Below are 230,686 nucleotides of genomic sequence, written 5' to 3' on the forward strand. Positions count from 1 at the left end.
AAGGGCTTTTACTTCTTTTTCAGTTACATTTGGATGGAAACGAACTCCGCCCTTTGTTGGTCCTACAGCATCGTTATGTTGAGCGCGGTAGCCAGTGAAGATTTTTACAGAGCCGTCGTCCATCCGTACCGGGATACGAACTGTCATTAATCGAACTGGCTCTTTCAATAGCTCGAATACCTCTGCAGGATAACCGAGCTTATCAAGCGCTTTGTTTACTACGGTTTGCGTGGATTTTAATACATCAAGGCTGTCTTCGTTGGCATTTTGGTTTCCGTTTGTTTTATCGGCTACCATTTCGTTACCTCCTACATATTCACTAAAAGTACTTCTATCCTGTTTCAAAAAAACTGTCTTCTAGCTATAGTATACAACTTATATATCCAATGCAAGGATATTACCAAAAGAGTTTTTCTTTCAAATAAGTTGCTTTGAAAACGATTACACGCACATCTTATCATAACGGTTTAGAAGATGGAATACCTTTTTTCATTGTTTTTTCATTGACAAATCAAGCAGACCTTGAATCATATTCTCATAGGAAATTCCGACATGATTTGCGGCATCTGGAAACAGACTAGTAGGCGTCATACCAGGTAATGTATTCACTTCTAAAATAACCGGTTCTCCACCGTCTTCCGGTACGATAAAGTCTGCACGTGAATAGACATCACATCCAAGTGACTGGTGTGCTAATACAGCATTTTTCATTAGCAAGTGTGTTACATCATCCTCAACACGAGCAGGAATAATATGTTCACTTCCACCTGCAGCATATTTTGATTCATAGTCATAGTATTTGTTTTTCGGAACGATTTCAATTACAGGAAATGCTTTTTCTTTACCACGCTCACCCATAACGGCTATAGTTACTTCTTTCCCATTAATAAATTCTTCAATCATAATTTCCTCATCATGTTGAAAAGCAAGCTCAATACCGCTTTCTAGTTCAGCCTGAGTATGAGCAATCGTTAACCCAATTGTTGAGCCTTCACGATTCGGTTTCACAACAACCGGAAATTCAAACGGCATGTTGAAGTCTGACTGCTCAAATTCTGCCTTATGCAACGTTAAATCCCCAGCAACACGGATACCAGCTGAAGCAAATAATTTTTTTGACTTTGCCTTATCCATTGCAAGTGCTGATGCCAGAACGCCAGAACCTACATACGGAATGCCTGCTACGTCAAGTAATGCTTGAATGCTTCCATCTTCACCAAGACGGCCATGCAAACCGATAAAGACAAGGTCCACATCTAACGAAAGAAGTTCTGCGGTTTGACGCGGGTGAAAATCAATTCCAATTACCTCGTGACCTTTCGCTTTCAATGCGTTCATAATTCCTTTTCCACTTGAAAGTGACACTTCTCTTTCTGCTGATGTACCACCATATAAGACTGCAATTTTCATAGCTTATTCGACACTCCTTGGGCTTTTTAATCAGTTTATTCAATTACATGTTTGATGTGCTTTTGTTATGTAAAATAACTAATGTTAATCATATCACTTCTCATAATTAGAGCCCATATTTTTATCAAAACGTGTTTTACGATTATACAGAATAACATGTTCCTCATATTGTGCAAATGGTTTTTTATCGTTTTATAAAAATGAAAAAACGCCCTGTTCGAGAACAGGACGCAGTCTATTATTTAAAGTATTGATACAGCTGTGAAACAGTATCTGTTTCCATAAGTGTTTTTCCGTATTCAATGACCCGATGCGTTGTTAATGTCGCTGGATTTCCATACTCTGCGAGCAAGGCAATCAGCGTATCTGTTGGGATATTCGGCAACCCTTTTTCATCCAAGTCTAAGTAAAAAGCATTTTCAAACGAAAAAAGCTGCCCGCTTTTGACGCCTATTGCATGTAATCGAATTGCGGCTTGGATAACATCCTCAAATGTGGCAAATTCATAGAAAATGTCATCACTTCGATCGAGGGTAACCTGCATTTCAATGTAATCTTCCGAGAACTCATCTTCATCATCATAATCCACATTCCCTTTGGTTACGATGATTACCATCCCTTGAGCTTGCAAGGAAAACACTTCAACTGCAATTGGACCATCCGCTTCAAAGCCGAGTTCATCGCTTGCTTCATTCATCATATCCCGAAATAATTGATGTACTTTCGGAACATCGTGCCAAAGGTCTTCTTGCGTCAGACCACGCTCGGAGAGGTCATCAAACGTGAGAAAAATCTTGATTTTATTATAATTTAACCTTTCAAGGCGCATCCAGCGACCCTCCTTACCTTCAACTGCCACTACTTGTGCTTGTTATATCATATGTGAAAACGAAGAGATGGTTCTTTCTATTCTCGACAAAGGATGGTAAAACTTCTTTTTAGTATTATAAGTTTACATTGTCTCTATAACAGTAGACAAGCTTTTTTAATCATTTTTTTGCTCTTGTTGAAGCCAGTCTTCCCAGTCCTGCTTCGTTGTTCCAATAATGAATTCAGCATGCTTTTGTTTTGCATCATTATCTAAAGATTCGATCGCATGGCCACCGATGCCAATTGATAATTTAGGATATACTTTCTTTAAGCTAACAGCCGTTTGTAACGCTTTTGGCGCATTTTCAGAAAGTGTACACGACATGAATAAATAACGCGGCTCGACTTGGTCAAGCACGGTATAAATATCATCTTCGGCAATGCTCGTTCCTAAATAAAGGACATCATATCCTTTTCTTCGTAAAAATAATGTGAAAATAAACAAACCAAGCTCATGTTCCTCATTAGGCCCGCAAACAGCTACTGCTTTTGGTAAAACTGGGTCAACCGGCATGCTTTGAAACACTGAGCCAATTTGTGATCGTAAAAAGGCTGATGCAAAATGTTCATGTGCAGTCGTTGTTTTTCCATTCTCCCATAGGTCACCAATTTTTAAAAGCACTGAGCCTAGCACATTGATCATCACTTGCTCTAAGGAAAAAATACTAAATGCGTAATTTAAAATCTCACGAGCCCGTCGTTCATTAAACTGAAGCAAAGCATCTGTCAGTTCATCAGCAGCTATTAACAGACGATTACCTTTCAATTCTTCAGCAAATCCAGTGTTCTCGTCCATTCCATTACTTTCAAGCAACGATACAGCCTGACTAATTGTAAAGCCTTGATTTACTTTATCAACAAGCCAGCGTAATATTCGAACATGTCTTTCTGTATATAAACGATGCCCCGCTTCATTTCGCTTCGGGGCAATAATTTGATAACGTCTTTCCCATGCACGCAGCGTTCCAGCCTGCACTCCGAGAATTTTTGAAACTGCTTTTATGTTATACTTGCCTTCTTCTGCCACCATCTGCAATCCTCCAACGATAAACTTTTACATCTATAGTATACCCCAGCATGGCAGGTGCGTAAATTTTGTATATGCTTTGAAGAACAATTGTCTTTTATTACGCAGATGTTATTGTAATGAGATGAACTTGAGCCGGGGCGCCGAAACGAAATGGTAAAAGCGTCGTTCCATAACCGTTACTGACAAGCAAAGTTGTTTCTTCAAGCTCTTTAATACCACCTTTTTCATACGGGCCAAATCGACCAAAACGAATCTGACCGCCGTGCGTGTGACCTGCAAGCGTTAAGCGTATATTATGTTCTCGTTCAATTACCTTCATAATGGATGGATCATGGCTTAAGAGTACTTTAAACCCTTCCTCACTGTCTTTAAGCGCTAAATCAAGTCGGTCTCGTTTGTTTGTTGGACTATCAACCCCAAGCAAGTTAAACTTATCGCCTGTTTCAGATTCAAAGGAAACAGATGTATTCGCTAGAATTGTGACTCCTTCTTCTAAAAGCAAGGCATCCAACTGATGATAATCCACTTCATAATCATTATTCCCCCATACGAAATAAACAGGCGCAATTTGTTTTAGTTTTCTTAGATTATTTCTTACCTGCTCAAATGGTACACCTTTTTCCACTAAATCTCCGCCAATCAATACGATATCTGCCTTGCCTTGAATCATTTCAATCATCTTGTCAGAAACAGTCCGCTTATGCAAATCAGAAATAAAAAAAAGCCTCACTTCCCGCAAGTTTTTCGGAAAATCCGTGTATGTGAATGTGGTCTCCACAAGCTTCCACTTCTTCGCTTCAGCAATCATATAGAGAAGGATACCAATACTTCCTAATGTAATACCGATTAAAATCAAAAAAATCCACAAATTCGTTACCTCCTGCTTATTGTTTCCTCTTTCTAACCTGCTTTAAGCGGTTAAAATCTAACGAAATAATACCATATGAAAGCGTAAAAATTAATAAGGCCGCACTCTCAATTCCATAAAAATAAAAAAGAATGATAAAACTTACGACAAACGACAAGCTGCTTAAAAGCTCCAACCCTCTACCCTCTCCATGTATAAAGAGAATTCCCTCATATAAAAATTCACAAACAAACACTGCTAAGCATAGGAAACTAAACGTAAAACAAGTCATCCCCATTAAGAAATAAATCGGTCTAAAGATAAAGACAGTCCAGTTTTCAACAGAAATCTCACTGAATACTTGTAGCGAAAGCCAGCCGCACCCTGTTCCAAAAATGAAATAAAAGCTTTTATTCATATACCTCTCCCCTCACTACCATCCTATGTATGTGAAACGAAGGCGATTCTTTCAAGAAAAAAACATGTTGGACAACCACAACACCATACATATAAAAGGGATGGCACTATCGAAAAGGAGGCGTAACGCAATGTATACGATGCGGAAATATTATCACCCTTATGTGAGTCGCTTTGACCCGTGTCCGCCGATGCGCGTGAAATCGTACGAAACACCGCAAAACTTATATATGGGCTTTCAACCATATGGCTTGCCGCAATATCAATCGTTAAAGCAAGCACTCTATGCTGGTACACTTTGGCCGGCCTTTTACAATCCATATCCTAATCCTTATAAGCAAGGAAGGGAGGATGCATTAGAATGATGAAAGAGATGCCTGATGCTTATTATCAAATATTAGAACAGCTACAGGCCGTTGATTTTGCCCTTGTTGATTTGACGCTTTACTTAGACACTCATCCAAAGGACGCCAATGCGATTCGTCAATTTAATGAGCTTGCCAAACAACGAAAATGCATAAAACGGAAATTCGAGTCCCAGTTCGGACCATTACAGCAATTCGGAAACAGCTATGTCGGCTGTCCTTTCACATGGAACGAAGCACCGTGGCCTTGGCAGGTCTAACCTAGCACAATAGCAAAAGGAGGAAAACCAAACCGATGTGGTATTATGAAAAAAAACTTCAGTACCCAGTACGCGTAAGCACGTGTAACCCGACTCTTGCAAAATACTTAATCGAACAGTACGGTGGTGCTGATGGTGAATTAGCCGCTGCCTTGCGCTATCTCAATCAGCGTTATTCAATTCCTGATAAAGTAATTGGGTTACTAACAGATATCGGCACCGAGGAATTTGCTCACTTAGAAATGATCGCTACAATGGTCTATAAATTAACGAAAGATGCCACACCAGACCAAATGAAAGCCGCCGGTCTAGGTGCTCACTATGCGAACCATGATAAGGCTCTTTTCTATCATAATGCGGCAGGAAGTCCGTGGACTGCTACTTATATCGCCGCAAAAGGTGACCCGATTGCTGACCTTTATGAAGACATTGCTGCAGAAGAAAAAGCACGCGCTACTTACCAATGGATTATTAACATATCTGATGATCCTGACTTAAATGATGGATTACGCTTCTTACGCGAACGAGAAATTATTCACTCGCAACGCTTCCGTGAAGCTGTAGAGATATTGAAGGAGGAGCGGGATAGGCAGATTTATTTTTAGATCGAAAAAGCAAGGGATAAGACTTATCTGTAGGAAACTATAGCATTAGACTAACCCAAACCTGGGGTACGTTCTAATTAAGTTTTCCATTCCACAACAAAAGCCCAAAACAATCAGCTGTTTTGGGCTTTTATTGTGGAATTTTTAAACGTTGACCTTCGTATACAGTACCATCTGCTTGCAAATTATTTGCTTGTTTTATTAGCTCTTCACCACTGCGGCTGCCGTAGAATTTTAATGAAATACGGAAAAGATTATCTTCAGGCTTGACGACGTACGTAATATATTCGGGCTGTTTCGGCTTTGGTGCAGGGGCAGGCTCAGGCTTCCCAGGTTGAATGTTTGGATGTGTGGCTGCTGAAGATTTTTCAACTTGTTCTTTCTTATCAGCAGATACTGCTTTGTTAGCTTGCTGCTTTGTTTCTGTCACCTGTTGCTGTTGTTCCTTATTATTTGAAGTCAACGGCTCCTCTTTTTCATTATCCTTAGGTATATCAAAGTCATCACTTGCTACTTGCTCCGCCCTTTCTTCGCTATTATTCTCTAATTCGACAGTTTCAGAATAATCACGTTCTGTGTCTTCTCCATCCAGCCCTGTAACAGGCTTATTATGCGAAAGTAAGGCATAGCCAGGAATTATAAGTACAAGAAGCAAAAAAATTAAAGCAAGCAAACGAACAAGCGGATATTTCATCTTTAATTTTGTTTTCTTTTCCTTCCCTCCATGAACTTCACTTCGCGGTGGAAGGTTCAAAGATTCTTCTTTCTCAGAAGACTTTTCCTTTGCTTCTTCAACTTGTGAACGAAGCTGTTCCGCCTGGTCCTTTTCTTCACGGCTCATCTAATCTTCACCTCTTTCAAACCATGAGCGTCCTGAAAGGCTATGTAAATAATCAAAATGGATAATACATGCAAAGATAAAATCAATTAAAAAGTGTGCCGTGATAGTCACAAACAAATTATGAGTAATTTCAAAAACCCATCCGATATAAAAGCTTAATAGAAGGACTGAAATTAATAACACGGGCTTTGTTAAGTATCGAAAATGCATAAGCGCAAATAAAATACTGGCACTAATGTAGCCAAGTTGTGTCTGCAATACGCCTCTAAACAAATATTCTTCTGAAAATGCAATCAACCCTGTAAGAATCAGGATATGCCAAACAGGCCTTCTTTGAAAAACTTTTTCATTAATACCACCGTCATCATACATTTCCTTCGGAAGCAATTTCATTAACGTTACATCGATCGCAATGACAATGATGGCACTGCCAACGCCATACGTAATGATTTCACTCCAATCAAGCTGAAACCAATTCAATAAGTCACGCAGCCCATTAAAAAAGAAAAACGATAAAAAAATGGCAATGCCAAGCATTAAAAGCTGGGTAAGGTATAATTGCTTAATAATTTCAGTATCACTCATGCTGCGAATAAGAGCAGCTTGTTTTTTATTCATAGTTGTTGACCACCACGCTGATGAAAAATCAAAGCCAATTCATCTTCCCACCCATTGAAAGCCCAGTTTGTTTCATGCTTGTCGATTATTTGGAGCTCGTTGAGACGAAATCCACATCGGTCACAACAATATGTTGGTTTTTCACCAGCCCTTTCTTCAAAATAATTTAAAATTTGCTCTCTTCGGCAACTTTCTGTATACAAAAACTTCCTCATACCGTCAAGTTTTTCCTGCTTAATCATCGAGCGTTTTTCAATTTTTTTTCGTATTTCTGTAAGAATCTCATCCTTAAGCCAATTTTCTACAAGACGCTCTTCTACTAATACACCTAATTTCTCAAACTGAAACTTTAAAAACCGCTGATTCACTTCTTTCAATCCAAGCTGGTCTGCAAACAATTGTATATCATGCCAGGAATAACAGTGCGGCTGCTCCATATACGAAAGGAGTGCGCCTATTTCATTTATCGTCGGGAACTCTTGCTGGATTAATTGCTCAGGAAGTTCATGGTCAAAATTTGAAAAGAAGAGGACACTAACACTTTGACTTCCATCACGCCCTGCTCTACCGATTTCTTGTAGGTAAGACTCCAGCTCAGGCGGGTATTGAAAATGAATAATAAAACGAATATCAGCCTTATCAATTCCCATTCCAAACGCATTAGTCGCACAAATCACATCAAGCTGATCATGAACAAACTGCTGCTGAACAAGAATCCGCTCTTCATTTGTCATCCCACCATGATAAAAGGATGCTTGCACACCGTTCTGCTTTAATACACTTGCTAACTGCTCTGCCGATAGTCTTGTCGCAGCATAGACAATACCTGGTCCTTTGAACTTTTTTGTAATGGCAATCATTTGTTCAAGCTTTTCTTCTGTAGATTCTACTTGCTGAACATTAAGGGCAATATTAGGACGATCAACTGAGTAAATGCGCCTCGTTGCACCTTGTATACCTAGCTGCAACAAAATATCGTTTTGAACATCTATTGATGCGGTAGCAGTAAGTGCAAGCACAGGCGGATTTCCACACATTTCAATTGTCTCAGTGAGCTTTAAATAATCAGTCCGAAACTCATGTCCCCATTGAGAAATACAGTGTGCTTCATCTATAACCACTAATTGAATATGAAGACGCTGTAATGCTTGCTTCACTTCAGAAGATTGCAGAATTTCCGGGGAAGCATAAATTAACCGAAAGGAATCAAGTGTATGTAACGCCTGCTTGCGCTGTTCATATGGCAGAAAGCTGTTTAGCGCGACTACTCTCTTCTCACCCCTTGCTTTTAACTGCTGAACTTGGTCCTGCATTAATGAAAGAAGCGGTGAAATTACAAGCACTGACCCTTCTAATAAATATGCGGGCAGTTGGTAGCACAATGACTTCCCAGCACCAGTTGGAAGCATCGCAAGAACATTTTTGCCGTTTATTACATCCTCAATAATTTCTTTTTGGCCTGTTCTGAAGGTTGCAAAACCAAATTTTTGTTCTAATACCTGTTCAAGATTCATATTCGTTCACCTTTCGCAAGCACAAGTCTTATTTGAAAATAGCTCACATCCGCTTCAATCGCTTCTTTTATCGGCTTTATTCGTTTTGTTTTCGTCGTTTTGTATACAGATAAAATCATTTGCTGCAACTCTTTTGAGACAAACGACTGTATTGAAAAGGCCGGGTCGTTTAACGCAATTTCAACAAAATGGTCTTCAATTGTACTTTCCTTCAAACTTCGAATTCGGGCAATTTTTTCAAATGAAAAGCCTCGCTCCCAAAGTTGATATGTTTTCCGTGTGGAGACTGTTAACGGAACCTGTGTCTGTACATCACGAATCAATGTAGAAAGAAGCGGATAAAGCTTTGGATTGCCTTGCACGTTATGTAAGATTTGATGAATACCTGCCTGAAACAAATATAACGCCGCATCCTCATCTTCTGAAAGCTCTGCACCGATTTGTGAGAAAGTAAGCCCATACCGATGGGCGGCACTTAATCTTAAAACAATTGCCTTTGCTTGAAGTTCTGGAAGTGCTCCAAGCAATTGCCTACATTCCCAATAAAATGAATCTGCTAGCTCTGCCTTCGAATAACCGACTGATATGAACCAATCCTTTACCCATTTAAAGAGTGATTCATCTTTTGAAACAGGGATAAATTGAGCCGTTCCATTCATCAGATTAGAGACACTTTGAACGAGTAAGGAAAAGCGATTCCAAAATGGACGGATAAGTGGGTCACACCCCCAGCCATCAAGTCCGTGTGGAAACACATCACTTTGCAAAAAGCGCTTCACTTCTGCTTTCCCCGCTTTAGTTAACAATAGAAAGCCTTCTGGTAAGTCACCTTGCTCCACATATTGATGCTTGACTAAATATGCTAAGTCCTCATCAAACGATTTTCGCTTTAAACGCGGCATCGTTCGAAACAATAAAGACACCCCAAATAATTTCCCATCTTGAATTGTTTGAGAAGATTTTTTTCCTTTTAAGAGATGATAGAGTCCTGAAGTGGACCGCTCACCATGAAATTGTTCCAATCCATATAATAAAATTCTTAATCGATATGCATTCAATTGCTTCACCCAATAATATTTTTATTAAAATTTACCAATAAACACTTCTTGAATTCCCTTTATAAACGCATTTACATCCCTATTGTAGCAAAAATTAACGCCTTTTTTACACTTGAGACTTTTTCTTGATTTGAAAAAAGATGCAGGACGTTGTTATGATAAGTATTATCAATGCTTTTCCTATTGAAAAGTTTATGAAACCCATTTACAATAGATATGAGATTTGTTTCCACCTATCAGACAGGTTAAGGGGCAACATCATAGGAAGAGCTATCATTGTTTGAAAATTTCTTATATTTCACGGGAGGTTACTTATTCATGGCAAAGTACACAATCGTTGACAAAGAGACTTGTATCGCATGTGGAGCATGCGGGGCAGCAGCACCAGATATTTATGATTACGATGATGAAGGTATCGCATTCGTAACACTTGACGATAACCAAGGTATCGTTGAAATTCCAGAAGTTCTTGAAGAAGATATGGAAGATGCATTCGAAGGTTGCCCAACAGATTCAATCAAAATCGCTGAAGAGCCATTCGACGGTGACGCAACAAAATTCGAATAAGAATAATTTCAAGCCCTTGCCAAATGAGCAAGGGCTTTTATTTATTTTCTCCTTCTCTCCTTTGCCTCAAGCAACCGTTTCATTCGGTCATTATGTTGGTTAGAAGGAGGCTGTTGTTCTGCCTGCTCCTTTTTAGCCGGCTTTCTTTCCAGCCGTTCTCGTCTCGGAGAAGGCGATGATTTCACAGTCGGAGTACTCTGTTTGGAGCTCGCCTTACCTTTAAACCTTCGGAAAAGGTGGAAAGGGAATTGAAAACGACGTACAGCCACATCTATCATAAACAAAAAGAGTGCAATAAGGAGTAAAAACCAAAATAACGAAGCTTTCTGCCAACGCACCGGAACGTTCGCACTAGCATCCCATTCTTTGGCTGATTCAATCATTGTGCCATTACTAATGGTCGCAATATCTTTTAATAATTGTTGATCTTTTGTTTCGAGGTTATATTCCTGTGAATACGGGACAACAATGCCTGTTTGGAAAGAAGACGCTTTACCTTCTCCTTCTGTTTCCTGCATTTGTAGATAATACACACCAGGCTTAGCCGCATTAAACCTTACTGTCGTTTCATTTGGTGAGGTGCGCCTTAGCTGATGCTCCACTTCATTTCCTTCTCCACTTATGATCGATACGTCTACAGCAGAAAACAAATCATTTGGTTTTTCTAAATGAACAGAAACAGCCTGACCATCCTGTTCCTTCGTCATAAAGACACTACTGTTTTCATATGACGGAAACGTCCATTTCACAAGCTCATTCGAAAAAGCGCCCCAATGACTCCAGTTCACCCAGCTTCCAGCCCATTTTCCGCTTACGTCACTTGTCCAGGCAACGGTTCTTCCAAGTCCATACTGCCAGCGCATCAGCACAGGATCTTTTTCCTCACTTAATAGTATTTGTTGGGCGCGGGCTTTCGGAGTCGTTGCAATGTATGCATTCATTTGCGGCAACGCTTTTCCTAATGTCGCTTGCCACTCATAGCCGTGTACCAACCTTGGATAAAATGGATTGTCTTGAATAAACGTGCGAGTCATCAGCATTGTTTCCCGTGAAAAAATACTCGGAATCGTTGACTCATCAAGTACATCATAAAAACGTCCTCCACCACTATCTGCAAGGCTTTCAAGTAAGTTTAAGTCCGCATCACGACCAAGGGCTACCGTCGAGAGGGTAATCCCCTGTTCACGTGCCTGTTCAATTAAGAGCCCATAATTGCCATCCTGTGAAGATTGTCCATCTGTTAGGAGAATGAGGTGCTTCCTTTTCACATCAAGCGCTTCTAACCGACTAACTGCCAGCTCAAGCGCCGGATAAATGCTCGTTCCTCCACCAGCAGGAATAGAGCGAATCTTTTTCGCAATTTCAGCTTTCTCTGATGCCTGCTGTGAAGGAATCACTTCCATCACTTCACCATCAAACGCTGTCACATGAACGATATCTTCTTCTCGAAGCAGCTCTACAGAACGAGCTGCCGCTTCTCTGGCAAGACGAATCTTCTGCCCTTCCATACTGCCTGACTTATCAAGGACGATCGCTAACCCAACCGGCGGGATTTTCTTTTTCCCTTCTAAATCCATCTTAACTGGCAGGATTTCCTCAATTGGTGTTTTCACATATCCACCAAGGCCGAAGCTCTGCTCTCCGCCAGTCATAACAAACCCACGCCCAAAATGCTGGACAGCTTGTTTAATTAATGTCATTTTCCCTTCTGGCACATCTGGGGCTGAAACATTTGCAAAAATAATCGATTGATAGTTTAAATATCCGCTTAACTCAGACGGAAGAAGGGCCGGCTGAATCACATCAACATCTGCGTTTGAAGCCTGTAATGCGGATGTAAGGTTAACTGCTGCCTTCTTTTCTCCTTCAACGACTAAAATTTTCGGTACTCCCTTTGCATACAAAAATGCTTCTGCTTCATTATTTTGAATAACCATGTCAGCTTCTGCTGTAAGCTCTGCCCGATACGTACGAAAGCCGCTTTTTGTAATTACATGTGGCAAGGAAAAGGATTGGACCCCTTCTTGAATGCGGATTGCTTGCTCTGCGATTGATTGTTCATTTTCATAAATTGTTAATGTAGCATTTGTTTCGTATGTGCTTTTTACGCGGAGCTTCATCATCACTTTTTCGCCAAGGTTCGCTTCCTGCGGCACTGAAAAGTCTGTAAGGAGAACATCATCAGGTGATGAGGCGTTCATTGCCTTTACATCAACTGGAATGCCTTGCTGCTTAAGTACCTTAACCTGCTTACGAACATCACCAATGTTTTCATTCCCATCAGTTAGTAAAACAACCTTTCCGCGTTTTTCATTTGAAAGCATTCCAGACGCCAACTGCAAACCAGACGCAAGGTTTGTGTAATTTTTATTAATATCTCCAGTAAATTGTTGAAGCGGTGATTTTTGTGTCGTTAGAGGCTTTTCGATTACACTTTGTTTCCCGACAAGAACGACCCCTGCTTCATCGTCCTTTTCCATCACCTGCATTGCATCATTTACAAATTGTACTGCCTCTTGTTCATTCACACTGCTTGAACGGTCGACGACAAACACTGTTGATGTATGGTCAATCGGCAGTAAGGTGTGAAAGCCTGCAAGTGCTAAAATAATCAGTACAAACACGAAAGACCTGATAGCGAGAAATAACCGAGGGTTCTTCCCCCTTACATGGCTCCTGTGAAAACGAAGTAACATTACCGCCACCAAAACTAATAGGATAAGAAAGACTGGATTATCGATTTGAAAAGCGATGACGATACACCTCCATTTCCACAAGCAGCACAACCAATGCAAGTAACGCTAAGTACGGCCACCATTCATATTTTCCTTGCTCTGTCATCTGCTTATCAGTATGATTCATTTGAAATGACAGCTGTTCTGCAAAAAACATTTCTGCTTCGTTTGGTTGAATAATAAATGTTCTTGTATAACTCTTCCCTTCAGCCTGCTCCTCAAATGTATATAATCCTGGTTTGTTCGGAAAGTAGAGCTCGCCTCCGGCTGTTGCACTTGCAACAAGCTTTCCAGCATCATTTCGAATATAGATCGACTGTGTATTTGAATGGAGCTGCACATCAACTATTTCTCCTGGTGTCACGTTTCCAATGTTTCCATATTGCTGTATCATCTCTTCAACTGTATTTTGCAGAAGAATTGGAAAGCTCGGTGAAAGCGGCCAATCACTGTTGCTAAGATTAAAAGCAATTAAGAGCATTTTATCGCCTTGATAATTCCCAAAAGCAATCAGTGGCGTCTCTCCACTTGTTACAACTGGCTTCAAGTTATTTAAGCTTCCTAATAGCCGCGCTTTTCTTACATAGACACTTTCCATCTCTACATAACGTAGCAAAGAGCTTGATTCACTTTGCTTCACTTGATATACAAGCTCTACTTCCTTTCCTACTTCAAATGGCCCTCCAGCTTTTGGGTTAACGACAATTTTCGGACCGTTTGGCCATTCACTTGCAGGCAAGTTTTCAATAAGATAAATGCCTTCTTGTTCATCGGTTTGCTCAGCTTGATTCGTTCGTACAACTTCATGGCCTTGTGCCTGTAATGCTTTTAAATAAAAGGAGGATACATCACCAAGCGCATAAATTACTGGCTTTCTCTGTTCGGCTGGATAGGTGTATGCTGTATTATCCAATTTGTAATCATCATCTTGTGAAATAGTTGCTTCATAATTCGCTTTCTTTGGTAGATTACGGATTAAGCTGTTCATTTCATGCTGAGGGATGACAAGCTCCTTCAACACCTCACCATTTGCCGAAATCGTAACTGGCAGGCCGCTTTCTTGCTTGACAGGCTCATGTAAGGACACAAGTGCATTGACTTTAGATTCATCATCAGCAGGGCTCACTCCAAATGATGTAATACCTACGTTCTGCACTACCGTTTCTCTGTTGTGAACATACAATGGTACAGTAAGGTTCATTTCCTCAACTTTCTCTTCTGAGAGCTGATCTGTATAAACATGAACAACACCACCCTCATCAGCTAACATGCTTTGGGCAAGCTGAATACTATCGGTCAGATTAGCAGATTGATAGGAAAGAGGTAAGTCTTCAAGCGCGGAAATCGCTTCACGACTCTTACTACTAGACACGAGCAGCTGAGGTGATGCATTCGCAGCGATAAGTGACACTTCTGTATTGGCTCCCATCTTCTCCAAACGACCTTTCATCTGTTGCTTAATTTCCTCAAACCGTGCCTGGCTGTTCGTAGCTGCAAGCATTGAGGCAGATGTATCAACGACATACACTTCTTTACTTGCAAACTGCTCTTCTGTCATTAGAAAGGGGCGGGTAAGCGCTAAAACGAGCAGTAGAATAATCAAGGCCTGTAAATAAAAGAGGAGCTGTTGGACAAGCTTGCTATTCCATTTCGTTGCCTCTTGGTTACGGATCACTTGTTCCCAAAGAAACGTTGTCGAAATCTTTTTCGGTTCATACTTTTGCTTAAATAAATAAAATACAATCAGTACAGCTAATAAGCTAAGCAATGTAAATGCCCATGGTGTCAGGAATGTCATCTTCTCACCTCACTTAATCCATCCCGCACGACGCAATTGATTACCCAATAATTGTTCAAATGAGTTACTGGCACTACAGCGAATAAATTGAATCCCTCTTGAAGAAGCAAAGTTTCGAAGTGCTTCACTGTGTGCTTCAAGCCGTTCATCATATTGCGCAAGCACATGCTTCTGGACGGCTACTTCCTTTTCAAACATTGTTTCAGCATCAGTTAACTTATACTCACCACTCAAACTTGGCGCAAGTTCTTCCTCGTCAAGTATTTGAATAAGAAGCATTGTTGTACTTTTTTGCTGCAGACGCTTCAATGATTCATAGCAATGTTCGAGTGGCTCGAAGTAATCGCTTATCACAACTCGAACTTGGCGGCGTTCTTTCTTTAACGCTTCAGCTTGCAACGCACTAGATAATGACATTTCAGCCGAACGCACAGCATCTATCGCTTTTAAAAAAGAGGCGAGCTGATGCTTTCCCTTTCTTAGCGGCAAAGGGGATGTTGTGGAGCTGAGCGGGATAAAAGAAGCCCTATCCTCTTGATTTAAAGCAAGAAAAGCAAATGCGGCTGCAAGCTGTCTAGCACGTTTCCACTTCTCAGAATAAAAGCTCATGGATTTCGAGCAGTCTAAATAAATCGCCACTTCAAGCTCAGACTCATTTACAAACCGTTTGATATAATGCTTGTTTGTCCGAGCAAAGGCATTCCAGTCGATTTGGCGTAAGTCATCTCCGGGTGTATAGGCTCTAAAATCAGCAAACTCCATTGATGTACCGTAATTTTTCGAGCGGCGGTTTCCTTGCTGAATACTTGCTGCTGAAACGCCGTGCAGCAGTTTGAAGCGACTGAGCTTTTGCAAAAACCCTTCATGCATCCAGTCCATTACGAAATCCCCTGGATAATCTCATCGATAATGACATCTGCTGAAATGTTTTCTGCTTCACCTTCAAAATTCAAAAACAAGCGATGACGAAGAACAGGCTTTGCACACGTTTTCAAATCACCAATTGCCAAATGAACACGACCATTTAAAAGTGCTCTAACTTTGGCAATTCGAATTAAGGATTGAAGCCCGCGCGGTCCTGACCCGTAATTGACATATTTGCGAACAAGCTCTGGTGCGTGCTGTTCATCAGGATGTGTTGCGGTAATCAACTTTACTGCTGCATCTAATACCGTTTCAGAAACAAGAACTTCTTTACTAAATGTTTGTACCTTCGTTATGAAATCAGCCTCAGCAACCTTTTCAAGCGAAGGTGTAACTAAGCTAGTTGTGCGGTGAATAATTTCTTTTAATTCTTCCTTTGACGGATAGCCGACAAAAATCTTTAAGAGAAAGCGGTCCATTTGTGCTTCAGGAAGTGGGTAAGTCCCTTCAAGCTCCAATGGATTTTGCGTTGCAAGAACGAAAAATGGAGATGGCAGCTCCTTCATTTCACCCATAACGCTTACCGTTTGCTCTGACATTGCTTCTAACAAGGCACTTTGTGTTTTCGGTGTTGCCCGGTTAATTTCATCTGCAAGCACAATATTTGAAAAGACAGGGCCATGATGAAATACAAAGCCTTGCTTTCCTGAAGTATCAGGCTCAATCATCATCGTTCCTGTTATATCAGAAGGCATTAAATCAGGCGTAAATTGAATACGCGAAAATTTTAACGAACAGATATCGCTAATCGTTCGAATTAATTGCGTTTTTCCGACCCCTGGAAGCCCTTCAAGCAAGGCATGTCCTCCTGCAAAAATGGTCCAAAGCAACTGTTCAACTACTTCGTGCTGTCCAACGATTTGTTTGGAAATTTCCGAACGAACAGCTTCAATTTGTTCTGATAGTTGACCGATTTCTGTTTCAATTTCCATTATTACGAATCCCCCTCTTGCTTCAAATCAGTGAAATAGTTTTTGACACCTTCTTCAAGCTGCGGTGGCAGCTGAAGCTTCTCTGTGCTTTCTCGATACTGTTGTTCGTAATCCCCAATAATCGTTTGATAATTTCGCGTTGTGCCTTTTATAGCAGGTGAGTTTGGTGTCTTTTCAACGACCCCTTCATCTGTTTTCGCATTCTTGTCTGTATCTTGTTGAAAACTCTCTTTTCCATTTAGCTTATCTGGCGTTGTCAGTAAGTTACGTGAACCCGCTCCGCTTCCTGCATTTGAACCACCTTTTCCTTGACTGCTTCCGCCTTGACCATTGCCATCGCTCCCTTGACTACCGTTGTTTCCTGAACGGTTACTGCCCTGCCCATTACCGTTATTTCCAGCTTGATTGCTTTGTCCACTTGGGTTTGATTGGCTGCTACTTGATGAAGAATTTGAACTGCTGTTATTGTTGTTCGTTTGCTGTTGTGTGTTTTGGCGAGATGAGGAATTCGATGATGACCCTTGAGCTGATGCGTAATTTGAATTCGAAAGGCCACTTGCTGTCATCTGTTGATTGAGTGAGCTGGACATTGCCTGCATTTGACTGGCCACTTGAGCGTTTTCTTGCAAGCTTTGTTGTAGCTTTTTCTGTTCTTCATCTAGAAGCTTTTCAATTGCCTTGTCTGAATGGTCTTGAAGGTCTTTCAATAGCTGTTGCTCTTCCTTTGACAATTGCTTTAATGCTTGGGCTGTGCCTTGTTGTTCTCCTTTAGTTAAAGCCTTTTTGATGTTATTTAACTGATTTAATGTTTCTTGCTGTTGAAGTCGTTGCTGCTTTAGCTGTTCTTCTGTTTGCAGCATCTCCTCTAGCATTTCTTTCGCTTTTTTGTTGTCCTCTATTTGTTTTTGCAGCTGCTTTAAAGCTTCTTTTGTTTGTTCATCTGTCAGTTTTTCTTTCTTAGTGAGTTGTTTGATTTCGTCCTTCTTATCCTTAACAAGTTTTTGTTCTGTCTCTAGCTGTTGGGCCTGTTCATCATACATACTTGGAATGGCAGTTAAGAGAAGTGCGATTCCAACAAGGATACTTCCAATATAAAGTGCCTTTTTATGCGGTTTGTAACGTCTTTCTTGCTTTACTTCAGTCCAAACTTGCTGAATTTGTCGAAGTGCCTGCTCCCTTTGAATTCGTACAAAGCGAGCATCCTGTTCTATAAATTCTAGTGCTGTTGAAGCTTCATCATTGCTCCCATATTCATCAATACGCCTCGCTGCTTCTTGTGCAGTTATTTTCCGGGAAATGATGAAGGTGATGAGAATAAATAATAGAATTCCACTAGTAAAGAGCACCTTTTCAAATAAGAAGGGAATTGGAATGAAGAAGCGTATGCCACTGAACAAAAGCCAGGCTGCCGCAATTAGCGGCAATGCCCATTGAATGAATAAAAGCCCTTGTTCGCGCTTTATTTTTCGCTTGACGACTTGTAGGTACGAATGAAATTGAAGTTTTTCATTCATGCTTTTCGTCCTTTCTTCATATTTGGTCGAAGCTTTCGAATGCTTAACAGAAGCATAACGACAGCAATAACGGTGTAAGAAATAAAGAAACTGTAAGTAAGAGGAAATGTCCACCCTGCTGCTTTCTGTATTTCATTCATTGCATACGGCTCAACAGATTGAAATAACACTGCACCTGGGTTCAGCATGAGCATTAAATATGGGATTATTGTCGTTTGTTGCTGATTTAACCCGGTATTAACGCTCATCATACTAAGCATCGTAATAAATAATGTGCCAAACACAAGAAACATTGCTGTCCCGTAGGAGGCAATCATTGAAATAATTGTTTTTCGAATAATCGTTGAATAAAAAACACCGATACTTCCTACTGTAATTATTGTCATCAAATACAACAAAAATGTTTTTAAAATTAATAATGGTGACACACCACCGAATAAAAACACAATGCTGTACAGTGGCAGTGAAGCAAAGATCATTAGGGTTAAGAAAGATAACGAAGAAAAGAGTTTGCTAATGATAATGGAGCTTGATGACTGCTCTGTCGTTAACAAAATATTTAAAGTTTGTCGTTCACGCTCTCCGCTTATAACCCCTGCAGTTAATCCTGGCGTCATAAATAAAATCAACCCGAGCTGAGCATAGGAAAGAACGTGAAACATCATTCGGCTTTCTTCTGGACGAATAAACCCTGTTTGATTTTGAGTGGATATATAGATAAAACCAAGGGCAATCAAGCCAAGCGCCGCTAGATAAAAGAAAATACCGATAAAGCTTTTAAATGAGCGCATTCGCAATTTTATTTCTTTATTTAAGACAGGGTTAATCACCCATCTCATAAGTGCACTTTTCGCCATCATACGCCCCCCTTAGTAATTTCTAAAAAGACATCCTCTAAATCTGTAATACGCTGTTGGAAATTTAAAATCGGCAAACCAGTTTGAATCGCTTCCCCTAACAGCTTTACTTGCTCTTCATCTGTACCAGCAAATCCAAAATGGATCGTGTTCGGTTCTACGTTATCACGAACTAAGTTTGACACATGTGGATTATCTTCAAAGAAACGAATCGCTTCTTCCACCTTTGCGTGAAGCGTAACAATTAAGATTTTATCCGCTTGCAATGCTTGCTGAATCTCCCTGACAGAGCCATGTACAGCTAGTTCACCATTTTCAATTACCCCAATTTCATCACACATTTCCGCTAATTCTGGAAGGATATGTGAGGAAATGAGAATCGTTTTATCCATACTCTTTAATTCTTTAATGATTTCCCGCATCTCAATTCGCGCCCGCGGGTCAAGGCCAGATGCAGGCTCGTCAAGAATAAGTACCTGTGGGTCATGAATTAGTGAACGGGCAAGACAAAGCCGCTGCTTCATCCCGCGTGACAGTGAATCAACATAGGTATCACGTTTATCAGACAAATCAACTAAATCCAATAACTGTGTCATTAATTGTTGACGCTCTTGTTTTCCTATGCGATAGCTCGCACCGTAAAAGTCTAAATATTCATGTACTTTAAATTGATCATACACCCCAAAGAAATCAGGCATATAACCAATCTTGCTGCGAATTTCTTTCGGATTGTCGATAACACTGACACCATCCACGTAGGCTTCACCAGATGTGGGAGCCAAAAGCGTAGCAAGAATTGAAAAAGTCGTTGATTTTCCTGCTCCATTCGGCCCTACAAATCCAAATACAATACCTTGTTTAATTGATAGGTTTAACCCTTTTAAAGCTGTGAATGACCCATATTTTTTTGTTAAGTTTTTAATTTCAATCATTGTGCAATCGTCCCTTCTACCGTAACAAATGGGAGTTGGACCTCATCCTGCTTATTTCGTTGTTCAAGCCGTAACTTCACTTGACCATTGTTTGTAATATACTGAGCGGCTTTATCAGTAAAAACATGTGAATGAGTATTGTCATCCAACGGTTCATACGCATCTGTATTTTTATTGTAAATGGTATAACCAACACTATTTGCAAGTTTTGGGTAGCGTACTTTCAGCTGCTTAAATGCTACCTTACTGCTATCTCCGAAGTTAGGAAGTTGATAGGAAATCTCATATGTTCCTTGCTCAAGGTGTAAGAACTTTTCGCCTGACATCAATCCGTTAAAGAGAACTTGACCATTAATAGGCGTAATTGAAGGGGTTAAGGATTCATTACGAACAGTAAAATCACCTTCATACTCTACATCCATCTCAACCGGTTGCGTAACAAGATGCGTGTTCTCCCGTTTCACCTCTTTCCCATCGATTTCAACTGAAACTAAAGGAGAAGAGGAATACGCAACAAGAAGCGGACCATCACCATCATCAGCATACATTCTTCGTTGAAATGCGCCTTCCGTTAGTGTGAATTTCTTGCGTTCCTCGACAGATATGTCTTGCTGACCATATCGATTGACGTTTGGAAAGAGACTTACCGCTGTACTGCTTAATGGCTTACTGAAAAATTGACTTTCATTTCCCTTAATAGAGAAAGAAAAATCTTTCTTTCCGTCTTTCTCTAATGGTCCAATTTCATAATAATGAGAGCCTGTCATAAGATATACTTGCTCAAAAGACATCGGCAAGCTGTTTGCGATACTTCCTTCTGCTTTGCCATTTTTCAAGGTTAGCGCTGTATCAAACTTACCAATCTGTTGCAGTGGAATGTTATATTCTTGTGAACGGATTGACCAGAATTCAACATCCTCAAAAGTCGTCTTATACCCATTACTGGTTCTTTCGATAAAAGCAAAGTCTTCAAGCTGTTCAGGCGAATTCATTGTCCGAACACGATGCGGAACAGGTCGGCCTGTTTGAAGCACACTATTCTCATTCACAATGTTCATGTCATAGTGCCCCGCTCCATTTGTAAACATTCCAACAGCACCTGCACCGACTCCATTTCCTTGTCCATCTAGAGACAAGATAGATACTTCATTTGCACGAATATGTAGCCGCTCTGATGCACCAAATAAGAAGATCCCAACACTTGTCACAAGAGCGACACACGGAATAACGACCCATGCCCATTCGCGCTTATCAAATTTTTTCAACCCGATATAAAGCGCAGGAGCAACCACAATCGTATAGATAATAAAAGCAACGATAATCAGCGGGAAAGACAAGTTTGAAAAGGTCTTGAAAAACTGTGAAGCATCTTGCATTTCATAAAAATGCTGATTGTAACGTTGATTCATGTGATTTGTATGAAGGTTTTGCAGGAGTGTCTCCCACCATTTTTCATTTCCACTCCACTGGTTAATAACAGGATTGGCGATATTATAGTTTACTTGCGTTACAGCACCTAATCCTAACTTCTTTTGTATGACAAGAGGAATACCATTACTCTCGTAAAGGACCTTTGTTCCTTCACCTAATGTTCCTTCGTATACTGTATAATCTCCGCTTGGCATTTGCTGCGTTGCAACAGTTTCTAGTGCTTGAAGTGAGCTTACTGTGTTTGTTTCCACATTTTTCATTGGTAGGATATTTTGTAGTGAGCCATATTTTTGTTCCATGCCTGCTTCACTGCCAATAATCAATTGCCCGCCTTGTGCAATCCATTCTTTCAAAGCGTTCTGCTCTTCCTCACTCAACTCAGAAGGATTAACTTGATTGAGAACAATGAAATCAAGTGTCTCTAGTCCTTCTCCAGCACCTGGAAAGATTTCTTTCTTTAAAGAAAAAACAGCGCTATTTCCATATAAATTAATCACTTTCAAATAGTTTAAAGCATCTGCCTGTCCACTCCATACCCCGATCGTTGTTGTATCATCTTGGAGAATACGCGGTAAGATTTGTTCTTTTGCAGCAATCAGCTTACCATTTCGATGATTCCCTTCGTATAAACGTAATTGCTTAAAATCTGAAGTTGTACTTAAATGACTAAACTGCTCATTATCACCAGGAATCGTCGTTTCAATTTTTTTCGTCGTCCCTTTTGCTAGTTCGACTGGAAGTACAATATTTCCAGCTGATTGGTATGTCGGACTGACGGTGATAAGAAGCTCCCCTGAAAAGTCATTTCCTTCATTTGTTAACGTGATTGTAACTGGAAACCCCTTCTCACGCTTCGCCTTTCCATCAATTCCACTTTCGACTTGCATTTTTATTGATTGTTCTTTTTCTGCAAAAACAGTTGTTTGAAATAATAAAAAGATAACCGCCAAGCTAGCAAGCAACCTAATCCATTTCCTCATCAAAAGCCCCCCTCTTTAAATTCGTCTATTTTTTAGTCATTTTTCCAAGTCTGACAGTGCTTTACTTTTTCTTTAACATAGACGAACGTTTTTTTCGAAAAGTTTCATCCTCTTACAAACTGGTACCATTTACATGTCACTTTAAATCGATAGCTTTTATACTTTGTAGAAACTTGCTATAATAGATTGCGGTATACATATCTATTAAGAGGAGGCGTTTTGCATGGCTTATGAAAACAAAGTTGTTGAAGCATTTATTGAAATTCCAACTGGCAGCCAAAACAAATATGAATTTGACAAAGAAAAAGGTGTCTTCAAACTAGACCGCGTTCTTTTCTCTCCGCAGTTCTATCCTGCTGAGTACGGATATCTTGAAGATACGTTAGCTCTTGATGGTGATCCACTTGATATTCTTGTTATGGTAACAAACCCTACGTTCCCTGGTTGCGTAATCGATGCACGAGTAATTGGTTTCTTAAACATGATTGACAGCGGCGAAGAAGATCAAAAGCTTCTTGCAGTTCCTGTTGAAGATCCTCGTTTTGCAGATGTACATACACTTGATGATGTGCCAGAACATACATTGAAGGAGATTGCTCACTTCTTCAGAACATACAAAGACCTTCAAGGTAAAACATGTGAAATCGGTGACTGGGAAGGTCCAGAAGCTGCTGGAAAATTAATTGATGAATGCATCGAGCGTTATGCAAACAACAAATAAAGTTTGAAACAGATCGATTTTTCGGTCTGTTTTTTCTTTAGGTTGAAAACGTTGTCAAAATTGCCATAATGTTTTCGAAAATTAATTAATAGCTGAAATACAAACAAATAAAACGCTTACATTTAAAAACGTTCGTATTTTGCAGATTGACAGTGTGTAAGACAGTGTGTTAAATTATCAAAAAATTAACGCGATAAAGGGGTAGAAAGATGTACAAAATTTTGGTTTCTGACACAATGAGTGAAGAAGGCCTAGCTCCTCTTCTAGCAAGTGACGAAGTTGAAGTCGTACAAAAGAAAGTAGACGAAGTACAAGGTGAACTTGCAGAATTTGATGCACTGCTTGTACGAAGTGGTACAAAAGTTACAGAAGAACTGCTTGACCAAATGACGAAATTAAAAATTGTAGCCCGCGCCGGTGTTGGTGTCGATAACATCGATGTGGATGCAGCCACTACTCGCGGTATCGTTGTCATTAATGCTCCAGATGGAAACACAATTTCAACTGCTGAACATACTTTTGCTATGATGGCATCATTAATGCGTAACATCCCACAAGCAGTGAAATCTGTGAAAGATGGCAAATGGGAACGCAAAAAGTATCAAGGTACTGAGTTAAATGAAAAAACACTAGGTATCGTCGGAATGGGCCGTATCGGTGGTGAATTAGCAAAGCGCGCTAAAGCATTCGGAATGTCTGTGTACGTATTTGATCCATTCTTAACACATGCTCGTGCTGAAAAGCTCGGTGTTTCTTCTGTTGAATTGGAGACGCTTCTTACTGAGGCAGATATTATTACTGTACATACACCATTAACAAAAGAAACAAAAGGGCTATTAAACCATGAAACAATCGGAAAAACGAAAAAAGGTGTTTATCTGATTAACTGTGCGCGCGGTGGTATTATCGATGAAGAAGCACTTGCTGATTACGTTGAAAGCGGACACGTTGCTGGAGCAGCTCTTGATGTATTTGTAACCGAGCCACCGACAAATAATCGTTTGTTAGAGCTTGATCAAATTATCACAACACCACACCTTGGTGCTTCTACAGTAGAAGCTCAGCTTAACGTAGCAGCACAAGTTGCTGATGAAGTTCTACAATTCTTACAAGGTCAGCCAGTTAAGAACTCACTTAACTTACCGACTCTTTCAAAAGAAGTATACCAAAAAATCCAGCCATATTATGAGCTTGCAAGCAGCATGGGTTCTCTCGCATCACAATGCATGCAAATTCCAGTTAAAGAAATTGAACTTCAGTATGGCGGTAAGATTGCTGACTTAGATACAACGATTTTAACACGTACATTACTTGCTGGCTTCCTTCGTCCACGTGTTGACACTCCTGTAAACGAAGTAAACGCATCGGCTGTCACAAAGCAACGTGGCATTGTATACGGCGAAAAAGTCACAAGTGAAACAAACGGCTATTCAAACTCAATCACAGCAATTGTTCATGGAGAAGATACAACTTTTACGATCCAAGGTACATATGTACGCGAGTATGGTCCACGTATCGTAAATATGAACGGATTCGATATCGATTTCTATCCAAACGGCAGCCTGCTGTACATCCAGCACACTGACCGTCCTGGGGTAATCGGTAAAGTTGGTTTCATCCTTGGTGAACATAAAGTAAACATTGCAACAATGCAAGTAGGCCGTAAAGAAGCTGGCGGTGAAGCCATCATGATGCTTTCATTTGATAAACCAGCATCTGATGAAGTATATAACGAACTAAGCAACGTTGAAGATATTGTTTCAATTAAACGAATCGAATTGTAAAACAGCAAAAACTCGGAAGCAGATACCTGCTTCCGAGTTTTTTAATAGCAAGCGGACAGCCTAAACGCCTTTCGACGCACAGGATGTGCTAGTGCAGGCGTTGTCACAGGACGTGACGCTCTTAGCCAGCGTTCCTTTGATGTCCAGCTGTGGCGCTTAGGGGCTCGAGGGCATAAGGCAAACTGCTGCAGAGGCAAAAATCAGCCTCCTCCGCTTTCGACGCACAGGATGTGCTAGTGCAGGCGTTGTCATAGGACGTGACGTTCTTAGCCTGCGTTCCTTTGATGTCTAGCTGCGGCGCTTAGGGGCTCGAGGGCATAAGGCAAACTGCTGCAGAGGCAAAAATCAACCTCCTCCGCTTTCGACGCACAGGATGTGCTAGTGCAGGCGTTGTCATAGGACGTGACGTTCTTAGCCTGCGTTCCTTTGATGTCTAGCTGCGGCGCTTAGGGGCTCGAGGGCATAAGGCAAACTGCTGCAGAGGCAAAAATCAGCCTCCTCCGCTTTTTGCCTTATGCTTGTCGCCCCTGAGCAAAGCGCCTCCGCTTTTCTTATAATTGGTTTGCTGCGTACGGGACTGGGATTGGTTTTGTAAGGTTGTAATTTCCAATCATCTTAAATGGCATTTGCTTAAATTGAACTTGTTTATAGCCGTATGATTTGGCTGTCATTAGTACAGATTCTAATAAAAGAATTGTTTTTTCGCTGTTTTCTAAGCTTTTTCGATTTGTAAATGTGATTGAGACAATTTCCCCTTGCTTCTCCCCCTCGACGCTATCAACTGTTACTCCTTGTGGAAATGGTGAAGCTAATGTTTGTTCTATCGGTTTTTCTTCTATTTCCTGTAAGGTTTCTAATAGTGTAGAGTTTGAGTCTGCTGGTAATGAGGCAAGATAAGGCCTTTCTCCAGCACCACTGCCTTCTGTTACGTAATACTTCCGGGGCTCCTGTTTAACATCAAGTGAGCTCATCGGTCCGTAGTGAGCAAAGTCGACACCCGGAACATCTTCAGTCCTTAATTCTAGCGTTGTAATAGGAAGCGGTGTAAACATTTCTTTTAATGTTTCGATAAAGAGATATTCTCCTGTACTTCCTGAATTTGTTAAAACGGGATGTTCCCGTGTTAAGGTTACTTGCATAACCGTCTTACTCGTTTGTTTGAATGTCACGTCTTCTAGAAATTCTGAAGAAAAGCGTTGGTCTGCTTCATCATTTGTGACATCAAATTCATTCAGAGCTTGGTCCAAAGGTGCATCCTCAGGAACGGTCTTTGCGATAGGTACGACATATTGAAGATTTTGATCAATTAATGTTTTAACAACAAGCTTTTGTTTTGGTGGAATAACATTTAACGTATGACTTGGTAATATCGCACTTTCGATCGCAAATTGGGAACGAGCCATCGAATTCTTTTCCTCAGAGGTACCTTTATCAAATGCTTTTGGCGCTTCTGCAATTTCTGCATGTTCTTCTAGCTCTTCTTCGGAAGCTGTACGATCTTCAGCTGCTTGTTCCAATCCCATTTCAATATTGCTTGTGTTCTTCATAAGAGAGGGAACGAGAATGGCTAGCAATACTACGGCCACTGCTGCTGCAATTGATGGATACAGCCAAGTGTATTTCTTTTTTCTTTTTGACGTGTATGACTCAGAAGGGTTCTCATCAAGTTTATTTGAAAGCTGGGCATAGATCTCATCAGCACTTCGTTTGTCTTCAACCTTTGGGAGCTGTTTCAACAAGCTTTCAAGTTGTTGGTCATCATATGTTTTTCTAGGCATGTGGCATCCCACCCTTACTTAACACATCATGCATGCATGTCTTCAATGCTTTCATTGCACGATGCTGTGTTGTTTTCACTTTGCTTTCTGTCCAGCCTAATACCTCTGCAGTTTCCGCAATGGAAAAGGATTGTAAAAAGCGTAGCACAATTACCATACGTTGGTCGTCTGTGCAGGTTTTCAAGCAAGCATAGACTTGTTGAATTTCCTCATTTAAGACAGCAATCTCCTCAGGCAGTGGCGAATCATCATCAATCATCGCATGAATCAGTTCGTCATCCATACCATCAGCGATATTCCTGCGTTTCTGTTTTCGAAACCAATCAATGGTGACATGCTTTGCAATTGAAAACAGCCATGTCTTTTCACTGCTTTTACCTTCAAAGCGGTCATATGATTTTAATACTTTTATATATACTTCTTGAACGAGATCTTCTGTTTGTTCTCGGTTTTTAACCATATAAAAGATAAACCGAAACAAATCTTGGTGATACCGCTCATATATCTGTTGGAATAACTCCCTCATCCCTTGGTACCTCCCGCTCTCTAACATTTGTCGTCTATGTACTTAAAAAGTTTCACCTTGTTATTATAACGAAAAAACCACAAAAAGGAAGGCTGCCATTTAATATGGCACCCTTATTTATTCAATAATTCCTGAGCTTACGATTTTTACATTTGCCTGCACATCTACTTTTAACTTAGGATAGATTTCTTCCCATTTCTTTTCATCCCATTCTCTCCAATGGTTTTTCACATGATTACCAAATCCTGCAGGGTCAACATGTGACTCTTTAAGTTCATTGATTAAAGAATGAGCTCTCTGCTCGATTCGCCGTTCTGCCAAGCGTTCAATTTTTCGAATGGTTTGGGCATTTTTTAAATTTCCTCCATCTTTAAGTTCCGTTACAGTGCCCAATAACTGAACGTTTAATTTGATGGTTGGCTCGTTACTTTTTATCGTGACTTTCGTTTTCGTTTTTGAGCGAATATTTTCAATAAGTACAACGCTTTCTTCGTATTCGATTGATTGCTCTTCTTTATCTTCCAAAGACACTTCAAAACTTCCACTTTTATACTTTTCTCCGATTAACATGCGTAAAATAAATAAATCTTTCAGCAGCACTTCTTTCACAAGCTTGTCCTTTTTAAATAAGGCGATACCGGTGATTTTTGCATGCCCGCTTTCTTTGTCTATTATTGGCAGATAAGGATCCCTTCCAACACTATAATAATATTTCATAAATAAATGAAGGTTGGTCTCGGGCAAACTTTCTTTTTTTTCATTTTGAAGAATTAAATTTTCGATATACATCCCTGGACGCTGACCAACAGAATCTAAGCTTTTACTTAAAAGCTCAGTTGCGCTTCCTTTTGTAACAGCAAGCTTTATTCTATTTCCAATTGAAGCATCCCGGTGGAGAGTATCCACTAAATCATATATTCCTCTTCGAGCTAACGCTTCTCCATACAAAGCTACAGCAACTTGACCACCAACAACCGGACTCGGTGCTTCAAAATTCATTAACTTCTTGCCAATTTTGCTCATGCCTGTTTTTGCTTCAAACAATTCGACATCTGTTGACTGTGGGTTTTTAAATATCGGCACTGAAATCTTCATAAGTAATTTATTGTCTTCAATAAGATCATAAGTAATAATACGTACAAGCATGACATCGTCTACAATCTTTGACGTTGCACAGCCTGTCAAAATGAGAACTACACTAAAGTAAATGACTAAAAACCGTTTCCACATTCCAACACCACCTACTCATCAATATCCTTTTGATGTTTAAACCTCAGCCCACTAAATATGCTCGATTTTTTAGTTTTTTGAGCTGATACCGGCATATAAGGAAAACGAACAAATACATCTCGCCACCTCTTTAATCTCGGCGGATAAATCGGCTCTAAATAAGGACGGTTAAGCGATGTTAAGCGAATTAAATGAGTTAACACAAAGGCACTACAAACCATAACACCTAGCAACCCCCACATGCCTGCAAAAATTAAAAATGGAAACCGTAACAACCGAATCGTATTTCCCATTCGATACACCGGTGTTGTAAATGAGGCAAGAGCTGCCAATGCAACAATAATAAGAAGGACATTACTTGTTAAGCCAGCTTCAACAGATGCCTGTCCAATGACAATCCCACCAACAATACCAAGTGTTTGACCAACCTTTGTTGGCAAACGAGCTCCTGCCTCCCGTAACAACTCGATCGTCAACTCTAGAAATAACGCTTCAATTATCGGTGGAAAAGGTATATTGGCTCTCGAACCGATTAACGTTCCAAGCAGGTCTCTAGGAATTAACTGATAATGGTAGGTCAAAACCGCCACGTACAAAGGAGTTGCGAGTACTGAAAAGGTTACAGCAAAATAACGAATTAACCGAAAGGCCGTTCCAACTTGCCATGATAAATAATAATCTTCCATTGATGAAAAGAAATCGACAAATGAAACAGGGCCGCATAAAACAAACGGTGAGCCATCAACAATAATCACTAACCGGCCTTCCTGCAGCTGTCCACAAACCCGGTCTGGACGTTCTGTTTCTTTTAATTGTGGGAAAGGTGATTTCCAATTATCTTGTAATACTTGTTGGATAAACGAACTATCTAATACCCCATCAAACTCTATCTGGCGTAATCTTGAAAAAACAAGATCAACATCTTCTGAATGGGCTTTATCTCCTAAATACATGACGGCGACTTTTGTATGTGATTGTTTGCCCACCTTAATCTCTTTCATTTGTAAGTCTAATGTAGGCAGCCGTTTGCGAATTAAGTTCAAATTGGTTTGATAGGATTCGGTGAACGCTTCTTTCGGCCCTTCTACACTAAATTCAATCTCAGCGGCTGTAACGTCACGTCCTTCTATCTTTAAGCACTTTATTAATAGACAACGTTCCTCTTCTTTCATTATTGAAATTCGTACATATCCCCCAAATAACTTTTCTTTTACAACCTTAGGCTCATCTGTAATAACTATTTGTTCAAAAGGAAGACGAGCTTGTAGTTCTTCAAGGGTTGCAAAAGGCTCTCTTACCTTTTCTAGCAAATCTCTATGCAAGATTTCTGAATCAATCAACGGGAAAAAATAACAGATAATAAAAGGTTCAATATTGGAATCATGTTCATAACAAACAAAATCATTATTCTTTTTTAACTCTGTAAATAGCTGTTTCATTGAGGAACGGGGATAAAATGTAGGACGCCGCTTCATGTTTTAGACCTCCTATGCATGCGATTATGCAGCTTTGAAATGAGGTATAAGGCAGGAATATAACCAATAATAAAGTAAAAAGCAAGATTACCTAAGTATGTGTTAATCTGGTCTACAAGCACTCTGCTGTCTATTGAAACAATACTAATAAAGATAACAGTTAAAAAGACAGCCAATATTTTTCTTTGTGATAGATGAAAGCTCTCTTTTGCCACACGGGTTGAAACCCATAAGTAAATAACCATATTCGGAATAACGACAAATACCCAAATGGCAACTGCAAAATACTCAAATCGTTCAAGAAAAGAAAACTCAGCCACCTTAAATAAACTTAATGTTGCCCATACTGTCTTCTCCAATTGCTTTTCACTATAAAAAGCAAAAGTTACTAGCGTAATGAACACATAGAGAGATGTAGTAGCTGCTAAACCGAGATGAGCAAATTTCTGTGATTTCTCCGGTTTTCTAATAAAGGGATAATAGACAAGCAGCATTTCTAAACCTAAATAAGAAAGAGCTGTATCATTTACCGCACTTAAAATCTTGGGAAAAGGAGTGTCAAGAATGGGAAGTAAGTTCCCAAAGTCAGCATACTGCAAAGGAAAAAAGAAGAATTCCGTTAAAAAGGAGGGGATCACAACACCAAAAAAACAAATACCTGTCACTACCCGGAACCCACCAGTTACAACATAATAAATCAATGTACAAAAAAGCACACCAAGCACCCAAGAAGCAAGCTGAGGAAACATCCATACTTGTACAACTTCAATATATGTACGAATTACTGTGAAGGCAGTAACGAGCACATAAATGATAAAAACAAAGTCTAGACATTTTCCAACCCACTTACCAAAAAACTTTTTGTGCAAGCCCGTTAAATCCGTTTTATATGTATTTAGCATGTTAAAGATCATATATAAGATAATGTGATATATAAATCCCGTAATAAGTATCGATATCCATGCATCATGACCAGCTTCTTCCATAAGAATGCGTTGAAATCCTAATATTCCAACCCCAACTTGTGATGCATGAACTAAATAAAAAACTAAGAAAGGTTCGACTTTGAATTTTGCCGGAATGTTCATGCTTATTCCCCTTCATCCAAAAACTTATATTCTCTATTATTCTGTTCATGGTTTGAAATATACACGAACAACCTTAATCCATAACAAAAAGCCTCGGCATTCACCGAGACTTTTCAAGATACAACTGATAGAAATGATCCATTACGATTTTCTTTATCTCTTCTTCTTTTTCAATCGCATAACTAATAACATAACATGTAGATGGACCTGCTGGTGCTGTTAAGTCCAACTCTGAATGGACGAGGACTTCTGGAAATCCATTTGCATTACATAATTGTTTAACTTCATAATCTATTCCTTTAGAGCCAACAGGAACTGCTTCATAGATAAGGTTTTCTTGAAGTAGCTTGTAAAATGTCACTAGTGAAGCTACGCCACCTTTTTCATGTAAAACAGCCTCTCCGACAAGCGGCTTTCCGATTACAGCAAATAGAGCTGATTTTGGCGTTATCGCGACTCTTTTTTCTCGAGGTTTTACTCGCCCTGTTAAAGTAAGCCCAAGGCCTGACTGCTTGAGCTGAAAGTTCGTTTCACTACTTCCGGTAATTGGCACATGTTCGATGCCTACTTCTGAAAGTAGCTGCTGTATCCCATTACAGTACGACTGCCAAGCTGTTTCTGAGGTAAGGTTTTGAACAGCAATTGATTGCAAGGAAGCACCGACCGCAAGTAATTCCATCAAAGCTACCCGCATTGTAAAATAGGCGGTTTGCTCATTTGAAGCTGCGACAATGTCAGCGACTTTCTCTCCTACCCCTCCGCAACAATCGGCAGAAATCACAAGCTCCTCCTGTTCACATAATGGAACAAATTGAACATCCCGCATTATTTCACAGCAGTCTTCTGAACACGATTAGCAGCGTGCTCAATTTTTGGTAAAGCAATCACTCCCGCTAGTAAATTAATACCCGCTCCAATTAGCAACGCTGGGAGAAGTGCGAAATAAAACGGCGCGCCCATAATAAATGCAAACGGTAAGGGAGCCAGTACACCGTTACTTACAAAAAAGAAAACATAGGCTGAGATACGTTTCTTCTTTTGATACAATTTTCCAAATACCCAAAGAATGCCTGCCATTTCTGCTGCGACAAATAAATGCAGCGGACCAAGCGGAAGACCACCTAGGAGGGCTGAACCTAAGTGACCAAGTGATGCTGTTATCATTCCTCCGACTGGTCCAAGCACTGCCGTAGCTGCAAGTGCCGGAAAGCTATCAAGGGCAACACTTGTCACAATAGCAGGAATTTTGATCATTGCCCCTATAATGGAAAACGAAATAAAGACAATAAGTAATGAAAGCTGCCTTACGCTCATTCTTTCTCTTTCCTTTTTCCTCTGCGGAACACAAGTGCACTACGCTCATACTCGACGTCCTTTACATTTAAGCGAGCATTAATGACACGGCCAATTGCAAATAAATAATCTGATAAGCGATTGACATATGTGAGCACAAACGGATTGATTTCCTCTTCACGCATAAGCGTTACAATTGCCCGCTCTCCACGACGAGCCACCGTTCTGGCAATATGAATCGTTGCAGCTGCAGGTGAACCGCCTGGTAAAATAAACTTCTCAAGTGGTGGAGCCTCTTCAATATAAGCATCAATTCGCTCTTCTAAAAACGTCACCATTTCTTCAGTCACTTTAAACTTTGAAGGGTCGACTTTCACATGAGCTAAATCACCGCCACAATCAAATAATTCGTGTTGCACCTTTTCTAGCTCTTGATAAATATCTTTGAATACATCATCTTTAAGCTGTGTCATTGCTTGCCCTAGAAAGCTGTTGATCTCATCAATTGTTCCATAAGCATTTACACGAAGATGGTCTTTCTCAACACGGCCGCCAACTAATGATGTTTGTCCTTTGTCACCTGTTCTTGTATAAAGTTTCATATTATTTCCTCCTTATTTTTTCAATGTTTGTGGTAATCCACACCAAATAACATCTACCCGTTCTGCCTTAGCTGCAAGGGTTTGATAACACCAGCCTGTATAGTCACGCCACTGGCGGTTAAGCTCCTCCATCGGCACAATTCCTTTTGAAATATCAGCACCAATGACAACACAGGTACCACCGCCGCTTTCCCACTCAATGACCTTTTCAAAAAAAGTGTTCCAATAAGCACAAATGTCATCCTCAGCTTTAACTAATGTTTCTTTAATTGCGGCCTCTACTCCTTCAAAAATGAGAAAGGATGCTGTTTTTTGTTTTGGAATATACAGCTGTCGCTCATATGCTGACTGCCACAAAACATTCGATGCTGAATGAAGCTGATAGTAATTGCTTACCCATTTTTTCTTTCCTTGACAGACACCTCCTGTAACGAAATGCAACGTTCTCCCCTCCTTAATCGCTCCGACGTTGTTTCTAGCAGCCAACCACCTGCATGCGGCACATTCCACTGCCAAAATGACTTCTGAGTTGGTGCGAACCATTCGAGAAGTGTACGGATAACGCCTCCATGTGTGACAACGGCGATACTCGTTGCATTCATTCCATCCATTTCCTCGGCTATTTCTGTGATACTCCTTCTAATACGGTCATGAAAGACTGCTTTCGTTTCACCATTTGGGACCGGTAGACGATCATCATCGAGCCACGCACAATAAGCAGGCTGTTCTTTTAATTCAGCATACGTTTTACCTTCCCAATCTCCAAAATTAAACTCCCGCAATGAGCGTGTTGTTTTTAGTGGCAGATGAGGAAAGAGAAATTTTGCTGTAGCAACGCATCTGTTAAGATCACTTGAAAGAAGGCAATCAGGCTGTACAAAAAGCTCTTTCATCACTTGCAAATCATCTTCCGCATGCACGGAAAGAGGCTCATCACGCCAGCCGAGATATTGTTTTGCGAGATTTGCTTCTGTTACACCATGCCGTATGAGAGTAACAGCCACACGCCCATCCATAAGAATGTCTCACCACCTTCAATAAATGCACCAAGCGTATCGCCTGTTATACCACCGAATGACCGCTTCACAAATATTTGAAACAAAGCAGTATACAGCATTATTCCTGCACTAAGCATAAGATACAAATACTCCCCATTGAAAATAAACAACCCAAGACTAAGTAACATAATTCCTAAACAAAGCACAATCACGAAATCTCGTCGTTTTAAGTAGCGTTGAAAGTGATGGGCAAGACCACTTTCTTTAGCTGAAGACGTAAAGCAAATCGTATAGACCATGCCAATACGAACGATAAAGGGCAGCACAATTAAAACAAAGGGAACCAAATCCGCTTGAAGATGAACGGCTTCATAAAGAAACAACCACCGAAATAACAATAAAAATAAGAGGGCGATAACACCGAAAGCCCCTGTACGCGGGTCGCTCATAACCTCAAGTCGTTTCCTTCTGTCTTGAAAGGAAAAGTAAGCATCCGCGCAATCCATCCAGCCGTCTAAATGTAAGCCGCCTGTAGTAACAGTCATGAGAAACAGGAGAACAATTGAAACAGCTAGTGAAGAAAAGGACCCTGCTTGCAAAGCGAGAAAAGCACCAGCGAGCAGCATGCCAATACTTAGACCAATGAATGGCAGCCACATTACTGCAAAGCGTGCTTTTCTTTCCTCCCAAGGAACTTCTACTGAAAGGGGAATTGGCGTGAAAAATTGAACAGCTAGTATGAAGCCATCAAACACAAACCGCATTTAACTGTTCCCTTCCTTCATCGCTTGCACAAGCCCAAACTCCGCTTGGTACGCCTCATCCGCTATCTCAACAATTTCTTGATGCAGCTTCCCTAATGAAGAAAGATAACACTTGCTTCCTACATCTTCAGGCATACCGTCATAGAAAAGGTCATTCGAAACAACAATGACATGCAAGCATTGTTTCTGATATTGTTCGATTGTTTCTTTCATTCGCCTGACAACAAATGCTGACTGTTGCGCTGATTGCCAAATGTCATTTATAAAAAGCTCATTGCTTAGCCACACCGTTAAACAATCAATTAACACCGTATCTGTTATTGAAAACTGAGGTATAATGTTTTCCAAATTCCGAGGCTGCTCCCATGTTTTCCATTCATAAGGCGAAGCTGCACGGTCGTTCTGATGCTTCTGAATACGCTGCTTCATTTCATTATCAGTAATCGTGCTTGTCGCAATATAGTGAATACATGTATCCTCTGCTAAATGGCATGCATACTGCTCAGCGAATGAACTCTTTCCACTTCGCACTCCCCCGCTCACAAAAATTAGCATTGATCTAACCAGCCTTCTAGATTACGGAGAAGTGTATCATTTTCATCTTTTCGCTTTATCGCAAGCCGAATTGATTTTCCATTCAGTCCTTGAAAATTATATGTGTGCCGAGCAACAATGCCCTGCTGAAGCAAAAATGTTAGTAAAGGTTTCATATCACTGAACTGAGGATGAGAAAGCAGATAGTAGTTCACAACGGACTTTGAAGTGGTAAAGCCCATTTGTTCTAACCGATTCAACACCCGTTCACGTTCGTACGAAATCTGTTTTTTCGTTTCTTCTACAAAACGTCCCTCCTCTAAGCATTGCATGCCAATCTGCTGTGCCAATGTATTCACGCTCCAAGGTGGCTGATAGGATGCAAGTGCTTGAACAATCGGCGCATGACCTAACACATAACCAAGACGAATACCTGGAATGTGAAACATTTTTGTAAAGGATCGAAGAATGAGCAAATTAGAATATTTTCTCAAAAGGTGAACAGCAGAAACGTTTTGTTCAGCAAAATCATAAAATGCCTCATCAAGCACAAGATACGTGTCATACTCTTCACAAAGCTGGCAAAGTTCATGAATAACGGAATCACCGTATGTCATTCCTGTTGGATTGTTTGGATGACAGCAAAAAAGCACATCAACTTTTTTCAAAAACTCCCCCATTTTGTATAATTCTAAATGACCGTCTTCATTCAGTTGAAAGGATTCCACACTACATTGATAAGCTTTCGCGGCCAGACGATATTCCGTAAAAGTCGGTTCAATAATGCCGACTCTTTTATTCATAAAATATCTTGTAATCAAAAAGATACATTCTGCAGCACCATTACCAATTAATACGTTTGAGGGGTCAAGCTTTTCTTTATCACCAATCGCTTTTCTCAGTGTAATAGAGTCAAGCTCTGGGTAATGCGAAGCAGCTGATATGCAATTAGACAGCAGCTCGTTAAAGCTCTCAGGCATGCCAAACGGGTTTGTATTTACACTGAAATCCAACACACTTCCACTATACTTAATGTCAAATGCGTTATACACGCCATTTGTGTTGGCACCATGTTCAGGTAAAGAGATAGTCAATGATAAGCACCCCCAGAGAAATAAAAGTTAAAAACATCACCGTTGTTCGTTTCATAATTTGAATCGCTTCGTGAATATGAGCTGTGGCTAATGACACTGTTTTAGTGCCGATTAGCGGACGGTTAGAAATTGTTCCTTGATAATGATTTTGTCCGCCAAGCTGAACCCCTAGCAACAGCGCCGTAGCTGCTTCACACCAGCCGCTATTTGGACTCGGGTGTTTCCTAGCATGAATCGGCAGCTTTTTCACTAGATGACCGACATGCTTGTTATATTTTTTTGCATTGGCAAGTAACATCGCAATGCCTGTTAAGCGGCTTGGAATGAGATTCAGCAGATCATCAAGTCTCGCAGAAGCCCAGCCGAACGAAATATATTTTTCATTTTTATACCCAAGCATGGCATCACACGTATTCACCCCTCTGTAGAAAAACGCGAGAGGTGCACCGCCAAGCAGGGCATAAAACAAAGGAGCTGTTATCCCATCACTTGTATTTTCTGAAACCGTTTCAACTGTCCCTCTAACAATCTCTGATTCACCTAACGTGTCGGTGTCACGCCCAACAATCCAGCCAAGTTTCGCACGCGCCTCGGTAAAATCACCTGCACGCAATGGTATTTCAACTCTTCTCGCAGCTTTTTCGAGATCATTTAATGCAATCGTTGTAAAAATAAGTACCGCTTCAACTGCAATTCCAATAATGAGATGAAGTTGATAAGCAACAGTAATAATAGCGAGTGGGATCAGAAAGCAGCAAATAGAAACGATCAGCACAGTAAGCACACCTTTTCCTTTGCGAAAACGACCTTGATTGAACGCTCGGTCAAGCTTACTGATCAATGCACCAATCAACCGAACAGGGTGAGGTAAATGCTCAGGGTCACCAATCCACTTATCGAATGCAAGTGCTACAAGCGCTGCGATGACGTGCTCAATCACTGGCTTTCACTCGCTGTTTGTAGCGTTCGATTGATTCTGAAACTGCTTCAAACATTAACTTTCCAATCGCTTTCCCGATCGGTGTAATCGTACCTGCATATTCAAATTGTGTCCCGCATTGTGTAGCAGCTACGAGCATACTGTCTGTTGAAGTACCTGTTGCTGGTGTGCCTGTTTCAGGATCGAGAATACCTTGCTGTTGAACAGCCTGCACCTTCGCTTCTGTTGCAGTCATCATCGCTTGCACATAGGCTGCTTCGGTAAGATGCCCTTGCAAGAAGATCCAACTATTAATCGTACCTGGTGAATATTCGAATTCCTTGTGCAAATATGCTCTCGAAATATCAACTGCATTTCCAGTGCCAGCTGTTACCATGACAAACAAAGAAAAGTCATCGGTATCCATCCGTTTATAAGAAGCATCTTCTAACATTGCGGCAGTCATCATGCCGACCGTTTGTTGGATATTACAATCTAAGTTCCTTAAATATTCCGTCATTTCTTCTAACGCATTATCAATCTTATAATCTTTTGGCACGTGACGATTAATAAATGTACCAGCCCATTGAAAGCCAGCTCCAATCAATGCAGAGGATAATGTTTTCAATGGTTTAGGGGAAACAACAGTAATTCGTTCACTTGAAGCTGTTACGGTTAATTCATCAATGCAATTTACCCGTTCGGTATCATCCTGCTTTGGCAAGAAAGTAATTAAAGGTGATGGTGCAGTTGGATGCTCTTTCCGTTTCACATTTGTCTCGTAAATACGCTTTAAGCGCTCTTCTTTCATCACTTCATCTGGCGTGTGAAGTGACGCAGTTTTACCGTCTTCTAACAATAACAGCCGATCACAATACAAGCTTGCTAGATTTAAGTCATGAAAAATCGTGATAACCGTTAAACTTTTCGTTTTTGCCCATGTCTTTAATGAATCAAGCAACCTCATTTGATGCGAAATATCCAAGTGGTTTGTCGGTTCATCCAATAATAATAGCTTTGGTCTCTGCGCTAACGCACGAGCGAGAAAAACGCGTTGACGCTCACCTCCACTTAACAACTGAATGGATTTATCTTGTAAATCCCAAAGACGTGTTTCTTCCAAGGCTTCATTCACAGCCTTCTCATCCTCCGCTGTCCATTTCGGAAATAAGCCCGTTTGATGAGAATACCTGCCAAGCTTAACTGTTTCTTTTACCGAGTAAGCAAATGACACATCAGTTGTTTGTGGGAGTACCGCTACTAATTGTGCTAATTCTTTCGGACTGTATTCTTCAATCTTTCTTCCTGCCAGCGTAACAGCCCCTTCATTAAGTGGCAGCTTTCCACTGATAAGCTGAAGAAGTGTTGTTTTTCCACTTCCATTTGGCCCGAGAATGCCAAAAATCTCACCTGCTTCTAAATCAAATGAAACATTTGAGACAACTTCTTTCTTCCCGTAGCCGCCTGATACGTTTTCTGCTGATAACATCATGTTCATCACTACTTTCTGTTTCTCCTAATCACCTTTTCCGAATCGTATAGAACAGAATCGCAAATACTGGTGCCCCAACAAGCGATGTAATGACTCCAATCGGAAGCTCTGCAGGTGAAATAATTGTTCGTGCAATCATATCAGCTATGACGAGAAAAGCACTTCCATTCAAGAAGGAAAGCGGTAACAAATGACGATGGTCTGCTCCCCATAATATTCGGGTTAAGTGCGGAATAACTAAACCGACAAAGCCGATCGTTCCAGAGACTGCAACCGCTGCCCCTGTTAGAAGAGACGCTCCTCCAAGCACAGCATATTTTCGAATTTGTACATTCACCCCAACATGACGTGCCGCATCTTCACCGAAGGCAAGAGCATTTAATTCTCTTGTATTCATAAGAAGAACAATAACGCCTATTATTGTAAAAGGTGCCACCATCTTAACATAAGGCCAACCCCGCATAGAGACACTACCCATTAGCCACGTAATAATTTGACGTAATTCTTCTCCTGTTAAAGCGATTAATAACGAAATAAGTGAACCGATAAAAGCACTAAAAATAATTCCTGTGAGAATAATTGTTTCAACTGACATTTGAGCATCTATTGCTCTAGCAAAACCGAGCACAAATACGAGCGTTACAAAACCAAATAATATACTCATTACAGGTAATGTAAAGCCATGCAGCAACGGTAAAGAAACACCGAAAAACATGACAACAACCGCCCCTAGTGATGAGCCAGAAGAAATCCCTAGCGTGTAGGGGTCAGCTAACGGATTTTGTAACAACCCTTGAAAAGCCGCCCCCGCAATCGCCAGTGAACCTCCGACAAATAATGCTAATAACACTCTCGGCAATCGAATAATCATTACAATGTTTTCATGCATCGGGTTAAGTTCGACCGTACTGCCAGTCAGGTTCGCATAGATAATTTGAAACACTTCTTTAAAAGAAAGATCAAGCGTTCCAGCTGTAACACTTAGTAGCATGGCCAGTAAAAGTAAACTAATAGATATAATATAGGCAAGTGATATATGCTTATTTGAATACGTCTGGATAGACAAGTTTAGCAAGTTCTTCTACTCCCTCTACTAAACGCGGGCCTGCACGATTGAATTTATCTGCATCAACTGCATAGATTTGGTCATTCTTCACTGCGGGAACATCCTGCCATGCTTGACGTTGTTTGATTTGTTCTACTGGATTATCGACATAGAACCCGTAAGTGGCAACAATAACATCAGGGTTAAGCAAAACAGCATCTTCTTCGGTGAATTTCACCCAGCCTTCTTGGTCAGCCGCGGCGTTTTTCGCTCCAATCTTTTGAAGAGTTTCGTGCATAAATGTACCTTTTCCTGTCGTATAAATTTCTGGAGCTGGCGCCACTTCTACCCATACTGTCTTTTTCTCTTCTTCACTAATATTGGCTGCTTTTTCTTCAATTGCAGTGATTTTATCTTGCATGTCTTTTGCGACTTTTTCCGCTTTCTCAGCATGTCCGGTTACTTTGCCGATTAAGCTAATCGACTTATACACTTGGTCAAACGATGTAGCATCTGGTACAACTACAACATTTATCCCTGCTTGACGCAACTGTTCTAATCCTTGTTCAGCCTTTGCCATACCTGATGCATGAGCAAGCACTAAATCAGGATTTAAGCCAATGACTTTTTCACTATTAAAATCAAGTCCGCCGATTTTTTCTTTGTTCTTAACATCTTCTGGGTAATTATCCCATTCTGTTACACCGACAACTTGTTTCCCTGCTCCAACAGCATATGTAATTTCTGTATTACTCGGAATTAATGAGACAATCCGTTCTGGTTTCTTGTCAATCGTTACTTCTTTTTTAGTTGCATCTTTAATTGTTACTGGAAAGGCTTCATCTGCTGTTTGTTGTTCCTCTTTTTTCGCTTCTTTCGATGTGTCTTCTTCATTATTGCCACACCCTGCTAGCACCATTATTGCAGATAGCAAAATGAGCAATACTGCTGTTAATTGCTTCTTCATTCCTTTTTTCTCCTCTCATACTCAATCTCATAAAAAAACCTATCCTTCAAAGGATAGGTTTCAACGACAGACGTAGCGCAACAAACTATACGCTCATGCATGCCGTTTCAAACACTCAACCCCCGAAGGTTTGAAACATGATTGCGTTAGGCAGGTCTACTGACTTATGCTTCACCCTACTTTGAGCCTTCCCATACATAACAATATGTACAGTGGTCACCTCATTTCGTCCACATTTACAGTTGCGGGGACAGTTCTGGACTTTCACCAGATTCCCTTTTCAGCCGTAAAATTTATACCTTTTACTCACGGCACCTATATGCAACACATGTTATAAAGTTTTCTCTAATGATACAGTACAAATTTCGATGATTCAAGCAAATCTTCTAAACACGTTCATCATTTCGAGGAAGTAAGAAGCTAAACGTTGTTCCTTCATTCAGCCGACTATGGGCAGAAATATGACCCCGATGTGCTTCTACAATATTTTTTGCAATAGCCAGACCTAGTCCTGTTCCACTTCTGCCTCTTGTCCGTGCTTTATCTGCTTTATAGAAACGCTCAAATACAAATGGTAAGTCTTCTTCCGGTATACCTGAACCAGAATCAGTTACATCAAAGCGGACTGAATCTTCTAGCACTTCCATAGTTACTGTCACGGTTCCACCTTCATTTGTATGACGAATCGCGTTATCAATTAAATTAGTTAACACTTGCTCTACCCGGTCTGGATCAAACCATAGGTCCTCTGAGACGTCAGGTACGTTTGTATTTAATGTAATCTGTTTATCCTTTGCAGGGCCTTGGAATTTTCGCACAACCCGTTTCGTAAATTCCGTGACTTCGATCTCGTCAAGATTTAACTGAATATGACCTGCTTCCATCCGTGCTAGATCTAGTAATTCATTGACAAGACGCCCCATGCGCAATGATTCATCTAAGATAATTTGTGCAATTTCCTTCTTCTCTTCTTCACTGCCTGCAATATCATCAACGATTGCTTCACTATAGCCATGAAGCATTGCAATAGGTGTACGCAATTCATGTGATACATTTGCAATGAAATCTTTACGCAGCTTATCAAGACGCCGCTCTTCTGTCATATCACGTAATACTGCGACAGCACCACGTACAAATGCTTCATCATAGAGAGGAGTAATTAAGATAACCCAGCTACGTCCTTGGATACTCATTTCGATAACTTGCTCTTGTTCTTCTTTGACAACCTTACGCAAAAGAGAACGCAATTCATTTGGCAAGACATGAATTTCCGCCGGTTCATTGCCTTGTTCAAATTGAAATGCTTCTAGAAAACGATTTGCAGGTGGATTCGAAACGAGAATATCTCCTTTTCGATTCATCGTAATGACACCATCTGCCATACTTTTTAATATGCTAGAAAGTTGCTCCTTCTCTTGACTAAGTGCATTGATATGAAAGTCAAGCTGACGCCCCATTCGGTTGAAAGCAAGTGCAAGCTCACCAATTTCATCATGCGTTAAAATTGGTACCTTCGTTTCAAACTCTCCACGTGCCACTTCGAAAGCAGCCTCCCTCATTTTTCGGAGCGGTGCTGTAATCCTTGTTGATAAGAAGAACGCAAACACTGTTGTTAGAACAATCGCAATCCCTGCACTTAACAAAATAATTTTTGTCGTCTGTTTTGTCGTCTGTCCGACAATATCTAATGATTGATAAATAAATACTCCGCCAGGTTCATCAGCAGAAATGCTCACTGGCACTCCAACAAGAATCATTTCATTATTAAACCCTGCATTTTCTACAAGCTCTTCTGGTGGGAAAGCAAGCTTACTAATCTTATGTCTTTCTTCAATAACGTTATTTAAATCCTCTTCATTCAAAAGCTCTTCAATGGTTAGCTTTTCCACTGACGGCCGATTAAAGGCATACCACCGCTGCGTTTTCCCACTTACAATAAATAATTTAGCAGAAGGGTCAACCATTTCCCCGGCAATTTCAAATGCTAAATCTTGTTCTTCATGCTGCTCGATGACTTTAGCAATTTTCTGTGCTGTTTGCGACAAATCCTTCTCTGCTTCACTCACATGATAGGTTTCAAAAAATTGCAGCAATAAGACAGTTAGAATAAATAAAACAAACGATACGAGTAAAAGAATAGTGAACCAAAGTTTACCAACGACACTTCGCCAGAACATCAGTCACCCACAACCTCGAATTTGTAGCCAACACCCCAGACTGTGACGATCATTTTTGCTGCTTGGGACGATACTTTATTAAGCTTTTCACGCAGTCGTTTTACGTGTGTATCAACGGTTCTTAAATCTCCGAAAAATTCATATTGCCATACTTCTTTCAATAACTGCTCACGGTCAAACACTTTATCTGGTGCTTTTGCTAAGAAATAAAGTAATTCGTATTCTTTCGGTGTTAAACTAACTTCTTTACCATCAGCTGTTACACGATGGGCATCATTATCAATTGTAAGGTGTGGAAAGACAACAACATCTTTTGTCGTTGTATCTGTCTGCAAAAATTTCGTCGGTGAAGAACGGCGCAATAACGCTTTTACACGTAGCACTACTTCTCGAGGGCTAAATGGTTTAACAATATAATCGTCAGTGCCGACCTCAAACCCTTGGACACGGTTTGCTTCTTCACCCTTTGCTGTTAACATCATAACAGGCGTAGCTTTGCGCTCACGAAGCCGCTTACAAACTTCCAAACCATCCATCCCAGGCATCATAAGATCTAATAGAATTAAATCATAATCATTATCAAAGGCTTTATTTAATGCCTCTTCACCGTTATCAGCTTCATCAATTGCATAATCCTCACGCTCTAAGTACATCTTCAATAAACGTCGGATACGCTCTTCGTCATCAACGACTAAAATCCTTACATGATTGTCCATATTCATACATCCCCTTTTTTATATACATTTCAATCATTCATTCCAAGTTCTTTGCTATGTATACACCCATTAATGTTATGTAATGAGCCATTATTTAAAATAGTATTATCATGCTATTCATGCTCTTTACATCACATGTTCAGTCTGACTTTATATTACTAAACAACACAGAGAATGACAATGATAAGCATTTAGAAGAAAAGTACAAGGCGCCTGCTAAACCTTAACGATACTTGCAATATGGTGGACTTAATCCTTAAGGAACGATTAACCAAGGAATATACTAGTTTCCTTACCTGCAAAAAAAGAAAAACCCCGTAAATATACGAGGTTTCTTCCATTATGCATAAGAGTGAAGGCCAGAAATAACGAGGTTTACAGCAACAAGGTTAAACATAATAATGGCAAACCCAACAACAGCTAACCACGCTGACCTTTCACCGTGCCACCCTTTCGAAAGGCGTAGGTGTAAGAAGGCTGCGTAGAACAACCACGTAATTAAAGCCCATACCTCTTTCGGGTCCCAGCCCCAAAAGCGTGTCCAAGCAACTTGCGCCCAAATCATCGCAAAGATAAGCGCCCCTAGTGTAAAAACAGGGAAGCCAATTGTTACAGCACGATAGCTAATTTCATCAACAAGCTGAGGGTTTACACCTTTCAGCTTTGGTTGAATTGCTGCACCAATCCGCTTGCGAAGAATCAGCCTAAGCAAGCCATATAAAATAAGACCTGAGAAAAGTGACCAAACTAATGTGTTGAACTTTTTCGGTGCTTTATCTCCATTCATCCAAAATGGCGCTTCAAACAATGGTTCGAATGCACCTTCTGTTAACAATTCACCATCTTGTGGTCCTACAATGGCAGGCATTTTATATGTTAACTCAGTCGCTTGTTCCTTCTCACTTACCCACTTAAAGGTAGCTTCATAGTCCATTGCAGCAAACGTTGATGAAACTGCAACAAAGCCAAGTGTTGAAATAAGTGTATATAGAATAAATTCAAGCCAGAACGTCCGTTTACTTGCACGTGACTGGTCTACGACATGAATCAAATAAATAAGACCAGCTGCAAAACTAATTGCTAAAATCGCCTCTCCTAGTGCTGCAGTCGTTACGTGGATATGCAACCAGTTACTCTGCAACGCAGGAATAAGCGGAGAAATTTCAGTTGGAAACATGCTTGCATATGCGATGATAAGCAATGCAACAGGCATTGTGAACAAGCCGATTAATGCATTTTTGTAAATGAGATAAATCAAAATAAACGCAAAAACAAGCATCATCCCAAAGAAAGTTGTGTATTCAAACAAATTACTTACAGGTGCATGGCCTGATGCGATCCATCTCGTAATAAAATATCCTACTTGAGCTAGAAAGCCAATAACCGTTATAACAAAGCCAATCTTCGCTGCTCTATTCGGCTTCCCTTGGGCACGTTTGTCACGAATAGCGCCGCCAAAAAATGCAGTCGATATCAAATATAAAATAAAGGCTACATAGAGCAGTGTGCTACTGACATTTGCTAAATCGCCCATAAGTGTTCCCCTCCTTTTCTTGCTTTTACATTGAAAACTATGAAGCTTTTTCTTTTTTCTCTTCTTCTGCCTGATCAATCGGCATCATTACGTCTGTGCCTTCGATCATTGTTTCAATATCTTTCTTCAAGCCAAACCAGTTCTTGTTCGTATGTCCAGCAATCCATACTTCACCTTGCTTCTGCTTTATCCAAATACGGCGATGGTTCCAATACATCCCTTGAATAACGCCAATCATAAAGATCGCTCCGCCTACTGCAATCAAAGGCAATGTATAATCACGACGAACAGTTAAAGCCGTAACATTACGCGTATCAATGCCTGCAAATGACATTTTATGTGTGTTTTCACCGAGCGGCTCTACATTCGTCCGAATACCAACGAAGCTAACTTCGCCTTTCGGTGTCTCAGGTGTGTACATTTTAAATACAAATGCTGGGTTATTCGGAATTCGAGTCTTTGTTGCCGGGTTCCCGTCATCATCAAAATAAAAATCTGGGAAGTAGTTCAGCACTTCCACCTTCGAACCGTTCCCTAGTTCATAGACATCTTTCGGGTTGTCCAAATTAACGGTTAAGCCCCCTAAAGACTCTTGTGTTTCTTTGTTCTCTAGACGAAACGACATACTCTTTAATTCATTCAGCTTATAATCTGTTTGATAAACAGCAAAGCTTTCAAACTTAAGAGGCTGGTTCACACGAATTTTATGTGATTTTACTTCTTCAAGTTCAGCTTCAGCACCTGGAAGTGTATCTCCTTTTTCCTTATAGAGTACACCATTCGTTTGGAAGTTCTTTGGCATTCCCATTCCAACCTGTACATCATCTTCCTCGGTATACAGTTCACGCACAAAGCCGTCACTCTTCAAATAATACTCGCCATTCGTACCAGGCACAGCCTTCGTTTCTCCGTCCCGAAGCCATAAGACTTCATCAATATACATCCCTGGGAAGAAACGAAGCATACCGCCGATTAGAAAAATAATTAATCCGATGTGGTTCACATATGGACCCCACCGTGAGAAACGACCTTTTTCTGCTAGTAGGCTACCATTCTCTTCTCGAACACGATAACGCTTCTGCTTCAATTTCTCTTTCATTGTTTCGATTGACTTTGCAGGCTGAATTCCTTGCGTAGCTCCAAATACACGCTGACGTTGCAAGAAATTATCATGACGCTCAACACCTTGCTTTTTCAATGCACGATAAAGAGGAACAACACGGTCAAGACTGCAAATTACAAGAGAAATAGCAATTGATGCAATCATTAACATAAACCACCATGAGCTGTATAAGTTATGAAAGCCTAACTCATAGTACAGCTTACCTGCAAATCCATACTCCTGCTCATAGAATGCAGACGGTGAAACGTTTGGTGGAATATAAAATTCCTGTGGAAAAACTGTTCCTAATGCAGAAGCGACAAGTGTGATGACAATCAGCCACACACCTACTTTTACCGAAGAAAAGAAATTCCAAATCTTATCAACGATTGATTTCTTATATGTTTGGGACCGTCTTGCGCTTCCATCATAGCGCATGTCCAATAATTTTTTTTGCGGCTCCTCCAATGGCTTACCACAAGATTCACAGAGAATCGTACCATGTGGATTCACATGCCCGCACTGACATTTCACTTTCTCCATGGTGTCACCTCTAATCAAAATCCACGTTCTGAACGATTACGGCGCAATACTTTCCATATGGGCACGAATTGCATCTTCCGTTAACGTTCCTGTAAGGATATCTACAATTTCACCATCTTTATTAATTAAGAAGGTTGTCGGCAATGGATTTACACCAAAAGCCTCAATGACTTCCCCTTTTTTATCAAGGATAATCGGAAAAGTAAGTCCAAAACGTTCTTTAAATTTCTCAACTGCTAAGTTTGATTCTCCGACATTAACTGCTAAAATCTCGACACCCTTCTCTTTGTATTCTGGGTAAAGATTTTGCATATATGGCATTTCTCGCTCACACGGCTTACACCATGTGCCCCAGAAATTCAAAAAGACGCCTTTGCCCTCATAATCACTTAACTGCACCTTTTCTCCTTTTAGATTTTCAAGCACAAAATCTGGTGCTTGATCGCCTTTACCAACGACTTCTTTACTGGAGAAAAAGTTCGTATAGAGGGTGAATCCAAGCGCTCCTGCCAAAACAAGCAAAATCACCGTTCTCATCATTAAACGGCGCTTCTTCATCTCTCTATCTCTCCCATCTTTCCACTCTATTTTTCAGTATAGCATTTTGCACCCTCACAATAGTGTAAATATTATGAAGGTTGTGTGACAGCAAGTGCCCGTAGCTGTTTCACTTCTTTAGGTGAAAGCTCCCTAAATTCACCTGAATTCATTCCTCGTAAATCTAGGAATCCGTAGCGTTCACGCTTTAATTTCTGAACAGGGTAACCGAGTGCTTCAAACATCCTACGAACTTGACGGTTGCGCCCTTCGTGGATGGAGATTTGCACAATTGCTGTTTGTTTTTTCTTATCAATTGACAACACTTTTGTTTTCGATGGAGCGGTTAACCCATCCTCTAGCTTAACCCCTTTTTGCAGCTTTCTAATTTCTTCTCTTGAAGGAATGCCTTTTGTTTTTGCAATATAAACTTTTTCAATTTCGTACTTAGGGTGCATCAAGATATTGGCAAACTCTCCGTCATTCGTCAACAACAATACGCCAGATGTGTCATAGTCTAAGCGCCCAACAGGAAAAATGCGCTCTGGAATATGTTCAAAGAAGTCGACAACAGTCTTTCTGTTCTTATCATCCGTTACTGCTGAAATAACGCCAGTAGGTTTATATAGAAGAAAATAGACAGGTTCTTCTTTCTCAACCGGAACACCTTCCACTTCTATTTCATCATTCGGAGATACTTTCGTGCCTAGTTCCTTAACGACTTTTCCATTGACAGACACTTTTCCATCAACGATTAATTTTTCAGCTTTCCTTCTAGATGTAATACCTGCTTGTGCAATCACTTTCTGTAAACGTTCCATATTCTTTCACCTCTTGTACCATCTTACTGCTTCAATATTGTTTTCTCAAGTAGTATTAGAGCAGGAAGACAAGTTTATTATAAGCTCGAAATTTGCAGAAAATATCAATAAATTAAAACTGCCTACGATCATTTACAATCCTATCATTAACCAAAATAAAAACGCCTACCAAATGGTAAACGTTCAGTAATGATTATACGCCAAAGAATAACGTAACGACAATAAGAGACGCGATAACACCGATTAAATCAGCTAGAAGACCTACTTTAAGTGCATTCCCCATCTTCTTAATGCCAACAGCTCCAAAATAGACAGTCAAAATGTAAAGCGTTGTATCTGTACTGCCCTGCATTGTAGAAGCAAGCCTTCCAATAAATGAATCAGGACCGTAAGTAGCGATCAAATCACTTGTAATACCAAGCGCAGCTGTCCCAGAAATTGGTCGCATCGCAGCAAGGGGGATAATTTCAGGGGGAACGCCGAGTGCTTCAAGCACTGGCCTCAGAAATCCAATCAAAAAATCAAGCACCCCAGAAGCGCGAAACACTGCAATGGCGACAAACATCCCGATTAAGTAAGGCATAATCGAAACAGCAATTTTGATACCTTCTTTGCCGCCTTCTACGAAGCTTTCATAGACAGGAGTTCGTTTCCACAATCCATAGATTAAAACGATGCAGATAAGGAGAGGAATCAACCATAGCGAAAACTCAGAAAAAAAAGCCATTTATCTCCCTCCCCTTCGCAAGCTCCTATAATAAAAATAACGGTCAATCAATAATGCCCCGACAGTCGAACAAACGGTGGCAAGAATTGTTGTTAAAACAATTTCTGTCGGTGAAGAAGAGTTATAGTTCATCCGAATTGCAATAACGGTTGTCGGGATTAACGTTAAACTTGATGTATTTAACGCCAAAAATGTAATCATCGAACGGCTTGCTTCATCTTTCCCACCGTTTAGTTCCTTCAGCTGTTCCATCGCTTTTATCCCAAGTGGTGTGGCAGCATTACCGAGACCGAACATATTCGCTGTCATATTTGAAACGATATATCCAAAGGCAGGATGGTTTGGCGGAACCTCAGGAAAAATCCTACGCACGATTGGACTAAACAGTTTCGAAAAAGCATCTAATAACCCAGATTCCCTCGCAATATGCATCAGTCCTAACCAAAAGACAAGGACACTGATTAAGGCAATACTGACTGTTACCGCTTCCTTCGCCCCGCTAAAAATCGCTTCATTTACTTCTTTCATCGTTCCCGTCATTATTGCATAAACAACACTAATGACGATCATTCCAGCCCAAATGAGATTAACCATTTATTCCACCCCTACAAACTGCAGCAACACATTTTTCAGCTTCTCCCACCAAGATGGTTTTTCCCATGGCGGATTGCCGTTATAAAAAATCGGCACTTCTTCAATTAATCTCTCATCTGCAAGAATATCAACTTTTCCTACGACATTCGGAACGCCAATTTGTTTCCAGTTCTCTTGCGGTTCAATAAGCTGGATCTCATGATGAATACTTTCCTCTTCTTTTTTAGTTAACGGGTAAGTCACCTCACGCTTAACAGTTGCATGCCCTTTATAAAAATCATCATCAATGTTCGAAAGCTTCCCTTCCTTTAAAACGACCTTCTTATCAAAGGTTTTAAAGCCCCATTCATACATCGTTTCATGGTCTTGCCAGTCATTCGATGCTCGTAGTGTTACAGCAATTAAATTTTCCCCATCTTTTGAAGCAGTCGTTACTAGTGTTCGCCCTGCTCGTTTCGTAAATCCAGTTTTCCCACCTGTACAAGGCTCATATAAACTTGTTAGGAGCTTATTTTTGTTCCGCCAAACACCAAACCCATCTGAACGGTGTGACTTTGTACCAGCAATTTTTTTATAGTCTTCATTTTGCATAGCATAACGTGTTAATAGCGCCATATCATACGCAGTTGAATAATGATTTTCGGCATCATCAAGGCCATGCGGGTTCGCAAATACAGTATTTGTCATCCCAATTTCAGCTGCTTTTTCATTCATCATGTGAACAAAGCCTTCTAAGCTTCCGCCAACATGCTCTGCAATCGCCACTGCAGCATCATTTCCTGAACGAAGCATTAAACCAAACACTAAATCTTCAAGCTTAATCTCATCTCCTGCCCGCAAGTAAAGAGAGGAGCCTTCCGTCCCTTCTGCACGCTTACTCACTTTTACGATGTCGTCAAGCTTTCCAGACTCAACTGCAAGGACAGCTGTCATAATTTTAGTAATACTCGCAATCCTTCTCGGAGTATCGATATCTTTTTCATACAATACACGACCAGATTCCTGTTCCATCAAGATTGAGCTCTGGGCAGAGGTGGAGACAGCTGCCTGTGCCTCCATTGGATATATAGACACACCTGCAAACACGAGCAAGAAACATATGTATAATAACTTCATTCTCATGGAGACTCGTCCTTTCATAAGGATTTGTACAAGTCTATGCGTTTCAATGATTGATATGTATAGAATTGGTACAAATATAAAGAAATAATTGGTTAAATGTTGTAAAATAAATCTATGCTTTGAAAATACAACCTTGTAAATTAGAATTCTTAAAGTCTGCTCCTTTTTAGTCGAAATAAAGAAAGAATGAACTCATTCAAAGTCGTACAGAAATTATTTATGGAAGTATGGGGTGTTAATGGATGGATAAAACAACAGTCATAGGAATTTTGATGGGGGTTATCGCCATCGGGGTAGGGATGGTATTTAAAGGGGTAAGTCCAGTTGCCTTGCTTAACCCAGCAGCCATGTTAATTATTTTCCTCGGAACAGCTGCAGCGGTAACGATCGCTTTTCCTGGAAGTGAGATAAAGAAGGTACCGAAATTATTTAAAATTTTATTTAATGAGCAAAAGATTACCGAAGTAAAAGACATTGTTCCAATGTTTGTTGAGTGGGCAACAGTTGCCCGAGCAGAAGGATTGCTCGCCTTAGAATCCCATCTCGATAAGATTGATGATCCTTTTTTGAAGAATGGCATGAAACTCGTCATTGATGGACAGTCTGCGGAGTTTATTCGTGATGTGATGGTCGAAGAAGTTGACGCAATGGAAGAACGTCATGCAGCAGGAGCACTAATCTTCACTCAAGCAGGTACATATGCCCCAACACTAGGAGTACTAGGTGCTGTGGTAGGCTTGATCGCTGCCCTTGGAAATATGAATGATACAGAAGCTCTTGGGCATGCCATTGCGGCCGCATTCGTCGCAACACTATTTGGGATCTTTACTGGATATGTCCTATGGCATCCATTTGCAAACAAACTGAAACGTAAATCAAGCCTTGAAGTAAAGACAAAGCTTGTCATGATTGAAGGGATTCTTTCGATCCAAGATGGTCAAGCACCTATTATCATTAAAGAAAAATTAGCAATGTATGTGCCAATTAACGAACGTCTTAAGATATTAGGAGAGGACGGTGGTGGAAGTGGCGAAGAAAAAGAAGAAGGATGAGGGACACGTTGATGAATCTTGGTTAATTCCATATGCTGACATGCTGACACTACTCCTTGCCCTTTTTATCGTTCTGTTTGCAGCGAGCAATGTTGATGCTAAGAAATATGAACAAATTTCCGAAGCGTTGAACGCTGCTTTTACTGGAGGAACAGGTGTAATGGAACATCCAATGCCTGTTCAACCGCAAAACGCCGATCCTGCAGCAACAGAAGAAAAGCAGTCTTCCCCTTCAGAAGGTGAAGGAAACAAAACCGGCGGCAGTGATAGTGAAGCAGAAGAAGAATTAGAAAGCCTGCAACAAAAGATCCAATCCTACATTGAAAAAAATGAATTAAACGAAGACCTATCCACAAAGCTCACCGATGAAGGTCTGCTCGTCACGATTTTAAATGATGCCTTCTTTGCTTCAGGAAGCGCGGATTTAACAGAAGAAACAGAAAGAATTGCACGTGAAATTTCCGTTACACTTGCAACGAAAGAACCTCATCAAGTCATTATTAGCGGTCATACAGATGACAGACCAATCCGTAATGCTCAATTTGAAGATAATTGGCATTTAAGTGTTATCCGAGCTGTTAATTTCATGAAGATTTTATTAGAAAACGACAAATTAAATCCTGAACACTTTAGTGCAAAAGGATTTGGGGAATTTAAGCCAGTAGCACCAAATGATACAGCAGAAAACCGCCAGAAAAATCGTCGTGTCGAAGTACTTATCTTACCAACCAATGTTACAACAGAAGCACAGGTGCATGGGCAGAACTAAGCTCCTTAACACCTGTGCTTTATTTTTTAGTAAGGCTTCCACTTTAACTTACTTGCTTCTGTAAACCTTTCAGCTACATCCTTCCAGTTCACAATATTCCACCAATTTTTCACATAATCTTTTCGTTGGTTTTTATATTGGAGGTAATAAGCGTGTTCCCATACATCAAGCACGAGAAGAGGAATCGTGTCCCACTGTGTAAAGAACTGGTGTTTTTCACTTTGCAAAATTTCAAGCCGGCGTGCCCGTGGTGACCAGACGAGAATTGCCCAGCCAACACCTTCTGCTTGGTTGGCCGCATTTGTAAAATGTGCTTTAAACTTCTCAAAGCTGCCGAAATCCTTTTCAATTTGCTTTAACAGCGCTCCGCTCGGTTTACCTCCTCCTTTTGGGATCATATTATTCCAAAAGATTGTATGCAAATAATGGCCTGAACCGTGAAATGCCGCTTCACGCTCCCAATGTTTTAACAACTCATAATCATCTTTTTTTCGCGCCTTTTCCATCATTTTTTCTGCCTTATTTAACCCCTCAACATAAGATTGATGATGTTTGAGATGATGAAGACGCATAATTTCCTCTGCAATATAAGGCTCTAATGCATTATACGCATATGGAAGAGGAGGAAGCTTATGCCCTCCGATCGGAACACTTTTCTCATTGTCCTCTGCCCGCACATCTCCACCTTCAATTAGTACTCTTGCTTGTTCATAAAACGCTTCTGCTTCTCTTTCAACTTCAGCTGGTTCATTACGATTCACTTCTAAATCATCTAACCATTGCTGAAACCCCTCTTCCCATCGCTCGTAATCTTCCTTATCCGTTATGAGTGCTTGAACTTTCTGCTTAAAGTCCTCTGCCCATTCCTTCACCTGCTCGGTATATCCCTTTTCCATACCACACAGCCCTCCTGAAATGTCATTCCCTTGTAATGTATGCCCACCCACCATTTTTGTGCGTGCAAAGAAAAGCGAAGGCGGCTCACCCAGGGGCGACAAGCATAAGGCAGCATGCGGAGGGGACTGCCCTTTGTTCCCGCAGCAGGCTGACTTATGACCTCGAGCCCCTAGCCGCCGCAGCTAGACATCAAGAAAAGCGGAGAAAGGCGGTTAGGCTGTCCGATTGCTGAAGCATTCTCAAAGAGAAAGCCGCTCTTTGCTTTCGGCGGGAGAATGTAAAGCAACTCGCGCAGCCTGCCTTTCGTAGCTGGACAATAGAAAAGCGGAGGCGGCTTGCCCAGGGGCGACAAGCATAAGGCAGTATGCGGAGGGGACTGCCCTTTGTTCCCGCAGCAGGCTGACTTATGACCTCGAGCCCCTAGCCGCCGCAGCTGGATCAAAGGAACGCTGGCTAAGTTCGTCACGTCCTGTGACAACGCCTGCACTAGCACGTCCTGTGCGTCGAAAGCGGAGGCGGCTTGCCTAGGGGCGACAAGCAAGGGTACGCGTCATAGCAAAAACCTCAAGGCCGGTGGCCTTGAGGTCAGCTTGTAGAGAAACCCTGTGTTTTTCTACAAGCTTTTTTCATGACTTTTTAAAATAGGATGATTTTTACTCTATAGAAGTGAGGATTTGAAAGAAAAATACTCCCCTTCACCTATCCATTCTGTCTGGATAGGTGAAGGGCAATCTTTTTCATGTTCTGGCAGGCAGCTGTAAGTAATGCCTGCTCTTTTACATTTTCCAATCCCCTCAACCTGCAATAGCGAAGCCCATGCAGTTCTTTTGAATCTGCGAAGCTTCGCTCAACGGTTTCTCTTCTTTTTTGTGTAATCACTTTTCCTTCTTTGGATAAGCGATTTCGTCGGATTTGTTCTTTTCGGTCCTCCCACATGTGTCGGGTGAGAACCTTTTGATGATTTTTAGACCGTGTACAGCTTTCAAGTAATGAACACTCTTCACACTTTTTGGATCGGATTTGTATTCGCGGTACCCTTCTCTTGTAGTGGTGCGATAGGTTAACGTTTCTCCCTGTGGACATACATAAACATTTCGTTCTTCATCAAATTTAAATTTCCACTTTGGCATAAGTCCTTTCGTCGAACTGTACCGACGATGAGCAATGACTCCAAAAATGTTACGGTCAGTTAACCCCTTACAAATCGGCATTGTTAAGTAACCAGCGTCCAGTCCCACACCTTCTAAATCAAAGCCAAACTTTTCAACCTGTAGGTCTAACCGATTCAAATAAGGAACAGAATCGTGAAGGTTGCCTGGAGTGACATGAACATCGGTAATCACATTATATTTCAGGTCAGTCGTTCTATGATCTAAATAAAAGAACCCTTCTGGCTTATTCTCACGGTATAGGTAACCACTCTCAGGATCCGTCTTACTAACGCGGATCGTTTTTGTTTCTTTCACCTCCTCTTTCGGTTTAAGGGGCTTTTTTCCATTCTGGATCCGATCCTCTTCCACAGCTTTGTTAAGTTCATCAATATAATCCCGTGTTTCTTCTTCTACTTCTTCCCGTGTAAATTGGTGTCGGTTGGCATTTGCCTTCAAATGAGTCGAATCCGTAAACAGCACTCGACCACCGACCATACGATGACTCATCGCTTGATGAACGATTTCATCAAAAATGTCTTGAAAAACCGTTGTGCCTTTGAATCGTGTACGCCGATTCCAACTAATCGTTGAATGGTGAGGAACCTTATCATTTAGATGAAGCCCTAAAAACCATCGGTAAGCGACATTTGTCTGAATTTCACGTTCAAGCTGACGTTCGGAACGAATACCATAAAAATAGCCGATAAACATCATTTTGAAAAGAACGAGAGGATCGAGAGAGGGACGCCCATTATCTTCGCAATAATAAGGACGAACTTTTTCAAGGATAAAGGAGAAATCAATATATTTATCAATTTTTCGTAAGAGATGGTCTTCTGGGACTAGCTCTTCAATATGTACAAACTCCATTTCGTATTGTCGGTCTTTATTTGTATGAAACAACCTTATCACCGCCTGTATCTTCATTTACATCTATTATAACAAATTAACGCGGTAATAAGGTAAAAAAACAGGCTGTCGAGACTTTCTCGACAGCCTGACCTCAAGGCCGGTGGCCTTGAGGTTTTATTTTGATTGAAGCATTTTTGTTTTATAGTCTGTTTCATAATATTCTAGCTCTTCACGCATTTCTTGGAAGGATTGCTCTAACGATGCGATTAATTCTTTTATAGCTGTAGGTGCAGGTTCAGCAAATTTAATTGCATTTTTACCTGTGTATGCAGAACGGCTGTCTTCATACCAGCTGTCATTTCGTGGTGAATAGAACTCTTGGATACATTGATGATAGACCCAATAAAGTGCTTTTTCTGCTGCACCTTTACGGAACTTTTCACCTTTTAGAACAACATTACATGCATCAAGTCCTTCTTCACAAAAAACGTAAAGACGGCGCATGTTTCCAAGCAACCTTGCAAAGTATTCTTCATTTCCATCTTGATTATCAGCAACTAACTGCTGAAGTGTTATGTCATTAAGAAAGCCGCCAACCTTACCTGAAACATCATTAAGAAAATCTCTTGTTTGGGTTATTTGTGAATGTACAATTGTATTACTCATATCAATTCCTCCATTTTTGTCCCTTACCGCTTGACTTATTGTACAACATCGATTGCAAGGAAGGTAGGGAGTATTGATTAACGATTGTTAAGGTTGTGTAAGAAGTGTCATCGGCGAGCGTAGATCATAACCGCCATTTTTTATACTTTCAAAAACTTTTGGAAGTTCTTCAAGTTGTACGCCTTCGAAGTAACGTGCCAGCTCTTCTTGTGTGTTAATGTACACTCTTTTTCGGTTTCGAAAACCAGGGTTTTTAATTAAGCAAACAAGAGCGACTAAGTCTTTAAACGTGACATCACGGTCACCTACTTGAAATACTGGGTCCCCATTATATGGCGTAAACTCTGGAAAAACCTCATCAAAATAACGAATATAAAGTACGTGCAGGGTCTTTTCTTCTCCTTCATCTTCAAACGTAATTGATGAACGGTTAAAAAAATCCTCTGATGTATTTGGCTTTTCTTTTTCTAGTTCATAACCTTCACATGATTTGATGAGCACGACGTTCACCTCACTAATTCTTTACCCCTTTAAGGGTATGAAAACACTTACATTATGTACCTAAAACCATTTTACCATAATCATACATGCTTTTGCGGAGCTTTTGCGTTATTCTTCAATTGTTTCTTGAAACTTCTCAAAGAATAGATTCGCCTCTTCATCTGGCGATTCCTCCCTCAATTCCTCAGGAAGTGGCGGAAGTTCTTCTAACGATTTCAAACCGAAATATTCTAGAAATTGCTTGGTCGTTCCGTAAAGAATTGCACGCCCCGAACCTTCAGCTCGACCGACTTCCTTCACAAGTGCTTTTGCTGTTAAGTTTTGCAGTGGTTTTTCTGTTTTTACACCTCGTACTTCTTCAATTTCTGTTCGAGTAATCGGTTGACGATAGGCAATGATCGCAAGTGTTTCTAGGCTTGCTTGCGACAAGGCTTGCGAGGAAGGAGTTAACATAAAGCGTTGAATATAGGAAGAATGCTCTCGCTTCGTCGTTAGCTTGTACCCTTCTGCTTCCTCTATCAGCATAATCCCTCGGTCATCCTGTTCATACTCTGTTCTCAACGAGTCAATTACTTCAGCAGCTGTTTGGATTTCAATCTCAAATACTTCTGATAACTGCTTAAGCGTGAGACCTTCATCTCCAGCTGCAAAAAGGAGTCCTTCTGTAATTGCTTTCAATTGTTCAAGTTTCATCTGCGACTCCTCCTTCCGTACCGTAAAGCCATATGTCTTCAAAATTCTTCTCCTGCATACAAATAATTTGTTGGTTTTTCATTAGCTCTAAAACCGCTAAAAATGTCACCACAATATGACTTTTGTCTGGGTATGGAAACAGTGAGTAAAAATTTTGTTTTCCTTTATTTTGACGTATCGTCGTGATAATTTCTTTCATTCTAGCTTGGATCGGTATTTCTTGTCGTGTTACTTTTGTTTCTTTTAATGAATCAATTCGCTTTCGTTTCATAAGCTTTTGGAGTGCACCAAGCATATCGTAGAGCGAAACACCTTCAACTGGATTTTCTGCCCGTTCTCCTTCTTCAACTTCAACTACAGCTGGTGGTCGTGTATAAATTTGACTTCTTTCAGCTTCAAAATCTTGCAGCGTCTCTGCTGCTTGTTTATATTTTCGATACTCGATCAGTCGCCGCATTAATTCCTCGCGTGGGTCCTCTTCATCTTGACCCATTTCAAGCTCATCATCTAATATCTCTTCTTCATATGAGGGCAGCAACATCTGGCTTTTAATCGCCAGTAATGTTGCCGCCATGACTAAATATTCACTCGCTACATCTAAGCGCAGTTCTTGCATTGCATGAATGTAGCCCATATACTGCTCCGTGATTTGTGCAACTGGAATGTCATAAATATCGATTTCATAACGATTTATTAAATGTAATAATAAATCAAGCGGCCCTTCAAAGGCATCTATTTTCACATTATATTCCAACGTCAATCCCCACCATCATTGTTCAATGCCATTTTAAGCGGACTCATTATACCATATTAAAAAGAAAAAAGTGAAAGTTTGTTTGATTACTGTTCAAATCCATCAAACAGCCTTCCTCCAAACACCGCTAATTTCATGTCCACATAATCAATTATAGCATGTTTATCACCTGTCTCGAAGAAGCGCTGAAAAGATGTACAGCATTCGTTTGCAGCTTTTTCATCATATTGAAACAGAGCTCGTGAAAGCCACTTTCCTTGACCGATCCATTGCCCATTTACTTTTAACCAAAACTCAGTAAATTCCTTCATAAGCGCTTGAGCGATAAACATCTGCTCACACTGCCTCTCACAATCCTCTAAATCAAGCAACAGGTCTGTGACCGTATACCGCATATAATCAATTTGCGATTGCGTTAACTCTGGCATTCCTTCACGAAGCATCTCTTCACCGTGCTGCTTTAACTGTTGTGCCTTTTCTGCTCCGTTAATGATGATACTTTCTGAACACATCCTAGCAAGAGAGGGGTTTCCAATCATACATTCACTGCTTAAATAAATGTAAAAGCTCGTTTCTTCATAGACAAATAATTCGTAATCCACTCCATCCTCTCGTATACATTTTCGGTTGTAAGTGGGTTTTTCTTCCGTAATCACTAATAAGTCAATATCTGATTGTGCTTTTTGCTCTCCTCTTGCTGTGCTTCCCGCAAGAAATACAGCCAATACATTTGTGAAATGCTGGTCTACAAACTGTTCTGCAGCTTGAATTCGACGCGTTTTATCAAGCATGTTTTCCCTCCATGACGATCTTTTTATTAAAAATTGGGCATTCGCCCATACAGATCCATCATTTCATCATATGTTAATACCGTAAGCTGAATTATAAAAATCAAAGGAGGATTTCAACATGAGCGCAGGTTGCGGATATGGATGCGGCGGAGGTTTCGCGTTAATCGTTGTGTTGTTCATTTTATTAATCATCGTAGGTGCTGCTTGGCTTTACTAAGCTGTTAAGCATGACATAGACTTTCTAACAAACACAAAATGGGTGCCACATTTGCTGGCACTCATTTTTTATGAATTCGAAAACATTACGTCTGTATGGTAAACTGATTTAAAAATAAACCATTTGTTAACGAAAGAAGGTGACTGAATGAGGTACCCAAAAGCTTACATTGACTACCTTGTATATTTTCATGGTCCCCGGGATTATTTTGAGTGCCATGAAGTACTTGAAGAATATTGGAAGGAAGATAAGCCTGGCGAACGAAAAGCTCATTGGGTTGCATTAATTCAAGTAGCAGTCGGATTCTACCATCACCGAATCAAAAATTATAAAGGCGCCGAACGTATGATTCGTAATGCCCTACATATTTTCGAGAATGAACGAGAGGCCGTTGAAGTGCTTGCATTGGATTATGAACAATTGCTTGTCCTTTTGCACCGTGAATTAGAACAAATCCGTCAGAAGAAACCATATGAAAGTGTTGAGCTTCCAATTACAGATGAAACTTTATTAGTTCATTGTGCAGAAAAGTGTAATGAAATCGATTGTAAATGGGGAATGGTTAGTGACTTAGAAAATGAGGAGCTTATTCGAAAGCATACACTACGCGACAGAAGTGATGTCATATCTGAACGAAAAAAACAACTGCGATTAAAGCAAAAAAGTAGGGAAGCCTCGTCATAGACGGCTTCCCTTTCCTTTTATAAAAACTGTGCGTCTTCATCACATTTTGAGAAGAATGCTGTGGTGTGCTCATTGGGATATATTTCTACTTCTTCACCGAGTGTTTGACGAAGAGCGTCTAACATTTTCTTTCCGATTCCTTGATACCGATGTGATGGGTTTACACATACGTGCTGCAATTCTGCACTCCCATCCTCGACCTTAACACCAATAATTCCAATAATATCTTCTTCTTTCCATAAATATAAATGCCACCGTGCGTCTTTTTCATATTGACTGATCGTTTGTTGAAGACGCTTCACATCTTTTTCTGTTGGCATAAACGAAAGAAGCCCCATCGCTATTTTTTCATAAGATTTTTTATATTTTATTAACATTCTAATCCCTCATTATTATATAAGCTTGCCAATGAGCGACAGAAGCAGAATGGCAGCAACAATCAGCACTGTGATGAAAAGCCATTTTTCTTGTTGTTTGCCCGGTTTCAACAGTAGGGTCACCACTCTTTTTTATATTATAAACCAAATCGAAAAGAATACAACAGAGTAGTCAGCCTAATTTTATTTAAACATGTTTGTCAAATTTGCCATTTCAATCGCAGAAACAGCTGCTTCCCATCCTTTATTACCTGCTTTTGTTCCCGCACGCTCAATTGCCTGTTCAATTGTTTCAGTTGTTAATACGCCGAAAATAACGGGTAATCCTGTTTGCATCGAAACTGAAGATACACCTTTGGCTGCTTCACTGCACACATAATCAAAGTGAGGTGTTGAACCGCGAATGACAGTTCCTAATGTAATAACAGCGTCATATTTATTTGATTCGGCCATCCTTTTGGCAATTAAAGGGATTTCAAATGCTCCAGGTACCCATGCAATATCAACATCCTCTTCTTTCACACCATGACGTCTTAGTGCGTCCTCAGCACCGCCTAATAGCTTACTGGTAATAAATTCATTAAAACGCCCAACAACAACCCCGATTTTCAACCCTGTACCAACTAATTGTCCTTCATATAGATTACCCATTTTCTGTTCCTCCAATATGCTTTTTAAATTTTAACCTAAACCTTCATTTTGAATCAATCTTTCTTAACCGTTAAAAATGAAGCATATGCCCCAATTTTTCATACTTTGTCTTTAAATAGCTTTCATTTTCTTTCCGACTCGGCATCTGAAGTGCTACTCTATCCACTACTTCAAGTCCGTAGCCTTTTAATCCTGTAATTTTTCGTGGATTGTTTGTTAGAAGTTTCATCCTCGTAACACCTAAATCACGAAGAATTTGCGCTCCGATCCCATAATCGCGCAAGTCTGGCTTGAAGCCTAGCTTTTCATTTGCTTCTACTGTATCATAACCCTGCTCTTGCAATTTGTAAGCTTTCATTTTGTTTAACAACCCAATGCCTCTTCCTTCTTGACGCATATATAACAAAATCCCGCTTCCAGCATGGTCAATTTGGGCAAGAGCTGTATGAAGTTGTGGTCCACAATCACAACGGTAGGAACCGAAAACATCTCCTGTCAAACATTCGGAGTGCACACGGACCAATGTCGGTTCATCAGGAAGAATTTCACCTTTTATAAGTGCAACATGTTCTTTATCGTCAATTTCATTTGAGTAGCCGATCGCTTTGAAATCTCCAAACGCAGTTGGTAGTTTGATTTCTACTTCACGTTGAACAAGCTTTTCCTTCTTGCTTTTATATTTAATTAAATCTTTAATCGTAATCATCTTCAAATCAAATTGATCAGCGATTTTCCGAAGCTGAGGCACGCGCGCCATTGTACCATCTTCATTCATAATTTCACAAATAACACCAGAAGGCTTTGCGCCACACAGCCTTGCTAAATCAACAGCTGCTTCTGTATGTCCAGCACGTCGTAACACCCCTCCATCTTTCGCTACAAGTGGAAAGATATGACCCGGACGCTTAAAGTCAGAGGGCTTTGAATCTTCATTGGCTAGTTCAAGAACTGTTTGCGCGCGTTCAAATGCTGAAATGCCTGTTGTTGTCGTTTTATAATCAACGCTGACTGTAAAGGCTGTACCATGTGGGTCAGTGTTATGATCAACCATTGGCGCTAACTCCAGTCGTCGAGCATCTTTTTCAGTCATCGGTGTACAAATAAGCCCCCGGCCATGTGTTGCCATAAAGTTAATTGTTTCAGGTGTAACCTTTTCAGAAAGTGCAACAAAATCACCTTCATTCTCTCGGTCCTCATCATCACATACAATGACAACCTTCCCTTGCATTAACTCATAGATCGCTTGTTCAATCGGGTCGAACATATCGAACACTCCTTTATGATTTAAATCCGTGCTCCTCTAAAAAAGCTTCTGATAAAGATGAGCGCTGTTTCGTATCAGAGAAACGCTGGGTAATAAATTTTTCAATATATTTTGCCAGCATGTCACATTCAATATTAACAATGTCACCAGCACCTTTATTGCCTAAGATCGTTTCTTGAAGGGTATGTGGTATAAGGGAGATCGTGAAGCTCTGTTCGCTAACCCCAAAAACCGTTAAGCTTGTACCATCAATTGCTACAGAGCCTTTTAGCACGATATAACGAAGCAGCTCCTCTGAAGCTTCGATTTCATAATAGACAGCATTCGCTTCCGGTCTTTTTGAACGGATCGTGCCGACCCCGTCCACATGGCCTGAAACAAAGTGGCCACCGAAACGTCCTCCTGCTGCCATGGCCCGTTCTAGGTTGATCTCAGATCCTTCCTGCAATGTCTTCAAGCTTGTTGCTTTCACCGTTTCAGGCATTACATCAACAGTGAATTGAGAATGATCAAACGTTGTGACTGTAAGGCACACACCGTTTACTGCAATACTGTCTCCAAGCTTCACATCTTTGAGAATTTCACTTGCCTCAATGGTCACTTCAATCGAATCTTTTGACTTTGTCATACGTTTAATTTTCCCTTTTTCTTCGATAATACCAGTAAACATCCTTATGCCTCCTTTAACACCGCCACTATTTTCAAATCTTCCCCAACTTGCTCGACAGTTTGAAAAGTTAGTTCTGGTGCATCTTGTAAATTCGCTATCCCTTCACCAAGAAAAGCAGCAGGTGCACCTAACCCTCCAATCAGCTTTGGAGCAATATAGAAGACAACTTGCTGAAAGGCTCCTGCTTTTAAGAAGCTGCCATGGACAGTGGCACCGCCTTCCACAAATAAAGAAGTAATTCCTTCCTCTCCTAACAGCACTAAGACGTCCTCGATTTCAATTTGCTCTTGTGATAGCTCCAACACTTTCACACCATGCTGCGTCAGTTTCTGAACTTTTTCTTTCGGTGGATGTGCTGCTGTTATTACCCAGGTTGGAACTGTCTTATCTTGAATGAGCCCTGCATTTAAAGGAATACGCAATGCATGGTCAAGCACAATACGAATAGGACTTTTTCCTCCATATTCCAACCTTGTCGTTAAGCTAGGGTTATCTTTAATAACTGTTTCAACACCAACTAAAATACCGTCATGCTGATGACGATAGCGGTGAACATCTTCTCTAGCTTCTTTACCGGTAATCCACTTACTCTCACCGCTTACAGTTGCTGTCTTTCCATCAAGACTAACAGCCGTTTTTAAAGTGACATAAGGCGTTTTTGTTTGAATATAGTGAAAGAATTTACGGTTTAAGTCACTTGCTTGCTTTTCTTGTACGCCTGTTGTTACTTCGACACCTGCACGTTCGAGCTTAGCAATTCCACTGCCGGCAACTTTCGGGTTTGGATCGGTTGACGCAATAACAGCCCGGCGGATTCCACTTTCCACTACAAGGTCTGCACAAGGAGGAGTCTTTCCGTAATGACTGCAAGGCTCTAACGTAACATAAATCGTTGCACCTTTTGCTTCATCTCCTGCCATTTTTAACGCATGAACTTCCGCATGTGCTTCCCCTGCTTTTAAATGTGCTCCCATTCCTACAATGCGATGGTTCTTCACAACTACTGCTCCGACCACCGGATTTGGGCTTGTCTGCCCTTGCGTTTGCTCCGCAAGCTGAATTGCTAACTGCATATATTGTTCATCCGTCATAGCTTTCCCTCCAAACCATCATCTGTCATTCTCAAGCTATAAAATAAAAAAAAGCCCCTTGGTTCAATCCCAAGGAGCAAATATGTAAGTTGGAAACATTGTGATCGTACATCAAATAACCCTTTGAATAACGCCTAAATACAACTTATTGTATTTTAGCGTTTTAAAAAGTAAAAGGGTAAGTCATTTACTGTTCACTAAAGTAAGCATGCCACTATTAAGACACACTTTACCTTCTGTTTCCTTCTCCCATCCAGACTTTCACTGTCGGTCCCGGATTTGCACCAGGTCCACCGGCTGTAATGATTTACAGCACGGGTCACGGACTTTGAAACAACCTGTTTCATCACCGCCGGTCGGGATTTCCACCCTGCCCCGAAGGAATTTCTTAATCTTATTCAGTTGTCAAACTTTCGTTACTTTGGTTGTAAAACAAATGTAAAAAAGAAAATAACGCCCCACGCAATACAGAAGAGCGCTAATATTGCAAGCAGCACCCAACGATTCAAAGCTTTCACCCTCATCCCATTAATAGGTTCAAAATTATTATACACAAAACATTGCCATCTTGAAAGAAAACAATCTGCTCATTGAAAGAACAAATGCTCAAAAACGCCCGAGTGCTTAGGCGCTAAACCTAGATGATAATAAAAAAGGCCTCTGCCTACAGCAGAAAGCCTACAATGATTCTTATTCTTCCCAAACCTTTACTTCTTGCATAACATCGCCTTGCTGAATGCGAAGCACTGTATCCATACCTTCAGTAACTTGCCCAAATACAGTATGACGACCATCTAGATGTGGCTGTGCTTCATGTACGATGAAGAATTGGCTTCCGCCAGTATCCTTACCTGCATGTGCCATTGATAATGAACCAGGTACATGCTTATGCGGGTTGCCTTCTGTTTCACACTTAATTGTATAGCCTGGACCACCTGTTCCATTACCGATTGGGCAGCCGCCTTGCGCTACGAACCCAGGAATAACACGATGGAATGTTAAACCGTTATAGTAGCCTTCATTAATTAATTTTTCGAAGTTTTCAACTGTTCCAGGCGCTTCGTTCGGATATAATTCAAATACGATTTTTTCGCCATTTTCAAATGAGATTTGACCTTTTTTCACAATAACTTCCCCTTTCATAATCAAACGTCCTTACCTATTCTACAACGTTCAAGGTAAAAAAGAAAATATTTCTTCTATAAAGACAGATCGTAACGAACGAGGTCTTCATAGTTTTCACGGCGAATAACAAGCTTTGCATCTCCATTTTCAACAAACACGACTGCAGGACGCGGGATACGGTTATAATTGTTAGCCATTGAATAACCGTAGGCACCTGTACAGAAAACAGCTAGCAGATCATTACTTTTTACAACAGGAAGGTCGACATCCCAAATTAACATATCGCCAGACTCACAGCACTTTCCTGCAATCGAAACTGTCTCTTCTGGTGCTTCATTTGCACGATTTGCAAGCATCGCTTCGTACTTCGCTTGATAAAGAGCTGGTCGCAGATTATCACTCATACCGCCATTTACTGCTACATACTTTCTAACATTCGGAATTTGCTTAGTCGAACCAACATGATAAATCGTTGTACCCGCATCCCCTACAATCGAACGACCTGGTTCAATCCAAATTTCAGGTACTTCTAAATGAAATTGCTCAGCTTTCGCTTTAACTGCACGAATAATCTCTTCAATATATTGATTTGGCTCTAACGGGTCATCCTCTTCTGTATAGCGAATCCCAAAGCCACCGCCTAGGTTCATTACTTTCGGAACATAATCAAACTGTTCACGCCAGCGGTACATCGCTTCAAAGATCTTTTCCGCTGCCATAACAAAGCCCGTAGATTCAAAGATTTGCGATCCAATATGACAATGTACACCAAGCAATTCAATATACTCTGAATCTTTCACATTCTCAATCGCTTGCTCAACCTGACCGCTTCCAAGATCAAAGCCAAACTTCGAATCTTCATGTCCTGTTAAAATATAGTCATGGGTATGTGCTTCAATTCCAGGTGTAATTCGTAAAAGAACAGGAATACGTACCCCCGTTTCTTTACTTACTTCTTCTAACAGGGCAAACTCATAAAAATTATCGGTGACAAAGCAGCCAATGCCTGCTTCAACACCCATTCTTATTTCATCTAAGCTTTTATTATTACCGTGGAAATGAATTTTTTCAGGCGGAAAGCCAGCTTGTAAAGCCGTGTATAGCTCTCCTGCAGAAACGACATCTAAGCTTAAGCCTTCCTCCCGAACTAATTGAATCATTGCTTTACACGAGAAAGCTTTACTTGCATAAGCTACCTGCGCGGTAATACCGTGTTTTTCAAATGTTTCCTTAAATGAACGCATACGTCCACGCATCAACTCTACATCGTAAGCAATTAACGGTGTTTGAAATTCCTTAGCTAATTGTAGGCTATCAACACCACCGATCTCTAAATGTCCTGCATCATTTACTCGACTCGTTCCATGTAACTTCATGTCATTCCCCTCATTCTCTCCAGACTGTACAAGACAGCGTTTCTATCGTGAAAAGAAAGACAGTCAAAAGAACTGTCTTTCAGAAATTTCGCACACTGCTTTATTAAAAACACTTTATCACACAAACGTGTACCTTTCAATAAAGAGAAAACTTCCGCTATTAGAAAGTTATGTCGGTTGTTTTGTCGGCTGTTTACGAGGGGGTTTTGTCGGTTGTTTCTTGGAATTACGCGGATGAACGATGCTTGGACGTGTTTTCGACAATGGTACGGACACACGGATTAATATTTGCATGAAAGCCTTTGGATTGAATGGAACAAATGGCCAAAGATATGGTGTATTTAAAGAACGGATTTGAGTTAACAGAATAAATACAACTGTTGCGGCAATTGCAAAGCCAGGTACGCCAAATGTTACGACTGACAGTAATAGAAGAACCCTGACGAGCTTATTAGCAATACTTAATTCATAACTTGGAGTAGCAAATGAACCGATTGCGGCCACTGAAACATATAAAATAACTTCAGGTACAAACAAGCCAACATCGATCGCAATTTGTCCGATTAACACTGCTGCAATTAACCCCATAGCTGTTGAAAGCGGAGTCGGCGTATGAATGGCAGCCATCCTCAACAAATCTAAACCAATATCTGCAATTAATAATTGACCAATCATTGGAATATTCGAATCTTCATTAGGACCAATAAACTCTAGTGCTTTCGGAAGCAACTGAGGCTCCATTACGAATAAAAACCAAAGCGGCGTCAAGAAAAGAGAAGCAATCATTCCAAGAAAACGTACCCATCGCAAAAAAGCTCCTGTGGCAGGTGTTTGGCGATATTCCTCTGCATGCTGAACATGATGAAAAAATGTGGTCGGTGTAATAATGACACTTGGTGATGTATCAACCATTACAATCACATGGCCTTCAAGCAAATGGGTAGAGGCCACATCTGGACGCTCTGTATACCGAACAAGTGGATATGGGTTGAAGTTCTGTTTCACGAGAAATTCTTCAACTGTTTTGTCTGCCATTGGAATCCCGTCAATTTGAATTTCAGATAGCTCTTTCTTAATCAGCTTAATTAATTGCGGGTCAGCAACATCTTGAAGATAAGCGACACAAATATCTGTTTTTGACCGTTCACCAACCTGCATCATTTCAAGTCGCAGTCGTTCGTCACGAATGCGTCGACGCGTTAAAGCTGTATTTTCGATTATATTTTCGGTATAACCATCACGTGAACCACGGACAACTTTTTCTGTGTCAGGCTCTTGAGGTGTTCTGCCTGGATAACTACGTACATCAACGATAAATCCTTGTGCTTCATCCTCAATTAAAATGATAAGCAGACCAGAAAGAAGCTGGTCAACAATCTCATCCATTGTTTTGGCTGGTTGAACTTGCTGATGAATCAGCCGATTATTAATAAGTTCCCGCGCGTTAATTGTAGGTTTTTCATTATCATTTATTTCAACAAGTTCCCTTAATATTTCAATAATAAAGGCAGTTTCACATAGACCATTTAAATAATACACATGCATCCATTTATTTAAGATTTTATATTTTCGAACACCTAGGTCAAAGCTTGTTCCAAGACCAACATGTTCTTTAAGATAAGCTTCATTATTAGGTAAGTGTGAAGAAATCGGTGTTTTCTCTTTTTCTTTCTGCTGCACTTCCTTCACCCCTTTCCTTATTTTTCTGACTGCTCAACATGCTCAAAGACAACCCCATGGGCAATGGTTGGAATCGTTTCCTTCTGATTCAATATAGTCGGGCTTAAAAGTGCTCCTGTAGCTACAACAAACACTCTTTTCAAATTCCCTTTGCTTATTTCATCTAATAGATATCCATATGTGACGACAGCTGAACACGCACAGCCACTCCCGCCGGCAAATACACCTTGATCGCTGTAGTAAACCATTAAGCCACAATCATTGTGAACCTTTGATAAGTCATAACCTTCTTTTTGAAGCAGCTGAACAAGCAGAGGACTTCCTACTGCTGATAAGTCACCGGTCGCAATTAAGTCATAATCCTGTGGCGAGCGAGCCATATCTTTAAAATGCCTTGAAATTGTATCCGCTGCCGCAGGCGCCATTGCACTTCCCATATCAAATGGATCATTTAACCCGTAATCAATCACTTTTCCAATCGTTGCAGCTGTAATCTTGACATTTCCTTGCTTCTTCCCGATAAGCACTGCACCAGAACCAGAAACAGTGAATGTTGCTGTATCCGGCTTTTGACTTCCATATTCTGTAGGATAACGAAATTGCTTTTCTGCTGAGGCATTGTGACTGCTAGCAGCGGCAATTGCACGATTTGCAAAGCCGCCATCAATTAACGCTGCTGCAACCGCAAGTGTTTCCATCGAAGTGGAGCATGCGCCAAACATACACAATAGCGGAATCCCAATATCCCTTGCTGCATAATTTGTCGTTACATTTTGATTCATTAGATCTCCAGCTAAGAACAAATCAACATCGTCTGCTGTATATTGCGATTTCGTGATACATGTTTGGACAGCATCATTGAGAAGACGGCGCTCAGCCATTTCCCAACTTGACTCCCCACAGTCAAGCTTGTCGTATTTCATATCATAATACTTTCCAAGCGGACCACGCGCTTCTTTTGGCCCTACTGCCGTACCGGTCCCTTCTACATAAATCGGTTGTTGAAATTGCCATGTTTGTTTGCCAATCAGCCTCATTTTTGATTACCTTCCTTTACACTGTGAAATCCTATTAAAAATCGACAAAATAAATCCAATGGAACAACGAACCAAGCACTTTACCGAACACAATAGCCATCAGAAGCATAATAATTTTTTCATCCACGCCAATTCGTTTTGCTAAAATTGGAAAAACATTTAACACTTCTGTCAATGCAGCCGCTAACATACCGATAAACATCCCGCATGCAAGTCCAATTGGCACTAATAATAGTGGTGAGTAATGTAACGTAATCCCTTGAAGACCTAGCCAACTAGATGTAACAGCACCACTAATAACACTCCATTCATAAGGGCGAATAAATTTCATTGTTTTCGTTAATTGGGTGAGCCTTGGAATAATCCCAAGCACTGCAAGAAATGCAACAAAACCTGAGCCTACCGCTAATCCACCAGCAAGACCGATAAACATGAGAAAAAGAACCTCAATTGTCGTCAATTCTGTTCATACTTTCTTTGTTTTCGTGAATCACAATATATTGGTCTAAATCTTGCTGATACTTAAACATCTCAACTTCCAGCGGGCTCGGCTCTTCATTAAAACGCTTTTTAAATAAATGATTAAAAAATAACACCATGCCAATACCGAGTCCTAAGGAATAGGGGATTTGTAATAGCAATGGTTTCTCAACCTCTTCACCGGTTATCATCTTATATAACTTTTGCTGTACAGCTTGCATACTTACATCTTCATGAAAATTCATGATTGCAAGCCCCGCTCCAAAAAACAAAAGCAGCCATACAGCAACAAATGAAAGAACACTCCATTGTTTGCGTGGATAACGAATTTCAACAATTGTTTGATTCGGTCCGATTGTTTGAACTTCTAACTGTTCATCAACGTGACGAATTAAATCAATCACCCTCATCATTTCAATGACAAGAATGTTTTTATCTTTAGAAGAGATTTGATGAACAACAATACCTCGAAGCTTTTCGACAACATCAGGAGAAGCAGAGATTTTTGCAAGATCACCCAACCTCAAAACATCTTTTTGCTTCGCAATAACACGCTGATATAACCTGAGATAACAAACCTTTGCCACCCTTGTCACCTCAATTCCAATAACGAATAAAATTTAGCTCCATCTTTATGTATAGTATGAGGAATACCTATGTCACTCATTCCAAAACACCCAAAACAAAAAATGGGAATATCGAAAAGCGGAGAAAGGCGGTCAGGCTGTCCGATTGCTGGAGCCTTTACACAGAGAAAGCTGCCTTTTGCTTTCGACGTGGAAAGGTGAAGCAACTCGCGCAGCCTGCCTTTCGCAGCTAGACATCTAGATAAGCGGAGGTGGCTTGAACAGGGGCGACAAGCATAAGGCAGAATGTGGAGGGGACTGCTCTTTGTCCCCGCAACAGCCTGACTTATGACCTCGAGCCCCTAGCCACCGGAGCTGGACATCAAAGGAACGCTGGCTAAGAACGTCACGTCCTGTGACAACGCCTGCACTAGCACATCCTGTGCGTCGAAAGCGGAGGTGGCTTGAACAGGGGCGACAAGCATAAGGCAGGATGCGGAGAGGATCGCCCTTTGTCCTCGCAGCAGGCTGCCTTATGACCTCGAGCCCCTAGCCGCAGCAGCTGGACATGAAAGGAACGCTGGCTAAGAGCGTCACGTCCTGTGACAACGCCTGCACTAGCACATCCTGTGCGTCGAAGGCGGTCAGGATGTCCGATTGCTGAAGCCTTTACATAGATAAATGACTTATTCACTCTCTAAAAACGTAAAAAAGACAGGCAATCTGCCCGTCTTTTTCTTATGTTTCTTCATGATGAATTTGCTGTTTCATATAATGCAAAATTTTCTTTTCAAGCCTGGACACTTGTACTTGTGAAATACCGAGACGCTCGGCTACCTCTGATTGGGTCTTATCTTTGTAATAACGCATATAAACAATTAGGCGCTCCCGTTCATCAAGTGAGCGGATTGCTTCTTCTAAAGCAATTTTATCAAACCATTTGCTGTCTTCATCGGCAATTTGGTCAAGAAGTGTAATCGGATCTCCATCATTTTCATAAACCGTTTCATGAATTGAAGACGGTGCACGACTTGCCTCTTGTGCCATCACAACATCTTCAATTGAAATCTCTAATGCTTCAGCAATTTCGGTTATTGTTGGTGCTCTGCCTAGAATCTTTGAAAGCTCGTCTTTTTTTCTGCGAATTTTGTTGCCTGTTTCTTTCAGCGAACGGCTCACTTTCACAGTCCCGTCATCTCGAATAAATCGTTGAATTTCCCCAATAATCATCGGCACGGCATAGGTTGAAAATTTCACATCATAGCTTAAATCAAACTTATCAACAGACTTCAATAAACCAATACAGCCAATTTGAAACAAATCATCTGCTTCATAGCCTCGGTTCAAAAACCGTTGCACAACAGACCAAACAAGACGCATATTTCGTTCCACAATTAAATCACGAGCTGCTTGGTCCCCACTTTGGCTGCGTTTAATAAGTGCCTTCACCACGTCATCCTGCAAATGCGGTTCTTTCTTGACTTCCACGTCCATAGGCAGAACTCCTTAATTGCATAACGCTTTACTTTTGGATAGGTGCTTAGTTAAACGAATTGTTGTTCCCGCGCCAGCATCTGTTTCAATTTCAACTTCATCCATAAAATTCTCCATAATCGTAAATCCCATTCCTGAGCGTTCCAGCTCTGGTTTCGTCGTAAATAACGGCTGTCTAGCCTCATCAATATTTTCAATTCCCAACCCATCATCATGAATCGTTAAATAAACAGTTCCTTCATTCAAAGTGACTGAAATATAAACAATTCCTTCTGGGTTATTATCGTAACCGTGGATAATCGCATTTGTAACTGCTTCTGAAACGACCGTTTTAATCTCTGTTAGCTCATCCATCGTCGGGTCTAACTGGGCAATGAACGATGCCACTGTTACCCGTGCAAATGACTCGTTCTGACTGAGGGCAGAGAATTGTAAGTTCATTTCATTTCTCACTCACTTACGCCACCCCCAATGACTGAAGTGCATACTCTTCATCCTCGACAAACTGGATAATCTTATAGATCCCTGACATTTCAAATAAACGATGAACAGCAGGGGAGATCGAACAAATCATCATCCTGCCACCTTGGTTTTGAATTTGTTTGTAACGCCCAAGAATCACGCCTAAGCCTGAGCTATCCATAAAAGTTAACGACTCCATATTCAAAATCATATGCTGAATATTTTGCTTATCAAGTACTGCATGAATCTTTTCCCTTAGCTGCTCCGACGTGTGATGATCTAACTCCCCCTTGCAAACGCACTAACAACACATCGTTTTTCGTTTCAAGTTCAATCGCAAGACTCACGTTTGATCCTCCTCGCATTTTGGATATGTGAATCTTTCTCCTTTTCATTCGCACAATCCTTCCACATGACAAAACTAGTGAAAAGCTTTCGAATTACGGCAATGAACTTGGTAAAACGACAATTTAGTTCGCTTTCGCAAATGAACCGAGCACACGTTTAAATAATTGCCACCATGATGCTGCCTCAACATCTGCAGCTGCCACAAGCGGACTTTCTACTAACGTTTTCCCATCTTTCATATATGTCAGTGTGCCAACTTTGTCGCCTTTTTTCACAGGAGCAAGCAAATTCTCTGGCAAATCAACATTTTTTTGAATTTTGTCAATCTGTTCGCCTTTTTTCGTCAATAAGGAAATATTTTCAGATGTGACGATATCAACTGTTTTCTCACTGCCTTTACTAAGGTTAATTGTTCCAACCACGTCACCACGTTTATGCATCGGATGTGATTCATATTGCATAAATGCAAAATCAAGCATATTTGTAATTTGGCGATTACGTTCTTTTGGCGTTGGTGCTCCCATTACAACCGCGATAACACGCATATCCTTTTTCTTCGCTGTAGCTGTTAAACAGTATTTCGCTTCATTAGTAAACCCTGTCTTTAATCCATCAACGCCAGGATAAAATTTAACAAGACGGTTTGTATTTACAAGCCAAAATTGCTTTTCAGTTCCTTGACGTAAATAATCTTCATACTTACCTGTGAATTCTGTAATTCCTTCGTACTTTAACAATTCCTTCGCCATCAAAGCCATATCTGCAGCTGTACTATAGTGATCATTAGCAGGGAGACCTGTTGGATTTTGAAAATGCGTATTCTTAAGACCTAATTCTTTTGCCTTTTCATTCATTCTCTCGACAAATGCATCAACCGAACCTTCAACTCTTTCTGCCATTGCAACTGATGCATCATTACCAGAGGCGATTGCGATTCCCTTCAGCATCTCTTGGACTGTCATTTCCTCTCCTTCTTCAAGGAAGATTTGAGAGCCGCCCATTGATGAAGCCAATGCACTCGTCCGAACCTTTTCATCCATTTTTAATTTTCCTTGATCAATCGCCTCCATGATAAGAATCATTGTCATGATCTTAGTCATACTTGCAGGCGGAAGTTTCTCATTGCTGTTCTTTTCGTATAGAACCGCTCCACTGTCACGCTCGATCAAAATCGCAGACTTAGCCTGGTCGACCAGCTCGATTTTCGTTTCTTTCGCAGCAGTCGGTTGAACACTGAACGATAAAAACATTAACACAGCAAGCATCGTTGAAACGAAACGCACTGTTGTCATCTCCCTCCAATCGTGATACAAGACATTTTTTCCATTAAATATAAAAATATACAATACGAAACATATCTTTTTTCGCTTTTTCATGGTATGATTGCACATAAAATTCTGAAAATTAAGGAGGGAAATCCAGTTGAGTCAAATTGCCACTTCCTTCAATGCTCATGCCAAACAATATGATGCTGAACGCAGAAAATTAATCCCTTGCTACGATGAGTTTTATGGTACGGCTGCCCAGCTTGTTGATTTTGAAATGAAAAAACCGCAAATTCTAGATTTAGGAGCAGGCACAGGGCTTCTTTCGTCAATGTTGTTAGAAAAATATCCAGATGGTGAGTTTACGTTAGTTGATCTTTCAGAGGAAATGCTACAAGTTGCGAAGAAGCGCTTTACTGAAAAGAGCAATGTTACATACGTAACAGCGGATTATACCAATTATCCGTTTGAAGGACCATATGATGCTGTAGTATCCTCGCTTTCTATTCATCACCTTTCAGCCCAACAAAAAGAAAAGCTATATCAAACGATTAACAAATTATTAAAGCCTGGTGGAATATTTGTGAATGCTGATCAAGCACTAGGTGAAACAGCTGAACTTGATGCGCTTTACAAACAAAATTGGAAGACACGAATCGAAGCAACTGATTTAACAGCAGAACAATTACAAAAAGCATATGAACGAACAAAGCTTGATAAAATGTCAACGCTTTCCGAACAGCTTGGCTGGTTAAAGAAAGCTGACTTTAAGGATGTTGATTGTGTGTTTAAGTCCTACAGCTTTATCGTCCTATATGGCAAAAAGAAAAGCTGAAAAAGGTTGAATGCCTTTTTCAGCTTTTCTTTTATTCTGTGATAACATCGTAAACGAGTGCTGGTGCGTTTACTTTACTTGGAGATAGTGTGAAGCTCTTATCCAGCTTTTCAAGCGCTTCCGCTACATCTTCTGTATTAGCGTAAAGCGTAGCAAGTGACTCACCTTTCTTCACTTCATCACCAATTTTTTTACGCAAGACAACTCCGACAGCTAAGTCGATTTGAGATTCTTTCGTTGCTCGTCCTGCGCCGAGAATCATAGCAGCATTTCCGACTTCATCTGCCACAATTTCTGATACATAGCCATCCTCTTTCGCTTCAAGCTCAAATGTGTATTTTGCTTGTGGGAGTCGCTCTGGATGATCCACCACTTCGGCATTTCCGCCTTGTGCTGATAGGAATGTTTTAAATGTTTCTAATGCTTTTCCAGATGTGATTGCTTCTTCAAGCTGTTTCCGAGCATCTTCTAAGCTGTCAGCCTTTTCAGCTAGATGAACCATATGACTTCCAAGAGTCAAACATAATTCTTGTAAATCCTTCGGTCCTTTTCCTTGAAGCGTATCAATCGCTTCCTTCACTTCAAGAGCATTCCCAACTGCAAAACCTAACGGCTGGCTCATATCTGAAATGACAGCCATCGTTTTCCGGCCTACGTTGTTTCCGATTTGCACCATTGCCTTTGCCAAAGCTTTTGAATCTTCAAGCTGCTTCATGAAAGCCCCTGCACCTGTTTTCACATCCAACACGATTGCATCTGCTCCGGCCGCAATTTTTTTACTCATAATTGAACTTGCAATTAACGGAATCGAATTAACTGTGGCTGTGACATCACGGAGTCCGTACAGTTTCTTATCAGCCGGTGTTAAGTTCCCACTTTGTCCGATAACAGCCACTTTATTTTTATTAACGAGTTCAATAAATTCATTATTGTCAATTTCGACGTGGAAGCCATCGACAGATTCGAGCTTGTCAATCGTACCTCCTGTATGACCAAGACCACGGCCAGACATTTTTGCAACGGGAACGCCGACTGATGCCACAAGAGGTGCTAACACCAACGTCGTTGTATCTCCAACACCGCCGGTTGAATGCTTATCTACTTTAATTCCGTCAATAGCAGACAAATCAATTTTATCACCAGAATCAACCATCGCCATCGTTAATTCCGCACGTTCTTCCTGTGTCATATCTTGAAAGAAAACCGCCATTGCTAATGCACTCATTTGGTAATCAGGGATCTCATCATTTGTGTAGCCTTCAATCATGAAGCGGATTTCTTCTTTTGTTAATTCTTTGCCATCTCGCTTTTTCTGTATAAGGTCAACCATTCGCATGTTGAAACACCTCTCCCTTTTAAACTTGTGCTGCTGCGACGATTTCTTTAACAAGCTTGATGAACTTTGGACGGGTACGGTTTGCTGTTTCTACTACTTGCTCATGTGTTAACGGTTCTAGGTCTTCCCCAATAGCCATATCTGTTACGCAAGAAATTCCAAGGACATTCATTTGCATGTGGCTTGCAACGATAACCTCAGGTACTGTTGACATTCCGACTGCATCACCGCCAAGATTACGAAGCATGATTAACTCTGCTGGCGTCATATATGTTGGTCCTGTAATACCTGCATAGACACCTTCTTGAACTTTAATCCCAACCTTCGAAGCTGTTTCTTTTGCAAGCTTTACAAGTTCAGGAGTGTAAGCACGACTCATATCTGGAAAACGTGGACCTAACTCTGCTTCGTTCGGCCCAATTAATGGATTAGCACCTGTCATGTTCAAATGATCATTAATAATCATTAAATCGCCAGGCTCAAAGCTTTCGTTCATACCTCCGCACGCATTTGTTACAACAAGCATATCAACGCCAAGGCCTTTCATCACACGGACAGGGAATGTAACTTCTTGCATCGAATAGCCTTCATAATAATGGAAACGACCTTGCATGGCGATAACAGGCTGTCCATGCAGCTTTCCTACTACAAGTTTCCCTTCATGCCCTTCTACTGTTGATTCTGGGAAATGCGGAATGCTTGTGTAATCAATTTTAACGGCCTCTTCCACTTCATCTGCTAATACGCCAAGCCCTGAACCAAGAATAAGACCAATTTTCGGCTCTACTTTTATTTCGCCTTGAATATAATCAACTGCTTCTTTCATTTTCGCTGTTAAATTTTCCATTTTTCCACCCCATTAGTTCATTTCGTTTACAATTTCTTTAACAAATGCTAAGAAACTAGCACGAACTCGTTCAGTTGTTTCAATTACTTCATCATGTGTAAGTGGTTGATCTAAGATACCTGCTGCCATATTGGAAATACAAGATATTCCGAGAACTTCCATGCCAGAGTGGCGAGCTATAATGACTTCAGGTACTGTTGACATCCCCACTGCGTCACCACCGATTTTGCGAATCATTCGTACTTCTGCAGGTGTTTCGTATACAGGACCGCTATTGGCAACATAGACGCCTTCTTGAATCGTTAAGCTTAACTTCTTTGCAACACCTTTCGCTAGCTGACGAAGCTGCTTTGAATAGCTTTCGGACATATCAGGAAAACGCACGCCAAGCTCATTGTTATTCGGCCCGATAAGTGGATTGCCATTCATATTATTAATGTGATCGGAAATCAGCATTAAATCACCAGCTGAGAAGCTCTCATTTACGCCACCAGCAGCATTTGTAACGATTAATTTTTCAACACCTAATTCCCTCATAACACGGACAGGAAAAGTAACCTTCGCCATCTCATAGCCTTCATAATAATGAAAACGGCCTTTCATTGCGATCACACTTTTCCCTTGTAATTTCCCAACTACAAGCTGACCAGCGTGACCTTCAACTGTTGAGACAGGGAAATTCGGAATGTTGCGGTAATCAATCGTTTCTGGGTTTTCAATCTCATCAGCAAGAACGCCAAGACCAGATCCAAGAATTAAGCCAATTTTCGGTTCTACAGAAATGTGTTTGTTAATATAATCTGCTGCTTCTTTAATCATCTCAAGCATCCGTATTCGCTCCTGTCATTAGTGAATTTCTTTCAAAAAGCTTGCGCCGTGCTTTGGCATCTTAATACCAAAATTATCTGCTACTGTTGCACCGATATCTGCGAAAGTATTTCGTACTGGTAGTTCTTTTCCTTCTGAAATTCCTTTATGATACACAATTAACGGAACGTATTCACGTGTATGATCTGTACCATGATGAACAGGGTCATTTCCGTGATCAGCCGTAATGATCAGTAAATCTTCTTCTCCCATTGCCTCAAGTACTTCAGGCAAACGAGCATCGTACGCTTCGAGTGCTTCCCCGTACCCTTGTGGATCACGACGATGCCCATATTTCGCATCAAAATCAACAAGGTTCAAGAAACTCATACCTGTAAAATCCTTGCCTAATGATGCATTTAATTTATCCATTCCATCCATATTGGAAGTCGTGCGGACGGCTTCTGTTACGCCTTCCCCATCATAAATATCAGAGATTTTGCCTAGTGCAATGACATCGAGACCAGCATCTTTCATTTCATTCATCACTGTGCGGCCAAATGGTTTTAAGGCGTAATCATGGCGGTTTGACGTTCTTTCAAATGCACCCGGCTTTCCAACAAATGGGCGGGCAATAACACGACCTACCATATACTTTTCATCAAGTGTAAGCTGTCGAGCAATCTCACAAATATTATAGAGCTCTTCAAGTGGTACAACTTCTTCATGAGCGGCAATTTGCAACACCGAATCAGCTGAAGTATAGACGATTAGTGCCCCAGTTTTGATATGCTCTTCGCCAAGCTCAACAAGAATTTCGGTACCAGAAGCAGGCTTATTCCCAATAATCTTTCGGCCTGTCCGTTCCTCAAGCTCGTTGATTAATTCAGCTGGAAAGCCATCAGGGAATGTACGAAAAGGCTGCTCAATGTTTAAGCCCATAATCTCCCAATGGCCTGTCATTGTATCTTTTCCGTTCGATGCTTCTTGCATTTTTGTATAATGAGCAAGTGGTTTGTCTGCTGGTTCAATTCCTTTAATATGGCGAATATTGCTCAGACCAAGGTTCCCCATATTTGGCATTGTTAGTCCGTTCATATGCTCAGCAATATGGCCGAGTGTATCTGATCCTTGATCATTAAAAGCCGCTGCATCAGGTGCTTCACCGATACCGACTGAATCCATAACAACTAAAAAAATCCGTTTAAATTTCACGTTCTTTCCCTCCAGTCAATTTCCACCATGAAAATTTACTATTTTTAGCTATACCCTGAATAAAACCCTTTCACACATCTAGTATAATACAGATGTAAGAGGTCTGACATCTTTAATTTCAAATTTTCTATGAAAACATTTTCCGCACGTTAAAACTCTAGCAAACTTGCATTTTAAGCGCGTGGATGAAATGATTTGTAGATATCTTTTAAGCGTGTTTTCGTTACATGAGTATAGATTTGGGTTGTTGAAATATCTGCATGACCAAGCATTTCTTGAACCGCTCTAAGGTCTGCCCCATTTTCAAGTAAATGAGTCGCAAATGAATGACGCAATGTATGCGGGGTTAGTTCCTTTTCAATCCCTGCTTCACGGGTAAGCTTCTTTAAAATTTTCCAAAAACCTTGTCGTGTCAACCGACGGCCATGATTATTCAAAAACAAAGCATCATTTTGTTCTCGCTTTAATAAGTTCGAACGACCGCGTTGCAAATATGTATCAAGAGCCTTGGAAGCCATCCGACCTACTGGAATAATCCGCTCCTTGCTTCCTTTTCCTAAACAGCGAACGAACCCCATTGTTAAATGAACGTCCCCAATATCTAAAGAAACTAGCTCACTAACGCGCATGCCTGTTGCGTAAAGCAGTTCAATCATCGCCTGATCACGCAATGCAAAAGGAGTTGTCCCTTTAGGAGCTGATAAAAGCGCTTCCACTTCATTAGAAGAGAGCACCTTTGGCAGCTTTCGTTCTGCCTGAGGTGTATCAAGATGTATGGACGGGTCGTTTTCTGTTCGTTTTTCCCGTAATAAAAATTGATGAAAAGCTCGAATAGAAGCAAGGTTTCGTGCAAGCGTCGAACTAGCCCGTCCTTTTTCCTTCTGATGACCGAGGAACTGGACAATATGTAATCGCTTTACATCATTGAAGGAAACGAGGCATTCGACTTTCGTTAAATACATCATGTATTGTTTCAAATCACGTTCATAAGCAGTTGATGTATTTTTTGATAAACCACGCTCTACTATTAAATAATGAATAAAGTCCTTCACTTCATATTCCATATCCACCTTGAAGCACCCCCCTTTTATTCTCCGTGTTCATAGAAGAACAATAACCGCTCAATGACAGGATAAGCGTCATCAAAATTACTTGAGACCTTTACAGCATTGCCTTGCGGTTCATCATAGCGATGATAATTTTGATACTCTTCATTTACCCACATCATTCCGATATAGAAAAGAATGGTACAGCCTGTGAAGATGATAAATACTTTGAGCGCATGAAAAAACATCTTCATTCCAGTTAACACAGTCATTCCTCCGTTTGTACAAGCATTATTACAAGCATATGCCCATACAAACGAAAAATATACATAAAGCTTCAATAGTTACGTTAGCCGATTTATGACCTTTTGTAAATAAAAAAACCTTCTCCTCTTAGTTAGGAAAAGGCCTGACTCATCAATCTTTACCTTCTGAATGACAACGATGACAAATGCCGTGAAAGGTAAGACGGTGATCTTTAATTTTAAAATTCCAATCCCGTTCTACAACCTTCTCAACATCACCGAGTAAGTCTTCTTGAATTTCATCAACCGCTCCACACTCAATACAAACTAAGTGATGGTGAAAGTGGTCGGCTCCTTCTTTACGAAGGTCATAGCGCGATACGCCATCACCAAAATTTATTTTATCAACAATTTTTAATTCTGTTAACAATTCTAATGTTCGGTAGACAGTTGCCAACCCAATCTCGGGGGATTTTTCTTTCACGAGGAGGTAGACATCTTCGGCGCTTAAGTGGTCTTCTTCATTTTCTAGAAGCACACGAACGGTTGCCTCGCGCTGCGGTGTTAACTTATAACTTTGAGAGTGTAATTGTTTCTTAATTCGTTCAACCCGACTTTCCATAACTGTTCCCTCCCTCGCATTACATCATTATTATAAGCAGTTGGATAAAAAGTGTCAAATTGTAATAATTCTAAATTAGTGAATGTAACTTCTATTATATAATAAATGGTCTAATTGAGAAAAGGGCACAAACAAAAACACCGTAAATCATCACGGTGTGTAAATCATTTTAATGACTGTTTTCATCATGGCAGGAGAGGCATATGCTTCAAAAGCCGAAACACCAGCAATAATAATAAAGGCTCCAACAACGAGAAAGGTATACCTTGTTAGATGAGGAAGAATCGGCTCATGTGTCCTAGCAAGAAATTGCTGTCGAATCATTTTTAAGGAAAAGTGCACGGCCGCTGATGAGGTAATAATAAAGACAGGAATCAATATCATATTTTGCGGCAATACCGAAACCATCGACAGCAAAAACCCTGTCACTCCAAGTTGGTTTACTAAAAAGCCCACTGTAAACCCTGTTACCAAGCCTTTAATAAATAACAAAACCAAAATAACTGGCAGTCCAATAATCGATAATCCAAGCACCCAAATTGAACCTATATATTTTAAATAATGAATAAAACTTTGCCGAAACATTAAATCTGGATCTGCAATCACATCATCTGAAAGCTGTCCAAAAAAACGCGATAAATAAAGATACAAATCTTCCTTCTGTGCAACGCTTAAACTATTAACGACAATCGCCCCAAAAATAATCCCCATTAAAAAAAGGATCGTTGTAAACAAATAAATCGAGGACTGCTCACGCACGTACATCATTAAGGTTCTCTTAACCGATTGTCTCAAACCACTTTCCTCCTCACTCAACCCTATCAAATCCTACTCTTTGAATCTAGTCTATGAGATTCCAGCAAAACTATGACAAGAAAAGTGGACACGCCTTAAAACAACAAAAAAGCCAGTTCTCTATGAGTCGGAACTGACTTTTCCATAACGTCCTGCGCCTCCTGCTTGAAAGGCTAAACGACCTTCTCGTGCGCGGACTATTTGCTTTGCAATATTTTCAGATACAACCTTTTTTAATTCTTCATATGTCGTGCGATGTAGCACATTCATTTCCGTACCAAAATGCTTACGTAATTTTTGTAATGTTTTCGGGCCGAGCTTAGGAATAAATTCAAGAGGGACTTGGTGAATGTATGGCGGGCGTGGACTTGGATTTTTCGTATGTTGGGCAAGTTCTGCAATGCGGTTGCTAACTCCTTTTACGAACCGATGATGTCCACAATTATGACAAGCATCATCCCGTTGAGCAGGTGTGCCACAATTTTCACAAGCTGTTTGATGATATTTTCCAAGCCTAGGGTCCAGCCCAAAATTTTTCACGACAGCTCTTTCCCTTTCATTATGAAGAGCCATTTTTAATTCATGAAATGTAGCTTTTTCCATACGTAACAGTTGATACTCTCTCCCAATTTTAGCAGTGGAATGAGCATCTGAGTTCGATACAAACGTATAACGATGCAGCTCAGTTAAGCTGTCAGCCATTTGCGTATTTGAGCTAAGGCCAAGTTCAATTGCATCAATTAATTTTGGTTCAAAAACCTCTGATAACGATTTGTTCACACCGCTTCCGTACAAGCTTTTAAAAGGAGTGAACACATGAGCCGGGATAAATAGTCCGCCAAGCTCGCGTACCTTCTCCTGAAGCACTTTCGGCCTTTCATAAATACGTTGTGTGCTAAGGTGAAGGTTTTTTACACGCTTCCCGTACCATGTTGAGAAAGCATGCATCGTATCTAAATTAGGCATATAACAAAGGACATGGAGAGGTCCCTGAGTGGACACATCATTGATTTCGATTTCCGTGCCAAGAATTAACGTTAAACTGCCATAGCGAAGTCCACCTTCTGCTTCTTCTATTAATTCTCCCGTATTAACCATTTCTTCTAATTGGGTTAACACTTCAGGAACATGACAGTCAATCACCCCAACCATATCCATGCCCTTTTGTTGTTCTGCATCATATAAAATATTTTCAATGGTCAGTGCTTTCGAGCCTGTGATTTTTACAGGCTTACCTGATTTCGTACGGCCGATATGAATATGTAGATCTGCGAAGAATTCTTTCAATTATAATCCCTTCAATACTTGTTTTAATTGCATATATTGCACAGCATACGCTGTTTTTGCATCATAAATTTGTTTTTCACGGATTAATTGAAACGCCTCATCAATGGTAACTTCGACCACTTCGACAAATTCGTCTTCATCTGTACCGGCGCTTTCCTCTAGTTTCTCAAGTTGGTCTGTAAAATATAAATGAACGAGTTCATCTGCGAAGCCAGGTGATGTATAAAAGGATGTAATGTATTGAAGGGCACAGCATTTATAGCCTGTTTCCTCCTCCAATTCACGCTCTGCTGTTTGAATAGGTGCCTCGTCTTTTTCTAATTTACCTGCTGGGATTTCGACAATCGTTTTTTCTAACGCTTTTCGATATTGACGAACCATTACTATTTTATCTTCTGGTGTCACAGCAATAATCGCTACAGCACCAGGATGCTTAATAATTTCTCGCTTGCTCGTTTTTCCGTTTGGAAGTTCTACGTCATCGACTTGGAGGTTGATGATGCGACCCTCGAAGATTTTTTCTGATGATAGCGTCTTTTCTGTAAAATCCTTCATCCTCGTTCATCTCCTTGTTCTATTCTTTCAAATGTGTACATAAATTCTACCATATTCAACCAAAACTAGGTATAGATTGTGTTCTAAATTTACGCGAAGGAGTTTTAAATATGAAAATTTATGTAAAACCAAATGGTATCACAATGGTAGGGAAAGCTTGGGAGATTCGTTCAAAGCTTCGACAATACTGTAACACGTACGAAACGGTTGAACAATGGACCAAAAGCGTGCACGAAGAACGTCCTACAAAGCAATAGGGTGAAATTTTTGTGAAGCTTCCTCTTTCACGTTACAATAATTGCGCAAAGGGTATGGTACATATGTACAAGTCATCGTTTTAAAAGGAGGAAGCCGCATGAACAAACGTCAACTAGGAAAGTCTGACCTATATGTCAGTGAAATCGGCTTAGGGTGTATGTCGCTTGGCCGTGAAGAAAAACATGCAACATCGATTATTGATGCTGCTTTAGACAAAGGGATCAACTATTTAGATACAGCTGATGTGTACAATTTCGGACTTAACGAAGAATTTGTCGGAAAAGCGATTCAACATAAACGGGATGAGCTAATACTTGCCACAAAAGTCGGTAATCATTGGGAGAATGGCAAGGAAGGTTGGTTTTGGGACCCTTCTAAGTCGTACATAAAACAGCAAGTAAAAGAAAGCTTACGTCGTTTGCGCACCGACTATATTGATCTTTATCAATTGCATGGCGGAACAATTGAAGACCCGATTGACGAAACAATCGAAGCATTTGAAGAGTTAAAGCAAGAAGGTTACATTCGCTACTACGGCATTTCGTCAATCCGGCCAAATGTTATACGTGAATATGTGAAACGCGCGAACATTATAACGGTTATGATGCAGTACAGCATTTTAGATCGACGCCCTGAAGAAAATGTTCTTGATCTTGTAAATGACAATAACATAAGTGTTATTGCACGAGGACCGCTAGCCAAAGGCTTGTTGACCGAACAAATCGAGCAAAAGGCTAGTGAAAAAGTAAAAGAAAATGGTTATATGGGATACAGTTACGAAGAGCTTTTAACATTAAATCAGCAGCTTCAAAACTTGACATCGGACAAGCGTTCATTGAACGAGACAGCACTGCTGTATCCATTACACCACCCTGCAGTAGGAGCAGTTATTCCTGGTGCAAGCAGTATCGAGCAGCTTCAAGCGAATGTAAAAGCAACAAAAGCAGAAGCATTTACAGAAGCGGAATATAAAGAAATTCAACTTATGTCTAAAGCCAATCAATATGAACAGCATCGATAAAAGACAAAACGGCTAGGGAAATTCCCTAGCCTTTTTTATTTGTGTACACAAAGACAGTGTTTGTTGTACCGTTCCATTGTATTGTTGCTCCTAAATGTTTTTCAAATAGGCGAACAGGAACAGACGTCATTCCATCAATTAACTCAATTGGCGCTTTTAAATCAATATAACGATTATTAACACTTACTTGTCCATTATCTAGGTGGACAACAACTTTGGCATCTTCTTGCTTTAAGATAATTGATTTTTTCTCTGGTATATACGAAAGAGATGTTCCGGTTTCTTCTGCAAGTGCACGAACTGGAACATACACCGTCTGATCAAATTTATAAGCCATTTCCTTAAATGACTCTGCATCACCGTTTACATCGAGGTTGACTGGCTCCCTTTTTACATAGGTAATGGCCTGCGAACCCATTTGCACCCATGCTTGTTCAAAGTTAGCGCGATTTACCTTTCTGTTTCTCTGATGATATAACGGGTCATTCACATAAACATATTGATCATCATATCCAGTTACAAGCACTGAATGCTCACGATATGTTACTTTCACGGTGCCATCCTTTGTTTTCCAGTAATAAAATTGACTTTCAGGGAGCTTGCGGAACCGTGTGTTGGTAATAACCCACACTGGTGTCCCTCGATCAATTGCCGCGTAGACATCTGTGATGGCTCCCCCTGTTAAATCTTTGATTTGGTTCGGCAGGTACTGCTCTGCTAAATCAGCAATTGGGCCGTGGTACACCCCATATCCTGATTGGTTAAACGTATACATATTGCCTACAAATCCATTATAAGGGTTGCCTCGATATCCGTTTTGACGAAACGGCACTTTTTTTACTTCCTTGGCAAGCTGCATTTTATTTGCATACTCTACCCCTGCACTGCGAAGTAACATCGTAAGTGACGTCACTTCACAGCCACGTGGTAGTTCTGGCATTTGCCGAATATGGTCGACATTCATTGTGTTGGTTGCAGCTGAAACAGTTTGTGCATATGCAAAATAACAAACAAAAGTAGTAATCAACACGACTAACCTCAAATTGGTTCACCATCCTGAATCTTTGTTGGTTGCTTGCTTTTGCGCCATACTGTTCTATTGCTTTGTGAACTACTCCTTAAACACATTTCTGAAATTTCTAATAATTTTAATGAATTTGTAACATATGTGTAATGCAATACCTGCACTTTTTATTGTTTACGATGGCTGAACACAATTGAACCAGTAAAGCAATTACCAATGAATTCTTTCTGGCAGAAGGTGAAGAACTTCAATTTAAAGTATGATTGAACCTAACGAGGAAAAAACAGAAAAACCATACACCCCCTATGGGATGCATGGTTTCCTTACTTCTTAATACTAATTAACTTTAATTCGGTCATTTCCTCAATTGCATATTTAATGCCTTCACGGCCTGTGCCGCTCTTTTTCACGCCACCATATGGCATGTGGTCAACACGGAAGGTTGGAATATCATTAATCATCACACCGCCGACTTCAATTCTTTCTGCAGCTTCAAGTGCTTTTGAAATATCTCTCGTAAAAATCCCTGCTTGAAGACCGTAATCAGAGTTGTTTGTTTTTTCAACTGCTTCATCAATTGAGGAGACTTTATTAAGAACAACAACAGGACCAAAAATTTCTTCACAAATAACCTTCGTATCTTCTCCTGCATGCAGAAGAACCGTTGGCTGCAGCATATTTCCTTCTTTTTTACCGCCAGTTGCGAGCTCAGCGCCATTCTGAATGGCATCTTCAATCCATTCCAAAACTCGGTCTAATTCACCAGGGGCGATTAACGACGAGACGTCTGTTTTTTCATCTAATGGGTCACCGAGTACCAATCCCTTCGTCTTTTCCACAAACTTTTTCGCAAATTCATCGAAGATTTCTTCATGAACATATGTCCGCTGAACTGAAATACAAACTTGCCCTGCATTTGCAAAAGAGCCTGTTACGACTCGATCAATCATTCCATCAATATCTGCATCTTTGTCAACGATCACTGCCGAATTAGAACCAAGCTCTAATGTGACTTTTTTCAAGCCTGATTTATTCCGGATGCCAATTCCGACCTCTGGGCTTCCTGTAAACGTAATTTTCTTCACTCTTTCATCTGTTACAATTTGGTCACCAACTTTACTGCCACTACCTGTAATGACATTAAGAGCACCTTTTGGCAGGCCAGCTTTCTCAAACAACTCACCAATGAAATACGCACTAAGTGGTGTTTGCGATGCAGGCTTTAACACCACGGTGTTACCTGAGGCGATAGCTGGCCCAACTTTGTGAGCAACAAGGTTCATCGGAAAGTTAAATGGGGTAATCGCCGCTACAACGCCAACAGGCTGTCGTATTGTATAAGCAATACGCCCTTCTCCGCCTGGTGCTGCATCCATCGGAATGGACTCTCCATAGAGGCGACGAGCTTCTTCCGCTGCAAACTTATAGGTCATAATCGTACGTTCTACTTCGCCTTTTGCCGTTTTAAGCGGCTTAGCTGATTCAAGAGAAATTGTTTTTGCGCACTCTTCCTTGTTTTCCTTTAACAGAGCCACAAGATTTTCTAAGATTTCCGCCCGTTCATGTGCAGGCATTTTCGCCATTGTTTCGCGCGCCTCGTGTGCGGCTGCTACTGCTGAATGAATTTCATCTTCATTTGCATATGGAATTTCAGCAATTTTTTCTTCGGAGTAGGGAGACTTCAAATCACGATATTCTTGTGCTTCCACCCATTCTCCATTAATAAAAAGTTTCTTTCTCATGCGACACCATCCTTTGTCATTTAATCAGCTGCCAACTCTAGGGTTACTTCTTCTAAGATATCTAACCCTTCTTGAAGCTGTTCATCTGTAATAACAAGCGGGCTTAAGATGCGTAATACGTTTCCATACAAACCTGCACCCATAATGATTACTCCCCGCTGGTTTGCAGCTTGAATGATTTGCGCTGTCAATTCTTTATTCGGTTCTTTCGTCTTCTGATCCTTCACAAATTCAATTGCTGACATCGCCCCAACAGTCCGAACCTCTCCAATTGCACTTACCCGTTTTTTCAACTTATTAAAACGATCCGTTACTTGTTGACCGATCGAATTAGCTCTCGCTGGAAGGTTTTCCTCTTCCATTAACTTAATCACTTCTAGTGCAGCTACACATCCAAGCGGACTCCCGCCATAAGTGCCACCGATTTCACCGATATCAGGAGCATCCATTACTTCAGCACGCCCCGTCACCGCACTTATTGGCAATCCAGCGGCAATTGATTTTGACATTGTCATTAAGTCTGGCACAACATCGTAATGCTCCATCGCAAACATTTTCCCTGTTCGTCCGAAGCCTGTTTGTACTTCATCTGCAATAAATAAAATGCCGTTCTCCTCACAAATTCGTTTCACACCGTGCACAAATTGTTTTGATGGTCCGATAAAGCCGCCTTCCCCTTGGACAGGCTCCATAATAAATGCGGCAATATCCTCTGCAGGTACTTCTCGAAGGAAAAATTCTTTAAACTCATCCAAGATAGCCCGATCGACATCATCAGATGAATAACCTTCTGGCGCTCGATAATAATAAGGATATGGCATTTTATACGTATCAGTTGCAAATGGGCCGAAACCGTTTTTATAAGGCTTTACCTTACTTGTTAACGACATCGCCATGTACGTCCGCCCGTGAAAGCCGCGTTCAAATGAAATAATTCCGCGACGCTTTGTATATCGTCTTGCAATTTTTATGGCGTTTTCAACTGCTTCAGCTCCACTATTTAGAAAGAACGTTTTCTTTTCATGCTTACCTGGAGTAATTTGATTTAACTTCTCAGCTAACTGAACATACGGTTCATACATCATCACATGAAAACAAGGATGAATATAGTGATCAAGCTGCTCTTTCAAAGCTTCTACAACAGTTGGCGGACAATGCCCCACATTTAATGAACCAATTGCTCCTGCAAAGTCTAAAAATGTATTCCCGTCCACATCATGCAGCACTGCTCCTTCCCCACGCTCTACGAATGACGCAACTGTATTAAACGGGCCACGCGGGACATGTTGCTGACGTTTCTTTAGCAGCTCCAATGATTTTGGACCTGGAATTGCAGTATTAATTTGAATCGTTTTTGTTTTTGAGGTCATTTATGCCCTCTCCTTTCAAAATATTCAAACTTTTATTTTTGCACGCCGCACCAATTGATAATCGTAAGTGCAATAATCTCAGCTGCTTGAAATACTTTATCAAGCTCAATGTATTCGTTTGGAAAGTGAGCCATTTGCGTAACACCAGGCCCAAACACAATCGATGGTGTATTACCGACATTTGTAAGCAGCCCACCATCTGTTCCCCATGGAGATGCTTCAATAACAGGCTCCTCCTTATTAACACTACGATAAGAATCCGTTAGTATTTCCATTAGTTCATGCTCCGTTTCAATCGCGCCTGGCAGCCAGCGTGCTCCATACCATTCCAGCTTAACAGGTGTATTCTTAAACCATTCATCCACTTCACCAAGGCGCTGAATCCATTGTTCCATTTCTGCCTTTGCTTCATCGATTGTTTCTTCTGGGGCGATTCCCATACGTCCTTCAATCTTGACTAAGTCCGCAACCGATGATGGCCACTCTCCGCCTTCAATTCGACCAATATTAATTGGAATCGGGATCGGGATATTATCATAAAGAGGGTCTGTAATACGTTTATTGCGGATTTCTTCGAGTCTGCGAACATGTTCAGTCACGACAAGGCTCTTTTCAATTGCACTCACACCTTCGTAACGGGTACCGCCGTGAGCAGAACGCCCTTTCACCGTAAGTCGAAACCACATTGAGCCTTGTTGCTTCGGAAAAATTTTCATATTCGTCGGTTCAGGAATGAGTGCCGCATCAGCTGTATATCCTTTTAGCACTGCATCAAGCGTCCCTGTACCGCCGCTCTCTTCCTCAATTACACTGTGAAAGATTACATCCCCTTTTAACGGAATGCGAAGTGCCCGAATCGCTTCTATCGCTAGCAGTAAGGCAACATTTCCACCCTTCATATCAGTCGTTCCGCGTCCATACATTTTTCCGTCAATGATTTCGCCACTATAGGGGTTATGTTCCCACTGCTCCAAATCACCTGCTGGCACGACATCAATATGCCCATTCAAAACAATTGAACGACCTTCTCCGCTCCCTTTCATTACACCAACGACATTCGGACTTCCTGAAAAATCCGTTCGGTTTGATGCAAAATAAGGATGCTTTTGTAGCTTCTCTCCATCAGGTTCCCACGTGTCAATTTCTAATCCAAGCTGTTCAAGTTTTTTTAATACCAGCCGTTGCACTTCTTCTTCATTTCCTTGCACACTATCCGCCTGAACAAATGCCTGCAACAACTCAATTCCACTTTGACGATTAGCTTGGAGCCATTGCTGAATGTCTGATTTGACCACTTGCATCGAATCGCTCCTTTCTTGTTAGAATGTCATATTTTCATAGATAACGGCTATTCCCATTCCTCCTGCCATACAGGCTGTCACAAGTCCATATTTGGTTTTGCTGCGCATCATTTCATGAATTAATGAGACCGACAACTTAGCACCTGTGGCGCCAACAGGGTGGCCTAAGGCAATTGCACCTCCATTCACATTAACGATTTCTTCATTCAACTCTAATTCACGAATGACAGAAATCGCTTGAGCCGCAAACGCTTCGTTTAATTCAACAAGACCAATATCCGAAAGTTGAAGCCCTGCTTTTTGCAAAGCTTTTTGAACAGCAGGAACTGGGCCAATTCCCATCACTTCCGGTTCAACTCCTGCACTTGCGAACGCTTTTACCTTCACAAGAGGCTTTAACCCTTGGTTCTCTGCTCGTTCTCTAGACATCAATAAAAGGGCTGCAGCTCCGTCATTCATTGGACAAGCATTTCCTGCTGTTATTGTGCCACCCTTTTTAAATACTGGTTGAAGTTTTTGTAAGTCTTCATGCGAAACATTTTGTCGTACACTTTCATCTGTTTGAAAAACTTTTTCATCGCCTTTTGCCTTGTATTGCAAAGGAATAATTTCAGAATTAAATTTACCTGTGTTAATTGCTTGTAATGCCTTCTTATGGCTGTTATATGCAAAAGCATCTTGCTCTTCTCTAGATATCCCGTACTTCTCTGCTAATCGCTCTGCGGTCATTCCCATATGCTCTTCTGCAAGTGAACAAATTAGTCCATCAGAGAGAAGGGCATCTTCCATTTTCACATGACCGAACTTACCGCCCCAACGGTTTTTCACAAGGTATGGGACATTACTCATGCTTTCAACTCCGCCTGCAATAACGACTTCCTCCTGACCCGTTGCAATGGTCATTGCCGCAGCCGTAACCGCCTTCAAACTAGAACCACACGCTTTGATTACAATATGAGCTGGAGTACTTACAGGAAATCCTGCTAATTGAGAAGAAATCCGCGCAGAATTTAATCCACCACCATGGACATAGCCATGCCCAAAGATAACTTCATTGACATCTTCCTTACTTATAGTCGCTCGTTCCATAAGCCCTTCTAATGTTTGTCTGCCAAGTTCAACAGCTGATAAAGGCTTTAAGCTCTTTCCGAAAGCACCTACTGCACTTCTGACTCCCGCTGTTACTACCACTTCCTGCACACCAACATCCCCCTTACGACATTGTCTTCAGTTCTTCTTCAAATATTAAAGTTGCTTCTGTATGTTGCTGTATATCTTCTGGCGTATATGGTTCCATAACCTCTGTGACCACAATTCCTTGTTCACGTATTTCCATGACCGCCATATCGGTTATAATCATGTCTACACAATTAGCTGAAGTAAGTGGAAGGTTGCATGCTTTTAATATTTTTGGCTCACCGTATTTATTCACATGGCTCATGAGAACAATCACTTTTTTTGCTTTTTGAGCAAGCTCCATTGCTCCGCCTATTCCCGGTACACGCTTTCCTGGCACAATCCAGTTTGCCAAATCACCTGTTTCACTGACTTCAAGTGCGCCAAGAATCGTAATATCTAAGTGACCGCGACGAATCATCGCAAACGCTTCACTACTATCAAAATAGGAAGCACCGTTATTAATTGAAACAGGCCACCCTGCAGCATTACAGAGTGCAGGGTCTTCTGTTCCTTTCTTTGGTGCCTCTCCCATTCCAAGAATGCCGTTTTCTGCGTGAAACATGACCTTCATATCGTCTGGAAGAAAGTTCGATACGAGTGATGGAATTCCGATACCAAGATTAACGACCATCCCTTGCGTAATTTCTTCCGCAGCACGTCTTGCAATCGCATTGCGTACGTCTACTCCCATGCCCATTTCCAGTCCACCCCCTTGCTTTGAATCACCATATCAACATAAATGCCCGGCGTAACGATACACTCTGGGTCAAGCTCACCGAGTGGGACGATCTCTTCCACTTCTGCAATCGTAATAGTACCTGCCATCGCTACTAGTGGATTAGTGTTTCGAGCACTTTTATCAAAAACTAAATTCCCGTATGGGTCTGCCTTCTTGGCATAGACAATTGAAACATCTGCTGTTAATGGAGTTTCTACTAAATACTCTTTATCATTAACTGTTACTTTCTGCTTTCCTTCTTCAATCATCGTGCCGACTCCAATGTCTGAAAGGATTCCGCCAAGTCCTGCTCCACCGGCACGAATTCTTTCTACTAAGATACCTTGTGGAGAAAATTCAACTTCCATCTTTCCTTCTGTCATCAATTTGCCAGCAATCGGATTAGAGCCAATATGGGAAGCAATTAATTTCTTCGCTCTCCCCTGACTTACAAATCTGCCAATCCCAATCTCAGGAAAAGCCGCATCATTACCAATTAACGTGACATTTTTAACACCTTTATCAAGCATTCCTTTTATAAGAAGAGGGGGATTTCCAACCCCACCAAAGCCTCCAAACATCAATGTGCAGCCGTCATTAATTTGTTCCAGTGCTTCTTCTAATGTAGTAATTTTATCTACTTTCTTTTCTACAATCATACGTTCACCTCCGTTAAATAACAGTGTCAAATGCACCTAAGCTTCTTATCTCTTCCGCTACTTCACTAACGGTTCTATCAAAAATTTCCACAAGCTGGTCAATTTCAGCACGATTAATTGTTAAAGGTGGTGAAATGATGACAGCATCTCCTAATTTCCCTTCAAGCCCAGCTGAGGATGGATAAACGAGAAGACCGTTATCTTGTGCACGCTGTACAATACGTGAAGTTACACCTAACCCTTTTGTAAATGGCTCTTTCGTAAACTTATTTGCTACAAATTCAACCCCGATGAGGAGGCCTTTCCCGCGAACATGACCAATCATTTCGTGCCGTGATACGAGAGCTTCTAGCTTCTGGAATAGATACTGACCATTTTCAGCTGATTCCGTTACTAAATCGTGCTTTTCAATATAGTCAAGTACTGCAAGTGAAACAGCTGCTGACTGCGGATTTGCACTATAAGTATGACCGCTCATAACCGACTTTGAGCCATTTAAAATCGGCTCCATCACATGCTCTTTCACTAGAGTAGCTGCCATTGGCGTATAGCCTGCACTCATTCCTTTTCCAAGTGTAATGATATCCGCCTCTGCATCCCAATGATCCATACCGAACATCTTTCCAGTACGGCCAAGACCAGTCATCACTTCATCTGCAATAAACAGCACATTATGAAACTCACAAATTTCTTTTATCCGCTCATAATACCCAGGTGGCGGAACAATGGCCGCACCTGCTGCTCCAACAATCGGCTCGGCAATAAATGCTGCAACATGCTCGGCACCAACTCGTCGAATAGCCCGGTCAAGTTCGTCAGCACAAGTCAACTGACAGCTCGGATAGGTTTGCTGAAACGGACACCGATAGCAATTTGGTGCTGAAACAGCTGGGTAATCCTCAAGCAAAGGTATAAAACGCTCCCTCCGTTCCGTATGTCCTGACATTGATAACGCACCAATTGTAATGCCGTGATAGCTATTCCAGCGTGAAATGATTTTATGCTTTTTGTATAACCCTTTTTCTTGCCAATGCTGAATCGCTATTTTCATTGCTGTTTCAGTTGCTTCAGAACCGCTGTTCACAAAAAAAGACCAATACTTGTCGTTTCCCGGAGCTAAATGACTTAACCGGGCAGCTAACAGCTCTGCCGCTTCTGAAGTAAACTGCGACCGATAGACGAATGATATTTTTTTCGTCTGCTCCGCAACGGCTGCAATCATTTCCGGCACCGCATGACCGATACTTGCCGTAACAGCACCAGATGACCCGTCTATATATGCTTTTCCAGTGTTATCATAAATGTAAATTCCTTTTCCATATGCAGCTACTGGATAATTTTTGTCAATTACAGGCTTTATTAAATGTGTATGATGCACAATGACACCTCCTAGGCTAAAACTGCTTTACTTACAGAATTATATGAATTTTGTTTCATCTTATTGTAAAAAGCAGCAATTTACTATTCGACGCACGACTAAAATAAAAGCCGTTCTTTTATACATTGTGTATAAAAGAGTGATTTGGTATAAAAAGACACTCCCTTGTTTTTATAATCAAAAAAAGAGAGTGTTTAAAAACTAAACTTTATTCTACTGCTTTCAAAAATGAACGAAGTCTCGGGTTATCCGTTTGGCGAAAGATTTCTTTAGGGTGTCCTTCTACAGCTATTTTTCCTTCTTCCATAAAGCAAATACGGTCTGCAACCTCTCTTGCAAACCCCATTTCATGTGTCACACAAATCATTGTCATGCCCTCTCTTGCCAGCTCTTTCATGACACTAAGAACCTCTGAAACTAACTCTGGATCTAAGGCAGAAGTGGGTTCATCAAAAAGCATCACCTGAGGTTTCATCGCAAGAGCTCTAGCAATTGCAACACGTTGTTGTTGCCCACCCGAAAGCATTTGTGGATATTCATTAGCCTTCTCTACCATTCCAACCTTATCCAATAATTGCATTGCAAATTCCTTTACTTCTTCTTTATCTCTTTTTGCTACAAATACAGGTGCTGTTGTAAGGTTATTTATAACAGACATATGAGGAAATAAATTAAACTGCTGAAACACCATTCCAATATTTTGACGAACCTGATTTAAATCTGTTTTTTTAGAATTTATTTGAGTGTCATTTAAAAATATTTCTCCTCCATTTGGATTTTCCAAATGATTTATACAACGTAAAAGGGTGCTTTTTCCCGAACCACTCGACCCGATGATAACAACTACTTCACCTTTATTAACTTCCAAGGAGACATCGCTCAAAACTTCTAGGTCTCCAAATTTCTTATTCAAGTTATTTATTCTCACTAACGGTTGTCCTATCTGCCTCAAGCTGCACTCCTCCTTTGACCAACTGATAATTTTTTCTCTGTATATTTTACAAGCTTGGAAAGTGAATATGTCATCACGAAATAAATTAAAGATGTAACAATAAAAAATTCTAAGAATGCAAAGTTCACACTAGCAAACCTAGCAGTACTATGCATTAATTCATTTGCAGTAATAACCGAACATAATGAAGAGTTTTTTAATGTAATGATAAATTGATTACCTAGTGGTGGTAAGCTAACTCGCATAGCTTGCGGTAAGATAACTTTTCGCATTGCCATTAGTGGACTCATACCGAGAGAACGTGCTGCTTCCATTTGACCAAACGGAATAGACTCAATACTTCCACGAAATATTTCTGATACATACGATCCACCATAAAAACCCAAACCAATAACTGATGCCGTGAAAGCATCTAATTTCAACCCTAATTGCGGAAGTGCATAGTAAACTAAATAAAGTTGTACTAGAAGTGGTACTCCTCTTATAAATGAGATATAGGCATCAGAGATCATTTGAAGCCCTTTATACTTTGAAATTTTCATCATTGCTGAGAACATGCCGATAACAATGGAAAATAATATGGCTAATGCAGAAATTTCTATTGTTAGCAATGATGCTTTTAAAAGAAAAGGTATATATTGTGTAACAAGCGAAAAATCAAAACTCATGCTGTCCCTCCATTTAATCTCCCAACCCTAGAGCTGGGAGAATTAGTTATTTTATCGAATGTCCATTCCGAACCATTTTTCACTAATTTCAGTGTATGTTCCATCTTCTTGCATTTCTTTAATAATGCTTTGAATCTCTTTTTCTAATTCATTACTTTCTTTACGAAGAGCAACACCACATTCATCTACAAATAAGTGGTCACCTACAATTTCAAATGGATAGTTCTTCTTTTTAATACCGTAAGCTGAAAGCAACTTATCTGAAATAACGGCATCGATTCTCCCATTAATCATATCCGTAAACGCTTCCACACTTGATTTATAAGTTTTTACTTCTGAACCAATTTCTCGAGCCTTTTCTTCGTAAGTTGTTCCTAAGCCTACGCCAACCGTTTTCCCTTTTAGATCTTCTTTTCCTTTAATTGATGAATCCTCTGGCACAATAATTGCTGCTCCAGATGTATAATATTGAACAAAATCTGCTTTTTGTTGTCTTTCAGGCGTGATAGACATACTTCCAAGAATAATATCGTATTTTTCTGTCAGCAAACCTGTAATAATTGCATCCCAATCCGTTGTAACTGGTTCCATTTCGACACCTAATCTTTTTGCAATTTCCTTAGCAATATCTACATCAAAACCTACTAGCTCATTTTCTTCATTTATGTAGTTGAAAGGTGGATACTTGCCTCCCATTGCTACAGTAATCTTTCCGCGTTCCTTAATCTCATCTAATAATGTACTGTCCTCTCCTTGAGCCTCACTCGGAGCACTCGTTTCTTCGCTTCCACAAGCAGCTAACACCAATAATAGCAACATTGAGAAAATCGTTAATAATTTTTTCAATATTTTTCCCTCCAAATTTTAGATTGATTTAAGTGTAGAAAATTCAGACAAATTAAACTATCACCATTTTTCTAAAATGATAGAACTAAATTCATACAAATGGATAATTATTTTAATAGCCTTTTTCTACATATTGCTTAATTTCTTGAGCTGATAAATGATTAATCCCCATATCTGTCAGTTTTCTCCCTGAGTTAAAATAGTTTTCCCCGATAAGTGCAGATGCTAAATTACTAAAAGAACGCATTAAATTTGCTGACACATTAAATTTTTCAGCAATTTCAATCCATGGGACAAACCCATATGGTACATCTTCTGTAATATAACGGTGTGTAAGGTTTTCCGGCCCCTTCGCTGTAAGATGATCAGAACTATGGATTGTATCATACCAATTATTATTTTGTTTCACATACCCCGTATCAATCACTCGTTCTAAATATGGCAAAATATCTAACCCTATCGCTTGACCAATCGCCATTCTTTCCTCATCTAGCATAGCCATTACATCAGACACACGCGGCGTCACACCTTCTTGGAAATGGTAGTACTCCCCATCTGCATACTCAATTCGTCCTGCGTTAAAAATGCAAGGGGCTACATTTAAGACCGGATTACCATTATTAAACCCTGTTTCAAGCACATTGTTTGTTAAACAAGTATTCGGGTATAATTGTTTAAACAACTTGATAAAACGGTCATTTTGGGTAGATGGAAATGCTGAGGCATAAAGCTTTTTGACATATAATTTCACATGTACTGCTGCTTCACCATTAATTTTCCGACACGCATAAGGAAGAGTGTTTGTTTCTGCAAGTATGTATCCTGGTTGTACATTATTTTCTTTAAATACCTTTTCAAAACATAATGTTCCGCCTGTATATCCTGGCAATATAACAATACATTGTTCAGAGCGGATATACGAGGCAATCATCTCTGCAATCTCTTGGTGAAGTTTTGCATGTGTAATAATTAAAATTACATCAGCTGATAAAACAGCTTTCTTAATATTAACCTCAACCTTTGGTGATGGTATGAGCCCTGATATTTCCCCAGTAAGCTTCAAATTTCTAGATTTAATAAGGGGGAAAATATTTTCATGATACTCTGGGTGCTCAAATACCGTAACTTGGTAGCCTTTTATCATTAAGTCACCAGCAGCTGCATATCCTCCACTCCCTCCTCCAATTATTGTTATATTGGTATAGTTCATACTCGATACACCTTCTTTTTAATAAGTTAATTGTGATCTTATAAGCCATCCCATTCTCTATTCCTTATTAAAATGGATAAAATGCATAACATTTCATTGTACAAATGGATAATTGTAGATTACTCTTAATATTGATAGAATTTTTTCTGAATATTTTAATAAAAAAAGGTGATATGATGGCCATCACGATTGAAGACATGTTGAAATTACCCTTATTGAAAGAAGCAGATTATGTAGCAGGAAGGAAAGGGCAAAAGAAGATTGTTCGTTGGGTAACCATATTAGAATTATTAGACGACATTGAACAACTTGAAGAAGGAGAATTGCTACTGACTACTGCTTTTGATTTACATTCTAGTTCAAATTTAAAGAGTAACCTTATTCCCCATTTAGCTTCACAAAAATTATCTGGAATTATCATTCAAACTGGTTACTATCTAGAGAAAATTCCCGAAGAAATGATCGAAGCCGCAAACGACTATAGCTTTCCAATTATTGAAATCCCAAAAAATGTTACCTTCTCAGAGATCACGAAAGGAATTCACAAAAATATTATCAATAAACAGTTTGAAGAAATTCATTATTCTGAACAAATATATAGAAAGTTAACGAATATAGCGATTAATAACGAAGGTTTAGAGCCCATTGCAAAAGCTGTAAGGGATTTAATCAATGGGCAATTAACGTTTTTTGATATTAATCTAAATAAACTTTGTGTATCAAAAGCTAGCTTTTCATTGCCTGAGGATTTTAGTCAAAATTTATTAAGCGAGCATAAAAAGAAGGAATCACAGGATTTGTTTGAGCTAACAAAGCTATCATTTGATAACGATTTTCATGCAATTATTACACCTATTATGGCCAAGGGTAACATCTACGGCTATATAGTAGGTATAAAAAAGGTTCCTTTCAATAACTTTGAAGAGATCGCTATTCAACATTCATCTACAATAGGAGCATTAGAATTTATCAAACTTGCAACACTTGAAGCAAAGGATAACCAACTTAGATCTGACTTTTTGGAGCTTTTATTAACAGGTAACTATACAGATGAAATTACGATTCATTCAAAAAGTGAAGCTCTTGGATATAAATTAGATGCAAATGATACTTGTGTTGGTATCATAAAAATTGATACATATGAAAACATTGATTACAAGGAACGAAATAAATTAGAAAGTCAATTACAACAAACCATTTTAAAACACCTTCAGGACCATGCAATTGAAACCCTTTTTAAATGTTTAAATGGACAGTTTATATTACTCATGACTAATTATTACCCAGACCGTTCAGACATTTCATTAATATTAGCAAAGCTGTCTGAACACATTAAACAAAAGTATGATTTAACACTTTCGATCGGAATTGGAAAATATTATAACAATATCAATGAATATCGTTTCTCCTTTAAAGAAGCACAGGAAGCATTATTTATCATTGAATCAGTTTGGAAGAAAAATAAACTGCTTCATTATAAGGATCTTGGCCTTTATAAACTATTGTTACCACTCTTACAAAACAAAGAACTAATTCAAGAGTATCATCACAAAATTCTTAAAGACATCTTAAATAATGAAGAATTACTTGAAACACTACGCATCTACCTTGAAGATATGAAGATGAACAATGCTGCTGAAAAATTGTTTATTCATCGCCACACATTAAAATATCGTATAAAAAAAATTGAGAAATTAACTGATCGAAAAATTCACAACTTTAAAGACAGAATTGAATTAGAACTCGCTTTAATTATCCATAACATGCTCTACAATGAATAAATAATCTAGAAAGCCCTGAAATAGTTCAGGGCTTCAGGCTGTCGAGAAAGTCTCGACAGCCTGTTTTTTTACCTTATTACCGCGTTAATTTGTTATAATAGATGTAAATGAAGATACAGGCGGTGATAAGGTTGTTTCATACAAATAAAGACCGACAATACGAAATGGAGTTTGTACATATTGAAGAGCTAGTCCCAGAAGACCATCTCTTACGAAAAATTGATAAATATATTGATTTCTCCTTTATCCTTGAAAAAGTTCGTCCTTATTATTGCGAAGATAATGGGCGTCCCTCTCTCGATCCTCTCGTTCTTTTCAAAATGATGTTTATCGGCTATTTTTATGGTATTCGTTCCGAACGTCAGCTTGAACGTGAAATTCAGACAAATGTCGCTTACCGATGGTTTTTAGGGCTTCATCTAAATGATAAGGTTCCTCACCATTCAACGATTAGTTGGAATCGGCGTACACGATTCAAAGGCACAACGGTTTTTCAAGACATTTTTGATGAAATCGTTCATCAAGCGATGAGTCATCGTATGGTCGGTGGTCGAGTGCTGTTTACGGATTCGACTCATTTGAAGGCAAATGCCAACCGACACCAATTTACACGGGAAGAAGTAGAAGAAGAAACACGGGATTATATTGATGAACTTAACAAAGCTGTGGAAGAGGATCGGATCCAGAATGGAAAAAAGCCCCTTAAACCGAAAGAGGAGGTGAAAGAAACAAAAACGATCCGCGTTAGTAAGACGGATCCTGAGAGTGGTTACCTATACCGTGAGAATAAGCCAGAAGGGTTCTTTTATTTAGATCATAGAACGACTGACCTGAAATATAATGTGATTACCGATGTTCATGTCACTCCAGGCAACCTTCACGATTCTGTTCCTTATTTGAATCGGTTAGACCTACAGGTTGAAAAGTTTGGCTTTGATTTAGAAGGTGTGGGACTGGACGCTGGTTACTTAACAATGCCGATTTGTAAGGGGTTAACTGACCGTAACATTTTTGGAGTCATTGCTCATCGTCGGTACAGTTCGACGAAAGGACTTATGCCAAAGTGGAAATTTAAATTTGATGAAGAACGAAATGTTTATGTATGTCCACAGGGAGAAACGTTAACCTATCGCACCACTACAAGAGAAGGGTACCGCGAATACAAATCCGATCCAAAAAGTGTGAAGAGTGTTCATTACTTGAAAGCTGTACACGGTCTAAAAATCATCAAAAGGTTCTCACCCGACACATGTGGGAGGACCGAAAAGAACAAATCCGACGAAATCGCTTATCCAAAGAAGGAAAAGTGATTACACAAAAAAGAAGAGAAACCGTTGAGCGAAGCTTCGCAGATTCAAAAGAACTGCATGGGCTTCGCTATTGCAGGTTGAGGGGATTGGAAAATGTAAAAGAGCAGGCATTACTTACAGCTGCCTGCCAGAACATGAAAAAGATTGCCCTTCACCTATCCAGACAGAATGGATAGGTGAAGGGGAGTATTTTTCTTTCAAATCCTCACTTCTATAGAGTAAAAATCATCCTATTTTAAAAAGTCATGAAAAAAGCTTGTAGAAAAACACAGGGTTTCTCTACAAGCTGAAGCCCTGAAATAGTTCAGGGCTTTTTTTTATCTTATCAACTCAATTTGATTCCCTTCAAAATAATCAATTGTTGCCCGATATAATGCCCGCTCATACTTATCGTTAGCATTTGGATTCAATTGATAACCTTCAGTGATTAATAACTCAACGAATGGGAAAATTTTTTCTCCATATACCTCCATACATTCTTTTGCCATTACCCCAGGCCATGCATTACAACTTACAGTCTTACGTTTATGAGTTGTGTCTATCATTTCTGGAATACCTTCATTCCAATCTTTATCATCTACATGAAATATATATTTTTCCAAACTTCCATGTGCTAGTCCTTCAATAGATTTTACTTGAGTTCCCGTTTCCCTAATTTCATATGGGTCTGCAGTTAAATCCAAGATAATTGCTTCTTCTGGTAAATAACCAATCCATTCATTTGGAATGATTGTTAAAGTACTGTCTGGTCGTTTTGTTGCATCAACTAACAAATCAGTTTCTTTTAATACTTGTTTAATTTGATTATCATGTGGAGTTATTTCTTTTTCTAAAAACTCCACACGAAGTCCTTCAACACCTTTTTCTTTAAACCCTAACTGATTGTACTGTTGGTAAGCATAGCGTGCAGCCTGGAATCCTAAATTCCCCATACCTAATATTGAAATATGTATAGCTTTTTGATCAAAATACCCTTTATCAACTAATTTATTTAATTCCTGGGAAACTAGTATAAATACCACCTAACGCTGTCATTTCATATGTAACCATCATTCTTTGATTTTTATCATCAACAATTCCATCTAATGAAAAGCTATGGATCTTTTGCTCCTTCAACTTATTAAGGAGTAAAGGCCGGGTTTCATAATGTAACATTGATAATAATCCAGCATGAGGCTTAATCAAGTCTAGCGATTCAAACTCAGGTACGCGAATAACAATTATTAAATCTTGTTTAAATACTTCTTCACGTTCTGCAAAAACAATCCGATCGTTTTGTTCTAAATAGTCTTCTTCTGTATAACCAAGCTTTTCTCCATATCCTTTTTCTAAAAAACAATCACAATTATATTGTTTTAATTTTCTGAAAAATACTGGTAAAAAATCACGTTTTTCTTCTTGTTCTTTATCCATAATCGGAAATCCTATATTTTTAATAACAGCTGAAGTCAAAATATTGTTCCCCCTCTAATATTAGTTATTGCATATTATAAAAGGAAGGAAAGGGGATTAGTATGACCATCAAGCATAAAAAAAATTCTGATTTTTATACAAAAGGAGAAAATTTACCGCATAGAGAGAGTAGGTTTGAAACGCTCTCTCTTTCTTTTTACTGAAGGGTTCTTCACTTTTGACTTATTTGTAGATAAAAACTTTAATTTCAAACTCTGTATTATAATCCAAAAAACACAAACAACAAATGTAAATTCATTGTACATCATGTATAATTACACGTAAGACTTATTAATAGAAAGGGGTATCTATGGGAATTAATGTACATGAGGCTCTGCAACTTCCCACGATGAGTCAAACAAAACTAGCGGGTGGGGCAGGCGGCTTACATAATACAATTAAATGGGTCACTGTAGTGGAGGTAATTGAAGACATTAACCGTCTACAAGAAGGAGAATTTTTAATTACAACCGGCTATGGCCTGGAAGATTACAAAAATGAATTTCATAAGCTTTTATCTATAGAAAAGTTATCAGGCGTTGCCATTTATACAAGTTTTTATATTAGTAAAATTCCAGAAAGCTTTATCCAATTGGCTGATAAGCATAATCTTCCCTTAATTGAAATTCCAACTGATATCAACTTTTCTACAATTACAAAAGAGATATTACAGCAAATTCTTAATAAACAAATGGAACTGACCTCTTTTTCTCTTAATATTCATAAAAAATTAACGCGATTGGTGTTACAAAACAAAGGAAAAAAAGCCATAATCGAAACCTTAGGGCAATTAATTCATGCTTCTGTCTTTCTACTAGATGATACATATTCACCTTTATATGAGCACAATCGAAATAATGTGCATTATGCTGATAGATATGTTTATTTCAATAACAAAAGGGTTTGTGATGTTGCAAGATTTTCATTTGATAAACAAGCATCCCTTTTATTCCATAAAACAATCGGATCTGACATCTTGATTTGCGTTCCAATCATTGCAAATGAAACCACCTTTGGATATATACTTGCTGTCAAAGAACAAATCAATTGGTCAGAATTTGATAATGTAGCAATCGAGCATGCAGCTACTGTGTATGCTTTGGAGTTTCTTAAGGAAGCGGCTGTTGAAGCTGCCCACCTAGGGATTAAAGGGGAATTTCTAGAAGAAGTTTTCAATAAGAATTTTAAAGACAAATCAACGGTTATTGAACAAGCAAAAAAGCTAGACTATGACCTAACGACATCGCAATCAGTCCTCTTTGTTCAATTTAAAAAGGAGAAAAAGTTAGAAGATATTTTGTTCTCAAATATTGATGCCTTATATCAATTTTCAAGAAAATTGCTCACAGATAAAAACATTAATCATTTGATTCGGGCTAAAAGAAATGAGCTGTATATTCTGTTTGAGAATCTACCATCAAAAGGGATGAATGAACATGCTCAAAGCATTCATATTGCTAATGCTCTGAGGGAAAGGTGGATACAGGAGAAGCACGATGAAATCGTTATCGGAATTGGACGAACCTATGATGATATTTACCTGTTAGGGAGAAGTGCACAAGAAGCGAAAAATGCTATTTATTATTCACCTTTACTTTTTAATGAAAAAGATGTGGTTCATTATAATGAGCTTGGAACGTTTCATTTTCTTATCCACCAATACGAGCAAGGTTTACACCTTAAGGAATTTTATATAGATACCCTTCAGCCTCTTATCTCCCAACAGAGATCAAGCCTTGATTTCATTCATACATTGGAAGTTTATTTTAAAAATAATCAAAGTATTCAATTAACATCATCTGAATTGTTCATCCATCGACACACGTTAAAATATCGTCTTGACCAGATTCAGAAAAAAACGGGCTTAAATCTGCATTCTCCGGATGAAAAACTTAAGCTTCAATTATCTGTTCTTGCTTATAAACTTGATCAATATATGAAGCAACAACCGAAAAAGCTCCAAAAGTATTAGCTTAACTTTTGGAGCTTTTGGTATTTTTGAAAAAGATATCAAGCATTAACGACTAATCTCAACATGATGACATGCCACATAATGCTCTGCTTCTTTCTCTTCCCAAGTTGGAACCTTTTCTTTACAAATGTCTGTCGCTAATGGACAACGTGTGTGAAACTTGCACCCACTCGGTGGATTACTCGGGCTAGGAAAATCCTTTTTCAAAATAATCCGCTCTTTCGATTGCTTAGGATGTTCAATAGGAATTGATGAAAGCAAAGCTTTTGTATAAGGATGAAGAGGATTTTGGAATAACCTTTCTTTTGTAGTAAGCTCCACAATGCTACCAAGATACATAACGGCAATTCGATCGCTAATATGCTTTACTACCCCAAGATCGTGAGCAATAAATAAATAAGAGAGCTTGCGTTCCGTTTGAAGGTCTTTTAGAAGATTTAAAATTTGTGATTGGATCGAAACATCTAACGCTGAAACAGGTTCATCACATATGATTAAACTAGGGTTTAATGCTAAGGCTCTAGCAATCCCTATACGTTGTCTTTGACCACCACTGAATTCATGTGGAAATCGATAAAGCTGCTCTTTACTAAGTCCGACTTTTAACAGCAGCTCTTCCGCCTTTTCCTTCCTTTCACTACGTGTGTACATATTATGAATAGCAAGAGGCTCCTCGACAGCATCAATAACACGATGTCTCGGATTCAGTGAAGAAAAAGGATCTTGGAAGATCATTTGAATTTCTTTTTTGATCGATTTAGAATATTTTTGTTTTTCAGAGCTTATTTTCTTTCCTTTATAATTAACCATGCCACCAGTAGGTTTAAGCAAATCGACTATCATCCTACCAGTTGTGCTTTTACCACAGCCACTTTCACCCACAAGTCCTAACGTCTCACCTTCATTAATGGTAAAAGTAATACCATCAACTGCTTTTACACTGCCTGTTTCTTTTCTCAAAAAACCACTTTTTATAGGGAAATGCTTTTTCAAATTATCTACTTCAAGAAGTGTATTGGTCAATGGTTGTCACCTCACCTTCAGCTAATACTTTTGTGTAATGCCAGCACTTCACCTGATGCTCGTGCATAACTTCCTCTAAGCTTGGCTCTGTTTCCTGGCATTTTTCTGTGGAAAACTTACATCGAGGCGCAAATTTACAGCCCTTAGGCATTTGTTTTGGTGAAGGAACTTGCCCTTCAATGGAATATAACCTTTCCTTCGTTTCAGAAATTTTAGGTGTTGATTGAAGAAGTCCCAGTGTATAAGGATGTGCAGGTTTATCAAAAATTTCTTCCACTGTTGCTGCTTCCGCTATCTGACCAGCATACATAACTAGAACCCGATCACACATTTCAGCAACAACCCCCATATCATGAGTGATAAGAAGAATGGATGTGTTAATTTTTTCTTTTAATTCTTGAAGTAAATCTAATATCTCCGCTTGAACAGTTACATCTAATGCTGTTGTTGGTTCATCTGCAATAATTAATTCAGGATCACAGGCTAAAGCAATCGCAATTACAACTCTTTGGCGCATCCCCCCAGAAAGTTGATGGGGGTATTCGTTATACCTTTGTTCCGGACTTGGGATCCCCACTAGCTGAAGAAGTTCAATAGCTCGTTCTTTTGCTCCCTTTTTCGATTCCTTCTTGTGAAACAAAAGCATTTCTTCAATTTGATAACCAACCTTATACGCAGGATCCAATGTACTCATAGGGTCCTGAAAGATCATAGCGATCTCATTTCCACGTATTTTGCGTAACTCTTTTTTAGGTGCCTTTAGCAAATCATTTTCTTTAAATAAGATACTTCCAGATTTAATTTTAGTAACATTAGGTGGCAGGAGACCCATAACAGCCATAGAGGTAACACTTTTACCTGAACCACTTTCACCTACAAGCCCTAGAATCTCTCCTTTCTTTATCGAAAAGTTCACATCACGGATGATATCGATATTCTCTCCAGAATTTTGAAAGCTAATTTTTAAATTACTTACTTTTAAGATTTCTTCCACTAAGAGCACCTCCTATTCATGGTGATTTTCTCTCGAGTGAAGCGAACGAGCTTTTAATATTTCAATAAATTCTACAAACCCATCTTCCGCTGCTTGTAATATTTTCTCACCTTTTTCTTTTGTAGAAGGTCTCGCATCCCCTAATACACCTGTCTCAGAAATCATGCTCCAGTACGGCATCATATGAGCGATTCGACCTTCACCTTTTCCAACTAAATCTAACCAAAAATATTTTGACATTTTATATTTATCCAGATCTCTCACTGCTTTATCCATTTGTACTAAATCCTCGTTTATAGCTAAATACATCGATGTTTCCAGTTCACCAGCATGGTTAATTCCACCAGGGTTTTCTGATTCTCTTATTTTCTCTACTAAATCTATAACAGGCTGAAGATCCCAGTGAGAGAGAGAAACACACATGACATCTTCATAGGCCAACATAACTTGTCTTGTGGCAACATGCAAAAGTGAAACATTACTGCCATGTCCGTTTAATAAGATGATTCTCTTAAAGCCTTGATGGGCTAAACTATTACAAACATCTACAACATAGTTAATAAATGTTTTACTGCTAATGGAAATTACACCTGGAAAATCCATCTGATGAGGTGCATAACCATGATTAATTGTCGGGACCACTACCACTTGTTCAGGAATTTTCTTTGCCGCACGCATACATACCTCATTAGCTAAAACAACATCTGTATCTACAGGAAGATGATAACCATGCTCTTCAATCATTGCTACAGGTACAATTGCAACTCTCTCATCTTTAACAGCCTCTTTAACCTCAGGCCATGTCATTTCACCAAATAAATATTTTGTCATAAACTTACCTCTCCCTTTTTATATTTATTGTCGAGGGTCTAAATAATCTCTTAATCCATCCCCTAATAAATTGAATCCTAATACTGTTACCATAATCGCTAAGCCTGGTACAAGAGTTATCCAAGGAGCGTCAATCATATATTGTCTTCCATCATATAAGATATTTCCTCAGCTTGGGTTAGGCTGTGGAATTCCTAACCCTAAAAAACTAAGAGCTGCTTCTGCTAAAATGGCATACGCAAAGTATGTGGTCATTTGTATTAACAACGGAGATAGACAATTTGGAAGAATATGTTTGAATAAAAGTCGAAGATTGGACCCACCCATTACAAGAATAGCGTCGACATATTCTTTTTCCTTTATAGATAAAACACATCCACGAATTAACCTAGCAAACAGGGGCGTATAGACAATACTTAAAGCAATAACAATATTTTGAAGATTGTTTCCTAATGCAGCCATTAAAGCAAGAGCAAATAAAATCGGTGGGAAAGCCATTAATCCATCAACAATCCTCATGATAAGACTGTCGATGAAGCCTCCAAAATAACCCGAAACAAGCCCTAAAAAAACACCAATGATTGAGGAAATTAATATTGTTGAAAATGAAAGAGTAATGGACACCCTCGCTCCATATAGAACTCTACTAAAAATATCTCGACCATACTCATCTGTGCCAAAGTAATGCTCACTACTTGGAGCGGCATTGATTTTGGAATAATCAACATCTTTCACAGGATCATATGGAGCAATGACTGGAGCCAAAATAGCTATACACAATACGAGAAAGATAATTATCAAACCCATTACAGCAATCTTTCTTTTAGAAAACCCTTTCCAAAAACTCGAAATCAAATTTAAGGAACGTGAAAGCTTCGATTGTCTTAGCTTCATGGGAGTTTGAGAGTTAGTTTCTACTTCCATAACACTCACCTCTTAGAATAGTCAATTTTAGGATCAAAATAGGTATACAGCAGATCGATAATTAATGTTATAACTACATAAATCGTGGCTATAACTAAGATGATGCCTTGTATCACAGGATAATCTCGATTGAATACGGAATCGACTACTAACTTACCAACTCCTGGTATATTAAAAATAGATTCAACTACTACTGTTCCCCCAAGTAATAACCCGAAATTTATCCCAATAATTGTTATAACAGGAACCATCGCATTTTTTAGTGCATGATTTACGATAACAATCCATTCAGATGCACCTTTTGCTCGAATCATCTTAATAAAATCTTGTCCCAGCACCTCGAGCATACTTGAACGAGTCATTCGAGTAATAATACCCGCCTGAATAAAACCTAAGGAAAAAGCAGGTAATAATAAATGTTTTATATTTCCTAATAGACCTTCAGTAATTGGCACATAACCAATAGAAGGAAACCACCCTAACTGAAGTGCAAAAACCATTATTAGTAAAAGCCCAGCCCAAAAGTTAGGAATAGAAATACCGATCAAGGAAATAATCATCGCTGAATAATCCCATTTCGTATTGTGTTTTACAGCGGCTAGAATCCCAAGTGGAATGGCGATCAATATTGAAATGAAAATAGCATAGATAACTAAATTTAATGTCGCCGGTAAACGTTCAGCAATTAAAGTTGTAACTGCTTTATTCGATACAAATGAACTTCCAAGATCACCTTGTACAACATTTGAAATCCACATAAAAAACTGGGCAATTAGCGGCTTGTTAAGTCCAAGTTGTTCCCGCATTTGTGCTAGTTGCTCTGGAGTAGCTGAGGAACCAAGCATCGCAGCCGCCGGATCACCTGGTATAAAGTGAATAATCAGAAACACGACAACTGAAACCGTTAACAATACAGGTATTAACGCTAATAATCTTCGAATAATATATCCTGTCAATCGATTCACCTCCAAGGAGATAAGTGCAAAGCGTCTACTGATCAGCCACAAGGATAAGATGAACGCTGTTGAAGAAAGAGTTAACCTTCTGAAGCAGAAGACATATGACCTCGAACCGAAGAATGACGCTTTGCACGGCACACCTCCGAACTAAGAGTAAAGGTTTATTCTTCTATCCATACATTCCAAAATCTAGGATAACCAGCACTCCATGACTCATAACCTTTAACTGCATCCCTATGAGCTTCAACAATTGGATAGTAATAGAGTGACATGAATGGTAGATCTTCTCTTAATAAAGATTGAACTTCCCCATAAATTTCTTTACGTTTATTTACATCCGTTTCCATCAATCCTTCTTCAAGTAATTGATCCATCTTTTCACTTTTGTATCCGTTATAGCTAGAGCTACTTTGGAGGTATGCATAATAGATTTGATTAGGATCTGGGCGTGGGGTAATATGACCATTTAGTAAATGGTAGTCACCCGTTACCCAACGGTCTGAAATAAATGAAGCCCACTCTAAAGCTTCAACCTCAACCTTTAACCCAATTTTTTCTAGCTGAGTTTTTAAAACCATTGCAGTCTTTTCATGATGGTCGTAAGCTTTACTAGTAGAAATTACAATTGGTTCACCATTGTAACCAGATTCCTCAACTAATTCCTTTGCCTTCTCAAGGTTTTGTTCATAATCTTTTTTATGTTGGTCGTTATACCATTCAGTTTCTGGAAATACCGGCGAATGAGCTACTTCTCCTAATTGTCTAGTAGCCACATTTACTATTTCTTCTTTACTAATTGCATAAGCTACTGCTTTCCTCATTTTTGGATCGTCAAACGGCGGCTTGTTCATTCCGAATTGCAGCATTCCCCAATTCATAGAAGGCTTATTATCAACCACAATATTTTCAATACTCTTCAACCTATTCACATCTTTTGGAAGAACATCTAGAGCTACATCAATTTCACCCGTTTGCAAAGAGGTTACTCTGACTGATGGTTCAGAAATTGGCTTAAATACGACCTGATCAATGTAAGCTTCTTTTTTCCCTGAAAATCCAGATGCATCACCTTCTAGAGATTTGTAATCATCATACCGAGCAAGAACTAGATCTTTACCTTGGTCCCAGCTTACAAATTTAAATGGTCCAGTCCCAATAGGTTCGGTAATTTCTCCACCCTGTTCTTCTGCTAAACCTTTTGGCACTATTACAGCTGGATTAAATGGATTCGCTAGAGATGCAAGAAAAACACCAGAAGGATTTTTAAGGTTAAATACGACGGTTGATTTATCAGGAGCTTCAATTGATTTAACCATTGAAAATTCACCTTTTCGGGGTGAAACTTCCATAAAGCGTTCAATTGAGTACTTCACGTCTTCAGAGGTCATCTCTTTACCATTGTGGAATTTCACTGAATTCCTTAGATTAAAAGTTATTTTTTTCTTATCTTCACTCATTTCCCAATCTTTCGCTAACATCGGTACTATTTTCATATTGTCATCAATTGTAACCAGCATTTCTTGGACATGTAATAAAGGAATTCTGTCGGATAAAACTGTTGATGTATGGAGATCTAATTTTGTTAAATCCGCTCCCATCCCTACGGTTAGGTCGCCTCCTTTAACCGGTTCTCCACTTCCTTGATTTTCTTTAGCAGGCTCTTCTTGTTGTGATGAACCCGTCTCTTGACTGCTACATCCTCCAAGAATAAACAATATCGCCAACACAACTAAAAGAGTTGACTTCCAAATATTATATTTCACATCGTTTCCCCTTTCTTTAATTAGAGTTTTTAATAACCTAATTCCTCAGAAATCGTACTAGCTGTATTTTCTAATTCACCCAATAAATTACTTTCTTCGTTAAAGAAGTAATCAGGCCCTGATATGGATACACCTCCTACTACTTTGTTTTCATAGTTAAAAATAGGACAAGCATAAGCTGTAACATCTAATGTCAACTCTCCAAATGATTGAGAATATCCTCTTTTTCTAATCTCATCTAACTCTTCGATTAGCTGTTCTCTCTTTGCAATTGTTCTTGGTGTAAAGACTTGCAAAGGCGATGAAAGATAGGATTTTATTTCTTCATCTGACAAAAAGGCAAGAATGCTTTTAGAAAGAGCTCCAGCATAGATAGGAAGTCTCTCTCCTACTTTAATTTCGTATCCAAACTTATGAAAAGACTCGATATTAACAAGACATAGAGCATCCCCCTTATATAACACACTTAAATTGACATTCAGCTCAGTTAATTTAGCTAACTTTTGCAAATGTGGAGTGGCTATTTTCACAAGATCTAATGTTTGGATTACAGTTCCTCCTACCTTTACAAATCCCATGCCTAACTTGTATTTACCTGATGAAGAATCTTTCTCCAGATAACCACGATTAATCAAGGTTAAAATGACCCGATAAACTGTTGCTGAAGGTAAATTCGTTTGTTCAGCAATTTCAGCTAAGCTTAATTCAGGATTTTTGAAGGAAAAAGCTTCAATAACATCCAGTGCTCTGTCTAATACACGAATATTGTTTGTCTTTGTCAAACCGCTCACTCCAAATACTTTATTTTCACTAGGTGAAAGTTATGTTTCACTCTATAAAAATAAGGTAACATACATTTATTAAATTTTCAAAATATTTCTTTAATTGTTTAGCGTTTTTTTATAGTTAACATATAAAAAAACACCCTACAAGAAGCTTCCAGTAGAGTGTTGAACATCACATTTAATTTTTTATTTAAGTAGTTTCGTCCAAATATTCATATCCTCAAATCCAGAAGAAATAATGCAATTATTAACAAGACATCCTTGATACGTATAGCCAAGTCGTTTGACCGTTAAGTTCATACCATAGGATTGGGCGCGTGTTAGGGAGTAAGCCATCCCTACCCCTTTTTCAGCAAGGAGTTCTTCAAGCTTAATGACAATAGGGGGTAATAAGCTCTGGCCTCGATAATCAGGATCGGTTGCACAATCTGTAATTTCGGCACATTTGTATTCGGGGCGAATAAAGGCCGATGCAGCTGAAATGACCTGTTCACCGTCTTTCATAACGACAAAAAGATAGTTTGAACCCATTTCTTCTATAAGATATTGTGGGTCATGCACATTTGTTGGGTAAACTTTAAATACTTTTTTATACAGTGCGGCGAGCCCAGGTGCATCAGAGGCGGTTGCTTGATGAATTGTAAAGGCCGAGTTCATGGCCTTCTTCTCAATAACTTTTGTATCACTGTCTACCACTTTCATGACATCATTGTTTTGTTGTACATATTGAGAAACAGCCCGAGAAGGACCGAGATATTTTGTAAGAATGAAAGCGTCTTTCCCATAAAAAAAACCATCCATCCTTCCTTCTAATTGAAAGCCTTCTTTTATAAAAGAGCTAACCTGTTCTGTTGGAGTAAAAATAATCACTTTTGATGGCTTGTGTTCTGTTTGTAATTGCGATAATCTTGCCAATGTGTCCTCTGATATTTCAAGAATAAAGCCAATAATTCGTTCATTGAATACATCGACTTCAATACTATTTCCTGCTTGTTGTATAATCAATCGAATCCCTCCGTTTTAAAAAATCATTCTGTATTTTTAGTATATTTTTATAAATATCTTGGTACTATGAACCATTGCATTAATTTCGGAGGTATTTTCTATCCAAATGTACAAAACAATCTTCCTCCCTCTTAAACGTACACTCTATAGAAGAAAAACTGTAAGAATATTCGAAAATATGTTATGAATAAGATAGAAGAAAAAAGCGGGTTCAACACCGATAAGGGGTGATGGAATGTTTGCGGAATCGTTCGATACAAAACAGATGTTAGAAGCAATATTAGGCAGCATTGATGAAGCGATTCATGCCGTAAACGCAGAGGGCATTACAATCTTTTATAACCATGTGGCGTCGAAGCATGATGGGGTACAAATTGATGAAGTGCTCGGCAGACACGTACTCGATATTTTCCCTTCCTTGAACAAGGAAACAAGTACACTGCTGCAAGTCATTCATACAGGCCAGCCAATCTACCGACAACCGCAAACATACAAAAACATTCGGGGGCAAATTGTAGATACAGTTAATACAACCCTCCCAATTGAAGTGAACAGCAAAATTGTCGGAGCAGTGGAAATTGCCAAAGACCTTTCAACCGTTAAACAGCTTTCTCAAAAATTATTAGACCTTCAATCAAAGGTAGAACGAAAAAAAGCCGTCTCTTCTTCTGTTTACTCAGCACGCTATCACTTTGACGATATTATTTCTTCATGCGAGCAACTGCAGCGGGTCAAACGTCACGCTGAAAAAGCGGCCAGTACCTCTTCTCCTGTAATGATTTATGGAGAAACAGGAACAGGGAAAGAATTATTTGTCCAATCGATGCACAATGCATCGCCCAGGAAGAACCAACCATTTATTGCACAAAACTGTGCGGCACTGCCAGCAACATTGCTTGAAAGTATTCTTTTCGGTACAAAGAAAGGCAGTTTTACTGGTGCAGTCGACAGACCTGGGTTATTTGAGCTTGCGAACGGCGGCACATTGTTCTTAGATGAAGTCAACTCAATGCCGCTTGAATTACAAGCAAAATTACTACGTGTATTAGAAGACGGAATCATTCGACGTGTCGGTGGTACTCAAAGCTACAATGTCGATGTTCGGATTATTACGGCCCTTAATAAACACCCGGCGGATTGTGTTGATGAGAATGTGATTCGTTCTGATCTTTATTACCGTCTCAATGTTTTTCTTATGGAAATCCCGCCGCTTCGCTCACGGCTTCAAGATATTCCCCTGCTCACACGCCACTTTATTCGAAAGTACAATCATAAGTTCGAAAAGAGTGTTCAAGAAGTGCATCAGGATGTGTTTTCCTGTTTCGAGCATCACAACTGGCCAGGAAATGTACGTGAGTTAGAACATACGGTGGAATATGCGATGAATATGGCAGAACAAGAGTACCTTTCACTTGAACATTTACCTGTCTACTTGCAAACGACTCCAGTGAAAGCCTCGCATCAATTAAACATTCAGCCACTTCGTCAAACGTTAGACAAAGCAGAACAGCAGTTAATTCGTGATGCACTACAGGCAACAAATGGTAATATTAAACAAGCTGCTAAGCTGCTCGATATCCCGCGTCAAACACTGCAATATAAATTAAAAAAATATCACCTCAATCACCAGCTGCCAACTTAAAAGGCAGCTGTTTTGCTTTAAAATAGGCAAACAACATGCCGAAAATTCATCTAGTGTGCCAACTTTCCAGCACCACTTTGTCCATTGATAGAAATCAAAGCAATGCTACATTTTGGCATGTGCCAACTTTTTGGCATCCCTTCCTTAAACTCCTTTCTACATTTTTCTATTTTATAGGCGAAATAATCAAAATTATCGTTATTTTCTATTTTTTATCCTCTTTAAAGTTGGCACGCATTTTGCATATTAGAAAGGTACCATCATAAAAGGAGGGCTTTCATTGACTACAGCATTATTTCAGCCGAAACGTCATTGGAAAAATATTGAGCTTTGGAAGGACGTAACTGAGGAACAGTGGAATGATTGGATTTGGCAATTAACAAACACCATTCGTACGTTGGATGATTTGAAGAAAGTAATTAACTTAACGCCTGAAGAAGAGGAAGGCGTACGCATCTCTACAAAAACAATTCCTTTAAATATAACACCATACTATGCTTCATTGATGGACCCTGATGACCCTCGCTGCCCAATTCGTATGCAGTCTGTACCAATCCATAAAGAAATCCACAAAACAAAGTATGATCTTGAAGACCCTCTTCATGAAGATGAAGACTCACCAGTACCAGGCTTGACACACCGCTACCCTGACCGGGTGCTTTTCTTAGTAACGAACCAATGCTCAATGTACTGCCGTTACTGTACACGCCGCCGTTTTTCAGGTCAAATCGGCATGGGTGTACCAAAAAAGCAGCTTGATGGGGCAATTGAATATATTCGAAATACACCACAAGTTCGTGATGTCTTAATTTCTGGTGGAGACGGTTTGCTTATTAATGACAAAATTCTTGAATACGTATTGAAAAACTTACGAGCGATTCCACACGTTGAAATTATTCGCATCGGCACACGTGCCCCTGTCGTCTTTCCGCAGCGCATTACAGAAGACTTGTGCAACATCTTAAAGAAATATCATCCTGTTTGGTTGAACACGCACTTTAATACTTCGATTGAGATTACAGAAGACTCAAAGCGTGCCTGTGAAATGCTCGCTAATGCTGGCGTGCCACTAGGCAACCAATCTGTTATTCTCGCAGGCATCAATGACAGCGTACCGATTATGAAAAAGTTAATGCACGATTTAGTTAAGATCCGTGTTCGCCCTTATTACATTTATCAGTGTGACCTTTCAGAAGGGATCGGGCATTTCCGTACCCCTGTTTCAAAAGGGCTTGAAATTATTGAGGGTCTTCGCGGCCACACATCGGGCTATGCGGTACCAACATTTGTTGTAGATGCACCAGGCGGAGGCGGAAAAATCGCTGTACAGCCAAATTATATAATCTCGCAAAGCCCGGACAAAGTCGTGCTTCGTAACTTTGAAGGTGTTATTACGACGTATCCAGAGCCGAAGGAATACATTCCAGGCAGAGCGGATGCCTACTTTGAAGAGGTCTATCCAGAATACAAACAAGATTATAAATCTTACGGGGTAACCTCTCTACTTAATGATGAGCGCTTTAATCTTGTGCCAGAATCATTAGATAGATTCAACCGCCGGGCAACTTATGAAACAGACGAAGGCCACGCTTCTTTAAAAGACAAACGAAGCAAACGGGATGAACTGAAGGAAAAGAAATTCCAAGCTCAACAAAACAAAGAAACCGAAGCGGCAAACTAATCAAAAAGGAGCGTATGCAAACATGAGATGCGATTGGTGCCAAGCTGAAGATGCCCAACAAACATTAACCACTGTCTATTGGGAGCTTCCTGATGGCAGCAGAGCAATCGAGATTACTGAAACACCTGGTGTTTCCTGCTCAGAATGTGGCATGGTATACCAACCAGATACGACAGTCAACGAAATTGAAGACCACTTGATGATCATTGATACATCCAAGCTTCCAAAAAGCATGACATATACGAAGTTATTCGAACAGCCAAAGCTGTTAAAAAGAAATTACTTTAATTTTAATTAACTATTCTCCTGGTCTTCTCAAAGGTTTTACATTTGGGAAGACCATTTCTACTGAAAAAGGCGGGACTACATCTTTCCTAGGCCTTTGCAAAAAGCCCATGCGTGTTTTCTATACATAACGAAGAAGAAGGTGATATAGATGTTTATTACGGTAAAAGATATGCTTTCTCTCTCCCACTCTTTCAACATGCAAAGCTGATTGCAGGAAAGAAAGGAGAGTCAAAGCCGATACGATGGATTGTCGTTCTTGAACTACTTGATGAAATTGATCAGCTTCAAGAAGGTGAAATGCTTCTTACAACTGCTTTTGACCTTCAGTCCTGTGACAAATTAAAAAATAACTTAATTCAAAAGCTTGCCGAAAAAAAGCTCGCAGGCCTTATTCTCCAAACAGGCTATTATCTTGAATCAACCCCTGAAGAGCTTAAGAAAGCTTCCGAAATCTATCAATTTCCGATTATTGAAATCCCTAAAAGTGTCGCATTTTCAAGCATCACAAAAACTGTGCACCAGCAAATTATTCATGCCCAATTTGAAAAGATGAAATATTCAGAGGAGATCTACACTACGTTAACTGAACTGGCGAAAAACAATGAAGGGCTCCCTTCGTTTGCTTCCTCCATAAGCAGCAGTATTAAAGCTGATATTTTCTTCTATGATAACAACTTTAATAAACTATGTGCGGCATTTTGCTCCTCACCTTCTTATGAGGAAGAACTCATTCAAACGATGATTATGGAACATCATCACACGTTCAAAGAAAATGAAGGGCAGTTACACGAGATTCCTATGACGGGAATGCCTCATCTTTTTGTTCAACCTATCCACTCAAAAGATAGCATCTACGGATATTTGGCTGTTGTGAAGAATGAGCTGTTAAATGCATTTGAAGAAATTGCTGTGCAGCATACCTCCACGATCGCTGCGCTTGAATTTATAAAGCTATTAAAATTAGAAGAAAAGGATAATCAGTTAAAAGGAGATTTTCTCGAGCTGGTTTTAACAGGCAGCAACCTTGACCAACTGACCATTTATACAAAAGGAGAAACGCTCGGCTATAACATTACCTCAGAAAACACGTGTGTCACGATCTTAAAAATTGATTCGTCCACCAGTACAACAGATTTCAAAAGAATGAAAATCGAACAGGATATTCAGCAAATTATTTTTAAACTACTGCAAGACCATGCCATTGAACCGTTATTTAAAAGACTTGACAATCAATTTATTATGCTTCTTACCAATTACTATCCACATCGAATAAGCACGTTAGAAATCATGGAAAAAATCGCACAGCATGTGCAAGAGCGCTACGATACAACCCTTTCGATCGGTATTGGAAACTATTATAACCACTTCACAGAATATCATCGTTCCTATAAAGAAGCACAGGAAGCCTTGTTCATTATTGAAGCTGTTTGGAAGAAAAATAAACGGCTCCACTATAAAGAACTCGGCTTATATAAGTTACTTCTCCCCCTTCTTCAAAATGAAGCACTCATGAAAGACTATTATCAAAATATCCTAGGCGGTGTCCTCGCAAATGAGAAGCTAATTGAAACGCTTCGAGTATACCTAGAAGATATGCGGACGAATAATGCCGCAGATAAGCTGTTCATCCATCGTCATACGTTAAAGTATCGCATGAATAAAATCGAAAGCCTGACACATCGTAAGCTGAATCATTTTCAAGACAGAATTGAACTGGAGCTTGCTTTAATTCTTCACAATATCTTTGAAAAAGGAGAATAAGAATCTCCGACTATAGGTACAAGAAATTAAATGAAGCTGAACAATCCACTGATGTGAAAAAAGAAAGTGGTGTCTCTTAATCGATTAATTTCTAAATAAAACACAGCACCCTCTATGGATGCTGTGTTATTTGTATTTCCGCCAATCAAGATTGCTTTCTTCAAACAGTTCTTCAAATGATTTATTTTTCTCGCGTTCTTTCCGCTCTTGAATACGGCGTTGCTTTTCTTCTTCTTCACGTTGCTTTTCAACGGCTTGTAACTCTTTTTGTTTTTCTTTTAATTTCGCAAACACGTTCCCATCAAGACGGTCTCCTAGATGGAGTGCATCATCTTGTTTTTGCTTCTTACTTCGCTGTTTCGCCATTTCCTTCCCTCCAAGCTTATGCTTCTATCTCTTTAATGAAACGCATGCGCGGATTTAAAATCTGCTGGTTACTACTTAGTATAAAGGATGTCGCATCCGGTTTGTAGTCTACCTTCATCTTCTCGTCGAAAAAGACTTCTTTATGTGCATCAATCCATACTGCCCGGTAATCAGACTCAATTTCAATCTCACCAGCCTCTACTTCAGTATGAGCCGTTAAGACAAAAATCCCGTCAACTCCACAGCCGCAGCCTTCCGTATCGTAAAGGATCTTTAACCCTGCTTGTTGATCACTCAATGCGCTTTCGAGCTTTTCCTTTGCTCTTTCAGTAAAAGTAATATTCATCATTTTTCCTCCCTACGCTTTATGCCCGCCGATTAGAGTGCTGCGATGCTTCGCTGTGCCTGCCTCAGTGTACGAAACAGCGCGTAATACCGCATCATATCCATATTTACGGCGCAGACCGTCCATCACATAGCCAAGTGTACGCTGCTTTTCTGAGCGTTCATCAAATAAGCTCAATTGGATCTGATCATCCATTTCCACATTCGAAAGTGTGACTGAAATCTTGCGCACTGGGTATGAAGCATAGTGCTGCTTAAACAATGTTAAACATGCTTCATAAATGGCTAGCGTCCCGTTTGTCGGCTCGTCAATCGTAAGTGAACGGTGAAATCCTCCTCCGTACTGCTTACTGTAGCCGATCCCGAGTGAGATTGTCCGCCCGCACATTCGCTGCTTTCGCGCCCGTCTTGCTGTCTCCTCACACATTTCCAATAAAACACGCTTTACGTCTATTTCCTTTTCATAATCACGCATAAGAATTTGACTCTTCCCGAAGCTAATTTGTCCACCCATAATCGGTGCGCCGAGTTCCGAAAAATCAAGACCGTGTGCATGATAATACAACTGCGTACCGATTACGCCAAACATCTTCTCAAGACGATGTAGCGGAAATTGCGCTAATTGACCAATTGTCGTAATGCCAATCCGCTCAAGCCTCCGTTCCATTCGCTTTCCGATCCCCCATACAGCACTTAACGGCTTGATTGGCCAAAGCTTTGTCGGAACGTCTGCATACGTCCATTCCGAAATACCTTTGCGTTTTGCCTCTAGATCAAGACAAAGCTTTGCAAGCAGCATATTTGGACCAATTCCAATCGCACACGGCAGATGAAACTGTTCGTATACTTGGTCTCGAATTTCCTGTGCTGTTTCCATCGCGTCTCCCCATAAGCGGTCTGTCCCTGAAAGCGTAAGAAAGCTTTCATCAACACTGTACGTGTGAATCGCATGCTTCGGTACATAACGATGCAACAGACGCGTAATTTCACTTGAGACTCGCAAATATGTCTTCATCTGCGCATCAACTACTTGAATACGCTCATCTTTTGGAATTTCAAATAGCCTGCTGCCTGTCCGAATACCGAATTCTTGTTTCAAACGTGGTGAGGCAGCTAACACCACACTGCCGGAGCGGTTCACATCTGCAACAACAGCTAAATAACATGTAAGCGGATCAAGGCCGCAGAGCATAGCAGAACAGCTCGCATAAAAGCTTTTCATATCAATACATAGAACGCGTTTGTCAGGAAGAGCTTGCCTCTCAATCATCACACACACCTCGATAACGAACATTTGTTCCTTATTCTATTCATTATCGTATAAGAAGATACGCAAACTCTCAATGACAATTATTTGGAAGTTTTACTATTTCATTTTAAATGCATTTCCTGCTACTTTCTCAACTAAGCCTGGCGCAAGCTGATACAGCTTGGCACCGATATTCATCCAGCGCGGCAAATTCACCTCACGCTTCTTATGGACCATTGTACTGATAATCGCCTCAGCCGCTTGTTCAGAAGAAAGCATCCATTTCTTCACATTTTTCACATAATCACCAGATGGGTCAGCTTGGGTGAAGAAATCGGTATCGACAGGACCGAAATTGACGGTTGAAACAGTAAGATTTGACTCACTCAACTCTAAGCGCAGACTATTTGTAAATCCTAATGCGGCATGCTTCGATGCTGCATAACCGCTCGACTTTGGAGTTGCAAGCTTGCCTGCTTGAGAGACAACGTTGACAATCTGACCCGTATCAGCAGAAAGCATTAAAGGCAGCACCGCTTGTGTACAAGCAATCATGCCAAACACATTGACTTCAAACATCCCGCGAATGTCTGCAAGAGAAGCATTTACAACGTCGTCGAAAACACCATATCCTGCATTGTTAACGAGAATATCACAGTTTCCAATTTGCTTTAGAATTTGTGAAAATGTTGCATGAACGGCTTGTTCATCTGAAACATCGACGGAAAAAGTAAGCGGCTGGACACTTGTTTGGTGCTGAATATATTGAGCAATACTCGTTAATTTATCGAGACGCCTCGCAAGAAGAATCGGATATGCTCCATGCTCTGCTGCTTTTAATGCTGTTGCCGCGCCAATTCCAGATGAGGCGCCTGTTATGATGATGTTCTTACCTCGCAGGTTTGACAACCACGCTCACCTCTATTTCGCTTCATACTTCCAAACTGATTCGCTTTTATCAATTATAATGCCGCCTGCTTCCTCTAGCTGATCAAGCTGACCCGTAGTTTCTGACATCGTCAAGAACAGCTCTCGTTCATAGACAGCAGGGAACAACACCTTTGAAATTTCAAATGCACTCATCGGTGTACCTTTGAGCATTTCCAACACTTTTTCAGCACGGCCACGTCGACGTTCAAAGCGACGTTCAAGGAGCGGCCTTACCTTGCGTACTTCCTTTCCGTGACCAGACAAGACAGTTGAGATCTCTAATTCAAGACACTTTTTCAAGGAGTCACGATATTGAATTGCTGCGCGCGGACGCTCTGTTTCCCCAAGATACGGCGGTTCCATTAATGGGTTTGAGGAAATATGGCCAATAATATGATCACCACCAAGCAGGACACCATCCTTTTCTCGGTAAAAGACAAGATGACTTTGCGCATGACCTGGTGTTTCAAAGACTTTCCACTCATCAAGTGCAGGAAGTACGTCCCCTTCCTTAATTTCTTGCGTTAAAGAAGATTTACAGGAATACTTGCCATTAAAAAAGAGATGAATCCATTTATCAACATTTTCCGTTACACCCTGCTGTGGGAGAAACCTTCTAAAGAATTCAACATTATGCGTAGCAAATTTCTCATCACGCGTTAACCACGGTTGATTTCGCCAATGACCAATTACTTCAGCATGAGCAGAAAATAAGTGAAGCTGACCGACATGATCAGGATGATGATGCGTTAACACAACTTGTTCGATATCTAATAAATCATAGCCAAGCTCATCAAGCTGACTGATAAGTGCCTCACGTGCCTCCGCTGTATTTGGACCAACATCAATGAGCGTTAATTTATCACCCTTTATTAAGTAAACATTAACAGGACCAACAGAAAACGGCGTCGGTAATGTTAATTGATAAATATCTTGTGTACGTTGCAACGTCTGAACCATTCGTTTAACCTCCGATTATCAAGTGAATACTGCTTCATATTGTAAAGTTTATCGTTTTTAACGAAGATTGTCATGCTTAAAACATTTCTACGAATTGGTTATTGACATGATTATAAGTTGTATTGCATAATAATAAAAATAAAACCTATAACTTATTTGAAAATTCACAAAATAATAATATACACGAAACAGCATTGATAAGGATTAGTAGAATCCAACCGCACACAATATAGAGAATGGAATCCATAGGCTGAAAGATTCCTTTGTGTTGCTTGATTCGAACCTGCCTTTGAGCTGTCAAGGAAACTTGAACGTTTCGCCTGCGTTATGGGGCTTATAAGTGGACTATTACAGTCAATAAAGGTGGTACCGCGGAACCTTTCCGTCCTTTTTTTACGAAGGACGGAAAGGTTTTTTTATTTTTCAAGCGAACGTCACCTGCTTGAGCTTTCCAACCTATTTTCCTACATCTGGAGGGATGAACATGAAACACGAAACAAAACTTGCATTTATCGGTGCTGGAAATATGGCAGAAGCGATCATTTCCGGCTTGCTGCAGCAGCAATTATATCGGCCTAATCAACTGTTTGTCACAAACCGCAGCAACAAAGAAAAGCTACAGGCCATGTCAGAAAAATACAAGATTAACGCCACACATGATAAAAAGATGATGCTTCAAGAAGCAAATGTGCTAGTTCTAGCGGTAAAACCAAAAGATGTAGCTGCGACATTAGATACATTTAAAGCATATATCCGAGCTGATCATGTCATTATTTCTGTCGCAGCTGGTGTTTCAACCTCAACAATTACAGAACTACTCGACAAACAAATTGCTGTCGTTCGCTCAATGCCAAATACATCTGCTGCAACAGGCGAATCTGCAACCGCCCTTTCAGCAGGGAGCTATGCAACAAATGCCCATCTACAGCTTGCAATTGAATTGTTCGAAACAATTGGTACCGTTTCAGTCGTTGAAGAAGCTGACTTACACGCTGTTACTGGTTTATCTGGAAGCGGTCCAGCCTACGTCTATTATCTGGTTGAAGCAATGGAGCAAGCAGCGCTCGATCTTGGCCTTGAAGGAGAAACAGCGAAGGAACTGATTCTGCAAACTATTATTGGTGCCGCTAAAATGCTCCAAACATCCCACAAGTCACCAGAAACATTACGCAAAGAAGTAATGAGTCCAGGCGGTACAACAGAAGCAGGCTTACAAGTGCTGGCGGATTATGATGCACAAGAAGCAATGATTACATGTATTAAGCGTGCTGCTCAGCGCTCAGAAGAAATGGGTGCGGAGCTAGCACATATCATGTTGAAATCATAAATAAAGCGCGGCATTCTTTGCCGCGCTTTACCTTTTCTTTATTTGAGCATCTCTGTAATCGTGCGTTCTAAAATATCAGGTAATTTTTCAAATGAGAATTCCATTTCCAGACGCTCTGTCCATTGGTGGGCATCACGACCGAACGGACCGAGGTTCATCACAGGAATATTCAGCTCACGCAACTCCTTCACAGGCAAGTTATAGCCTCTATCAAACATCGGCATATTACCAATCAATGGTGAAAGTGAGTCTTCTGATTCCTCTAAGCGCACAAAGCTTAAATCAGAAAGTCCTGCAAAATAATGTTGGTTCTTTAAATCAATTGCATAATTTTCTTTCGTATAATCCATCGCCCACTGACTCATCCGCTTAATATAATCATCATTTCGCGATGATACGGCGGGATAATATGGCGGACTATAGTAAAGCACAATGCACGGTGCAAGTTCTCTGCATAGTGATGCTAAGTTTTGCACAAGCTTTACCGTAAAATCACGATCGCCAAGGTCCCCACGGTGTGAAGTAACATAATTAAGTCTTCTTTCAATTTCTTCTTCCCCATGCTTTTTCTTTGCATACGCAAGAAGTTCATCATAGGTTAAAACCTTTACATTAAATTCCGTCGGCTCATAGGAGGACTGCATGGATGCAAAGCTTCGAGCACTCTGAATAAATTTTTCTTCAATCGATGTGGCAGCTTTTTTAGCCGAATTCAAAAGTAAAGCCGTCATTTCCTCCATTGTCCGCTCCATCATCATCACATTGTACATTACATTTGCCGAATGCGGAATCTGCACGGAATATTCTTCTTTCAAATCCCGCTGCATCAGAGCTGTCGGCGGTGGCGTTGTTTCCCCATCTATATTTTCACAGAAATCGGTATTCAGCTCGAGCGACCTGCTTACTTCTGCGGCCATGTAAGCTGCATTCAAGCCTGCAAACGGTTCTCCAACATGCGTTTCCTTCCCAAAGCAGAAGAAACCAGGTAATGCTTTTCCGATTGAACCTGTATACACATAAGGATTCGCATCACCAGGATAACGAGCAAACGAAGGCTCAGAATTTAGACATGCCCGATAAGATAAGTTATATTTTTTAGCAAGCTCTAGTAAGACAGGTACTGCTCCGATCATCCCTGCAGAGTTTGCTTCTTCATCAGGTACTGTAACAAGCAGCACATTGCCGTCAAATTCACCATTACATGCTTTTTCAAGCATCGACATTTGCAGCGTAAGCCCTGCTTTCATATCCATCGTGCCACGCCCAAAAAACCATTCGCCGTTTTCCATATCTTTTTTTACTTGTTCTGGAACAAGCTGTTTATTGTTATAAAACTCCTCTGTTAATTCCTTTGGACGAAAGGCAAGGCTTTTCCAGCTGCCATAATCGTCTACCTCCACAACATCAAAGTGGCTGATTAAAATTATCGTATCTTGAACATCTGCTTTACTTTTCGCTAGTGCTGTTACAAAACGCCGACCGTCAGAAAGCGGATGTAATGTTACGTGTTCTGGATGCTCTTTGAAATATGGCAAGTCGCTCAGCTGCTTATGTACATATTCTGCAATTGCAACTTCGCCTTCAGAATTTGTCATACTTGGATGTTCGACAAGAGCTGTTAGTAGTTCGACAAGTTGTTCTTTTGTTTGCCATTTCCCCATAAAAATCCCTCTCATTCGACTAAATTTTCGGAATATAATGTTTTCATCTTATCGAATTTTGACTAGTACGTAAAGAGAAACCTTTACGCATGAATTTAAAGATAGACTCATGCTATTGTTAATGTATGAAAATTCAATTTGGAGGGTTCTAAAAGATGACTCGAGCATTATTTTCTCCGTATTCAATCAAAAATGTCACATTAAAAAATCGAATTGTTATGTCTCCAATGTGTATGTACTCATCAACGGATGAAGGCACCGTCCAAAACTGGCACCTTACCCACTATACTAGCCGTGCTGTCGGGCAAGTAGGGTTAGTGATGATTGAAGCGACTGCTGTCACTCAGCAAGGACGAATTTCAAGCCGTGACCTTGGTATTTGGGACGACAGTCAAATTGAAGGACTAAAGCAGTTAACCGACCTCATTCATGAAAATGATGCAAAAGCAGCAATTCAGCTTGCACATGCTGGACGCAAAGCAACAATTGACGGTGACATTGCCGCACCGACTGCCCTGCCTTTTAATGATGAAATGAAAACACCGAAGGAAATGACAACAGAAGACATCACTGAAACAATTCAAGCTTTTCAAGACGGGGCCGTTCGTGCAAAGAAAAGCGGCTTCGATATTATTGAAATTCACGGCGCTCATGGCTATTTAATTAACGAGTTTCTTTCCCCTTTATCAAACAAGCGAACCGATCAATATGGTGGAAGTTCAGAAAACCGCTTCCGCTTCCTAGAAGAAATTATTGAAGCAGTTCAAGCTGTGTGGGATGGGCCTCTTTTCGTACGAGTATCAGCATCTGACCATCATCCTGAAGGGCTATCAATTGAAGACCATGTTCTCTATGCGAAAAAAATGAAAGAGCTCGGCATTGATTTAATTGATTGTAGTTCAGGTGCTATCGTACCCGCAACAATTGACGTTTATCCAGGCTATCAAGTCCAATATGCTGACAAAATCCGTCACGAAGCAGGAATTGCGACTGGAGCTGTCGGCATGATCACGACAGGCATTCATGCTGAGGAAATCTTAAAGAACGAACGAGCCGACTTAATCTTTCTTGGCCGTGAACTACTGCGCGACCCATACTGGCCATACCGAGCAGCAAAAGAACTAAATACTGAGATTCCAGCTCCGCAACAATACGAGCGTGGCTGGCTCTAAAAAAAGGACGCCCCCTTTCGACAAAATTCGAAAGGGGGCGTTGTCTGTTATAATACAATTTTAACGTTGTATCAATTTTGTTATATAACTAAAAAATCAAGTATCATAGGGCATTGTGAGGCATATGATATTTGTGTATTAGTCATTTTTTTATAAATTTCATAAAATATCCTTATTTCAAACCTGATGATACGTTTGCTTCTTTTATAATAAAAATAAGGGGATGAATTGTTCATTGATGAGGAGGAATAAGCATGTCTATCTTACCAAGGAAGAATGAGCTCGGTTTTTTTGAAATACGTTTGGAGTCCATCGGAGGGCTTGGCGCAAATTTGGCCGGTAAAATGCTGGCAGAAGCAGGGGTACTCGGTCTCGGGTTAAATGGGGCAAACTTCTCTTCTTATGGTTCTGAAAAGAAAGGATCACCTGTTAAAAGCTTTATTCGCTTCTGTGATGCAGATACAGAAATTCGGGCTCATAGTCCAATTATGCAGCCGCATGTTATCGGGGTCTTTCATGAAGCTCTTTATAAAACGATAGATGTTGTAAGCGGCTTACAACCTGAAGGCATTGTGCTTGTAAATTCAACACGTGATTTTGATGATATTAAATCTGATCTTAAGCTTGAATACGGAACACTTGCCATTGTCGATGCGTTAACCATTGCAGTAGAGGAAAATACGCGTGTGAATACAGCTATGCTTGGCGCCCTTTTCCGTGTATGTGATTTCTTAGACCCAGAAGCGATGCGAAATGTCATTCGAAAAACATTCGAGAACAAATATCCGCATTTAGTGGATGCCAACGTTCGAACATTCGACCGCGGCTTCAACGAAGTGCAATTTAAAACATATGAAACACCTGAAAATGCAAAAGCGAAAGCGTTTACAATGCCTGAGCCACGTTATGGTTATGAAACTCAAGAGATCGGTGGCGTCATTTCAGCTCAAGCAAATAGTATTTTCAAAGATTTAAGTGGCTCTAGACAAGGTTTCTTGCCTGCTTTTGACCAAACAGCATGTATTAATTGTGCTCAGTGCGATACGGTTTGCCCTGACTTTTGTTTTGTCTGGGAAGAAGGAGAGGACAAACGAGGCCGAAAGCAGATGTTTCTTAAAGGAATTGATTATCAATATTGCAAAGGCTGTCTAAAATGCGTGGAATCTTGTCCAACATCTGCCCTTTCCGACTTACGTGAGCAAATCGGCTATGCCGAACAAAACCGTACACGACAAAACTTCTCATTAACAGGAGGTTTACAATAATGGCGACACTCGAACACAATGTACCCGCTGTAGCGAAAGCAAAACAAAACGTCACTTTTGAATCTGGAAATGAGATGGCTGCACTTGCAGCCGCACAAATTAACTATCATTTGATGGGCTATTTCCCGATTACACCTTCTACTGAAATTGCACAGCTGCTTGACCAAATGAAGGCACGCGGCGAGCATGATATTCAATTAATTGCAGCAGATGGTGAGCACGGTTCTTCTGGCATTTGTTACGGCGCTTCTGCAGCAGGCGCGCGTGTCTTTAATGCGACGAGTGCGAATGGCTTTATGTATATGCTTGAACAGCTGCCAGTCCAATCAGGTACACGCTTTCCAATGGTTATGAATCTCGTTACACGTGCAATCAGTGGACCGCTTGATATTCGCGGTGATCATTCTGATTTGTACTACGGGTTGAACACAGGCTGGGTCATCCTTACTGCCCGGACGCCACAGGCTGTCTATGACTTAAATATAATGGCCCTTAAGATCGCTGAGCACTCTGATGTCCGCCTTCCTGTTATTGTCGCATATGACGGATTCTTTACTTCTCATCAAAAACGAAAAGTGCACTATTTCGAAGACCGTTCCGTTGTCCAAACATTTGTTGGAGAACGTCCAACTGGCTTCGCAAATGCACTGGACTTTGAAAACCCCGTGACGATCGGTGCACACATGGATGGCAATGATTTAATTAACAATAACTATCAACAATCAGAAGCACTTTATAAAGCAGGTAAAGTATTCAAAGAAGTGGCAAAAGAATATGCCCTTCTATCAGGACGTCAATATCCAATGCTGGATTTGTACCGTATGGAAGATGCAGAAGTCGCACTCTTCCTCTTAAACTCTGCCGCTGAATCAGCAAAAGATGCAGTAGATAAGCTTCGGGCCCAGGGTGTGAAGGCAGGCGTCATTAGTCCAAATATGATTCGTCCATTCCCTGCTGAAGAAATTCGCGAGGCACTTAAAGATGTAAAAGCATTACTTGTAGCTGAACGTGCAGACTCTTACGGCGGAAACGGACCGAACTTAACACACGAGGTGAAATCAGCCCTTCAAGTGGACGCCGAAAACAAAACGATTGTATTAAGCCGTGTATTCGGTATCGGTGGAAAAGACTTTTTCACTGAAGATGCAGAAGCCTTTTTCAACCTTACAATCAATGCTGTGGAAAAAGGCTACGCTGAAAAACCATTTGACTATTATGGCGTCACAACAGGCGACCCTGAAAACCGTTCGCTTAAAGCGATCGAACCGCTTTATGGTGATGCCTACAAAACAGGCTTAATTAAAGTGGAACAAGATTCCGAAACTCATAAATTAAAAGTAAAAATTCCGCCACTCCGCCAGTTAACGGCAAAACCGAAACGACTTGCTTCAGGTCATGGGGCTTGTCCAGGCTGTGGCATTTTCCCTGCACTCGAGCTTTTCTTTAAGGGGATCGAAGGTGACGCGGTCATTTTATTCCAAACAGGCTGTGCCTATGTTGTAACAACTGCTTATCCTTATAGTTCACATAAGCAGCCGACCATTCATAACTTGTTCCAAAATGGTCCTGCTACCCTGTCTGGAACGCTTGAAGCATTCCTAGAAATGAAGCGCCGCGGTGACGTGAAGGTTTCAGATGATGTGACATTTGTGATGATTACAGGTGACGGTGGAATGGATATTGGGATGGGCTCTGCAATTGGAACAGCAATGCGTAACCATAAAATGATTTTGCTAGAATATGATAATGAAGGCTACATGAATACTGGTTCGCAAATGTCTTATTCAACACCAATGGGTCACATGACAAGCACAACAGGAGTCGGCAAGACACAGCAAGGAAAAGCATTTCATCATAAAGACACGCCGCAAATTATGGCAGCAACAAATATCCCTTACGTCTTTACTGCAACAGAAGCCTTTCCACAAGACCTCGTAAAAAAAGCAGCAAAAGCGCAATGGTATGCGCAAAATGAAGGACTTGTCTATGGTAAAATCTTAATTACATGCCCGTTAAACTGGAAAGCTGAAGACCGTTATGGGAACAAAATTATGGAGCATGCCGTAAACTCTTGCTTCTTTCCGTTATACGAAGTGGAGCGTGGTGAAACGACGATTACACATAATCCAGAAGCAAAGAAAAAACGTGTACCTCTAAGCGACTGGCTTTCGTATATGGGAAAATCGAAACACCTATTAAAAGAACAAAACGCTCCCCTGCTCCAAGAATTTGAAACAGAAGTTGAACGTCGCTGGCAAAAGCTAAAAGCTAAGCATGAAAACCCATATTTATAAAGCTAAAAAGGACACTCATCAACGGGTGTCCTTTTAACGTATGTGATAGAAATTCGAGCACTGCTCTGTCAGTTCATGCTTTTTCTGTTCAAGCTTTCGAAAACGTTTGAAGGTAAAGAAAGACAGGAGAACAACGAACCCTAACGAAAAGAGTCCATCAAACTCTTTTGCATCATAGAAGAACTTCATCAGCTTCAACTCCATTCGACTTGAAATTGTGCAAAGTCATACGCCACTTCTGTATTTGAAAATACATTTCGTGCCTCTTGCAGTAATTGTACTGAACCTTCCTCTTGATAGCGTGAACTAATATGAGTCAAGATAAGCTTCTTAGCTCCTGCTTCTTTTGCTATTTGGGCGGCTTGAACAGTTGTTGAATGATAATATTCATGCGCAATATCCGCCTCATCCTCTGCAAATGTCGCTTCATGGATAAGGACATCTACATTTCGAGCAAGCTCTACTGCTGCTTCACATGGTCGTGTATCACCGAGTACAGCCAGCTTGCGGCCTTTCTTCTTCGGGCCAATATAATCGTTCCCATTCAGCACTTTCCCATTGGCAAGCTCTACCGTCTCTCCTTCTTTTAAACGCTGGTATAGCGGCCCAGGAGGAACTTGCTGCTCCTTTAACTTATCAACAAGCAATTCACCAGGCTTGTCGTGTTCGGTAACACGATAACCAAAGCTTGGAATGCCATGCTCTAGCTTTCTCATTTCGACTGTAAATTGCTTATCTTCGAACACTACACCTTCCTCTCCTTCTACAACACGGATTGGATAACGCAAGCGTGTCTGACTGAGAGAAAGTGTTGTTTCCACAAATTGCTGAAGTCCTGGCGGGCCGAAAAGTGTAAGTGGCGTTGTACCGTCCTGAAAGGAACGACTCCCAAGCAAGCCAGGAAGCCCAAAAATATGGTCACCATGCATATGAGTGATAAAAATATGTTCAATCCGACGCGGCCGAATAGCTGTATGCAGAATTTGATGTTGAGTCGCCTCCCCGCAATCAAACAGCCAGACTGCTCGACGCTCTTGGTTTAAATTAAGCGCAATCGATGAGACATTACGCTTCTTTGCCGGCATACCTGCTCCAGTTCCTAAAAATAAAAAATCCACCATTCATTCCTCCAAATATGTCATTCATCCTTTTTGCCAAATCGAAAATGACGTAAGAAATCCTTTTGAAAGCTTGTTCCCTTATGGCGCTCTCCCCCATCAATATGAGGCTTCTTCTTGAATAATTTCCCATTTGAAATAACATCTTTTCCGTACTTTTCCCTTAAGCTTTCAACAGTGTTATAGAGCGGCTCTTTAATTGCTTCCTGTTCATATGAAAAGAGGTCGAGCTGTCTATAAGCATCTGATTTTTCTTCAAGCTGTTGAGCTGTCACCCCGAGCAAGCGAATTGGCTCGCCGTTCCAATGCTCGTCAAATAAATGCCGTGCAGCTTGAAAGATTTCTGTGTCTTTATCAACAGCCTGCGGAAGCTTTCGGCTGCGCGTAATTGTTTTTCGGTCATAGTAGCGAATCATTAATTGAACGTTCCAGCTAATCACATCTTGTCGGCTCATTCGTTTCGCAACAGATTGTGCAAGGCTTTGAAGAATGCTGCGGATTTCTGCTTCATCTGTTGTATCATGCGGCAATGTCTTAGAATTTCCAATACTTTTGAATTCTGATAACGCATCTGGGTCAACCTTTCGATTATCGATCCCATTTGCCCGCTCCTTCAAGCGAAGACCGTTGATGCCAAGCAACTCCTTCAGTGCATAGTCATCGCCATTTGCTAAGTCTCCGATTGTATGGACTTTAATCTGTGCCAACTTTTCCGCCGTTCGCTCACCGATACCGTGCATCTCAATGACAGGGAGCGGCCAAAGCTTTTTGGGAACTTCTCGTTTACGCAGCACGGTAATCCCCATAGGCTTTTTCATATCAGAGGCCGTCTTAGCCAAAAATTTATTCGGCGCTATGCCAATGCTACAAGGCAGATCGAGCTCATTTTTAATGTCCGCTTGGATTTGATGGGCAATCTCAAGCGGAGAACCAAACACACTGCTGTCTGTTAAATCAACATACCCTTCATCAATTGACACAGGCTGAACGAGAGCAGAATAACGAGAAAGGATTTGAAACATTGCAAGCGATGTCTGACGGTAGAGCGGAAAGTTCGGTCGCATGACAAGCAGTTCAGGACAAAGCCGCTTTGCCTGCCACAATGGCATCGTCGTTTTCACGCCTTTTGCACGTGCTTCATAGCTGCTTGTTACGACAATCCCTTTCCGTTCTTTCGGATTCCCTGCAATCGCAAGTGCCTTTCCTTTTAACGACGGATCATTTGCCATCTCCACTGAGGCGTAGAAGCTGTTCATATCCACATGCAAAATGACTCTTCCGTTTTTCGGATACATTGATTTCATCGATTATCACCACGTTCACCGCTCAATATTCTCCTTTCTATGATACAGCAGGATGAATGGATTTTCCATTGCGCCTGCTTATAAACAAAACGGAAGCCTCATCATGAGACTTCCGTTTTCCTGCTTATTCAGCAGCCTTTTCAATAACAGCCAGTACAAGTTCAGCTGTTTTGACAAGCTCTGCAATTGGCATTTTTTCATTTGTTGTATGAATTTCTTCATAACCAACAGCAAGGTTAATCGTTGGGATACCGTGTCCGTTAAAGATATTGGCATCACTTCCACCACCGCTTGTAAGCAGTTCAGGCTTGCGGCCAATCTTTTCAACAGCGCTTTTCGCGATTTCAACGACTGCATCACCGTCATTGAATTTAAAGCCTGGGTACATTACTTCTACTTCAATGTCAGCACTTCCACCCATCTCTTCTGCTGTCTTTTCAAATGCTTCTTTCATCTTTGCAACCTGTTTTTCCATCTTTTCAGGTACTAAAGAACGTGCTTCAGCGAGAATATCAACACGGTCACAGACGATATTTGTTTGCTTTCCGCCTTCAAATCGACCGATATTGGCTGTTGTTTCAGCATCAATACGGCCAAGCGGCATTTTTGCAATTGCTTTTGCTGCAATCGTAATGGCTGAAACACCTTTTTCAGGAGCTACACCAGCGTGAGCTGTTTTTCCATTGATAACAGCTCGAACCTTTGCTTGTGTTGGAGCTGCAACGATGATGTTTCCAACTTGTCCGTCAGAATCAAGCGCATAGCCGTATTTCGCTTTCATATATGAAGCATCTAATGCTTTTGCACCGACAAGACCTGATTCTTCACCGACTGTAATCACAAATTGAATATCACCATGTTCGATTTCTTGCTCTTTCAATACTTTGATTGCTTCAAGCATTGCTGCAAGACCTGCTTTATCATCTGCGCCAAGAATTGTCGTTCCGTCTGTTACAATTTTGTCGCCTTTGATCGAAGGCTTCACACCATTCCCTGGTACAACCGTGTCCATATGGGATGTGAAATAAATTGTATCAACGCCATCTTTCGTACCTTTTAACGTGCAAATTAAATTGTTTGCATCGTGTTCTGTTTCATTGCGTGCATTGTCTTCTTCAATTTCCACACCAAGCGCTGAAAATTTTTCTTTTAACACTTCAGCAATCTTTGCTTCGTGCTTTGTTTCTGAGTCAACTTGCACCAATTCCATAAACTCGTCAATAAGACGCTCTTGATTAACCATTTGGGTTCCTCCTAGTGATACGTAGTCTCGTACACGGAGCGAAATGGTTTATAGCGGGATATTGCCGTGCTTCTTCTTCGGACGTTCCTCTTTCTTGTTACGAAGCATATCAAGCGCTTGAATGATTTTGATACGTGTTTCACGCGGATCAATGACATCATCGACCATCCCCATAGAAGCCGCAACATACGGATTCGCAAACTTTTCACGATATTCTTCAATCTTCTCCGCACGTTTTGCTTCTGGATCTTCACTTTCGTTAATTTCACGAGCAAAGATAATGTTAGCTGCCCCTTGAGGTCCCATTACCGCAATTTCAGCATTTGGCCATGAGTATACAACATCTGCGCCGATCGCCTTACTGTTCAACGCCACATACGCACCGCCATATGCTTTACGAAGGATAATCGTCAGCTTCGGTACAGTCGCTTCAGAATAAGCATACAAAATCTTCGCACCGTGTCGGATAATACCGCCGTGTTCCTGCTTAATCCCTGGGAAGAAGCCTGTTACGTCTTCAAACGTAATAATCGGGATATTAAACGAGTCACAGAAACGAATAAAGCGTGATGCTTTGTCTGAGGAATCAATGTCTAAGCCGCCTGCCATTACTTTCGGCTGGTTACATACTAGACCAATTACTTCACCACGAACACGAGCTAAACCGATTACAACGTTTTTCGCAAAGTCTTTTTGCACTTCCATAAAGGAATCGTTGTCAACAACTTGGTTGATTACTTTACGCACGTCATAAGGACGAATAGCATCAAAAGGGATTGCGTCCGTTAAATCTGGACGGTAATCATCCTCTTCGTTATATTCCATTCTCGGTGGCTGTTCTTCATTACTTTGTGGTAAATAACCTAACAGTCGACGAACATCCTCAAGCACTTCTTGCTCAGACTTACCAGAGAAATGCGCATTCCCGCTTATAGAGTTATGTACTTTCGCTCCGCCTAGATTTTCAGACGATATCTTTTCACCTGTAACCGTTTCAATTACTTTCGGTCCTGTGATAAACATTTGACTTGTTTTTTCAACCATGAATACAAAATCTGTAATAGCTGGTGAGTAAACTGCCCCACCTGCACACGGTCCCATAATAACCGAAATTTGTGGAACTACGCCTGAATAGATTGAGTTACGGTAGAAAATATGACCGTACCCATCTAATGATACCACACCTTCTTGAATACGCGCGCCCCCTGAGTCATTCAAGCCGATCATTGGTGCGCCATTTTTCGCTGCAAGGTCCATTACCTTAGCAATTTTTTGCGCGTGCATTTCTCCAAGCGCCCCACCGAATACTGTAAAGTCTTGCGAGAATACAAAAATTAAACGACCATGCACCTTTCCATATCCTGTGACAACCCCTTCACCAGGACCACTCTTGCCTGCAAGACCAAAGTCTTGGCAACGGTGCTCAATAAATGGGTTTAATTCTACAAATGTACCTTCATCAAGAAGAAGATCGATCCGCTCACGTGCAGTCAATTTTCCTTTTTCATGCTGCTTATCAATACGGTCATCGCCACCGCCAAGCTCAACTTCTCTTCTCTTATCATATAATTCATTAATTTTTTCATAAATATCCATCTTAGTTGTCCCCCTTCGCTGGTTTTTCACACAATTCATAAAGTACACTTCCTGTTGATTTCGGATGCATAAAGGCAATTTTCGCCCCACCTGCACCTGTCTTTGCTTCATCATGAATCATGCGAATACCGTTTTCTTTCATATCTTTGATGCGCTCTTCAATTGAATCAACGCCAAGTGCGATATGATGAATACCTTCTCCCTTTTTCGCTAAAAACTTGGCAATTGGGCTCTCCTCAGAAAGTGGTTCAAGCAATTCAATTTTAGATTCCCCAATTTTTAAGAAAGCTACTTTCACACCTTCTGATTGAACTTCTTCAACACCAAGTAATTCTAATCCAAGGTGCTCGGTATAAAGCGGCAGTGAACGGTCAATCGATTCTACCGCTACGCCGATATGGTCAATTTTCTTCGCCATGTCTATCTTCCCCCCGTGATTGTACAAATTGAACGAGCGTTTGCTCACCACAACTATTAACACATTCGTTATTCTATCGAAAATTCCTGCTATTATCGAAAAATTCCGCACATTTTTTCGATTTATGTCAAATATATGCGAAAAGGCTTTCAAATGCAAATCTTGTTTTCTAGCTTGATGGCGGTTAAAATAGAAAGAGCTATTTTTCGTAAGGAGGAATCTTTCCTATGCGCCGTAAACGAACAATGAGAGTGATGATTTACGTTATGATTGCTTCCATGCTCCTCTCTTCGCTCCTAGCAGGAGTTAGTTTCTTGTTTTAGAAGTCAAAAAAACGGATGCACCGTCTGCATCCGTTTTTTCTATAGATCACTCTTCTTAAAATATCGCTTTAGAATTAAGTATTTCTCCAACTCATTTAAAAAATGAAACAATGAAGCACGAACCTCAAATTCTTGACGAGTAGCCGGCAGCTCCATTTCCCTGAAATCTCCTCTTAGACTCTCAAGCTTATCTAGAAAGTATTGCGCAGTGTTTCCTGGGTGAACGGAATCACTAATTTCTTCAATTAATTCTGCAATTCTTTCAGCATGATCATGCGGGATAGAAAGAGATGAAACAATCCACAGCATCTGCTCAACAACATCCATTTGCTTTTCACGCATTTTAAAATAATGATAATACGTGTCTTCGTTTCGTGTAAAATGATTTTCAACATCTCGGAAAGCAAGGGTTTTAGCCGATTGAATCATTTCGTTTGTTTCCATAATTTCTCGTCCATCCCATAAGTGATCACCATCCCGAAGGTAGAGGGCAATTTCATCAAAGATTCGCTTAAAGTTCTGCTCAACCTTTGTTTGTCTTCGCTGTAGCTCCATTTCCATACTCGGCATATAAAGGTTCATAATGAGTGCAACTCCGATTCCAATCCCAATAATACCAAGTTCATTTAAAATAAAAGCAGTTGTCATCTTTTCTTGAATATAAAAATGTAAAATAATGACGGAGCTTGTCACAACCCCCTTCTTCGCCTTTATGAAAACGAGAGTGGGGATAAATAAGATCAATAACAAACCAATCACAAGCGGATGATAGGCAATCCCTTCAAAGAAGGCAAACGCAAAGGCCATTCCAATAATACAAGCGAGGAATCTTTCCCACGCACTAATTAATGAACGCTTTTGAGTAACTTGAATACACAAAATTGTTAAGATACCTGCCGAAACAAAATTATCAAATCCGAGTATTTGGGCAAGCCAAATGGAAAGAGCTGTTCCGACAGCTGTTTTGACGGTTCGATAACCGATTTTAAACATATTGACTCCTTTTCATCATTAATAAAAATAGAGATGACTATATTCAGCCATCTCCATACTATAAGCAATTTATAAAATCTTTTCAAGAAAGTTTTTTGCACGCTCTGATTTTGGATTTGTGAAGAATTCTTCTGGTTCTGTTTCTTCAACTAACCTGCCATCATCTAGGAATAAAACCCGGTCAGCCACCTCACGAGCAAAGCCCATTTCATGAGTAACAATCGCCATTGTCATCCCTGTTTGCGCTAAATTCTTCATAACATCAAGCACTTCTTTAACCATTTCTGGATCAAGTGCAGAAGTCGGCTCATCAAATAACATCGCTTCTGGAGCCATCGCTAAAGCACGAGCAATTGCCACACGTTGTTTTTGACCGCCTGACAAACGATTCGGATAGACATTCGCTTTTTCAGACAGCCCTACTTTTTCCAGTAAATCAAGAGCTGTCTTTTCTGCTTCCGACTTCGACACTTGCTTCACCTTCATCGGTGCGTACATTAAATTTTCCACGACATTCATATGCGGGAAAAGATGAAAGTGCTGAAAAACCATTCCTAGCCGTTGACGTACATCCATAATACTTGTTTTCGGATTCGTAATCTCATCATTCCCGACCCAGATTTGTCCTTCTGTTGGTTCTTCAAGCAAGTTAATGCAACGAAGAAGTGTTGATTTACCTGAACCAGACGGCCCAATGATTGCGACGACATCGCCGCTGTTTATTTCTGTTGAGATTCCTTTTAATACTTCTAGTTTTCCAAATTTTTTGTGTAGATTTTCTATTTTAATCACTGCGACTCATCCTCCTCTCAAGCGCTTTTCCAAGGAGAGTCAACCCCATGACCATAATCCAGTATATTAACCCTACAAATAACATCGGTTCAAAAAAGGCATATAATTCGCCGCCGACGATGTAAGAACGACGCATAATATCAGCAACACCAATGACCATCACAACCGCTGACTCTTTCGTTAATGTAATAAATTCGTTCATTAATGCAGGCAGAATGTTTTTCAACGCCTGTGGTAAAATAATATCTTTCATCATTGGACTATATGGTACACCTAAAGCCATTGCGGCTTCACGCTGACCACGGTCAATTGCCCCAATACCTGCGCGGATAATCTCTGATACATATGCAGCTGAATTTAAGCCAAAAGCACTAACAGCTGCTATGAAAGCCGGCACTTCAATTCCGATTAACTGTGGCAGCCCATAATAAATGATCATCAACTGCAGGATAAGTGGTGTCCCACGGAAAATGGATGTATAAGCATCTGCTATCCATATAAGTGCCTTAACACGTCCTATTTTAAATAGGGATAGAATCGTTCCGAGAATAAAACCGATCAGTGCACTAACTAAAACAATCTTAACCGTAACCCATATCCCCTCAAGAATGTAGGGGATGGAGGGCACGATTTGTGTGAAATTCAAACCCATGCCCGAACTTCATTCCTCTCTATTATCCAGTGTTGTAATTGTGTTTAAAGTGTAAGAAAGGAGAGCGATGGATGCTCCCCTTTCCGAATGTCATGAATGGATATGCAATCAATTACTGCTTTGGCTGTTCGCCACCGAACCATTTCTTAATCATTTCATCAAGTTCGCCGCTTTCTTTCAGCTCTGTAATTGCTTTGTCGAACTCTTCAACATGCTCGCTTCCTTTCGGGAAAGCAACTGCGCTTCCTGCTTCTTCTGTGTTCGGAAGTACGAATGCTTGAAGGTCTTCATTTTTCTCTAGATATCCTTTTGCCACTGTATCTTCAATAATTGCCGCATCAAAACGACCTGCTTTAATTTCTTGAACAAGCTCTGGGATACGGTTGCGGCTATCGATTGTAATATCAATCGTTTCTTTGATTTCTTCAGCTTTTCCTTCTTGGATTGAACCAAGCTGTACGCCTACTTTTTTGCCTTCTAAATCTTCAAGTTTTTCAATTTTGCTGTCTTTTGAAGAAACAATCATATGATTTGCTTCATAATAAACTTGTGAAAAATCAACATTTTCTTTACGTTCTTCAGTCGGTGTCATACCTGCTAAAACAAAATCAACTTTATTTGATTGCAGGGCAGGAATAAGGCCGTTAAAATCAATGTCTTTAATTTCCATTTCATAACCTAACTTTTCAGTAATCGCTTTTGCAAGGTCAACGTCAAAACCGATAATTTCATCGCTTTTCGCTGTTTCAACATATTCGAATGGCGGATAGTCAGCAGATGTCCCCATTACCAACACTTTTTTATCTGTGTCAGCTGATTGCTCACCTGAAGTTTGTCCATCTTCACTTCCACCTGTGCCACAAGCAGCCAATACACCTGCCATTACGACAAAAGTAAAAATCATAAAAAACTTTTTCATTATCATTTTTCCCCCTTAAATTCTTAAAACTAATATTTATTTGATTAAATTAATATTTATACGATAGTTGTTATTTTACCATGTTCCTAAGCGCTGACAAGTACTTTTTTAAAGTTGCACAATAATGATTATTCATTATTTTCAAATATTTTTCAAGGAATTTTCACATTTAAATCGACAAAAAAATAAAGACCGCTGTTATGGCGGTCTTCAATCTTATATTTCCTCACAATATTTATCAAATGCTGCTTGAAGCTTTTGAATAACTTGCATTGGGTCAAACCCTTCAATATCATGACGTTCTATCATCGTTTGAATTTTGCCGTCTTTTAATAACGCAAAAGATGGGGAAGATGGCGGATAGCCTTCAAAATATTCTCGTGCACGTGCAGTTGCTTCCTTATCCTGTCCAGCAAAAACCGTTACAAGCTGATCTGGACGCTTATCATAATGGATAGCATGAGCAGCTGCCGGGCGTGCAATGCCACCTGCACAACCACATACAGAGTTAATCAATACAAGTGTTGTACCTTTTTTATTTAATGCAGCATCGACCTCTTCAGCCGTGCGCAGTGATGTATAACCAGCATCTTCCGCCTCTAGACGTGCTTGGTCAACGATTTGATTCATATCCATAAACATATTAAAATCCATAATCTCACTCCTTTAAATTCCTTAATCGTATCGTATCAACAAATGTCCTGTTAATCAATTAAACTTATCTGTAACATGCTTACCTTTTCAATCAACTAAAAATAATTTTAAAAAAAAATATAAAAAAAGGTTTAGTTTTATTGATACGTGGAATACTTATATTAAATCTAGGCCCCATACCCCTAGACTCCCTAGATTAGAAGGTGAGTTCCCCCCATCACTCACCTTCTTTCTTTTTTTTATGCTTAAATGCAAAAGCCGCCTCCAAATGGAAGCGGCTTATTTTATTTGTTGTACTCTAAGAAGAGCTCCCGTACAGCTTGCGTAACAGGCTGTTTTCCTTCTACAACGTTTTGCTCAAGGAGTGGCATTTTTTCTTTTACAATTGGATGATTGAAGAAATTTGTTTCTAGCTGTTCTTTAATCATCGCGTAAATCCATTCCTTCGTCTGTGCTTTACGTCGCTTTTCAAACACACCTGATTGTTTTGTTGTTGCTTCAAAGTCACGCATCTGCTCCCAAATCTTATCAACATTTACATTATGCAGAGCAGAACATGTAAGTGCCTTCGTTTCCCAGCCTTCTGTTGCTGGACGAAGGTAGTGAACAATTTGGTTGTACTCCTGCCGAGCAGCTTCTGCCGCCTGCTTGTTATGCCCATCTGCTTTATTTACGACTAACAGGTCTGCAAGCTCCATGACCCCTTTTTTCATTCCTTGCAAGTCATCTCCTGCGCCTGTTAATACAAGAAGGGTAAACATATCAACCATCGAACGCACTGCTACTTCACTTTGGCCAACACCAATCGTTTCAACGATAATGACATCATAGCCTGCCGCTTCACAGAGAAGCATCGTTTCCCGCGTTTTCCGTGTTACACCACCAAGTGTACCAGCTGAAGGGGATGGACGAATAAAAGCTCGCGGATTACGTGAAAGAGTCTCCATCCGCGTCTTATCTCCGAGAATACTACCACCTGTAATACTGCTGGACGGGTCTACAGCAAGGACAGCAACCTTATGGCCTTGTTCGCACAGATAACTTCCCATCGCTTCGATAAAAGTACTTTTCCCCGCACCAGGCACCCCTGTAATACCGAGGCGTAATGAATTTCCCGTATACGGCAACAACTCATTGAGCAGCCGCTGCGATGCATCAATATGCTTTGCGGCATTGCTTTCAATTAATGTAATGGCCTTTGCTAGAACTGTCCGATCATTGTTTCGAACACCATCTACATAATCTTGCAATGTCCGCTTTTTACGGTTTGAAGACTGACGGAAAGAAGCGGAGGTATTATCTCCGCTTTGTACACCATTCATCACCCTAGTTGTGTATGCCTTAGAAGCATCTTTTGGCACCCATTCAGGGCGGTTTTCATTTTCATTTGCCATTAAATCACATCCTCAACCTCTTCTAAACGGCGGTTGATTTCTTCAACAACTTTCTGAGCAGCAACTGGAATCACGGTACCTGGACCAAAGATCGCTGCAGCTCCATTTTCTTTTAGATATTCATAATCTTGCGCTGGGATAACACCGCCGATAACGACAACGATATCTTCACGACCAAGCTTCTTCAGTTCCTCTACAAGCTGTGGTAGAAGTGTTTTGTGACCTGCAGCAAGCGAGCTCATGCCAATTGCATGAACATCATTTTCAACCGCTTGTAATGCTGCTTCTTCAGGAGTTTGGAATAGCGGGCCAACGTCAACATCAAACCCTAAATCCGCAAACGCTGTTGCAATAACTTTTGCACCACGGTCATGTCCATCTTGACCCATTTTAGCTACCATAATACGTGGTCTGCGTCCTTCGTTTTCAAGGAACTCATCTGTCATCTTCTTAACAGTGTCAATTTCGTCAGCATTTGAAAATTCTGTGCTGTAGACGCCGCTAATTGAACGGATAACGGCTTTATGTCGTCCGCTCACCACTTCAATCGCATCTGAAATTTCACCAAGTGTAGCGCGTGCACGTGCAGCCTCTACAGATAATGCAAGCAAGTTACCCTCGCCTGTTTCTGCGGCTTTTGTAAGAGCAGCTAATGCTTCACGAACCTTCGCATCATCACGGTTTTCACGCAATTCTTTCAAGCGCTCAAGCTGCTGCTGACGTACAGCTGTATTATCAACTTCAAGGATATCAAGTGGATCCTCTTTATCTAAGCGATATTTATTCATTCCAATAATTGATTCTTTTCCTGAATCAATATGCGCTTGGCGACGAGCAGCTGCTTCTTCAATACGCATTTTCGGTACGCCTGTTTCAATTGCTTTCGCCATTCCACCAAGGTTTTCAATTTCGGAAATATGCTCCCATGCGCGTTCCACAAGCTTTGTTGTTAAATATTCAACATAGTATGAACCAGCCCACGGGTCAACAACATTTGTAATACCTGTTTCATCTTGAAGGTGAAGCTGCGTATTACGAGCAATTCGTGCAGAGAAATCTGTCGGAAGTGCAATCGCTTCATCAAGTGCATTCGTATGAAGGGATTGTGTATGGCCAAGTGCTGCAGCCATCGCTTCAATACATGTACGTGCGACGTTATTGAATGGGTCCTGCTCTGTTAAGCTCCATCCAGACGTTTGCGAGTGCGTACGCAATGCCATCGACTTTGTATTCTTCGGTTCAAACTCTTTCATCATCTTCGCCCAAATCAAACGACCTGCACGCATTTTCGCTACTTCCATAAAGTAGTTCATACCGATCGCCCAGAAGAATGATAGACGCGGTGCAAACTTATCGACGTCAATACCTGCTTGAAGGCCTGTACGGACATACTCAAGACCGTCTGCAAGTGTATAAGCAAGCTCAATATCAGCCGGTGCCCCTGCTTCTTGAAGGTGATAACCGGAAATACTGATACTATTAAAGCGTGGCATATTCTGAGATGTATATTCAAAGATATCTGCAATAATTTTCATCGACATTTCAGGCGGATAAATGTACGTGTTCCGTACCATATACTCTTTTAAAATATCATTTTGAATCGTTCCTGAAAGCTGTTCAGGCTTCACACCTTGCTCTTCTGCTGTCACGATATAAAACGCCATAACAGGAAGAACAGCACCATTCATCGTCATTGACACGGACATTTGGTCAAGCGGGATACCGTCAAATAAAATTTTCATATCAGCAATGGAATCAATTGCAACGCCCGCTTTACCTACATCTCCGACAACACGCGGGTGGTCGGAGTCATAGCCGCGGTGTGTTGCAAGGTCAAATGCAACAGACAACCCTTTCTGACCAGCTGCCAAGTTACGGCGGTAAAACGCATTACTCTCTTCAGCTGTAGAGAAACCTGCATACTGACGAACAGTCCAAGGGCGTGTCACATACATTGTCGGATATGGTCCGCGCAAATATGGCGGAATACCAGACATATAGTCAATGTGCTTGTAATCTTTAATGTCTTCATTTGTATAAACTGGTTTAACGAAGATTTGCTCATTTGTACGGAAAACCATTTCATCAAAAGAGCCATCAATCTCACTTTCTACTTTTTGCTTCCATTCATCAACATTTCCATCGGATTTCTTCGGTTCAAACGACATGTTTGTAAAATCAGGCATTCTGCTCATGCGATAACCCCCTTCTCTTGCTGCAAGCGCAGAAGTACGTCATAACAATTTGATTTCAAATGAACAAACTCTTCAATACCCGCTTCCTTGCATGCTTGTGCTAATTCGCCTTGTGGATTTCCTGCAAGATAAAGCTTCGTGTCAGCCTGCTGTGCTTTCAGCTTGCTTGCTACTTCAACTGCTAGTTCTTCATAAGTGTCATCAGAACCACAGATAATCACAGCTTCTGCCCCAGATTGAGTTGCTGCTGTTGCTGCTTCTTCTGCTGTATTGAAGCCATTATTCGTAATCGCTTCAAATCCACCTGCTGCAAAGAAGCCTGCCGCAAAGTCAGCACGTGCTTTATGTTTTGGAATCGGGCCAAGATTTGCAAGGAACACTTGCGGGTAACGTCCATTTTCAGCTTTAAAGCTTGCTGCAGCGTTACGCAATGCTTCAAACGGCTCTGCTGCGCGATGAACATGGAGCGGCTTCACTTCAACAGCTTCAGTTCCTTCTTTCAGCGCATTCATTACCATTCCGACAGTTACCCCTTCACTTGCTGCGTCCATCACCTTTTCAAATGATTCAAAGCCAATCGTGACACCGCTTGCAGCTTCTACATACCCCTTAACTACTGCTACACGATCTGCCACAGTTGTTTCTTGTTCAGCTGTCGTGTTTAGTGGTTTCTCATCAAGGTTCGGATACATATTTGTGCCGACAATACGTGCTTTACGTGACTCGACATCTTGACGTTTCTGTTGTGCTGTTTGTGCAATATTCTCTTGGACAAACCCATTTTGAAGTGCTTTGTACATACCGCCTTCTTGCTCTACTTTCGTAAAGAGCTCCCACGTCTTTTCAGCAATCTTATCTGTGAGTGTCTCTACATACCAAGAACCACCTGCAGGGTCCACAACTTTATTTAAGTGTGACTCTTCTTGCAGAATAACTTGTGTATTACGTGCAATACGACGTGAAAAATTATCTGGCTTGCGTAACGGTTCGTCAAATGGAGAAACATGCATACTGTTAACCCCGCCGACAGCTCCTGCAAATGCTTCTGTTGTCGTACGCAGCATATTCACGTATGGATCACATTTTGTTTTCGTAAATGTTGACGTACGGCCATGAATATACATTTTTTGTGCTTCTTCACTGCCACCAAATGCTTCGATAATTTTTGCCCACACCATTTTCGCTGCACGAAGCTTTCCAATCTCCATAAAGACATTGGAACCGATTGCAAAAGAGAAGTACATTTGTTTTGCCGCTTGGTCAATATCTAACCCATGCTTAAGTAAACCACGAATCACATCCACACCTGCAGCAATTGCAAAGCTAAGCTCTTGTACGGCTGAAGCCCCTGCTTGCGCATATGGTTCACCTTGAACAGCTACTGTACGAATCTTTTTGGCATTTTTGTCAGCCCACACTGCTGCTTGTGCTTGCAAATCGAGCGCTCGTTCAAAGCTAATCGGTGCTTTTCCGGTTTCAGCTACTAACCCTAAATAGTCAAAGCCACCAAATACTTCTAGCTCCTCAAACGGTACCCCTTCATTTTTCGCGTAGGAAAGAAGTGAGGCTAAGATAAACGGTGTACTGTAACCACCCTGTAAATACATTGGAACACCTTGAAGCTCAACATCTTTAAGTGCAGTCTTCCAATCTTCTACATTCGAAAAAGACATACCGTTAAAGCCAAGGTCTGCTCCATTCGCTTCGCTTGCATCTAAACCTTGTTTAACAGCTTCATCAAATGGTACATTCACCATTGTTTGACCACGTTGAAGGTCGTGCAAAAGCCGCTCATTAAACAGCTCTGGTGTTTCTGCATAGATTTCTTGTCCAATTTTCCATGGGGAAGCTACATAGCCAAGATGACTTGCACCACGGACGTAGTTTCCTTCTCCAGGGAATTCTTTCAAATGAGGAATCCCTTCAACATCCGACTTTCGGTAAATCGGCTTTAATTGAATTCCCTCATATGTATTCGTATTAAGCTTTTCTAACGGTTTGCCTTTTAATGATTTCTCTGCTGTTTCCTTCCACTCTTCATCACTTGGAACAGGGAAACCACTGAATAGACTTAGGTCTACTGTTTGTTTTTCTTCAGCCATTTTGTCCGAGTCTGCGCTTGGTGCACAAACTCGTTCCACCCCTTTCTCTGTCGAAATATACCCACACTCGTTTTTGTTTTAAAAATTTTCAAACATCTTCTCACTTTATAGTATTACAAAATACGCGATGTAGCAATATCGTTTAACCGATGCGATTTCCTCAGTTGAAATTCCACAAGATCTTGTAAGGTCTTTACATCAATATAACTGGAATGAAAGAAGCCGCAGCTTCCTATGAAAGAAGTGCGGCTCAAATTCTAGTACACAGATGTATTTTCAGCAGTAATATTTTCAAGAATTTCTTTGACACGAGCTAGGAAGCGGCCACAAACAAGCCCATCTAAAACCCGGTGGTCAAGTGATAGACATAGGTTGACCATGTCACGAACGCCAATCATTCCGTTATCCATTACAACCGGACGCTTCACAATCGATTCAACTTGAAGAATCGCTGCTTGCGGATAGTTAATAATACCTGACGATTGAACAGAGCCAAATGAGCCAGTGTTATTAACGGTAAACGTTCCACCCTGCATTTCTGCAGATGTTAATTTTCCGGCACGAACTTTTTGAGCAAGCTCGGTAATTTCACGCGCAATACCTTTAATTGATTTCTCGTCTGCATTTTTAATTACAGGAACAAACAAGGCATCATCAGTTGCAACGGCGATTGAAATGTTGATGTCTTTCTTTTGAATAATTTTATCGCCAGCCCACATTGAATTCATCATTGGGAATTCTTTTAACGCTTGTGAAACAGCTTTCACGAAGAACGAGAAGAATGTTAGGCTGAAACCTTCTTTTTGTTTGAAGTCATTCTTAATCGTATTGCGGTAGTTAACAAGGTTTGTCACGTCTACTTCTACCATTGTCCATGCATGTGGTGCCTCATGCTTACTGCGAAGCATATTTGCAGCAATTGCTTTACGAACGCCAGAAACAGGAATTTCAACATCACCTGCTGCAACTGGAATATCTGCGCTTTTTGCTGCAGGTTGTTCCTTCGATTGTACTGGCTGCTGGACTTCTTCTTTTTGAACAACAGGCTCTTGCGCAGGAGCCTTCGCTTCACCTGCTTTTGGAAGATCACCTGAGTCAATTAGCTTCTGAAGGTCTTTGCGCGTTATGCGGCCGCCTTTTCCAGAGCCTTGTACTTGTTCTAAATCAATACCATGCTCTTGTGACATACGTAGTACTGCTGGTGAGTAACGGCGCTTGTTTGATTGATCTGATTGTTCTTCAGCAGATGCTTCCTGAGCTTGGGGCTGTGCTGTTCCCTCTGCCTTCTCAGCAGGCTTCTCTGCTTTAGTTGTTGCTCCGCCTTCTGTTTCGATATAACAGATAAGCTCGCCTACTTCAATTGTGTCGCCTTCATTTGCGACAAGCTCTTTAATCGTTCCGGCAAAAGATGATGGTACCTCCGCCGTTACTTTATCTGTTTGAACCTCAGCTAGTGGGTCATACTTTTTCACAGTGTCACCAACAGATACAAGCCAATTTTCAATTGTACCTTCTGTTACACTTTCCCCTAACTGTGGCATTGTAATTTTTTCAACAGCCAATGGAAAAGACCTCCTTCAATTTAACTGCTTTTACTTCATACTTTTATATTAAAATTCAGCAAGCTCACGCATTGCTTTTTCAACTTTGTCTGGGTTAACCATAAAGTATTTCTCCATTGTCGGTGCATACGGCATTGCTGGGACATCTGGACCTGCAAGGCGTTGAACTGGTGCATCTAGGTCAAACAAGCAGTTCTCAGCAATAATCGCAGACACTTCACTCATGATGCTTCCCTCAAGATTATCCTCTGTTACTAATAATACTTTACCTGTTTTCGCTGCAGCTTCAATAATCGCTTCTTTATCAAGTGGATACACTGTACGCAAGTCAAGAATATGTGCTGAAATGCCATCGTTTGCAAGCTTCTCAGCTGCTTGTAGTGCAAAGTGAACACATAAGCCGTATGTGATAACAGTAATGTCATCGCCTTCACGCTTTACATCAGCCTTACCGATCGGCAATGTATAATCATCCTCAGGCACTTCGCCTTTAATAAGACGGTATGCACGCTTATGCTCGAAGAAAAGCACTGGGTCATCATCACGAATCGCTGCTTTTAATAAGCCTTTCACATCATATGGCGTAGATGGCATGACAATTTTCAAGCCAGGTTGATTAGCAAACACTGCCTCAACTGATTGGGAGTGATACAATGCACCGTGGACGCCGCCGCCGTATGGAGCACGGATTGTAATTGGACAATTCCAGTCATTGTTTGAACGATAACGAATTTTTGCAGCTTCCGAAATAATTTGGTTGACCGCAGGCATGATAAAGTCAGCGAATTGCATTTCCGCCACTGGACGCATTCCGTACATTGCAGCACCAATCCCCACACCAGCAATTGCAGATTCTGCTAATGGTGTATCAATGACGCGGTGCTCACCGAACGTATCATACAGCCCATGCGTCGCGCGGAACACGCCACCTTTTCTCCCAACGTCTTCACCAAGAACGAAGACATTTTCATCGCGCTCCATCTCTTCATACATCGCGCGTGTAACTGCTTCTATATATGACATAACCGGCATAATGATCTCTCCTCCTATTCAGCGTATACGTATTTCATTGCGCTTTCTGCATCAGCATAAGGTGCATTTTCTGCATAGTCTGTTGCTTCATCAACAAGCTGTTGAACTTTTTCATGAAGCTCTTTTTCTTGCTCGTCTGACATAATGCCAACTTCTTTTAAGTACTTGGCAAACGTAATAATCGAGTCTTTTTTCTTTTCCGCTTCAATTTCATCTTTCACTCGATAACGGTCATCGTCGTCACTAGAGTGTGGTGTTAAACGATAAGAAACCGTTTCAATAAGTGTTGGACCGTCCCCGCGTCGGCCGCGATCAGCTGCTTCTTTTACCGCCTCAAATACAGCAAGCGGGTCGTTTCCATCTACTGTAATACCAGGCATTCCATAACCGATTCCGCGATCTGAGACATTTTCACACGCTAGCTGGCGATCGATCGGTACTGAAATAGCATATTTATTATTTTCACACATAAAGATAACCGGCAGCTTGTGTACACCTGCAAAGTTTGCACCTTCGTGGAAATCACCTTGGTTAGATGAACCTTCACCGAAAGTAACAATTGAAACAATGTCATCACCGCGCATTTTCCCAGCAAGTGAAATTCCTACGGCATGCGGAACTTGTGTTGTAACTGGAGAAGAGCCTGTTACGATACGATTTTTCTTTTGACCAAAGTGTCCAGGCATTTGACGTCCACCTGAGTTCGGGTCTTCAGCCTTAGCAAAACCAGAGAGCATCACTTCTTGCGCTGTCATCCCGAATGCAAGTACAACCCCTAAGTCACGGTAGTATGGAAGTGCATAGTCCTTCTTACGATCTAAAGCAAACGCCGCTCCTACTTGGGCTGCTTCTTGACCTTGACATGAAATAACGAAAGGAATCTTACCAGCACGGTTTAACAACCACATACGCTCGTCAATCTTACGTGCTAATAGCATTGTTTCGAACATTTCCATTACTTGCTCATCACTTAAACCTAATGCTTGATGACGATTTTCCGCCATAGTTTCTACCTCCTCAAAATAATTAGGAATGAATTGCTTTTCCGTCTACTGCAAGTGCCGCTTCACCAATTGCTTCCGCTAAAGTTGGATGCGGATGAATTGTATGCGCTACTTCCCAAGCTGTTGCGTCAAGAACACGAGCAAGACCTGCTTCTGAAATCATATCTGTCACATGAGGTCCAATCATATGAACACCAAGTAAATCTTCTGAATCTTTATCGGTAACAAATTTCACAAAACCGTCAGCCTCGCCAAAGACAAGTGCTTTACCGATGGCACGGAATTGAAATTTACCCGTCTTCACATCATAGCCAAGGTCTTTTGCCTCTTCTTCTGTAAGGCCAACACTCGCAACCTCTGGGTTAGAATATACACATTTTGAAACCATTGAGTAATCGATTGGGTCACACTTTTCACCAGCGATATGTTCCACTGCAAGAATACCTTCATGTGAAGCAACATGGGCAAGCTGCATGCCACCAATGACATCACCAATTGCGTAGATGTGTGACTCTTTTGTTTGCATATAATCGTTCACTTTAATAAAGCCGTTTTCCACTTCAATATCAGTATTTTGTAGACCGATATCTTCTGAATTCGCTTGACGTCCAACAGAAACAAGTAGTTTCTCAGCAGAAAATGATTTTTCTTCACCTTTATGCTCTGCTTTGATGGTAATGCCATCACCTTTTTCTAACGTATCTGGAAGCACCTTTGCACTTGTTACAAGGTTGATGCCTTTCTTCTTCATTAGACGCTGCATTTCTTTCGATACTTCTTTGTCTTCAGTAGGAAGAATGCGGTCGGCATATTCAATGACAGTTACCTCTACACCGAAATCATGGAGCATCGATGCCCACTCAATACCGATCACTCCGCCGCCAACAATGACAATAGATTGAGGAAGATTTTCAAGTTGAAGGGCTTCATCTGATGTCATCACATAGTTGCCGTCTACTTCTAAGCCAGGTAATGTACGGGGACGTGAGCCTGTCGCTACAATTACATTGCTTGGAATTAACATGTCATTTTCACGACCGTCACTGTATTCAACAGAGATAGTGCCAGCTGTAGGCGAGAAAATCGAAGGTCCTAAGATACGTCCTAATCCTTCATATATGTCAATTTTCCCTCTTTTCATTAATCCTTGCACACCTTGGTGAAGTTGGTCTACAATCCCTTGCTTCCGCGATTGAACCTTTGCAAAATCAAGCTTCACATCATTTACGATGACACCGAAATCTTCTCCGTGCTTTGTGGTTGCATAGACTTCTGCACTGCGAAGCAATGCTTTCGATGGAATACATCCTTTATGAAGACAAGTACCGCCTAGTTTCCCTTTCTCCACAATTGCTGTTTTTAAGCCAAGTTGAGAAGCTCTAATTGCAGCAACATAACCGCCGGTACCCCCGCCAAGGATGACGAGATCATAATTTTCAGCCATTGCTTGTTCCTCCTTCTTATCGTTTAACCTTCGTTTGTGTTATTGGGTTTGGATATTGCTTTGCGTTTTCTTCACCGTTCAATACGCGCAAGCCGCCTTCTGCAAGTGCTTGTAATTCATTTTCACCTGGTTGGACGTTTACATCCGCAATCCACTCTATTCGTTTCACAATTTCATTTACAAAGTCTTTTCCATACGCTAATCCGCCTGTTAAGATAATGGCATCAACCTGACCTCTTAGAACAGCACTAGCTGAACCAATTTCTTTCGCAATTTGATAAGCCATTGCGTCATAGACAAGCTTTGCGTTGTCGTCGCCATTTGCAATCCGCTTCTCAACCTCAACAGCGTCGTTTGTACCTAGATAGCCAACTAATCCGCCTTTTCCAACAAGCATTTTCATAATTTCGTCCATGTAATATTGCCCAGAAAAACACATAGAGACAAGGTCACCCGCCGGAATCGTTCCAGCCCGTTCAGGACTAAATGGACCATCACCATGTAAACCATTGTTTACATCCACAACACGACCATACTCATGAACCCCTACCGTTATTCCTCCGCCCATATGCGTGACAATAAAACGGCAATCTTCATATTTTTTATTCATTTCTTTTGCAACACGACGTGCTACTGCTTTTTGATTTAACGCATGAAAAATACTACGGCGTTCAATCTTCGCAACACCAGAAATGCGAGCAAGCTCTTGTAGCTCGTCGACCACTACAGGGTCAACAATATATGCTGGAATGTTCAAGCCACTGGCAATTTCATGTGCTAATATGCCGCCCAAGTTCGATGCGTGTTCACCTGCATAGCCTGCACGCAAGTCTTGAAGCATCACATTATTCACGGTATATGTACCGCCTTCAATCGGTCGAAGTAAACCGCCGCGTCCAACAACTGCGTCTAATTTGGAAATATTCATTCCTTCGTGATCAAGTGCTTCAAGGATCACTCGTTTACGGAAATCATATTGTTCAATAATTGAACCGAACTGTTCAATTTCTTCCGATTCATGACGAATTGATTGTTCTAAAACAATATGATCATTATCGAATACGCCAATTTTGGTCGAAGTCGAACCGGGATTAATGACTAACATTCTGTATTCTCGTTGCTGCAACGTTTGACCCTCCAATAGTACACAACGCTTTTCACTTTCATGCGTTGTCCGTATTCTTTTCAGGTCTTCTGCCCTCACTTCGTCCGAAGACAGAAGCCCGTTTCCCTCAGATTCTTTCCAACCGTGAGTTGATTAGCGGCGGCTAAGAATATGATGACCATTCATTAAAAATTGACTGCGTGATTTTCTTAAGCCTTGAATGCGCTCTTCAGCCATTTTATCTGCTGCTTTGTATGTTGGAAGATTGTCACGTTTCGCTATCTCAATTACACGCTCAATATTGTCATATACCATTTCAACCTTTTTCATTGCACGCTCACGATTATATCCGTATAATTCGTCTGCTACATTGATTACACCACCAGCATTAATAACATAATCAGGTGCATATACAATGCCCATTTCATGTAACTTATCGCCATGACGTTCCTCTTTCAATTGGTTGTTCGCAGCACCTGCTACTACTTTTGCTTTCAATTGTGGAAGAGTTTCATCATTAATAGTTGCTCCTAACGCACACGGTGCATAAATGTCACAATCTACACCGTAGATTTCGTTTGGCTCAACCGCTTTTGCCCCAAAGTTATCCACTGCACGTTGGACAGCTTCTTTGTTAATATCAGTTACAATTAAGCTCGCACCTTCTTCATGCAAGTGTTTACATAGATTGTACGCTACGTTTCCTACACCTTGAACAGCAATTGTTTTTCCTTCAAGTGAATCATTGCCAAAGGCTTCCTTTGCCGCTGCTTTCATCCCACGATATACACCGTAAGCAGTTACTGGTGAAGGGTTTCCAGATGAACCGAATGCAGGAGAAATACCTGTCACATAACTTGTTTCTTCATGGATTAAATCCATATCTGCAACTGTAGTACCGACATCTTCTGCTGTAATGTAACGACCGTTTAATCCTTGAATGAAACGACCGAATGCGCGGAACATTTCTTCATTCTTGTCTTTGCGCGGATCACCAATAATAACTGTTTTACCTCCACCAAGGTTTAAGCCAGCTGCTGCATTTTTGTAAGTCATCCCTTTTGCTAGACGAAGTGCATCTTCAATTGCTGCTGCTTCACTTTCATACGTCCACATACGTGTTCCGCCTAGAGCAGGCCCAAGTGTTGTATCGTGAATGGCAATAATTGCTTTCAACCCTGATTGTTCATCTTGACAAAATACCAACTGTTCGTAATCATACTTCTCCATATATTTAAAGATTTCCATGCTTTGCTCCTCCTCATTGATGATAAAAATATTTTTTTCATTCCATAGGTCATACTTCTATAATTAGAAGGAACCGGGACAAGGGTATGCCCCGAATTCCATTGTTACACAAAAGTTACTTCGCAGAACAAACAGCAAGAGCAAGAGAGTGAAGCTTACTCTCAGCTGAATCAGCTCGTGATGTTAATACAATCGGTGCTTGTGCTCCTGCAATGACTGCTCCTACTTTTGCCTTTGCAAAATAGATTAAGGATTTGTACAGTGCATTGCCTGTTTCAATAGCAGGTACAAGTAAAATATCTGCTTGGCCTGCAACATCTCCAGCGATTCCTTTATGTTCAGCTGCATGCATCGATACAGCGTTATCGAGCGCAAGCGGTCCATCAATTAAACAGTTTTTAATCTGACCACGGTTGTTCATTTGTGTCAGAGCCGCTGCATCTAGAGTGGCTTCCATATTCGGGTTAACAACTTCCACTGCTGTGATAGGTGCAACCTTCGGCATATCGACTCCAATCGCTCGCGCCACTGCCACCGCATTGTCGACGATTTTTGCCTTTTCCTGAAGTGTAGGCGCAATATTCATCGCTGCATCTGTAATGAAAATTAAGCGATCGAATCCGTCGATTTCAAATGCAGCTACATGAGAAAGGACGCTATTCCCTGCTCGTAAACCCCATTCTTTATTTAAAACTGCTCGAAGAATAACAGCAGTCGGAATCATCCCTTTCATCAACACATCTGCTTTCTTTTGGCTAACAGCTTTTACAGCCATCTCAGCAGCTTCTTTTCCATTTGAAGCCGGTATAATTTCTAAATGGCTGTGTGCCGAGGCATCTACTTGATGCTCTTCTAGCAACGACCGAATCTCTTCTTCACTCCCGTAAAGCTGAAAACGTGCTAAGTTTTCTTGCAGTGCCATCAGCACCGCTTCAATGACTTCACGGTCTTCCGCTGCTGCGACTGCAACAGTCTTCTGTTTGTCTTGGGTTGCTTTTTGAATTAATGCAGACAATTTCATCTTTCTTTCAACCCTTTCTATTTCACTCACTTTTTATAATGCAAAAAACGTGCCAACTTCCCCATTTATGAAAACGCTTTATTTAAGCCGTTTTCCGAGCAAACCAACTCTGCAAATCAATGCATAGTACGCAAATTATTGCATGCTATTATTTGCAATTTCATACTTATCGAGTTTGTAATATAAATTCCGAATGGAAATACCTAATTTCTTAGCTGTTTTTGTTTTGTTCCCCTGACAACGTTCCAGTGTTTCAGAAATAACATGTTTCTCGTAGTCTTCCACTAATTCATTTAAAGTATCGCTTCCATCAATTTGCATGTTTGGCTGTACTTGCATCGTTTTACCTGTTTTGATATTCAAATCGGGTATGTGCTTTTCATCAATCATTACTTCATTGAATTGCATATTAATAATGGCTCGTCCAAGAATGTTTTCAAGTTCCCGAACATTCCCCGGCCAATCATACTCTTTCAGATAACGCAAAGCTTCAGACGTTAAGCCTTCTACATTTCTTCCGTAATCCTGATTTATCTTTTGAATAAGATGATCACATAATGCTTGGATGTCTTCTTTTCTTTTACGAAGCGATGGAATGTGGATCGGCAATCGGTTCAACCTGTAGTATAAGTCTTCCCTGACTGTTCCATCCGCCATCCCCTTTTCGAGGTTGACATTCGTAGCTGCAATAACACGGACATTGATCGGAATCGCTTTCGTACCTCCGACACGTACAATCTCATTCTCTTGAAGCACACGAAGCAGCTTTGCCTGTGTATTTGCTGACAATTCACCGATTTCATCTAAAAAAATGCTGCCATTGTTTGCCTCTTCAAATAAACCACGCTTGCCGCCGCGTTTTGCACCTGAAAAAGCTCCTTCTTCATAACCGAACAACTCACTTTCAAGCAATGTTTCTGAAATTGCCGCACAATTGACCCGGATGAATTTGTTGTACTTTCGGTTACTACCGTTATGAATGGCATGTGCAAATAACTCTTTCCCTGTTCCTGACTCCCCGCGGAGCAGAACCGTTGCAGGTGTTTTCGCGCCGAGCTTTGCTTGTTCAACCGCAAATTTCATTTCTTCTGATTCACCAATAATGTCATCAAACGAATATTTCGCTTCTAGCGTACGAATGATTTGTCTTGCTCTGCGAAGCTCTTTTGTTAATTCTTTGATTTCTGATACATCATGAATAACGCCAACGCTTCCTTTTAGCTTCCCATCCACAATAATAGGGGCGACGTTTACAATCACATCTTTCTTGTGCGGACCAACACGCATTCTTGTCCCACGCACAGCTTTTCGTGTTTTTAACACTTGCATGTGCATACTTTCCCCTTCAGAAATATCAGTTGTGGCAGGCTTGCCGACTACATCTTCCTTTTCAAGTCCAGTAAGACGAGTATAGGCTCGGTTGATGATTATTCCCTTACCATGTTCATCAACGACAGAAATAGCTTCATCTGATGATTGAATAATCGCTTCTAGCATCGTTTGGATATCTTTTAAATTGGTAATTTCAGTTGCCAAATCGACAACTTCTGTAATATCCTTGAATACCGCAATCGCACCGATAACTTTTCCCTCATTACTCATCATCGGTATTCGTGTCGTAATAATTTTTGTCCCGTCTTCTAGCACTTGTTCTTTATTCATTTCGGACTGTTTAGTAGTCAGTACTCTTGGCAGCTTGCTGTTTGGTATAACTTCTGTTACAGATCTGCCGATTACTTCTTCAAATTGAAGCTTCATCATTCGCTCTGCAGCTTTGTTAATGAGGATTAAATTTTCCTTTGCATCAATCGCCACCATGCCATCATGGGTTGCATTTAAGATCATATCTTGCATATATGATTGATTTTTCAACGTTTCGATTAACGTTTCTTTCTCTTCCATTAATTGCGCTGTAATATACGCAACCGAACCAGGAATCACAACCATATTATTTCCACGATGTTTCACAAGTGACTTAAACACATGTTCATCCCCTGTTGCTTCAACGATGACATCCACTTCATCATGTAATAATTCCTTCCAATCCCCTCCTGTCTGAATATTTAATTGCTTTGCAAGTTTCATCCCAGGTGCTTCCATATTTATATCGGCTATTGCAACCACATTCGTTGCATTTGTTTGATTAAACATTTTTAAAATTGCTGTGCCACCTTTGCCAGCTCCCACAATTAATACATTTTGCACAATCGTTCTCCACTCCTTTGCAACTTTTGCATGCAAAACATTGCATACTTTGATCATAGCTTGAAAAGTGGGACTTGACAATCTTCCAAAAATTTATCATGCTCAAATATAGAAAACAGTAAGAGAAGGGATAAAAAAATGAAACGAATTCTCGCCTTGTTAATTATGTTAATTCCCGGTTTCGGAGCAGGGTATGGTATAAAGTTAATGCGTGATATGGTTTTTGGCATCCAACAACCACCATTTCCATTTCTTTGGATACAATTTTTGATTGGTCTGCTTCTATTTCTTGTAGGATTAGGCTTTGTCGGTGGGTTTATTCTTTATCGCGACCGTAAACGAAACAAAGTTCAAGGAAAATTCCAACGTTAAAAGGAGCGCCCATATAGGCACTCCTTTTTTTTACTTTGTTATCTTAAATTGGTTAACTTGTTCTTGTAAATGATCAGCCATATTTGCGAGCATTTGCGAAGCAGCGTTAATTTCTTCCATCGTCGCCATTTGTTCCTCTGACGCTGCGGCTACTTCCTCTGTATCACCCGCAGATACTCCTGCAAGGTTCGAAATCTCATCTGCATTTTCTACAATTCTTGTCGCGTCATCATTAATTTGCTTAATTGCGCCTGTTAAACTTTCCATTTCATGATAGACGTCATTGACTGATTGTTTAATTTTCCTGAATGATTGCCCAGCTGTGCTGACAACTGCGCCACCCTCAGACACTGCTTTTGAACTTTCTTCCATCATATAAGAAGCATCTTTAATTTCATCATTAATCATTAAAATAAGGTCGGCAATTTCAGAAGCTGCTTTCCGTGACTGCTCAGCAAGCTTGCGTACTTCTCCAGCTACAACTGCAAAGCTTTTACCTTGTTCACCTGCACGTGCTGCTTCGATTGCTGCATTCAACGCAAGAAGGTTTGTCTGTTCACTTATATCAGTAATGGTCGTAATAATTCCCATGATTGACTTAGACTGACCACCAAGTTCTCGAATGACTTCCTCAGTTTTACGTACTTTCGTTGTAATGTCTTCCATTTCTTCAACAACTTCTGCTAAGTTACTAGCTCCTTCTTCTGCAAATTGAGAAGCAATTTGAGCATCTTCCTTCACTTGACTTACGTTATTTTTCGTTTGTGAAATGGCGCCCGAAATATCATGAATCGATTCAACGACCACTCCCACTCGCTCAACTTGGTCTTGAGAGCTTCGCGAAATCTCTTCGGCTGCACTAGCAATTTGCTCAGAAGCTCGTGTATTCTCACCTGCGCTAGCTGTTAACTCTTCCGACGAGGCAGCTACTTGCTCAGATGCTTCATGAATTTCCGTTAAAATGCCTTTCAACTTCTGAATCATGCTATTATACATAACCGAAATTTGTCCAACTTCATCTCTAGAATAAACCGGGACTCCAACCGTTAAGTCACCTTCCTCTGCTTTTTTCATAGCTTCAACGACTGATTTAATCGGTTTTGTAATTTGATTCACAATGAATGCCCCAGCTAGAACTGCTGCTATTGCACCGAGAATACTAATAATAAACATGTCTCTTTCAATTTTATTCGTACTCTTCAACATGTCATGAAGGTAGCTGGAAACCGCAAAAATATGGCCATTTGGCAATTCATGAAATGCTGCCACCTTCATTTCACCTTTCCACTCATATTCAATGTAACCATTTTTTTGTTTGATAATTTCTTGCATGAATTCATATTCCATCAGATTCGTGCCAACTAATTGTTTATCTGGATGGAAGATCGTATTGGCCTCTGAGTCTACAATATATCCATATCCATCTGAACCCTGTGCCTCATAATAATTTTTCTTCATATCCTCTAATAGGCCTTCTACGATCTGTCGTTCTTCCTCTGTAATCTCTGTGTCAGTCATATATTCACCGATTTGTTCAGCCTTGATGCTGACGATATAATTTAAGTCTTGTTTTGTTAATTTGTATATCCCCTCTTTCGAATTGTAGCTTAAGAACCCCGCCGCTAATAGCGGAAGTAACGTAACGACTAAAATTGTAAGAAGTAATTTTATTTTTATTGAAGCGTTTTTCGCAACCCCCCATTATACCCCTCCCTGTTAATCTACAAAACTCATACTAAGACTAAAATACGATAGATCAGGGAAAAATTCTATAATTTTCATAATATTTATACAATATAGCCCGTAATATACTACTTATTACCTAGACCTTTAAACATAACGAGCACCAGTTTAGGATAAAATTAAGTCATTGCGAAGTTGAACGGCTTTTTCTGGATAATCAGTAATAATAGCATCAACTTTAGCATGGATCAGCCGTTTCATTACCTCTACCTTATTTACCGTATACGGTCTAACCGCTGTTTCATGCATATGAGCATGCTCAATAAAATGCTTATCGACGTGCCGCCATTTCGGATGCAATGCAGTTATCCCTAATTGATTAGCATACACCCATGGCGCAACAAGACTGTCAGATAGCAGTAACGCCGTTTCATATTCTGGATTAGAACGAGTAATTTTAACAATGCTCTCATGATTAAACGATGAAAGAATAATCCGCTCAGCATTTCCGTACTTTCTCAGTAGCAGAATTAAACGTTCTTCCATTCCTTTGTATGGAAAGACGTTATTTTTCAATTCAATATTCAACCAAATCGGCTTATCACTTGCCCATTGAAGCACTTCCTCTAGTGTCGGAATTGCTTGAGACGTGACAGTCGACCATCTTGCGGCCGCATTGATACTGCTTATCTGCGCAAAGGTTAAATCTTTCACATACCCGCTTCCATCTGTCGTTCTATTTACTGATTCATCGTGAAGTACGACTAATTCACCATCTTTTGTTTGCTGCACATCCAATTCAATACCATCTGCACCAGCTTCATAAGCCGCTTGAAAAGAAATCATCGTATTTTCTGGATAATCTGCCGCAGCTCCGCGGTGCCCGAAAATTTTCGTCATTTCCCTCGCCCCTTCACTACTATTCCTATTACACCTTTCCTTCCATTATACAAACGAAACGGTTATTGTATATTAAAATAAGACTTCAATCCTGAATCAAAACAAAGAGATGTGAGCGATGCTAGAGCTTGCCAATCACCCAGTCACTTTTCCGCATAAAAAAAGCCCGGTTTATTTAAAAACCGGACTTTTCACGATTATTTCACTTCCATAACCGCAGGAATTAATTCTTCTTTTTTGCTATATTCACCGTAATATTCTTTATAAAGAGAACGCACAGCTTCTGCAGCGTCTGCTTCCTTAACAGCAAACATCATACTAACCTCAGAAGAACCTTGGTTAATCATTTCAATGTTAACACCTGCACGTGCAAATGCCGCTGTCGCTTTAGCAGAGATACCAATTTGTTGAGTCATTCCTTCCCCAACAACCATAACCATCGCTTGGTCATGCTTAATGGATACACTGTCAACTTGAAGTTCTTCTTTAATCCGCTGTAATACACGTTCTTCTTTGTCATTAGTAAACTGATTTTCTCGTAGAATAACAGATGTTTCATCAATTCCTGAAGGCATATGCTCATAAGAAAGTTCTTCTATTTCAAGAATTTCTAGTAAACGGCGACCAAAGCCGACTTCACGGTTCATCAAGTATTTGCTGACATGAATGCTGCAAAAACCACTGTCAGCCGCAATCCCAACAATAGGATTTTTCGTATAATCGCGTTTTGATACAACAAATGTACCTCGTGCTGATGGATTATTTGTATTCTTAATGCATACTGGAATACCTGCACGGAACGCTGGAATAAGTGCTTCATCATGGAAAACAGAGAAGCCTGCATAAGAAAGCTCTCGCATTTCCTTGTATGTTAATTCTTCAATTGCTTGTGGGTTTTCCACAATCGCAGGGTTTGCACTAAAGACAGAATCAACGTCTGTAAAGTTTTCATATAACTCTGCGTTAACGCCTGCTGCCACAATCGAACCGGTAATATCCGATCCTCCACGTGAGAAAGTTACAAGCTCACCCTCAGGAGAATATCCAAAGAAGCCTGGAACAACCAATACGCCGCTTCGCTCACGTAAAGCTTTCAAATTTTCAAATGTTTCAGGAAGAACTTGCGCTTTTCCAGGCTCATCACTTACAATAATGCCTGCATCCTGTGGATTCACGTAGTGCGCTTCAACACCAAGATGATTTAAATACTCGGCAAACAACTTAGCATTGTTATCTTCTCCACTTGCCTTAATTCGGTCCATAAAACGTTGTTCATTTGTACGGTCCGCATCTTTAAGAGAGTTAAGATTTGCACGGATTTCATCAATAATCCCGCTTGTAAGACCTAGTTCAGCTGCAATTGCATTATAACGGTCAACAATGTCTTGTAGTTCATTTTCAGCGTCTTGCTCTGCTAGTAGCTTTTCACCATATTCAATCAAGAGATCCGTCGTTTTCGTATCTCCTGAAAACCGCTTACCTGGAGCAGAAACGACTACAACTTTACGATTTGAATCAGCCATAATAATATTGGCTACTTTTTTAAATTGTTCTGCACTTGCTACAGATGTACCACCAAACTTAGATACTTTCATCTTCTTTTCTCCACCCACTTCTTTCGTTCTTCGGTTTTTTGTAATGTTACAATATTAACATATTCTCCAAAAAATAGAGAGAGGGAATGCACAATTTTCAAAAAACTTATCTGTGCAATTTCCGCCTTGTTTTCAAATAACCCATTACCCTTAAATTAAAATTATAAACCCATTTACCCTTTTTAGCACGAAAAATTGAAAAAAGCAGATTAAGAAAAAATGAAGTTCCCTCTTAAATAAACTTGCCAATTAGTCAAGTTCTTATAGCGTAAAATTGGCGCTTAGCTACCCATATACTAAACTTCCAAACCTACGCTAACTTCTTTACTGCAAAAAAGAGTATCTTAAACAGATACTCTTTCAACATCCTACTATATATAATTAAACATAAATTAGCACAGTTTTGCAAATGGCTTTTCTGTTACTGCATCCAAAGTTGTTGGATTTTCTACCTTAATCCAGCTTTCATCCTTTTCCTCGTCGTAACTAACCAAGAAGACATAGTTTCCGATTACAAACGCTTTTTCCAGGCTTGTTACCGCGATTCCTAAATCTTCAATTGTCGTTTCGATAAAAGGTGAGGTATGAATTTGCTTAATGAAAACATTAAACGTCAAACCAAACATTTCAGCATCATCTATTTTTTCCCGAACCGTTTGTTTTAAAGCAAATTCTGGATCAATTTCACATGATTCTTGCGCTTGTTCAGCGATAGCCATTTGATAAGCAATTGGTGAAATATGCGTGGCGATTGTATCAATTAACAAAATTTCTTCATCCTTTAGATTGTCTTTCGTTTCTAGAACGACAATGCTGCCAAATAACTCAACTTCTCGCCCTTCATCTAAATGATTATCAATACAAATTGGGGCAAACACAAAGCCATTTGTTTCTCCTAATCTTTCGATAAACGATTCATCTTCAAAATAGGCGTTCAGATGGTGAGCAGAATAATTGTATACGGTTTCAACTTCCGATTCGTCTACTAAATTTTCCCCAAACGGCACGACTTGGTCAAGGGTTTCCTCCAGCCCAATTGTATACTGAACTTCAAATTCATCTGCATCATTTCGTTCACATATAAACGCCTTCTTAACACCATAACCGAGCGACAATGTTTGTAGTGTTAAGCTATATAGTTCTTCTTTTGTTTTACATGAAGTAATCGTTCTCACAAGATGATTTAACGTAGAAAGTACATCGTATTTCCGCTCCGCTTGTTCTTTTTGAGTCGAAATTTGTTCAAAAAGTGTCGCATTCGTAATGCCGATATAGGTGGTAGAAGCAAGTGATTCGATAAGTTCAAATTCTGTCTTACTATACTCTTCACCTGTTACAGAGTCGCCAAGTGTAACCACTCCAAGAATTTCACCTTTTACAATAAGTACAATATAAGTAGCTTCAAGTCTTGCTAATTCCTCATAATTTTTAAAAATACTCTTGATTGTCTCGGCATCGCGTTCCATATGAAGAACAATATTTGATGAAGTGTATGTTCGCGTATGCAATTCTAGCTCTGTATAATAAGAGGTGAAGGAGTTGACATTACGGTAGCCCGAAATTTTGATTTTTTTCAATACTGGATCATATATACCGAAGGATGTAACCTTACTACCGGCAACCTCGCTAAACACGTCAGTGGCAATCGCATATAAAGAATCTAAATTTAATTCTGACAAAAGAGCTTTTGTACTTTGATTCACAATTAATAGGTTAAAGATTTTGCGGTCCAGCTCTGAGTTCACGTCTCTTAAATCAAGCAAACGTTGATTGTTTTCTAATGAGTGGTTAATTAGGCGCATTAATGCGTCACTAACTTTCAAGTCTTCTGCTTCAAACTCTCCATCTTTCTTTCCATTAGAAACAATGTAGCCTGCGAGTTCTGTATCGATTATTAACGGCACAACCATTTTCATGTCGAAGCGCTCTATTTCTTCTTGGTCAAAATACTCATGAATATTGGCTGTGAGAATACGACCGTGAAACAGCGGCAGCTCGTCAAGCTTTCGGTTCGTTCGCATACGGTGGTGAAGTAAATCATATTGCTTTTGTTTCTTCAAAACAAAGTAGTTACCTTCTCTTACAAACAATGCAGAAGCTTTCAAATGATACATCTGGTTTGTGAATTCGAACGCATAGTCAAGGATTTGCTCAATATGAAAACGCTGCGAAAATAGATCAATCGCATTCAGCAAAAGTTTGAAACGATACATGTTCTTTCCGTCTTTTGTTTCCATCATCATCCCCCGATTTCTTAATCCCTTTTCAAATAGCTTATCCCCATAAAGCTTATTCGAAATGCAATTCTTTCCCAAGTGCAAAGAAGGTGCCTGTTGTATTACGATTAAGTTTTTTCTTTAAGTCTTTAATCTCAAGCATCACTTCAGGATATGCCTGCTGTAGAATCGTTACTTGACCTTCTCCTTTTGTTTCAAGCATTCTCATTAACGTCTTTCGATATTGCTCAATGTTAGCGATTTCTGTCATTAGCTGTTCATATTTCTCTAAGTGCTTATCATAATCTTTGCGCTGACTTTCCTCTAATTGATCAAGAAAACTTTCAAAAATCTCAAGCTGCCTTTTTAACACTTCAACCTCTTGAACAAGTGTCTTATAATGCACCAGCAATTCATTTAATTCTTCTTTAATTGCATTGCGATCAAAACCTTGAACATTAATCTGTGTCTTTCGCTCCATCTTATTACCGATGTAAGCGGATGTAACTTTCCCTTTTGCTTCAATTTGTCCGCCAATAATCTTGCCTTTCTTATCATCTGTGCTTACATTTGTTGCTTGCAAGAAGCTGCCAATCGAGTAGTAGCCAATATTAATGTCCTCACCAGCATACAAATTACACTCATTTGCATGCTTTAAATAAATATTTCGCTTTGCACGAATTACTGTACTTCCTTGGCCAAACACGCCACCTTTAATAAAGACGTCACCATTCCGTGATTCAATATGCTTTGCTCCACGGATACCAAGCTCACTTAAAATTGAAACATCACTCGTGGCAACCACCGAAAACCCCGCTTGTACAGTCCCGCGAACTTCCACACTTCCTTCAAATTCAATGTTTCCCGTCTCAACGCCGATATCTCCATCAATCGTTAAGTGTGTACCGATTGAAACTTTGCCATCTACTACTTTTACAACGCCTTCAGTTTTTGCTCGAAGTACCGTCTTACCGCCTTCTTTAACAGCTGCTACGGTCTTTTTGTCGTAGCTTAAGCGACGGTCTTTCCCTTTTTTAGGAGTCAAAAATTCTCCGGTTACTGTTCTGCCTGGAAAACCGTCTGTTGGTTCAATCTTTTCACCAAGCCAAGCCCCTTTTTCCACCTCATCAATAAAATTCATGTCGTAATAATCGGCATTTCCATCTTCACGAATTTTCGGTTTTCGCTCAGCTAATTCATAATAGCGGACAATGGCATCATCGCCGTTAACAGGTTCTACCCCTTCAGCTACAACTAACTCTTTCTTCGTTATATCAGGATTACTTAACACCTCAACCTTAATGCCGTCCTTCACTCGTTGTTCCCGAAGGAGTTCAATCATCATTGATTTGTATCCATTTATATTTGAAAGAAATGTTTCTTCTGTTTCATTCACCTTTACCTTCGCCTGCATTTTATCCTTTGTAATTGTAATGGATGCTACAGGCTTGAGCTTTCCAACCTCAACTTCCTCTCCACTTGCCTCTTCTAGTGCTTTGCGCAAATTCATGAATTTGCTGATTTCTAACCGTGGATGTTTTTGGAGAAGCTGGTTAAAATCCTGCAACAAAAAACCTGCACGATTTACAAGAATGTACAACTTTCCATCTGTTTCTGTCATCGTAAAATAATCGTTCTTCAGAATCTCCATTCTTTCCAATCCTTTCCGCAACGCAGATCGCTCTATGTACCTCTTAGGAAAACTTATGTTAGCCAAGCTGCATTTCTTTAACCAGCCGCAAGTAATTTCTCTGCTCTTGGCTGATTCACCTTCAAGGTTTCCTCTTACTCTTTATTATCGTAAAAAATTCCTATTCTGTTTAGATTTTACCATTAAAAATCATAACTGGTGACGACAAATAAAATATAAGTAAAATTTCCTATTCATTTTCATTTATGCTTCTTAAAAAAGATATTTCTTAAAACTATAAACTTATTATAAAAATTCATACTAATTATATAGACCTATGTTTAAGTGTGAAATTTTTCATGGTTTATATTGATTTTTCATCATTTTACACATACAATTATTGTTATAAATTTTATTTATTAGCAAATAAAAGAGACTTTAGAACTGTTTTTATTGCAAGTCAAAGGGGGAGCAGGATGAACGAAGGGGATAAGTCACTTATTTTTAATTGGTATCTCTATTTTGATCAAGTGTTAAAGGGACATAATGATAAGATTCGTCCAATGTTAGAAAAAAAGGTAGAAGACCATTTTGGAAAAGGTACGCATTATCTTCAATACGTAAATGAGCTACTTAGATAGAAAATGAAAGCACCTCTTACTGGAGAGGTGCTTTTCTTTTTATTATATAAAATTTTTGGTCTAGAGGTAATTTAAATTCTCCTAAAACTTTAAATTAGGAGGGATCATCCTTTCAAGAAGCCATATGCTCTAGGCGCAGCTTATCAGCCACCATTGCGATAAACTCCGAATTAGTAGGCTTTGCTTTTGTAACACTAACTGTATAACCAAAAAGATTTGAGATTGATTCAATATTCCCTCGGCTCCATGCTACTTCAATCGCATGACGAATTGCACGCTCAACCCGGCTTGCCGTTGTATTGTATTTCTTTGCAATATCTGGATACAACACTTTCGTAATTGACCCTAACAATTCAATATCTTTATAGACCATTGAAATCGCTTCACGGAGATAGAGATAACCTTTAATATGTGCAGGTACGCCAATTTCATGAATAATACTGGTGATATTGGCATCTAAGTTTCGTTCTTTATTTACTGGTGCAGATGAATGGCGCGATGAAATTGGGCGTTTAGTAATAGAGGAACTTTTTCCACTTACTTGGCGAATATGGCTTATCAAGTTTTCCATATCAAATGGTTTCAAAATAAAATATGAGGCACCTAGCTCTACCGCTTTCGTTGTTACATCTTCTTGACCAAAAGCTGTCAACATAATGACATTAGGTAACTGCGGCATATTGATTTCTCGAATCTTTTCTAAAACAGCTAAACCGTCAAGATGTGGCATAATAATGTCCAACACCAGTACATCAGGTGTTTTTTCCTTCAACATTTCCAAACATTCTTGACCATTATACGCAACACCAATCACTTCCATATCATCCTGTTTGGCAATGAACTCTTCTAGCAAACCAATGAGTTCCCGATTGTCATCTACTAAACACACTTTAATTTTACTCAAGCTTTGTTCCTCCCCAGAAAAATTTGTGCCTAAGATCTATTCTAGAAAAAACTTTCGACAATGCAATACGAATTCCTTTTTATTTTAAAAAATTTCATAAAAACCCATTATTTGCTACACAATTCTTCTTATTTCTTAACTTTTCGAGTGAATTCGACTATACCCTAATCTTACTTCAGAGTCACCTTTTTTGTCACGTGTTCCGTTACCGAATAAAAAACTGTCGACTTTATAACAAAAAAAACAGTTGTACTGTTAAAATAGCACAACTGTTTATAAAAAATTAACCGGCGATTTTCTTATTTTCTTTATATATGTCAATTCCTGCTTCATGGAGCATCCATTCGATATGAACTCCGTAGCCTGATGTCGGATCATTCACAAATACGTGGGTAACTGCACCAATCAGCTTCCCATCTTGAATAATTGGGCTTCCACTCATGCCTTGTACGATACCGCCTGTCTTATCTAAAAGTCGTTTGTCGGTGATTTTGATTACCATCCCTTTAGTAGCAGGGAACTTTTGTGGAACAGTGCTGACTATTTCAACATCAAATTCCTGTACTTGATCATTCTCGACAACGGTTAAAATCTTTGCAGGCCCTTCCTTCACTTGATGTGACATCGCAATTGGCATCGGTTCATTTCTAAGGTTATTGTTAATGTCATCGTTTAGAACGCCGAAGATACCAAATGGGCTGTTTCGTGTAATATTGCCAAGCACTCGCTTGTCTTCTGAAAAACGCGCAAGTTTTTCACCAGGCACGCCGCCCTTTCCTTTTTCAATTGAGGTCACGGTTGAACGAACAATCTCTCCATCATGAACTAGGATTGGCTTTTTTGTATCCATGTCAGAGATTACATGACCTAGTGCACCGTATTTTTTTGATTTTGGGTCATAGAAGGTCATCGTACCAATTCCAGCGGCAGAATCACGTATATAAAGCCCCATACGGTAATTCGTTTCATGCTTGCTTTTCACTGGTGTTAATTGGGTTTCGAACTGCTTACTTTCCCGCTTTACTACTACTTCCACTGATTTACCTTCTTTACCTGCTTGTTGCACAATCGGGGCGACATCTCCCATTTCTTCGATCTTTTGGTCATTCATCTGAAGAATAATATCACCAACTTCAATACCTGCATTTTCACCTGGTGACATCTTCCCATTATCTGTAACAATTAAATGGTGTCCTACCACAAGAACACCAGCTGTATTTAGTTTTACACCGATCGATTGCCCACCCGGAATTACTTTAAAATCAGGGTGAACCTTTACATCAACTTTCTTAAGCGGAACATCTCCCATTTCAAGAACCATAAGGGCTTCCCCGCTTGTTTTCGCTTCACCAGAAAGTTGTTTTTGATCATTTGTTTGAACGGCAAAAACGCTTTCATTATCCACCTTTGCACTAACTGGTAAAGATGTAACAGCAAACTGTTCACCTTCAAACAGGTGCAACTCATTTGGAATCGAAAAATATTCGTTTGCTTGCTTGCTAAAACCGAATACAATGCAAGAAACAAGGAGAAATACACCGATTATTCGTCTTAATACATCTATTCTCAAGCTTTCTCACTCTCCTCGCTTCCAGTCATCACCAACATACGTAACGGCTTTTTCTCTTTTGCATGCCGTAATAATAACTTTTCCTTAGCACGGTCGAAATATAACTGCTCAAAAAGAAAAAGCTATCCAGCAGGATAGCTTTTTTATGCATTCGCTTTAATCTCTTCTGCAAGCTCCAAAAGTTCTTGCGCATGCTGTCGTGTTAGCTCCGTCACTTCTACACCTGATATCATGCGTCCAATTTCTCTTATTTTTTCTTCTTCATTCAGCTCTTGAACAGAGGTAGTTGTTCGTTCTGCCTCCATTTTCTTTGAAATATATAAATGAGTATCAGCCATTGCAGCGACTTGTGGCAAGTGTGAAATACAGAGCACTTGTGAACCAATAGAAACGCGATGAATTTTCTCGGCAATCGCTTGAGCTACCCTGCCACTTACACCAGTATCCACCTCATCAAATATAATTGAAGTAATACCTTGATGCTCCGAAAAAATGCTTTTTAACGCAAGCATAATCCGTGAAAGCTCCCCACCTGATGCAACCTTTGATAAAGGTTTCAGTGGTTCTCCTGGATTTGTCGATATGTAAAAGTCGACTTGGTCAATTCCTTTTCGGCCAAATTGGACAGGCTTTCCTTCCAGCTCAACATTTTCATGGTCCCCTTCTTTTCGGTCAAATTCTACCGAGAAGGTTGTCTTCTCCATATACAATTCTTGAAGCTCATGATGAATCATTGCTGTTAATTGAACAGCTGCTTCTTTTCGAAGCTTTGATAAATGCTTTGCTTCAACTAATAAATCTTCTGCAACACTATTTAATTCTTTCTTCAGCTTATCTAAATGTACATCTCGATTTTCAATTTCATCAATTTCTTCTTCAATTTTTGCTGCATATTCTAAAATTTCTTCAACAGATGTCCCATACTTTTTCTTAAGCATATTGATTTCACTTAGTCGTGATTCAATAAAATCAAGACGCTCTGGGTCATATTCAAGCTCTTCTAGCTGATCTCTTAATGAAAAAGATGCTTCTTCAAGCAAATAAAAGCTGTTTGCGACTTGTTCACTCATCAATTTCAAATCTTCGCTAAGCTCTGCGACATCTTCTAACTGGCTCATCGCAAGGCCAACCCAGTCAAGGCCCCGTTGCTCGCCACTTAACGCCTCATAGCTATTTTTAAGTGATTGATGTACCTTTTCAAAGTTCGCTAATTGATTCCTTTCATTCATCAGCTCTTCATCTTCGTTCAGTTTCAGCTTTGCATTTGAAATTTCCTCAAGCTGAAATTGGATTAGATCAAGCCGATGAGCAAGCTCTTGTTCATTTTCATTATAGGATTTTAATTTTTTTTGTAGTTTTACATAACTCTCATAAATATCAGTATACTCATTTAACGTTTCGCTAATGCGATTATGAGCAAACTCATCTAACAGCATTAGATGTCTTTCACTATTCATCAAATCCTGATGCTCGTGCTGACCGTGGATATCAACAAGAGTCTGGCCGACTTCACGAAGGATCGCAAGGGTGACAAGCTTCCCATTAATTCGGCAAATACTTTTTCCCTTGCTTGTCATATCCCGCTTTAACACAATTTGTCCTTCTTCAATTTCAATGCCTAGCTCTGCTGCTTTCTTATAACAAGGATGTGAATCTTCTTCAATCAGAAAGAGTCCTTCAATTTCAGCCTTTTGCGTACCATGTCTGACAAACTCATAAGACCCTCTTCCACCGATAAGCAAACCAATCGCATCAATAATAATCGATTTTCCAGCACCTGTTTCCCCAGTTAAAACCGTCAAACCTTCATCAAAGGAAACGGTTAACCCTTCAATAATTGCAAAGTTTTTAATCGATAATTCTGCAAGCATGCTGCACCAACCTTTTTATTATCTTTTACAGCATTTCTAAGAAGCGTTCTGTAATCTCTTCTGTATCCTTTTCTGAACGACAAATGATAAGTATCGTGTCATCACCACAAATTGTACCTAATATTTCTTCCCAATCCAAATTATCTATTAATGCACCAATTGCATTTGCATTTCCCGGCAATGTCTTCATAACAAGCAAATGACTTGCCGAATCAATACGGACAAATGCATCCATTAGAGCTCGTTTTAATTTTTGTAGCGGGTTAAAGCGTTGATCGGCTGGAAGGCTGTACTTATAGCGGCCATCCATCATTGGAACTTTAACAAGATGAAGCTCTTTAATGTCACGAGATACAGTCGCTTGTGTGACATTAAAGCCTGCATTTTTCAAGCGGTCAACAAGTTCATCTTGTGTCTCAATATCATTATTTGTAATCAATTCTCGAATTTTAATATGGCGTTGCCCTTTATTCATCTTTACACCTCTTTTACCTAACCTGCATTTACATTACCCTTATGTTATACGATTTTGTATAAGTTGTACATTTTATGTGACAAAGTGTGAGCGTATCGAGCCCAGCCTTAAAGGTTCTTTATATTTCGAAAAAAACGGGTAACGCTTAAAATCAGCTGTTACCCGCTCCGTTTGTTTTCTTGAGGTTGTCATGTGCCTCCTGTACAATTTGACTCGGAATGAAAGCTTTCATTGACCGCTTCTCAGACGGCTTCCAGCATAGATGCAATAGAAATTCAATATTTCCATCACCGCCTGTAATTGGTGAGTAGGAGGCATCCATTATAGAGTAGCCAAGACCTTGAGCAAAATCACCGATTTCGGTTAAGACTCGTTCATGAACAGCCTTGTCACGGACAATCCCTTTCTTCCCAACTTCATCCCGACCTGCTTCAAATTGAGGTTTAACAAGTGTTACGACATCACTGTCTTCTTGCAAAAGCTCTTTTAAGACAGGCAGGATGAGACGAAGAGAAATAAACGACACGTCAATTGTAGCACTGTTCGGCTGCCCCTCTGTTAAATCATCCAACGTAACATAGCGGAAGTTTGTCCGTTCCATTACTACAACGCGCTCATCTTGACGTAGCTTCCATGCCAGTTGATTGTAACCGACATCTAAAGCATATACCCTGCTTGCCCCGTTTTGAAGAGCACAATCTGTAAAACCGCCTGTTGAAGCGCCGATATCAATCACTGTTTTTTCTTTCATCGTTAAGTCGAATACTTTTAATGCTTTTTCAAGCTTAAGTCCGCCGCGACCGACATAAGGAAGCACACGCCCTTTAATTTCAATTGCGACTTCATCTTTTACTTTAACACCTGGTTTATCTACACGTTGACCATCGGCAAAAACGATACCTGCCATAATCGAACGTTTTGCTTTTTCTCTCGTTTCGAAAAATCCTTGCTCTACAAGTAATATATCGATTCGTTCTTTCTTACCTGCCATGCCTCAAGCCCTTTTCTGTTGTTTTGGTATTAGGCGCTTTATCTGCTTAACAACGCCTTCTTCAGTTAATTCGATTTCATTCAACAGCTCTTTCACGCTTCCATGTTCAATGAATTTATCTGGAATACCCAGGCGTGAAATTTCAGCATGTGAATAATTATGATCGTGCGTAAATTCAAGTACAGCACTTCCAAAGCCGCCTTGAAGAACACCTTCTTCAATAGTTAAAATCGGCATATTTTGTCCAAGTAATTCATGCAGCACATTTTCATCTAACGGCTTGATAAAACGCGCATTTATGACTTTCACTTGTACGCCTTCCTTAGCGAGCTGTTCAGCTGCACTCATGGCCATTGGGATGGTCGTACCGAATGTTAAAATCGCTGCTTGTGAACCTTCTCGCAACACTTCCCATGAGCCGATTGGAATTTCCTTCATTTCTTTATCGACCGGTACCCCTAGAGCATTCCCACGTGGATAACGAATCGCAATTGGGCCGTCATCATATTGAAGAGCGGTATAGACAAGGTGCTGTGCTTCGTTTTCATCTTTTGGCATCATAATTGTCAAGTTTGGTAAATGACGCAAAAATGCAATATCGAAGACACCTTGATGTGTTTCACCATCCGCCCCAACAAGACCAGCACGGTCAATTCCAAAGAAAACATTTAAGTTTTGACGGCATACATCATGCACCACTTGGTCATAGGCACGCTGTAAAAACGTCGAATAAATGGCCACAAACGGCTTTAAGTTTTGCGTAGCAAGGCCTGCACCCATCGTAACGGCGTGCTGTTCTGCAATCCCTACGTCAAAGAAGCGGTCTGGAAATTCATCACGGAATTCCTCTAGCTTAGAGCCAACAGGCATCGCAGGTGTAATTGCTGCTACACGCTTATCTTCACGCGCAATCTTTTGCACCGCAGAACTAATCACTTTGCTCCATGCAGGAGGAGCATCCACAGGCTTAAGCACTTCACCAGACTCAATCTTATAGGTACCAACACCATGCCATGTACCACGGGTATCTGTTTCTGCCGGCTTATAGCCTTTTCCTTTTTTCGTTATCGTATGAATGATTACAGGGCCTTCTACCTTTTTCGCATAGCGAAGGTTTTCAAATAAATCATTATAATTATGTCCATCAACTGGACCAAGATAGGTGAAGCCAAGTTCTTCAAAAAACATACCTGATACGAGAAAATATTTTAAGGTGTCTTTTACACGTTCAGCGGTTGATGCAAGTCGTCCGCCAACTGCTGGCACTTTCTTAAGCAACCATTCCAAGTCATCCTTCATCTTCTGATATTTCCCTGCAGTTCGAAGACGTCCAAGTACATTATGCAAGGCACCAACATTCGGCGCAATTGACATTTCATTATCATTCAAAATGACAATCATATCTTTCTTCTCATGACCAATATGATTTAACGCCTCAAGAGCCATGCCGCCTGTAAGCGCCCCGTCTCCAATAATTGGCACAATGTATTCATCAGTTCCCTTTATATCACGGGCCGCTGCCATTCCCATCGCTGCCGAAAGTGAAGTGGAACTATGACCTGTCTCCCAAACATCATGTTCGCTTTCACAACGCTTCGGAAACCCACATAAGCCTTTATACTTTCGAAGTGTCTCAAATTGGCCTGCACGGCCTGTCAATATTTTGTGAACATATGATTGGTGACCAACATCCCAAATAAACTTATCTTTTGGGCTGTCAAACACTTTATGAAGGGCAATCGTCAATTCCACAACACCTAAGTTCGGACCTAAATGTCCACCCGTCTTAGATAAGTTTTCAATTAAAAATTGACGAATGCTTTGCGAAAGCTCGCTTAACTCATGATGACTCATATGTTTGATGTCTGCTGGTGACTGAATTGAATTAAGATCCATTAGAACCCACTCACTTTCGTTTCTGTTCTTTCCGCTTTTTCTTACTTGTATCGAAAAACTTAATATTAAGCTTTTCATCTAAGTAGTAGAAGAGTTTCCCGACTTGGAAAATGATTTTTGTGGAGAATCGAATAGCGAACGATTTTCCGAATGCTTTTCCACCGACCGTAACCGCTGCAACCACACTCGTAAATACAACAGAAACAGTTTGTCCTAATAGGGAGTCTTCTGAGTGTCCCAATCCGACTGTCAACTGTAAAACAACGAGAGCTGAGGCTGTACCACTCACAATCCCCGCAATATCACCAATTACGTCGTTACAAAAACTTGCAAACCTGTCTGCATTACGAACAATGACGATTGATTCTTTAGCGCCTTTCACACGTTCGGAGGCCATTGCATGGAAGGGGACTTCATCTGCAGCAGCTGCTGCAATCCCAAGCATGTCGAAAAACACACCAACAAAGACGATCACAAACACGATGATCATCCCAATCCCCCAAGCGACGCCGCTTAACGTAAAAGTAGATACAATTGAAAAAAGAGCCGCTAACACAAACGTGATAACGGCAATCCCCAAGCTAAATTTCGTTGAATTACGTATTAATTCTTTCATCTTTGTTTTATCGACACCTATCTTGAATGCATTTCGTTCTATCTATATATTTCCGTTTATCTGGAAAATTGATCACGATATGTAGTTGGGGAGGTCACATAAAAGGTAAAGACTGCGGCTTAGGTCCAGTAGGTTTTCCCAAGCAGATACCGAGCGTTGCCGCTCTGGCGGTTTCCCTTTAAATCCACCTCAGCCGAGTCACCTCAAGCTGGACTGGATTACCACTTAGTCCGCACTATAATCCCTTTTATATGTCCAAATGGAACAGTCTAGGAGTTTTCCTCAACAGCCTTTAACCGTACCCTAGCCTCTTTTGCAGAGTAGATTTCATATGGTCGAGAAACAAGTGTCAGTGGCCTGCTGAACAACCCTGTTCCTGTAGCCATAATCCCCTCTGACTCCACTCAAGGCAGGCTACGCTGCTCGCAAGGATTCCCATTGTATACTTACGTAGCAGGTTCATACCCCATTTCATAGGCTGCGCATGCGAGCGCCACCACCTACAAGAATGGGCCTCCGCGGAAGCAGGGTCAACGCCCACATGCCATTGTGGATCGCCCTGCGACCTTAACTCCCAGCACCAACCCAAGGCTGGGCGCCTCAAGCCGGCACAAGGAACTTCATCGATGTGCCCTTTAGCGGATTTTTAGGCCCGCCTTCAGGTACGGTAGACTGACTAGAATACTGCACCACCCCGAATTTGTACTATTAATATATCACAAAACCAAGGTGTACTCAATCATAAACGATCGGCTTATCTTTTGTCCGCCTTTTTAATGATCACGTTGCGTAATAAAGGTTGCAAGCTCTTCAAGGCGTTGATGATTAATATTTGCATGATGAAGAGCTTTAATTGCATACTGAAAATGAGTATTGCATTTTTCTTTTGCACCCTCTAGCGTTAAGAGCTTTGGATACGTACTTTTTTGCAGGCCGGCATCACTTCCGACAGGCTTACCAATCTTCTCTTCATCACCTTCAATATCCAAGATGTCATCTTTGATTTGGAAAGCAAGCCCAAGGTGTTTTGCAAATTGCTCAAGGTTTTTCATTTGACTTTCATCCGCTTCACTAAGCAATGCACCTGCTTTAACGCTGAATTGCAGAAGCTTGCCTGTTTTATGCTCATGAATAGCTTCTAGCTCTTCAAGTGAAACCTCTTGCTCCTCAGCAGCCATATCAGCTGTTTGTCCACCAACCATACCCTCTGGTCCTGCGGCCTTTGAAAGCTCAGCAATTAATGCCACCTTCTTACTTGCCGTTAATTCTGAATGTTCACTTTCTGTAATTACTCGAAAGCTATGTGTCAGCAACCCATCTCCAGCTAAAATAGCATTTGCTTCACCAAACACTTTATGATTAGTCGGTAGACCTCGTCGCAAATCATCATTATCCATGCTTGGTAAGTCATCATGAATAAGAGAGTATGTATGAATCAATTCGAGCGCACATGCTACATTCATGCCAAGCTGCTCATCTTTATCAAATGCGCGTAAGGTTTCAAGCAATAAAATCGGACGAAGACGCTTTCCACCCGCTTTAACGCTATAAATCATAGCATCTTTAAGCACTTTTGGTGTTTGCAGTCCTTCAATTGAATCAATTAAAGCTGCATCAATTTTTAACTTTTGTTCTTTTAAATAATCTTGTAGAGAAGACACACTCACTCTTGCTCCTCCTCAATTGTAAACGGACGAAGCTCACCATCATCTTGCAAAATCTCCGCCATTTGCTTTTCTACTGCTTGGAGCTTATCGTGACAAACTTTTGATAAATTCATACCATCTTGAAAATAAGCAATCGCTTGTTCAAGTGGTACGTCTCCTTCTTCAAGCTTCTCAACGATTTGTTCAAGCTTTTCCATTGCTTCTTCAAATGTTACTTCTGTTTCACTCATTTTGTTCACGCTCCTCTAATCCCCATACTTGACAATCTAATTGACCATCACGAACCTGTACTTGTACACGGTCACCAGGCTGGACATCTTGAATGGATTTTACGAGTTTTTCATCTTCACGGTATACAAGTCCATATCCGCGCTCCATTATTTTAAGCGGGCTCAATGTTTCGAGTTTTGATATAGCATTTTTAAGTAAAAACTCTTTTTCCTTCTTTATTTCTAAAAAAGTTCGTTCAAGCGTGTGAACAGCGCGAGCTCTTCGCTCTGATGCTTGCTGTAATTGTTCGAATGGATGCTGTTGCTTTAGCCGGTTGGCCAAATGAGTGAACGCCTGTTGCTTTCGTTCTAGCTTACGTTCACCTTCCTTTTGCAAACGTTCGAACAATCGATCAAGCTCCTGTTCTTTTTGGGCAACAAGTTTTTCTGGATATCTGAAGGCATACGATTTTTGTAAACGTTGTAGTCGTTCACGTGCTGAAACAGCCTTTTCATTTAAGGCACGTACAAGACGCATTTGCCGCTGATGAAGCCGTTCGTGTAGCTCTTCAAAGTGTGGAACAGCCAATTCAGCAGCTGCCGTCGGTGTTGGTGCTCGCATATCTGCAACAAAGTCAGAAATAGTCACATCTGTTTCATGACCAACCGCAGAAATAACTGGGATCTTAGAGTGAAAAATTGCTCTCGCAACATCCTCTTCATTAAAAGGCCATAGATCTTCAAGCGAGCCGCCACCACGGCCGGTAATTAACACATCAAATGAACCAATCGCATTTGCTGTTTCAATTCCTTTTACAATCGAAGGGGCTGCATTCTCCCCTTGGACAAGGACTGGAATGACCGTCACTTTTGCGATCGGAAAACGACGATTCAATGTTGTTAAAATATCTCGAATCGCAGCCCCTGTAGGAGAGGTAATCACACCAATATGTTGTGGAATCTTTGGAAGTGGCTTCTTATGATGCTGTGCAAACAACCCTTCGGTATCTAACTTTTTCTTTAATTCTTCAAATGCAAGGTACAAGTTTCCAATCCCGTCTGGCTGCATTTCTTTCACGTACATTTGGTATTGTCCATACGGCTCGTACACCGATACTTCGCCTCTTACCAACACCTTCATCCCATTTTCAGGCATGAACTTTAAATAGCGGTTAAAACCGGCAAACATCACAGCTGTAAGCCGTGCATTTTCATCCTTTAATGTAAAATACATATGGCCTCTACTGTGATGTTTGAAGTTTGAGATTTCTCCTTTTAACCATACCTCTTGCAGATGCTGGTCACTGTCGAAGCGCCGCTTTATGTACTTTGTAAGAGCCGTTACAGTAAGAAAGCGTTTCGTTGACATTTTCCATCCCCCTTGCAATGTTACAAGGTCTTACAGTTTTGCTTTAACTTTTGATAAGACGGCATTAATGAATTTGCTTGAATCATCATCGCCAAATGTTTTCGCAAGTTCAATTGCTTCGTCCATTGAGACATTTACGGGTATATCTTCCATAAATTTCATCTCATACGTTGCAATACGTAAAATCGCACGGTCAACATTGCCAAGACGTTCAAATTTCCAATTTTCAAGATTTCCACTAATTAATTCATCAATTTCATCGCGTTTTTCGATGACGCCGTAGAAAAGGTTCTGTAGAAACTCATCCACTTCTGTATCGTTAACGACATTGCTCAATGCTTCTTTCGGTTCTGTTTGGCCGACATCTGTTTGGAACAATGCCTGCAATGTTTTCTTTCTCGCTGTTCTGCGTTTCATGACTTTCTTCCTTTCATCTCATCAAGTTCATACTTCAAGACATAACATGATAATAGCATAAAATGATTTTATAAAACACCATCCGCTTCCAAACATCATGAAAAAAGCCAAAGGAGCACTTACTCCTTTGGCTTTTCCGCTTTATTCTGTTTCCTTTTGTGATTCAAAGTTAACGCCAACAACATGGATATTAATCTCATTAATATCTAGCGCTGTCATCGTCAGCAATGTTTCACGGATGTTTTCTTGAATTTTTTGTGCAATCGTCGGAATTGACACGCCAAAATTCATAAAGACATAGACATCAATGCTTATTCCATCTTCTGTCAAGTCAACTTTAACGCCTTTTCCGTGCTGCTTTTTCCCAAGACGTTCGACAACGCCTGAAGCAAAGTTTCCTTGCATCTGGCTAACGCCTTCTACTTCTGAAGCTGCAAGCCCTGCAATAATTTCAATTACTTCTGGCGCGATTTCTACTTTTCCGAGGTTAGATGATGCACTTGTCATCTCCAAAATGTTGTTTTCACTCAACACAGCAGCACCTCACTTATTTTTTCTTTGTTAAATCATATTTCTCAAGGAATTTCGTGTTGAAATCCCCTCCCACAAACACTTCATGCTCAAGTAGACGTTGGTGGAATGGAATTGTCGTATCAATACCTTCAATCACGAATTCGCTGAGCGCACGCTTCATACGGGAAATCGCTTCTTCACGTGTTGCACCATATGAGATAAGCTTCGCTACCATAGAATCATAGAATGGTGGGATGCGATAATTTTGATAAACAGCTGAATCAACACGGATTCCAAACCCACCTGGTGGCAAGTAGATTTTTACTTCCCCTGGTGATGGCATGAAGTTCTTGTCTGGATTCTCTGCATTGATTCGACATTCAATTGCCCATCCGTTAAATTCTACATCCTCTTGCTTCAATGAAAGCTTTTCACCAGAAGCTACGCGAACTTGTTCCTTGATTAAATCAACACCTGTTACCATTTCTGTTACAGGATGCTCAACTTGGATACGCGTATTCATTTCCATGAAATAATACTTCTGATTGGTAGCATCAAAAATGAATTCCACTGTCCCTGCACCTGAATAATCAACAGCTTGAGCTGCACGCACAGCTGCAGCACCCATTTCTGCACGCAGCTCCTCTGATAATGCAGGAGAAGGTGTTTCTTCTAATAGCTTTTGCATACGACGCTGGATTGTACAATCACGCTCACCTAAATGAATCGTGTTGCCATAGTTGTCAGCAAGAACTTGAATTTCAACGTGACGGAAGTCTTCGATAAACTTCTCAATGTAAACGCCCGGATTACCGAATGCTGTCTCAGCTTCGCGTTGAGTCATATTGATACCTTTTACTAGTTCTTCTTCTGTATGGGCAACGCGAATTCCTTTTCCGCCGCCACCAGCAGTTGCTTTTATGATAACAGGATATCCCATTTCATTTGCAAGCTCTACAGCTTCATCAGTTGATTCAACAATCCCTTTTGAACCAGGAACAATCGGAACGCCAGCCTCACGCATTGTTTCACGTGCAACGTCCTTCGTTCCCATTCTTGTAATCGCTTCAGGACTTGGTCCGATGAAGGTGATACCGCTATCACGACATAGCTCAGCAAAGTCAGCATTTTCTGCTAAAAAGCCATAGCCTGGGTGAATGGCATCTGATTCCGTTAAAGTTGCAATTGTAATGATATTTGTTTTATTTAAATAACTATCTTTTGATGCTACAGGACCGATACAATATGCTTCGTCCGCCATTTGTACATGCAACGCATCCTTATCGCCTTCTGAATAAACGGCAACTGTTTGAACGCCCAGCTCTTTACATGCACGGATGACGCGAACAGCGATTTCTCCCCTGTTTGCAATGAGCACTTTTTTAATCAATGAAAACGCCTCCTATTCTGACTTTACAAGGAACAATGGTTGACCGTATTCAACTAGCTCTCCGTTTTTCACAAGGATTTCTACGATTTCGCCTTCTACTTCTGCTTCGATTTCGTTGAAAAGCTTCATTGCTTCTACGATACAAACGATGCTGTCGTTTGATACTTTGTCTCCCACTTTCACATATACATCAGAATCAGGGTTTGGTGATTCATAGAACGTACCAACCATCGGAGAAACAATCTTATGTAGGTTCTCGTCGTTAATGTCTGCTGCCTTCTCTTCTTTCGGTTGTGGTGCTGCTTCTGCTTTCGGTGCTTCTGGCTTCGGTGCTGGTGCTGCCTCTACCTTTGGAGCTGGTGCTGGTGCTGCTTCTACTTGTTCAGTTGCAACAACTTGCTTAACTCCACCTTGGTTCTTCTTAAGCTTAATCTTTGCTCCTTGCTCCTCATAAGACAATTCATCAATACTAGACTTGTCAAGAAGCTTGATTAGTTCACGAATTTCTTGAATTTTTAACACTTCTGCCCACTCCTTAATATCTGTTTGTATGTAAAGGTTTTATTTTTAAACCCTTTTAATAAGGGGTTTATACAATGATATTTAAACTATACGATAAATGATTAGAGCGATCAAATCGCTTTGTGAATTTTCAATCGAGCGTTCGCTCAACATCTTTCTAAAAAAAGAAACCTTATCCAATTATCCAATCAACTAAATTTTTGTAATAGTCAGCAAATTACAGATATACTTGCGACAGATGTTTATTCCTATACAAATGCTACATGAAAACGTCGACAAAAGAAAGCATTTTTTGATATTTTTTTGAATTTTTATTTATATTAGAGAATTTCAATTTAATAGACAAAATAACTATAAAAGCCTTTTAAAATTTTGCCCCAAAATGTCTACTAATGAGCATACAAAGTTTACAAAACTTTTCTATTTTAAGTGCCATTCATTATACATTAAATAAAAAAAAAGAACCTGGCTTTTTCGCCAAGTTCTTTACTCTACTGCTTGAAATTCAACCGCTACTTTATTAATTCCCATTTCATCACGAACCATTTGCATTAATTCATTTGCAGATGCTTCTGATTTTTTAGTTGCTTTCACGATTACTTTCACTTCATCTTCATTTGTTTTCACAAGAACATCTGAATATTTCTCATTTGCTTTAATCATTGTTTCTAAAATTGCTTCTTTATTAGATACTTCATTAATTTGTTCAATCTTATCAAGTGCTTCACTTCTTTTTTCAGCCGTTACATTTGTTGAAGCAACTACAGCTTGAAGCTCCTCCTTCATCTTGCTGCGTTGGTCGTCAAGTTCCATTCGAAGTGATGTGAACAAATCATCAGTGGACACACTTGAAGCGACTGAATCACCTTCTTGCACTTCTTCGACTACTGTTTCAATACCTGAGCTTTGTTCTGCCGGCTGCTCATTATTTTCTGTTGCTTCTGTTTTTGTTGCTTCTGCTGGCATTGCTTCCGCTTGCTCATCTTGTGCTTGCTCTGTTGCAGCAAATTCCTCGCTTATTTGCTGTTGCGGCGATGTTACATAATACACTGAAAGAACGACAACTAAGCTTAACATTGTTAATAACCATACTGTTTGTTTTTTCAACAATTTCATTACTCCCCTTTCGTACTCTTAGGCATAACCGAAACGCGGTGACTCGGTACATTTAATACGCGTGTAACAGACTCTACAATCCATTGCTTCACTTGCACATTTTCGGCACCGCTAGCAACAACAAGCACCCCACGTACTTCTGGTTTCCGTGTTTTCACAATGATCGGCTCTTCTTGATCACCTTTTCGGACGAGGACAACTTGTTCATCTTTCGAGGAATCCTCGACCTGGCGTTTGCCTCCCTCCCTGTCTGTTTCATCAGTTTTCTGTGTTTGTGTAACTGAGTTTTTTTCCACAACTTTTGCTTCAGTCGCTTCTAAATTAACCATGACAGTGACATCGCTAACACCTGATATATGTTCTAAAGCTTTTTTAAGCTGTTCTTCGTATTCTTTTTCGTAATGATCCATTGAATTGGGTTTGTTATCATGATTATTTCCTAATACAGGAATATCTTTTTCATGTTGTTCACTTGAAGGCAACATCGCGGAAGGCTCTTGCGGTACATCTGGTTTGTAGATTTGTCCGAGAACCATCATTGCAATCCCGATCAGTGCAGCAATTAATATGTAACCGCGTAAATTTTTTGGGTTGGCGCTTCCTTCCTTAAAGACCAAGCTTTTCAACCGTTCGATAATTCCTTTTTTCTCACTCACGCTCACCTTTCACCCCCTCTGATGAAATTGTAATCTTCTCATCAGATATGCCCCACCGCGACTCAAGAAAGCTACGAATATGTGTATAATCTGTCACCTCTGCGGCGGATGGCTGTTCATTCTTTGCTTGTACATCAATTTGGACAATCTTCACTTCCTCTACTTGCTTGTCAACGACTTCATCGGTTGCCTTCTTCATCAGCACTACAGCGATTTGTTGGATATCAACCGTTGTCCAATCGTCACCAGTCCCATCCGCAAGCTGTAGCTCAATGTCTGCAATTTCATATCCGTACTCATTCATCAACTCCTCCTGAACATTTTCTTTCATTTGGACAGCCGTCTTGTCTAAGATATATGCACGTTGTCCTGCTTGTATTTCTTTTTTCTTCTCTTCAATCTTATTTTTAAGTTGTTCATTCTGTGAAAAGTCGCTCATTTCAATACTTTTCAAAACACTTTCGAAATCTTCTGAAAAAAATCTCAAAATTGGTGTTAAAATCAGCAAAATTAACAGGAGACCAATTACCATCTTTGCGTAATTTTGCATGGATGAATTGGGAAGAAGCATATCAACAACAACCGCGAGCAAGATGAACAACACAATATTGGTCATCCAATTCGATAAGTACTCCATTTTCACCCCGCCTTTATGGGCTAACGAACCATTAATGACAAATTACCAGCCGCAATGACCATCGTGACAGCAAGAAAAAACATAAATGATACAACGGCAAGTGCTGCAAAAATATAGATAACACTTTTACTGATGATATCTAAGCATGTGATAACAGGCCCGCCGCCAAGTGGCTGCAAGACAGCTGCAGCAAGCTTATAAATTAATGCAAGTGTAAATACTTTTATAGCAGGAAATACAGCGATTAAAAGAAGGATGACCACACCTACGATACCAACTGCATTTTTCAACAGCATGGACGCACCAAGGACGGTATCAGCTGCATCGGTAAACATCCGCCCAACAACTGGAACAAAATTCCCAGTAATAAATTTTGCCGTTCGAACAGCAATCCCATCTGTAATCGCTGCAGTAGCGCCTTGGACAGAAATAACGCCAAGAAAGATCGTTAAGAAGGTTCCCAACAAGCCAATTGCAATATTTCGCAGTAAATTGGCCAGCTGTGTTACTTTGTAATGATCGGTTAGCGTGCTAACGATACTTAACAAAGCCGAAAGGAACAGCAAAGGTAAAACAATATATTGAATGAGCATGCCACTCGTATTAACAAGCATGACAATGATCGGATGAAAGAATGCAACTGATGTTACTCCACCGACTGAAGCCATTAATGCAAGCAGCAGTGGAAGTAAAGCAAGCATGAAACTGATCATTGTATGAATCGCTTCATTTGTATATGACATTGCAATATGAAAGCTATTCAACGCAATTACAATCAACACCATATACACAAGTGCATATGCAACCTTACTGACATTCTTTTTCTCAAAGGCATTTTGCAGAGTTTGCAGCAGCATACTAAATACTGTTAAGAGGATAAGCATACCAAGCAGCTTTCCATTGGCAAGTAATTCATAGAACAAGAAACGCAGTATGCCAGTCAACCAAGCTTGAATCGAAAAGTCTTTTCCATTCCTAATAAAATCATAGAACGTTCCTTTATGACTTTCAGGCAAAAATCCTCCATATTGGTCAACAACCTTATTCCAATATTGTTGCATTTCATTTCCGTCTAGATTTTGGAACTGTTCCTCTATAAATTGGTCCTCTTGCCCTACCTCATTAGCTTGTACAACAATCGGCAATAACAGCATAAGGACAAGAACAAAAATAAAAGCGAATCTTGCTTTCTTTTGAACAGGCAAACTTCACACACCCCGCATTGTGACGGCTTTCGCTTATGAAGTTGGCAGCATTTCGAGCACCGTCTCGATAATGACCGTTAAAATCGGTACTGCCATCGCCAAGATTAATATTTTGCCTGCAAGCTCTATCTTTGAGGCAATGGCACCTTGCCCTGCATCCTTTGTAATTTGGGCCCCGAATTCAGCAATGTAGGCAATACCGATAATTTTCAAAATTGTTTCCACATAAATCATATTGATATTCGCTGAAAGAGCCAGCTTTTCAAGCATATGAATAATTTCATATACTTTATCAACTAAAAAAATAAAAATAGCAGCACTGACAAAAACAACGAGAAGGGAGGCGAACGATTGTTTTTGTTCTTTTAATATTAATGCTAAAAAAGCCGCGACTAAGCCAATGCCAACAATTTGGATAATTTCAATCGCCTATCCCCCCTCTAACCTTGAAATAGGAAGACGCCTTTTATTTTTTGGAACAAATCATCAATAATCGTCGCCACCATATAAAGGACGACGACAAATCCAATCAGTGTTACCCAGTCCGCCCAATCCCCTTTTCCCATCGTTTTTAAAACGGTATGAATCATTGCCACAACAATGCCAATCCCAGCAATTTGAAAGATTGTATTCACATCCACTGCCACAAAAATTCTCCTCTCTCACACAACTACATAAGCAGAATAACCACTAACAAGCCCGATAAAAAACCTAAACTCTTAACCATTTTTTCATACTTTTGCTGCTGTGTTCGGGCATCTTCCTCTTCTCTTTGCAAGTGTACGATCGCTAGCTGGATATGCTTTTTCTGTGAAATTGCATCATGCCTACCTAACGTTTCACCAAATTGCCTCATAATCTCAAAGTCATTCTCTTTAAGAGCAGTCAACTTCCACACTTCCTTTAATGAACCAAGCCACGCTTCACTTAATGACGCGACATCACCTTGAGCAAGCCTTTTTGAAAAGCGCTCGAAAAACCACGATAACGGCTTTGACGTCTGTGCCGCAATCCTGCTGCACGCTTCAGCCACGGGAACTTGCCCATACATAATTTCAGCCTCTAATGCCTGAAGGGCTGCTTTCAATTGACGAAGCTGCCGCGGCCGCTCACTTAAGCGCCTTGCCGCTTCAAAACCTGTCCATGTTGAACTCATTAAAATAATAAGTGCGCCCACAAGTTTCATCATGATTTCACTTCCATTGCTGTTGTACTAACCATACCTTCTTTGTTGCGAATTACTTCAATTGTCCCAGCCCCTTTACGAGCTGAAAGCTCCACATACGTATCAAACACACCATTATCAAACAGGTCTCGAAATATCGGTCGTTGCTTAACATCCTCAAGAGTGAAACCGTGAATACTCACAAATAGTTGAATTCCAGCATGAACAGCATCAATAATGGCCTCGACATCTTCTCGTCTGCCGATTTCATCGACCACAATAATTTGCGGACTCATCGAGCGAATCATCATCATCATGCCTTCAGCTTTCGGACAAGCATCTAATACGTCTAAGCGGATCCCGAATGTATGCTGCGGAATCCCATTCACACAGCCTGCAATTTCAGAACGTTCATCTATGAGTCCAACTTTTTGCGCAGAGGTACCCCATTGCTTATTTCCACTGCTAATAATCCGAACAAGATCTCTTAAAAGCGTTGTCTTACCACTTTGTGGCGGGCCGATTAATAACGTATTAAGCCAGCCTTCTTTATAAATGTGCGGTATTAAACATTCAGCAACGCCAATTTTCTCTCTTGCGATTCGTATATTAAAGGAAGTAATGTCACGAATCGCTTTAACAGCCCCATTTTCTGTGATGACTTTGCCAGCAATCCCAATACGATGTCCCCCGCTAATCGTGATGAAGCCGCGCCTAAATTCTTCTTCGAGTGTATAAAGTGAATACTGACTTATTCGATTAAGAAAGTACACGCCTTCTTCATGCAGCACGTTCCGCATGGCTGGATAAACCGGCTTTCCTGCTACGATCACTTCAAGAGGACGGTTAATTCGTAAGCGTATCTCTTCAATTCTCTCTTGCTCTGAAACAGACATCTGAGTGATTGTTTCTTGAAGGGATTCAGGCAAAAATGCCAATACCTCCTCCATTTCCCTCCCCCCCTTACCAGCCTAATAGCATTGCTAGTCTCAATGTATGCAAACCAAAACCCCTTCATGACAGAAAAGCGAAGGCGAATTGCTTAGAAATATTGTTCTGAAAGATGCACAAAAAAATCCCCATGCGGACCTGTGTCCACATGGGGATTTCTTGCATATACTAATTATGCGCGGGAAACGTACTTTCCATCACTTGTATTAATTATAAGTGTTTCACCTTCATTAATAAATAATGGAACTTGTACGACAAGACCCGTTTCAAGTGTTGCAGCCTTTGTTGCGCCTTGAGCTGTGTCACCTTTAATTCCTGGTTCTGTCTCGGTTACTTGAAGCGCAACTGAGTTTGGCAAGTCAACACCAATTACTTCACCTTCGTAAGTAAGGATATTTACTTCCATGTTTTCTTTGATGAATTTCAAATGGTCTTCGATTCTAGCTTCTGGAAGCTCTAGTTGTTCGAATGTTTCATTATCCATGAAAGCATGCATGTTACCGTTTGCATATAAATATTGCATTTTACGGTTTTCGATATGTGCTTTGCTTACTTTCTCACCTGCACGGAATGTCTTTTCTTGAATCGCACCTGTACGAAGGTTACGAAGCTTTGAACGAACAAATGCTGCACCTTTTCCTGGCTTTACGTGCTGGAATTCAATAACTTGCCAAATACTGTTGTCTACTTCAATTGTTAAACCTGTACGAAAATCATTTACTGAAATCATGTTTGTTCCTCCCGTTTCCGTTTATAAAATAATTAATTCTTTTGGTGATTGTGACAAGATTTCGTTTCCGTTTTCGGTAATGACAAGATCATCTTCGATACGAACGCCGCCTACATTCGGAACATAGATTCCTGGCTCAACTGTCACAACCATACCAGGTTCAAGCACTGTATCTGATTTGAAAGAAAGCGAAGGTCCTTCATGCACATCTAAGCCAATACCATGTCCTGTTGAATGGCCAAAATACTCACCATAGCCTTGTTCTTTAATATAATCTCGTGTAAGAGCATCGGCTTGAATACCAGTTATTCCTGCTTTCGTCCCTTCTACACCAAGGAGTTGTGCTTGGAGGACGGTGTTATAAATTTCTTTTAATTTGTCGCTTACTTCTCCGACTGCGATTGTACGTGTAATATCAGAGGCATAGCCTTTATAATAAGCTCCAAAATCAAGTGTTACAAGCTCGCCGCTTTCAATCCTTTTATCTGAAGCGACCCCGTGCGGCAGTGCAGAACGGTAACCAGATGCCACGATAATATCAAACGAAGAAGATGAAGCACCTTGCTTACGCATGAAGAATTCTAACTCATTTGATACTTCTAATTCTGTCACCCCAGGGCGAATGAATGTAAGGATGTGTTCAAATGCTTTATCTGCGATTTTTACAGCATCTTTAATAATTGTAAGTTCTTCCTCTGATTTGATCAAACGAAGCTTTTCAACTGCACCAGATACAGGAACTATATCAGTCCCTACTACTTCTTCATATGTACGATATTGTGAGAAAGACATATGGTCTTGTTCAAATCCAAGCTTCTTTATGCCCATCTCTTTTGCAAGCCGTGCAATCTCTTCAGGAATCGGTCCTTTATGTTGGACGATGTCATAGCCTTTTACTTGGTCATTTGCTTGTTCCATATAACGGAAGTCTGTAACAAAAGCGCTTTTCTCTTCGGTAATAAGTACGACCCCAGCGCTTCCTGTAAAACCAGTCATATAGCGACGATTTTTATCACTCGTAATAAGCATACCGTCGATCCCAAGCTTTGCAAATTGTTCGCGTAGTTTTGTCAACTGATTCATCCTGTCATTCCTTTCCTTTGTATTGTTTCAGCGCAAGCATAGCCATTTGATAGCCATAGAATCCAAAGCCTGCAATTTGTCCAATAACGACAGGTGAAATGACAGAGTGATGCCGAAACGATTCACGCGCATGCACATTCGAAATATGTACTTCAACAACCGGGACATTGATACTGGCAATCGCATCTCGAATTGCGTAACTATAATGAGTAAAGGCGCCGGCATTTAAAATGATGCCGTCAAAACGTTCGGCATCATGTATGCAATCAATCAATTCACCTTCATGATTAGATTGAAAAAATTCAACTTCAATGGATTCATTCGTTGCTGACTGACGGAGCTGTTCTTCCAAATCGGCTAATGTTTCACTTCCATATATACCAGGTTCACGTTTTCCTAAGCGATTTAGGTTAGGTCCGTTCAATACAAGTACACGCATGGATAAGCTCCTTTTGTTCATACATTTGAAAGCCATCACATCAATGCTTCCATAGACAAATTTCCAGTCATATTTTATCACACTACTACTCGTTTGAATAGCTTTCTTTCAGCTGTTGGTCAGCATGCGCCATTTCTTTCGCATCAAAAGAAATCGAATATCCGACAAATACACCGTATAAAATATATAAACAAAGTGTTACCACAATCGTATTAAGCTCCCAATTCGCAACAGCTTTCACATTCGGGAAAAGCGGCTTAAGTAAAAAGAAAACAATCACCCATAATCCAACACCAAATAGAATACCTGCCCATACATTATCAATATTTTTTAAGATAAAATTGTAAAGATACGCCACTCCAATTGACAAAATCGCAATGACCAATATGCCAATTAAATGCCCAAGTGCTCCTTCTTTCCAATCACCAACCATAAACAAATCTAATACAAAAGCCGGACTGAATGCTGTGAAATGAAAGTAATAAGCAATGAAGCCAATTGTACTCCACAGCAGCCCACCAAAGAATCCGATTGTGGCCGTTCTTCCTATATGTGACATTGGCTGCTCGCGTTTATTTTGCTCAAGCTGTTCGTTTTGCGTCTCATGATTTCTCATAATTGTCACACCTCCGCTATGTAGTATGTCCTCCCTTCTTTTCATTCATGACCGAAATTTACTACAAATGAGTCAATTAGTACCGAGATTAGACGTGTATTTTTTTTCATAACGGGAATAATAAATATAACCACCAACCTAGAGGATTCACAAAATTTGCTGTAGAATATAGGTAAGTATAGTATGCTACAAGATATACAATATTTGAAAAGTAGGGTTGATGGAAAATGTCAAAAGATACGCCAAAGGCTTACGGCGGGCAAGCCGTTGTGGAAGGTGTTATGTTTGCCGGCAAACATACATCTGTCACTGCAATAAGAAGAACAGATGAAACAATTGATTATCTCGTAACAGACAAAAAACCAAATCCCGTTTTGAATAAATTTAAACGAATCCCTTTTTTACGGGGAATGATTGCAATTATTGAAGCAAGCGCAAACGGCTCAAAGCATTTAAATTTTTCAAGTGAACGTTTTGAACTTGACCCAACTGAAGACCATACCCTTGATAAGCAACAAGGTTCCAAGCTTTCAATGGTTCTTGGCGTTGCTGCTGTCGGTGTTCTATCATTCTTGTTCGGAAAGTTCATTTTCACCTTAACACCAGCCTTCTTAGCAGAATTTTTAAGGCCAACTTTCCCGGGACATCTCATGCAAAACTTACTAGAAGGTTTCTTTAAGCTTATTCTGTTGTTAGGGTATATCTACGTAATTTCATTAACGCCGCTTATTAAGCGTATCTTCCAATATCATGGTGCTGAACATAAAGTGATTAATACGTATGAAAATGGCATGCCGTTAACAGTTGAAAATGTACAGCGTCATTCACGTCTCCATTACCGGTGCGGTAGTAGCTTTATTCTCTTTACCGTCGTTATCGGTGTGTTCGTTTACTTACTTGTACCAACAGAGCCTCTTTGGGTAAGAGTCGTGAATCGTCTTGCGTTAATTCCTGTTGTTCTTGGTATTGCTTTTGAAGTTTTACAGCTTACAAATAAAGTGCGCGACATTCCTATTCTTCGCTACCTTGGTTATCCAGGCTTATCACTGCAATTGTTAACGACGAAAGAACCGAAGAATGACCAAGTTGAAGTCGCGATTGCATCTTTTAACAAGATGCTTGAACAAGAGCAGCTTGCAGAGGATGAAAAGAACACTCGTCATATTGGTTGACTGTGATAATAATAGGAGGTGACTGCGTTGTTCCGCCGTTCAATGAATCCGATTGTCATGTTTTTGATCAGTCTAGCTGTGTTTGGTTTACTTTATAAATTGTTTACTGAACCAATGTCTTTACTTACGCAGTTGCTCATAACTGCAGGTGTAGTAGCGATTTTCTTCTTTATTTTCCGTATGGTTATGAATCGCCGCTACTCAAATAGCGATTATGCAGCATACCGCAAGGCCGCCAAACAGTCTGCAAAGCTGCATCAATCTGCTAAACCAGCACGAGCACCAAGAGCAGCACGCCAAAACCGTCCAACTTCCTTAAAAAGCTTTCAAAAAAACAAATTTAAAGTAAAGCCAGGCAAATCAAAATTCCGCGCACCACGGAAAAAGAATGATCCACGCTTAACTGTCATTGAAGGTAAAAAAGGCAAAAAGAAGAATCGAGCTCTTTTTTAAGAGCTTCGATTCTTCTTTTTTTATTAACAACTCCACGTTTTGAAAAAAGCTTCTGCCCGCATTCTTCCAAGCTTCATCAACTTATGCTTTTTCTCTTCGTCCATATTAAACTCTGTTGTAACAACTGAACTAACTGGAATAAAGATGATATTTTTTTCTACAGCAGAGGAGATATAACGGGCATCATGCGCATCTTTCATTGTCGCAAACAATGCGTTATACATTTCAAGTCCATTGCATATTCGATGCTTTGGCATGCTTTCCATGTTTGCACTTAACTTTACGCCAAGCACAGGTCTTCGCTTTTCATTCATGAACAACCACACAGGAAAGTTACTTAAAACCCCTCCATCTACGATGATGTTCTTCTCACCATTCACCGAATAAAGCTTTACCGGCTGAAAAAAATACGGAATACTACAGCTCATTCGCACGGCCTTGGCCACAGAAAAACTACCTGCTCGCAAACCATACTTATGCAAGTCATCTGGGAGCACAACCATCTCCCCGCGTGTTAAATTGGACGCTATGATTCGAAGCTTCCCATCTGGTAAGTCCGCAAACGTTTGAATTCCTTTTTGACGAAGACGCTCCTCAACCCATTCTTCTAATTCATTTCCTTTATATAAACCAAGCTTCCAATAAAGTCTTAACCACTTTATAAATAAAAAAGGTGTTTTTGGAGCATCTAAAAACTGTTTTGTATCTAAGTCATCGAGCAACTCAGTAATTTCAGAGCTTGTATAGCCAGCAGCAATTAATGCGGCAACTAACGCCCCTGCACTCGTACCAGCAAGTCGTTCAAACTGAATACGACGTTCTTCTACTACTTCAAGCGCTCCTACAAGCGCAATTGCTTTCATCCCACCTCCAGAGAAAACCCCATCCACTCGCACAAGCATCACCCCTTTAGGATACAGCCTATATCTCATCCTAAGCACAATGACGCATAAATAGTACAAAGAAAAGTGGGTGGATACATAAAAAAACTAACATTCCATGTCTATCTCAGAATGTTAGTTTTCTTGAGTATTCTTCTTTTGTGTCTCTCGTAATGAATCAATGCGTGTTTTATCTTCCGTGAAATATTGAACAACATCACCAATACGATCAATCGAATCCCAGCTTAAATGGTGTTCAATTCCTTCCACTTCTTCATAGATCCGGTCTTCCTGTACACCGATTATTTGTAAGAAATCTTCAAGCAATTCATGGCGATAAACAAGTCGTTTACCGATCTTTTTTCCTTTTGCAGTTAAAACTAATCCGCGATATTTTTCATAGATAAGATATTCATCTTTATCTAATTTTTGCACCATCTTTGTCACGGAGGATGGGTGTACCGCCAAGTTTTCAGCTATGTCAGAAACTCTGGCATATCCTTTTTCTTCTATTAAAAGATAGATTTGTTCAATATAATCCTCCATACTTGGCGTCGGCATATCATTTCCTCCAATAACACTCGTTTTCATTATAATAAGATTTTACAATACTTACGGGGATGTGACAAGTTAAGTGAAGTATTGAATCTCTGCTTGAGGGAAGAATTGGTGAATATAACCGCGTAATGTCTCTTCTAGCTCCTTCGCTTCATCGGTCGGATATACATACTTTCCGATACCGTAGCGCCCCCATTTATACTTCCGTTCTTCTTCATTCATTTCAAGCTTTGATTTTGGGTAACGCTTTTGAATAACACGCTTTGCAGGCTTTGTAAAACGATGCTGAATTAATTCAAACGTCAAATCTTCGATGTTTAAATCTCCAATTGACCTCTCAAGTCGTTCAAATAATTCATAATAACCTTCTTTCCAATTATCATGCCGATAAATAGGTGCGACAATAAATCCAAGTGGATAATCGGCCTGAGCTACTTTTCGTGCTGCTTCAATCCGTTGTTCAAAAGGCGATGTACCCGGCTCAAAGTGTTTAATAACATAACGGGAATTAATACTAAAACGAAAACGTGTCTTACCGTTATGCTCAGCATCTAACAAGTGATCGACATGATGATATTTTGTTACAAAACGAAGCCTGCCGTTCTCGGTCTGCCCGATATATTCAATCGCCTTTTTCAAGGAATGTGTTAAATGATCAATACCGACAATATCACTTGTACACGCTGCTTCGAAGCGAGTAAGCTCTTCACCACGTTCATCAATATATTTCTGAGCTTGAGCAAAAATTTCTTCTAAATTGACATACGTTCTGATATAGGGTTTAGAGCCAAGTGTTGTTTGTAAGTAACAATAATGACAATGCCCCATACAGCCTGTCGCAAGTGGAATAGCATATTCAGCTGATGGCTTAGATGTATCAAACTTCAACGTCTTCCGAACACCAACGACAAGTGTTGATTTAGCATTACGGTATTTTTGCAATTCATTTTCCCCAGGCAAATTACGTACTTGGTTATGTGATGTCGTTTCTCTTATCTCAATTCCCATCTTTGTAAATTTATCTCTTAGTTCAATACCAAGCGGATATTCCAACGCGCCCGGCTCTATATATACAAGCTGTGGGACGAACGGGTTCATTTGTGCCACCTCTAATGCAAACAATTATTTGAATGTTTATAACGAACACTCTTAAGAAGATTATCTGCAATAGCATTTGCTTTTATGAATCCAGATATTTTACGAACATAAAAAAAGCGAACAGACTCATCTGCTCGCTTTTTTCTGCTTATTTTAAAGGCCACATTTTAATTGGGCATTACAATTTGTGCATGTATTGCAGCCGCCGATTTCTTCAACTGTTCCTTGTCGACAAACTGGACATGTATTACCAACTTCTGAACCGATTGTTACATTTGTTGAACGTAAATCATTAATTGTATCGACTAGTACAACATGTGACTTCTCTTTCGGCTCTGCTTCTTTTTTAACTTCTTCATCAAATGAATTTTCTTCTTTTGTCAACGTTAATACTTGTGCATCACGGCTGCCGTCTACATATACTGTTCCACCTTTTGCACCACCACGGTATAAACGCTCATAAACGCCTTCAACTTGTTCAACAGTATAGCCTTTCGGTGCGTTTACCGTTTTACTAATTGAAGAGTCAACCCATCGTTGGATGACACACTGTACATCGGCGTGCGCTTCTGGCGAAAGGTCCATTGCTGAGATAAACCACTTCGGCAAGTTATTTGGATCTGCCTCTTGATGGTTGTCCAAATATTCTTGAAGGATATCTGCTTTTACTTCAATGAACTTTCCTAAACGTCCACTACGATAGTAGGAGAATGAGAAATATGGTTCAAGCCCTGTTGATACGCCAACCATGGTTCCTGTACTTCCTGTAGGCGCAACAGTCAATAAATGTGAGTTGCGAATACCATGCTCAAGAATACTTTCACGGACATCTTCAGGCATACGTTTCATGTAGCCTGTTTCGCTGAATTTACGGCGTAATGCTGCTGTCTGTTCATCCGTTTCCCCAACTAGATATGGGAAGCTTCCTTTTTCTTTTGCAAGCTCAACAGATTCACGATAAGCCGTCGTCGCAATCGTTTCAAAGATTTGGTCAACAAGCTCATTACCTTTCTCTGAACCATACTCTGTTTCACAATAGATAAGCAAATCATGTAAGCCCATTACACCAAGACCGACACGGCGTTCACCTAGTGCTTGCTTTTTGTTATCTTCTAAGAAATACGGCGTAGAATCAATCACGTTATCCTGCATGCGTACACCAACGCTAACCGTTTGTTTAAGCTTCTCAAAGTTAACCGTTTTATTTTCCTTATCCGCCATTTCCGCTAAATTCACCGCTGCAAGGTTACAAACAGAATATGGCGCAAGTGGTTGTTCCCCGCAAGGATTTGTTGCCACGACTTTTTGTCCGTACGCTGTTGCATTTGTCATGTCGTTTGCGTTATCGATAAAGAAAATACCTGGTTCAGCTGAATAAGTAGCACAGATGTTAATTAAGTTCCATAGCTCTTTCGCTTTGATTCTACGGTAAGTACGAACTTTGTAGCCCATACGCTCCCATTCACGTACATCACCGATATCATGCCACTTTTCATTGTATTCTTTCATTTCCTCAGCTGTATAGTTCTCAACATCCGGGAATTTCAATTCGAACATGTCATCATTTTCTACCGCATCCATAAACTCTTTTGTTAAGCAGACAGAGATGTTCGCTCCTGTTAAGAAGTCTGGATTATGAACAGTGTACGTACCACCTGTGTTCAATTTCTCTTCTGCTTCTTTAATTGCTTTTTCGGTAAATCCGCCCTGACCAGGAATGTTCTTGTAATTGACGATTCCTTGATACATATCTTGTTCTGTTTCACTAAGCGGTTTGAAATTCAATTTTTCTTTTGCAAGCTTTGTAATATGTTCATCATTTGTCGTTTCAATTAAGAAACGTAAGATGCGTGGGTTTTGCATTTTTGAAATGATGAATTCCACAACATCTGGGTGCCATGCGGAAAGCATAATCATTTGTGCACCACGTCTTGAGCCGCCCTGCTCAACAAGATGTGTAAGCTTTGCGATATCATCAAGCCATGAGACCGATCCTGATGATTTTCCGTTCACGCCGCGGGCTAGTGTGTTGCGTGGACGAAGTGTTGAACCATTTGTGCCGACGCCGCCTCCTCGAGACATAATTTCCATCACTTGCTTACGGTGTTCTGAAATCCCTTCGCGTGAATCTTGGACAAACGGCATGACGTAACAGTTGAAATATGTCACATCTGTTTGTGAGCCTGCACCGTATAGAACACGGCCAGCTGGAACGAAGTTAAGTGAGACAAGCTCATGGTAGAACTTTTCATACCATTCTTTTCGCTTCTCTTCCGTTTCTTCTACAGAGGCAAGGCCTGTTGCATTTCGCATTGCAATTTGCTCGTAGAAGACTTCAAGCGGCTTATCAATTACATCAAGCGGACGAACGATAATGCCTGTTTGACGTTCTTCTTCCGTATCAAGCGCTCCGAAGTATTCATCGCCAACTTTCACAGTCGCTTTCTTATTCTCCCAGTCAATCTCTTGAATGAAACCAAGGCCGCGAGCTGGAAACTTCGGGTCTTCCTTAATCGTCAAAACGACAAAGTCGCCAGCTGAAAGTGTAATCTTTTCAGTATCTTTAAATGCATAGCGGTCTAACATTACTAAACGCGAAACACCCTTATGCGTAATGTGCATATCATTTGTAATTTCGTGAACTTGAGGAAATAAACGAATTTCCTTATTCAGCTTATTAACATCAATTGACATTTTATCGGTATTGGCGGTTACCATGTCTCATCTCCCTTTCATGCCGATGGTACAAAATTCGATACCATTTTACTTTTCATTAGTATCCAAAACATATCATATATAAACATGAGCATCAACAATATGTAGTGTAGATTCATCGGTGCAAAATACTATATATTGAATTTTACTCTTAACACCTAGGTGCTTGTCAAACGATAAAATTATCAAAAAAGAAAGATTGAACGAGGATAAAGACGAAAAGAACGGAACAAAACCAATATTCCTCTATTTTCATCGGTTGCTTTTTTTCTAAAAGCTCATCTATTTCGATATCACAAGATAAATGGGCAATTATGGAGCATTTTCCACATTTGCGAAACTGTATTCGTTAAGAAAACTTGGCGAAAAGTTCGCCAAGTTTTTTATTCACACAATCTCTATTTATACCTGCTTTCCGATAAGTTGAATAGAGGACTTTAGACCTATTTCTGTTCAGCGGCGGAAATTCCATTCATCATTGGCATAACGTTCCTCTTCAATAGCTTTCACATACGCCATTTCCTCTTCTGTTAGCTCGTAAGGAACAAGCTCAATGTTCAATCCTTTTTCAAAGCCAGTCTTAAATGCTCGGCGGGCTTCATCAAGGCTTACAGGTTTTTCACGAAGCTCATTCATCGCTACCGCTTTACTACTGAACATCCTCTGCATCCGTTCACGAACACGCTCATTTGGATAGGTGAATAAGTCAAACAGCATATCCTCATCTAAATCAAGCAGAATTGAGCCGTGCTGAAGAATAACTCCTTTTTGCCGTGTTTGCGCACTGCCAGCTACCTTTCGTCCTTCAACGACTAGCTCATACCATGATGGCGCATCAAAGCAAACACTTGAACGAGGGTTTTTCAAGCTATCCCTCTCCTCTTGCGTTCTAGGCACCGCAAAATAAGCTTCAAGGCCAAGCGCCTTAAACCCCTCTAAAACTCCTTCTGAAATGACACGATATGCTTCTGTAACCGTCTTAGGCATCTCTGGATGCTCCTCAGATACAATTACGCTATATGTAAGTTCTTTATCATGGAGAACGCCTCTGCCGCCTGTAGGACGACGCACAAAGCCAAGCCCGTATTTCTTTACGGCCTCCATGTTAATTTCACGTTGGACTTTTTGAAAGTAACCGACTGATAATGTGGGTGGATTCCAGCCGTAAAAGCGAATTGTCGGCGGGATCTTTCCTTCACTATGCCAAGTCAATAACGCTTCATCAAGCGCCATATTAAAGCTTGGAGAACAATTACCTGAATCAATAAAACGCCATGTCTCTTTCGCCACGTTACATCCTTCTTTCTGTCGTTCATTGTTGAAATCCATATTAAGTCTATCAAAGGGAAGAAAATTGTCAAAAGAAAGTGCTTCTGGAGAAATGGTAGAGTTTTAACAAAGCAAAATAATATTTTCACAAGAATCAACAGAGTATTAAACGCAGATTTTCTTTGATTCTTTTCCCAATCGTTTATATAATAAAACGTGTAGTAATAAAGAGAAAAGAAAGAGGGGGACTAACATGTATGCAATTTTAATTGCAGTTGCTGCAATTGCTGTATATATCCTTATCACACAGCTTAACCAGAAACGTTACCTCAAAACCTTATCAGAGGAAGAGTTCAAAGAAGGTTACCGTAAAGCACAGCTAATCGATGTGCGCGAACCAGATGAGTATAACAATGGTCACATTCTTGGTGCCCGTAATATTCCGCTTACTCAATTACGTGCACGTCGTCAAGAAATTCGTACGGACAAGCCTGTGTATCTCTATTGCCAAAGCGGCATGCGCAGTGCACGTGCAGCAGGTATTGTAAAAAAATTAGGCTGCAATGATATCAGCCATTTAAAAGGCGGCTTCAAGAAGTGGAGCGGCCGTGTTAAGCATAATAATTAAAAAAGGGAACCGCAATGGGTTCCCTTTTTTCACCACGAAAATACGAACATATGTTTTACTTTTGATAGCGAAGTACAGGTTTTCTCGCTGCTGTTACTTCATCTAAGCGGCTGACAACTGTTGTATGTGGTGCTTCTTGAACAATTTCAGGTGTTTCTTCTGCTTCTTTCGCGATTTGGATCATCACGTCAATGAATTCATCAAGCGTTTCTTTAGCTTCTGTTTCAGTCGGTTCAATCATCATGCATTCCTCGACATTCAGCGGGAAGTAGATTGTAGGCGGATGGAAACCGAAATCTAACAGACGCTTCGCAATATCAAGCGTACGGACACCAAGCTTTTTCTGACGCTTCCCAGAGATAACAAATTCATGCTTACAATGCTGGTTGTATGGAAGCTCATAATATTTTGCAAGACGACGCATCATATAGTTTGCATTTAACACGGCATATTCAGAAACTTGCTTTAACCCGTCTGGTCCCATTGTCCGGATATACGTATAAGCACGGACATTGATGCCGAAGTTTCCGTAATATGGTTTCACACGGCCAATTGATTGCGGACGGTCGGTATCAAAGCGGTAGACGTCACCTTCTTTTACGAGCACAGGCTTTGGTAAATAAGGTGCCAGCTCACTTGTAACCCCTACAGGACCTGAGCCTGGGCCACCGCCGCCATGAGGGCCTGTAAACGTCTTATGAAGGTTCAAGTGAACCACATCAAAGCCCATATCTCCAGGGCGGGCTTTCGCAAGAACGGCATTTAGGTTTGCTCCGTCATAATAAAGCTTTCCGCCTGCTTCATGAACAATTTGTGCCATTTCTAAAATATGCTCTTCAAATAAGCCAAGTGTATTCGGATTTGTCAGCATTAAGGCAGCGGTATCTTCTCCAACAACACGCTTCAAATCCTCTAAATCCACAAGGCCATTTTCATCTGATTTTACCGTTACAGATTCAAAGCCTGCCACTGTTGCGGAAGCAGGGTTCGTCCCGTGTGCTGAATCTGGCACAATTACTTTCGTCCGGTTAAAGTCCCCATTTGCTTCATGATAAGCACGGATTAACATTAACCCCGTCCATTCACCGTGAGCGCCTGCGGCCGGCTGTAACGTAACTTCATCCATTCCTGTAATTTCTGCAAGTGATGTTTGCAGCTCATACATTAATTCAAGCGCACCTTGCACTGTACTTTCATCCTGCTCTGGGTGAAGATGAGCGAAACCTTTCAAGCGAATGACATCTTCATTTACTTTCGGGTTATACTTCATCGTACAAGAACCTAACGGATAAAAACCAGAATCAACACCATGGTTACGCTGTGACAATGCTGTATAATGACGCATTAATTGCAGCTCTGACACTTCAGGAAGCTCTGCAGGCTCTTGGCGGATATACTCTTCTGGAACAAGTGAAGACAAATCAACTTCAGGAACATCACATTCAGGCAAGCTTGATGCATTTCGTCCTGGTGTGCTTCGTTCGAAAATGAGTTTTTCTTCTTGTTTATTCATTGTTATCCCCCAATTCCTTTACGAACGTGTCGATTTCTTCTTTCGTACGCATTTCTGTCACTGCCACAAGCATATAGTGGTCATACTTTGTATCGATTCGGCCTAAGTTGTAGCCTCCGATGATTCCTTTTGAAAGTAAGCGCTCGTTCACTTTTGCAGCAGGCTCACTGCACTCAACAACAAATTCATTAAACATCGGTCCTTCAAATGCAACCTTAAATCCTTTTTCTTTAAATACTTTTACGGCATAATGTGCTTTACGGATATTTTGCATTGCCATTTCTTTTAAGCCTTCCTTACCAATTGCACTCATCGCAACCGAGGAAGCAAGGGCATTCAATGCTTGGTTTGAACAAATGTTTGAAGTCGCTTTATCACGGCGAATATGCTGTTCACGTGCTTGAAGTGTCAAGACAAAGCCACGTCGACCTTCTTCATCCTTCGTTTGCCCGACAAGGCGGCCTGGTACTTTACGCATTAATTTCTTTGTTGTCGCAAAATAACCACAGTGCGGACCGCCATACTGTGCTGGGATGCCGAATACTTGTGTATCACCAACAACAATATCAGCTCCAAATTCACCCGGTGGCGTCAATAATCCAAGTGCAAGCGGATTACTAGATACGACAAACATTGCTTTTTCGCTATGAATAATCTCTTCGATTTCTTTTAACGGCTCAATACGGCCAAAGAAGTTTGGATACTGAACAACCATGCAGGCAATTTCATTCGACATTTTTGCTTTGAAGTCTTCTAGGTCTGTAACCCCGTCTGTTGAGCCTACTTCAATGACTTCAAGGTGTTGTCCTTTTGCATAGGTATACAATACTTCACGAGCCATCGGATGAACGGTTTCAGAAACAAGGATTTTCTTCTTGCGCGTTTGGCCGGCACTTAACATCGCCGCTTCCGCTAACGCTGTACCACCGTCATACATGGAAGAGTTCGCAACATCCATACCCGTCAGTTCACTAATCATCGTTTGGAATTCAAAGATAGCTTGCAACTCACCTTGAGAAATCTCAGGCTGGTATGGCGTGTATGCTGTATAAAATTCAGAACGTGAAATGACATGGTCCACGACAGATGGGATGTAATGGTCGTAAACCCCTGCGCCAAGAAAAGAGACATAATCCTTTGTATTAATGTTTTTATCTGCAAGCGCTGATAGTTCTTTCATTAAATCCGGCTCTTTCGCCGCTTCTTTAATGTTTAACTCACCTGTAAACCGAACCTTCTCTGGAATATCTGCAAACAATTCATCAATCGAATCGACGCCGATTTCCGCGAGCATTTGCTTCTTATCTTCTTCTGTCATCGGTAAATAACGATGATTCATCATACTTTCCCCCTTTAGCAATTCCTAACCGCGTTTATAAAAAGGTGTTTTAACAACCTTTGCTTTTAACCGTTTTTTACGAATTTGTACTTCTACTTCTGTATCTAATTCTGTAAATGCAATATCAAGCAACGCTAGACCTACATTCTTCTTAAGTGTTGGCGATTGTGTACCAGTGGTCACATGACCAATCACTCGTTCACCCGAATACACTTCATAACCTGTACGCGGAATGCCGCGTTCTACCATTTCAATCCCGACAAGCTTACGTTCTGCACCTTCTTCTTTCTGTTTCTTAAGTGCTTCTTTGCCGATAAAGTCTTCTTCTTTGTCTACCTTTACCGCAAAACCGATCCCTGCTTCAATTGGTGTAATATCCTTCGTTAATTCCTGTCCGTACAACGCAAGGCGTGCTTCAAAGCGAAGCGTATCACGAGCACCAAGCCCGATCGGCTTCACACCAACCTCTGAACCTGCATCTAAAATTGCTTCCCAAAGCTTTGGTGCGTCACCTGATGGGCAATAAATTTCAAAGCCATCTTCCCCTGTGTAGCCTGTACGGGAAACAAGTGCTTTCTCTCCTTGAATATCTACATCATCAGTGAAACCAAAGAAACCAATTTCCGAAAGATCCGTCTCAGTTATCTTCTGTAATACCTTCTCTGCCTGAGGGCCTTGAAGAGCTAGCTGTGCAATTGAGTCCGAGACATTCTCAATCGATACAGCCCCTTCCTCATGTTCCTTCAGCCAATTAAAATCCTTTTCGATATTCGCTGCGTTAACAACGAGCAAGTAATCCTGTTCACTTTTCTTGTAGACAAGCAAGTCATCAACCGTACCGCCGTCCTCATAGCACATTGCTGTATACATCGCCTTATTCGCTTTCAGGAGGGACAAATCATTCGTAAGCATCTTCTGCAAAAACTTTTCGCTGCCCTCACCCTTTACTTCAATTTCTCCCATATGCGATACATCGAACAAGCCTGCATTTGTTCGTACAGCCTCATGCTCATCCTTAATGCCCGAAAACTGAACCGGGAGCTCCCAACCTCCAAAATCAATCAACTTCCCAGCATCCTTGTATGTATCATACAATGGTGTCCGCTTTAATGAATTCATGAACATTCCTCCCTCATAAGGTAAAGATCGTTCGTCTATTCTATTAAAACAAGAAATAGATGAACATTTCAATAAGAAATTAGTAGAAATAACGAAAAACGGTGGCGAGATGCTTTCTCCAAAAAAAAAGGACAGAGAAACCCCTTTTAAACATGCGGGTTTCTCTGTCCTTGCACCTGAAAGTTTCTCACTCTTGTTGGAGTGATTACCCCTTTGGTGGTTCACACTGCTTGAACGCTCTCCAGAGTTGCGTCAAACAAGGGTCTTTTTGCCTGAGAGATTCACGAAAGTGTTCGCTTGCTCCTTCGGCGCCGCTTTTCTATTAAAAACAGTCTCTCCCCTTGCTATCATTCGCTCATATAAGATTAGTTTCTTACATTGTGGTAATTGTTGGACCGTTACGTGATAAAAACGACACGACTTGTACATAATAAATATAAACTTCTATTATTTATCCTACACGATCTATATTTGAACGGCAATATGCAATTTTCAAAATATTGTTCGTGATTTGCTTATTTTAAGACATTAATGAAGCTTTCAGAAGGTGGGTTTCTTAACGATGAACGTACCGATTCGATTCGACACAGCTTGGCAGGAACAATTCTTACAGAAAGTGAACCATGACGGCCCATGGAGTTCACCTGCTCTCTATCAGCTAGCTTATGAAGTTGGCAATCACCTACTTGTCCATTCCTTTCACGGCTTAATTGCACCATCCTTTTTACCGCAGCTTACCCCTCTGCCGCATCAGCTCGAAACAGCCGAAACAGTAATCGAGCAAATGAACGGCAAAGCAATCCTTGCTGATGAGGTTGGACTTGGGAAAACGATCGAAGCAGGACTAATTTTAAAAGAATATATGATTCGAGGACTTGTTAAGCGAGCTCTTATTCTCGTGCCTGCTTCACTTGTATCACAGTGGACAATCGAATTAAATACAAAATTTTATATCCCGGCCGTTTCTCAGAGAAAAACGTATGTATGGGAACAATGTGATGTCATTGTTTCTTCTATTGATACTGCAAAGCGTGCTCCTCATCGGGATATTATTTTAAATCAAAATTATGATCTCATTATTATTGATGAAGCACACAAACTTAAAAATCATAAAACAAAAAACTATGAATTCGTTCAGCAGCTTAAGAAAAAATATTGCTTGCTTCTAACCGCAACACCCGTCCAAAACCGAATTGAAGAAATCTTTAACCTTGTGTCGTTATTGAAGCCAGGATATCTCGGTTCAATTGATGAATTTAATCAAAATTTCTCCGCGAAAGAACGAAGCCTACAAGGGGATGAACGCCTTAAAGCTCTTGTCAATCAAGTAATGGTGCGAAACCGCAGGAAAGATACAAAGATGGATTGGCCAAAACGGATTGTCGAAACCGTTCCAGTAGAGTTCAGTCCTGAAGAACAAAAGCTATATGACATGATTACAGAGACACGCAAGCATGGAGGATTTACCCTTCTTACCTTACAGCGAGAAGTATGCTCAAGCCGTGAAGCTGCCTATATGACATTAAAGCAAATGTACGAAAAGGACCCGCTTCCATTTTATGAAACATTGTTTGAACAGATTAATAAAATTGAAGCACATGCAAAGGCAAAAAAAGCGCTAGAGATTGTGCAAAAAATCGGTGATAAAGTTATTATTTTCACTGAATACCGAGCCACACAAATGTATTTACAGTGGTACCTTGCTCAGCATGGTATCTCATCTGTTCCGTTTCGCGGCGGCTTTAAACGAAGCAAAAAAGACTGGATGCGCGAGCTGTTTCGCAATCATGCACAAGTACTCATCGCAACTGAGGCTGGCGGCGAAGGGATTAACCTGCAATTTTGTAACCATATTATTAACTATGACCTGCCGTGGAACCCAATGCGTGTAGAGCAGCGAATTGGTCGAATTCACCGTTTAGGACAAGAACGAGATGTGCACATTTATAATTTTTCGATCAAGAACACAGTGGAAGAACATATCTTGACGCTGTTATATGAGAAAATTAATTTGTTCGAACGTGTCATTGGAGAATTAGATGAAATTTTAACACGGCTTGATTTCCAGCAAGGGTTGGAAAAGCATATTGAAGAGATTGTGACACAATCAACCTCCGAAGGTGAAATAAAAATTAAAATGGATAACCTAACATCTTATTTGAAATTCGGTGAACACCTTTCAGCACCGCATGAAGCAAGCCAATAACAGGAGGAATATTTCATGCAGCAACGTGATATACACCATTTCTTACTCCGTTATTTCGAAGGAACAAATTGTCAAATACTGAACCAAACAGCCGGTTCACTTGCCGTACAGCTAACCATTGAAATGGATAAGCAGCTGATGAACCGTCCTTTCTACTGGCATTACCTTGAAAAAACAGGCGGAACCCCAAACCCAATGCGGGTAGCATTCGTTACCGATCCTGACCAAGCTGGTGAACAAAAAGGGGAGCATGTTCACTTTGGTTCCCCACGCCTCCATCAAATCTTTCGCTCTGTAAACACGATGGGCGGACACATTCGTCTATATGAAGAAGCAAAGTCAAACCAAGGCACTTCTCCTCTTCATCCATGGCTCGGTATGAATGTCCGCATTTCCTATCAGTCGAACCGACGAAAAGAAGAACTACTTTCAATTGGACTCAACCTAATCCATGGAGCAGTTTGCTTAAAGTTCCATGACGTATTACAGGAGCGGTCAATGACACCTGTACTGCCTGATTACTGCTTCACTCTCTCACCGCTTATTACACTTGAAAGCGGGATAAAGCGAATTGAGCGTTACATTGAAGAGCATATTAACACGCAATCGTTTGAATGGGCGGAGGAAGCAATCGGATTCATGAATGAAGGCATTTCCCTGCTTGAAACATTCTATGAGGCAGTTGATGAAAAGCCGGAATGCTACTACACAGAGAAGGAATCTATTCGCGAGCTCTACGAACCAAATATTCATGTCGAGGTTGTAAATGGTGGATTATTTTACTTGCATCCACAGTTCACAAAATAAGGAAAGAGGCTGACTTAAGTCAGCCTCTTTCCTTATTTTTTCTTCCTTCTGTTATGAAAGAACATTGCCAGTGCAAAAGGGATGACACCAAACCACCTGTTCAATGCAGGAGGTTGACTTTCAAGCCGTTCTTGCTTGATCCGTTGGCGCTCTTCTTTCGGTTGGTCCATATAACTGACGATTTGCTGTGTGACAAACTTAACATAATCATTTGTCGACATACCATTTCACCACCGTGACATTTTGTTACTTATTGTCTCCACGCTGGCGTTCTTTAATCACATTGACAATTTCTTTTACAATTTCCTCAATGCTTCGCCCCGTTGTATCAATAATGACCTCAGCTTCTTCATACCAGGAGCGCCGTTCACTCATTAAGTTTTCAATGTTTGTTCGCTTTGCACCATCAAGTAGCGGTCTTGTCGTATCATTTTCAAGTCGTGTGTAGATCTCATCTAGATCACAATGCAAATAAAAAACTGTGCCGTTCTTCTTCATGAAGGCTCGATTTTGTTCTTGAATAATAATCCCGCCTCCAGTTGTAATGACCGTATCGGTCTTCGGGAGCTTCTGTAACGCTTCGTACTCATAGCGACGAAACACCGCTTCCCCTTCTTGTGCAAAAATATCACGAATCTGTTTGCCCTTCTGCTGTTCGATCCATTGGTCTGTATCAATAACAGGAAGCTGCAGCACCTTCCCAAGCTCTGCGCCAACAGTCGTCTTGCCAGAACCCATAAACCCCGTTAAATAAATCGCCCTCATCCTCACATCGCCTCTTTCCAATCAACGATTTTTTTCGTATCTGCATCATATATTAGTATAAACCCGTCCTCCTTGCTAGTGGGGAGCTTCCATCTGATTGAGACGTGGTAAACGTAATCTGATTGTTTTTCCACTTTAATCGTTGATTCACCGTTTGGGTAGGAGAAGACTTTTTCAACAGGGGCACTTACTTCAGGGGCTGATTCAAGGTAATCCAAAGTATCCGTAACAGTCATTTGGATAATGCTGTCTTTTTGAATATAACGCACCTGCTCTTCAAGCACTAACTTTTCTATTCGTGTTGCTTCAACATAATGTAAAAAAAGGAAGGAAAGGAATAGCACTACTGCTGCAGTGAGCGGAAAAATAAAGCCATTTTCATTTGAGCGTTTTCTTCTAGCCATAAACATCACTTCGAAAAAGAAAAATGATATGCTTTCTTATTTGTCCATTTGTTCCTTCCACTGAAAGCTCTAATTGCTGACCAGAAAAATGATAATCTATATCTTTTACATTTTTCATTAGCACTTCATGACCAAGCCAATTCAGCCTTCGCCGCAGATTAGTGCCTTTAAGCTCATAGAGGGCAACATCACCATTTAATTGTTCTAAGTATAGCGTGTTAGCCATTTTTGAAATCGAAACGGTTCCTCGCACTTCAGCCTCTACCTGCTCAAAAAATATATTGGATTCTATTACAAATAAGCTTTCACTCACCTTATTAAATGAAATTGTTTGAAATAACAGTGGCAAGAGCGACACAATAAGGATGAAAATATAAAGAGACAACATACTTTCAATGAATGTGAAACCATACTCGTTATTTCTTTTTCCCATACGTACACCTTTCTATGGTCTTTCCATTTAAATTGGTTGACTGAACGCAAATTCGCATGACACTTCCTGTTTTCCAGCCATGAATCGTAAATTCAAACCCGTTATACGTCTTTTTGTTATTTGGATTAATCCCATATTCTACGTAGTCATAGAGCGACTTTTCCAATACATAGCTTGAAGCATGTTCACTCTTTATTTCCTCATATTTCACCTGTAATGACATAACGGCAGGTGAAACCATTACAATAAAGCTCATTAATAGACCAAACGAAATGAGCAATTCTAATAAATAAAAACCATCAGAGCTTCTTAACATACAACCGCCCCTTCCCTAGCAACACAATCAAATTATAATGTTCATCTCCTAACTTGATGTACAGCGCACCTGATTTTCTTGCATTACCGCTTGGAAGAAATTTAATCATATAGCCAAGAGTTCCCCGACTAATTTCAATGTTCTCTGCATAATCACGAGTCAAAATTTTATTAGTCAGCCCTTCCTTTACAATATAACGATGTTCATAAGGCACGATGTGAATGAATACATCTGTGTTATTGTTTATTGCATATGATTGAGCATAAAGGAAATCTCGCTGCAATTGTTCTAGGAAAAATTCGTGGCGCTTTTGTTCGAAAACGGGCTCAAAATAAATGAGGCTTACAAACGTGACAGTTGTTAATACAGACAATACAATTATCATCTCTATTAGCGTGAATCCTCGCTGTGTATTATGGAACAATACTCACTGCTCCTGTTGTTATTTCATAATTTAACGAGTTTCCACTTGGACAGGTTGTCGTTTCAATGTACCCTTCTGTCTTCAATGTATCTAAATCATCTGGACGCTTATCGTTTTCGATTTCATACGCTTGTACTTGTGCTTCAATAAGCTTTACCAGAGCTTCACATCCTTTATCCTTCACTACTTCATTGTGCTTCGTTATATTAGGAATCGTGATGATTAACAAAGTTGAAATAATCATTAGCACAATCAACATTTCGATCAATGTAAATGCACGACTGTTCATTTATAGTCCTCCCTTAAATCGTGTTCATCAAACCGAAGATCGGCAACATCATACCGAGAAAAATCACCACCACCCCTAATCCGATAAAGGTAAATAAGAGCGGCTGAACAATTCGAAACAATTGATTAATCCATTTCTCCATCTGTTCAAATACCATTTCACAATAATCTTGTAATTCTTTCCCAACAACACCATTTGCCTGCCCATGATGAATAACGACTGCCGCTTCTTTTTCAAAATAAGGCATTGATTCAACAATTTCTGACAACAAGGCGCCATTACGCAAACACACGATCATATCACTAGCTGCTTCACTCAAAAACTTAGAATAAGGTTGAGCTGAAAAAATCTCTAAGCTATTGTACACCGAAAGACCGCCAACCAAAAGATTACTAAATTGCATCATATACTGATGTGTGAAATAAAGAGAAAGAAATTGGTTGAAAATCGGTATTTTCATCCATATTGAAATTTGTTTTATAACCGAAAGACGTTGGAGATAGAAACGATAAAACAACCAGAAGGAAAAAAGCCCGAGCAGTAATATGACAAGCATCCATTTTATGATTTTGGGTAATTTCAGCAAAAAGAGGGTCAATGGAGGCAACTGATGATTCATCGATTGATAGAGGTAATCAAATTGAGGGAAAAGCATTACCTGCATGAAATAAACCATTCCAAACAACAGAAACAACAGAAATACAGGATAGCGAAGCATATTGAAAAAGCGTTTTTGACTATTATGCAAATGAAACAACCAGTTACTGCTATAACGCAAAGAAAAAACAAAATCACCTTGGCGTTCTGACGTATAGATATAGCTTGTTACATAAGCAGAGAATCCCCATTTTTTTAAAACGACATGAAATTCACTCCCTGCCTGCAACGCTTGTAATCCTTCAGTAATGTCTTTTTTTGTATGTGATTTTTGGTAGGATTTTAGCAATTCAAGTGCATGTAAAAGGGTATAGCCTTTTTCAAGCAACCTCGCTAGCTTACTCAAAAAATCTGCTTGCTGCTTTATTGTCCACCTCTTCCTCCTAAACATTCACAACACCTCTGGTTAATAGTGATTCAGATAAATAACCAAGAGCAATGCCTTTTCGAATCTGATCAGTAAAACATGGAAGGTGAAAAGGATCTTTCTCTCCTTTTAATTGTAGAAATAAGTTTTGTAAGCTTTGATCCATAAGCAACTCAAAAATACCTGCTCTTCTGCCACCCCGAAGCTTTCGGCAGTGCACGGAGCACACTTCTGAACAGAAGGGGCATTGTAATTCAACTAACTCCTGAGCCGCTACACCAACTAAGGTCTGTTCCAAATCAACTCGCGGCACACCAAGCTCAAGCAAACGATAGACCGCTTCCACTGCTCGTTTTGTATGCAATGTACTTATAACTAAATGACCTGTATACGCCGCTCGAACTGCCATCTTCGCTGTTTGAGCATCACGTATCTCTCCAATCACCAGCACATCCGGGTCATGTCGCATGGCTGCCATAATTCCGGCTTCATACGTCAAACCAGCCTTTTCATTCATTTGGACTTGAGTAAAAGCTGGATCATAACGCTCCACAGGATCCTCTAATGTAAGAATTTGAGCATGGAATTGTTCAGAAGCTGCTTTAAGGAGGGCATACAATGTAGTTGTCTTTCCTGAACCTGTAGGACCTGTAATGAGGAACAGACCATTTGGGACATGGAGAAGACGCAGTAAGTGCTTTAAGTCATTTGGAAAAAGCGCAATTTGTTTAAGGGATATTTGACGATTTTGCGGGATAAGGCGAATGACAAGCCCTTCGTTGCCATGAACAGTTGGTAAGGAGGAAAAACGGAGATACACACGTTCGTGCTTTACAATAGACATAAGCGCACCACTTTGTGGCCGGCGCCTTTCACCAATATCCATTCCACTTATAAATTTATAATGTGAAACAAGCTTATTCGTTGTTTCAATTCCGAGAGAACTATGCTGATATAACCTGCCATCGATACGAAAGGAAACGGTTGTTTTTTCTGAGGAGGGAGTGAAGTGGATATCAGAGGCGTTACTGCTGAGGGCACTTTCGAGTATATGAAGACTAAGCTTTTCAATCATTCTGTTTCAATCACCTTCTTTCTTTATGTGCTACCTTACCGTTTCGACACACTTTGAACAATCCCTTCAACAAGTTGTATTTTCCTTCTACTTTTTTAGTCCTATTTTCGTGAGCCTAATAACACCTTTACAATTGTAGAAAACATATGAAAAAAGCCATACACCCATCCCTACATCCGGGATAAAAGCACACCTCATGTACTTTCCCAAAAGAAAAACCCACTTCAAACGAAGTAGGTTAGGACACATGTGAAATATGCTCTTTCTTGTCACTAATCGCCCTCAGTGCTGCGGCATTGTAGCCAATCACAAGCTGGTCATCTTTCATTAGAATCGGTCTGCGCAGCAAACGTGGCTTCTCTTGTAAAAGTTGCATAAGTTCACTAAGCGGTAATTCTTCAATATTCATGTCTAGCTCTCTATATTCTTGACTTCGCTTTGCTAAAATTTCATCAACGCCTTCAGTCGTCATTGTTAAAATATGCCGTAGCTCCTGTTCATTTGGCGGCTGGCGGAAAATATGGCGTTCATCGACATCAACATTATGTGCTTTCAACCATGCTTTCGTCTTTCGACACGATGTACAACTTGGGTACGTATAAAATGTAATATCACTCACATAATTCCCCTCCTGTAAGCTTACAAGCTATTAAAATAAGGAAATCCTTTCGTCAAAGTCAAAGGAAACAGCCATCCTGAACTTTTTTCCTACACAATATTTTGTATCTTGTTTTCATTGTACACTATTTGTATAATCTTTGTACAGTTATTTTAAACAAAAATATGAAGAAAATGTGAAAATGTTCATACAAAAACTGTAAACATCATATTAACCATTTCAAAGAAAACGGAACTATAATATAATAAAACATAGTATTTAATGGCTAGGGGTGAAGAAGTTGGAACAAACTTTAAAAGTAACAAGTGTTTTGTCAGATCCAACTCGGTATTCAATTTATCAATTTATTACAAAGAACCATCAAGAAGTGACAGTTCAAGAAGTTGCAGGTGCATTTGATATTCATCCAAATGTGGCTCGTCTTCACTTGTCCAAACTAGAAGATGTTAACATGCTTGTCTCTGAAACGAAGAAAACAGGAAAAGGCGGACGTCCAAGTCGACTGTATCGTTTGTCTGATGATGTTATTCAGTTGAACTTCCCATTCCGTGATTATCAGCTATTGTCAAGAATGGCAATTGATACTCTCCTTTCACTTGGAGATACAGGTAAGAAAGCGCTATTTGGAACAGGTAAGCGCTATGGTAAAGAATCAATGGAAAAAGAATTACAAAACAAGAATATTTCCAAAGAAGACTTATCTTTCAATGAAAAGATCGAGTTAATTAAAAGCGCTTCCACTGTTTTAGGCTTCTATCCAGAGTTCGAAAGCAATAAGGAAGAAACAAAAATCTACTTCAAAATTCATAATTGCCCGTTTAAAGAAGTGGCAAGAGAAGAAAAATATGTGTGCGACATGCACTATGCATTTTTAAGCGGCATGTTTGAAGTCATGTTCGCCAGTGCGCAGCTTGTAGAGGAACAAAATATCCTTAAAGGATGCGAGTCTTGTAATTATCAAGCAATGGTCACAAAGTGATCATGAAGCGCATTTACAAGCTGGCAAGTTGTACTATATAATAGTATGGTAATTGTCAGAAATATGGTGTAAGCAAAGGAGGGAATACATAATGCAGAATATGTACCGCGTAATGGCTTTCTGGACAGCAATTTTCTCAATCATGTTCTTCCTAGGTGAGATGAAGCAAACTGCTTTGCTGTTTGTCGGTATTACAGGTTTCTTCTTAGCAGTTGGATTCTTAAAATTATCTGAACGTACTTACTTGTACATCTTTGGTGCATTCCTTACGATCTTCTTCGTAGGCTTCACTTACTACTCAACATTCCAAATGGTTCCAGGAATGGGCGGTCACTAAGAAAAAAGCGAGCTGCATCGAAATAAAAAAGACGATGAATTTGTATTCATCGTCTTTTTTATTTTGTTCAACGCCATTGCTCTCCTACTTCGAGCAAATCTTCCACCTTAAGAAACGGCAAACCTTTCTTCTGCATCACAACATGAAAGGCAGAGCCCATACCGTCACTTGTAATAAATGATCGTATTGCTCGGTTTCTTCGACTAACCTCTGAAAATGGATTTGGGTCTTGATGGGCCTGCAGCTCATATAAGATGCCTGCCTTCAACAAAAACTCAGCTTGACTCATCATTCCCAACATCTCCAATTGTTCTTCTACTCCAATATCAATTAAAGCATCAAAATGCACATGTGTCGTCATATCCATTTCTCCTGGATATTGCAGCAAATCTTCAATCTGCTGATGTTGATAATAACCTCTTAAGCTTCCTTTCCGCCTCGCTGGATGCTTCCATTCCTCAGTTAAATAGCCATAATCCACCGTTAATATGAGTACCTCATCAAACCATTCTGCATAATCCTGCATGATCTCTTTCATCATAAGCGGGATTTCAAGGCGCTGCCCTTCTTCTAATTCAAATAGATGCTTTGCTATCCAATTAAGAATCTGTTGATTTGTACAAGGAATCATTACTTCTTTTAGCTGCTCATCTTCTAGTGTGACAAATACTTCATTCAGTTCTCCGTTCACCTTTTGTACAACGTGTACAGGCAATGCATCAAATAATTCATTTGAAAAAAACACACCATTCAAGACCCTTTTATCGGTTTTTGCTTCTTCTAAGCTTGCATAAATGTGAACGTGTTGAAAGCATTTAAGCTGTGCCTCCTGAAGCTTACGATGATAAGGACTTGTCTCAATTATACAGTAGGTCAACGGCTTCGATGATTGCTCCTCCCATGCTGTTATTACGGCATGGGCGAACCGTCCGTCTCCACCTCCTGCTTCACATATCACAGGCGGCATATCAGTTAACGCAAAAAACTTTGCAAACAGCTTAGCAAACATTTTGGCGAATACATCATGCACATGCATGCTCGTATAAAAATCACCACCCTTGCCAAGCTTTTGCTTTTCCTTCATATAATAGCCTTTAACCGGGTGATACAAGGCGGTTTCCATGTACTCTGCATATGAAATGCAGTTGTTTTTTGATGCTTTTATTTTCTCTCGCAAAATATCTAACATTTTTTAAAAATTCCCCCTTTTCACCATTGACATAGTGGTAATTCCATTATATATTATAAACATAGCTTTTAATTATCCCCCATCCCATTTGAACAATTAACATACCCCCAAAGGCCATTCTCTATATGAGGATGGCTCTTTTTGGTTTGTTTTTTAAAAAAAGCCGCAAGCATGCGGCTTTTTTCTGTCTTAAAATCCATGTAAAAAGGGGTTGCCATCCATTTCAGATTGTACAGTTGTTGTCGGTCCATGACCTGGTGCAACAGTAGTAGACTCCGGAAGTGATAACAATTTATCATGAATACTATCAATCAGTACCTTATGAGAACCGCCTGGTAAATCTGTACGTCCGATACTACGAGCAAACAATGTATCACCAGCAAATACAACATTGGCGTCTTTTACATAAAACGACACACTACCTGGAGAATGACCAGGTGTTTCTAACACTTCAAATTCAAATGAGCTGATCGTAAGGGCTTGTTCACCTTCAAATAATTGATCAGCTGGCTTTGCGGTAATTGACTTACTTAATAGGAAGAATTCCGAGCCATTTGAAGCGGGATCCATTAACCAATCTTTTTCATTTTTGTGCAAGTAGACCGGTACATTAAAACGTTCGCGAACCTCGTCCACGGCCCCAATATGGTCAAAGTGGGCATGCGTCAATAGCACAGCCTTCACCTGTAAGCTTCGCTCGTCTAACCATTGAAATAACTTCTCCGCTTCGCCGCCTGGATCAATTACGACAGCTTCATTATTATCATTCCACACAATATAAGCATTAGTTTGTAGCGGACCTAATGGAAGTTGCTCCCATTTCATTATTATTACCTCCATTGCAGTTTGTAGTAGATTCTCCTACACTTACATTATCACGATCATTGTAAAACGTGAATTTCCTACCACAGTATACCAAACACCTATACAAATGAAAATTATCTAGGAGGAAACAATACATGTTTGCAGTTGAAACAACAATAGAAGAAACCGAACTTCAGACAGCAAGAGACATACTTGATGAGCTTGTTACACTTGTTGACGCTGTAGATGGTTTCTATTTTGTGCAAACGAAGGATGAAGCAGATGTTTTACAAGCTTATTTCGAGACACTGGAACAATTTGTCGACCTTCACCCTATTGCCCATGTCAGCTACCCGCAGTCTACGCAAATTACAACTGATTACGCAATAATGAGCAGGACAGATGCTTATTTTTTCGCCGATTTAGTGGCAGCTTTTAAAATTATTAACGGTAAGGACGAGCAAAAGGAAATGGCATTATATCAAATTGAAGAAGATTTGGTTGCTTCAGCTAAGATTGATAACACAAAGGTATTCTTCATTGACAAGAAAGATAAACTGTTAATAGAGGGCTATGCGGAGGCTTATGACATAGAAGTGTCATTTTTACACCTCGACAAAGTTGAGAAAAAACATTAAAATGATGACAGGTGCATTTATGTCTTTTTACATACTTGGATCGAATAGACATATGCCTTGTATCGTGGAATTTTTTAACGATTAACGGTAAGGAGGTATGCGTTTCATGGGTCTTGTTATTATTTTTACATTAGTCACTCTTTTGGCTGCAGTAGGAACATTACGTTCACTTAGCCGAAAAAATGGGCTTGCTATTCTTTTCGCAGGTGGAACAACTCTCGTATTCGGCTGGTTTACTGTGATGACATTCATCGCGATCTTAAACGGTCACGGTGTTCCGACTGCTCACTAATCCTTATGAAATGCAAAAAGCCATTCAAACATCCAGTTTGAATGGCTTTTTTCGTTCATTATAAGCTTATTTTTCATTTTCTAAATGCTTCTTCACACTATCAAGCTTCTCATTCATCGAACGCTTGATATCACGGCGGTCGTCAATCCGTAAGTTTGTTGCAACGCGCTGGATTCCACTTTCAAACGGAACTTCATGAATCGCCTGCACAACTTCAAATAAATCAGCAAGCTCACCTTCTATTAACGTGTTCATCGGAGTGAGCTGATAATTAATTTTTCCACCTTGCTTATAACGCTCTAAGACCTTCTGAATATCGGCTACATAACTGCTGACGCTTGGCCCTTCTGTACCGATTGGAATAACGGTTACATCGACAATTGCCATCTTTTTCCCTCCCTCTTTTCGCAAAAATAGTACCTTATTCATCATGCTCTAGCAATTGTATATCCTTATTGAAGAAGCTTTGATACATCATCCCGGTAATGAACATCGCACTTAACGTGACAGATGAAAAGATGCTAAGTGAAATAACGAGCTGATAGCGAATGGCATCAATCGGACTGACACCGCCAAGAATAAGTCCTGTCATCATACCAGGCAACTGCACAAGTCCGATTGTTTTCAACCCATCAATATTGGGAAGCATCGCAGCACGTAATGTTTTTCGCACGATAATCTTTGATGCGTCTTTCGGTGATGCACCTAGCGATAATGCTGCAAGAATACGCCCTTTTCCTTCAGTAAATTCATTTTTCAGCCGTTCTAAAGCAAGTCCAATAGCGACCATGCTATTTCCAATTACCATTCCACTCATCGGGATTACTTCTTCAGCTTGAAAGGAAACCATATCAAATATGAGCCACATCGACAAGACAAGTGCTTCAATTGAAAACAAAGTTAGAAAGGCTTTGAGCCGTACCTGTGGCAAGCCTTCGCCCCGCTTAGACGCATTTAGTACAGCAACGGTAATCATCACAAATAGCATCATCGAAATGCCATACCCTGGGGGAAGTGAAAACAAATATGTAAGCACATAACCAATGGCAAACAGCTGTACACTTCCACGAATCGAAGCCCAAATGATTTCTTTTTCTACCTTCAATGCATACAAATACGACAAAAGCATCGGAATAAAAACGAAAAAGACGAGAAATGCCATTGAAGTATTTGAAATGGAAGGAGTCATGCGCCTTCCCCCTTTAGAAATTCCTTTAGGTTTGCCGTTTGCGGCTTTGTAAATAATGAATGCGTATCATTCATTTCAATAAGCTTTCCACCTTGCATAAAAATCGTTTTTGTGCCGAGACGCTTCGCCTGTTCAACATTATGCGTCACCATCAATAATGTCTTCTGCTCTTTTTCTATAAGACCTACAAGAAAATCTTCAATTGCATCGATCGTACGTAAATCAAGTGCACTTGTCGGTTCATCTAACAGTAGAACAGACGGCTTATTAGCAAGCGTGCGCGCGAAGGCTACACGCTGTTTCTCACCACCTGATAAGTCATCAACATCTCGTTGTAGATAACTTTTCGGAAGCTGCACAACTTCAAGTAGCTCCTCCGCTACTCCCTCTAACGCTTCTTTATGTAAAATTGGGCCATAGAGAATATTTTCCTCTACTGTACCAGGAAAGAGGTTTGCCTGTTGAAAAACCATTCCAACTTCCTTACGAAGCTCACGAACAGGATAACCTGTTACATTTTTCCCCTTATAAAAAATTGTCCCTTCTTTTGGGTCTTTCAAGCGGTTTAATAAATAAAGCAAACTGCTTTTACCAGCACCAGATGGACCAATAATTGTTACAAAATCACCACGTTCCACTGTAAAGCTCAGTTCTTTCAGCCAATCTGTTGAAAGCTGATTGACTTCAAAAATTATTTCACTCATATATCCAACTCCAAATTATCGGGATTCGATTAGCTTTTCTCCTTTTATCTTAATATATATTAACAGCTATGACATTCCTACAAGCTCTTTCCACGAAAAAAAGCATTGGAATCATCCAATGCTCAATAAGCTTATAACAACAATGAAAACACTTTCCCTGTTTTTAAATTAATAATTTCTTCATACCGGTTACCAATAAGACACCACGTTCCACCTGGTGAAATTTTTAGCGGCACATTCCGCTCAAATTCTCGAACTTTTTTCTCTTGTTCATCTTCAAGCGAAAAAGAAGTTAATTCAAACTTTCCGTCATAGCTGCTAATATCGCCAGGATATGTTGCTTTCATATAATAAAAAGTGCGTTCTGTACGATCATAAACATGCTGTGGTATCCACATTTGTTCAGAAAAGGTCTGCAGAACAGGTGCTTTTAATGAAGCCACAGGCTGAAAGCTCTCCGATTGATAAAAAGTAAAGTCAACAAATTGCTGCTTTGGCCCATCTGCCGAAATGGCAAGCATCACACCAGAAAAAGAAAAAGCAGCATATACATTTTCCAACGCTTTTGTTTCTTGTTGCGTCGGAATATCAACTAAATAAAGCGGGGCTGAAAAGTCTGGTTCCTGCTGATTCCAATTCAAATAAGCAAGCGTCTGTCTATTTACCCATTGCACAAACGGATTCGCAACATTTAGTTCAGCCATATGCCCAGTTTGCACATCTGTTTCATATACAGAAAACTGCCAATCCTTCAAAATCATACTGACTAACACTTTCTCTTGCTGATAAGGATTCCAAATCGTTTGCAGTCCTTCTGCAAAACCCCGCCACGAAAACGCTTCTTTTCCTTTGTCATTTAACACAATTAACGACTTCTCTTGATTTCGATGCACTGTTTGAATTGCAAAATAGGAATGTGAATAATTACTGTCAACTTGTGTGATAGGTGCTTTGGAAGAATAAAATAACGCTTTCTTCCCTGTGAATAAATCGTATTTATAAATTCGGCTTGTTTCATCCTGCTGCGTTAAAAACAGAACCGTATCGGTATCAAACCACTCGACAAATGATTGAAAATTTTCCATCACCGCTTCGTATGGCATCACCGTTTGGTTTGAGAAAAAGGTGCCTGTTACTGCCTCTTTCATCACTGTTATTTTTTTACTCCGTGGCGCACTTTGTGCGTCGTCCGGCGAGGTGCAGCCAACAAGCATCAATAACCCAAGACTTATTAAGAAAAAACGAAACACTCTCTTCACCTCAACCTCTACTCCTTAGTACGATTATGAGGGCTGAGGCGTTGTAAAGCAATACTAAACAAAATAAAAAAACACCCCAAGATGGGTGCTATGTTTAACTGAGGAAAGGATGCTTTTTTCGCCTCTCTATGAGAAAGTTTGTGTTTCGTCTCCACTCTTCTACATATATAAACTTGCTAAAAAAATTCCAAGTGATTCCTGATAAATTTCATCGAATTGTGAAAGCGGCAGTGGATTGACTCCTTTACCTAGCTCGACGGTATAGCCTGGTCTCCCCCATTCATAGATGAACCAGTCTTTGTAGCCGGCATAGCTTTCTACAGTCATAATTGGTTCGTAACCACTAACTCGTTCAAATTCCTCGACGATTGTTTCAGCATAAGGAGGTTCGCGGTTTTCAAATCCCCAGTAAATCACCTCGCCTTGTGTATGAAAAGCAAGCACCCAAGTAAAGTCCCTTTTTCTTGTTAAATTTGCCATCGCAAGCGATTCAGCTTCGGAAAGCGGGCGTTCACCAGGGTAATCACGCGGTGCAGGCTGCTTTGGTTTACGTTCTTTTTCGATTTCCCACATTACAGGGAATTGGTTATTTAGGTCGACGCCGCGAATGTTTGCCTTCCAATCTGAAAAATCAAGACTTCCATTGTTAATCGTTACGACATTCGTTTTATATGGCTCTTTTTCAGGAGGGCCATTTAAAACGAGATCGACACCATCTGGGTTGACCATCGGTACAACAGACAGTGTCACCTGAGAATAAAAAGGAGCCATCTGCAAGCCTCGAATAGACGATTGGTTTGTTAATGCTAACAAATAGTCATTCAAAAATGTCATAATAACAGGAGTCGTAATCCACTCGTTTGCGTGAAAAGAGCCGTTCCAATGCACCCGCTTTGCACCTGTACCAATTCGCAGCTCTTGAATTGTATTGCCGAGCACCGTTTCCCCGATTGATGTCTTTTTGATAAACGGATAGATCTCAAGTAACTGATTTAATTCATTCATATATGTCGACACGTCATACGGACGATTTCCATTTACAACTGGACGCGTTACACGTTGTGGCACGTTTATGAGCGTTCCAACCGGAATATTCTGTGGATTTAACCCTTGATTGATCAACAATAACGCGTCTGTATTTAGCCCTCTTTCTCTTGCAACCTTGTAGAAGCTGTCCCCGCGCTTGAAGCGATAATTATTAATCACATACCCTGGAATACTTACATATTGACCAATAAACAAACGGTCTGGCTGGACGTTAGAATTTGAATCTATTACCAGCGTTAGCGGTATTTGAAACAACTGGCTGTAATACCAGAAGGAATCTCCTTGCCTCACACGAACTTTCATCTCACCCCTCCTCACAACGACAGACTATTATATATCTATGCTACTGTGAGGGAAAAGATGGCTGTTACTCTGATAAAATCTTTGTTTTGACAAGCCATGCTGCACCAATAACGCCCGCATCATTACCAAGTGTAGCAATTTCTAAGTCCGCCCCTTCACTTACACGTGGTAAGGCATACTTTTCAAACGCTTTCCGCAGGTGCTTTAATAGATTGTTGCCTGCTTTGGAAACGCCACCTCCGAGTACAATTTTTTCTGGATTAATCGCATTTGAGAGATTTGCAAGCGCTAATCCGAGGTCATGCGTCACTCGCTCAATGACCTGTATAGCTGCTGTATCTCCTTTTTCAGCTACTTCAAATACATCCTTTGCTGTTAATGTTTCAACATCTCTCAAGATACTCTTACTGTTTTGTACAGCTGCTTGACGAGCAAGCCGGACGATTCCAGTTGCAGAAGCAACAGTTTCTAAACAGCCTGTCTTTCCGCAGTTACAAGGTGCTCCATTCTCCGTTTCAACTGTAATATGACCAATTTCACCAGCCATCCCATTAATACCGTGGACAATCTCACCATTAATGATGATGCCTCCTCCGACACCTGTGCCAAGCGTCACGCAAAGAAGCTGGTCTGAACCATCACCTGCACCTTTCCACATTTCACCAATCGCTGCTACATTCGCATCATTGTCAATAACAGCCGGCAAACCAGTTGCTGCTTCTAACTCTTCTTTCAGCGCATATTCTCTCCAGCCAATATTAACTGCATGATAGACATAGCCTGTTGCCATTTCAATAAAAGCCGGAGCGCCCATACCGATCCCTTGCAAATACTCTTGATGTCCCCCGCAAACACTAAGCTGTTCTTTTATAGATGAGGCAATATCAGATGTGATGTTACGGCCGCCATCCGAGGTATTAGTCGGAATATGCCATTTATGTACGAGCTCCCCATCTAGTGTGATGAATGCTAATTTTATTGATGTACCGCCTAAGTCGATACCAACAAGCCACTTCTCACTCATTTCGCTTCATCCTTTGCCAGTTGTTTATCTCGTTCTTTTGCAATCTCTTGCCTTAATAGCAGCATCGCCATCTGATAATCTTTCGTATCCATTAATTGTGACTGAAACAGTTCACGCATCTCCTGTTCCATTAATTCTAAATCAGCTAAGCGATCGCCAACATATATAAACGTTCCAAAACGCTTCAAAAATTGCTGAATATCATAAATGGTTCTCACCGTAACCCCAACCTTTTTCATTCATTTTCGTGAAAATATTATATCACACTCAACCTGTTCTTACAGAAACAAAAAAGCCCCTTCAATGAGGAGCTTTCCGTTTAACGATCTGGGTCTTTTGGATCTAAAAAGCGCGGACGGCGATTCTTAAGCGGCATTGGAGCGCGAACAAGTACATCACGCATCGCCCTATATGAAAAAGGAATAAACGGCCATAGGTATGGCGTATGAAGCGAACGCATTCTTGTTAGCATGACAATCCAAAACGTAATGCCGCCGACAAAGCCGATTACACCAAACAGTCCGGTTATAATTAATAGCATCAGCCTCATTAAACGATTAGCTAAGCTCATCTCATAGCTAGGTGTGGCAAATGTGCCGATTGCGGCGATTGCTAAATAAAGCACAACTTCATTTGAAAATAACCCAACTTCTACGGCAACTTGACCAATCATTAATGCTGCCACAAGCCCGAGTGCTGTCGCTAATGAAGACGGCGTATGAATAGCAGCCATTCTTAGCATATCTATCCCTACTTCAATAATAAAGAACTGTGCCAACAAGGGCACTTCTCCCATTTCGGTCGGTCCGATATATTTAAAGCTCTTCGGAAGTAGTTGAGGCTCAACTGCAAATAAATACCATAACGGCAAGACAAACAGCGAAATCATTACCGCAAAGATTCGCACTAACCGCAAATAAGCTCCAACAAATGGTTTTTGCCGATACTCTTCGGCGTGCTGTAGATGGTGCCAAAATGTTGTTGGGGTAATTAACACGCTTGGTGAACCATCAACCATAATAATGACATGCCCTTCATAAAGATGTGAGGCTGCTGTGTCTGGACGTTCGGTATACCTGACAAGCGGATACGGGTTCCAGTGGTGGCCAAACAGAAATTCTTCCACTGTTTTTTCACCCATCGGCAAACCATCAGTATCGATCTTTTTCAAAGAATCTTTAATATGCTTCACAAGCTCTGGGTCGGCTACATCTTCTAAGTAACTAACACAAATATCTGTTTTCGAACGCCGTCCAATTTGCATATATTCCATTCGTAATGAACGGTCACGAATACGTCGTCTAGTTAGTGCTGTATTAAAGACGATCGTTTCTACAAAACCATCACGCGCTCCGCGAACTACCCGCTCCGTATCAGGCTCAGACGGTCCACGGACAGGATATGTACGCGCATCGATAAGAATAACATGCTCAAGCCCATCAACGACAAGTGCTGTCGGTCCTGCAAGCACACCATCGACGACCTTTTCCAAATCCTTCACTTTTTCAACTTCCACATAGGAGAGATGGGTTTTTAAGAGACTGTCCAATGGGTCTGGCTCTAATTCATGCGGCTGAAGCCGTGATAACAGCTTCATTAAATAATGAAGAATGTCATCTTTTGCAAAACCATCCACAAGGAACATAGCCATCTTTCGACCTGCATATTCTAAGTCAAGGTAAATGACATCAAAGCTTTTATCGACTCCAAGGCGTTCTTTTAAATAGTCAACATTTTCTTCTATCTTTTTATTCACAGGAACTTCCTTTGTATTTCGAGTCATAGGGCACCTCCTGACAATCCTAATTTCCATCATGTACCACTTAGAGAAATTTCATACTCATAAGCTGTTTATTGGCGACATAGAGTGAAATAACAGGATTGTCCAAAAGAGGTGGAAAGAGTGAAGAAGCGGCGTCTCCTTTTAGTGATTGCTGCAAGTTTAGCAGCAGCTTTCTTTATCTATTTTTATACATCAACTCCACAGGTTAAAGAAACGATTACTTTTTTTCCGCTCGATAAGACAGCATCATTTACTACAGCAGAAACAAAGCTTTCCTTATTGGATGAGAAGGATAATGATGAATATGTTGTGAAGTGGACGATTGATTCGGAATCCAATAAGAAGGCTTATCTTCGCCAAGACATTGGACTTGTTTATTCGGACGGCATTTTAATTGATACAATGGGGAAATGGGTTGAAGATACGACCACTCTACACCAAAAAAAGAAAATAAAAGGTGAAGACAGCAGTCATTTAAGTGCTATTTCTCTACACCATGCAGAAATTCATTATCCAGATGACGTTATAAAGAGCCAACAGGTCATGAGCAGTGACCAAATCTATGTCATTGATTCACCTCTACACCCGCTTGAGTCATTTAAGCAAGCAAAAACACCGGAAGAAAAGGAATGGAAAGCAACCTTAGACCGTGCAACAGAACAAGCATTAAAATACAGCTGGACACGTTTAATTGACTATTACAACATTCCCGTTAAAAAATATAAGCTCATTCCACTGACAAGCTTACCTGCATACAGTGAAAAGCCGTTACCAGGTAAAACAGAAGAAGAATCTGCACGGATTCTCGGCCAGCTCTGGGAAGGACTTTACAAAAACTACTATCTCGGTATCAAAAAAGAGGATGGCACCACCGTTAGTCCGCTCGGAAGCACCATCCCACTTATTTTATTTGGTGATACACATTTAATTGTCTTAATTGAAGATACAAACGGCAACCCAACGCAGCTGATTCAATACTTCTCATGAGGATTGCAGCTGGTTCATTAGCTCTTGATATTTCTGTTCATCTGGCGCAAGCTTAACTGCTTTTTGCGCCATTTCTTTTGCTTTGGCAAGGTCATTCTCTTCTGCGTACAACAACGCAAGATTATAATAAGCTTCATGGAAATTCGACTTTTTCTCGATAACTTGATGTAAATGCTGTTTAGCGTCATCATATTTGTTCAGCTTAATTTCTGCAAATGAACGTAGGAAGAGAATTTCTGCTGGAGTGTCCTCGTTTTCTTCCATGTAATGAACAAGCTCCTCATAGGCTTGCTCATAATCCCCCTCTTGCAGCATCTGTTGTGCAGTTTGTCCCGTCACAAGCGGATCAGTGGCACCAACTGGATTCGTCATCCCATACCAAACAAACCCCACTCCTAACGCCGAAAGCAGCACAACTGCCAGGCTCGAGCGACCAGCTTTGCGAACATTAGGCAGTGATACAACCGCAGATGCAAGAAAGCCTCCGACAAGGCCACCGATATGTGCACTGTTATCAATCATCGGCACTGTAAAACCAAATACTAAGTTAATCCCTAGGACGAAGATGACGTTCATTCCCATTGTCCGGAAAAACAAGTTAGGATGGACGACACCAAAATATAACAGGGCACCAAAACAACCGAAAATTGCTCCAGAGGCCCCCGCTGATAATTCAGCTTGAAGCGCAAAACTAACTACCCCGCCAGCAACTGCTGCAATAAAATAGATAAATAAAAACCGAACACTGCCATAAATTCTCTCAACAGCTGTCCCGAGATAAAATAACGCAAGCGTATTCATAAATAAATGAAAAAAGCCGATATGCAAGAACATTGGCGTAATAAGACGCCACCATTCTCCCTCAAGAATTTTCGGATTATATTTTGCTCCGTACTGAATTAATGTTGCAGGGTTCGTGCTTCCTCCAGAAAACTCCAAGAGTCCAAACATAAGCAAGTTAATCGCAATAAGCAGATACGTTATAATTGGTTTACCATGTGTAAACATCTGCCGTGCTTGCCGGTGCTGACTTTCTTGCTTACGTACTAATGAATCACGAATCATTAATACCGTGTTCTCATCCCCCATATACCAAGAACTCATATTGTCTGGCTGGGTAAGTTCTAATTTTTGAAAAATATAAGCAATGCGTTCTTCACGATTTTCATGTTCGATAAGAATATTTGTTAAATTAGATTCATTAAAGACATGCTCATAGCTATCAACAGGTGGATAAGAGCTCACATAGACATTCAGCAGTTTTACTTTTCTGCCAATTTGACTTCCTTTCACCCGCTTCATTTGTTGACTTGCCAGTTCAACGTCACGGCTTAACCAATTCGCCCAATCTAAGTCAATGCGCCGTAAGCGGACGATTGCCCCATTAATATTACGCGGAGATTCAAGCCACACTTCTCCAGCTTGATCGATCTGTAAAATATGAAAATTATGCTTGGCAACAAGCTCATAAACAAGATTCCAATAGAGAAGATTCTGTTCCATCACAAGCATTTATATCGTTCACCACTTTCGGTGTAGGATCACATTCATGGCTTCTTTTATTGTCTCACAAACAGCAAGCGGAAGCGAAGAAGAAGGCTTCATTTCTTTTCTCGTATTCACATAAAGTGCCTCCCAACCAGCATTCAATGCCCCTAACACATCTAAATCCCATGAATCTCCTACATATAGCTTCCGATCCTGCTGCGCTTTAAGCTCCCGCTCCGCATACTGAAAGATTGATGGCTCAGGCTTTGCCGCTGCTACTTCATCTGATATAAAAATGTCACTCTCTGAAAACCATCGCTGTAGACCGAGGCGCGAGATTTTTTCCCGCTGTGTTTCTTTTTTTCCATTGCTAATAATGCCTAACTTGATTTCATTCTCTCTTAACTCTGAGAGAAGCAGATCAACACCAGGATAAAGCGTTACGTAATGAACAACAAGTTCGTAAAAATGGGCTTGAAAACGATCGGCACTCTCTATTGAAATATGAACATCAAACTTTTTTAAGGAATCAATTAAACGTCGACGTTGATATTCCTTCTTCGAAAACGTTTCATCTTCCACCTTATGCCAATAACCATCACACAATGACTTATAAACCGGAAACCACTCAGAAGGTGACGGTAGCTTTTCACATTGCCATTCTTTTTCCGCAAACTCATTGAAGCAGGCGATCATCCCATCTTCAAAGGCTTGCTCGTAATCACATAACGTATTATCTAAATCAAAACAGATACATTTCCAATCCATCTCCCCGACTCCCTTTGCTTCATTTTCTAGTAGTATAACAAAGGAAAAAGACGTGTTGATAGTCAACAACGTCTCTTATGTGACAAATTGTTAATATTTAAAAGCTTGTTTAATAAACATCCCTCGCATAAACGGCATTCTCATAAAGGACGATACGGCGAAGCGACGAAGTGGCGGAAAGCGTAAAATAACATTTAAAAGAACGTAGCGGACTTGAAAAAGAAACAGCACCATTAAGATCATACCTATTAATTGAAATAAGGAATTGTTATTGTTTCTCATGTCGATTCCCTCCTTACTCTTACTGTGAGTTTTTTAGTGGGATTTTATCCAATTTGATATGTAGAATATTTTTCCTAACGAAAAAGCCGAACAGTCATCACTGTTCGGCTTTCTTCGCAATTCCTATATTCAAATAACCCAACAAAATTGCAAAAATGGGTGAAAAATATAGGAAAAAAGCATATGGAAGGTAATCAACAACAGGAACCTCTAGTGTTGTTGCAAAGAATGCACCACTAACCCCCCAAGGAATAAGTGGGTTAATTAACGTGCCTGCATCTTCTAATGTCCGTGAAAGATTTTTTTGATGCAGTGAGAACTTTTCATATAATGGTGGAAAGGTTTGACCTGGAAGCAAAATTGATAAGTATTGCTCCCCTGTCAGCAAATTCACGCCCATGGACGAAACAACTGTTGCTGTTATCACGCCACCTTGACGCTTAATAATAGATGTTAATCCTTCAATTAATACTCCAAGCATGCCAAGCTGTTGGATTAAGCCGCCAAGTGCAAGCGCAATAAATACGAGTGAAATTGACCACATCATTGACTGTAAGCCACCACGATTGACAATTCCATCTACAATCTCGTTGCCGCTTTCAAGCTTAAACCCATCCTGTAATACATTTACCCAGCCTGCAATTGTAACTCCACTTTGGGTTAAATGAGCAATCAGAACGCCTGAGCCAATTCCAACGATTAGAGTAGGAATCGTTGGAAACCGTCTAAATGCCAGCACCATAACGAGAAGGGGTGATAAAAGCGTTACCCATGTTATGTTAAATTCCTGGCTTAACACAGCTTGTGCTTGTGCAATTTTCTCCCATTCAACGGTACTTCCTCCGCCTTCACGCAGAACTAAAAATAAAATAATCGTAACGATAAAGCTCGGTACAGTCGTCCAGACTAAATGGCGAATGTGGGTGAACAAATCAACACCGACAACCCCTGGCGCGAAATTCGTCGTATCAGACAGGGGCGACATTTTATCCCCGAAACAAGACCCAGAAATAATCGCTCCTGCTGCAAGAGCTGGGTGGATACCAAGTCCTGAAGCAAGGCCCATTAGCGCTACGCCAACCGTACCAATTGTCGTAAATGAGCTTCCAGTGAAAGTCGACACAAGCACCGTCACAAACAAAGCACTTAATGTAAACCACTCTGGACTTACCCACGTAAAACCAATATGTAAAAGAGTTGGTACTGTTCCGCTTTGCATCCAAATCGCAATGACCATTCCAATCAAACCGAGAATGAGAATTGGCTTAATCCCAGCGGACACCCCAGATGTAAACCCTTTCTCAATTTCATTCCAAGAAAAACCTTTCAGCTTAGCGGCAACCGCCAAAAACACCAGTGTAATCAACAGTGGAATATGCGGTTGTGTCTTCAAATAAAAAATTCCAAAAAAGATAATTAACAATAAACAAAGAAATAAAAAGATGGTTGTTTTAAGTGAAAATTTATTCCTCATCATTATCCCCCGAGTCTTTCCTGCTTCGACGCTTTTTCCCTTTTACGCTTTCATGCAGTTAAGTATTTCACGATAACAATATTATAAGGTACTTAAAAAAAAGTCAATTTTATTAATTTTTCAGAATAATAAGAAAAGCGAAGGTGGCTTGAACAGGGGCGACAAGCATAAGGCTGAATGCGGAGGGGACGGCTCTTTGTCCCCATAGCAGTCTGACTTATGACCTCGAGCCCCTAGCCACCGCAGCTAGATCAAAGGAACGCTGGCTAAGAAACGTCACATCCTGTGACAACGCCTGCACTAGCACGTCCTGTGCGTCGAAAGCGAAGGTGGCTTGATCAGGGGCGACAAGCATAACGAATTCAAAACGAAACAAACTAAAAGAGCTGCCTCCACTGAGACAACTCTTTACATCTATCCTATTTAAAAATTGGATCCATCGTTTGCTTTAGAACATTTGCTGAATATTCGAATTGCTCATTTTCTTTATCTGTTAATTTTAATTGAATGACTTCACGGATCCCTTCACGGTTGACGACTGCTGGTACACCGATATAAAGGTCCTTTTGCCCGTACTCACCGTCAAGGTAAGCAGATACGGTTAATACAGAATTTTCATTATTTAGCACCGCTTTCGTTAAGCGAACCATACCCATCGCGATTCCATAGTACGTCGCGCCTTTTCGGTTGATAATATGATAAGCTGCGTCACGAACATTTATGAACAATTTATCTAATTCAGCCTTTTCATAACGTTCATTCGTTTCCAATAATTCATCAATTGAACGACCGCCAAGGCGTGTTAAGCTCCACACTGGAAGTTCTGTATCGCCATGTTCACCGATTACATAGCCATGTACATTGCGGGTATCAATATTAAAATATTCACCCAACAAGAAACGGAAACGAGCAGTGTCCAATATCGTACCTGAGCCAATTACACGTTCTTTCGGAAGACCAGAGAACTTCCATGTTGCGTATGTCATAATATCAACAGGGTTTGTTGCTACGAGGAAAATACCGTCAAATCCACTGCCCATTACAGCTGTCACAATTTTTTTGAAAATCGCTGTATTTTTTTCCACTAAATCAAGACGGGTTTCACCTGGTTTTTGGTTTGCACCTGCTGTAATGACGACAAGATCAGCATCTTTACAATCTTCATAACCACCGTGCCAGATTTTCATAGATGATGGGGCGAATGAAAGTCCATGGTTTAAATCCATCATATCGCCTTCAGCTTTGTCCTCATTTGCATCAATAATTACAAGCTCTTCCACAATGCCTTGATTCAATAATGAGAATGCATAACTTGATCCTACAAATCCTGCTCCAATTAATGCTACTCGGTTTACACGGTTGCTCATTTTCATCACCCTTTTGGAAAACTCTTCTTTGTTTGACACCTTTATTGTACATTATTTCACAAACTTTAAAAGCGATGTAAGCGTTTCGTTCTTTTCGAAATTGTGACAACTTAACTAAAGCTATAAAACAGGTTTATTTATCCATATTTTATAAGGGTTTTACATAAGAACACATTACTTATTTTTCATTAAAACAGACCAAAACCATTTAAAATAAAGATGAGAAGTGCAACTATGAAGCTCGAAAAAAAGTTAACCATTTCATTATTCATGAAACGAAAGCCGCCTTTTCGACTGGTAGGCTCTGCACAATGAACCTTCTTCTCTGTCTCTGCTCCACAAACTTCACACACATAATAAACTTGGATTGAGGCACCAAGTATTGTATCTACCACACTTCCCGAAAAGCCGAGTAAACAAACGATAAAAATTATTGTTAGGCTTAATGATGGGTACAAAAATGCAGCCGTTATAGCGATAAAAAACGCTCCAGCAAAAGAAGCCGCAAAACCAAGAAGTGACACAGCCCCTGATGTTCCTGATTCAACCTTCTTCATTCGCAATAAATGAAAAGGCTTGCGTTTACTAAGCACACCAATTTCAGAAGCCCATGTATCGGCATTCGCCGCTGCTAATGCTGTTGTAAATGCTACAAAAAAAATTTCTCCCTCAAAATAGGCTCCTAGTACTGCTGCCAACGCTGCTGCTCCTCCATTTGCAAACACTTGGGTCCAATCGCGACGTTCTGATTTCGCATTTTTATCTTGTGACTTCTTTTTTAGTTCGCGTTTATAAACACTCCAAAAGCTCGAAGAACCGAAAAATGCACCTAATAAGAACAACCCTGTATAAGAATAACTCATGTAAATAGAACCACCGATTATACTTGCAGCAATTGCACCTGAGCCCGTCAACAAGCGGAGCCGCCAGCCTAGAATCGAAACGATGAAGATAAACGCGTAGCCAATGAGAGTGGTCATCTGCACATCCAAACCTTTTTATTTGTAATAAGTGTCTCTACTGCAAGATCATATTGTTCTGTCGGTATGTAGGTTAACACTTGAATTTCAAAGGCAAGTGCTGCTGTTCGATTCTGATATCCTTCTAAGAAACGATCATAATATCCCCCACCAAAGCCAAGTCGATATCCCCTTTCGTCAAAACATAGCCCCGGAACAACAAGTAAATCAATATCATTTTTATCAACCCGTTCTGTTTCATGCGAAATTGGCTCATAAAGACCTGCATATGCCTCTTCTAATTGAGAGGAGCTCGTAAACAGATGAAAATTCATTTTTCTCTCTGACGGTATACACTTCGGAACAGCAACACCTTTTCCTGCTTTCCACGCATGCTCAATAATCGACCATGTATTAACTTCACTAGGCATCGGCACAGTGATTCCGATTGTATTCGCATCCTTATAAAACGGGTGATCGACTAATTTTTCAGTAATACACTGCGACCACACTTTATGTGTTTCAACTGTTATTTGATTTAATCGTTGCTTCATTCGTCGACGGAATTGCTTTTTCTCATCCATTGGGAACGTCCTTTCAACCTGATTTCTTTCATTATAACTGATCCAGGTTCGCTTGAATCGGAAAAACAAGTGAGTCTTTCGTTTCAGCTAATTCTAATCCACTTCTAAAAAATGAATAAATTGTCAGTATCATATGCAAATGGATGCCTGTTAGAATTGGGACAAATCTTGATAGACACAAATACTTCTGTCGTTCTTGATTGATGAAACTAAATTTTTTTGAGGGGTGACAAACGTGAGAATGATGATGACAATATTGTTGCTTAGTTCAATGATATTGTCCGGGTGCGCAGCGCAAGCCACACAGCCAAACGATTGGAACGAAACAGAAAGCTTTACGGCAGAAGGAAAACAATCGTACGAATTAAAAGGACATGAAGGTGAAATCGCGTTTCTAGACAGTGGAGAATTTGTTGCAAATGAACCAAAGCAAACAAAATGGTTCTTCTGGAACAATGAAGACGTAAAAGTAAAGAAACAAAACTTTAAGCTTGTCGGTATTCAAAAGCTCGACGGTAAAAAAGAAAAATTGCTTGTCCATAAAAATAATGCAAAGGTATGGGCAACTGAAATTCAAGAAGCATCAAAATCAAGAAACATTGGAACGACCATTCAATCTATTATAAGCGCAGATGCTTCGCAACCCGTCTTAATGTCCTTCCCATCCCCCGGGCTGTGGAAATTAAAAGCTTATGTGAATGATAAGCTTTACGGAACGATTATTGTCGATGTCAAACAACGTAAATAAATAAATGAATTCCGAGACCCGCATACCCTTTCTAAAATAAAGGATGCGGGTTTCTTTTATAAAGGCACAACTCAAGCTCTACTTGTATATTCTAGGTATGAAGTTTAAATGCGAGAGGAGTTTCATCAATGCCTAAAGCAAGTGGAACATTTTTCATTTATACCGTTCAATCAGGGGATACACTTTATTCAATTGCAAAAAGACTCGGAAGTAGTGTCAAACAAATCGAACAACAAAATTCACTCTATCCCCCGTTCACTGATCCGAGCTTAATTTTTCCCGGCCAAGTTCTGGTCGTTTCTAATCAACAGCAATCAACTGATCAAGTATTTTACATTGTGAACGCAGGTGATCATTTATATTCGATTTCAACTCGCTTTTCTTCTACTGTAGAACAAATGTTACAGCTTAACCCCGAAATTTCCGATCCAAATGTCATTTATATTAACCAAATGCTTCGGGTACCTGCTCAAGTGCACATCGTGTCTGCAGGCGATTCATTATATGACATTGCAAGAAAATATAACGTCGCATTAGAAGCGCTCATTAAGGCAAACAACGCCCGTGCAAGCTTCTCACCCGATGTCATCTACCCCGGTTACGCTGTTATTATCCCACGCGCCTAAAAGAGACCCACTTCCTGAGTTGAACTTCAGGAAGTCTTTTTTACAAAATTTTAACATATTATCCATAGAAAAATAATGATGATTGTACTAGTATAAAAGTTTGATGGACATTAGAGGATGGGGTTCTTCTAATTTACATATACGGGGGTATATGATGTCTTTCAAATTCAAGCTAGTCATTTTGTTCATACTAATCGCAATGGTGCCATTAGTAGTTAGTTCAACCATTTTGTCTCAACGTTCAAATCATGGTTTTGAACAGATGATTGAAGAAAATACAGAACAATCAATCTCTGTCGCCAACTATTATTTTGAACAGAAAGCAAACGAAGCACTAGACTTAGCACAACGTTATGCTGCAAATGAAGCGTTTCTTTCAGCCTTCAAACGTGGGGAACGTGCTTCACTTGATGCTCAAATTGCACCGATTTACGAGATTCTAAATGAGAATCAAGGTGTAACAGTATTTGAATTTGGTGACAAAAACGGAACAGTCTTCACACGTGGTCATCATCCTGGGAAATTTGGTGACGACAAAAGCAGCAACAGTTCAATCCAAACAGCTCTAAGCGGAGACACAGTAAAAGGCTTTGAGTTCGGAAGCAGCGGATTAGCTGTTCGAGCGTTTGTACCGCTTCAAGCTGATGGTGAAATCCTCGGTACATTTCAAATTGGCTTTAACTTTAATGACCAGCTCCTCAGAGATATCCAACAAGCCATTTCTGGAGATGTATCACTCTATGAAAGAGACATCTTAGTGAAAACCTCAAATGAATCAGAGAAGCAGCGACTGAATAAACAGCTTGCTAATCCAGCCATTTTCGAAAGCGTGGCTCAGGGAGACACGGTAAAAATCAACGAAGAAGAGCAGCATGCCTACCATATCTTCTATCCTTTGTACGACCCAGCAGGAGAAGTAGTAGAAGGAATGATTGAGCTGACATATGATACGTCACAAATCAATCAGCTACAAACAAACACAAAAATGACCGTGCTTACTATTTTACTTGTCACATTGTTAGTAGCGCTTATTATAGCGTTTACTTTTGCAAGGACGATATCAAAGCCGATTAACTTATTGCGAGATTTCTTCGTTAACATTGCCGAAAATGGTGACTTAAC

The 230,686-nt window shown here is 40.3% G+C and carries 231 protein-coding genes, 1 pseudogene, 3 riboswitches and 1 other annotated feature (2 of these 236 only partly in view); of the genes and pseudogenes, 40 read left to right on the top strand and 192 right to left on the bottom strand.

What is annotated here, in order from left to right; genetic code table 11:
• The 6 genes from LC040_09635 to LC040_09660 all read right to left on the bottom strand — a co-directional run.
• Positions 1–297, bottom strand: partial view of a Glu/Leu/Phe/Val dehydrogenase gene (locus tag LC040_09635; GenBank protein ID WLR53124.1) — the beginning only. It extends 984 nt beyond the left edge of the window; 297 of the gene's 1,281 nt are visible here — the first part of the coding sequence; its start codon is at positions 295–297; the stop codon falls past the left edge of the window.
• 192 nt (positions 298–489) lie between these two features.
• On the bottom strand, positions 490–1,410 hold the full coding sequence (locus LC040_09640) for a D-alanine--D-alanine ligase (protein WLR53125.1): 921 nt from the start codon (positions 1,408–1,410) through the stop codon (positions 490–492).
• A 238-nt stretch (positions 1,411–1,648) separates the two neighbouring features.
• A complete protein-coding gene (locus LC040_09645; GenBank protein ID WLR53126.1) occupies positions 1,649–2,239 on the bottom strand; it encodes a genetic competence negative regulator in 591 nt (196 codons plus the stop codon).
• A 156-nt stretch (positions 2,240–2,395) separates the two neighbouring features.
• On the bottom strand, positions 2,396–3,310 hold the full coding sequence (locus LC040_09650) for a MerR family transcriptional regulator (GenBank protein ID WLR53127.1): 915 nt from the start codon (positions 3,308–3,310) through the stop codon (positions 2,396–2,398).
• Positions 3,311–3,407: 97 nt separating this feature from the next.
• Positions 3,408–4,178, bottom strand: coding sequence for a metallophosphoesterase (locus tag LC040_09655; protein WLR53128.1), 771 nt, complete (start codon positions 4,176–4,178; stop codon positions 3,408–3,410).
• Positions 4,179–4,194: 16 nt separating this feature from the next.
• Positions 4,195–4,575, bottom strand: coding sequence for a hypothetical protein (locus LC040_09660; protein WLR53129.1), 381 nt, complete (start codon positions 4,573–4,575; stop codon positions 4,195–4,197).
• A 130-nt stretch (positions 4,576–4,705) separates the two neighbouring features.
• Between LC040_09660 and LC040_09665 the strand changes: the two genes are divergently transcribed.
• Genes LC040_09665 through LC040_09675 form a run of 3 tightly spaced genes read left to right on the top strand, consistent with a single transcriptional unit; the run spans position 4,706 to position 5,804 of the window.
• Positions 4,706–4,939, top strand: a complete 234-nt coding sequence (locus LC040_09665; protein ID WLR53130.1) for a spore coat associated protein CotJA — start codon at positions 4,706–4,708, stop codon at positions 4,937–4,939.
• Positions 4,939–5,199 carry a spore coat protein CotJB gene (locus LC040_09670; GenBank protein WLR53245.1) on the top strand — a complete coding sequence of 87 codons (261 nt, stop codon included), beginning with the start codon at positions 4,939–4,941 and terminating at the stop codon, positions 5,197–5,199. Before LC040_09665 ends, LC040_09670 begins: the two co-directional genes overlap by 1 nt.
• Positions 5,200–5,234: 35 nt before the next feature.
• Positions 5,235–5,804 (top strand): manganese catalase family protein, encoded by a 570-nt coding sequence (locus LC040_09675; GenBank protein WLR53131.1) that lies wholly within the window; start codon positions 5,235–5,237, stop codon positions 5,802–5,804.
• A gap of 130 nt (positions 5,805–5,934) precedes the next feature.
• Here the strand turns inward: LC040_09675 and LC040_09680 are convergent, their stop codons facing one another.
• Genes LC040_09680 through LC040_09695 form a run of 4 tightly spaced genes read right to left on the bottom strand, consistent with a single transcriptional unit; the run spans position 5,935 to position 9,835 of the window.
• Positions 5,935–6,645 (bottom strand): LysM domain-containing protein, encoded by a 711-nt coding sequence (locus tag LC040_09680; GenBank protein WLR53132.1) that lies wholly within the window; start codon positions 6,643–6,645, stop codon positions 5,935–5,937.
• A complete protein-coding gene (locus tag LC040_09685; GenBank protein ID WLR53133.1) occupies positions 6,646–7,263 on the bottom strand; it encodes a type II CAAX endopeptidase family protein in 618 nt (205 codons plus the stop codon).
• Positions 7,260–8,777 (bottom strand): ATP-dependent DNA helicase RecQ, encoded by a 1,518-nt coding sequence (locus LC040_09690; protein WLR53134.1) that lies wholly within the window; start codon positions 8,775–8,777, stop codon positions 7,260–7,262. The genes LC040_09685 and LC040_09690 overlap by 4 nt, the downstream gene beginning before the upstream one ends.
• Positions 8,774–9,835: a helix-turn-helix domain-containing protein gene (locus tag LC040_09695; protein WLR53135.1), complete on the bottom strand. Its 1,062-nt coding sequence runs from the start codon at positions 9,833–9,835 to the stop codon at positions 8,774–8,776. The genes LC040_09690 and LC040_09695 overlap by 4 nt, the downstream gene beginning before the upstream one ends.
• A 318-nt stretch (positions 9,836–10,153) precedes the next feature.
• Between LC040_09695 and LC040_09700 the strand changes: the two genes are divergently transcribed.
• A complete protein-coding gene (locus LC040_09700; GenBank protein WLR53136.1) occupies positions 10,154–10,402 on the top strand; it encodes a ferredoxin in 249 nt (82 codons plus the stop codon).
• 41 nt (positions 10,403–10,443) lie between these two features.
• Here LC040_09700 and LC040_09705 read toward each other — a convergent pair whose 3' ends face one another.
• The 8 genes from LC040_09705 to LC040_09740 form a co-directional block, all read right to left on the bottom strand.
• Positions 10,444–13,026 (bottom strand): VWA domain-containing protein, encoded by a 2,583-nt coding sequence (locus LC040_09705; GenBank protein WLR53137.1) that lies wholly within the window; start codon positions 13,024–13,026, stop codon positions 10,444–10,446.
• Between the two features lie 109 nt (positions 13,027–13,135).
• A complete protein-coding gene (locus tag LC040_09710) occupies positions 13,136–14,935 on the bottom strand; it encodes a BatA and WFA domain-containing protein (GenBank protein WLR53138.1) in 1,800 nt (599 codons plus the stop codon).
• A 9-nt stretch (positions 14,936–14,944) separates the two neighbouring features.
• On the bottom strand, positions 14,945–15,814 hold the full coding sequence (locus LC040_09715) for a DUF58 domain-containing protein (protein WLR53139.1): 870 nt from the start codon (positions 15,812–15,814) through the stop codon (positions 14,945–14,947).
• Complete coding sequence (locus tag LC040_09720) at positions 15,814–16,791, bottom strand: MoxR family ATPase (protein WLR53140.1); 978 nt, start codon at positions 16,789–16,791, stop codon at positions 15,814–15,816. The genes LC040_09715 and LC040_09720 overlap by 1 nt, the downstream gene beginning before the upstream one ends.
• Positions 16,792–16,793: 2 nt before the next feature.
• Positions 16,794–18,305, bottom strand: coding sequence for a hypothetical protein (locus LC040_09725; GenBank protein WLR53141.1), 1,512 nt, complete (start codon positions 18,303–18,305; stop codon positions 16,794–16,796).
• Positions 18,302–19,165, bottom strand: a complete 864-nt coding sequence (locus tag LC040_09730) for an ABC transporter permease (protein WLR53142.1) — start codon at positions 19,163–19,165, stop codon at positions 18,302–18,304. The genes LC040_09725 and LC040_09730 overlap by 4 nt, the downstream gene beginning before the upstream one ends.
• Positions 19,162–20,094, bottom strand: a complete 933-nt coding sequence (locus LC040_09735) for an ABC transporter ATP-binding protein (protein ID WLR53143.1) — start codon at positions 20,092–20,094, stop codon at positions 19,162–19,164. Before LC040_09735 ends, LC040_09730 begins: the two co-directional genes overlap by 4 nt.
• A complete protein-coding gene (locus tag LC040_09740) occupies positions 20,091–22,505 on the bottom strand; it encodes a hypothetical protein (protein WLR53144.1) in 2,415 nt (804 codons plus the stop codon). The genes LC040_09735 and LC040_09740 overlap by 4 nt, the downstream gene beginning before the upstream one ends.
• 223 nt (positions 22,506–22,728) lie before the next feature.
• Here LC040_09740 and LC040_09745 point away from each other — a divergent pair, with 223 nt between their 5' ends.
• Together LC040_09745 and serA are read left to right on the top strand one after the other, a co-directional pair.
• Positions 22,729–23,226 carry an inorganic diphosphatase gene (locus tag LC040_09745; GenBank protein WLR53145.1) on the top strand — a complete coding sequence of 166 codons (498 nt, stop codon included), beginning with the start codon at positions 22,729–22,731 and terminating at the stop codon, positions 23,224–23,226.
• A gap of 209 nt (positions 23,227–23,435) precedes the next feature.
• On the top strand, positions 23,436–25,010 hold the full coding sequence (serA, locus tag LC040_09750; protein WLR53146.1) for a phosphoglycerate dehydrogenase: 1,575 nt from the start codon (positions 23,436–23,438) through the stop codon (positions 25,008–25,010).
• Between the two features lie 551 nt (positions 25,011–25,561).
• Here the strand turns inward: serA and LC040_09755 are convergent.
• The 26 genes from LC040_09755 to LC040_09880 all read right to left on the bottom strand — a co-directional run bounded on the left by LC040_09755 (position 25,562) and on the right by LC040_09880 (position 50,682).
• Positions 25,562–26,788: a hypothetical protein gene (locus tag LC040_09755; protein ID WLR53147.1), complete on the bottom strand. Its 1,227-nt coding sequence runs from the start codon at positions 26,786–26,788 to the stop codon at positions 25,562–25,564.
• Entirely contained in the window at positions 26,781–27,314 is a 534-nt protein-coding gene (gene sigX / locus LC040_09760; protein ID WLR53148.1) for an RNA polymerase sigma factor SigX, read from the bottom strand. The genes LC040_09755 and sigX overlap by 8 nt, the downstream gene beginning before the upstream one ends.
• 117 nt (positions 27,315–27,431) lie before the next feature.
• A complete protein-coding gene (locus LC040_09765; protein ID WLR53149.1) occupies positions 27,432–28,544 on the bottom strand; it encodes a Ger(x)C family spore germination protein in 1,113 nt (370 codons plus the stop codon).
• Positions 28,545–28,555: 11 nt separating this feature from the next.
• Complete coding sequence (locus LC040_09770) at positions 28,556–30,019, bottom strand: spore germination protein (protein ID WLR53150.1); 1,464 nt, start codon at positions 30,017–30,019, stop codon at positions 28,556–28,558.
• Complete coding sequence (locus tag LC040_09775) at positions 30,016–31,107, bottom strand: GerAB/ArcD/ProY family transporter (GenBank protein WLR53151.1); 1,092 nt, start codon at positions 31,105–31,107, stop codon at positions 30,016–30,018. Before LC040_09775 ends, LC040_09770 begins: the two co-directional genes overlap by 4 nt.
• A 100-nt stretch (positions 31,108–31,207) precedes the next feature.
• Positions 31,208–31,888 carry an ATPase gene (locus LC040_09780; protein WLR53152.1) on the bottom strand — a complete coding sequence of 227 codons (681 nt, stop codon included), beginning with the start codon at positions 31,886–31,888 and terminating at the stop codon, positions 31,208–31,210.
• Positions 31,889–31,932: 44 nt separating this feature from the next.
• Positions 31,933–32,421 carry an ECF transporter S component gene (locus tag LC040_09785; GenBank protein WLR53153.1) on the bottom strand — a complete coding sequence of 163 codons (489 nt, stop codon included), beginning with the start codon at positions 32,419–32,421 and terminating at the stop codon, positions 31,933–31,935.
• Positions 32,418–33,002: a cob(I)yrinic acid a,c-diamide adenosyltransferase gene (locus LC040_09790; protein WLR53154.1), complete on the bottom strand. Its 585-nt coding sequence runs from the start codon at positions 33,000–33,002 to the stop codon at positions 32,418–32,420. Before LC040_09790 ends, LC040_09785 begins: the two co-directional genes overlap by 4 nt.
• Before the next feature lie 12 nt (positions 33,003–33,014).
• Positions 33,015–33,443 (bottom strand): bifunctional adenosylcobinamide kinase/adenosylcobinamide-phosphate guanylyltransferase, encoded by a 429-nt coding sequence (locus LC040_09795; GenBank protein ID WLR53155.1) that lies wholly within the window; start codon positions 33,441–33,443, stop codon positions 33,015–33,017.
• Positions 33,395–34,018, bottom strand: a complete 624-nt coding sequence (locus LC040_09800) for a histidine phosphatase family protein (protein ID WLR53156.1) — start codon at positions 34,016–34,018, stop codon at positions 33,395–33,397. Before LC040_09800 ends, LC040_09795 begins: the two co-directional genes overlap by 49 nt.
• Complete coding sequence (gene cobS, locus LC040_09805) at positions 33,976–34,764, bottom strand: adenosylcobinamide-GDP ribazoletransferase (GenBank protein ID WLR53157.1); 789 nt, start codon at positions 34,762–34,764, stop codon at positions 33,976–33,978. The genes LC040_09800 and cobS overlap by 43 nt, the downstream gene beginning before the upstream one ends.
• Positions 34,765–35,319: a bifunctional adenosylcobinamide kinase/adenosylcobinamide-phosphate guanylyltransferase gene (locus LC040_09810; GenBank protein WLR49617.1), complete on the bottom strand. Its 555-nt coding sequence runs from the start codon at positions 35,317–35,319 to the stop codon at positions 34,765–34,767.
• A complete protein-coding gene (gene cobD, locus LC040_09815; protein ID WLR49618.1) occupies positions 35,313–36,392 on the bottom strand; it encodes a threonine-phosphate decarboxylase CobD in 1,080 nt (359 codons plus the stop codon). The genes LC040_09810 and cobD overlap by 7 nt, the downstream gene beginning before the upstream one ends.
• Positions 36,373–37,329, bottom strand: coding sequence for an adenosylcobinamide-phosphate synthase CbiB (gene cbiB / locus LC040_09820; GenBank protein ID WLR53246.1), 957 nt, complete (start codon positions 37,327–37,329; stop codon positions 36,373–36,375). Before cbiB ends, cobD begins: the two co-directional genes overlap by 20 nt.
• Positions 37,325–38,809: a heme ABC transporter ATP-binding protein gene (locus LC040_09825; protein WLR53247.1), complete on the bottom strand. Its 1,485-nt coding sequence runs from the start codon at positions 38,807–38,809 to the stop codon at positions 37,325–37,327. Before LC040_09825 ends, cbiB begins: the two co-directional genes overlap by 5 nt.
• Positions 38,810–38,831: 22 nt before the next feature.
• Positions 38,832–39,878, bottom strand: a complete 1,047-nt coding sequence (locus LC040_09830) for an iron ABC transporter permease (GenBank protein WLR49619.1) — start codon at positions 39,876–39,878, stop codon at positions 38,832–38,834.
• Positions 39,844–40,815 carry an ABC transporter substrate-binding protein gene (locus LC040_09835; protein ID WLR49620.1) on the bottom strand — a complete coding sequence of 324 codons (972 nt, stop codon included), beginning with the start codon at positions 40,813–40,815 and terminating at the stop codon, positions 39,844–39,846. Before LC040_09835 ends, LC040_09830 begins: the two co-directional genes overlap by 35 nt.
• 131 nt (positions 40,816–40,946) lie before the next feature.
• Positions 40,947–41,149, bottom strand: a riboswitch (cobalamin riboswitch).
• 52 nt (positions 41,150–41,201) lie between these two features.
• Entirely contained in the window at positions 41,202–42,995 is a 1,794-nt protein-coding gene (locus tag LC040_09840; protein ID WLR53248.1) for an ATP-binding protein, read from the bottom strand.
• Positions 42,992–43,708 (bottom strand): response regulator transcription factor, encoded by a 717-nt coding sequence (locus tag LC040_09845; GenBank protein ID WLR49621.1) that lies wholly within the window; start codon positions 43,706–43,708, stop codon positions 42,992–42,994. The genes LC040_09840 and LC040_09845 overlap by 4 nt, the downstream gene beginning before the upstream one ends.
• A gap of 340 nt (positions 43,709–44,048) precedes the next feature.
• Positions 44,049–45,242 carry a c-type cytochrome biogenesis protein CcsB gene (gene ccsB / locus LC040_09850; GenBank protein WLR49622.1) on the bottom strand — a complete coding sequence of 398 codons (1,194 nt, stop codon included), beginning with the start codon at positions 45,240–45,242 and terminating at the stop codon, positions 44,049–44,051.
• 37 nt (positions 45,243–45,279) lie between these two features.
• Positions 45,280–46,887: a cytochrome c biogenesis protein ResB gene (locus LC040_09855; GenBank protein ID WLR49623.1), complete on the bottom strand. Its 1,608-nt coding sequence runs from the start codon at positions 46,885–46,887 to the stop codon at positions 45,280–45,282.
• Positions 46,888–46,923: 36 nt separating this feature from the next.
• On the bottom strand, positions 46,924–47,445 hold the full coding sequence (locus LC040_09860) for a thiol-disulfide oxidoreductase ResA (protein ID WLR49624.1): 522 nt from the start codon (positions 47,443–47,445) through the stop codon (positions 46,924–46,926).
• A 71-nt stretch (positions 47,446–47,516) separates the two neighbouring features.
• The gene (locus tag LC040_09865) at positions 47,517–48,245 is read right to left on the bottom strand and encodes a pseudouridine synthase (protein ID WLR49625.1); all 729 of its coding nucleotides are present in this window, start codon (positions 48,243–48,245) and stop codon (positions 47,517–47,519) included.
• Positions 48,246–48,438: 193 nt separating this feature from the next.
• Positions 48,439–48,972, bottom strand: coding sequence for a spore maturation protein (locus tag LC040_09870; GenBank protein WLR49626.1), 534 nt, complete (start codon positions 48,970–48,972; stop codon positions 48,439–48,441).
• On the bottom strand, positions 48,973–49,566 hold the full coding sequence (locus LC040_09875; GenBank protein ID WLR49627.1) for a nucleoside recognition domain-containing protein: 594 nt from the start codon (positions 49,564–49,566) through the stop codon (positions 48,973–48,975).
• The gene (locus tag LC040_09880) at positions 49,567–50,682 is read right to left on the bottom strand and encodes a D-alanyl-D-alanine carboxypeptidase family protein (protein ID WLR53249.1); all 1,116 of its coding nucleotides are present in this window, start codon (positions 50,680–50,682) and stop codon (positions 49,567–49,569) included.
• A 248-nt stretch (positions 50,683–50,930) separates the two neighbouring features.
• Between LC040_09880 and motA the strand changes: the two genes are divergently transcribed.
• Both motA and motB read left to right on the top strand, forming a co-directional pair.
• Positions 50,931–51,740 (top strand): flagellar motor stator protein MotA, encoded by an 810-nt coding sequence (gene motA / locus LC040_09885; GenBank protein ID WLR49628.1) that lies wholly within the window; start codon positions 50,931–50,933, stop codon positions 51,738–51,740.
• Positions 51,709–52,509 (top strand): flagellar motor protein MotB, encoded by an 801-nt coding sequence (motB, locus tag LC040_09890; GenBank protein WLR49629.1) that lies wholly within the window; start codon positions 51,709–51,711, stop codon positions 52,507–52,509. Before motA ends, motB begins: the two co-directional genes overlap by 32 nt.
• A 26-nt stretch (positions 52,510–52,535) precedes the next feature.
• Here the strand turns inward: motB and LC040_09895 are convergent, their stop codons facing one another.
• From LC040_09895 to LC040_09925, 7 genes are all read right to left on the bottom strand, one after another.
• Entirely contained in the window at positions 52,536–53,405 is an 870-nt protein-coding gene (locus LC040_09895) for a superoxide dismutase (GenBank protein WLR49630.1), read from the bottom strand.
• Between the two features lie 700 nt (positions 53,406–54,105).
• Positions 54,106–55,427 (bottom strand): IS1182 family transposase gene (locus LC040_09900; GenBank protein ID WLR53250.1). Its coding sequence is split into 2 segments (ribosomal slippage): positions 54,106–54,413 and positions 54,413–55,427, totalling 1,323 coding nucleotides; the frame shifts between segments, so codons are not numbered across the junction.
• A 156-nt stretch (positions 55,428–55,583) separates the two neighbouring features.
• A complete protein-coding gene (locus tag LC040_09905; protein WLR49631.1) occupies positions 55,584–56,075 on the bottom strand; it encodes a DUF3907 family protein in 492 nt (163 codons plus the stop codon).
• Between the two features lie 87 nt (positions 56,076–56,162).
• On the bottom strand, positions 56,163–56,576 hold the full coding sequence (locus tag LC040_09910) for a hypothetical protein (GenBank protein ID WLR49632.1): 414 nt from the start codon (positions 56,574–56,576) through the stop codon (positions 56,163–56,165).
• Between the two features lie 108 nt (positions 56,577–56,684).
• On the bottom strand, positions 56,685–57,269 hold the full coding sequence (gene scpB / locus LC040_09915) for an SMC-Scp complex subunit ScpB (GenBank protein ID WLR49633.1): 585 nt from the start codon (positions 57,267–57,269) through the stop codon (positions 56,685–56,687).
• Entirely contained in the window at positions 57,259–58,023 is a 765-nt protein-coding gene (locus tag LC040_09920) for a segregation/condensation protein A (GenBank protein ID WLR49634.1), read from the bottom strand. Before LC040_09920 ends, scpB begins: the two co-directional genes overlap by 11 nt.
• Before the next feature lie 86 nt (positions 58,024–58,109).
• The gene (locus LC040_09925; protein ID WLR49635.1) at positions 58,110–58,814 is read right to left on the bottom strand and encodes a nucleotidyltransferase domain-containing protein; all 705 of its coding nucleotides are present in this window, start codon (positions 58,812–58,814) and stop codon (positions 58,110–58,112) included.
• Between the two features lie 118 nt (positions 58,815–58,932).
• Between LC040_09925 and LC040_09930 the strand changes: the two genes are divergently transcribed.
• Both LC040_09930 and LC040_09935 read left to right on the top strand, forming a co-directional pair.
• Complete coding sequence (locus LC040_09930) at positions 58,933–59,031, top strand: YjcZ family sporulation protein (protein ID WLR49636.1); 99 nt, start codon at positions 58,933–58,935, stop codon at positions 59,029–59,031.
• A gap of 147 nt (positions 59,032–59,178) precedes the next feature.
• Positions 59,179–59,715 carry a DUF309 domain-containing protein gene (locus LC040_09935; GenBank protein WLR49637.1) on the top strand — a complete coding sequence of 179 codons (537 nt, stop codon included), beginning with the start codon at positions 59,179–59,181 and terminating at the stop codon, positions 59,713–59,715.
• 17 nt (positions 59,716–59,732) lie between these two features.
• Here LC040_09935 and LC040_09940 read toward each other — a convergent pair whose 3' ends face one another.
• The 15 genes and pseudogenes from LC040_09940 to LC040_10010 all read right to left on the bottom strand — a co-directional run bounded on the left by LC040_09940 (position 59,733) and on the right by LC040_10010 (position 73,586).
• Positions 59,733–60,092 carry a GNAT family N-acetyltransferase gene (locus LC040_09940; protein ID WLR49638.1) on the bottom strand — a complete coding sequence of 120 codons (360 nt, stop codon included), beginning with the start codon at positions 60,090–60,092 and terminating at the stop codon, positions 59,733–59,735.
• 183 nt (positions 60,093–60,275) lie between these two features.
• On the bottom strand, positions 60,276–60,743 hold the full coding sequence (gene ribE, locus LC040_09945) for a 6,7-dimethyl-8-ribityllumazine synthase (protein WLR49639.1): 468 nt from the start codon (positions 60,741–60,743) through the stop codon (positions 60,276–60,278).
• Between the two features lie 70 nt (positions 60,744–60,813).
• Positions 60,814–62,007, bottom strand: a complete 1,194-nt coding sequence (locus tag LC040_09950; protein ID WLR49640.1) for a bifunctional 3,4-dihydroxy-2-butanone-4-phosphate synthase/GTP cyclohydrolase II — start codon at positions 62,005–62,007, stop codon at positions 60,814–60,816.
• Positions 62,008–62,020: 13 nt separating this feature from the next.
• A complete protein-coding gene (gene ribE / locus LC040_09955; GenBank protein WLR49641.1) occupies positions 62,021–62,677 on the bottom strand; it encodes a riboflavin synthase in 657 nt (218 codons plus the stop codon).
• A gap of 2 nt (positions 62,678–62,679) precedes the next feature.
• On the bottom strand, positions 62,680–63,768 hold the full coding sequence (ribD, locus tag LC040_09960; protein WLR49642.1) for a bifunctional diaminohydroxyphosphoribosylaminopyrimidine deaminase/5-amino-6-(5-phosphoribosylamino)uracil reductase RibD: 1,089 nt from the start codon (positions 63,766–63,768) through the stop codon (positions 62,680–62,682).
• Between the two features lie 237 nt (positions 63,769–64,005).
• Positions 64,006–64,155, bottom strand: a riboswitch (FMN riboswitch).
• Positions 64,156–64,458: 303 nt separating this feature from the next.
• Positions 64,459–64,893: a peptidylprolyl isomerase gene (locus LC040_09965; protein ID WLR49643.1), complete on the bottom strand. Its 435-nt coding sequence runs from the start codon at positions 64,891–64,893 to the stop codon at positions 64,459–64,461.
• Between the two features lie 74 nt (positions 64,894–64,967).
• Positions 64,968–66,269 carry a diaminopimelate decarboxylase gene (gene lysA, locus LC040_09970; GenBank protein WLR49644.1) on the bottom strand — a complete coding sequence of 434 codons (1,302 nt, stop codon included), beginning with the start codon at positions 66,267–66,269 and terminating at the stop codon, positions 64,968–64,970.
• A 168-nt stretch (positions 66,270–66,437) separates the two neighbouring features.
• Complete coding sequence (locus LC040_09975) at positions 66,438–67,949, bottom strand: spore germination protein (protein ID WLR49645.1); 1,512 nt, start codon at positions 67,947–67,949, stop codon at positions 66,438–66,440.
• A 17-nt stretch (positions 67,950–67,966) separates the two neighbouring features.
• Positions 67,967–68,986, bottom strand: coding sequence for a stage V sporulation protein AD (gene spoVAD / locus LC040_09980; GenBank protein ID WLR49646.1), 1,020 nt, complete (start codon positions 68,984–68,986; stop codon positions 67,967–67,969).
• 34 nt (positions 68,987–69,020) lie between these two features.
• Positions 69,021–69,419 (bottom strand): stage V sporulation protein AB, encoded by a 399-nt coding sequence (locus LC040_09985; GenBank protein WLR53251.1) that lies wholly within the window; start codon positions 69,417–69,419, stop codon positions 69,021–69,023.
• 13 nt (positions 69,420–69,432) lie between these two features.
• Positions 69,433–70,053: a stage V sporulation protein AA gene (locus tag LC040_09990; GenBank protein ID WLR49647.1), complete on the bottom strand. Its 621-nt coding sequence runs from the start codon at positions 70,051–70,053 to the stop codon at positions 69,433–69,435.
• A gap of 717 nt (positions 70,054–70,770) precedes the next feature.
• Positions 70,771–71,526, bottom strand: coding sequence for an RNA polymerase sporulation sigma factor SigF (gene sigF / locus LC040_09995; protein WLR49648.1), 756 nt, complete (start codon positions 71,524–71,526; stop codon positions 70,771–70,773).
• A gap of 12 nt (positions 71,527–71,538) precedes the next feature.
• On the bottom strand, positions 71,539–71,979 hold the full coding sequence (spoIIAB, locus tag LC040_10000) for an anti-sigma F factor (protein WLR49649.1): 441 nt from the start codon (positions 71,977–71,979) through the stop codon (positions 71,539–71,541).
• A gap of 4 nt (positions 71,980–71,983) precedes the next feature.
• Positions 71,984–72,335: pseudogene (spoIIAA, locus tag LC040_10005) on the bottom strand (anti-sigma F factor antagonist).
• Between the two features lie 123 nt (positions 72,336–72,458).
• Entirely contained in the window at positions 72,459–73,586 is a 1,128-nt protein-coding gene (locus LC040_10010; GenBank protein ID WLR53252.1) for a D-alanyl-D-alanine carboxypeptidase family protein, read from the bottom strand.
• Between the two features lie 172 nt (positions 73,587–73,758).
• Between LC040_10010 and LC040_10015 the strand changes: the two genes are divergently transcribed.
• The gene (locus LC040_10015) at positions 73,759–74,436 is read left to right on the top strand and encodes a class I SAM-dependent methyltransferase (GenBank protein WLR49650.1); all 678 of its coding nucleotides are present in this window, start codon (positions 73,759–73,761) and stop codon (positions 74,434–74,436) included.
• Between the two features lie 31 nt (positions 74,437–74,467).
• Here the strand turns inward: LC040_10015 and LC040_10020 are convergent, their stop codons facing one another.
• From LC040_10020 to LC040_10065, 10 genes are all read right to left on the bottom strand, one after another.
• Positions 74,468–75,772 (bottom strand): pyrimidine-nucleoside phosphorylase, encoded by a 1,305-nt coding sequence (locus LC040_10020; GenBank protein WLR49651.1) that lies wholly within the window; start codon positions 75,770–75,772, stop codon positions 74,468–74,470.
• 19 nt (positions 75,773–75,791) lie between these two features.
• Positions 75,792–76,619: a purine-nucleoside phosphorylase gene (locus LC040_10025; protein WLR49652.1), complete on the bottom strand. Its 828-nt coding sequence runs from the start codon at positions 76,617–76,619 to the stop codon at positions 75,792–75,794.
• A gap of 12 nt (positions 76,620–76,631) precedes the next feature.
• A complete protein-coding gene (locus tag LC040_10030) occupies positions 76,632–77,447 on the bottom strand; it encodes a purine-nucleoside phosphorylase (GenBank protein ID WLR49653.1) in 816 nt (271 codons plus the stop codon).
• An 18-nt stretch (positions 77,448–77,465) separates the two neighbouring features.
• Positions 77,466–78,611: a phosphopentomutase gene (deoB, locus tag LC040_10035; GenBank protein ID WLR53253.1), complete on the bottom strand. Its 1,146-nt coding sequence runs from the start codon at positions 78,609–78,611 to the stop codon at positions 77,466–77,468.
• 203 nt (positions 78,612–78,814) lie between these two features.
• A complete protein-coding gene (gene xerD / locus LC040_10040) occupies positions 78,815–79,705 on the bottom strand; it encodes a site-specific tyrosine recombinase XerD (protein ID WLR53254.1) in 891 nt (296 codons plus the stop codon).
• A gap of 23 nt (positions 79,706–79,728) precedes the next feature.
• The gene (locus LC040_10045) at positions 79,729–79,953 is read right to left on the bottom strand and encodes a YqzK family protein (protein ID WLR49654.1); all 225 of its coding nucleotides are present in this window, start codon (positions 79,951–79,953) and stop codon (positions 79,729–79,731) included.
• Between the two features lie 151 nt (positions 79,954–80,104).
• Entirely contained in the window at positions 80,105–80,554 is a 450-nt protein-coding gene (locus tag LC040_10050; protein ID WLR49655.1) for a Fur family transcriptional regulator, read from the bottom strand.
• A gap of 150 nt (positions 80,555–80,704) precedes the next feature.
• Positions 80,705–81,322: a stage II sporulation protein M gene (gene spoIIM, locus LC040_10055; protein ID WLR53255.1), complete on the bottom strand. Its 618-nt coding sequence runs from the start codon at positions 81,320–81,322 to the stop codon at positions 80,705–80,707.
• Between the two features lie 147 nt (positions 81,323–81,469).
• On the bottom strand, positions 81,470–82,636 hold the full coding sequence (locus LC040_10060) for an endonuclease Q family protein (GenBank protein WLR49656.1): 1,167 nt from the start codon (positions 82,634–82,636) through the stop codon (positions 81,470–81,472).
• Positions 82,637–83,191, bottom strand: a complete 555-nt coding sequence (locus tag LC040_10065) for an NUDIX hydrolase (protein WLR49657.1) — start codon at positions 83,189–83,191, stop codon at positions 82,637–82,639.
• A 110-nt stretch (positions 83,192–83,301) separates the two neighbouring features.
• On the opposite strand from LC040_10065, the gene mciZ reads away from it, so the two are divergent.
• A complete protein-coding gene (mciZ, locus tag LC040_10070) occupies positions 83,302–83,448 on the top strand; it encodes a Z-ring formation inhibitor MciZ (GenBank protein WLR49658.1) in 147 nt (48 codons plus the stop codon).
• 98 nt (positions 83,449–83,546) lie between these two features.
• Entirely contained in the window at positions 83,547–84,470 is a 924-nt protein-coding gene (locus LC040_10075; GenBank protein ID WLR49659.1) for an aldo/keto reductase, read from the top strand.
• 25 nt (positions 84,471–84,495) lie between these two features.
• Here the strand turns inward: LC040_10075 and LC040_10080 are convergent, their stop codons facing one another.
• The 12 genes from LC040_10080 to LC040_10135 form a co-directional block, all read right to left on the bottom strand.
• Positions 84,496–85,512, bottom strand: coding sequence for a C39 family peptidase (locus LC040_10080; GenBank protein ID WLR49660.1), 1,017 nt, complete (start codon positions 85,510–85,512; stop codon positions 84,496–84,498).
• A gap of 305 nt (positions 85,513–85,817) precedes the next feature.
• Positions 85,818–87,236: an aldehyde dehydrogenase family protein gene (locus LC040_10085; protein ID WLR49661.1), complete on the bottom strand. Its 1,419-nt coding sequence runs from the start codon at positions 87,234–87,236 to the stop codon at positions 85,818–85,820.
• 20 nt (positions 87,237–87,256) lie between these two features.
• A complete protein-coding gene (gene gabT / locus LC040_10090; protein ID WLR49662.1) occupies positions 87,257–88,606 on the bottom strand; it encodes a 4-aminobutyrate--2-oxoglutarate transaminase in 1,350 nt (449 codons plus the stop codon).
• A 32-nt stretch (positions 88,607–88,638) separates the two neighbouring features.
• Positions 88,639–89,907, bottom strand: coding sequence for a peptidase (locus tag LC040_10095; GenBank protein ID WLR49663.1), 1,269 nt, complete (start codon positions 89,905–89,907; stop codon positions 88,639–88,641).
• 18 nt (positions 89,908–89,925) lie between these two features.
• On the bottom strand, positions 89,926–91,107 hold the full coding sequence (locus LC040_10100; GenBank protein ID WLR49664.1) for a thiolase family protein: 1,182 nt from the start codon (positions 91,105–91,107) through the stop codon (positions 89,926–89,928).
• A gap of 13 nt (positions 91,108–91,120) precedes the next feature.
• Positions 91,121–91,783 carry a 3-oxoacid CoA-transferase subunit B gene (locus LC040_10105; protein ID WLR49665.1) on the bottom strand — a complete coding sequence of 221 codons (663 nt, stop codon included), beginning with the start codon at positions 91,781–91,783 and terminating at the stop codon, positions 91,121–91,123.
• The gene (locus LC040_10110; GenBank protein WLR49666.1) at positions 91,768–92,463 is read right to left on the bottom strand and encodes a CoA transferase subunit A; all 696 of its coding nucleotides are present in this window, start codon (positions 92,461–92,463) and stop codon (positions 91,768–91,770) included. Before LC040_10110 ends, LC040_10105 begins: the two co-directional genes overlap by 16 nt.
• Before the next feature lie 13 nt (positions 92,464–92,476).
• A complete protein-coding gene (locus LC040_10115) occupies positions 92,477–93,841 on the bottom strand; it encodes an aspartate aminotransferase family protein (GenBank protein WLR49667.1) in 1,365 nt (454 codons plus the stop codon).
• A 208-nt stretch (positions 93,842–94,049) separates the two neighbouring features.
• Positions 94,050–94,793, bottom strand: coding sequence for an amino acid ABC transporter ATP-binding protein (locus tag LC040_10120; GenBank protein ID WLR49668.1), 744 nt, complete (start codon positions 94,791–94,793; stop codon positions 94,050–94,052).
• Positions 94,790–95,461 carry an amino acid ABC transporter permease gene (locus tag LC040_10125; GenBank protein ID WLR49669.1) on the bottom strand — a complete coding sequence of 224 codons (672 nt, stop codon included), beginning with the start codon at positions 95,459–95,461 and terminating at the stop codon, positions 94,790–94,792. The genes LC040_10120 and LC040_10125 overlap by 4 nt, the downstream gene beginning before the upstream one ends.
• 51 nt (positions 95,462–95,512) lie before the next feature.
• Complete coding sequence (locus LC040_10130; protein ID WLR49670.1) at positions 95,513–96,307, bottom strand: ABC transporter substrate-binding protein; 795 nt, start codon at positions 96,305–96,307, stop codon at positions 95,513–95,515.
• 112 nt (positions 96,308–96,419) lie between these two features.
• Positions 96,420–97,517 (bottom strand): NAD/NADP octopine/nopaline dehydrogenase family protein, encoded by a 1,098-nt coding sequence (locus LC040_10135; GenBank protein ID WLR49671.1) that lies wholly within the window; start codon positions 97,515–97,517, stop codon positions 96,420–96,422.
• Between the two features lie 173 nt (positions 97,518–97,690).
• Here LC040_10135 and LC040_10140 point away from each other — a divergent pair, with 173 nt between their 5' ends.
• Both LC040_10140 and LC040_10145 read left to right on the top strand, forming a co-directional pair.
• Complete coding sequence (locus tag LC040_10140) at positions 97,691–99,298, top strand: PucR family transcriptional regulator ligand-binding domain-containing protein (protein ID WLR49672.1); 1,608 nt, start codon at positions 97,691–97,693, stop codon at positions 99,296–99,298.
• Positions 99,299–99,462: 164 nt separating this feature from the next.
• Positions 99,463–100,784 (top strand): IS1182 family transposase gene (locus tag LC040_10145; GenBank protein ID WLR53256.1). Its coding sequence is split into 2 segments (ribosomal slippage): positions 99,463–100,477 and positions 100,477–100,784, totalling 1,323 coding nucleotides; the frame shifts between segments, so codons are not numbered across the junction.
• Between the two features lie 141 nt (positions 100,785–100,925).
• Here the strand turns inward: LC040_10145 and LC040_10150 are convergent.
• A complete protein-coding gene (locus tag LC040_10150; protein WLR49673.1) occupies positions 100,926–101,630 on the bottom strand; it encodes a hypothetical protein in 705 nt (234 codons plus the stop codon).
• Positions 101,596–102,060, bottom strand: a complete 465-nt coding sequence (locus LC040_10155) for a hypothetical protein (GenBank protein ID WLR49674.1) — start codon at positions 102,058–102,060, stop codon at positions 101,596–101,598. Before LC040_10155 ends, LC040_10150 begins: the two co-directional genes overlap by 35 nt.
• Before the next feature lie 310 nt (positions 102,061–102,370).
• Between LC040_10155 and LC040_10160 the strand changes: the two genes are divergently transcribed.
• Complete coding sequence (locus LC040_10160; protein WLR49675.1) at positions 102,371–104,032, top strand: PucR family transcriptional regulator ligand-binding domain-containing protein; 1,662 nt, start codon at positions 102,371–102,373, stop codon at positions 104,030–104,032.
• Positions 104,033–104,077: 45 nt separating this feature from the next.
• Here the strand turns inward: LC040_10160 and LC040_10165 are convergent, their stop codons facing one another.
• The 8 genes from LC040_10165 to ablB all read right to left on the bottom strand — a co-directional run bounded on the left by LC040_10165 (position 104,078) and on the right by ablB (position 112,316).
• Entirely contained in the window at positions 104,078–105,055 is a 978-nt protein-coding gene (locus LC040_10165) for a dipeptide ABC transporter ATP-binding protein (protein WLR49676.1), read from the bottom strand.
• Positions 105,036–106,049, bottom strand: a complete 1,014-nt coding sequence (locus LC040_10170) for an ABC transporter ATP-binding protein (protein WLR49677.1) — start codon at positions 106,047–106,049, stop codon at positions 105,036–105,038. Before LC040_10170 ends, LC040_10165 begins: the two co-directional genes overlap by 20 nt.
• 12 nt (positions 106,050–106,061) lie before the next feature.
• The gene (locus LC040_10175; protein ID WLR49678.1) at positions 106,062–106,880 is read right to left on the bottom strand and encodes a creatininase family protein; all 819 of its coding nucleotides are present in this window, start codon (positions 106,878–106,880) and stop codon (positions 106,062–106,064) included.
• Between the two features lie 168 nt (positions 106,881–107,048).
• A complete protein-coding gene (locus LC040_10180) occupies positions 107,049–107,804 on the bottom strand; it encodes an ABC transporter permease (protein WLR49679.1) in 756 nt (251 codons plus the stop codon).
• Positions 107,805–107,809: 5 nt separating this feature from the next.
• Positions 107,810–108,760 carry an ABC transporter permease gene (locus LC040_10185; GenBank protein ID WLR49680.1) on the bottom strand — a complete coding sequence of 317 codons (951 nt, stop codon included), beginning with the start codon at positions 108,758–108,760 and terminating at the stop codon, positions 107,810–107,812.
• A gap of 164 nt (positions 108,761–108,924) precedes the next feature.
• Positions 108,925–110,526: an ABC transporter substrate-binding protein gene (locus LC040_10190; protein ID WLR49681.1), complete on the bottom strand. Its 1,602-nt coding sequence runs from the start codon at positions 110,524–110,526 to the stop codon at positions 108,925–108,927.
• 29 nt (positions 110,527–110,555) lie between these two features.
• Entirely contained in the window at positions 110,556–111,308 is a 753-nt protein-coding gene (locus LC040_10195) for an IclR family transcriptional regulator (protein ID WLR49682.1), read from the bottom strand.
• A gap of 189 nt (positions 111,309–111,497) precedes the next feature.
• Positions 111,498–112,316 (bottom strand): putative beta-lysine N-acetyltransferase, encoded by an 819-nt coding sequence (gene ablB, locus LC040_10200; GenBank protein ID WLR49683.1) that lies wholly within the window; start codon positions 112,314–112,316, stop codon positions 111,498–111,500.
• A 235-nt stretch (positions 112,317–112,551) separates the two neighbouring features.
• Here ablB and LC040_10205 point away from each other — a divergent pair, with 235 nt between their 5' ends.
• From LC040_10205 to LC040_10220, 4 genes are all read left to right on the top strand, one after another.
• Complete coding sequence (locus tag LC040_10205; GenBank protein WLR49684.1) at positions 112,552–113,958, top strand: sigma 54-interacting transcriptional regulator; 1,407 nt, start codon at positions 112,552–112,554, stop codon at positions 113,956–113,958.
• A 280-nt stretch (positions 113,959–114,238) separates the two neighbouring features.
• The gene (gene ablA / locus LC040_10210; protein WLR49685.1) at positions 114,239–115,639 is read left to right on the top strand and encodes a lysine 2,3-aminomutase; all 1,401 of its coding nucleotides are present in this window, start codon (positions 114,239–114,241) and stop codon (positions 115,637–115,639) included.
• 22 nt (positions 115,640–115,661) lie between these two features.
• Positions 115,662–115,937 carry a YokU family protein gene (locus LC040_10215; protein WLR49686.1) on the top strand — a complete coding sequence of 92 codons (276 nt, stop codon included), beginning with the start codon at positions 115,662–115,664 and terminating at the stop codon, positions 115,935–115,937.
• A 101-nt stretch (positions 115,938–116,038) separates the two neighbouring features.
• Positions 116,039–117,688: a PucR family transcriptional regulator ligand-binding domain-containing protein gene (locus LC040_10220; GenBank protein WLR49687.1), complete on the top strand. Its 1,650-nt coding sequence runs from the start codon at positions 116,039–116,041 to the stop codon at positions 117,686–117,688.
• Positions 117,689–117,814: 126 nt separating this feature from the next.
• On the opposite strand, the gene LC040_10225 is transcribed toward LC040_10220, so the two are convergent.
• The 5 genes from LC040_10225 to LC040_10245 form a co-directional block, all read right to left on the bottom strand.
• Entirely contained in the window at positions 117,815–118,054 is a 240-nt protein-coding gene (locus tag LC040_10225; GenBank protein WLR49688.1) for a YqkE family protein, read from the bottom strand.
• A 16-nt stretch (positions 118,055–118,070) separates the two neighbouring features.
• Complete coding sequence (locus tag LC040_10230; GenBank protein ID WLR49689.1) at positions 118,071–118,403, bottom strand: iron-sulfur cluster biosynthesis family protein; 333 nt, start codon at positions 118,401–118,403, stop codon at positions 118,071–118,073.
• Between the two features lie 9 nt (positions 118,404–118,412).
• On the bottom strand, positions 118,413–119,669 hold the full coding sequence (locus tag LC040_10235; GenBank protein ID WLR49690.1) for a UV damage repair protein UvrX: 1,257 nt from the start codon (positions 119,667–119,669) through the stop codon (positions 118,413–118,415).
• 96 nt (positions 119,670–119,765) lie between these two features.
• On the bottom strand, positions 119,766–120,557 hold the full coding sequence (locus LC040_10240; GenBank protein WLR49691.1) for an SDR family oxidoreductase: 792 nt from the start codon (positions 120,555–120,557) through the stop codon (positions 119,766–119,768).
• Between the two features lie 12 nt (positions 120,558–120,569).
• A complete protein-coding gene (locus LC040_10245) occupies positions 120,570–121,538 on the bottom strand; it encodes an MBL fold metallo-hydrolase (protein WLR49692.1) in 969 nt (322 codons plus the stop codon).
• Between the two features lie 185 nt (positions 121,539–121,723).
• Positions 121,724–121,931, top strand: a binding site (T-box leader).
• Positions 121,932–122,022: 91 nt separating this feature from the next.
• On the opposite strand from LC040_10245, the gene proI reads away from it, so the two are divergent.
• Positions 122,023–122,865, top strand: coding sequence for a pyrroline-5-carboxylate reductase ProI (proI, locus tag LC040_10250; GenBank protein WLR49693.1), 843 nt, complete (start codon positions 122,023–122,025; stop codon positions 122,863–122,865).
• 38 nt (positions 122,866–122,903) lie between these two features.
• Here proI and LC040_10255 read toward each other — a convergent pair whose 3' ends face one another.
• A complete protein-coding gene (locus LC040_10255) occupies positions 122,904–124,526 on the bottom strand; it encodes a M20/M25/M40 family metallo-hydrolase (GenBank protein WLR49694.1) in 1,623 nt (540 codons plus the stop codon).
• Positions 124,527–124,681: 155 nt separating this feature from the next.
• Here LC040_10255 and namA point away from each other — a divergent pair, with 155 nt between their 5' ends.
• The 3 genes from namA to LC040_10270 all read left to right on the top strand — a co-directional run bounded on the left by namA (position 124,682) and on the right by LC040_10270 (position 129,257).
• On the top strand, positions 124,682–125,698 hold the full coding sequence (gene namA, locus LC040_10260) for an NADPH dehydrogenase NamA (protein ID WLR49695.1): 1,017 nt from the start codon (positions 124,682–124,684) through the stop codon (positions 125,696–125,698).
• 254 nt (positions 125,699–125,952) lie between these two features.
• Positions 125,953–126,963, top strand: coding sequence for a 2-oxoacid:acceptor oxidoreductase family protein (locus LC040_10265; GenBank protein WLR49696.1), 1,011 nt, complete (start codon positions 125,953–125,955; stop codon positions 126,961–126,963).
• A complete protein-coding gene (locus LC040_10270; protein ID WLR49697.1) occupies positions 126,963–129,257 on the top strand; it encodes a thiamine pyrophosphate-dependent enzyme in 2,295 nt (764 codons plus the stop codon). Before LC040_10265 ends, LC040_10270 begins: the two co-directional genes overlap by 1 nt.
• Before the next feature lie 33 nt (positions 129,258–129,290).
• On the opposite strand, the gene LC040_10275 is transcribed toward LC040_10270, so the two are convergent.
• The 6 genes from LC040_10275 to mce form a co-directional block, all read right to left on the bottom strand.
• On the bottom strand, positions 129,291–129,446 hold the full coding sequence (locus LC040_10275) for a hypothetical protein (protein ID WLR49698.1): 156 nt from the start codon (positions 129,444–129,446) through the stop codon (positions 129,291–129,293).
• 5 nt (positions 129,447–129,451) lie between these two features.
• Positions 129,452–130,375 carry a ribonuclease Z gene (gene rnz, locus LC040_10280; protein WLR53257.1) on the bottom strand — a complete coding sequence of 308 codons (924 nt, stop codon included), beginning with the start codon at positions 130,373–130,375 and terminating at the stop codon, positions 129,452–129,454.
• A 20-nt stretch (positions 130,376–130,395) separates the two neighbouring features.
• Entirely contained in the window at positions 130,396–131,679 is a 1,284-nt protein-coding gene (locus tag LC040_10285) for a DNA polymerase IV (GenBank protein ID WLR49699.1), read from the bottom strand.
• Between the two features lie 124 nt (positions 131,680–131,803).
• Positions 131,804–132,922 (bottom strand): M20/M25/M40 family metallo-hydrolase, encoded by a 1,119-nt coding sequence (locus LC040_10290; protein WLR49700.1) that lies wholly within the window; start codon positions 132,920–132,922, stop codon positions 131,804–131,806.
• A 48-nt stretch (positions 132,923–132,970) separates the two neighbouring features.
• Positions 132,971–134,518: a carboxyl transferase domain-containing protein gene (locus tag LC040_10295; GenBank protein WLR49701.1), complete on the bottom strand. Its 1,548-nt coding sequence runs from the start codon at positions 134,516–134,518 to the stop codon at positions 132,971–132,973.
• Position 134,519: 1 nt separating this feature from the next.
• Positions 134,520–134,936 (bottom strand): methylmalonyl-CoA epimerase, encoded by a 417-nt coding sequence (mce, locus tag LC040_10300; protein ID WLR49702.1) that lies wholly within the window; start codon positions 134,934–134,936, stop codon positions 134,520–134,522.
• A 266-nt stretch (positions 134,937–135,202) separates the two neighbouring features.
• Here mce and LC040_10305 point away from each other — a divergent pair, with 266 nt between their 5' ends.
• Positions 135,203–135,259 (top strand): hypothetical protein, encoded by a 57-nt coding sequence (locus LC040_10305; protein WLR53258.1) that lies wholly within the window; start codon positions 135,203–135,205, stop codon positions 135,257–135,259.
• Between the two features lie 39 nt (positions 135,260–135,298).
• Here LC040_10305 and LC040_10310 read toward each other — a convergent pair whose 3' ends face one another.
• The 16 genes from LC040_10310 to LC040_10385 form a co-directional block, all read right to left on the bottom strand.
• Entirely contained in the window at positions 135,299–136,252 is a 954-nt protein-coding gene (locus LC040_10310; protein WLR49703.1) for an aromatic acid exporter family protein, read from the bottom strand.
• Positions 136,253–136,321: 69 nt separating this feature from the next.
• On the bottom strand, positions 136,322–137,044 hold the full coding sequence (locus LC040_10315; GenBank protein WLR49704.1) for an amino acid ABC transporter ATP-binding protein: 723 nt from the start codon (positions 137,042–137,044) through the stop codon (positions 136,322–136,324).
• Positions 137,037–137,696, bottom strand: a complete 660-nt coding sequence (locus tag LC040_10320; GenBank protein ID WLR49705.1) for an amino acid ABC transporter permease — start codon at positions 137,694–137,696, stop codon at positions 137,037–137,039. The genes LC040_10315 and LC040_10320 overlap by 8 nt, the downstream gene beginning before the upstream one ends.
• Before the next feature lie 112 nt (positions 137,697–137,808).
• Entirely contained in the window at positions 137,809–138,615 is an 807-nt protein-coding gene (locus tag LC040_10325) for a transporter substrate-binding domain-containing protein (GenBank protein WLR49706.1), read from the bottom strand.
• Positions 138,616–138,831: 216 nt separating this feature from the next.
• Complete coding sequence (locus tag LC040_10330) at positions 138,832–139,269, bottom strand: BrxA/BrxB family bacilliredoxin (GenBank protein WLR49707.1); 438 nt, start codon at positions 139,267–139,269, stop codon at positions 138,832–138,834.
• Positions 139,270–139,553: 284 nt separating this feature from the next.
• Complete coding sequence (gene meaB, locus LC040_10335) at positions 139,554–140,663, bottom strand: methylmalonyl Co-A mutase-associated GTPase MeaB (GenBank protein WLR49708.1); 1,110 nt, start codon at positions 140,661–140,663, stop codon at positions 139,554–139,556.
• Positions 140,663–142,858 (bottom strand): methylmalonyl-CoA mutase, encoded by a 2,196-nt coding sequence (gene scpA / locus LC040_10340; protein WLR49709.1) that lies wholly within the window; start codon positions 142,856–142,858, stop codon positions 140,663–140,665. Before scpA ends, meaB begins: the two co-directional genes overlap by 1 nt.
• Complete coding sequence (locus LC040_10345; protein WLR49710.1) at positions 142,855–144,999, bottom strand: acyl-CoA mutase large subunit family protein; 2,145 nt, start codon at positions 144,997–144,999, stop codon at positions 142,855–142,857. The genes scpA and LC040_10345 overlap by 4 nt, the downstream gene beginning before the upstream one ends.
• A 218-nt stretch (positions 145,000–145,217) precedes the next feature.
• Positions 145,218–146,522 carry a dihydrolipoamide acetyltransferase family protein gene (locus LC040_10350; GenBank protein ID WLR49711.1) on the bottom strand — a complete coding sequence of 435 codons (1,305 nt, stop codon included), beginning with the start codon at positions 146,520–146,522 and terminating at the stop codon, positions 145,218–145,220.
• Between the two features lie 48 nt (positions 146,523–146,570).
• Entirely contained in the window at positions 146,571–147,554 is a 984-nt protein-coding gene (locus LC040_10355; protein ID WLR49712.1) for an alpha-ketoacid dehydrogenase subunit beta, read from the bottom strand.
• 14 nt (positions 147,555–147,568) lie between these two features.
• Entirely contained in the window at positions 147,569–148,558 is a 990-nt protein-coding gene (locus tag LC040_10360) for a thiamine pyrophosphate-dependent dehydrogenase E1 component subunit alpha (protein ID WLR49713.1), read from the bottom strand.
• Positions 148,559–148,580: 22 nt separating this feature from the next.
• The gene (gene lpdA, locus LC040_10365; GenBank protein ID WLR49714.1) at positions 148,581–150,002 is read right to left on the bottom strand and encodes a dihydrolipoyl dehydrogenase; all 1,422 of its coding nucleotides are present in this window, start codon (positions 150,000–150,002) and stop codon (positions 148,581–148,583) included.
• Positions 150,003–150,018: 16 nt separating this feature from the next.
• Entirely contained in the window at positions 150,019–151,128 is a 1,110-nt protein-coding gene (gene buk, locus LC040_10370) for a butyrate kinase (protein WLR49715.1), read from the bottom strand.
• A 132-nt stretch (positions 151,129–151,260) separates the two neighbouring features.
• The gene (gene bcd, locus LC040_10375) at positions 151,261–152,355 is read right to left on the bottom strand and encodes a branched-chain amino acid dehydrogenase (protein WLR49716.1); all 1,095 of its coding nucleotides are present in this window, start codon (positions 152,353–152,355) and stop codon (positions 151,261–151,263) included.
• A 115-nt stretch (positions 152,356–152,470) separates the two neighbouring features.
• Entirely contained in the window at positions 152,471–153,376 is a 906-nt protein-coding gene (gene yqiS / locus LC040_10380) for a phosphate butyryltransferase (GenBank protein ID WLR49717.1), read from the bottom strand.
• 135 nt (positions 153,377–153,511) lie between these two features.
• Positions 153,512–155,581 carry a sigma 54-interacting transcriptional regulator gene (locus tag LC040_10385; GenBank protein ID WLR49718.1) on the bottom strand — a complete coding sequence of 690 codons (2,070 nt, stop codon included), beginning with the start codon at positions 155,579–155,581 and terminating at the stop codon, positions 153,512–153,514.
• A gap of 138 nt (positions 155,582–155,719) precedes the next feature.
• Here LC040_10385 and LC040_10390 point away from each other — a divergent pair, with 138 nt between their 5' ends.
• Complete coding sequence (locus LC040_10390) at positions 155,720–155,953, top strand: DUF2627 domain-containing protein (protein ID WLR49719.1); 234 nt, start codon at positions 155,720–155,722, stop codon at positions 155,951–155,953.
• 30 nt (positions 155,954–155,983) lie between these two features.
• Here LC040_10390 and LC040_10395 read toward each other — a convergent pair whose 3' ends face one another.
• From LC040_10395 to LC040_10415, 5 genes are all read right to left on the bottom strand, one after another.
• The gene (locus LC040_10395) at positions 155,984–157,471 is read right to left on the bottom strand and encodes a methyl-accepting chemotaxis protein (GenBank protein ID WLR49720.1); all 1,488 of its coding nucleotides are present in this window, start codon (positions 157,469–157,471) and stop codon (positions 155,984–155,986) included.
• Positions 157,472–157,804: 333 nt separating this feature from the next.
• Positions 157,805–158,536: a glycerophosphodiester phosphodiesterase gene (locus tag LC040_10400; protein ID WLR49721.1), complete on the bottom strand. Its 732-nt coding sequence runs from the start codon at positions 158,534–158,536 to the stop codon at positions 157,805–157,807.
• A gap of 197 nt (positions 158,537–158,733) precedes the next feature.
• Positions 158,734–160,131, bottom strand: coding sequence for an aspartate kinase (locus LC040_10405; protein ID WLR49722.1), 1,398 nt, complete (start codon positions 160,129–160,131; stop codon positions 158,734–158,736).
• 392 nt (positions 160,132–160,523) lie between these two features.
• A complete protein-coding gene (locus tag LC040_10410) occupies positions 160,524–162,374 on the bottom strand; it encodes a GAF domain-containing protein (GenBank protein WLR49723.1) in 1,851 nt (616 codons plus the stop codon).
• 46 nt (positions 162,375–162,420) lie between these two features.
• Positions 162,421–163,998, bottom strand: a complete 1,578-nt coding sequence (locus tag LC040_10415; GenBank protein ID WLR49724.1) for a FapA family protein — start codon at positions 163,996–163,998, stop codon at positions 162,421–162,423.
• 455 nt (positions 163,999–164,453) lie between these two features.
• Here LC040_10415 and LC040_10420 point away from each other — a divergent pair, with 455 nt between their 5' ends.
• Positions 164,454–164,618 carry a hypothetical protein gene (locus LC040_10420; protein WLR49725.1) on the top strand — a complete coding sequence of 55 codons (165 nt, stop codon included), beginning with the start codon at positions 164,454–164,456 and terminating at the stop codon, positions 164,616–164,618.
• Positions 164,619–164,730: 112 nt separating this feature from the next.
• Here LC040_10420 and spo0A read toward each other — a convergent pair whose 3' ends face one another.
• The 26 genes from spo0A to LC040_10550 all read right to left on the bottom strand — a co-directional run bounded on the left by spo0A (position 164,731) and on the right by LC040_10550 (position 187,626).
• Positions 164,731–165,522, bottom strand: a complete 792-nt coding sequence (gene spo0A / locus LC040_10425) for a sporulation transcription factor Spo0A (GenBank protein WLR49726.1) — start codon at positions 165,520–165,522, stop codon at positions 164,731–164,733.
• Positions 165,523–165,805: 283 nt separating this feature from the next.
• Positions 165,806–167,092: a SpoIVB peptidase gene (gene spoIVB, locus LC040_10430; GenBank protein WLR49727.1), complete on the bottom strand. Its 1,287-nt coding sequence runs from the start codon at positions 167,090–167,092 to the stop codon at positions 165,806–165,808.
• Between the two features lie 143 nt (positions 167,093–167,235).
• Positions 167,236–168,963: a DNA repair protein RecN gene (recN, locus tag LC040_10435; GenBank protein ID WLR49728.1), complete on the bottom strand. Its 1,728-nt coding sequence runs from the start codon at positions 168,961–168,963 to the stop codon at positions 167,236–167,238.
• A gap of 25 nt (positions 168,964–168,988) precedes the next feature.
• The gene (argR, locus tag LC040_10440; GenBank protein ID WLR49729.1) at positions 168,989–169,438 is read right to left on the bottom strand and encodes a transcriptional regulator ArgR; all 450 of its coding nucleotides are present in this window, start codon (positions 169,436–169,438) and stop codon (positions 168,989–168,991) included.
• A gap of 151 nt (positions 169,439–169,589) precedes the next feature.
• Positions 169,590–170,429 carry a TlyA family RNA methyltransferase gene (locus LC040_10445; protein ID WLR49730.1) on the bottom strand — a complete coding sequence of 280 codons (840 nt, stop codon included), beginning with the start codon at positions 170,427–170,429 and terminating at the stop codon, positions 169,590–169,592.
• A gap of 3 nt (positions 170,430–170,432) precedes the next feature.
• Positions 170,433–172,325 carry a 1-deoxy-D-xylulose-5-phosphate synthase gene (dxs, locus tag LC040_10450; protein ID WLR49731.1) on the bottom strand — a complete coding sequence of 631 codons (1,893 nt, stop codon included), beginning with the start codon at positions 172,323–172,325 and terminating at the stop codon, positions 170,433–170,435.
• 10 nt (positions 172,326–172,335) lie between these two features.
• The gene (locus tag LC040_10455) at positions 172,336–172,941 is read right to left on the bottom strand and encodes a hypothetical protein (protein ID WLR49732.1); all 606 of its coding nucleotides are present in this window, start codon (positions 172,939–172,941) and stop codon (positions 172,336–172,338) included.
• 773 nt (positions 172,942–173,714) lie between these two features.
• Positions 173,715–174,608 (bottom strand): polyprenyl synthetase family protein, encoded by an 894-nt coding sequence (locus LC040_10460; protein WLR49733.1) that lies wholly within the window; start codon positions 174,606–174,608, stop codon positions 173,715–173,717.
• On the bottom strand, positions 174,605–174,838 hold the full coding sequence (locus LC040_10465) for an exodeoxyribonuclease VII small subunit (protein WLR49734.1): 234 nt from the start codon (positions 174,836–174,838) through the stop codon (positions 174,605–174,607). The genes LC040_10460 and LC040_10465 overlap by 4 nt, the downstream gene beginning before the upstream one ends.
• Entirely contained in the window at positions 174,831–176,186 is a 1,356-nt protein-coding gene (xseA, locus tag LC040_10470; protein WLR49735.1) for an exodeoxyribonuclease VII large subunit, read from the bottom strand. The genes LC040_10465 and xseA overlap by 8 nt, the downstream gene beginning before the upstream one ends.
• Positions 176,187–176,216: 30 nt before the next feature.
• Positions 176,217–176,603: a transcription antitermination factor NusB gene (gene nusB, locus LC040_10475; protein ID WLR49736.1), complete on the bottom strand. Its 387-nt coding sequence runs from the start codon at positions 176,601–176,603 to the stop codon at positions 176,217–176,219.
• 141 nt (positions 176,604–176,744) lie between these two features.
• Positions 176,745–177,134: an Asp23/Gls24 family envelope stress response protein gene (locus LC040_10480; protein ID WLR49737.1), complete on the bottom strand. Its 390-nt coding sequence runs from the start codon at positions 177,132–177,134 to the stop codon at positions 176,745–176,747.
• 16 nt (positions 177,135–177,150) lie between these two features.
• Positions 177,151–178,506: an acetyl-CoA carboxylase biotin carboxylase subunit gene (gene accC, locus LC040_10485; protein ID WLR49738.1), complete on the bottom strand. Its 1,356-nt coding sequence runs from the start codon at positions 178,504–178,506 to the stop codon at positions 177,151–177,153.
• A gap of 12 nt (positions 178,507–178,518) precedes the next feature.
• Positions 178,519–179,028 carry an acetyl-CoA carboxylase biotin carboxyl carrier protein gene (gene accB / locus LC040_10490; protein ID WLR49739.1) on the bottom strand — a complete coding sequence of 170 codons (510 nt, stop codon included), beginning with the start codon at positions 179,026–179,028 and terminating at the stop codon, positions 178,519–178,521.
• 486 nt (positions 179,029–179,514) lie between these two features.
• On the bottom strand, positions 179,515–180,138 hold the full coding sequence (locus LC040_10495) for a SpoIIIAH-like family protein (protein ID WLR49740.1): 624 nt from the start codon (positions 180,136–180,138) through the stop codon (positions 179,515–179,517).
• 5 nt (positions 180,139–180,143) lie between these two features.
• Complete coding sequence (gene spoIIIAG, locus LC040_10500; GenBank protein WLR49741.1) at positions 180,144–180,800, bottom strand: stage III sporulation protein AG; 657 nt, start codon at positions 180,798–180,800, stop codon at positions 180,144–180,146.
• Positions 180,793–181,437 carry a stage III sporulation protein AF gene (gene spoIIIAF, locus LC040_10505; GenBank protein ID WLR49742.1) on the bottom strand — a complete coding sequence of 215 codons (645 nt, stop codon included), beginning with the start codon at positions 181,435–181,437 and terminating at the stop codon, positions 180,793–180,795. Before spoIIIAF ends, spoIIIAG begins: the two co-directional genes overlap by 8 nt.
• A 20-nt stretch (positions 181,438–181,457) precedes the next feature.
• Positions 181,458–182,591: a stage III sporulation protein AE gene (gene spoIIIAE, locus LC040_10510; protein WLR53259.1), complete on the bottom strand. Its 1,134-nt coding sequence runs from the start codon at positions 182,589–182,591 to the stop codon at positions 181,458–181,460.
• 84 nt (positions 182,592–182,675) lie between these two features.
• Complete coding sequence (gene spoIIIAD, locus LC040_10515) at positions 182,676–183,068, bottom strand: stage III sporulation protein AD (protein ID WLR53260.1); 393 nt, start codon at positions 183,066–183,068, stop codon at positions 182,676–182,678.
• 14 nt (positions 183,069–183,082) lie between these two features.
• Complete coding sequence (gene spoIIIAC, locus LC040_10520) at positions 183,083–183,289, bottom strand: stage III sporulation protein AC (protein ID WLR49743.1); 207 nt, start codon at positions 183,287–183,289, stop codon at positions 183,083–183,085.
• 23 nt (positions 183,290–183,312) lie between these two features.
• Entirely contained in the window at positions 183,313–183,831 is a 519-nt protein-coding gene (gene spoIIIAB, locus LC040_10525; protein WLR49744.1) for a stage III sporulation protein SpoIIIAB, read from the bottom strand.
• Entirely contained in the window at positions 183,828–184,757 is a 930-nt protein-coding gene (gene spoIIIAA, locus LC040_10530) for a stage III sporulation protein AA (GenBank protein WLR49745.1), read from the bottom strand. Before spoIIIAA ends, spoIIIAB begins: the two co-directional genes overlap by 4 nt.
• A gap of 173 nt (positions 184,758–184,930) precedes the next feature.
• A complete protein-coding gene (efp, locus tag LC040_10535) occupies positions 184,931–185,488 on the bottom strand; it encodes an elongation factor P (protein ID WLR49746.1) in 558 nt (185 codons plus the stop codon).
• Between the two features lie 21 nt (positions 185,489–185,509).
• Positions 185,510–186,571 carry a Xaa-Pro peptidase family protein gene (locus tag LC040_10540; protein WLR49747.1) on the bottom strand — a complete coding sequence of 354 codons (1,062 nt, stop codon included), beginning with the start codon at positions 186,569–186,571 and terminating at the stop codon, positions 185,510–185,512.
• 4 nt (positions 186,572–186,575) lie between these two features.
• A complete protein-coding gene (gene aroQ / locus LC040_10545; GenBank protein ID WLR49748.1) occupies positions 186,576–187,010 on the bottom strand; it encodes a type II 3-dehydroquinate dehydratase in 435 nt (144 codons plus the stop codon).
• An 85-nt stretch (positions 187,011–187,095) separates the two neighbouring features.
• Positions 187,096–187,626 (bottom strand): YqhR family membrane protein, encoded by a 531-nt coding sequence (locus LC040_10550; protein ID WLR49749.1) that lies wholly within the window; start codon positions 187,624–187,626, stop codon positions 187,096–187,098.
• Positions 187,627–187,853: 227 nt separating this feature from the next.
• Between LC040_10550 and LC040_10555 the strand changes: the two genes are divergently transcribed.
• Both LC040_10555 and LC040_10560 read left to right on the top strand, forming a co-directional pair.
• Positions 187,854–188,798, top strand: a complete 945-nt coding sequence (locus LC040_10555) for a DUF1385 domain-containing protein (protein WLR49750.1) — start codon at positions 187,854–187,856, stop codon at positions 188,796–188,798.
• Between the two features lie 27 nt (positions 188,799–188,825).
• A complete protein-coding gene (locus LC040_10560; protein ID WLR49751.1) occupies positions 188,826–189,251 on the top strand; it encodes an SA1362 family protein in 426 nt (141 codons plus the stop codon).
• A gap of 23 nt (positions 189,252–189,274) precedes the next feature.
• Here LC040_10560 and LC040_10565 read toward each other — a convergent pair whose 3' ends face one another.
• The 5 genes from LC040_10565 to LC040_10585 form a co-directional block, all read right to left on the bottom strand.
• Positions 189,275–190,147 (bottom strand): patatin-like phospholipase family protein, encoded by an 873-nt coding sequence (locus LC040_10565; protein ID WLR53261.1) that lies wholly within the window; start codon positions 190,145–190,147, stop codon positions 189,275–189,277.
• 120 nt (positions 190,148–190,267) lie between these two features.
• The gene (mntR, locus tag LC040_10570; GenBank protein WLR49752.1) at positions 190,268–190,693 is read right to left on the bottom strand and encodes a transcriptional regulator MntR; all 426 of its coding nucleotides are present in this window, start codon (positions 190,691–190,693) and stop codon (positions 190,268–190,270) included.
• Between the two features lie 69 nt (positions 190,694–190,762).
• Complete coding sequence (gene splB, locus LC040_10575; protein WLR49753.1) at positions 190,763–191,788, bottom strand: spore photoproduct lyase; 1,026 nt, start codon at positions 191,786–191,788, stop codon at positions 190,763–190,765.
• Positions 191,789–191,941: 153 nt separating this feature from the next.
• Positions 191,942–194,506, bottom strand: coding sequence for a vitamin B12-dependent ribonucleotide reductase (locus LC040_10580; protein ID WLR49754.1), 2,565 nt, complete (start codon positions 194,504–194,506; stop codon positions 191,942–191,944).
• Between the two features lie 450 nt (positions 194,507–194,956).
• Positions 194,957–195,793, bottom strand: a complete 837-nt coding sequence (locus LC040_10585) for a biotin/lipoate A/B protein ligase family protein (GenBank protein WLR49755.1) — start codon at positions 195,791–195,793, stop codon at positions 194,957–194,959.
• Positions 195,794–196,025: 232 nt separating this feature from the next.
• Here LC040_10585 and LC040_10590 point away from each other — a divergent pair, with 232 nt between their 5' ends.
• Positions 196,026–196,400 carry a rhodanese-like domain-containing protein gene (locus LC040_10590; protein ID WLR49756.1) on the top strand — a complete coding sequence of 125 codons (375 nt, stop codon included), beginning with the start codon at positions 196,026–196,028 and terminating at the stop codon, positions 196,398–196,400.
• Positions 196,401–196,455: 55 nt separating this feature from the next.
• On the opposite strand, the gene gcvPB is transcribed toward LC040_10590, so the two are convergent.
• Genes gcvPB through gcvT form a run of 3 tightly spaced genes read right to left on the bottom strand, consistent with a single transcriptional unit; the run spans position 196,456 to position 200,371 of the window.
• On the bottom strand, positions 196,456–197,913 hold the full coding sequence (gcvPB, locus tag LC040_10595) for an aminomethyl-transferring glycine dehydrogenase subunit GcvPB (GenBank protein ID WLR49757.1): 1,458 nt from the start codon (positions 197,911–197,913) through the stop codon (positions 196,456–196,458).
• Positions 197,906–199,252: an aminomethyl-transferring glycine dehydrogenase subunit GcvPA gene (gene gcvPA / locus LC040_10600; protein WLR53262.1), complete on the bottom strand. Its 1,347-nt coding sequence runs from the start codon at positions 199,250–199,252 to the stop codon at positions 197,906–197,908. The genes gcvPB and gcvPA overlap by 8 nt, the downstream gene beginning before the upstream one ends.
• 24 nt (positions 199,253–199,276) lie before the next feature.
• Positions 199,277–200,371, bottom strand: a complete 1,095-nt coding sequence (gene gcvT / locus LC040_10605) for a glycine cleavage system aminomethyltransferase GcvT (protein ID WLR49758.1) — start codon at positions 200,369–200,371, stop codon at positions 199,277–199,279.
• Positions 200,372–200,621: 250 nt separating this feature from the next.
• A riboswitch (glycine riboswitch) is annotated at positions 200,622–200,722 on the bottom strand.
• A 211-nt stretch (positions 200,723–200,933) separates the two neighbouring features.
• Between gcvT and LC040_10610 the strand changes: the two genes are divergently transcribed.
• Both LC040_10610 and LC040_10615 read left to right on the top strand, forming a co-directional pair.
• Entirely contained in the window at positions 200,934–202,577 is a 1,644-nt protein-coding gene (locus LC040_10610) for an SNF2-related protein (protein ID WLR49759.1), read from the top strand.
• Positions 202,578–202,592: 15 nt separating this feature from the next.
• Positions 202,593–203,384, top strand: a complete 792-nt coding sequence (locus tag LC040_10615) for a YqhG family protein (GenBank protein WLR49760.1) — start codon at positions 202,593–202,595, stop codon at positions 203,382–203,384.
• A 32-nt stretch (positions 203,385–203,416) separates the two neighbouring features.
• Here LC040_10615 and LC040_10620 read toward each other — a convergent pair whose 3' ends face one another.
• The 10 genes from LC040_10620 to LC040_10665 form a co-directional block, all read right to left on the bottom strand.
• Entirely contained in the window at positions 203,417–203,605 is a 189-nt protein-coding gene (locus LC040_10620; GenBank protein ID WLR49761.1) for a YqzE family protein, read from the bottom strand.
• Positions 203,606–203,630: 25 nt separating this feature from the next.
• Complete coding sequence (locus tag LC040_10625) at positions 203,631–204,149, bottom strand: shikimate kinase (protein WLR49762.1); 519 nt, start codon at positions 204,147–204,149, stop codon at positions 203,631–203,633.
• A gap of 2 nt (positions 204,150–204,151) precedes the next feature.
• Positions 204,152–204,553: a competence type IV pilus minor pilin ComGG gene (gene comGG / locus LC040_10630; protein WLR49763.1), complete on the bottom strand. Its 402-nt coding sequence runs from the start codon at positions 204,551–204,553 to the stop codon at positions 204,152–204,154.
• Entirely contained in the window at positions 204,546–204,986 is a 441-nt protein-coding gene (comGF, locus tag LC040_10635; protein ID WLR49764.1) for a competence type IV pilus minor pilin ComGF, read from the bottom strand. The genes comGG and comGF overlap by 8 nt, the downstream gene beginning before the upstream one ends.
• Entirely contained in the window at positions 204,970–205,302 is a 333-nt protein-coding gene (locus LC040_10640; GenBank protein ID WLR49765.1) for a hypothetical protein, read from the bottom strand. Before LC040_10640 ends, comGF begins: the two co-directional genes overlap by 17 nt.
• Entirely contained in the window at positions 205,286–205,726 is a 441-nt protein-coding gene (comGD, locus tag LC040_10645) for a competence type IV pilus minor pilin ComGD (protein WLR49766.1), read from the bottom strand. The genes LC040_10640 and comGD overlap by 17 nt, the downstream gene beginning before the upstream one ends.
• Positions 205,716–206,015: a competence type IV pilus major pilin ComGC gene (gene comGC / locus LC040_10650; protein WLR49767.1), complete on the bottom strand. Its 300-nt coding sequence runs from the start codon at positions 206,013–206,015 to the stop codon at positions 205,716–205,718. The genes comGD and comGC overlap by 11 nt, the downstream gene beginning before the upstream one ends.
• Positions 206,016–206,028: 13 nt before the next feature.
• On the bottom strand, positions 206,029–207,063 hold the full coding sequence (gene comGB / locus LC040_10655) for a competence type IV pilus assembly protein ComGB (protein WLR49768.1): 1,035 nt from the start codon (positions 207,061–207,063) through the stop codon (positions 206,029–206,031).
• A complete protein-coding gene (comGA, locus tag LC040_10660) occupies positions 207,056–208,114 on the bottom strand; it encodes a competence type IV pilus ATPase ComGA (protein WLR49769.1) in 1,059 nt (352 codons plus the stop codon). The genes comGB and comGA overlap by 8 nt, the downstream gene beginning before the upstream one ends.
• A 238-nt stretch (positions 208,115–208,352) precedes the next feature.
• Positions 208,353–208,733: a Spx/MgsR family RNA polymerase-binding regulatory protein gene (locus LC040_10665; protein WLR49770.1), complete on the bottom strand. Its 381-nt coding sequence runs from the start codon at positions 208,731–208,733 to the stop codon at positions 208,353–208,355.
• A gap of 280 nt (positions 208,734–209,013) precedes the next feature.
• On the opposite strand from LC040_10665, the gene LC040_10670 reads away from it, so the two are divergent.
• The gene (locus tag LC040_10670) at positions 209,014–209,712 is read left to right on the top strand and encodes a methanogen output domain 1-containing protein (GenBank protein ID WLR49771.1); all 699 of its coding nucleotides are present in this window, start codon (positions 209,014–209,016) and stop codon (positions 209,710–209,712) included.
• A gap of 91 nt (positions 209,713–209,803) precedes the next feature.
• Positions 209,804–210,049 carry a DUF2626 family protein gene (locus LC040_10675; protein ID WLR49772.1) on the top strand — a complete coding sequence of 82 codons (246 nt, stop codon included), beginning with the start codon at positions 209,804–209,806 and terminating at the stop codon, positions 210,047–210,049.
• Between the two features lie 67 nt (positions 210,050–210,116).
• On the opposite strand, the gene LC040_10680 is transcribed toward LC040_10675, so the two are convergent.
• Together LC040_10680 and LC040_10685 are read right to left on the bottom strand one after the other, a co-directional pair.
• On the bottom strand, positions 210,117–211,238 hold the full coding sequence (locus LC040_10680; protein ID WLR49773.1) for an SAM-dependent methyltransferase: 1,122 nt from the start codon (positions 211,236–211,238) through the stop codon (positions 210,117–210,119).
• Positions 211,239–211,427: 189 nt separating this feature from the next.
• Positions 211,428–212,063, bottom strand: coding sequence for an MBL fold metallo-hydrolase (locus LC040_10685; protein WLR49774.1), 636 nt, complete (start codon positions 212,061–212,063; stop codon positions 211,428–211,430).
• A gap of 134 nt (positions 212,064–212,197) precedes the next feature.
• Here LC040_10685 and LC040_10690 point away from each other — a divergent pair, with 134 nt between their 5' ends.
• Together LC040_10690 and LC040_10695 are read left to right on the top strand one after the other, a co-directional pair.
• Entirely contained in the window at positions 212,198–212,680 is a 483-nt protein-coding gene (locus tag LC040_10690) for a hypothetical protein (GenBank protein ID WLR49775.1), read from the top strand.
• A 106-nt stretch (positions 212,681–212,786) separates the two neighbouring features.
• The gene (locus LC040_10695) at positions 212,787–212,972 is read left to right on the top strand and encodes a DUF2759 domain-containing protein (GenBank protein WLR49776.1); all 186 of its coding nucleotides are present in this window, start codon (positions 212,787–212,789) and stop codon (positions 212,970–212,972) included.
• Between the two features lie 66 nt (positions 212,973–213,038).
• Here the strand turns inward: LC040_10695 and LC040_10700 are convergent, their stop codons facing one another.
• The 8 genes from LC040_10700 to LC040_10735 form a co-directional block, all read right to left on the bottom strand.
• On the bottom strand, positions 213,039–213,359 hold the full coding sequence (locus LC040_10700) for an MTH1187 family thiamine-binding protein (GenBank protein WLR49777.1): 321 nt from the start codon (positions 213,357–213,359) through the stop codon (positions 213,039–213,041).
• Positions 213,360–213,393: 34 nt separating this feature from the next.
• The gene (fetB, locus tag LC040_10705) at positions 213,394–214,161 is read right to left on the bottom strand and encodes an iron export ABC transporter permease subunit FetB (protein WLR49778.1); all 768 of its coding nucleotides are present in this window, start codon (positions 214,159–214,161) and stop codon (positions 213,394–213,396) included.
• The gene (locus tag LC040_10710) at positions 214,158–214,865 is read right to left on the bottom strand and encodes a phosphate ABC transporter ATP-binding protein (GenBank protein ID WLR49779.1); all 708 of its coding nucleotides are present in this window, start codon (positions 214,863–214,865) and stop codon (positions 214,158–214,160) included. Before LC040_10710 ends, fetB begins: the two co-directional genes overlap by 4 nt.
• Before the next feature lie 131 nt (positions 214,866–214,996).
• Entirely contained in the window at positions 214,997–216,124 is a 1,128-nt protein-coding gene (locus tag LC040_10715) for a hypothetical protein (GenBank protein ID WLR49780.1), read from the bottom strand.
• Between the two features lie 159 nt (positions 216,125–216,283).
• Positions 216,284–217,474 (bottom strand): M14 family metallopeptidase, encoded by a 1,191-nt coding sequence (locus tag LC040_10720; protein ID WLR49781.1) that lies wholly within the window; start codon positions 217,472–217,474, stop codon positions 216,284–216,286.
• Between the two features lie 64 nt (positions 217,475–217,538).
• Positions 217,539–218,498 carry an ROK family glucokinase gene (locus LC040_10725; protein WLR49782.1) on the bottom strand — a complete coding sequence of 320 codons (960 nt, stop codon included), beginning with the start codon at positions 218,496–218,498 and terminating at the stop codon, positions 217,539–217,541.
• Positions 218,495–218,716: a YqgQ family protein gene (locus tag LC040_10730; protein WLR49783.1), complete on the bottom strand. Its 222-nt coding sequence runs from the start codon at positions 218,714–218,716 to the stop codon at positions 218,495–218,497. The genes LC040_10725 and LC040_10730 overlap by 4 nt, the downstream gene beginning before the upstream one ends.
• 101 nt (positions 218,717–218,817) lie before the next feature.
• Complete coding sequence (locus LC040_10735) at positions 218,818–220,281, bottom strand: spore germination protein (protein ID WLR49784.1); 1,464 nt, start codon at positions 220,279–220,281, stop codon at positions 218,818–218,820.
• Positions 220,282–220,401: 120 nt separating this feature from the next.
• On the opposite strand from LC040_10735, the gene LC040_10740 reads away from it, so the two are divergent.
• Positions 220,402–221,268, top strand: a complete 867-nt coding sequence (locus LC040_10740) for a hypothetical protein (GenBank protein WLR49785.1) — start codon at positions 220,402–220,404, stop codon at positions 221,266–221,268.
• Here the strand turns inward: LC040_10740 and LC040_10745 are convergent.
• The 7 genes from LC040_10745 to LC040_10775 form a co-directional block, all read right to left on the bottom strand.
• Complete coding sequence (locus LC040_10745) at positions 221,263–222,780, bottom strand: rhomboid family intramembrane serine protease (GenBank protein ID WLR49786.1); 1,518 nt, start codon at positions 222,778–222,780, stop codon at positions 221,263–221,265. The two genes, LC040_10740 and LC040_10745, sit on opposite strands and share 6 nt — an antisense overlap.
• 9 nt (positions 222,781–222,789) lie before the next feature.
• Entirely contained in the window at positions 222,790–223,524 is a 735-nt protein-coding gene (locus LC040_10750) for an HAD family hydrolase (protein ID WLR49787.1), read from the bottom strand.
• A gap of 90 nt (positions 223,525–223,614) precedes the next feature.
• Entirely contained in the window at positions 223,615–223,806 is a 192-nt protein-coding gene (locus LC040_10755; GenBank protein ID WLR49788.1) for a hypothetical protein, read from the bottom strand.
• A 97-nt stretch (positions 223,807–223,903) separates the two neighbouring features.
• On the bottom strand, positions 223,904–225,280 hold the full coding sequence (gene nhaC, locus LC040_10760; GenBank protein ID WLR53263.1) for a Na+/H+ antiporter NhaC: 1,377 nt from the start codon (positions 225,278–225,280) through the stop codon (positions 223,904–223,906).
• Positions 225,281–225,699: 419 nt separating this feature from the next.
• Positions 225,700–226,647: an L-lactate dehydrogenase gene (locus tag LC040_10765; protein ID WLR49789.1), complete on the bottom strand. Its 948-nt coding sequence runs from the start codon at positions 226,645–226,647 to the stop codon at positions 225,700–225,702.
• Positions 226,648–226,835: 188 nt separating this feature from the next.
• Positions 226,836–227,627 (bottom strand): DUF92 domain-containing protein, encoded by a 792-nt coding sequence (locus LC040_10770; protein ID WLR49790.1) that lies wholly within the window; start codon positions 227,625–227,627, stop codon positions 226,836–226,838.
• A complete protein-coding gene (locus LC040_10775) occupies positions 227,624–228,190 on the bottom strand; it encodes a 5-formyltetrahydrofolate cyclo-ligase (GenBank protein WLR49791.1) in 567 nt (188 codons plus the stop codon). Before LC040_10775 ends, LC040_10770 begins: the two co-directional genes overlap by 4 nt.
• A 241-nt stretch (positions 228,191–228,431) precedes the next feature.
• On the opposite strand from LC040_10775, the gene LC040_10780 reads away from it, so the two are divergent.
• The 3 genes from LC040_10780 to LC040_10790 all read left to right on the top strand — a co-directional run.
• Positions 228,432–228,938, top strand: a complete 507-nt coding sequence (locus LC040_10780) for a DUF4871 domain-containing protein (GenBank protein ID WLR53264.1) — start codon at positions 228,432–228,434, stop codon at positions 228,936–228,938.
• 128 nt (positions 228,939–229,066) lie between these two features.
• Positions 229,067–229,564, top strand: a complete 498-nt coding sequence (locus LC040_10785; GenBank protein ID WLR49792.1) for a LysM peptidoglycan-binding domain-containing protein — start codon at positions 229,067–229,069, stop codon at positions 229,562–229,564.
• Between the two features lie 151 nt (positions 229,565–229,715).
• Positions 229,716–230,686, top strand: the beginning of a protein-coding gene (locus LC040_10790; GenBank protein ID WLR49793.1) for a methyl-accepting chemotaxis protein. Its footprint extends 1,009 nt past the window's final position; only the first 971 of its 1,980 coding nucleotides appear in the window; the start codon lies at positions 229,716–229,718; its stop codon lies off the right edge, out of view.

This window comes from Bacillus tianshenii, assembly GCA_020524525.2.
In the GTDB taxonomy this organism is placed as follows: Bacteria; Bacillota; Bacilli; order Bacillales; family Bacillaceae_N; genus Bacillus_AV.

Coding starts and splice junctions, on each gene's coding strand:
- spoIIIAF (WLR49742.1), bottom strand. CDS start 181,437: ATGGAGTACTTATCGAATTGGATGACCAATATTGTGTTGTTCATCTTG.
- LC040_10105 (WLR49665.1), bottom strand. CDS start 91,783: ATGGGCATGGGAGTAGACGTACGCAATGCGATTGCAAGACGTGCTGCG.
- LC040_09925 (WLR49635.1), bottom strand. CDS start 58,814: ATGCTTGATAAAACGCGTCGAATTCAAGCTGCAGAACAGTTTGTAGAC.
- spoIIIAE (WLR53259.1), bottom strand. CDS start 182,591: ATGCTGTTATTGCCGATTGTTGTACAAGCTAATGAGGTAGGGCAAGAG.
- LC040_10180 (WLR49679.1), bottom strand. CDS start 107,804: ATGGAAGTAGAAACTAACTCTCAAACTCCCATGAAGCTAAGACAATCG.
- LC040_10745 (WLR49786.1), bottom strand. CDS start 222,780: ATGCTTGTGATGGAACAGAATCTTCTCTATTGGAATCTTGTTTATGAG.
- LC040_10355 (WLR49712.1), bottom strand. CDS start 147,554: ATGCCGGTTATGTCATATATAGAAGCAGTTACACGCGCGATGTATGAA.
- LC040_10290 (WLR49700.1), bottom strand. CDS start 132,922: ATGGTTAATCAAGAGCGTCTTATTGACGAGTTTATGGAATTGGTGCAA.
- LC040_10725 (WLR49782.1), bottom strand. CDS start 218,498: ATGAGTGAGAAGTGGCTTGTTGGTATCGACTTAGGCGGTACATCAATA.
- LC040_09765 (WLR53149.1), bottom strand. CDS start 28,544: ATGTGGAAACGGTTTTTAGTCATTTACTTTAGTGTAGTTCTCATTTTG.
- LC040_10675 (WLR49772.1), top strand. CDS start 209,804: ATGCAGAATATGTACCGCGTAATGGCTTTCTGGACAGCAATTTTCTCA.
- LC040_10230 (WLR49689.1), bottom strand. CDS start 118,403: ATGATGAATATTACTTTTACTGAAAGAGCAAAGGAAAAGCTCGAAAGC.
- LC040_09710 (WLR53138.1), bottom strand. CDS start 14,935: ATGACATTCCTGACACCATGGGCATTTACATTGCTTAGCTTATTAGCT.
- LC040_09720 (WLR53140.1), bottom strand. CDS start 16,791: ATGGAAATTGAAACAGAAATCGGTCAACTATCAGAACAAATTGAAGCT.
- deoB (WLR53253.1), bottom strand. CDS start 78,611: ATGGATTCAGTCGGTATCGGTGAAGCACCTGATGCAGCGGCTTTTAAT.
- LC040_10020 (WLR49651.1), bottom strand. CDS start 75,772: ATGCGAATGGTTGACCTTATACAGAAAAAGCGAGATGGCAAAGAATTA.
- LC040_10775 (WLR49791.1), bottom strand. CDS start 228,190: ATGGATGAGAAAAAGCAATTCCGTCGACGAATGAAGCAACGATTAAAT.
- LC040_09950 (WLR49640.1), bottom strand. CDS start 62,007: ATGTTCGACCCGATTGAACAAGCGATCTATGAGTTAATGCAAGGGAAG.
- LC040_09740 (WLR53144.1), bottom strand. CDS start 22,505: ATGAGGAAATGGATTAGGTTGCTTGCTAGCTTGGCGGTTATCTTTTTA.
- LC040_10245 (WLR49692.1), bottom strand. CDS start 121,538: ATGGTTCAGACGTTGCAACGTACACAAGATATTTATCAATTAACATTA.
- LC040_10555 (WLR49750.1), top strand. CDS start 187,854: ATGTCAAAAGATACGCCAAAGGCTTACGGCGGGCAAGCCGTTGTGGAA.
- LC040_10270 (WLR49697.1), top strand. CDS start 126,963: ATGGCGACACTCGAACACAATGTACCCGCTGTAGCGAAAGCAAAACAA.
- LC040_10755 (WLR49788.1), bottom strand. CDS start 223,806: ATGAGAAACAATAACAATTCCTTATTTCAATTAATAGGTATGATCTTA.
- LC040_10360 (WLR49713.1), bottom strand. CDS start 148,558: ATGGCGGAAAATCGTCATCAAGCATTAGGTTTAAGTGATGAGCAAGTA.
- LC040_10320 (WLR49705.1), bottom strand. CDS start 137,696: ATGGGTTTGAATTTCACACAAATCGTGCCCTCCATCCCCTACATTCTT.
- LC040_09790 (WLR53154.1), bottom strand. CDS start 33,002: ATGAAACTTTATACAAGAACAGGTGACAAAGGACAAACATCATTAGTT.
- LC040_09880 (WLR53249.1), bottom strand. CDS start 50,682: ATGAAGTTATTATACATATGTTTCTTGCTCGTGTTTGCAGGTGTGTCT.
- lysA (WLR49644.1), bottom strand. CDS start 66,269: ATGAAGTTACATGGAACGAGTCGAGTAAATGATGCAGGACATTTAGAG.
- LC040_10410 (WLR49723.1), bottom strand. CDS start 162,374: ATGATGATGGAAACAAAAGACGGAAAGAACATGTATCGTTTCAAACTT.
- proI (WLR49693.1), top strand. CDS start 122,023: ATGAAACACGAAACAAAACTTGCATTTATCGGTGCTGGAAATATGGCA.
- spoVAD (WLR49646.1), bottom strand. CDS start 68,986: ATGAGGCTGATTGGCAAACAAACATGGCAATTTCAACAACCGATTTAT.
- LC040_09690 (WLR53134.1), bottom strand. CDS start 8,777: ATGAATCTTGAACAGGTATTAGAACAAAAATTTGGTTTTGCAACCTTC.
- LC040_10030 (WLR49653.1), bottom strand. CDS start 77,447: ATGCTTGAGATGATTAAAGAAGCAGCAGATTATATTAACAAACACATT.
- scpA (WLR49709.1), bottom strand. CDS start 142,858: ATGAGCAGAATGCCTGATTTTACAAACATGTCGTTTGAACCGAAGAAA.
- LC040_09860 (WLR49624.1), bottom strand. CDS start 47,445: ATGAAGAAGCGCCGTTTAATGATGAGAACGGTGATTTTGCTTGTTTTG.
- ribE (WLR49639.1), bottom strand. CDS start 60,743: ATGGGTAATCTATATGAAGGACAATTAGTTGGTACAGGGTTGAAAATC.
- mce (WLR49702.1), bottom strand. CDS start 134,936: ATGGCGAAGAAAATTGACCATATCGGCGTAGCGGTAGAATCGATTGAC.
- LC040_09675 (WLR53131.1), top strand. CDS start 5,235: ATGTGGTATTATGAAAAAAAACTTCAGTACCCAGTACGCGTAAGCACG.
- LC040_10465 (WLR49734.1), bottom strand. CDS start 174,838: ATGAGTGAAACAGAAGTAACATTTGAAGAAGCAATGGAAAAGCTTGAA.
- LC040_09745 (WLR53145.1), top strand. CDS start 22,729: ATGGCTTATGAAAACAAAGTTGTTGAAGCATTTATTGAAATTCCAACT.
- LC040_10615 (WLR49760.1), top strand. CDS start 202,593: ATGCAGCAACGTGATATACACCATTTCTTACTCCGTTATTTCGAAGGA.
- dxs (WLR49731.1), bottom strand. CDS start 172,325: ATGGATCTTAATTCAATTCAGTCACCAGCAGACATCAAACATATGAGT.
- LC040_09770 (WLR53150.1), bottom strand. CDS start 30,019: ATGAAGCGGCGTCCTACATTTTATCCCCGTTCCTCAATGAAACAGCTA.
- LC040_09895 (WLR49630.1), bottom strand. CDS start 53,405: ATGGAAAAGGGATATACCGAGCAGGTGAAGGAATGGGCAGAGGACTTT.
- LC040_09845 (WLR49621.1), bottom strand. CDS start 43,708: ATGGACAATCATGTAAGGATTTTAGTCGTTGATGACGAAGAGCGTATC.
- comGB (WLR49768.1), bottom strand. CDS start 207,063: ATGTTTAGGAGGAAGAGGTGGACAATAAAGCAGCAAGCAGATTTTTTG.
- LC040_10685 (WLR49774.1), bottom strand. CDS start 212,063: ATGAAATGGGAGCAACTTCCATTAGGTCCGCTACAAACTAATGCTTAT.
- LC040_10135 (WLR49671.1), bottom strand. CDS start 97,517: ATGAACTATACCAATATAACAATAATTGGAGGAGGGAGTGGAGGATAT.
- LC040_10325 (WLR49706.1), bottom strand. CDS start 138,615: ATGAAAAAGTTTTTTATGATTTTTACTTTTGTCGTAATGGCAGGTGTA.
- LC040_10075 (WLR49659.1), top strand. CDS start 83,547: ATGAACAAACGTCAACTAGGAAAGTCTGACCTATATGTCAGTGAAATC.
- comGF (WLR49764.1), bottom strand. CDS start 204,986: ATGGGAAAAAGAAATAACGAGTATGGTTTCACATTCATTGAAAGTATG.
- LC040_10110 (WLR49666.1), bottom strand. CDS start 92,463: ATGATTGTAGAAAAGAAAGTAGATAAAATTACTACATTAGAAGAAGCA.
- LC040_10010 (WLR53252.1), bottom strand. CDS start 73,586: ATGTTTTTATCGTTCAGTGTTCAACCGACTGCTGCGAAAGAAACGAAA.
- LC040_09735 (WLR53143.1), bottom strand. CDS start 20,094: ATGATTGAAATTAAAAACTTAACAAAAAAATATGGGTCATTCACAGCT.
- sigX (WLR53148.1), bottom strand. CDS start 27,314: ATGAGGGAGTTATTCCAACAGATATATGAGCGGTATCACCAAGATTTG.
- LC040_09640 (WLR53125.1), bottom strand. CDS start 1,410: ATGAAAATTGCAGTCTTATATGGTGGTACATCAGCAGAAAGAGAAGTG.
- nhaC (WLR53263.1), bottom strand. CDS start 225,280: ATGAGGAATAAATTTTCACTTAAAACAACCATCTTTTTATTTCTTTGT.
- comGC (WLR49767.1), bottom strand. CDS start 206,015: ATGAACAGTCGTGCATTTACATTGATCGAAATGTTGATTGTGCTAATG.
- LC040_09810 (WLR49617.1), bottom strand. CDS start 35,319: ATGCTAATTTTTGTGAGCGGGGGAGTGCGAAGTGGAAAGAGTTCATTC.
- LC040_10095 (WLR49663.1), bottom strand. CDS start 89,907: ATGCAAGTGGTCAAATCAGACATTCAGCAATGGCTCCAAGCTAATCGT.
- LC040_10640 (WLR49765.1), bottom strand. CDS start 205,302: ATGTTAAGAAGCTCTGATGGTTTTTATTTATTAGAATTGCTCATTTCG.
- LC040_10700 (WLR49777.1), bottom strand. CDS start 213,359: ATGGCAATTGTCGATGTAACCGTTATTCCAATCGGTACAGAAGGGCCA.
- argR (WLR49729.1), bottom strand. CDS start 169,438: ATGAATAAAGGGCAACGCCATATTAAAATTCGAGAATTGATTACAAAT.
- LC040_10225 (WLR49688.1), bottom strand. CDS start 118,054: ATGGCGAAACAGCGAAGTAAGAAGCAAAAACAAGATGATGCACTCCAT.
- ribE (WLR49641.1), bottom strand. CDS start 62,677: ATGTTTACTGGTATTATCGAAGAAAAAGGGAAAATTAAACGTATGACA.
- splB (WLR49753.1), bottom strand. CDS start 191,788: ATGAACCCGTTCGTCCCACAGCTTGTATATATAGAGCCGGGCGCGTTG.
- xerD (WLR53254.1), bottom strand. CDS start 79,705: ATGGAATATGAAGTGAAGGACTTTATTCATTATTTAATAGTAGAGCGT.
- ccsB (WLR49622.1), bottom strand. CDS start 45,242: ATGGGCGATTTAGCAAATGTCAGTAGCACACTGCTCTATGTAGCCTTT.
- meaB (WLR49708.1), bottom strand. CDS start 140,663: ATGGCAAATGAAAATGAAAACCGCCCTGAATGGGTGCCAAAAGATGCT.
- LC040_09680 (WLR53132.1), bottom strand. CDS start 6,645: ATGAGCCGTGAAGAAAAGGACCAGGCGGAACAGCTTCGTTCACAAGTT.
- LC040_10720 (WLR49781.1), bottom strand. CDS start 217,474: ATGAAAGTTCGTGTGAGGCAAGGAGATTCCTTCTGGTATTACAGCCAG.
- LC040_09985 (WLR53251.1), bottom strand. CDS start 69,419: ATGTTTATCGGTCTTGCTGGTGGATTAGCGGTAGGCTCAGGTTTTGTT.
- LC040_09785 (WLR53153.1), bottom strand. CDS start 32,421: ATGAGCGTAAGGCAGCTTTCATTACTTATTGTCTTTATTTCGTTTTCC.
- LC040_09855 (WLR49623.1), bottom strand. CDS start 46,887: ATGGAGAAAGTGAAATGTCAGTGCGGGCATGTGAATCCACATGGTACG.
- LC040_09800 (WLR53156.1), bottom strand. CDS start 34,018: ATGGATGGGCGTGTGGCTGTTACTCTCATACGGCATGGTGTAACAGAA.
- LC040_10235 (WLR49690.1), bottom strand. CDS start 119,669: ATGATTGAGAGGCAAGCTCTTCCTGACAAACGCGTTCTATGTATTGAT.
- xseA (WLR49735.1), bottom strand. CDS start 176,186: ATGTCAACGAAACGCTTTCTTACTGTAACGGCTCTTACAAAGTACATA.
- LC040_10550 (WLR49749.1), bottom strand. CDS start 187,626: ATGAGAAATCATGAGACGCAAAACGAACAGCTTGAGCAAAATAAACGC.
- sigF (WLR49648.1), bottom strand. CDS start 71,526: ATGGACGTGGAAGTCAAGAAAGAACCGCATTTGCAGGATGACGTGGTG.
- LC040_10580 (WLR49754.1), bottom strand. CDS start 194,506: ATGGTAACCGCCAATACCGATAAAATGTCAATTGATGTTAATAAGCTG.
- LC040_10780 (WLR53264.1), top strand. CDS start 228,432: ATGATGATGACAATATTGTTGCTTAGTTCAATGATATTGTCCGGGTGC.
- LC040_10770 (WLR49790.1), bottom strand. CDS start 227,627: ATGACCACTCTCATTGGCTACGCGTTTATCTTCATCGTTTCGATTCTA.
- bcd (WLR49716.1), bottom strand. CDS start 152,355: ATGGAAATCTTTAAATATATGGAGAAGTATGATTACGAACAGTTGGTA.
- ribD (WLR49642.1), bottom strand. CDS start 63,768: ATGACGGATGAACAATATATGCAGTTAGCAATTCAGCTTGCGGAGCAA.
- LC040_10065 (WLR49657.1), bottom strand. CDS start 83,191: ATGAAGGATTTTACAGAAAAGACGCTATCATCAGAAAAAATCTTCGAG.
- mciZ (WLR49658.1), top strand. CDS start 83,302: ATGAAAATTTATGTAAAACCAAATGGTATCACAATGGTAGGGAAAGCT.
- gcvPB (WLR49757.1), bottom strand. CDS start 197,913: ATGAATAAACAAGAAGAAAAACTCATTTTCGAACGAAGCACACCAGGA.
- LC040_10690 (WLR49775.1), top strand. CDS start 212,198: ATGTTTGCAGTTGAAACAACAATAGAAGAAACCGAACTTCAGACAGCA.
- LC040_10050 (WLR49655.1), bottom strand. CDS start 80,554: ATGGAAAGTCGGGTTGAACGAATTAAGAAACAATTACACTCTCAAAGT.
- LC040_10610 (WLR49759.1), top strand. CDS start 200,934: ATGAACGTACCGATTCGATTCGACACAGCTTGGCAGGAACAATTCTTA.
- LC040_10415 (WLR49724.1), bottom strand. CDS start 163,998: ATGGAGATTCTGAAGAACGATTATTTTACGATGACAGAAACAGATGGA.
- gabT (WLR49662.1), bottom strand. CDS start 88,606: ATGACCTCAAAAACAAAAACGATTCAAATTAATACTGCAATTCCAGGT.
- LC040_10265 (WLR49696.1), top strand. CDS start 125,953: ATGTCTATCTTACCAAGGAAGAATGAGCTCGGTTTTTTTGAAATACGT.
- LC040_10140 (WLR49672.1), top strand. CDS start 97,691: ATGATGGCCATCACGATTGAAGACATGTTGAAATTACCCTTATTGAAA.
- LC040_10765 (WLR49789.1), bottom strand. CDS start 226,647: ATGAGCAACCGTGTAAACCGAGTAGCATTAATTGGAGCAGGATTTGTA.
- LC040_10405 (WLR49722.1), bottom strand. CDS start 160,131: ATGAAAGTATCTAAGTTTGGTGGTACATCTGTAGCAAGTGCAGAACAA.
- LC040_09905 (WLR49631.1), bottom strand. CDS start 56,075: ATGAGTAATACAATTGTACATTCACAAATAACCCAAACAAGAGATTTT.
- LC040_09700 (WLR53136.1), top strand. CDS start 10,154: ATGGCAAAGTACACAATCGTTGACAAAGAGACTTGTATCGCATGTGGA.
- LC040_10590 (WLR49756.1), top strand. CDS start 196,026: ATGTATGCAATTTTAATTGCAGTTGCTGCAATTGCTGTATATATCCTT.
- LC040_09875 (WLR49627.1), bottom strand. CDS start 49,566: ATGGTTAATCTCATTTGGGCTGGAATGATCGTCATTAGTGTTGTTTAT.
- serA (WLR53146.1), top strand. CDS start 23,436: ATGTACAAAATTTTGGTTTCTGACACAATGAGTGAAGAAGGCCTAGCT.
- LC040_10215 (WLR49686.1), top strand. CDS start 115,662: ATGAGATGCGATTGGTGCCAAGCTGAAGATGCCCAACAAACATTAACC.
- LC040_09715 (WLR53139.1), bottom strand. CDS start 15,814: ATGGACTGGATGCATGAAGGGTTTTTGCAAAAGCTCAGTCGCTTCAAA.
- spoIIIAA (WLR49745.1), bottom strand. CDS start 184,757: ATGGAGGAGGTATTGGCATTTTTGCCTGAATCCCTTCAAGAAACAATC.
- gcvT (WLR49758.1), bottom strand. CDS start 200,371: ATGAATTCATTAAAGCGGACACCATTGTATGATACATACAAGGATGCT.
- gcvPA (WLR53262.1), bottom strand. CDS start 199,252: ATGAATCATCGTTATTTACCGATGACAGAAGAAGATAAGAAGCAAATG.
- LC040_09670 (WLR53245.1), top strand. CDS start 4,939: ATGAAAGAGATGCCTGATGCTTATTATCAAATATTAGAACAGCTACAG.
- nusB (WLR49736.1), bottom strand. CDS start 176,603: ATGAAACGCAGAACAGCGAGAAAGAAAACATTGCAGGCATTGTTCCAA.
- LC040_10735 (WLR49784.1), bottom strand. CDS start 220,281: ATGACTCGAAATACAAAGGAAGTTCCTGTGAATAAAAAGATAGAAGAA.
- LC040_10295 (WLR49701.1), bottom strand. CDS start 134,518: ATGGATATTTATGAAAAAATTAATGAATTATATGATAAGAGAAGAGAA.
- LC040_10420 (WLR49725.1), top strand. CDS start 164,454: ATGAACGAAGGGGATAAGTCACTTATTTTTAATTGGTATCTCTATTTT.
- LC040_09775 (WLR53151.1), bottom strand. CDS start 31,107: ATGAACATTCCGGCAAAATTCAAAGTCGAACCTTTCTTAGTTTTTTAT.
- cobS (WLR53157.1), bottom strand. CDS start 34,764: ATGCGGTTTGTGTTTGATGGCTTCATACTAGCTGTTCAATTTTTCACG.
- spoIIIAB (WLR49744.1), bottom strand. CDS start 183,831: ATGATGAAACTTGTGGGCGCACTTATTATTTTAATGAGTTCAACATGG.
- LC040_10710 (WLR49779.1), bottom strand. CDS start 214,865: ATGAGTGAAATAATTTTTGAAGTCAATCAGCTTTCAACAGATTGGCTG.
- LC040_10445 (WLR49730.1), bottom strand. CDS start 170,429: ATGGCAGGTAAGAAAGAACGAATCGATATATTACTTGTAGAGCAAGGA.
- LC040_09870 (WLR49626.1), bottom strand. CDS start 48,972: ATGGCTTTTTTTTCTGAGTTTTCGCTATGGTTGATTCCTCTCCTTATC.
- LC040_09755 (WLR53147.1), bottom strand. CDS start 26,788: ATGCCTAGAAAAACATATGATGACCAACAACTTGAAAGCTTGTTGAAA.
- LC040_09940 (WLR49638.1), bottom strand. CDS start 60,092: ATGTTAATAAAATATAAAAAATCTTATGAAAAAATAGCGATGGGGCTT.
- LC040_09660 (WLR53129.1), bottom strand. CDS start 4,575: ATGAATAAAAGCTTTTATTTCATTTTTGGAACAGGGTGCGGCTGGCTT.
- LC040_10085 (WLR49661.1), bottom strand. CDS start 87,236: ATGAGAAAGAAACTTTTTATTAATGGAGAATGGGTGGAAGCACAAGAA.
- LC040_10125 (WLR49669.1), bottom strand. CDS start 95,461: ATGAGTTTTGATTTTTCGCTTGTTACACAATATATACCTTTTCTTTTA.
- efp (WLR49746.1), bottom strand. CDS start 185,488: ATGATTTCAGTAAATGATTTTCGTACAGGTTTAACAATTGAAGTAGAC.
- LC040_10695 (WLR49776.1), top strand. CDS start 212,787: ATGGGTCTTGTTATTATTTTTACATTAGTCACTCTTTTGGCTGCAGTA.
- LC040_10625 (WLR49762.1), bottom strand. CDS start 204,149: ATGAGGGCGATTTATTTAACGGGGTTTATGGGTTCTGGCAAGACGACT.
- fetB (WLR49778.1), bottom strand. CDS start 214,161: ATGACTCCTTCCATTTCAAATACTTCAATGGCATTTCTCGTCTTTTTC.
- LC040_09930 (WLR49636.1), top strand. CDS start 58,933: ATGAGCGCAGGTTGCGGATATGGATGCGGCGGAGGTTTCGCGTTAATC.
- yqiS (WLR49717.1), bottom strand. CDS start 153,376: ATGAAATTGTCTGCATTAATTCAAAAAGCAACCCAAGACAAACAGAAG.
- LC040_10275 (WLR49698.1), bottom strand. CDS start 129,446: ATGAAGTTCTTCTATGATGCAAAAGAGTTTGATGGACTCTTTTCGTTA.
- LC040_09725 (WLR53141.1), bottom strand. CDS start 18,305: ATGAATGAAAAACTTCAATTTCATTCGTACCTACAAGTCGTCAAGCGA.
- scpB (WLR49633.1), bottom strand. CDS start 57,269: ATGAAACTTGAACAATTGAAAGCAATTACAGAAGGACTCCTTTTTGCA.
- LC040_10750 (WLR49787.1), bottom strand. CDS start 223,524: ATGGATTGGAAATGTATCTGTTTTGATTTAGATAATACGTTATGTGAT.
- LC040_09835 (WLR49620.1), bottom strand. CDS start 40,815: ATGAAGAAGCAATTAACAGCAGTATTGCTCATTTTGCTATCTGCAATA.
- LC040_09730 (WLR53142.1), bottom strand. CDS start 19,165: ATGATGGCGAAAAGTGCACTTATGAGATGGGTGATTAACCCTGTCTTA.
- LC040_10160 (WLR49675.1), top strand. CDS start 102,371: ATGGGAATTAATGTACATGAGGCTCTGCAACTTCCCACGATGAGTCAA.
- LC040_09935 (WLR49637.1), top strand. CDS start 59,179: ATGAGGTACCCAAAAGCTTACATTGACTACCTTGTATATTTTCATGGT.
- LC040_09865 (WLR49625.1), bottom strand. CDS start 48,245: ATGGAACGTTTACAGAAAGTGATTGCACAAGCAGGTATTACATCTAGA.
- LC040_10390 (WLR49719.1), top strand. CDS start 155,720: ATGAAACGAATTCTCGCCTTGTTAATTATGTTAATTCCCGGTTTCGGA.
- LC040_10330 (WLR49707.1), bottom strand. CDS start 139,269: ATGGATTTTAATATGTTTATGGATATGAATCAAATCGTTGACCAAGCA.
- LC040_10400 (WLR49721.1), bottom strand. CDS start 158,536: ATGACGAAAATTTTCGGGCACCGCGGAGCTGCGGCAGATTATCCAGAA.
- namA (WLR49695.1), top strand. CDS start 124,682: ATGACTCGAGCATTATTTTCTCCGTATTCAATCAAAAATGTCACATTA.
- LC040_09685 (WLR53133.1), bottom strand. CDS start 7,263: ATGAATAAAAAACAAGCTGCTCTTATTCGCAGCATGAGTGATACTGAA.
- comGA (WLR49769.1), bottom strand. CDS start 208,114: ATGATTGAAAAGCTTAGTCTTCATATACTCGAAAGTGCCCTCAGCAGT.
- recN (WLR49728.1), bottom strand. CDS start 168,963: ATGCTTGCAGAATTATCGATTAAAAACTTTGCAATTATTGAAGGGTTA.
- comGG (WLR49763.1), bottom strand. CDS start 204,553: ATGGCTAGAAGAAAACGCTCAAATGAAAATGGCTTTATTTTTCCGCTC.
- motA (WLR49628.1), top strand. CDS start 50,931: ATGGATAAAACAACAGTCATAGGAATTTTGATGGGGGTTATCGCCATC.
- LC040_10395 (WLR49720.1), bottom strand. CDS start 157,471: ATGACTGACACAGAGATTACAGAGGAAGAACGACAGATCGTAGAAGGC.
- LC040_10025 (WLR49652.1), bottom strand. CDS start 76,619: ATGGAAAATTTAACAGCGAAAATGAAAGAAGCAGTTGATTATATTCAA.
- LC040_10255 (WLR49694.1), bottom strand. CDS start 124,526: ATGGGGAAATGGCAAACAAAAGAACAACTTGTCGAACTACTAACAGCT.
- LC040_10540 (WLR49747.1), bottom strand. CDS start 186,571: ATGAATCAGTTGACAAAACTACGCGAACAATTTGCAAAGCTTGGGATC.
- LC040_10205 (WLR49684.1), top strand. CDS start 112,552: ATGTTTGCGGAATCGTTCGATACAAAACAGATGTTAGAAGCAATATTA.
- LC040_09645 (WLR53126.1), bottom strand. CDS start 2,239: ATGCGCCTTGAAAGGTTAAATTATAATAAAATCAAGATTTTTCTCACG.
- LC040_09665 (WLR53130.1), top strand. CDS start 4,706: ATGTATACGATGCGGAAATATTATCACCCTTATGTGAGTCGCTTTGAC.
- spoIIM (WLR53255.1), bottom strand. CDS start 81,322: ATGATGTACGTGCGTGAGCAGTCCTCGATTTATTTGTTTACAACGATC.
- mntR (WLR49752.1), bottom strand. CDS start 190,693: ATGCCGACGCCAAGTATGGAGGATTATATTGAACAAATCTATCTTTTA.
- aroQ (WLR49748.1), bottom strand. CDS start 187,010: ATGCGTGTACTTGTATTGAACGGACCTAACCTAAATCGCTTAGGAAAA.
- LC040_10620 (WLR49761.1), bottom strand. CDS start 203,605: ATGTCGACAAATGATTATGTTAAGTTTGTCACACAGCAAATCGTCAGT.
- LC040_10310 (WLR49703.1), bottom strand. CDS start 136,252: ATGTTTAAAATCGGTTATCGAACCGTCAAAACAGCTGTCGGAACAGCT.
- lpdA (WLR49714.1), bottom strand. CDS start 150,002: ATGGCTGAAAATTATGATCTCGTCATCCTTGGCGGGGGTACCGGCGGT.
- LC040_10455 (WLR49732.1), bottom strand. CDS start 172,941: ATGAAAGAATTAATACGTAATTCAACGAAATTTAGCTTGGGGATTGCC.
- LC040_10285 (WLR49699.1), bottom strand. CDS start 131,679: ATGAAATCAATGTATCCGAAAAACGGAAGAGTCATTTTGCATGTGGAT.
- LC040_10785 (WLR49792.1), top strand. CDS start 229,067: ATGCCTAAAGCAAGTGGAACATTTTTCATTTATACCGTTCAATCAGGG.
- LC040_10175 (WLR49678.1), bottom strand. CDS start 106,880: ATGACAAAATATTTATTTGGTGAAATGACATGGCCTGAGGTTAAAGAG.
- LC040_09650 (WLR53127.1), bottom strand. CDS start 3,310: ATGGTGGCAGAAGAAGGCAAGTATAACATAAAAGCAGTTTCAAAAATT.
- LC040_09825 (WLR53247.1), bottom strand. CDS start 38,809: ATGAACATGATGTTATCAGCAGAAAACGTATCAGGCGGCTACGGGAAG.
- LC040_10680 (WLR49773.1), bottom strand. CDS start 211,238: ATGTTAGATATTTTGCGAGAGAAAATAAAAGCATCAAAAAACAACTGC.